Here is a 204,478-nt window from a genome sequence, read left to right as displayed (position 1 = left end):
CGACTCCTGCTGACGGAAGATCTCGTCCAGCCTGCCCTGGATATTGGGCGTCGACGGATCGAAGACCACCACATTCGGCCCGAGATCACCACCGCCCGGCAGGGCCGCGGCGGCGGTACGCGCGGAGGCGGGCGAGGACAGGGCGAGCATGCTCGGAGCGGACGCGGCCGCTGCCATGGCGCCGAGAACCGTACGGCGTGTGGGGGGAGTGGGCATGGCGGCTCTCCTTGTTCAAAGTATGAACGGTGGGGGTGGTAGGGAGCGCTCTCTCACTCAGGCATGTTCACGGCATGTGAACAGCGCGTCAAGAGAGACGACCGGTTTCGCAACGCGGCGACACTACTCGGCCGCCCAATCAGCCCTGTGATAAGGGGATATGAGGAACTATCCAGCCTGATCGAGCGCACTTCCCGGCGTGCGGGGTTGTATTCACGAAGTGTCGATTCCATTGGACAGGAATCCACGTGCCGCAGATGCCTTGACACCTCCTGGGACTGCTTCTACGTTCCACGAGAGCGCTCTCTCGCTGTGGTCTCCCCAGCCCCGCCCCTCCGTACGGGCTGTGTCCGAGCTCCCCCACCCTCTCGAAGGAGAGCCATGCGCCCACGACTTCTCTTCGCCTCCGCAGTTGCCGTCGTCGCCGCGCTGACGGCGGCGACGGCTCCGAGCGCGACCGGTGCGCCCCGGGCCGCGGCCGCCGCCTGGGACAGTGATCTCGCGGCGGCGGCCCAGAGCGCGAACCCGGCCGCCGCCACCGCGTCCGGCAGTGAGAACGCCGACCTGGGACCCGCCGCCGCCTTCGACGGCAACGGGGCGACCCGCTGGTCGAGCAACGCCGTCGACGACGCCTGGATCCGGGTCGACCTGGGCCAGACCCTCCGTATCGACCGCGTCACCCTCGACTGGGAGGCCGCCTACGGCAAGAAGTATGTGCTGGAGGTGTCGGGCGACGGCACCAGCTGGCGGCCCTTCTACACCGAGGACGCGGGCACCGGCGGGACCGTCACCGCGCACACCTACCCACAGGAGGTCAGGGGACGGTACGTACGCCTGCGCGGCGTCGAACGCGCCACGCCCTACGGCTACTCGCTGTACTCCTTCAAGATCTACGGCGGCACCCCGGCCCCCGCCTCCACCACCCGCGCCAATCTCGCGCTCCACCACCCGGCCTACACCAACCTCTACCAGCACGCGGGGAACTCACCGGCGTTCGTCACCGACGGCGGCTGGCCCGCCGGCCTCAAGGGCGATCAGACGCGGTGGTCGAGCGACTGGAACGCCGACCGCTGGGTCTCCGTCGACCTCGGCGCGTCCTCCACCATCAACAGCGTGGACCTGTACTGGGAAGCCGCGTACGCCGTCGACTTCGAGATCCAGGTCTCCGACGACAACAGGACCTGGCGCACCGTCCACCGCCCGTCCGCCGCCGAGGTCGCCGCGCGGCGCGCCGACATCAAGTCCCCGGCCGAGGCGACCGGACGCCATGACACCGTCACGCTCTCCACGCCCGCCACCGGGCGCTACGTACGTATGCTCGGCAAGGAGCGGCGCTCCTTCTACAACCCGGCGCCCGCCACGGCCCAATTCGGTTACTCGCTCTACGAGTTCCAGGTGTGGGGCACCGGCGGCAGCGCGGCGGCCGCCTACCCCGCGCTCCCCGGGGAGCAGGGAGGCACGTACCGTACGACGTTCTTCGACGACTTCACGGGAGCCTCGCTCGACCGCTCGAAGTGGCGGGTCGTCAGAACCGGCCAGGAGATGGGCTCGGTCAACGGTGAGGCCCAGGCGTATGTCGACTCCCCCGACAACATCCGTACCGCGAACGGCAGTCTGATCCTGACCCCGAAGTACTGCAAGGGCTGCACCCAGGCGGGCGGCGGTACGTACGACTTCACCTCGGGGCGTATCGACACCAACACCAAGTTCGACTTCACCTACGGCAAGGTCAGCGCCCGGCTGAAGCTCCCGGTGGGCGACGGCTACTGGCCCGCCTTCTGGCTGCTCGGCAGCAATGTCGACGACCCGGCCGTGTCCTGGCCCGCCTCGGGCGAGACGGACATCATGGAGAACATCGGCTACGGCAACTGGACCAGCAGCGCCCTGCACGGGCCGGGCTACTCCGCCGACGGGAACATCGGCGCGCAGCAGTACTACCCCGGCGGGGGAAGCGCGGACCAGTGGCACACGTACGCGGTCGAGTGGACGCCCACCACCATGCGGTTCTCCGTGGACGACCGGATCGTCCAGGAGACGACCCGCAACAAGCTGGAGTCCACGCGCGGCCAGTGGGTCTTCGACCACAACCAGTACGTGATCCTCAACCTCGCTCTCGGCGGCGCCTATCCGGCCGGCTGGAACAAGGTCACCACGCCCTACTGGGGGCTGCCGCAGTCCAGCGTCGACCGTATCGCCCAGGGCGGCATCCAGGCCGAGATCGACTGGGTGAGGGTCGAGCAGAAGGGCTGATACGGACGGCCACCGCCCGCCCCGTTCCCCCACATCCCGCGATGTCCGCCCGTCGCACCTGTCCTGCCCAACACCACACCGCAACCCATGGATTGGACCCCTGTGAGAAGGATCCTCGCTCCCCCCACCGAGCCCTCCCCTCCCCGTTGGCGCCGGCTGTTAGGACTCGCCGCGGCGTCCGTGGCCGCCCTGCTCATCGCCGGCTTCAGCTACCCGGGAGAGCGCGCGCAGGCCGCGCCCGCCCAGGCCGAAGAGGTGGTGCGCGTCGCCGAGTTCCTCGCGGAGTGCCCCTACAGCCACCGGGCCACCGACGACCCCATCGTGTTCCCGGGCCTTCCCGGCGCGTCCCACATGCACAGTTTCTTCGGTAACACCTCCACGAACGCCCACTCGGACCTGACCAGTCTGGAACGGGCGTCCAGCAACTGCAGTCCCGCCATCGACCTCTCGTCCTACTGGGTGCCGACCCTGTACAACGGCGACACCGCGGTCGAGCCGACCGGAACGACCTTCTACTACCTCGGTGAAGGCGTACGCGACGACATCATCGCGCAGATCCAGCCGATGCCCCGGGGCCTGCGCATCGTGGCCGGCAACGCCAAGGCCACCGGCCCCAACGACAACACCATCTCCCGCTGGTCGTGTCTGCACCACGGCGAGGTCGGGTCCTCCACCGACTTCGTGAACTGCCCGGCCGGTTCGATGCTGGAGTCCTATCTCGACTTCCCGCAGTGCTGGAACGGCAGGGACCTCGACTCGGCGGACCACAAGAGCCATATGTCCTATCCGGTGGCGGGCGCCTGCCCCTCCACGCACCCCGTCCCCGTACCCAAGCTCCGGCAGGTGCTGCGGTATCCCGTCAACGGCGATCCCGCGCGGTTCCGGCTGGCTTCGGGGCCCGGGTACACCATGCACGGCGACTTCTTCAACGTCTGGCCCGCCGCCGAGATGGAGCGCCGCGTCCGCGACTGCATCAACCCCATCATCAAGTGCGGTGCGGACGGACGTCCCTGACTCTCCGTCAGTCCCATCCACCACACGCCCGCCCGGGGTCTCCCGGGCGGGCCGTCCATGGGAACCCCACCATGAAGCGATGCCTCGCCACGCCCCTGCCGGCCCTGCTCCTGTTCCTCGTCCTGAGCGGCTGCTCCACACCGTCCGATCCGCCGGCCGGCGCCGACAGGTCCTCCAGCCCCGCCCCCTCGTCCACCGCGCCGTTCACCGCCACCGACTCCGGGTGGATCCAGCTGATGACGCCGATGAACGAGCAGGCCGGACAGCTTCTCGCGCTGGCCTCCGCCCGCGAGTCGCCACCGCCGCTGGCATCGTGGGCCGCCGCCCTCGCGACGGAACACCGTGCGGAGCTGGCCCAACTCCGGCGGCTGCTCGACCGTATGGGCCTGCCGGACACCAATGTGCACGAGGGCCATGACATGCCGGGCATGGTCACGGACGCGGATCTCGACCGCGCCCGCCGGCTCACGGGCGCGGACTTCGACGGCTTCGTACGCCAGGAGATCCGCGCGCATCTCGAACAGTCGGGGCGCGTCTCCCGCTCCGAGTCCCAAGCGGGCGGCGGCCAGGAGGCGAAGCGGCTCGCCGCGCGCATCGCCGACGTACGCGCCGAGCAGCTCAAGACGCTGTCCTCGCTGGACGAGTGACCGGTGACCCTACGGTACGGCGGCGCCCGCACCGTATCGCCAGGCCGCCGGTGTGCCGACGGGGAGGGCGCGGATATAAAAGACTCCATGGATGCCGACTCCCCGCCCCCTTCCCGCCCGGTGACCCTGGAGGACGTGGCCCGCGTCGCCGGGGTGTCACGGGCCACGGTGTCCCGCGTCATCAACGAGACACCCACGGTGGACCGGACGCTCCGGAACGCCGTGGAGAACGCCGTGGCCGCCACGGGCTACGTGCCCAACCGCGCCGCCCGCTCCCTCGTGACCCGACGGACGGGTTCGGTGGCGCTCGTGGTCTCCGAGCAGGAGAAGCGCCACGCCGCCGCCCCCTTCCTCGGCCGGGTGTTCACCGACCCGCACTTCGGGCGCGTCGTCAGCGGGCTGGTCGATGTGCTGCGGCCCGCCGGCGTCCATCTCGTCCTGATGCTGGTGGACGACGAGGCCTCCCGCCTCCAGACCCTCTCGTATCTGCGTCAAGGGCATGTGGACGGGGTGGTGCTGATCTCGTCGCATGTGGACGACCCGCTGCCGCAGCTGCTCGCCGACACCCGGCTGCCCGCCGTCCTGTCGGGGCGTCCTCAGCGCGACTCCTCGCTCGCGTTCGTGGAGGCCGACCAGCGCGAGGGAGCCCGGCTGGCCGCCGGCCATCTGGTGTCCCTGGGCCGGACCAGGATCGGCTCGGTGGCCGGACCGCAGGACATGCCCGCGGCACGGGAGCGTCTGGAGGGTTTCCGCGCGGCCCTGGCGGAGCACGGCATTCACGATGTCCCGTGGGCGGAGGGCGACTTCACCCACACAGGAGGCGCCTCGGCCGTACGGGAGCTGCTCGCGCGGCGGCCGGATCTGGACGGGCTGTTCGTGGCGTCCGACCTCATGGCCCTCGGCGCGCTGCCGGTCCTCCAGCGCGCGGGCAGGGACGTCCCACGGGACGTGGCGGTGGTGGGCTTCGACGACAGCCATGCCGCCCAGTCCTGCGATCCGCCGCTGACCACCGTACGGCAGCCGGTCGAGGAGATGGCCTCCGCGACGGCCCAGCTGCTGCTGCGCCGGATCGCCCGGCCGGGCCAGGCCGTACGGTCGGAGCTGTTCACGCCCGAGCTCGTGGTCAGGGCGTCCGCCTGAGCGGCGGGTGCGGGCGGATCAGGACCCGGACGGCACAACGCCCCGCATGAGCGCCAGGTCCTCTCCCCGTGAGTCCAGCACCGGACTTCAACGCTGATCGGCCGCCGGCTCTCCGGTTGTCAGCCGGGGGACGTTCGACCGCGCGCCGTAGGTGAAGGCGCGTACCCGGTACGAGGCCCGTTTCTCGGTGGGAAGCGTGATCAGACCGCAGGAGTTGATGTCGGGGTCGAGGACGGCGACCGGCGCGTAAGCGGAACCGCCGCGGGTGCGTGCCTCCAGCAGGAAGCCCTCTTCGTCCGAGGCGTGATCGGTCCAGGTGAAGTGAATGCCGTTCGCATGCTTGACCTCGGCCTTGAGCCCGGAGGGTGCGGCGGGTCCGCCGTCCCGGACGGAACGACCGGTCGTGGACCGTCCGGGATCGCTGCGCGGAGCCAGCCAGTCGTGGTCGGACTCCTGGTCCTCCGTGGTCAGTTCGCCCGGCGGCAGGGCGACGTCGACCGGCGCCGATGCCGGGCCGTCAAAGGTCCGGAGGCGGTAGAAGAAGGTCGTGCGCGGCATCAGGTCGGGGTGACGGTAGGTCGTCACGCCGGGAGGCAGATACTGGAGGACGGTGTACGGGCCCGCCTCGTCCGTCGCGAACTCCAGCACATGGCCGGAGGCGCCGGGGTCGCCGCCCCGCCAGCTGAGATCGATATCGGTGGGTGTGGTGAGGACCGCGCGGAGCGTGGCGACCGCTCCGTCGCCGGTCGGCGGCTCTTCCGGGGCGGCGGCCCCGCCCGGGGAGGTGACGGGTCCCCGGGCGGGGCGCTCGGCCGGCGGCTGCGTGGAACACGCCGCTGCCGCCAGCGCGAGCACGACGGCCGGCACCGCCGCTCGGATCTCCGGGCGCACGGACCGGTCCGCTACTTGCGCCAGAAGCGGACGTCGCTCCAGACCACCGTGGCCGGTCCGTTGCCGCTGCTGGTGCGGTAGGCGCCGAACTTGTCGTAGAAGCTGCCGCCGGGGCTGTCGTAGGTGTGCTTGAGCGACCCGTTGATGTAGGTACGGTGCGAGGTTCCGACCTGGTGCACGGTGTTGACGCGGACCGTCGCGCCGACGGTGCCTGCGTTCGAGAGCGTGTCGCCGCCGTGGACCGCGTACAGCCGACCGCCGCGTTCGGCGGCCAGCATGAAGTAGGGGCCGGCCGCGGACTCGTTGAACGTCTGCTTGAGGCTGATGCGCGTACCGCTCAGGCTGCTGATGCGGAAGTAGCCCTCGAACTGCCGGGTGCCACCGGTGTAGGTGGCGTAGCGGCGTTCGGCGCGCTGGTCGCCGCTCGCGGTGGAGCAGGTGAGCGTGAACGTCAGACCGTCGACCTGACCGCACCCCCGCTCCTGGACCGTGAAGGTGGGCGAGACGGAGGTCCACCCGCCGGGCTCCACCTCGGCGGAGGCCTGCGGGACGGCGAGGAATGAGGAAGCACCCACTGCGGCGAGAACCGTGAACGTCCGAAGACGTGTGAACATGTCTCACTTCCCTCTCTGGGGGGACGCGATCAGAGCGCGCGTTTCCTCTGCGCATTTCACATACATGAACGCTGGCTCTGATTTTGAATGGTTGGGTGGAAGATAGGACTGGACCAACCGCCCGTCAAGAGCCCTCCGGAAGGAGGCTGTTGGCGATGCGGAACGCGTCCGGTCGTTCCACGCACCCGCCGGTGGGGGTCAGAAGTTGATCATGTGTCCGGCCAGACCGTGGACAGCCTCCTTGACCGCCTCGCCCAGCGTCGGATGGGCGTGTACATTGCGCGCCACCTCATGGACCGTCAGATCCCACTGCTGGGCGAGCGTCAGCTCCGGCAGCAGCTCGGTGACCTCGGGGCCGATCAGATGCGCGCCGAGCAGCTCGCCGTACCGGCCGTCGCTGATCAGCTTCACGAAACCGACCGGGTCGCCCAGGCCATGGGCCTTGCCGTTCGCAGTGAAGGGGAACTTCACCACCTTCACGTCATGGCCCAGCTCGCGGGCCTGCTCCTCGGTCCAGCCGAAACTGGCGATCTGCGGCTGGCAGTAGGTGGCGCGCGGGATCATCACGAAGTCCAGCTCCATGGTCTCCGCACCGGCGATCGTCTCGGCCGCGATCACCCCCATGGACTCCGCGGCGTGGGCCAGCATCAGCTTCGCCGTGACATCCCCGATCGCGAAGATGTGCGGCACGCTGGTACGGCCGCGTCCGTCCACGTCGATCGCTCCGCGCTCGGTGAGCCGGACGCCGGTGTTCTCCAGGCCGTAGCCGGCGATCCGCGGCGCGAAGCCGATCGCCTGGAGGACCTTGTCGGTCTCCAGCACCTGCCGCTGCCCGTCCCGCGAGACGGTGACCCGTACCTTCGCCGACGGATCGCTGTCGTCGATCGCCTCGACGCGGGTGGAGGTCAGCACCTCGATGCCCAGACGCCGGTAGCGCTTGGCGAGCTCCTTGGAGATCTCGGCGTCCTCCAACGGCACCAGCCGGTCGAGGAATTCGACGATCGTGACCTTCACGCCGTAGTTGTGCAGCACGTACGCGAACTCGACGCCGACCGCGCCCGCCCCGGCGATGACGATGCTCTCCGGCAGCGTGTCGGAGAGGATCTGCTCCTCGTAGGTGACGACCCGCTCGCTCAGGGAGGTCCCCGGCAGCAGCCGGGTCGTGGTTCCCGTCGCGACGACGCAGTGGTCGAACGTCAGGTTCTCCGTGCCGCCCTCCGACAGCGCCACCTGGAGGGTGCGGTCGTCGAGGAACATGCCGCGGCCGTCGTACTCGGCGATGTCGTTCTTCTTCATCAGATAGTGCACACCGGCCACCCGGCCGTCGGCGACCTTACGACTGCGCTTGAACGCCTCCGTGTAGTCGAAGCTGACCCGGCCCTCCACCCGGATTCCGAAGGTCTTCGCCTCCTGGGTGAAGATGTGCGCGAGTTCGGCGTTGCGCAACAGCGCCTTCGAGGGGATGCACCCCACGTTCAGACAGACACCGCCCCAGTACTTCGCCTCGACGACTGCCGTCCGCAGGCCGAGTTGCGTCGCGCGGACCGCTGCGGTGTATCCGCCCGGTCCCGCGCCGAGGACCACGACATCAAAGTGTGTACTCATGATCCACACCATAGGCACCGAAGGCCTCACCCGAGTACATCTCGGGGCAAGCGTGCTGCCCCTCACACGACACGGGCTACCGGACGAATCGGGGCAGCCACTTCGCCCGGTAGCCGGGGTGGGCCGCGTGCTCCGCCGCCATCTGCCGGACGACGAACCCCAGCCCGACGGCGCGGCCGGACGGGAAGTCGCCCGCGGGACGGTCGGTGTCCAGGTGGGACACCTCCGCGTACTCGTCGAGGAGGACCCGGCTCGTCTCGATGCGCCGGAGGGTGTACTCCGGGTTCTGGTGGGCGATGTGCTCGTCGTAGCCGCGCGTGCGCACCGTGAACGCGATCCCGCCGGTACGGTCGTGGATCTCGCCCGGCATCTCGGGCGGACACCGCCAGCGCTCCCCGCCGGCCTCCTGCGCGCGTCCGGCCTCCTCGTCGAGGCGCGCCCGCACGAACGCCAGCAGGTCCGCGTTGTCGTCAGTCATCAGCTCTTGGTCCTTTACCGTCACGGGCACGGGAGAGGAAGGCCTCCGTCCCGGGCACGTTCTACCGTCCAGCAGAGGATGCCGTACAAACGGCGCGGCGCATGAGGATCGCGAGCGTGGGGTAAGCGCTCCGTGGCCGCCGGATGAAAACACGGTAGAACGGTGCATATCCGGCCACGATCACCACTCACGAGAGGAGACGTCATGTCATCGAAGCGGCGCCGCAAGAAGAAGGCGCGTCGGAAGAACGGCGCCAACCACGGCCGACGCCCCCAGTCCTGAGCGGAAGACTCCTCCGTACGGACTACCCCCCAGTGGCCCCCGCGGCACGAGCCGCGCGGGCCCGATGGGAACTCGCCGCGGAGCGGAGGGCGGGTCAGGGGCAGGAGTCAGGCGGGTCAGGCCTCGCCGCCCAGGACCTTCCAGACCCGGGTCGCCACATGCAGATTGAGGCGGGTCTCGACATCGCCCAGGTCGTGCCCCCCGATCTCGCGCAGGCGCTGGAGCCGGTAGCGCAGCGTGCTGCGGTGAATGCCGAGGGCGGAGGCCGCGCCGTCGTAGTTTCCGCCCGCCTCGAAGTACTGCGAGAGGGTACGGACCAGCTCGCCGCGGTGGGCCGCGTCGTAGTCGAGGAGCGGGCCGAGCCACTCGCGGACGTACCCCTCGATCTCCCGGTAGTCGTCGCCCGTACCGATGATCCGGTACAGGCCCAGATCGTCGAACGAGGTCGCGCCATGAGGTACGCGCGAGCGCTGCCGTACCTCCAGGGCGCGCAGCGCCTCCTGGTACGAGCGCGGGATCTCGGCCGGGGAGTCGCAGCGGCTGCCGATCCCGATCGCTCCCGCACGCGAGCCCAGTTCCTGGGAGACCGCCAGATACAGCTCCTCGCCCTTGGGGCGGCCCTGGACCACCAGGACCGCCCGGCCCGAGCGCCTGGCCACCAGCGACCGGAGCCCCAGGCCGGCCGCCGCACCGGCCACCGCCTGGACGAACCCGTCGTCGGCGGTCAGCCCCATCCACCCCACCGCGACCAGATGCTGTGCGCCGTGCAGATCGTGGCCGACGGCCGCGGCGCGCGCGAAGGCGCTCTCGTCGTCCGTACCGGTGATCAGATCGTCGACCAGCTCGCGGCGCAGCCGCAGCTCCATCTCGGCCAGGCTGCGCAGATGCGCCATCTCCAGGGCCAGCGCGTCGCAGGCGTGGTCGAGCGCGAACTCCTCCCGCTCCCCCGCGGCCCCCTCGGGATCGACCAGGGAGACGGTGCCGAGGATCTCGCCGCGATGACGGGCGACGGCCGTGAGCCGGTGGCCGACATACACTGGGCGCGGGTCCCGGATCGCGTCGAGGATCAGCTGCTCCTGGCGTCCCGGGTCGGGCTTCGGATACGGGTCGGGGCAGCCGGGGCCGGCCCAGGCCCGCAGATTGCCGAACTGGTCCTCCACGACGGCGGAGAAGCCGGTCAGCCGGTGGACCGTCCACGCGATCCCCGCCTCGGTGTCCCCCGTGGCCGTGGCACCGCTCAGCGCGTCGTGCACCGACCGCCGGTAGGTCAATTCGGACTCCACGGCGGCGAGCCGCGCGCGGGCGGCGATCCCGTCCTGCCGGGCCCGGCTCAGCTCGGCGGCGTACTCCCGCTCCCGGCGACGGGCCGCGGTGCCCGTCACGGCCGCGCCTGTCTGCCGTGCCAGCAGCCCGAGCAGCGCGATGTCGTCGTCGCCCGGTCGCCGCCCGGCGCTCACGACCAGATATCCGGTCGCGGTGCTTCCGGCTCGTCCGCCGGGCCCCTGGAGGGCGAACGCCCATGACCACTCCCGGCCGGGGACCCGGACGGCGCCGTCCTGGCCGCCGAGTCCGTCGACCTGGCTGTCGAGCGCCCGGCTCATGGCGGCGGAGGCGGGGGAGTCCAGCGGGCAGCGGACCAGCCGTCCGTCGGCGGGCAGATATCCGGCCTCGGTACGCCACGGTCCGAGCCGCGCGACACAGGAGGCGGCCAGCCGCAGCACCTCGCGCTCGTCACGGCCGTCGGACAGGGCGCCCGACAGCGCCGTCAGACGGTGGAGGCGGGAGGACCGGCTGCCCGGGGGTTCCGGTGCTCCGGTGCTTCCGGCGGCCGTGCTCATCTCCCTGGTCCGGCACCTTCCCGAAGAGAGTCGTCCCCAAGGACAACTTTACCGAGCGACCGGGGCCGCGCATCCGGTCCGCCCGGTGGCACGCCTGTACCGGCAGGTGCAGTCACCGCCTGGATTTCGACCTCTCAGGAGCAGGAATCGGCACGGCTACCTCGTCAGGCTGGAAGGGACGGGACCCTGCCCCGAGGGCAGCGAACGAAGGCAGTGGACGTAAGGGAGCACCTCATGGCCAAGGCAGTCGGTATCGACCTGGGCACCACCAATTCGGTGATCGCCGTGTGGGAGGGCGGTGAAGCGACGGTCCTCCCCAACGCCGAGGGCTCCCGCACCACCCCCTCCGTCGTCGGCTTCACCGACTCCGGCGAACGGCTCGTGGGCCAGCTGGCCCGCCGGCAGGCGATCCTCAACCCCAAGGGCACCATCTACTCCGCCAAGCGGTTCATCGGCCGGCACTTCGACGAGGTCGCCGACGAGATCAAGGCGGTGACGTACGACGTCGTACCGGGCGAGAACGGTGTCGCGCGGTTCGACATCCGCGGCAAGCAGTACGCGCCGGAGGAGATCAGCGCGCTCGTGATTCGCAAGCTCGCCGAGGACGCCTCGAAGTCGCTGGGCGAGCGGGTCACGGAGGCCGTCATCACCGTACCGGCGTACTTCAACGACGCCCAGCGCACCGCGACCAAGGACGCCGGGCGGATCGCGGGCCTCGAAGTGCTGCGCATCATCAACGAGCCGACCGCGGCGGCCCTGGCGTACGGCATGGACAAGAAGGAGCACGAGACGGTGCTCGTCTTCGACCTCGGCGGCGGCACCTTCGACGTGTCCATCCTGGACGTCGGTGACGGTGTGGTGGAGGTACGTTCCACCGCGGGCGACACGCACCTCGGCGGCGACGACTTCGACCGCCGGCTGGTCGACCATCTCGCGGACACGTTCCAGCGGGAGAACGGGATCGACCTGCGCGAGGACACCCAGGCGCTGCAACGGCTCTTCGAGGCGGCGGAGAAGGCCAAGACCGAGCTGAGCTCGGTGACCCAGACCCAGGTCAGCCTGCCGTTCATCACCGCCGACGCCACCGGCCCCAAGCATCTGACGGAATCCGTCATGCGCTCCACCTTCGAGCAGATCACCGCCGATCTGGTGGACCGCTGTCTGGGCCCCGTCCAGCAGGCGCTGTCCGACGCGAAGGTGACCGACAGCGATATCGACGAGGTCATCCTGGTCGGCGGCTCGACCCGGATGCCCGCCGTGCAGGCGCTGGTCCGGCGGCTGACCGGTGGCAAGGACCCCAATATGAGCGTCAACCCGGACGAGGTGGTGGCGCTGGGCGCCGCCGTGCAGGCCGGGGTGCTCAAGGGCGAGGTCAAGGACGTACTGCTGCTGGATGTCACCCCGCTCTCGCTGGGTGTGGAGACACGCGGCGGTGTGATGACGAGGATCGTCGAGCGGAACACCACGATCCCGGTGCGCCGCACCGAGACCTTCTCCACGGCCGCGGACAACCAGCCCGCCGTCGATGTCGTCGTCCTCCAGGGCGAGCGCGAGCGCGCGGCCGACAACCGGGTCCTGGGCCGCTTCCAGCTCACCGACATCCGCCCGGCGCCGCGCGGGGAACCGCAGGTCGAGGTCACTTTCGACATCGACGCCAACGGCATCCTGCATGTGACCGCACGCGACAAGGACACCGGCAAGGAGCAGGGCATCACCCTCAGCGAAGGCTCCAACCTCGAACGGTCCGAGGTGGAGCGCATGATCGCCGAGGCGGAGCGCAACCGCGGCGAGGATCAGGCACTGCGGCAGGCCGTGGACGCCCGCAACGAGCTGGACGCCATCGCCTACCAGGTGGAACGCAGGCTGGGTGAGCTGGGCGACAACGCGCCCGAGCACGAGCGGGCCAGGGCCCAACTGCTCGTCTCCGACGCCCGTCAGGCGGTCAAGGGCGAGGAGACGCTGGACCGGGTCAGGTCGCTGACCTCCGAACTCCAGCAGGTCTACCAGGCGCTGGCCGCCCGGCCGACCGGTCCCGCCGGCCCGTCGGAGCCCGGAGGCCCGCCCCCGGCGAGCGGCACCGGAGGCGATGACGACGTCGTGGACGCCGACTTCGACCGGAACTGAGGTCACGCCATGGCCACCGAGCCGGAAGAGCCGGAACCCGTACCGCCGCCGGACGAAGCGGACACCGCGCCTCCGCGGGAGGAGGCCAGGACCGGCGATCGGGCCGGTCAACCGGACGACATCCAGAAGGACTTGGCCGAGGCGCAGGACGCCTGGCGGCGCGCGCTCGCCGATCTCGACAATCTGCGCAAGCGCCATGCCCGGGAGCTGGAGGGGGTACGGGAGGCCGAGCGCGCCCGTACCGCCGCCGAATGGCTTCCCGTACTCGACCATCTCGAACTGGCCCTGACCCACGCCCGCGCGGATCCCACCTCGATCGTTCAGGGCGTCGAGGCCGTACGGGACCAGGCCGTGGATGTCCTGGCCCGGCTCGGCTACCCGCGCCAGGAGGAGAGCGGTGTGCCGTTCGACCCGAACAGGCACGAGGTGGTCCGGGTCGTCGACGATCCGGACACCGAGCCGGGGACCGTCGTGGAGGTCCTGCGTCCCGGATACGGAGACGACGGCCGCCAGCTGCGCCCGATGGCCGTGGCGGTCAGTCGGCGACGGGAGTGACGGCGCATGGCACAGGACTACTACGAGGTGCTCGGCGTCGCCCGTTCGGCGACCCAGGAGGAGATCCAGCAGGCCTACCGGAAGCTGGCCCGTCGCCACCACCCTGACGTCAACAAGGACCCGAAGGCGGAGGAACGCTTCAAGGACGTCAACGAGGCGTACAACGTCCTGGCCGACCCGGACACCCGGGCGCGCTACGACCGGTTCGGCCCGGACTTCCGGCAGATCCCCGAGGACTACGACGAGCGGGTGGCCGCGGGGGCCGGCCGCGGCGGCGGGGGCTGGGCCTCCAGCGGCGGCGGCGTGCGCTTCGCCCAGGGGCCGGGCGGCGCCTACCAGGACGTGGACTTCGAGGATCTCTTCGGCGGCCTGTTCGGCGGGCGCGGCGGGCCCCGCAGGACCGTACCGGGCGCCGACCAGGAGGCCGAGGTGGAGCTGTCCGTGGAGGAGGCGTACCGGGGCGGGCGGCGCGGGGTCAGCCTCGCCGGGCCGGAGGGCCGGCGCGATTACCAGGTCACCATTCCCCGGGGGGTGCGGGACGGGCAGCGGATCCGGCTGGCCGGCGAGGGCGGCCGGGGCAGCCGTGACGCGCCCGCCGGTGACCTGTATCTGCGGGTACGGATCAAGCCCCACGAGCGCTACCGGCTGGACGGCCGCGACATCCATGTCCGGCTGCCCGTGACGCCCTGGGAGGCGGCGCTCGGCGCGACCGTGCCGCTGCCCACCCCGGGCGGCACCGCCAAGGTCACCGTCCCGCCCGGTTCCTCCAGCGGGCGCCGGCTGCGGCTGCGCGGCGAGGGCATGCCCCATCCGCGTGGCACCGACGGCGATCTGTATGCCGAGGTCCGGGTGATGGTCCCGCCGCACCCCACCGACCGCGAACGCGAGCTGTTCGAGGAGCTGTCGGCCGCGTCCGACTTCGACCCGAGGAGGCCGGGATGACGCCCGATCAACGGCAGCGACGGCCGGACAAGGCGACCGTCCGGGTCTACGAGCTGGTGCCCGTCCGCAGGCTCAGCCTGGAGAGCGTGGCCCGCGTCTCCGGTCTGCACCCGGAGATGGTCCGGCGCCTGGTGACGCTGGGGCTGGTGGACGCCACCCGTGACCCCGCGGGCCGGCTCTGGTTCGACCCGTCCGCCCCGCGCACGCTGGCCCGTATCCAGCGGCTGCGGGCCGGACTCCCCCTCAACTACGCCTCCATCGGGCTGGTACTGGACCTGCTGGACCGGATCAGTCTGCTGGAGGCGGCGCTGCGCCGTACCGGCGCGAGGAGTGACGACCTGCCATGGACATGAACCGCCTCACCCAGAAGTCCCAGGAAGCCCTGCAGGACGCCCAGAGCGCGGCCGTGCGCCTCGGGCACACCGAAGTCGACGGGGAGCATCTGCTGCTCGCGCTGCTCGGCCAGCGGGACGGGCTCGTCCCCCGGCTGCTCGACCAGGCCGGCGTCGATCCGGCCGCGCTGCGGACGGCCGTGGAGGGCGAGCTGTCGCGCAGGCCCAGGTCGACCGGCCCCGGAGCCGCGCCCGGCCAGGTGTTCGTCACCCAGCGGCTGTCGCGGCTGCTGGAGAGCGCCGAGCAGGAGGCCAGGCGGCTCAAGGACGAGTACGTCTCCGTCGAGCATCTGATGATGGCGCTGGCAGACGAGGGCTCCGCCACCGCCGCGGGGCGGCTGCTCAAGGACCACGGGCTCACCAAGGAGGCGTTCCTCTCCGCGCTCACCCGCATCCGCGGCAACCAGCGGGTCACCTCCGCGACCCCGGAGGCCGCCTACGAGGCCCTGGAGAAGTACGGCCGCGACCTGGTCGCCGAGGCCCGTAGCGGCACGCTGGACCCGGTGATCGGCCGGGACGCCGAGATTCGGCGGGTCACCCAGATCCTCAGCCGCAAGACCAAGAACAACCCGGTGCTGATCGGCGACCCGGGGGTCGGCAAGACCGCGATCGTGGAGGGGCTCGCCCAGCGGATCGTCCGCGGCGATGTGCCCGAGGGCCTGCGGGACCGTACCGTCTTCGCGCTCGACATCGCCGCGCTGGTGGCCGGGGCCAAGTACCGCGGTGAGTTCGAGGAACGGCTCAAGGCGGTGCTCGGCGAGGTCAAGGCGGCCGGCGGACGGATCCTGCTCTTCCTCGACGAACTGCACACGGTGGTCGGCGCCGGCGGCGCCGAAGGGGCCGTGGACGCCGGGAACATGCTCAAGCCGATGCTCGCCCGCGGCGAGCTGCATATGATCGGCGCCACCACCCTGGACGAGTACCGCAAGCGCATCGAGTCCGACGCCGCGCTGGAGCGCCGCTTCCAGCAGGTCCTGGTGGACGAGCCGAGCGTCGAGGACACCGTCTCCATCCTGCGCGGACTGCGCGAGCGCCTGGAGGTCTTCCACGGTGTGCGGATCCAGGACACGGCGCTGGTCGCCGCGGCGACGCTCAGCCACCGCTATATCTCGGACCGGTTCCTGCCCGACAAGGCGATCGATCTGGTCGACGAGGCCTGCGCCCGGATGCGTACCGAGATCGACTCGATGCCCGCCGAACTGGACGAGCTGACGCGCCGGGTGACCCGGCTGGAGATCGAGGAGGCGGCGCTCGCCAAGGAGACCGACCCGGCCAGCGTGACCAGGCTGGAGGAGCTGCGCAGGGAGCTGGCCGATGTACGGGCCGAGGCCGACGCCCGGCACGCCCAGTGGGAGTCCGAGCGCCAGGCCATCCGTAAGGTCCAGGAGCTGCGCCAGGAACTGGAACGGGTCCGTCAGGAGGCCGACGAGGCCGAACGGGCCTACGACCTGAACCGCGCCGCGGAACTGCGCTACGGGACGCTCACCGATCTGGAACGCCGCCTCGCCGCCGAGGAGGAGCAGCTGCGCGCCAAACAGGGCGAGACCCGGCTGCTGCGCGAGGTGGTCACCGAGGACGAGATCGCCGAGATCGTCGCCGCGTGGACCGGCATTCCGGTGAGCCGTCTCCAGGAGGCCGAGCGCGAGAAGCTGCTGCGCCTGGACGAGATCCTTCAGGAGCGGGTGATCGGGCAGGACGAGGCCGTACGGCTGGTGGCCGACGCGATCATCCGGGCCCGGTCCGGGATCCGTGACCCACGCCGCCCCATCGGGTCGTTCATCTTCCTCGGCCCGACCGGCGTGGGAAAGACGGAGCTGGCGAAGACCCTCGCGGCGGCGCTCTTCGACTCCGAGGAGAGCATGGTCCGCCTCGACATGAGCGAGTACCAGGAGCGGCACACCGTCAGCCGGCTCGTCGGTGCCCCGCCCGGATACGTGGGGTACGAGGAGGGCGGCCAGCTCACCGAGGCCGTCCGCCGCAAGCCGTACTCGGTGGTCCTGTTCGACGAGATCGAGAAGGCCCACGCCGATGTCTTCAACACCCTGCTCCAGATCCTGGACGACGGCCGGATCACCGACGCCCAGGGGCGGACCGTCGACTTCCGCAACACCGTCGTCATCATGACCTCCAACATCGGCTCCCCCTATCTGCTGGACGCGAGCGCGGACGGCGAGATCAAGCCCGACGCCCGCGCGCAGGTGATGGCCGAACTCCGCGCGCACTTCCGGCCGGAGTTCCTCAACCGCGTGGACGACATCGTGCTCTTCAAGCCGCTCGGCCTGACCCAGATCGAGCGGATCGTGGACCTCCAGTTCGACGAACTGCGCCGGCGTCTCGCGGAGCGCAGGATCACGGTGGAACTCACCGAGCCGGCCCGCGAACTCATCGCCCACCAGGGCTTCGACCCGGTGTACGGGGCCCGGCCGCTGCGTCGCTATATCTCGCACGAGGTCGAGACGCTGGTCGGCCGGGCGCTGCTGCGCGGGGAGGCGGCGGACGGTTCGCGTATCAAGGTGGACGCCCAGAACGGTGAACTGGTCGTCACGTACCAGGACCCGCGTGAGTCCGCACCGGGAGAGTGAGGGCCGTGGCCGGGAAAGCGAGGGCCGTGACGGGGAGGGTGAGGGCCGTGACCACGGACGCCGACTGGCACGTCTCCATGATGCGGCCCGTCACCCCCCGTACCCCCGACGGCTGCGAGGAGTGCCTGCGGCTCGGCGCGCCCTGGGAACAGCTGCGGCTCTGCCTGACCTGCGGCCATGTCGGCTGCTGCGACTCCTCCCCGCTACGGCATGCCCGCGCCCACGCCGCCTCCCTCGGCCATCCGCTCGTGGCGCCCCTGGAGCCCGGGGAGGACTGGCGCTGGTGCTACATGCACGAGGCGTTCGTCTGACACCCCGTACCGCCCTGCTGACGGATCAGCCGGACACCTCGGTCTCGTCCGAGGTCCACGCGGCGGCCTGGTCGCTGAGCGAGAGTCCGAGACCGGGACGGCTGGGGACGATCATGCGGCCGTCACGGAGTTCGAGACGCTCGTTGAACATCGGCTCCAGCCATTCGAAGTGCTCGACCCAGGTGGCGCGCGGATAGGCGGCGGCGAGATGGAGATGGATCTCCATGGCGAAGTGGGGGGCCATGCTCAGGCTCTTGTGGTCGGCGAGGGCCATGATCTGCAGGAACGGGGTGATGCCACCGACGCGTGGGGCGTCGGGCTGGATGAAGTCGGCGGCGCCGTTCATGATCAGGTCGGTGTGCTCGGCGACGCTGGTGAGCATCTCGCCCGTGGCGACCGGGGTGTCCAGGGCGGCGGCCAGCGCCGCGTGGCCCTCGGAGTCGTAGGCGTCGAGCGGCTCCTCGATCCAGGTGAGGTCGAACTCCTCCAGGGCGCGGCCCATCCGCGCGGCGACGGTCCGGTCCCACTGCTGGTTGGCGTCGACCATCAACGGCACGTCGTCACCGATGTGTTCCCGTACGGCCCGCACCCGGCGCAGATCCGTCCTGGTGTCCGGCTGCCCCACCTTTATCTTGATCCCGCCGATGCCGCGTGACAGGGAGAGGCTGGTGTTCTCCAGCACCTGCTCGACCGGCATGGAGAGATAGCCGCCCGAGGTGTTGTAGCAGCGGACGGAGTCGCGGTGCGCGCCCAGCAGTTTGGCCAGGGGCAGCCCCGCCCGGCGCGCCTTGAGGTCCCACAGCGCGATGTCGAAGGCGGCGATGGCCTGGGTGGTCAGACCGCTGCGGCCCATGGAGGCGCCGGCCCAGACCAGCTTCTGCCAGAGCCGGCCGGTGTCGCTGGGGTCCTCGCCGATCAGCTCGGGGGCTATCTCCTTGGCATGGGCGTACAGCCCCGGTCCGCCCGCCCGCTTGGAGTAGCCGAAGCCGATGCCCTCATGGCCGTCCTCGGTGGAGATACGAGCGAAGAGGAAAGCGATTTCGGTCAGCGGCTTCTGCCGGCCGGTGAGCACCTTCGCGTCGCTGATCGGGGCGTGCAGGGGCAGCCGTACGAGGGAGACGCGGACGGCGGATATCCGGTCGAGGGTCGCTTCGCCGGGCGCGCTGGCGAACGGTCCGGCAGCCGGGGAGGGCTGGGTGGCGGAGGTCATGACACGGCTCCTTCGAAAACGGTGATCCGGCTGGGCGGAGGAGTAACGGACTCAGAGGGTGTGCGGCACACTGCCGACGGCGACGTATCGGCGGTCACGACGGACCCTTCCGCTGCCGCGCGGGCTCCGGCGACGCGTACTCGGCGTCCGGGTGCGGGCGGCTGACCGGGCAGCTGAGGTGGTAGCCGCGCTCCGCGTAGTCGAACCCTTCGAGTTCGACATGGTCCCGGCCGTCGGACCGGGAGGCGTAGTAGGCACGGATCTCGGTGATCAGACCGCTGTCCGGATCAAAGGCGTACCACTCGTCGCCGCGCAGGTACCCATTCAGTTTGGTCTTGTAGTGCGTCCATTCGATGACGGCCTGATGCGAGGCGGGGTCGGTGATGAGCCGGTCGATGGTCCAGGCGGAGCCGATGGTCAGGGTCAGCCGCCGCCAGTTCTCGGCGATGGTACGGGCGCCGCGCCAGGGTCCGCCGATTCCCGGCGGAAAGTAGTGGACGGCGTCGGGGTGGAAGGTGCCGGCCATCTTCGCCACATCGGCCTCGTTGCACCCCTCGAAGTACGTACGGATCGTGGCCTCCATCCGTACGCGGCGGGCCGGCTCGTCGAGGTCCTTGAACGCCGTCTTCACGCGCGGGCCTTCTTCCACTGGCGGTACCGCTCCTTGGTCTTCTCGTCCGGCGGATACAACCCGCCCAGCAGGGCTTCGCCCTCGTGCACCCGCGTATGCAGATACGCCTCCAGTTCCTCCTGCTCCAGGGCCTCGTCGACGATCCCCGCCACGAGATGACGGGGTACGACGATGACTCCGTCCCGGTCGCCGACCAGCACGTCGCCCGGGTACACGGCTACCCCGGCGCAGCCGATGGGCACCTGGAGATCGGCGACATGGAAGCTGGTCAGCCGGGTGGTGGCGGTGGTGGCACGGGCGTACGTGGGGATCGGCAGGGTCTTGAGGACATGGCCGTCGCGGAACGCGCCGTCGGTGATGAAGGCGGTCGCCCCTCGGTGCAGCGCGCGGGTGACCAGCATGTCCCCGGCCGACGCCGCGGAGATGTCGCTCCGGCTGTCGATGACCATCGCCTGGCCCTCGCTCAGGCTCTCCACGCCCAGCCACTGGAGGTTGTCCTCGCCCGGCAGGCTTTCGAGGGTGTCTATGTCCTCGCGGGCCGGGATGAAGCGCATGGTGAACGCCTCGCCGACGAACCCGTCCAGATCGGGGTTGAGCGGGGCGACCCCGACCAGGAACTGCTGACGCAGACCGAGCGCGAAGAGGCGCGTGGCCAGGGTGGCGGTGCTGATACGGCGCAGTTTGGCGAGGACCTCCGGGTCCAGGGGGGTGAGTTCATGGGTGGTGGACATACAGGCTCCTCAGAACTTCGGGAGGGTGGGGCGCCGGCGAATCAGGAGCGGCGTCAGCCGTACCTCGGTGATGCGGGGTGAGTCACCCTTCGCACTCCCCCCTCCTCAGTCCCATTAAATGGGATAGAATCTCGCTCAATGGGCCCTATGAACGTAGCAACGGCACTGGGGGCCACACAAGTCCCAGTGACAGGGCGCACAATGGATCGGTAGTGTCAACGGCCGATACGACGCGCTCGACGCGTACGGGACGGACGACGGGAAAGGCCGAAGAGAACGATGAGCGAGGCAGTCACACCCGCGACAAGCGAGCGCGCGCCGGGCGACAGGGCGGCCGGCGCGCTGGACCGCGGACTGGCGATCCTCACCCATGTCGCGCAGACACGGGGCGCCTCGACCTCGGAGATCGCCCGGGCGCTCGGCCTGACGCGCAGCACGGCGTACCGCCTGGTCGACAGGTTGCAGGAACAGGGCTGGCTGGCCCATGACCCGGCCGCCGGGCAGTGGCAGTTGGGGTCCGCGGCGGTCCGCCTCGCGTCGGCGGCGGTCGCTTCGACCAACCTGCGCGACGCCGCCGCGCCCGCGCTGCGCAAGCTGGCCGACCTCACGCAGGAGACCGTCAGTCTCGGCGTTCCGAACGGTATGACGATGGTCTTCGTCCACCGTGAGCGCGGGACACGTCCCGCCGCCGTCACCGCGGAGCTCGGCGCGTCCCGCCCGCTGCACTCCACGTCCCTCGGACGCGCCTATCTCGCGGCGCTGCCGCAGCCGAAGCTGGAGGAGGCGCTCATCGAGCTGGTCCGTTCGCCGCTCTCGCCCGTGACGGCCGCCACGGTCTCGGAGCTGCACTCCGAGATCGAGCGCACCCGGGAGCGCGGCTGGTCGCAGGACCTGCGGGAGTTCGACGAGTCGAGCTGCTGCTGCGGCGCCGCTGTCTATGACCACACGGGCCTGCCGGTCGCCTGCATCAGCGTGGCGGGGGTGGCCGAACGGATGGAACCGCTCGTCCCCACCTACGGACCGGTGGTGGCGCAGGTCTGCCGGGAGCTGTCGGCGGATCTCGGCTATCTCCCGCCCGCGGGCTGACCCGCCCGCCGCCTCACCGGGCGGGGCTCCCGCTCGTCGCGGCCCGTACGGGATTGACCAGCCGGCCGATCCCTTCGACCTCCGACTCCAGGACGTCCCCGGGGCGCAGGGCGCGCGGCGGCTTCCTGAAGTCCCCGCAGCCCGCCGGGGTCCCGGTCAGCACGACATCCCCGGGCCGGAGCGTGAAATAGCGGGTGAGGTAGGCGATCAGCTCGGGGATCCGGAAGACCATGTCGGCGGTCGTACCGTCCTGCACCTTCTCGCCGTTCACCCAGGTACGGATGCCGAGCCGGTGCGGGTCCGGGATCTCGTCGGCGGTGACGACGACGGGCCCGAACGGACAGAAGGTGTCCAGGCCCTTCCCCCGCAGCCACTGGCCGTCGCGGGCCTGGAGATCGCGCGCGGAGATGTCGTTGGCGACGCTGTAGCCGAAGACATGGTCCAGCGCGTCCTGTTCCCGTACGCGGCGGGCCTCGGTGCCGATGATGACGGCGAGTTCGGTCTCCCAGTCGACACGCTGGGTCAGCTCCGGGTCGAAGACGACGGCCTCGCCGGTGCCTATGACGCTGGAGGAGAGCTTCGGGAACAGATACGGCTCGGCCGGCGGCTCCCAGCCCATCTCCTTGACGGTGTCGTGGTAGTTGAGGCCGACCCCGTGGAGTGTGGCGGGCCGGTAGGGCGCCAGAAGCGGGCCCTCGGAGGCGACGCCGTCCACCATGGGCGGCACTCCACCGCCCCGGCCGACGACATCGGCCAGAGACGAGTCCGGCGACGCCAGCCGCCAGGGGGCCTCGGGCGCGGCCCGGCCGACGAGCCGGGGCTGTCCCTGATGCGTGAGGGTGGCAAGGTGCATGGGCGTTCTCCCGGGTGTACTGCTCAGTGGGACGAGTTATCAGTGAGGGCGGTCTTCCGCGTCTGCGCGGGAGCAGCCTCGGGTGTGCCTTCGGTCCGGCCCTTTCCGTCTTCCTTTCTGCCTTCCGCGGGTGCGTCGGAGAGGAAGAACGCGCCCACGGCGGCGAGCGCGGAGAAAGCGGCCAGCGCGATAAGACCCCAGGCGGTGGATCCCGTTCTTTCCTCCACGAGACCGAATCCGTAAGGCGCCACGAAACCACCGAGATTGGCGAGGGAATTGATGAGTGCGATGCCCATTCCGACGGCCATCGGATGCAGCGTTCGCTGCACAATGGGCCAGAAGATCGGGCTGATGGACTTGAATCCCATGGCGGCCAGGCACAGCATCACCAGCGCGACCACCGGAGAGGTCACGGCCGCCGCGTACGATCCGACCGCCGCCAGGAGCAGCGTTCCGATCAGCAGGGCCTTCCTGCGCCCGGTGCGGTCGCCGATCCGGGCGAGGGTGAACATCGCGAAGATCGCGCAGATCCAGGGCAGCGAGGAGAGCAGCCCGACCGTCACATCGTTGGTTCCCTCGATGTCGCGGACGATGGACGGCAGCCAGAAGGTGTTCGCGTAGATCGACATCTGGACCGAGAAGTAGATGAAGATGAGCAGCCCGACCTTCGGGCTCCGCAGCACCGACCACAGTCCGGTACGTCGCGAACCGTGCGCCGCCGCGGCTTCAGCCTCGTCCGCCGCGATCGCGGTGACCAGGGCCTGACGCTCGGCGGCGCTCAGCCAACGGGCGTCGTCGATCTTCGAGTCGAGCCAGAAGTAGGCGAAGACACCGACGCAGGCGGAGAGCAGACCCTCGATCAGGAACATCCACTGCCAGCCCGCCAGCCCCCACGCCCCGTCCAGCGACAGCAGAGGTCCCGACAGCGGCCCGGAGAGCGAGAAGGCGACCAGAGCGCCCACCGCGTAGCGGGCGTTGGCACGGCCGCGGTGCGAGTTCGGCAGCCATTTGGTGAGGTAGTAGAGAACGGCCGGTACGAAGCCGGCCTCCGCGACCCCCAGCAGGAACCGCAGGAAGTAGAAGCTCCACTCGCCCTGGGCGAAGAGCATGCACGCCGACACGATGCCCCAGCTGACACAGATACGGGAGAGCCAGAGCTTCGCCCCGAATCGCTCCATCAGCATATTGCTGGGTATCTCGAACACCGTATAGGCGATAAAGAAGAGACCGGCACCGAGCCCATAGGCCGCCGCTCCGATCCCGAGGTCCGCTTCGAGATGGGACTGGGCGTAGCCGATATTGGAGCGGTTGAGCTGGTTGCACATCATCATGACCGCGAAGAGCGGGACGACGCGCCTCAGTATTTTGGCGGTGGCACTCCGAAGGTACTGCCCGGACGCGTCCGGGCTACTGGCGTGCAAAGTCATGTCTGCGGCCGCTTCTTCCGTCGTCAGTGACAGGAACCGATCGACCCGACATCCCTCAGTGTCCCACTGATTGGGATGCCGTACCGTTCATCGGTACGCGGTAACGTAAGTTCAGGGTTCCGGCCCTGTCAAGGCACTGTCACGCACGGCTCTGTCGCGTCGGTGAGGTTCCCGCCCCGGGTTGCCGTGTGCGCCGTGGCGCCGGAGCCTGTCAGAGCGGGCAAGGCGCGAATCTTCGAGGCAGGCTGTGAGGCAGGGGTCGATTTCATGACAGAGAGTGAGAGCCCGCGGTTCCGATACGCGCCGGTTGTGGTCCTGCCGGTGCAGGACGGGGAACCGCCCTTCCGGCTGGTGGAGATTCACGGCGAGCTGGCCGGCAAGGCGTTCTCGATCGAGGACGTCTTCGAGTACGCCTTCGCGTTGGGCCTGAAGGGCGCCGCCCTGGACGACCCGGAGATGGTCCGGTGGGTGGGCGGCGACCAGTACACCTGGAGCGTCCGGCACTGGAAGTGAGACGCGTCGCCGACGACGGCATGCCGCTGCCCGCCTCCCGGTGGACGGGGGCGGGCAGCGGCACACACCATGGCCGTTCTCGCCGTCACCGGCGGTCGCGGCCCAGGCACCCGGCCTGATCGATCACCTCACGGGTCAGCCCGCCGCCTTCTCGGCGAACTCCGTGGTGAAGGTCTTGCTCAGATCGACCGTGGCGTTCTGGAGATTGGGGTTGAACGCCTTCAGTACGCGCTCCACGGTCTCCGGGCCGTCGGCCGGCATGACACCGTCCGTGGTGAACATCGGCAGTGTGCTCTTGATCGCCCGCGCGTAGAGGTCCTTGCCGCCCTGCGCGTAGTCGGCGGGCATCTTCGCCGCGATCTCCTCCGGTGAGTGGGTCGACATCCACTTCAGGGTCTTCACGAACGCGTTGGCGAGCTTCTGCACCGTCTCCTTGTTGCTGTTGACCCAGTCGGTGTTCATATAGAGGCTGGAGGAGGGGTACGGACCGCCGAGCGCCGCCTTCGAGCCCTCGGGCGTCCGCATGTCGATGAGGACCTTGCCGAGCTTCTTGTCCAGGATCTGCGCGACCGTCGGATCGGTCGTCATGCCTCCGTCGATCGACCCCTGCTGAAGCGCCGATATGAAGGTCTGGCCCGCTCCCACGGCGACCGGGGTGAACTGCTCGGTCTGCACGCCGTCGTTGACCGCGAGGTACTTGGTGAGGAAGTCGGTGGACGAGCCGAGGCCGGTGACCCCGAGCTTCTTGCCCTTGAAGTCCTTCGGAGAGGTGATCGTGGCGGCCGCCTTGTTGGAGACGACCTCGACCTCGCCCGAGGCGTGCGAGAACTGCACGACGGACTCCACCTGCTTGCCCTTGACCTGCAGATCGAGCGTGTGGTCGTAGAAGCCGACGACACCCTGCACATCGCCGGAGACGAGCGAGGTGGTGGCCTGCACACCGGCCGGCTCGGTCAGCAGCTCCACCTCGACGCCCTCGTCCTTGAAGTAGCCGAGCTTCTGGGTGAGCATCGCGGGCAGATAGATGACCTTGTCCAGGCCGCCCACCATGATCTTGACCTTGCCGCCGGAGCCCGAGGTTGAGGAGTCGCTGCCACAGGCGGTGAGGGTGCCGAGGGCGAGGGTCGCGGCGAGGGCGGCCGCCGAGATCGTGAGATGTCTGCGCATGGTTCACGTCCTTGTGAAGAGGTGCTGGGAAAGGGTGGGGCTGGTGGGTGGAGCGGTGGTCAGCTGAGGGGTGGCTGGCTCAGGGTGGCGGGCTGAGGGGTGGCGGGACGGGCCGGGGAATCAGCGTTCGGTGCCCGGCTCGGCCGGCTTCCAGCGGAAGAGCCGTCTCTCCAGGAACGACAGGAGCCCTTCGGCGAGCAGTGCCACCACGGCGAGGATCACCATCGCCGCGTACACACCGGCCGCGTTGAACGTGCCCTGGGAGGCCGAGACCAGCAGACCGAGCCCCTTGGTCGCGCCGATGTACTCGCCGACGATCGCGCCGATCAGCGCGAAGCCGAAGCTGACATGCAGGCTGGTGAAGATCCACGAGGTGGCGGAGGGGATGACCACCTGGAGGGTGACCTGACGGTTGCTCGCGCCGAGGATCCGGGCGTTGGAGACCAGATTGCGGTCGACCTCCCGCGCGCCCTGGAACGCGTTGAAGAAGACGGGGAAGAAGACCAGCACGACGGCGGAGGCGACCTTCGAGGCCGGGCCGAGGCCGAACCAGATGAGGAAGATCGGGGCGAGGACGATCCGGGGCAGCGCGTTGAGCACCTTGATGTACGGGCCGAGCACCTCCGCGAGGAAGCGGATCCGGCCGAGCGCGATACCGAGCACCACACCGCCGGTCACCCCGATGACCCAGCCGAGGAGCGCTTCGTAGAGCGTGTACCAGATCTGCTCCCACAGGGAGCCCTGCGGAGTGCCGTGCACCGCCCACTGGCGCATCTGGTCCCAGATCTTGGACGGCATCGAGAAGTTGAAGGGATCGATGACGGCGGTTCTGGCCAGCCACTCCCACATCCCGATCAGCGCGATGAGAAGCAGCACCCGGCTGGAGTAGACGAGGATCCGGTGGTTGCGGGCGGCTCGCGCCCTGGCCTGCGTACGCTCCCCGCCGCCGCTCTTGAGGGCGGCCTCGGCGGTGGCGGACGGGACGGTGACGGTCTCAGGCGGCATCGGTCGCTCCCCGCTCGCGGGTGATCCGTACCTCTTCGCCGAGCGAGGACCAGATCTCCCGGTAGATCTCGATGAAGCGCGGTTCGAGCCGTACGGACTCGACCTTGCGGGGGCGCGGCAGGTCGATGGCGAAGACCTCCTTGACGGTCGCGGGTCCGGCCGTCATCACCACGACCTTGTCGGCGAGGGCGATCGACTCCTCCAGGTCGTGGGTGACGAAGACGACCGAGGCGCCCGTGCCTCCCCACAGCTCCAGCAGCTCGTCCGACATCAGTGCCCGGGTCTGCACATCGAGGGCCGAGAACGGCTCGTCCATGAGCAGGAGTTCGGGATCGTTGACGAAGGTCGCCGCGAGCGCGACGCGCTTGCGCTGGCCGCCGGAGAGCTGATGCGGATAGCGGTCCTCGAAGGAGGCGAGCCCGACCCGGGCCAGCCACTCCCGGGCCCGCTCCCTGGCCTCGCTCTTGGGCACGCCGCGGAAGCGGGGGCCCGCCATCACATTGGACAGCACGGTGCGCCAGGGGAAGACCGCGTCCTGCTGGAAGACGAATCCGATCTTGTCGCCGATGCCGCGTACCGGCTCACCGGCCACCAGCACCTCGCCCTCGGTGGGCTCCTCCAACCCGCTGACGAGGGTCAGCGTCGTCGATTTTCCGCATCCGGTGGGGCCGACCACCGCGACGAACTCGCCGCGTTCGACCGTCAGGTCCAGATCCCTGACGGCGGTGTGCAGCGCCCCCGACGGGGTCCGGAATGCCTTGCTCGTTCCCCGCAGTTCGATGGCGGGGCTCGTATGGCTGCTCATGGCCCGGGAGGCTAGGAGCGTCCCCGGCCGCGGCGGCAGTCTTGTGGGCGCAACCCGTCTTTCTGCGCGCATTCCGCGTTTTGCTCGTTCTGCTCACGCCGAAACCACAAAAGCGGAGCACGGGGGTGGGCAGCCGCGCGTTGTGGGCCTACGTTGCGTGCACAACGAAGTTAAAACCGGACCTGTCTGTTCCGGGCCGGGCCGACCGCCCGGAGAACGCGGGAGAGGGAGGGGGACGAGATGCGGTTGCGCTGGCCCAGACGCGTCGCTGCCCAGGTTCTGGTGGTGCAACTCGTCATCACCACGGGGGTGATGGTGCTCGCGACCGGGCTCTTTCTCGCCCCGCTCGGATCCGAGCTGGACGACGCGGCCACACTCCGGGCCCTCGCCATCGCCCAGACCACCGCCGCCGATCCGGACATCGCCCAGGGGCTGATCAGCACCTCCCCGAGCCCCGCCGGGCCGGTGCAGACCGAGGCGGAGCGGGTCCGCCGGGCCACCCGCGCGCTGTACGTCGTGGTGATGGACACCCATGGCGTGCGCTGGTCGCACACCACCTCCGGCGAGATCGGCAGGCATGTCTCCACCGACCCGAGCGCCGCGCTCTCCGGCCGGGAGATCCGGCAGATCGACAACGGCACCCTGGGCCGCTCGGCCCGCGCCAAGGTGCCGCTGTACGACAGCGACGGGCGGATCATCGGCGCGGTGTCGGTCGGCATCGCGTACGACAGTGTGCGCCAGCGGCTGATCGACACCATCCCCGGGCTGCTGCTCTGCGCGGGCGCGGCACTGGGCGCGGGCGCGCTGGCCGCGGTCGCGGTCTCGCGCCGACTGCGCCGGATCACGCACGGCGTCGCCTTCGCCGATATCTCGGCGCTGCTGGACGAGCGGGAGGCGATGCTGCACGGGGTACGGGAGGGCGTGGTCGCCTTCGACCGGGACGGCAGGATCCGGCTCGCCAACGACGAGGCGGTACGGCTGCTCGGGCTCGACGCGGACGCCACCGGCCGCGCCCTGGACGAGGTGCTCGCGCCGGGCCGTACGACCGATGTGCTGGCGGGACGGGTGGACGGGACGGATCTGCTGGCCGTCAGCGGCAGCCGGGTCCTGGTCGCCAACCGGATGCCGACGCGGGACGGCGGGGCCGTGGTGACACTCCGTGACCGTACCGAACTGGAGCTGCTCGGACGCGAGTTGGACAGCACCCAAGGGCTGCTCGACGCGCTGCGGGCACAGGACCATGAGCATGCCAACCGGCTGCACACCGTGCTCGGACTGCTCGAACTCGGCCGCCACGAAAGGGCGGTGGAGTTCGTCGCCGGGGTCGCCAGCGCGCACCGGGCCTCGGCGGAACAGATCGCCGAGCGGGTACGTGATCCACTGGTCTCCGCACTGCTCGTGGGCAAGACGGCGATCGCCGCCGAGCGCGGTGTGTCGCTGCGTATCTCGCCTGCCACGCTGCTGCCGCACCGGGTGGTCGATCCGCGCGATCTGGTGACCGTACTCGGCAATCTCATCGACAACGCGCTGGACGCCGCCGCCGAACGGAGGCTGACGGAGCCCCCCGCCGAAGCGCTCGGCGGACCGGCCGCCAAGCCCTCCGTGGAGCCCTTCGTAGAGGTCGAGCTGCGTGCCGAGAAGACCACAGCGGTGATCCGGGTCTCCGACACCGGTCCCGGAGTGCCGCCCGAGATGCGCGAGCGGGTCTTCGCGGAGGGCTGGTCCACGAAGCGGCCCGCCCCTCCCCCGCCCTCGGCCGATCCGTCCGATCCCGCGCCGGTCGCCTTCCGCCGGCGCAGGGGCATCGGGCTCGCTCTCGTACGCCGGCTCTCCGAGCGGTACGGCGGCATGGCCCGGGTGACCGCGCGCGCGGGCGGCGGCGCGGTCTTCACCGTCGTACTGCCCGAGGCGCTCGCCCCGGACGACCTCGCCGGGGACGGTGCCCCCGCGCGTCAGCTCACATCGGCAGGAGAGTCACGATGATCGATGTCCTCGTGGTGGACGACGACTTCCATATCGCCGAGATCAACGCCGCGTATGTGGCGCAGGTGCGCGGCTTCCGGGTCATCGGCCGTGCCCATACCGCCGCCCAGGCCCTGGCCACCCTGGAGCGCACCCATGTCGATCTCGTCCTGCTCGATCACTATCTGCCGGACGAGACGGGCCTGACGCTGGTGCGCCGTATGCGGCAGCTCGGCCACCACGCCGATGTGATCATGGTGACGGCCGCCCGTGACGTGGCCACGGTCCAGGCCGCGATGCGGTACGGCGCGCTCCAGTATCTGGTCAAGCCGTTCAGCTTCGCCGGGCTGCGGGCGAGACTCGACGGCTACGCCGCCATGCGCCGCACCCTCGACGGTGTCGGCGGACGCGGCGAGGCCGGCCAGGAGCAGGTGGACCGTATCTTCAGCGCCTTCAAGATCGCGGACGCCCCTCGCTCCGAACTCCCCAAGGGACACTCCGTGGCGACCGTCGCCCTCATCCGCCGCACCCTGGGCGAGGCCCAACACCCCCTCTCCGCCCATGAGGTCGCGGAACGCACCGGCGTCAGCCGCTCCACGGCCCAGCGCTATCTCAAGTACCTGGAGCGCGCCGGGCATATCAGCCTCACTCTGAAGTACGGCGACACGGGCCGCCCGGAGCACCGCTACGCGTGGGCGGCCGCGAACTGACCCCACCGGGCCCGTTTCCGGCAGCCCGCCACAGGCATGCGCGGGCGTGAGCAGAAAGAGCAGAAGAGCGATCTACGGGCGTTAGTCGCAGCGCTCTGGCTCCGGTTGAGGCCCGGTCCTAGCGTTCCGGTCGGCGCCGCGGCCAAGGACGCGGGCCTGGCCAAGACCGGCTTGTGCCGTGTCGCGGCCATCCGGACCCGACTTCGGGGAGACCTCGATGAAACGTACGGCTCGCGCCCTGACCGCTCTGGCCCTGACCGCCGTGCTCGCGGCGGCCGGGACCCTGACCAGCATGGCGGACAACAGTGACCACACCGCGGAGAATCTGGCCACATGGGCCGTCGCGCCGCAGAAGAAGGTGACCCCGCAGACGCCGGAACAGGACGAGTACAACAAGGCGAACGGCCGCCCGCTGCCGGCCGCGGAACTCCTCCAGCCCGCGCTCGACCCCGCCCTCGGGACGTACCGCCCCAAGCCGAAGAACTCGCTGCGCGGCGACTACCGGTGCGGGGCCTCCGACGTGCTCGCGGATCTCTCCAAGAAGTGGATCAAGGAGTTCCAGCAGCAGTACCCCCAGGTCCATATCTCCGTGAACCCGCCCTACGCGGGCAGCCTCGGCGCCCTGGAACTGATCAAGGGCAATCTCGACTGTGTCTTCGTCTCCCGCGAGCTGAAGCCGAGCGACATCGACGGCTTCCACGACGCCTTCGGCTACGACCCGCTGAGCATCCCCATCTCCGGCGGCAGCTACCGGCACTTCGGCTTCCTCGACTCCGTCGGATTCATCGTCAACAAGGACAATCCGATCGACAAGCTCTCCCTCGACCAGCTCGACGCCGCCCTCTCCACCACCCGCAACCGCGGCGGCGAGGCGGCCACCACCTGGGGAGACCTGGGCGCGACCGGGGAGTGGGCCGACAAGCCGATCCATATCGTCGGTCTCCAGCCCTGGAACGGATTCGAGGAGTTCGTACGCCAGCGGGTGCTGAACCACAACGGCGAACGGGGCGAGTGGCGCCCCGGCGCGGCCGACGGCTCCACCCCGGCCGACCCGGCGGTGCGCTGGGAGAAGACCGTCTTCAATATCGCCAAGGATGTCGAGGAGGACCCCTACGCCATCGGCTACACCGGCCTCGCCTATGTCGACCAGCCGGTGAAGGTCATCTCGCTGAGCGATCACGCCGGTGACCCGGCCTACGCGCCGACGTACGAGAACGTCGCGTCGGCCGCGTATCCGCTCAGCCGGCTCACGTACTTCAACGTCAACAAGCGTCCGGGGAAGCAGCTCGACCCGGTCATGGAGGAGCTGATCCGCTTCATCCTGAGCAAGCGGGGCCAGAGCGTGGTCGGCGGGCAGCAGGTCTTCCTGCCGCTGCGCTCCGGTCAGGCGAAGGCCGGGCTCGACGCGCTGAACGCCGCTCCCTGACCGCTCGCTGACGGATGGGGTGCCTTCCTCACCGTGGCACGGTCTTCGCCGTAGCACGGTCGAGAAGGCACCCCGTCCTCGCGCGAGCGGGGTCACATCAGTTCTTGTTCCGCCCAGATGATCTTGCCGTCGGGTGTGTGCCGGGTGCCCCAGCGGTGGGCGAGCTGGGCGACGAGGAAGAGCCCGCGGCCGCCTTCGTCGGTGGTCCGTGCGTGCCGCAGCCGGGGAGAGGTGCTGCTGGCGTCGGCGACCTCGACGATCAGCCGGGACTGACGCAGCAGCCGGAGCCGGATCGGCCCCGAGCCGTACCGGACCGCGTTGGTGACCAGCTCGCTGACGATCAGTTCGGTCGTCATGACCAGCTCGTCCAGGCCCCATTGCTCCAGTTGGCGGGTGGCCAGATTGCGGATGCCGGCGACGGCGGCGGGTTCGGACGCGACGTTCCAGGAGACGACATGCTCGGCGCTCAGGGCACGGGTACGTGCCAGCAGCAGCGCCACGTCGTCGGGTTGCGCCACGGCGGCCAGCCGCTCCACCGCGGCGGAGCACAGCGCCGTGAGGGAGAGGCCGGGCTGGGCCAGGGCGTGGGCGAGGCGCGACATGCCGAGGTCGATGTCCCGGTCGGCGGCCTCGATGAGACCGTCGGTGTAGAGACCGAGCAGGCTGCCCTCGGCGAGCTCGATCTCGGAGGCCTCGAAGGGCAGCCCGCCCAGCCCCAGCGGCGGTCCGGCAGGCAGCTCCAGGAAGCTGACGTCCCCGTCCGGAGTGACGACGACGGGCGGCGGATGCCCGGCCCGCGCCAGCGTGCAACGCCGGGTGACCGGGTCGTAGACGGCGTAGAGACAGGTGGCACCGACCACGGTCGTACGGAACGTGTCGGCCGCCTCGTTGGTCGGTTCCTCCTCGCTGAGGCGGAGCACCAGATCGTCGAGGTGGGCCAGCAGCTCGTCCGGGGGCACGTCCATGTCGGCGAGTGTCTGCACGGCGGTGCGCAGCCGTCCCATGGTCGCGGCGGCGCTGAGGCCATGCCCGACCACATCGCCGACGACCAGTCCCACGCGGGAGCCGGACAGGGGGATCACATCGAACCAGTCCCCGCCCACACCGTCCCCCGCGCCCGCCGGCAGATAGACGGAGGCCACATCCACGGCGGCCCCGCCGGCCAGGGTGTGCGGCAGCAGGCTGCGCTGAAGCGTCACGGTCGCGTTGTGCTCACGGGTGTAGCGGCGCGCGTTGTCCACACACACCGCCGCGCGCGCGACGACTTCCCGGGCCAGCAGGACATCGTCCGGTTTGAAGGACACGGGGTTCAGCGAGCGGAAGAACGTGGTGACACCCAGCACGGTGTCCCGCGCCCGCATCGGCACGGAAATGAGCGAGTGCAGTCCGTACTCGCGGATGGACGTGGCCCTGGCGGGCTGCCGTGTCACCCACTGGGGACTGGTGGGATCGAGGGCCTGTATGAGGACCGGCTCACCGCTGACCAGGAGGTCGGGGCCGTGCGGCGGGGGGATGGAGTCCACCGGGTCACCGATCCCGGCAACAGCCTCCGGGCACCCTTCCCGTACGGAACTCATGGCCGCCCGGCGCAGCGTCACCTGCGTAGCGGCTGGTCCCGCGTCGGTCAGCCACGTCCCCTGCCCCTCGTTGCTGAGGATCGGTTCCAGCAGATCGACGGTGACGAAGTCGGCGAAGCGGGGCACGGCGAAATCCGCGAGCTCCTGGGCCGTCCGTGTCACGTCCAGGGTGCTGCCGACCATGGCTCCCGCGTCATTGACCATGGCCAGCAGCTCGCGGGCGTTCCACCGGTCGGTCACATCGAGAACGATGTAGCAGACGCCGGTGACGGCCCCATCGGCATCGACGAGGGGAAAGAACGAGGTGGCGTAGGCGTGCTGGCGATGCGGATCCGCCCAGCTCCAGCCGAGGTACTCGTAGTCGGTGACCGGCACGCCGTTCTGCAGCACCTTGCGCATCAGGTCTTCGAGGATGTCGGCCTGGAGGCCCGGCAGCAGCTCGCTCAGACGGCGGCCCAGACGCTGCTCACGGGGCACACCGCCGAAACGTTCCAGGGTGTCGTTGAGCCAGATGTAGCGCAGGTCCATATCCATGACCGCCATGCCGACGGGCGACCGGGTCAGGAACCCGTCCAGCACGGACTGGCCCATCGCCCATTGGGTCCGGAGCGCCCAGGCCGAGATCAGAAAGCACTCATCGCCACCGATGCGGAACGAGGTGGAGACACGCAGGTTCATGTCGAGACGCCGGCCGTCACGGTGCCTGAGCGGAATGACCCCGCTCCACCCGGCCCCCGCGCGACAGTGCTCGGCGACCGCCACCGCACGCACCCGGTCGCCCGGGTCGGCCAGCAGCGGGGCGGCGGACCGGCCCACCACCTCCGCGGGTGGGTAGCCGAGGACCTCCTCCGCCCCCCGGGTCCAGGCGACGACCTTGCCCGCCGCGTCCACCACCGCGGTCGCGTCATTGGGTGCGTCCAAAGGAACCTCCGAACGCGCGGGCGGCGGAGCACCGGGACTCGGGCTCGACTGCCTGCGCGCCGCTGACATCCGCCTCACCATCCCCTACGCCCCCATAATCGCACCGCGTCACGCGATGCGCACGGACACGCGATCTTCAGCTACGGCCGTGCTGCCGGACCAGCTCCGGCGTCCACTCGACGTACTCGATCTCGGCCCCGTCGGCATGGCGGGCGTAGAGGAACCGCCCCGTCGGGCCGCTCGTGATGGGGGTGGTGATGGTGGCACCGGCGGCCTCCAGGGTCGCCTGGACGGCATCGAGGTCCTCGACGACCACGGTGGCGGAGGCGTGCGCGTATGCCGCGCGCTCCTCGGCCGGGCCCGCGATGACGAGGAAGTCGCCGATGGCGGCCAGCTCGACGGCGTGGAACGCCATCCGCAGATGCGGCTCCGCGCCGGTGAGCTCCTTGAGCAGCGGCAGCGCGTGGTCGAGGTCGTCGGTCCACAGTCGGGCGTATGTCCTCAGGATGGTCACAAGTGGCTCCTTGCCGGGCCGGCCCCGGCGGGCGTGCCGGGTACCAGCGGTCTCTTCTGGTTACTCGGAAACCGTAGGTGAGTATGCTCTGACGTGGAAGAACGCACTTTCCGGTGAGAGGGGAACCTCGTGGTGACCGAACAGGTCAGCCGCATGCCCGCGGACGCCGATGTGACACGCGCCGACTCCCTGGCCCGAGAGATCTACGCCGGTGTGGCCAATAAGTGGGCGCTTCTGGTCATCAACACGCTGGAGGACCGGACTCTGCGCTTCAACGAGCTGCGGACCGCGGTGGACGGCATCAGCCACAAGATGCTCACCCAGACGCTGCGCGGGCTCGAACGTGACGGTGTGGTGGACAGGACGGTGTACGCCACCGTGCCGCCGCGCGTCGACTACCGCCTCACCGAAGCGGGCCGGGCGCTGCGCGACACGGTCAACGGCATGTGCGCCTGGACCCGCCGGTACCTCGGGGAGATCGAGGCCGCCCGCCACCGCTACGACACACGCGACTGACGCTGCCCGCCCAGGAAGATGACAACGGCCACACGCAACGGACATGTTCAGGCCGCCGATCAGCTGCCGGAGCAGAGTGAGGGTGTCGAAGTAGACGCGCTCGCAGACCAGTTGTTCCCGCTCGCCACATCGTCGGCACGCTCATGCGCGAGCTGGGCTACGCCCTCACCTGGGCACCACGGATCCGGACCGGATCCAGCAGCGCGTCAACGCCATCACGAGCACGGGCGCCCCGCTTCTCGCCGACGTCACGCCGTACCTCGCCACGAGCGATCACGACGCCGAGTTCCACTACGGACTGGAGCTGTTGATCGCCGGGCTGGCGGCCCGGACCGTGGGCCGGGTCGGACCGCAGATCCGGGCCCGTCGGCCGCCGAACTCGCTGTCCATATGCGCAAGATGCGCAGCTTCGATCTGTTGACATGACGAAACTTGCTCGCTTTACTCCATGCAACGCCAGAGTTGAGCACCCGGCGCCAGAGGTACGCCCAGCCGGTACGCGGTCCACGCACCGTCAGCCCGGACTGAGTCGCCAGGACGCCCACGGAGATCGCGGAGTCCGAGGCGGGGACGTACCCCCCATCTTCTGGAGCTCAAGATGCCCATCATCAACCGTGTCAGGTCCCGTCGGTGCGTTGCCGCCGCGGCGGCCATGGCGGCGGCGGTGGTCACCCCGTTGCTCGCCTCCTCCACCGCGAGCGCGGCGGCCCAGGCCGTGACCCTCCCTCCGGTACACGCCAACTTCGACTACCAGATCGGCCAGCCCTACACACCGCCCGCCGGAGTGACGGTCGTCAGCCGTGACTACACCGCCTCACCGGCGGCGGGCCTGTACAACATCTGTTATGTCAACGCCTTCCAGGCCCAGCCGGGAGCCGAGAGCGAGTGGGGCGATCTGCTGCTGCGGGACGCGAGCGGCGACATCGTCTACGACGACGGCTGGGGTGAGGCCATTCTCGACATCCGTACCGACGCGAAGCGCCAGCGCATCGCAGCCAAGGTGAACTCCTGGATCGACACCTGCGCGAGCAAGGGCTTCAACGCCGTCGAGCCCGACAACCTCGACACCTTCGACCGGTTCGACCAGATCAGCGAGGCCAACGCCAAGGCGTTCATCAAGCTGCTCTCCGCGCACGCGCACGCCAAGGGCCTGGCGATCGCGCAGAAGAACACCGCGAACTTCTCCACCGCCCACGCGGAGACGGGCCTCGACTTCGCCGTCGCGGAGGAGTGCGGCGAGTGGGACGAGTGCGGTGACTACACCGAGGGGTTCGGCGACAACGTCATCGTGATCGAGTACAAGGAGAAGTACTTCAAGGAGACGTGCGCGGGCTTCGGTGACCGGCTGAGTGTCGTTCTGCGCGACGTCGACGTCACCGCCCCCGGCAGCGGCGGGTACGTCCGCAAGACCTGCTGAACCCGCCCGTCCGATCAGCCCCGCCGAGCGGTTCCGACCGGCCCGGTGCACCCCGGTCACAGCTGGGGTGCACCGAGCCGCCGCTCCCCGCCCCCCACGCGGCGCACCCTTCGCCATCACCTCGCAGCACACCACCCGCCGTGCCGGGACGCTCCCCGCGTGACCGTCCCGTGCCGCGTTTTCCCCTGGGGGCTCACATGGCCGCAGCACACCGCATTCCCGGTACCGCTGGTCCCGGGACTCCCGCCGGGCTCTCGCGCCGTACGGTCCTGCGGCGGGGCACCGGTCTCACGCTGGGCGCCGCCGCCACGGCCGCCCTGCCCGGATGCGGTATGGGCACGGGCGACGGCGTCGGAGCCGACGGACGGGTCACGGTCGAGCTCTGGCACGGACAGACGGACACCGGCCGCGAGGCGATCGAGAAACTGGTCACGGAGTTCAACCGCACCCATCCCGGTATCCGTGTCGATCCCGGCGGGGGCGTGCTGTCCGACGCGATGCTGCAGAAGATCACCGCGGCGCTCGCATCCGGTTCCTTCCCCGACATCGCCTACGTCTTCGGCTCGGACCTGGCCAGCGTCGCGCGCAGCCCGTCCGTGGTGGATCTGACCGATACGGTCCGTTCCGGCCCCCTCCCCTGGAACGACTTCTGGGCTCCCGCCCGCGAGGCCGTCACACTCAACGGACAGGTACGGGCGGCCCCCGCCCTGATCGACTCGCTCGCCGTGGTCTGCAACAAGAAACTCTTCCGCGACGCCGGCCTGCCCCTTCCCGAACCGGGCTGGACCTGGGCGGAGTTCGTGGCGACGGCCAAGAAGCTGACCGACGCAGCACGTGGCACGTTCGGCACCGGCTGGCCCGGTGTGGGTGACGAGGACACGGTGTGGCGGCTCTGGCCGATGGTGTGGGACCTGGGCGGCGATGTCGTCAGCGAGGACGGACAGCGGATCGGGTTCGCTGACGTCGGGGTACAGGCCCTGGAGACGGTGGCGGCGCTCGCGAAGGACAAGAGCGTCTACATCGACCCCAAGCCGGGCAGCGAGCAGATGTACCAGGTCTTTCTCTCCGGCCGGATGGGCATGGCCGTCACCGGACCGTGGCAGCTGCCCGACGTCCAGCAGGCGAGGATCGACTATCACGTGGTGCCGCTGCCCAGCTACAGCGGCAAGCCGATGACCATCTCGGGACCCGACACGTGGACCGTGTTCGACAACGGTCCGGCGCGCGTACGGGCGGCTCTCACCTTCGTCACCTGGCTGTCGCGGCCGGCCCAGGATGTGCGCTGGGACGTCATGGCCGGCAGCCTGCCGCTGAGCCGGAGTACGGAGGCCCTGCCCGCGTGGCGAGCGCAGGAGGCCAGGACCGACGGGCTGCCGGTGTTCACCCGGGCGCTGGATACGGCGCGCGTACGTCCCGTGCACCCGGCGTATCCGCAGATCTCGCAGGCGCTCGGACAGGCCATCGCCGCCGTACTCCTCGGCAGGAGTACCCCCGTCAAGGCCCTGCGCGCGTGCGCGGACGAGGCCAACGCCGCTCTGCTCATCCCGCGTTGAGAGGAATACGATGTCGCGCCTGCCCACTCCGCTCACGCTCCCGGACCACGGCCACGCACACGACGACCACAACGCCCGCACAAGCAACGACAACACCCGCGACGCGGCGCCGAGCGCCGCTGGGAAGCGACCGGGGCAGGGCGCTCCACGGCGGCGCCTGCGCGGGGAGTCCGCGACCGCCTGGGCGTTCGTCTCGCCCTCGGTCCTGATCATTCTCGGTCTGAGCGTCGTACCCGTGGCCTGGTCGCTGCTGCTGTCCTTCCAGGCCGACGACCTGGTCACGCCCAGCCGCTGGGTCGGTCTCGGCAACTACCGCGCGCTGGTGCGGGATCCGCACTTCAGCCAGGCGGTGCGCAACACACTGCTCTACACGGCGCTGTACGTACCGCTGAGCATCGGTCTGGGGCTGCTGCTCGCCCTCGTACTGAACCAGCGGATTCGGCTGGTGGGTGTGTACCGCACACTGATCTTCGTGCCGTTCGTCATCTCGGCGACGGCGCAGGGGGTGCTGTTCTCCTTTATCCTCGACCCGGAGTTCGGGGCGGCCAACTCCGTACTGCACAAGCTCGGCATCTCCGCGCAGGGCTTTCTCACCGACCCCGGACAGGCCCTGCTCGTACTGGTGGCGATCTCGTTGTGGAGCGGCACCGGCTTCTGCGTGGTGGTCACTCTCGCCGCGCTGCAGGATGTGCCGCCGTCCCTCATCGAGGCGGCGCGGCTGGACGGCGCCGGGCGTTGGCACCTGCTGCGGCATGTCATCCTCCCCGCGCTCGCACCGGTCATCGCGTTCCTCCTGCTGTGGCAGACCATCAACGCGCTCCAGGTCTTCGACCTGGTGTACGTGACGACCAAGGGCGGACCGCTCGGCTCCACCACCGTGATCGTCTACTTCATCTGGGAACAGGCGTTCAAGAACTTCACCGCCGGTTACGGCGCGGCGGCCGCCTACGCGCTGGCGCTCGCGCTGCTCCTGATCGCCGCGGTCCCGCGGGTGACGCGGGCCGTACGGGGCCGACGCGAGAACCACCGCCTCGAAGGAGCCGCACGATGACGGCCACCTCCGCTTCCTCTCCCTCCGCTTCCTCTTCCTCTTCCTCCCTCTCCTCTCCTGCTTCCGTTTCCGCCCGGCCGGCCGCCGGACCTCCGCGAGGCCGTCGGTGGCTGCCGTTCAGCCCCTGGCATCTGCTGCTCGCCCCCCTCACGCTGATCTTCGCGATCCCGCTGATCTGGCTGCTGCTCAGCTCCGTGATGAGCAACGCGGAGATCAACCGTTTCCCGCCGGCCCTGTGGCCGTCGGGGATCGATCTGGGCGGCTACCGGTATGTGCTCGGCAACGCGATGTTCCCGCGCTGGTTCGCCAACTCGCTGATCGTTTCGGTGGTCGCGGTGGCGTCCAACCTGCTGCTCGGCTCCCTGGGCGGCTACGCGTTCGCCCGGATGCGGTTCGCCGGCTCCCGTGTCCTGCTGGGCCTGATGCTGGCCACGATGGCGATCCCGTTCCAGCTGACAATGATCCCCACGTTCCTGGTCATGAAACGTCTCGGACTCATCGACACACTGGGCGCGTTGATCGTCCCGTCGCTCGTCACACCGTTCGCCGTGTTCCTCCTGCGGCAGTTCTTCCTCTCCCTGCCCAGGGAGCTGGAGGAAGCGGCCTGGATCGACGGCTGTTCACGGCTACGGGTGCTGTTCCTCATCGTGCTGCCGCTGTCGCGACCGGCCCTGAGCACCGTGGCGGTCCTGACCTTCCTGACCACCTGGAACGACCTGACCTGGCCGTTGATCGCCATCAATCACGACACCCAGTACACACTGCAGCTCGGCTTGACGACCTTCCAGGGGCAGCATCACACCCAGTGGTCCGCGGTCATGGCGGGCAACGTGATCACCGTTCTGCCGGTGCTGCTCGCCTTCCTCTTCGCGCAGAAGTCCTTCATCCAGTCCATCACCTCCAGCGGTCTCAAGGGCTGAGTCCGGTCCCGCCCCACGTACACACCGCACACGCACGCGCACACCACCACTCACACCACACCTGCGTAGCCAGGGCCGCGATCACGGGAAGCCGCATGCCGCACACCTTCGACCTGCTTGTCATCGGGGACGCCAACCCCGACATCGTTCTGGGACCGCTCGACGCGCCGCTCGCCTTCGGACAGCGTGAACAGCTCGTCGACACCGGCCTGCTCACGCTCGGCGGCTCCGCCGCGATCATGGCGTGCGGAGCCGCCAGGCTCGGGCTGAAGGTCGCCTTCGCCGGGCGCGTCGGGGACGACGACGCGGGGCGTTTCGTCCGTACGGCGCTGGACGCCCGGGGCGTGAACACCGACGCGCTGCGCGTCGATCCCGGCCTGCCGACACCGCTCACGGTGGTCGTGACGCGCGGGGACGGCGACCGTACGATCCTCACCTCCCCCGGCACCCTCTCCGCCACCGGGCCCGACGACATCCCCGAGGCGCTGCTGACCAGCAGTCGGCATGTGCACGCCGCCTCCTACTTCCTACTGCCCGAACTCGCCGACGCGCTGCCCGAACTGCTGGCCACGGCACGGGCGCAGGGTGCCACCACCTCGCTCGACACCAATGACGACCCCTCCGGCGAGTGGGCACCCGGCCGTATCGACGCGACGCTCGCGGTCACCGACTTCCTGCTGCCCAACGCACAGGAGGCGCTCGCCCTCGCGTCCGCCGCCGCTTCCCCGGACGCGGCCGGCTCGCTCGCCACCGCGGATTCCCTGGAGGCGGCGGCCGGTGCACTCGCGGCCCTCGGGCCACGGGTCGTGGTCAAGAACGGGGCCGACGGCGCCCTCGTACACGACGGCCGCACCCTGCTGCGCGCCCCCGCGATCCCCGCCCGGCCACTGGACACCGTCGGCGCGGGAGACAGTTTCGACGCCGGTTTCATCGCCGCGTTCCTGCGCGGCCTGTCCATCGCCGAGGCGCTCGCATTCGCCGCCGCCTGCGGTGCTCTGTCCACCCGGGCGCACGGCGGCACCGCCGCCCAGCCCACCTGGGACGAGGCCCGAACGGCCCTCGCCCGCAACGGAAAGAACCTCTGATGACCATCACCACCCCGAAGATCGCATTCATCGGCGCGGGAAGCGTCGTATTCACCCAGGGCCTGCTGGCGGACCTCTTCGCTTTCCCGGAGCTCAAGGGCGCCCATATCGCCCTGCACGACATCGACGCCGAACGGCTCGCCACGGCCCACGGCGCCGCCCGTCACATCGCGGACCGGCTGACGGGGGCGAGCGGCACCACGCCCCGGATCACCGCCCACGCCGAGCGGCGCGTGGCCCTCGAAGGCGCCGACTTCGTCATCAACATCGTCCAGGTCGGCATGCGCGCGTCGACCCGTACCGACTTCGACATCCCCGCCGGTTACGGCGTGCGCCAGACCATCGCGGACACCCTCGGCGTGGGCGGGATCTTCCGCGCGCTGCGCACCTTCCCCCTGCTCAAGTCACTCGGTGAGGACATCGCCGAGGTCTGCCCCGACGCCTGGCTGCTCAACTACACCAACCCCATGGCGATGAACGTCCAGTACCTCACCCGGGCCACCGGGCTGACCCGCGTCGTCGGCCTGTGCCACTCGGTGTACTGGACCATCCGCGACCTCTCCGACCTCCTGGGCGTCCCGCACGAGGAGGTCACCTACCGGGCCGCCGGCGTCAACCACCAGGCGTGGGTGCTGCGTCTTGAGCACCAGGGAAGCGACCTCTACCCGCGGCTGGACGCCCTCGTCGCGGAGAACCCGGAGCTACGGCGCCGGGTACGGGTCGACATGTACCGGCGCCTCGGCTACTACCCGACCGAGACCAGCGAGCACTCCTCCGAATACGTCCCCTGGTACCTGCACCACGACAGCGAGATCGAGCGGCTGCGCCTGCCCGTCGGCGCCTACCTCGGCATCGTCGACGAGAACATCGCCGAGTACGAGCGGACCCGTGACGCGCTTGCCTGCGGAGCCCCACTGGCTGTTGAGGGCACCATGGAGTACGCCCCGCAGATCATCCACAGCATCACCACCGGCACGCCCCGCACGGTCTACGGCAACGTCCCGAACCACGGGCTGATCGACAATCTTCCGTCGACCGGCACCGTCGAAGTGCCGTGTCTGGTGGACGCCCTGGGCGTGCAGCCCACCCGGGCCGGCTCGCTGCCCGCCCAGTGCGCCGCGCTCAACCGGGGCTATCTGAGCATGAACGAACTGGTCGTCCGGGCCGCGCTGGAGGACGATCCGCGCTCCATCCGGCAGGCGGCCATGGCCGACCCGGCCACCGCGGCCGCCCTGCCCGTCGAACGCATCTGGGACCTGTGCGACGACATGGTGCGCGCGCACGCGGATCTGCTCCAGCCGTCGCTGCGTACCACTCTCGGCCACTGACCCTCCTCGCGCCCGCCCCCGTACCCACCCTCGCCGGGCTCGGGCTCACGGACTCAACCGAGCCGATCGAGCCGACCGAGCCGACCGATTCAACGGACTCAACGGACTCAAGGAAGGGAAACCCATGTCCCAGGTGACGATGGTCCTCGTCGGAGCCGGACTCCGCGGAATGACCTACGCCCGGCGCGCCCTGGCCACGGGAGCGGGACAGGTGGTCGCGGTGGCCGAGCCGGACCCGCGGCGCCGGGCGCGGGCGGCGGAGGAGTTCCGGGTACCGCCGGAGCGGGTGTACGCGGACTGGAGCGAGGTGGCGGCGGCGGGCAGACTGGCCGACGCCTGCGTCATCGCCACCCAGGACCGGCTGCACACCGAACCGGCGGTGGCACTGGCCGATCTCGGCTATCACCTTCTGCTGGAGAAGCCGATGGCGACCGGCGAGGACGAGGCCACGGCGATCGCGGACGCGGCGCGGCGCAACGACATCCTGCTGGCCGTCTGCCATGTACTGCGCTACACGCCGTACACCCGGCTGCTGAAGCGACTGCTGGACGGTGGCCGCATCGGCGGTCTGGTCAGCGTCCAGCATCTGGAGCCCGTCGGCTGGTGGCACCACGCCCATTCGTTCGTACGGGGGAACTGGCGCCGCCAGGACACCTCCGCCCCCATGCTGCTGACCAAGTCCTGCCACGACATCGACTGGCTGGTCCATCTCTTCGGACGTACGCCACGGAAGGTCGCTTCCTTCGGCAGTCTGACGCACTTCCGCCCCGAGGGCGCCCCGGCCGGCGCGACCGCCCGCTGCCTCGACTGCCCGCTGGAGACCGGCTGTCCATACTCGGCCAAGCGGCTCTACCTGGGCTGTCTCGGCGATCCGGACCAGGAATTCTGGCCGCTGTCTGCGGTAACCGACGACCACACCGAGACAGGCGTGCTGGACGCGCTGCGCACCGGGCCGTACGGCCGCTGTGTGTACGCGTGCGACAACGATGTGGTCGACCATCAGGTGGTCAGCATGGAGTTCGACTCCGGCGCCACGTGTTCGTTCACCATGAGCGCCTTCACCCCCATGGAACAGCGCCGCACCCGGCTGCTGGGCACACACGGCTTCATCGACGGCGACGGAAGCACACTACGGCTGGTGGATTTTCGCGACGGGTCCGAGGAGACGATCGACACACGGACGAGCGCGACGGGGAGTCCGGGGCCTTCCCCGGAGGACGGCCACGGAGGCGGGGACGAGGCGCTGACCGACGCCTTCCTCACCGCCGTCGCCGCCGGCGACGCGTCCCTGCTGCTCTCCGACGCCGCCGAGAGCCTCGCCACCCACCGCGTGGTGTGGGCGGCGGAACAGGCCCGGGTGACCGGCACGGTGGTCGAACTCGACGTCCGCGACGACGCGGCGGCGGTGGGGAGGGTCAGGAGCGCGGACGGTGGGGCTGCTCGCCTCGCTCCGCGTTCTTCTCCTTGATGCGCAGCGCTTCCTTCCGGACCTCGGCCTGGGTGGCGCGTTCCTGGCGCAGCCACTCGGGGCTGTCGCTCTTCAGCGCCTCGATCTGCTCCGTGGTGAGGGCGTCCGTGACTCCGCCGCGCGCGAGACCCGAGATGGAGACGCCCAGCTTCGCCGCCACCACCGGCCGGGGGTGCGGGCCGTTGCGTCGCAGTTCCAGCAGCCACTGGGGTGGATCGGCCTGCAGCGCGTTCAGCTCGGTGCGCGAGACGACACCCTCCTGGAACTCGGCGGGGGTGGCTTCGAGGTACACACCCAGCTTCTTCGCCGCGGTCGCGGGCTTCATTGTCTGGATGGTCTGGTGCGACGTCATGGTGTCAAGAGTAGCGAGCGTGTGCGATACCTCCGACCACGGCCGGTAACCTGGTGGCGTGACAGGCTCGGAAGTACCCCGTTCGTTCCGGCTCGCGTACGTCCCGGGCGTGACGCCCACCAAGTGGGTGCGGATCTGGAACGAGCGGCTGCCCGACGTCCCGCTGACCCTCGTCGCGGTGTCCGCCGCCGAGGCGCCGGATCTGTTGCGGGGCGGCGGCGCCGACGCCGGTTTCGTACGGCTGCCGATCGACCGGACCGACCTCAGCGCGATTCCCCTCTACACCGAGACGACGGTGGTCGTGGTCCCGAAGGACCACCTGGTGGCGGCGGTCGACGAGGTGTCCGCCGAGGATCTGGCCGACGAGATCGTGCTGCATCCCCTCGATGACACCCTCGACTGGGAGCTCCGGCCGGGACGGCCCGCGAACGCGCGTCCTGCCACGACGGCGGACGCCGTCGAGCTGGTGGCGGCAGGGGTGGGACTGCTCGTCGTCCCGCAGTCACTGGCCCGGCTGCACCACCGCAGGGACCTTACGTACCGGCCGGTCCTTGATGCCCCCGAGTCGCGCGTCGCTCTGTCGTGGCCGGAGGACGAAACCACCGAACTGGTGGAGGACTTCATCGGGATCGTGCGCGGGCGCACCGTCAACAGCTCACGGGGCCGCCCGACCCCACCGCAGCCGAAGCGCGAGCGTCCCGACACCGGCGGTGCGCGGCGGAAGCCGGTGGCCGGAAAGTCGACAGGCAAGTCAACCGGAAAGTCGAGCGGTAAGTCGAGCGGTAAGAGTCCGCGCGGCGGTTCCGGCGGCCCCAAGGGCGGCCGGCGCGGCAAACCCGGCCGTCGGTCGTAGTTCCTCGGCGCCGCACACACCCCCTTCGTCACTTTAAGTTCAGCCATGCTCACACTCGGCGAGATGTCGAGGCATGAACGGGTTCCGATCGAGGTAGGGATCCCGGCTGATATGCCCGGTCTCCGGTGAGTGGCTCGAAGAGGGGGATGGTGTCCATGACGCTGACCGAGCGGTTCGTCACGCTCTCGGCCGCGCTGACGGGGTTCGACGCCGCCGAGCTGACGGCGACCGGAATGACCGGGATCTACCGGGAGTTCGTGGTCCGGCAGGTCGAACCGCCGCTCTACGCGCGGCTGGTGGACGCGCTGGCCGACGCGGCGGCCGACCCGCGAGCGGTGGCGGACAAGGACGAGGAGCTGGGTGAGCTCGCGCGCGCCGTGTGCCACCTCTGGTACGTGGGGACGTGGCCAGGACTGCGGGGGGACGACGGCCGGACCGTACCCTTCCCGCTCCCGGCGCGCGCCTATGCCCGCGGGCTGGTGTGGAGCAGCTTCGGCGGCCAAGCCCCCGGCGCCGGCCGGCCCGGCTACGGCACCTGGGCCGAGCGTCCCGCCGGTGCGGCGGAAGGCGGGCAGCGTTGACCGCCGGGGAGCGTTTCGATGTGATCGTGGTCGGAGCCGGTATCGCGGGGTCGCTGGTGGCACGGCGGCTGGGAGAGCGCGGGTGGCGCGTCCTGGTCCTGGAATCGGGGGTGGGCGACGATGACACCGGGCCCGATGGCCGACCGGCGGCGGATGTGGAGCGGTTCCGGGCCGCGCCGGTGAAGGTTCCCAGCGCGGCGATCGCGGACAACGCCGTGGTGCCGTCGCCCGACGTACTGGATCTCGCGGGCCGCCCCGCCGGTGGCTACCGGACCGACGGATATCTCGTCCAGAACGGCCCGTTGCCGTACGCGAGCGGCTATCTGCGGGTCAACGGGGGTACGGGCACGGCCTGGACGGGGCTGACCCCGCGCATGCATCCGGAGGACTTCCGCACCGCCGACTTCGGATACGGCCGTAACTGGCCGATCGGGTACGCGGAGTTGGAGCCGTACTACCGGGCCGCGGAACGCGAGCTGGGTGTCGCCGCCGATCCGGCGGAGCAGCGGGACCACGTCGGTCTGCCGCTCGCGGACGGTTATGCCTTCCCGCACCGGCCGCTCCCCGCCAGCTATCTGGACCGGCTCCTGGCCGAAAGACTCAATGGACACGAGGTGTTGGACCCCTCGTATCCGCACCCCACCGCACTGCGGGTCGTCGGGACTCCTCAGGCCCGCAACAGCACGGCCACCGAGGAGCACGGTCCCGTGTGCGAGGGCAGCGCCAGCTGCATCCCCATCTGCCCCACCGGGGCGAAATACACCCCGCGGCGCACCCAGGAACGCTGGGGTCCGAGCGTCACCCTGCGCACCCGCGCGGTGGCCGGACGGCTCCTGGCCGACGCCGCCGGCCGGATCACGGGCGTCGAGTACCAGCGCTACGACGACCCGACTCGCCCTGCCTCCGTCACCCGACGCATGGTGCACGCGCACACGGTCGTCCTGGCGGCCCACGCGATCGAGAACGCCCGGCTGCTGCTCGCGTCCGGCCTCGCGAACTCCAGTGACCAGGTGGGCCGGAACCTGATGGACCACCCGGTACTGCTCACCTGGGGCCTGATGCCCCAGCAGATCGGACCCTACCGGGGCCCCGGCTCCACCTCCGGCCTGGAGGGATTCCGCTTCGGCCCGGCCCGCGCCGCCCGCGCCCCTTTCCGTATCGAGATCGGCAACTGGGGCTGGAACTGGGCGGTCGGCCCGCCGGGCCACGAGGTCGCCGCTCTGCTGCGCCCCGGGGACCCGACGACCCCCGGCGGGGGCGGGGCGCTGTTCGGCGCGGCGTTGCGGCAGGTGGCCGGGGACCGGATCGGGCGGCAGTTCGCCCTGCAGTTCGAGATGGAGCAGAGCGCCGATCCCGCCAATCGCGTCACGCTCGATGCCCGCCATCGCGACCTGCTGGGCAACCCGCGCCCCGTCCTGACCTATGACCTGTCCGACCATGTGAAACAGGGCATCGCCGCGGCCAAGTCCGTGTCCGACCAGATCTTCGCCCTCCTGGGGGCGCGGGACCACAGCCGGTACGAACCGGGGCCGTCCCAGCCCGGATGGTTCGAGTACGGCGGCCGGCCCTACGCCTACCGCGGTGCGGGCCACGGCGCGGGCACGCACCTCATGGGCGACCACCCCGCCGACTCCGTCGTCGACTCGTGGCAGCGCTGCTGGGACCACCCCAACCTGTACGCGGTGGGCTGCGGCTCCATGCCCTCGCTCGGCACCTCCAACCCGACGCTCACCATGGCCGCGATCACTCTGCGCAGCGCCGAACAGATCGACCGCGACCTGTCCGAACAGCGCATCACGATCCGCCCGCCGGCCCCCGGATACTCTCCGGGCCCGGCCACGCCCGAGGAGACTCACGCCCCGTGACCGACGACCTCACGCTGCCGCCCGTCGCCGCCCCGTATCAACTGCCGTTCCATTACGGGGCCCTGCACAACATCGGCCTCGACTACCTGGTCGACCCGGCGCCGGTGCGCAAGGCGCTGGCCGAACACCATCCCGACCTGAGCGCCGCCGAGTTCGACGGTCGGGCGTGCGTCACGCTCAACTACCAGCTGTACTTCGCCCAGTATCCGAACGGCGGAGGCATCACGCAGGAGATCGAGTACAGCATCATCGCCCATCCCACCGCGAGCGCCGGGCGCCTGGCCCGGCTGTCGTACGAGCAGTTCGCGCGGGGCTACGACCAGACCAAGCTGCTCGGCATCGCCCGGCTCCATGTGCTGTGCGACAACCCGCTGGCCATCGAGGCCGGCACGAAGCTCTACGGCGAGCCGAAGTATCCGGCGTGGTTCGAGGCGACGATGCCGTCCCTCAACGGCCCCGCGGGTGACAGCTGGACCGTGGCCTGCAAGCAGGCGACGCACACCCCCTCCGGCGCGGGCATCGACCGTCAGGAGCGGACCCTGTTCTCCTTCTCGGCCGACCTGACCGGGCTGTCGCGTACCCCCGTCAACAACACCCCGATCACCGGCTACGGCACCGACCCGGCCGGCCGGCCGATCGCCGGTCCCATGAACGTCTACCAGCCCTACGAGTACCGGTCATTGACCGGCGAGGCCGACCGGGTACGGCTCACCGTCCAGGACGCGTCCTCACCCGTCGGCGCCGACCTGACCACCCTCATCGCAGACGCCCCGGCCGCCGGGGCATGGACGTACCAGTCACCCCCGGTCGCGGCGCACAACCGCCCCTACTACGTCCCACGCGCCGACTGACATACTGCGCGCCACGCGTACGCGGTGGATGTCGCACGTCAGAGGGCGGGGATGGTGGTCGGGAAGTCGCTGGGCCGGCAGTTCGGTTGGCTGTGGGCGGCGTACGGGGTCAGTACGTTCGGCACGTGGCTGGCGTTCGACGCGTTCCGCCTGATCGCGATCCTCGTACTGCACGCCGGGGCGACCGAGGTGTCGCTGCTGGCGGCCGCGGGGCTGGCGGTCGGCGCGGTGGTCGCGGTGCCGCTCGGACCGTGGGTGGAGTTCCGCCGTAAGTGATGGTCGCGATGGACCTGATCCGGTTCGCCGCGCTGATGAGCGTCCCCGCCGCGTTCGCGCTCGGCCGGCTCAGCTTCGCCCAGCTCCTGGTCGTAGCGGTCGTCGTCGGCGCGGCCGATATCGCTTTCACGGCGGCGAGCGGCGCATGCCTGAAGGCGCTCGTGCGGCCGGAGGACCTGCTCGTCGCGAACGGGCGGTTCGAGTCCACGACCTGGACCGCGTCGGTGCTCGGACCGCCGCTCGGCGGGGCCGCGATCGGGCTCTTCGGCCCGGTGATGACCGTGGTGGCCAACGCGGTCAGCTACCTGCTCTCGGCGGCAGGGATCGGCGGCGAGGAGCCGCGCCCCGTGCGAACCGGCGCGCCGCACTTCCGGGTCGGCGACCTGCTCGACGGGTGGCGGTACATCCTGGACCACCCGGCGCTGCGTCCGCTGTTCTTCAACACGGTCCTGGTCAACGGCCTGATCATGGCGACCTCGCCGGTGCTCGCCGTCCTCATGCTCCGTGACCTCGGGACCGCGACGGACCGAGTCGCCCGCACCCTGTCCGCGTGGTCGGTCACCAGCAAAGTCACCATCGCGGCCCTGACCGCCCTGTGGGGCCTGCTGGCCGGCCTCACCGGCCCCCGCACCGCGATCGCGATCGCCGGTCTCCTTCTTCTGGCAACCCCGCTTCTGCTCCCCCGGCACGACAACACGCCACACCACGAGCCGGAACGGGCACAGCGCCGCACCTGACACATCGCGACTCGCGCCTCATCGAGGAGGTGGCCCGGCGCGGTCGCCCGCCCGGTCGCGACACGGACGCGGCCCGACGGATGTCCGCCGGGCCGCGTCGCATGCCGTCATGCGGCAGGTCAGACGACCGGCTGCTGCTCGGACTCGGACTCCGGGCCCGGGTCGGCCGCGGACTTGGCCGCCTCGCGGCGGGTGGCCACGGCGCTGCCGACGAAGACGGCGGCCAGCGAGGCGAGGATCAGGACGATGACGGCGGAGTGGCCCCAGCGTACGGCGCTGCCGAGGAGGAAGCCGGAGACCCCGAAGTCGGCGTCGGAGAAGGTGGAGTTGGCCAGGCCGACGTCGCCCAGGAAGGGCAGGACGAGCAGCGGCAGGAAGGTGATCATCAGGCCGTTGGTCATGGCGCCGAGCACGGCACCGCGCCTGCCGCCGGTCGCGTTGCCGATGACGCCGGAGGCGGCGCCGGTCATGAAGTGGGCGACGATGCCCGGGATGATGATCGTCCCGCCGATGGCGACGAGAACGCCCATGCCGATCAGTCCGCCGACGAAGCTGGACAGGAAGCCGATCAGGACGGCGTTCGGGGCGAAGGTGAAGACGATCGGGACGTCGAGCGCGGGCTTGGCGTTGGGGACCAGCTTCTCGGAGATGCCCTTGAACGCGGGGATGATCTCGGCGAGGACCACCCGGACACCGGCCAGGATGATGAAAACACCGGCGGAGAACTTACCGGCCTGCATGACCGCCCAGAGCAGGAACCACTGGCCGCCGCTGAGCTTGTCCTCCACGTATCCGGCGCCGGCCACCAGCGTCACGAGCAGGTAGATGATGCCCATGGAGACGGCGATGACGACGGTGGTGTCCCGCAGGAAGCCGAGCCCCTTGGGGATCTTCAGGTCCTCGGTGGACTTCTTGGTGTCGCCGACGAGCTTGCCGACCAGACCGCTGGTGGCGATGCCGAAGTTACCGGTGTGACCGAGGGCCACGTTGTCCTGCTTGGTGACCTTCCGCATCCAGGGCTGCACCAGAGCGGGCGAGAGCGTGGTGATCAGACCCTCGGCGAGCGAGCCCCACAGCACGGTCTGCCAGGTGCTGAACCCGTTGGCTATGAGAATCACGGCGATCATCGCGGACAGGTAGAGCGCGACGTGTCCGGACATGTAGATGAACTTGAACCTGGTGAAGCGCGCCAGCAGTACGTTCACGATCATGCCGAAGAAGAAGATCAGCGCGGCCTGGGAACCGTAGTCCGTGAGGACCTTGCCGACGATCGCCTCGTTGTTCGGCACGACGCCCTGGACACCGAAGGCGTGCTGGAACATCTCCCCGAAGGGGGTGAGGGCGTCGGACACGACACCCGCGCCCGCGGCCAGGACCAGGAAGCCGACGAACGCCTTGATCGTTCCCTTGAGCGTGTCGGAGAGGGACTTGCGCTGGAGCACGAGCCCCAGCAGAGCGATCAGTCCGATGATGACGGACGGCTCTCTGAAGATGTCGAGCAGGGTATTCAGAACGCTGTTCACTGGGGCAACGCCTCTCTGCGGGCACGTCTACGGGCACGACAGGGCCGTGGTCGCTGTGGTGATGGGCTGCCGGACTCGACCGCGGGTGGGCGTCTTCGGACGTTCCTGGTGAGTGACGGGGCTTGGGCGATACAGCCGGTACGGGTGGTACGGGGTGGTTCAGGTGGTGCGGTGGTGCGGTGGTACAGGAGTGGTGCGGCGCTACAGGAGTGGTACAGCCGGGGTGGACGCGAGGCCGCGGTCAGGTAAGCCCGTGGCGAGCGGCAGCCGACTTCACCGCGTCGCGCAGTTCGTCCTTGTCGATGATGCTGTTCAGGACCACGACATCGCCGAGTCCGGCCGCGGCGTCCTCCAGGTCCTTGGCGACGAAGAACACATCGGCGCTCTCCGGTCCCGCCGAGCTGATGTCGCTGTGCTCCACCGTGACATCCGGGAGCTGAAGCTCACGGACGATGTCCTCGATGTTCATACGCACCATGAAACTGCTGCCGAGTCCGGTGCTGCACATGGCCAGGAACTTCATCGGGTCTCCTCGAAACGAGTGATCAACTTGGTGACATCGGCGGCGGAGCGCGCGTCGCGCAACGCGTCGCGGGTCTCCGTGTCCGACAGGATCCGGGCGAGCGACGACATGGCTCCGGTGTGCGCGGCGGCGTCGACCGCCGCGAAACAGAAGTACAGGTCGACGGAGTGCTCCGGCTGGTCGAGCAGCGGCGCGGGCTCCGCCAGCCGGAGCATGGAGATGGCGGTACGGACGGCGCCGCTCTCGGGACGGGCGTGGGCGAGCGCGATCCCGTAACCGAGGTCGATGTACGTGCCGCCGGCGGCGATCGAGTCGATCATCGCGTCGACGTAGCCGGAGGTGATGTCACCGGCGGCGAGAAGGGGTTCCGCGACCTGGGTCACGGCCTGTCGCCAGGTCAGGCTGTCGTTGGAGAAACGTATCTTCTCCTCGGTCAGCAGTTCGCTGAGCATGTGCGCGCTCCGTACGTTGCGGGATGGGGATGGGGCCGGGGCTACTCGGCGTCGGCGATGATGTCGAAGGACAGTTCGGCGGTCTCCGGCAGGAACTTCGACGTCCCGTGGATGACGGGCTTCCGGTTCAGGTCGAAGACCCTGGAGGTCGCCAGCAGGAGCGGGGAACCAACCGCCACGCCCAGCAATCCCGCCTCCCGCCCGTCGCACTCGTGCAGCCCGACGACGATCTCGTTCCTGGCGAGCAGCACATCGTGATGCGCCCGCAGGTACGCGTAGAGGGAGGTGGCGGAGAAGTCCGCCGTCCGCACGTCCGGGAAGCGTTCCTCCTCCACGTACGACTCGGCGAGATGGTGCACCACACCGTTCACCCGACGCAGCCGCTCCAGCCGGATGACGGACGTGGCGGGGCTGATGTCGAGGGCCGCCGCCAGTCGCGCGCCCGCCCGCATCGGCTCCTGGGCGAGCACCTCCGAGGTGACGGTGTGCCCTTGACGGCTCATCTGGGTGAAGAAGCCCGTGACCTCGCTGACGAACCGCTCGCGGTGCTTCAGCGCGTAGCGGGGCCGGGTGACGAAGGTGCCGCGGCCCTGCTCACGGATGAGGTGTCCGTCATTGACCAACTCGTCGACCGCGCGACGCAGTGTGATGCGGCTCACCGCGTACTCCTCGCAGAGCGCCGCCTCCGGTGGCAGTCGCCCGCCGACGGGAAGACCGCTCACCCGGAGCAGCAAATGGTCGCGCACCTGTGCGTACTTGTGCTCGGCCATCCGTGGTCTCCTCATCGAGTCCGTGTGTCGTCAAGACGTCATGATGACTAGAAGCCCAGTGGACGTCAATAGGCAATTTCCGCGTCACACTCCCGACGCCTGATCCGGCCCGGACCACGCAGTCTTCCGCCACAAGGGCCGGTTGAGCCATGGGTTACGTTAAGCGAAGTCATCATGACGACATGATCTATGAGGAGCTGCCGTGACCGCCACACCCACGCGGACGACCACCGCGCCCGTCACCGCCCCCGTATTCGGTGAGATGGACCGACGGGCCGTCGCGGTGGCCCGCGCCCTGGCGATGGACGCCGTCGAGACGGCCGGCTCCGGCCACCCCGGTACGGCGATGGCGCTGGCACCCGTCGCCCATCTGCTGTTCCAGCGGCATATCCGGCACGACCCTGCGGACGCCGGCTGGGAGGGCCGCGACCGGTTCGTGCTCTCCTGCGGGCACGCGAGCATCCTGCAGTACACGCAGCTCTACCTGACCGGTTACGGCCTCGGCCTGGAGGACCTGCGGCGCTTCCGGCAGCTCGGCTCCCTGACACCGGGGCACCCCGAACTGGGCCACACCACGGGCGTCGAGACGACGACGGGACCGCTCGGCCAGGGCGTCGCCACCGCCGTCGGCATGGCCATGGCGCTCAAGCGGGACGAGGGCCGGCTGACCGGCGGCGCCGCCGTGGCGCGCGCCGAAGCCCCCGTCGAGGTCCCCGCCCGTACGGTGTGGGTGCTGTGCTCCGACGGTGACCTCCAGGAGGGCATCTCGTACGAGGCCGGGGCGCTGGCCGGGCGGCACCGGCTGGACAACCTCGTCGTGGTCTGGGACGACAACAGCATCCAGATCGAGGGCTCCACCGATCTGACGACCCGTGAGGACACCGCCGCCCGGTTCGCCGCGCAGGGCTGGTTCGTACAGACCGTGGGACTCGGCGCGGACGGCGACATCGACACCGACGCGCTCGACGGCGCGCTCTCCACCGCTCACGCGCATGACGGCCGGCCCAGCCTGATCGTACTGAAGTCGCGGATAGCCTGGCCCGCGCCGAACGCCACCAACACCCCGGCCTCGCACGGCGCTCCTCTCGGGGCGGCCGAAGTCGCGGCCACGAAGGCGCTGTTGGACGTCGCCGACGAGCCGTTCACCGTGCCGGCGGACGTTCTGGAGTACACCAGGGCCGCCCTGGGACGTGGTGCGGAACTGCACCGCGCCTGGGACAAGGCGCTGGCCGAATGGAAGCAGGCCCACCCCGGACTCGCCGCCGCCCGCGACCGCGCGATCCGCCCGCTCGACCCGGCCGAGGCCGCCGACGCGCTGCCGGTCTTCGAGCCCGGCGCCGCCGTGGCACCCCGCGACGCGTCCGGCCAGGTCATCCAGGCACTGGCCGAGCGGCTGCCGCGTCTGTGGGGAGGCTCCGCCGACCTGGGTGACAGCAACCGTACGACCATCGGCTCCGGCGGCTCCTTCCTCCCCGCCGACGAGGACGACGCGCACGGGTCCGGCAGGCGCGGGCTGAGCGGTCGCAACATTCACTGGGGTGTGCGCGAGCACGCGATGGCCGCCGCGCTGAACGGCATCGCCATCGTCGGTTACGACACTCCCTTCGCCGGCACCTTCCTGGTGTTCAGCGACTACGAGCGGCCGTCGTTGCGGCTCGCCTCCCTCATGCGGCTGCCCGTCGTGCATGTCTGGACGCACGACTCCGTGGCGCTGGGCGCCGACGGCCCCACCCACCAGCCGGTCGAGCACCTCGCCTCGCTCCGCGCCATGCCGGGTCTGTCGGTCGTGCGCCCGGCCGACGCCGCCGAGACCGCCGCCGCCTGGCTCACCGCTCTCGGGCGCCCGGGACCGGTCGGCCTCGTACTGGCCCGCCAGGCGCTGCCCGTGCTGCCGACGCCCGCCGACGCCGTGCGCGAAGGTGTGGCCCGTGGTGCGTATGTGGTCGCCGGTGCCGATGACACCGATGGCGCCGCCGATGTGCTGCTGCTGGCCAGCGGCAGCGAGGTGTCGCTCGCACTGGGCGCGCGGAAGGCTCTCGCCGGGCGTGGAGTCACCGCCCGGGTCGTCTCCGTACCCTGCAAGGACTGGTTCGCCGAGCAGGACGCCGCGTACCGGGACGCGGTGCTTCCGCCGGCCGTCCGGGCCCGCGTCGTGGTCGAGGCGGCCTCCGTCTTCGGCTGGCACGACCTGCTCGGCGACGCCGGACGCGCCGTGACCATCGACGGGTTCGGCACCTCGGCCTCCGCCTCCGACGCGATGACCGCGATGGGCATGACCGAGGAAGCCGTCGTGACGGCCGCCCTGGAGTCCCTCGACGTGGCGGGGTCCCGCTGAACACCGCCCCGGGCGGCGCCCTCACCGGACTGACCGGGGTCGGTCTCGTCGTCTTCGACTGTGACGGGGTGCTCGTCGACACGGAGCGCATCGGCCCCGCCGTCGTCGCGGAGCTGGCCACCGAAGCCGGCTGGCCGCTCACCCCCGACGAGGTGCGGGAACGGTTTCTCGGCCGCCCGGAGTCGTACCTGTACGCGGAGATCCGCGCCCACGCCGATGTCCCCGTCGGCCCGGACTGGCTCGACACCTACCGGACCCGGCTCCGTGACGCGTTCACCGCCCGGCCGTTCACCATGCCCGGCGTGGGCGAACTGCTGGACGCGCTCGACGGGCGGCTCCTGCCGTACTGCGTCGCCTCCAGCGGCGGCCACGAGCGCATCGAGCACTCGCTGACGGTCACCGGCCTGTGGGACCGGTTCGCCGGGCGGGTCTTCAGCGCCGACGACGTCGCGCACGGCAAGCCCGCCCCGGACCTCTTCCTGCACGCGGCCCGTGCCTTGGGCACCCCGCCGGACCGCTGCCTCGTCATCGAGGACAGCCCCGCCGGTGTCGACGCGGCCCTCGCGGCGGGGATGCCCGTCGTCGGCTACGTGGGCGGCCCGACACCGCCAGCCGCTCTCGGCCATGCCACGCACGGCGTGATTCACGACCTCCGGCAGCTGCTCGATTCCTGACGAGGCCCTACGAGGCCCGATCCGGACGGTCTTCGCCTGGGCCGGAACACCTGGACAGGACCCAGGGTCTTTCGTAACGAGAGGCCCTGGGTTCTGTCCGGGTGGTTCCGCCGGCGCCCGTGGGGACCAGCCCAGTCTCGTCCGTGAGTTCCTGGGCGCATCCCGTCGTCCCGCTCCGCGCCTGCGCGGCGGCGGGCTCAACCTGCACATGTCCGCCGCGTGGTGAAGCGATCGAGGCCCGGGGCGCACCCCGGGAAGCTCACGTCTGACTCCGTTTTGGCATGGCGATTCACCCACAATGTCCGATCGTTCGACCGGACCAAATCTGACGGTGTATAACCACCCGGTTCTCACCGAACGCGTTCACTTCCGGAATGCGTACCGAACGAAAGCCGGGCTCATGCCACCAACAGACACGACGGAATCGACCGAAGGTCCCGAGGACACCGAGACTCGGACAACTGCCGGGAAGGCGGATCGCGGAGCGCTCGCCATCGCAGCGGTCCTGCTGCTCGTCTGCGGCGGGCTCATCGGCTACGGCGTCCTCAACACCGAGGACGAGCCGAAGCCGCGCGCCGTCCCCACCGCCGAGGTGACGTACGAGGTGCGGGGCGAGGGCACGGTCGAGCTCTCCTACCTGGCCGGCAGCGAGTCGGGCGACGCGACGGTCGAGACCGGCGTCACTCTGCCGTGGACGAAAACGGTCCAGGTGCCCCTCGGTAAGGACCCGGCCATCAACATCGTCCTCGACGCCAAGGGCGGCGAGGCCGGCTGCACGCTCGCCATCCGTGGCAAACACGTCCAACGCGCCACCGCCCAGGGCGAGTATGGCCGCGCCACCTGCACCGGCGCGCTGCCCGCCGCCGCGGACCAGGGCGAGAGCCGATGATGTCGGGCCCGGGGCGCGCCGGTGGGGCACACCGCACAGGCACCGGGCCGATCCGGTGCTGTCCACTCCGTCTCGTTGGCCACGCGCAGGTCCGCACCCGGGCCGATCACAGCGGTGCCTGGTCGGACTGGCGTCCGCTTGACACGGATACGAGATCGCCCGAGGCGGGGCCCGCGCGCCAAGTCCGTGATTCACGGCGGCACCTAGCCACTGTGGACCAGGGCCTTCGCCGTCTCCATGCGCAGCGGCACTGCTTGAGGAACTCGCCCAGCTCGTTCAGGGATGCGTGGCGAGTCATGGCGGACAGTCCCGCACCGGCCGCACCCCGGTATGGGGGGAGAGTTTTATCCCAGGATGTTTCTCTCCCGGGAGGAAACTCTCCCCTTTGCGAGCGCCCGTATGGATGCGAGGCTCGATGACGTGGGGCGGGGTGACGGAGCAGACCGCCGGCCTGTACGCCCAGCGCCTCGCCGAGAGCCATCGCCGGCACCGAGGCGGACGCCGGTTCCTCGGCCACCATCTACGCGCCACCGCTTCCGCCGCCACCGTCGCCCCCGCGGCCTGATCGGCCTTCGCCTTCCCTGGACGCGGCGACCGCACCGGGGTCCGCGAAGGAGAACCGGGCTGTGGAAGCGGCCCCTCAGAGCAAGGAGCAACGTCATGGCCAAGAAGCAGTCCGCCCCCCAGGAGCTGGCTACCGTCGCGCCGAAGCTGGTCGAGGTCACCGACCAGGTGCTGTTCGGTGACGTGTGGGAGCGATCGGAGCTGTCCCCGCGCGACCGCAGCCTGATCACCGTCACCGCGCTGGCCGCCCTGTACCGCACGGAGCAGCTCGGCTACCACCTCAAGACCGCACTGGAGAACGGGTTGACCAAGGAGGAGCTGGCCGAGGCGCTGACCCATCTGGCGTTCTACGCCGGCTGGCCCAACGCGATGAGCGGTGTCACCCGGCTGAAGAACATCCTCGACGAGGCCGAGAGCTCAGGCTCCTGACCTCCTGGAGCACCCCCGCTGGACTGGGCGCCCGCACGCGGACGCCACGGAAGGAGAAGAGAATCATGGAGCTTTTGAAGAAGCAACCGACCATGAAGCTGCCCTCGCAGTGGTTCACCGGGGACGCGTGGGCCGATGTGATCTACCGCGGCGAGGAGCCCGCCCGGGCCCGCGCGAACGCGGTCCACTTCGCCCCGGGAGCCCGCACCGCCTGGCACTCCCACGGCCTGGGCCAGACCCTCTACATCGTCGAGGGCATCGCCCTGATCCAGTCCCGAGGCGGCGAACTCCTCGAAGCCCACCCGGGCGACGTGATCTGGACCCCGGCCGGAGAGGAGCACTGGCACGGCGCCGCCCCCGACCACTTCATGACCCATATCGCCCTGTGGGAGAGCGACGACGTCGACTGGCTCGACCATGTCACCGACGCCGAGTACGGCGGCGCCCGCCGGAGCACCCGCAACGCCTGACCCACCTCGGCCGCCGGCACCACCGGCCCTCGGCCTGCGACCCGGTCATCCCAGCCCCCAGTACCCGAGCACCCGAGCACCCGAGCACCAGTGGAAGGAAGTCGTCGTGGGATCGGCGAGGACCGTGTTCCGGAGTGCGTCGGTACGAACGAGTCGATGCACCGGGCGCTGCGTTCCACCCGCCCCGGTGGCAATGTCGGCTTCGTCGGCGTGCCGCACGGTGCCGCCTTCGACGGCGAGGAACTGTTCTCTTCGTCTCTCCCCCCACGTCGGCCCGCGGGGCGGGCCCGCCCCGGTGCGGCAGTTCCTCCCGGACCGCATCGACCGCGTCTTGTCCGGCCGCATCGACCCCGGCAAGGTCTTCGACCCCGCGCTGGAGTACGCACCGCGCGGGGTACGCATCAACGCGGTGTGCTCGGGCACCATCGATACGCCGATGGTCGCCGACATGATCACCAAGGGGGAACTCGACCGGGCGGAGGCCGAAGCCTCCCAGCCGATCGGGCGCCCGGGCCGGGCGGAGGAGATCGCCGCGGCGGTGCTGTCGAGCAGGATGTCACGTTCACCGAAATCACCGACCGTGCTCTCAACGACCGCGTCAACGACGCCTACCGCACCAAGTACGCCGCCGCCGGCGCCTACGTCCCAAGGAGTACCTCGTGACCACGTTCGCCCTCATCGGAGCCGGCCCCGGACTCGGCGCCGCCGTCGCCCGCCGCTTCGGCCGCCACGGCTTCGACATCGCCCTGATCTCCCGCTCCCAGCAGCACTTGGACGCGCTCGCCGCGCAGCTGGGCGAGGACGGCATCACCGCGCGCGGCTTCGCCGCGGACGTCCTTGCCCCGGACGCCCTGAACGCCGCGCTGGACGCCGCGACCAGCACCCTCGGCCCGATCGAGGTCGTGCAGTACAGCCCCGTCCCGCACAAGGACTTCATGAAGCCCGTCCTCGACACCTCCGCCGCAGACCTGCAAGGCCCCCTCGCGTTCTCGGTCGGCGGGCCCGTCACCGCGGTGCGCAACGTGCTGCCGGGCATGCGCGAACTGGGCCGGGGCACCCTGCTCTTCGTCAACGGCGGCTCCGCCGTCCAGCCCCACACCCAACGCGCCGGCACCTCGATCGCCTTCGCCGCCGAAAGCGCCTATGCCCGCCTGCTCCATGACCAGCTCGCCCCGGACAACATCCACGTCGCCCAGCTGATCATCCCCGGCGCCATCACCCCGGGCGATGCCCGCAAGGACCCCGACACCCTCGCCGGCCTCCTGTGGGACATCCATCGCGAGCGCACCGGCTTCCGGCACTTCGCCGAACCTCTCGACGCGTGACACACCGCCCGCCGCCCGCTGCCTGAAGCCCGTCACGACGCACCCCGCGCCGTACCGGACGGCGCGGCGGCGGGCGTCGGCGGGCGTCGGCGGCAAAGACGACCGGCGTCGCAGCAGCGCATGTGCTCAGCCGGAACGGCGGTCGTCGTGTGCGGGCTGATCACGAGCCGGGCCGGGCCGGGTGACCAGACCGATCAGGAATCGAGAAGCGCCGGTCACCGAGCCGCACTAGCGTGACCGCCATGGACATCACCACTCACACGGGCTCCCTCCCGCACGACGCCCCGGACGCATCCCTCGCCGTGTGATGCGACCGCCCGGAGGCGGTCCCGATGGTCGTCCTTCGCCTGCGGGCCGGCCCCGGTCAAGACGAACGACCAACGGCGCAATCGCCATCCGCAGCGATCGGGCTGTCGCTTTCCGGACTGCCCCGTTCACCCCCAAGCCAGACAATCCCGACATATCCACGACTTCAGGAGTGACCATGACCAGCTCTTCCACCCAGGGAATCAAGACCGTGCTGCATCCCGTCTCCGACCTGGCGGCGGCCAAGAAGGTGTACGCCGCCCTGCTCGGCGTATCGCCGCAGGCCGACGCGCCCTACTACGTCGGCTTCGAGGCCGGGGGCCAGCACATCGGACTGGTGCCGGGCGGCGGACCGCAGGGCATGACCTCGCCGGTGGCCTACTGGCACGTGCAGGACATCGAGGCGAAGCTGGCCGAGGTGACCGCCGCGGGGGCCACCGTGAAGGAGCCCGCGCACGACGTCGGCGGCGGCCGCCTGGTGGCCACCGTCACCGACCCCGACGGCAACGTCCTCGGGCTGCTTCAGGACCGGTGAGCGCCGCCCCCGCTCCCCGCCCCCGCTCCCCACTCCCGCGCACAGCGGCGGACGGCACGCCGCATCCGGTGCCGCTGTTCGGCGTCGGCCCGCGTGCGCGACCATCCCGTACCGCTGGTTCCGCATCTTCCCGCGCCGCCTGCGGACCTGGCGCGGGTTGATCGAAATACCCGACCGCTCGGCCCTGTCCGATGCGCGACGGCCGCTTGTTAGTCTGACGCCTCGGCCGGGCGTGCCGCGTGGCCGAGGTGCAGAGGCTCCACGGGCCGAAGCGGCGTGGACGCCTCGGTTCCCGCGCCACCCGGCCGACACCGCCGGTCAGGCAGACAGCCACCGTCGCCGCGACCGCGCCGACGAAGGAAAACCAGACGTACTGCTCGAAGCTGGTCAGATCGAACCAGGCGACGTCGACGGAGACCGCGAAGAAGGCGGCCCCGCCTCACAGATACAGATGGAGACACGATGAGCACGGCCACGAGGACGGACACGCAGTCGCCCGCGCTGCACGTTGCCGACAGCCATGACCTGATCCGCGTGCACGGCGCGCGCGTGAACAACCTCAAGGACGTCAGCATCGAGATCCCGAAGCGCCGGCTGACGGTGTTCACCGGTGTCTCCGGCTCGGGCAAGAGCTCGCTGGTGTTCGGCACGATCGCCGCGGAGTCGCAGCGGCTGATCAACGAGACGTACAGCGCCTTCGTGCAGGGCTTCATGCCGACGCTGGCGCGGCCCGAGGTCGATGTACTCGACGGGCTGACGACTGCGATCATCGTCGACCAGCAGCGGATGGGTGCCGACGCCCGCTCCACGGTGGGCACCGCCACCGACGCCAACGCGATGCTGCGCATCCTCTTCAGCCGGCTCGGCAAGCCGCACATCGGCTCACCGAAAGCGTTCGCCTTCAACGTGCCCTCGGTCCGGGCGAGCGGTGCGATCACGGTCGACCGCGGCGCCGGCAGCAAGGCCGTGAAGAAGACCTTCTCGGTCACCGGCGGCATGTGTCCGCGCTGCGAAGGCCGGGGCACGGTCTCCGACATCGACCTCACCCAGCTCTACGACGACAGCAAGTCCCTCAACGAGGGCGCGCTCACGATCCCCGGCTACAGCATGGACGGCTGGTACGGCCGCATCTTCGGCGGCTCCGGCTTCTTCGACCCGGACAAGCCGATCCGCAAGTTCACCAAGAAGGAACTGCACGATCTCCTCCACAAGGAGCCGACCAAGATCAAGGTCGACGGCATCAACCTGACGTACGAGGGCCTGATACCGAAGATCCAGAAGTCGATGCTGTCCAAGGACATCGACGCGCTGCAGCCGCACATCCGCGCGTTCGTGGAGCGGGCGACGACGTTCACCACCTGCCCCGAGTGCGACGGCACCCGGCTCAGCGAGGGGGCCAGGTCGTCGCGGATCGGCGGGATCAATATCGCCGACGCCTGCGCGATGCAGATCAGTGACCTGGCCGCATGGGTTCGCGGCCTCGACGAGCCGTCGGTGGCGCCGCTGCTCGCCACATTGCGGCAGACCCTCGACTCGTTCGTGGAGATCGGTCTCGGCTATCTCTCGCTCGACCGGCCGTCGGGCACGCTGTCGGGCGGCGAGGCGCAGCGCGTCAAGATGATCCGCCACCTCGGCTCCTCGCTCACCGACACCACCTACGTCTTCGACGAGCCCACCACGGGCCTGCACCCCCATGACATCCAGCGGATGAACGGCCTGCTGCTGCGGCTGCGGGACAAGGGCAACACGGTGCTCGTCGTGGAGCACAAGCCGGAGACGATCGCGATCGCCGACCATGTCGTCGACCTCGGCCCCGGCGCCGGTACGGCGGGCGGCACCGTCTGCTTCGAGGGCACCGTCGAGGGGCTGCGGGCCGGCGGCACCGTCACCGGCCGCCATTTCGACGACCGGGCCTCCCTCAAGGAGAAGGTGCGGACGCCCACCGGGGCGCTGGAGATCCGCGGCGCCGACTCCCACAACCTGCGGGACGTCGATGTCGACATCCCGCTCGGGGTGCTCGTCGTCGTCACCGGCGTCGCCGGCTCCGGCAAGAGCTCTCTCGTGCACGGGTCGCTGGGTCAGCGGTCGGGGGCCGCCGGCGAGGGTGTGGTGTCGATCGACCAGGGCGCGATACGCGGCTCGCGACGGAGCAACCCGGCGACATACACCGGACTGCTCGACCCGATCCGCAAGGCGTTCGCGAAGACCAACGGCGTGAAGCCGGCGCTGTTCAGCGCCAACTCCGAGGGCGCCTGCCCCAGTTGCAACGGCGCCGGGGTCCTCTACACCGACCTGGCGATGATGGCCGGCGTCGCCACCACCTGCGAGGAGTGCGAGGGGAAGCGGTTCCAGGCAGCGGTGCTCGACTACCACCTCGGTGGCCGCGACATCAGCGAGGTGCTCGCGATGTCGGTGACCGAGGCCGAGAAGTTCTTCGGCGAGGGCGAGGCGAAGACCCCGGCGGCCCACAGGATCCTGGCCCGGCTCGCCGACGTCGGCCTCGGCTATCTCACCATCGGCCAGCCGCTCACCACACTGTCCGGCGGCGAGCGTCAGCGGCTCAAGCTGGCCACCCACATGGCCGAGAAGGGCGGCGTCTACGTCCTCGACGAGCCGACCACCGGCCTGCACCTCGCCGACGTCGAGCAACTACTCGGCCTGCTCGACCGGCTCGTCGATTCCGGAAAGTCGGTCATCGTCGTCGAGCACCACCAGGCGGTCATGGCGCACGCCGACTGGATCATCGATCTCGGCCCGGGCGCCGGCCACGACGGCGGCCGGATCGTCTTCGAGGGCACCCCCACCGACCTCGTCGCCGCCCGCTCCACCCTCACCGGCGAACACCTCGCGGCCTACGTCGGCACCTGACAGAGGCCCAACACACCCTCTGCCTGCGGCTGGGTCTCGGTCTTGGCAGGGACCCGGCCGCGGCGCGAGGCCCGTCATGAGCGCGATTCAGTGGAGGCGGCCTCTTCGCTGGTGATCGCGCCGACGGTGTACGCGGCGTAGTGGTGTGGTCAAGGTGGTGGGGAAACGGCCGAGGCCGGGGGTCAGGGCTTGATGAGGACCTTCAGTGCGGTCCGGTCGGCCATGGCCTGGTAGCCGGCGGGGACTTCGTCCAGGCCGACAGTGCGGTCGAAGACCCGGCCGGGCTCGATCGTGCCGTCGAGGATGTCCGGGAGGAGGTCCTCGATGTAGGCACGGGCCGGGGCGACGCCGCCGGTGAGGGTCACATTGCCCATGAACGACGGGAAGCCCAGGTTGACCTGCTCATACTGCGGGGCGCCGACACGGGAGACGGTGCCGCCGTCGCGGACCACGCTCAGCGCGGTGTCCATGGCCTGTGCCAGGCCGACACACTCCAGGACGACGTGGGTGCCGTCGCCGCCGGTCAGTTCGCGGATGCGCTCAATGCCTTCCTCGCCGCGCTCGGCGACTATGTCGGTGGCACCGAAATCGCGGCCGAGGTCGGTGCGGTCCTTGTGCCGGCCCATGAGGATGACGCGTTCGGCGCCGAGCCGCTTGGCGGACAGCACGGCCGAGAGGCCGACCGCGCCGTCGCCGATCACCGTGACCGTGGTGCGGGCGTTCACCCCGCCCTTGACGGCGCAGTGGTAGCCGGTGGGGAAGACGTCCGACAGGGTGAGCAGGGACGGCAGCAGGGCGGAGTCCTCGCCGACGCCCAGCTTCACCAGGGTGCCGTCGGCCTGTGGGACGCGGACGGCCTCGCCCTGTCCGCCGTCGTTGCCCTCGGCCGCCCAGAGTCCGCCGTGCCGGCAGGAGGTCTGGAGCCCTTCCCGGCAGAAGTCGCAGGTGTTGTCGGCCCATACGAACGGGGCCACGACGACGTCGCCACGCTGGAGGTTCGACACCTCGGAGCCGGTGTCCTCGACGACGCCGAGGAACTCATGGCCGATCCGTTCACCGTGCTCGGCGTGCGGCTTGGAGCCGTACGGCCACAGGTCGCTGCCGCACACGCAGGAGCGCAGCACGCGCACCACCGCGTCCGTGGGGAGCTTGATCTCCGGGTCCGGTACGTTCTCGACGCGCACGTCCCCGGCGCCGTAAATGAGTGTTGCTCGCATGACCTTGTTCCTGTTCTCTTTTCTCTGTTCCGTGTGTTGTGTGTTGCGTGTGTTCCGGCGGCGTGGGGTAGGTCAGTAGCGGCCACCGGTCGGGGCCGGCAGGGCATCGAGTTCGGCGAGGTCCGCCGCGCTCAGCTCGACGTCCGCCGCGCCGGCGTTGTCCACCAGATACGTGGGGGTCTTGGTGCCGGGGATGGGGACGACGTGCTCGCCCTGGGCGATCACCCAGGCCAGGGCGACCTCAGCCGGGGTCGCTCCGGTGCGGTCGGCGATCTCTCGGACCTTGCCCGCGAGGGCGAGATTGGCGCGCAGCGCGTCCTGCTGGAAGCGGGGCAGACCGCGGCGGTAGTCGTCCGCGGGCAGATCGTCGAAGGAGGCGAATCGGCCGGTCAGGAAGCCCTTGCCGAGCGGGGAGAACGGCAGGAAGGCGATGCCGTGCTCTTGGCAGTACGGCAGCACCTCACTCATCCACTCGCGGGTCCACAACGACAGCTCCGACTGCACCGAGGCCACCGGGTGGATCGCCCGGGCGCGCTCGATGTCCCCCACCGTGGCCTCGGAAAGACCGAGGTAGCGGGCCTTGCCCGCCTGTACGGCCTCCGCCAGAGCGCCCCAGGTCTCCTCGATCGGCACGTTCGGGTCGACGCGATGCAGTTGGTACAGGTCGACGTGGTCGGTGCCCAGACGGTGCAGGCTCGCGTCGATGGACTCGCGCACGTGCTCGGGACGGCCGTCCGGTACGGCGCGGGGCGAGGCCGCGGCCTCCTCGGACGTACGGGGTACGACGCCGACCTTGGTGGCCAGTACCGCCCGCTCGCGGTAGCCGCCGGACAGGGCCCGGCCGACCAGTTCTTCGTTGGTGTAGGGCCCGTAGACATCGGCGGTGTCGATCAGGGTCATGCCCAGGTCGATGGCCTGCCGGATGACGGAGACGGAGGTCTCGTCGTCGCGGGGTGCGGCCATGTCGTACGCGAAGCTCATGCCCATGCAGCCCAGGCCGACGACGCCGACCTCGGGGCCGTTCGTACCGAGTGTGGTGGTCCGCATGATGTCCGTCCTTTCCTCGTGTGGTGCCCGGCAACGGCTCGGCTCTCCTCCCCCCTCGCGGGGATACGGAGCCGCCGAGCTCGGCGAGCCGCGGCACTCATGTCGATGGCGTCGGCGCCCGCGTTCTGCTCAAGGCTGGCGACCGTCTCGATGCCCGGGATCGGGACGATATGCCAGGGATCGGGACGATTTCGCGGAATGCCAGCGCCGACCGGTCCTCGGTCGGCTGCCTGAGCCGCGCCACAACACCACCTTCGCGGAGTTCTCGTCCCAGTGGCAGGCCGGGCTCTTCGGGGGTAACGACAGGGCCCCCAAAGCGGCGGTGTGCGTCCCCGCCACCCGGGGTTCGGCTCAGACCGGCCAGCAGACGCATCACTCCCGCAGAAGGCCGATACGCCGCAGCCACGCCCCGGCCGCGGCACCGGCGTCCTCGACTTCCTCGCCGCGCACCGCGAGCCCTTCCCCGATGGTCGCGCCCGGGCAGGACGCCGCGTAGTCGCGCTCGGTGGTGCCCAGTCCGCTCATGGCATACGTCGTGAACGGAAAGACGGTCTTGCCGCGGAAGTCGAACCTCTCGGTGAAGGTCGACATGATCATGGGTACTGCGACGTTCCAGATGGGGCTGCCCAGCAGCACCGTGTCATAACGGCCGATCGAGGACGGGAGGTTGGCGATGGCCGGCCGCGCGTCGGAGTCCTGTTCGCGGGCATTGCGCGCGACCGTCTCCTCGTAGTCGTCGGGGTAGGGGTCGACGGCTTCGACACGGTGCACGTCACACTCGATGCGCTCGCTGATCATTCGGGCGAGGACCTCGGTGTTTCCGGTCTCCAGATTCGTACGCCCGCCGTAGTAGTAATTCTCTCCCGGTCGGGAGAAGTAGGCCAGCAGCACCCTCTTCCCCGGCGAGGCCGTCGCGGCAGGTCGCTCAGTGGACTCCGGCGCGGCCCCGCTGGGCGGCGACGTGGAACAGCCCGTGATCTGGACACCGGTCACGACGGCGGCTCCTCCCAGGAATACGCCACGAAGGAGCGTGCGCCGCCCCGGCGCGGCGGGTCTGCCTCTCTCGGCGCCGCGTTCACCAGCCGTCCATCCGGCTCGGTGCACGGCGTGGACGCCGCCGGTCGCGCCGGCCATGCGTACGTCGGTGATGTGCTGCTTCTGGGACATGGTGAGGCCCTGGTCCGTGAGGGGGGAGCTGTCGTGAGGGCAGTGAGGAGGAGTTCCCGCCCGCCGCGCGGGTGCCTCGGATACGGCGGCGGCGCTCCCGTCCGTACGGGCGGAGGCACCCGTGCACGGGTTGCCGGTGCGGTGCTGCCGCCGCCGGACATGCCTGGCGGGTCACTCGGGCAGACGGACCGTGCCGAGCCGGCTGACCATGGCCGGATCACGGTGGTCGAAGAACAGCGACGTGCCGGTGTCCAGGGTGGCGATGGACGCCATCTGGTCGTCGGTGAGCTCGAAGTCGAAGATGTCGATGTTCTCCTTCATCCGGTCGGCGCGGACCGACTTGGGGATGACGACGACGTCCCGCTGGACGAGCCAGCGGAGGACGACCTGCGCCACGGACTTGCCGTGCTTGCGGGCGATGTCGCTCAGCACCGGGTGGGTGAAGAGGTTGTTCCTGCCCTCGGCGAACGGCCCCCACGACTCGATCCGGACGCCGCGCTTGCGCATCAGCTCCTGGTCGGTGGTGCGCTGGAAGAACGGGTGGGTCTCGATCTGGTTGACGGCGGGCGCGACCTCGTTGTTGTCGATGAGGTCGACGAGCCGGTCGGCGTGGAAGTTGGAGACCCCGATCGCGTTGATGCGGCCCTCACGGTGGAGGTCCTGCATGGCGCGCCATTCGCTGTACACGTCGCCGTAGGGCTGGTGGATCAGGTAGAGGTCGAGGTGGTCCAGGCCGAGCTTGCGTGTCGAGGTTTCGAAGGCGCGCTTGGTATTGGCCTCACCGGGGTCCTGAACCCACAGCTTGGTGGTGATGAAGAGTTCCTCGCGCGGGAGGCCGCTGTTCTTGATCGCCCGGCCGACGGCTTCCTCGTTCCGGTAGGCGGAGGCGGTGTCGATCGACCGGTAGCCGGCGGCGAGGGCGTCGGTGACGGCCTGCTCGGTCTGCTCCGGCGGGATCTGGTAGACGCCGAAGCCGAGGATCGGCATCTCGACGCCGTTGTTGAGGGTGACGGTCTGCATGGGACGTTCCTTCCGTGCGGGACAGGCGGGTGGGACAGGCGGGCGGGACAGGGGTGAGGGCCGGTGACTGGTCATCACGGCGTTCGAGCGGGCGCGGGCCGGCGCCGGGCGGGGGTGAGCAGCGCGGTGGCCACGACGCTCGCCGCCACGGCCGCCGCGGCGATCAGCAGGCTGGTGTGCAGCCCGGAGACGAACCCGGCCCGGTCGGCGACCAGCGCACCGAACGCGGCGACGGCCAGGGCGCCGCCGAGCTGACGGGCGGCGTTCAGCACCCCGCCGGCGACGCCGGCCCGCTCCGCCGGCACGTTCTCCAGCAGCAGCGCCGTCAGCGCGGTCACCGCCATCGCGCCACCGGCGCCGACGGGCACCATCAGCACCACCGACAGCCACACCGGCGCGCCGGCGGAGACGGTCACCATCGCCAGCAGGCCCAGGACCATCAGGCACTGGCCGGCGATCACCGGTATCCGCGCACCGAACCGCGTGGTCAGGCGGGCGGCGACGGGGCCCATGAAGGAGGTGAGCACGGTCATCGGCAGGAAGGCGACGCCGGTGGCGAGGGCGCTGAGGCCGTGCACCTGCTGGAAATACAGCCCCAGCAGGAAGATCATCCCGTAGAAGCCGATGTTCAGGGCGAACCCGATGGCTACGGAAAGTGACATCGTACGGGAGCGCAGCAGCGGCAGCGGCGTCATCGGATACCGGCCACGGGCCTGCGCGACCAGGTAGACGACGGCGGCCACGACCGCCACGGCGAGGGCGATCAGGACCCGCGCGGCGCCGAACCCGTCGGCGCCGGCCTCGATGGCGGCGTACGTCAGACCGCCCAGGGCGGCGACGGCGGCCACCTGACCGGTCCAGTCGAAGGGCACCGCCCGGCGCGGGGAGGGCTGTGCGCGCTTGAGGAGCGCCAGGGCCACCGCGCCGACGGGTAGATTGACGAAGAAGATCATCCGCCAGTCGACCGTGGTGAGCAGCCCGCCCGCCACGGGGCCGGCGGCCGAGCCGACGGAGCCGCTCACACCCCATAGGCCGATGGCCTTCGCTCGCGCCGCCGGGTCGGGAAAGGTTTCCCGTAGCAGGGCCAGGGAAGACGGGACGACCATCGCGGCACCGACGCCCTGCACCAGCCGCGCCGCCACCAGAACGCCCAGGTCCGGCGCCGGCCCGCACGCGGCGGACGCCGCGACGAACAGGGCCAGGCCGCCGGCGAACGCCTGGCGCGCCCCGACGCGGTCGCTGATCGCGCCGGCGGACAGCAGGAACGCGGCGAAGGTGAGGGTGTAGCCGTCGACCACCCACTGCAGGCCGGTCATCCCGCTGCCGAAGCCGCGCCCGATCGAGGGCAGGGCCACGTTCACGATCATCGCGTCGACCATGATCGTGAAGAAACCGAGCAGTACTGCGGCCAGCGCCATACGCCCACCGGCCCTGCTCTGCGGCGGCAGACCGGCCGCGCCGACCTGGAGCGGTGAAGCAGGGGCGGACATGGAGGCGGACATGGACAAGGGCCGATCTCCTGAGCTGGGCAGGCCGGATGCTGACGGAGATCGAGCCTCGCGCCATTCCAGCCCGGGTGGCAGGCCGGGCTGTGCCGGGGAGCGGTGTTCAGGGGTAGTGACAGGGCTCCTCACACACCTGCCACGCAGGTCAGCGCGGTGTGACACTTGTCGGTATGGCATCCGAGCAGAGCACCAGCAGGGGCGGCGACCCGGAGCTGGGCCGGTTCCTGCGCGCGCGCCGCACCCAGACCAGCCCCACCCAGGTCGGCCTCACCGTAGGGTCCGGCCTGCGCCGCACCCCCGGCCTGCGCCGCGAGGAACTGGCCACGCTCGCGGGCATCAGCATCGACTACTACGTCCGCCTGGAGCGCGGCAAGGAGACCCGCCCCAGCCCTTCCGTGCTCGACGCCCTCGCCCGCGCCATGCACCTCGACGACGACGAGCACCAGCACCTGCGCGAACTCGCCGCCCGGGCCGCCCGCTACGCCCCCGAACCTCCGCCGCCGCCCAGCCGCACCGTCCGCCCGCACTTGAAGCTGGTCCTGGAGACGATGCGGCCGAACCCCGCCTACATCATCAGCCGCAGCATGGACCTGCTCGCCTGGAACCCCGGCGGCCTCGCCCTGTACGCGGGCCTCGCCGACTGGCCCGCCACACAGCGCAACCTCGCCCGCTACCTCTTCCTCCACCCCACCGCGCACACCCTCTTCCCCGACTGGGACGCCCAGGTCCGCGGCTGCGTCGCCCGGCTCCGCACCCAGGCCGGCATCGACCCGGACGCCCCTGACCTCACCAGCCTGGTGGGCGAACTCCTGCTCAAAAGCCCCGACTTCGCCAAACTGTGGGAGCGCTACGACGTCATCGGGCGCAAGAGGATCCAGAAGACCTTCCACCACCCCCAGGTCGGAATCCTCACCCTCAGCGCCCAGAGCATGCACCTCGACGGCACCCCGGGCCAACGCCTCGGCGTCTACACCGCCGAACCCGGCACCCCCGACCACGACGCCATGCTGCTGCTCGACCTGACCGCCCCCCAGCCCGTCAGTCACCCGGACGCCAAGGCCGAACAGCAACAACGCACGCAGCCCTGACCCACGCCAGCCTCGGCACTCGGCGTTCCGGCGGGACGCTTCGCCGGGCGGTGACATCAGTCGCCGCCCGGCGTGACCTTGCCCTCAGCGGGTGAGCCGACGTGGCGGTGGCCGGGGGCCCGGTAGTTTCGCGCCGCACAACGGAACAGACGCGGTATTACTGGGCTCCTTCAAGGGCTTCGGGCAATTCAGCACTGCAGGTGGCGCGGCCGAACTGGCCCGAGGCTGTGGAGCGTTGGACGTGATTGCCTCGGATGGCGAGAGTGCAGCTGGCTTGGCCGCCCTTCTCGCCGAGGGTGACGTTGACGATCGGGGGCTCGCCCGCCGGCACGTTCACCGTCTTCTTCCAGGGCAATTGGGCGCTCTTGACGACGTCCGCCTTATCGCTTCCGCCGGTCCCGAGGTAGGAGATGTCGGCGGTGCCCTCGCCTAGTACTTCGTACGTCACCTCGGCGGTGGGTGCGGAGCGGGACTCGTTCTTCCCCTCCTTCTCCTCCGAGTTGAGGACGCCATAGCCGACGAGAGAGCCGCAGGCGAGCAGCAGCACGAGGCCGATGGCGAGACCTCGCCGGTCAAGCCCCTTGGAGCGCACGTCGGGCGCCGAAGGACCCGGCTCTGGACTTTCGTCGGGACTTTCGGCGTTCTCGGGCGTACCCGTGGCGGTCATGGGGGTCCTCCGGTGAATGCGCTGAGTTCGGAACCGGGCGGTTTATACACCATGACATCGCGTCCGGGCGAGTGAGTGGACGAATGGGGCGTAGCCCCCCGGTTGTCGCATGCAATCAGCCCGAAATGTCGGGGCAGTTGACGGACCGTCATTCCTGTGGCCAATAATCCCGCCCGCAGTGCCGAGTGGGAACGGAAGTGGTTCCGACCGGCCGCGTCAGCGTGCCCTCTTTCCCGCGTGCGGGATGGGGGCCGACGAAAGGGATGGGCTTGAAAGTGAGATACGGGAGATTCATCTCCTGCCTCGCGGTGTCCGCGTTGGCGAGCACCATGTTGCCACACGTTGCTTATGCCGCACAGGTTTCGGACAGTGGCGACAAGGGAATCGTCGATACCTTCAAAGGCTGGTTCTCGGACGGTGAGGAAGAGGCCGGGCCCAAGGAGCCGGCTACCGGTGGAACTCCGGTGCTGCCGAGCCGGGAGAAGCTGCCGAAGGGCAAGGCCGCTCCGAAGGCGAAGCGTGTCGCGGAACTGACGGGCAAGCGTACGGCCAACGCCCGGTACTGGCGGCTGTCCGACGGCCGGGTGCAGACCGAGGTGTCGGCGGTACCGACGGCCTACCGGGACGGTAAGTCCTGGAAGGACATCGACCCGACGGTCACGGCCACCGACCGCAAGGGCTTCGCCTTCACCAACACCGCCAACGCGGCCAGTAGTTGGTTCGGCTCGGATGCCGAGCGCCTGCTGCGTTTCGAGGCGGCGGACGGGCACGCGGTGACCCTGGGCCTGGAGGGTGCGGGCAAGCTCGCGCCGGTGGCCAAGGGCAATACCGTGACGTACAAGGACGCGGTGTCCGGCGCGGATCTCTCGTACGAGGTGGGTCCGGGCCGGGTCAAGGAGAACATCGTCCTGGACCGGGAGCCGTCCGGCCCCATCACGTTCACCTTCACCCTCGACGCCGGTGGTCTGACACCGAAGGCGGGCAAGGACGGTTCGGTCCGCTTCTACGGCGAGGGCGCGGATCCCGTCCTGGTGATCCCGGCCGCGTTCATGACGGACGCGAAGAAGGACGCCCGGTCGCCCTACGGCACCGGCTACAGCTCCGCGGTCGAGCAGCGGCTCACCCGGGCGGGCAAGGGCTGGAAGCTTGCCGTCACGCCGGACGCGAAGTGGCTGGCCGCGCCGGAGCGCCAGTACCCGGTCACGATCGATCCGACGATCGCCATCGTGCCGACGCCGACCACGGCCCAGGACGTGATGATCTCCTCGGACGGTCCGGCGTCGAATTACAACGACAACTGGCGGCTGTCGGTCGGCAACACCACTACGGGTACTTCGCGTGCGCTGCTGCGGTTCCCACTGACCGGAGTCCCGGCCGGTACCAAGCTGGACTCGGCCGATCTGAAGCTGTACTACGACCAGACGCACACCACCGGCGACACCGAGGTGCAGCTGGAGGCGCACCGCGCCACGCAGGCCTGGACCGAGGAGCAGGCGACGTGGAACAGCGCCAACGCCCTCACCGGCGAGCTGTCGGGTACGTCGGTCGTGGTGGACGACGGGGATGCCGGGCGGACGGCGGCGGTCGGCGCCTGGCCCGCGTCGGGGAACACGGCGTACACGCAGTACGCGGTGAACCAGGACTACCTGTACAACAAGGACTCCGTCGCGGGTGACACCTACACGTGGCAGCCGAGCCTGCCCGAGGACGGCGACTACCAGGTCGAGACGCACTACGTGCCGGCCGCCGACCGCGCCACCAACGCCCCGTACACCGTCACCTACAACGGCGGCACCAAGGCGTACACCGTCAACCAGCAGGCCGGCACCGCCGGAGTGTGGAAGACCCTCGGCACCCACCCGTTCAAGGCGGGCACGCTGGGCAAGGTCGTCCTCGGTGACGGACCGGCCTCCACCTCCACCGCCGTCCTCGCCGACGCCGTCCGCTTCACCAAGGGTGGTGTGGTCACCAAGCAGCCGGGCGAACTCAACACCTGGCACACCTTCCCGGTGACCAAGACCGTCCAGTCCTGGATCGACGGCACTTACGCCAACAACGGTTTCGTCGTCAAGGCCGGCGACGAGAGCGCGTCCGGCCCCAAGGGCGGTCCGCGCTACGAGGGCAGCGAGTTCGGGTACGGCGGCGAGACGGCCAACTACCCGCGCCTGGTGCTGACCTTCGGCCGTCAGGGCGTGGACCTCGACGCCCCGACCACGATCCACGACACGGGCGCGGAGCTGAGTTGGTCCGCGTACCAGGACAAGGATCCGGTCAACACCGGCGACGACATCGTCGAGTACCAGGTCCACCGCTCCATCAACCAGACCTTCACTCCTTCCGCCGCCACGCTCGTCTCGCCCGTCGCGTCCACGGTGAGGACGTTCACGGACACCACGGGGGTGCCGACGAAGGCCGACGACCCGGATCCGTTCGGCCGCGCGTACTACTACATGGTCGCGGTCAAGACGAAGGACGGGCAGGTCGTCGCCGCTCCGACGCAGCTGGTGCGGCTGCCGAAGGCGGGCCGCACGACCAAGGTGTTCGCCGCGTCGCAGGACACCACCCTGTCCTCGGCCCGCACCACGCTCACGCACGACACGATCGACGACGGCGGCCCGAAGAACTGGCTGAGCGTCGGCAACAACTCCGCGACCTACGGCGACACCCGCGCCCTGCTGAAGTTCCCGGCCCTCGGCATCCCCGCCACGGCGCGGGTGCTGGACGCGAACGTACGGCTCTGGGGCACGCAGACCGCCCAGGACACCACGGGCGCGATCTACGAGCTGCGGCCGCTGACGCGTGACTTCGACGAGTCCACCGCGACCTGGGTCAAGGCCAACGCGAGCACCAACTGGACCACCGCGGGCGGTGACTTCGGCGCCGTGACCGCCGACACCGGGGCGAAGACGAACGACCCGGCCCGGCACGACTGGAACGTCACCTCGCTCGCCCAGTCCTGGGTGACCACCCCGGCCTCCCAGCGGGGTGTGGTCATCAAGATGGCGGACGAGGCCGCCTCGCAGGAGCGGACCCTGTTCCTGTCCTCCGAGGGCACCGAACCGCGGCTCCACCCCAGGATCGTGGTCACCTACATCGACTCGACCACGGAGTCGACGTACTACGCGCCGCAGACCCCGGCGCGGATGACCCCGAACACCGACTACACCGTCGACTTCACCCTCACCAACACCACCGCGTCGACGTGGAACGCCGCCGACCAGGTCCTCACCTACAAGTGGGCCCTGCCGGACGGCACCGACGTCACCAACGGCGGCAACCAGATCCAGACCGCGCTGCCGTCCAGCGTCGCCCCGGGCGACTCGGCCAGCCTTCAGGCGCGGGTGAAGACGCCGATCAACTCGGACAACGGCAACAAGCGCACCGACTACGTCCTGACCTGGGACGTCTACAACAAGACGGCCGGTACGTGGGCCTCGGGCACCGCGGGCATCCCCGGTCTGAAGCAGAACGTGGCAGTGGAGGACCCCACCTCCAACCAGCTCGGTATGGAGAAGTTCTACTCCTACACGGGCAAGAACACCGGCGCCGGCTCGACCGTCATGAACAACCTGGCGTCCGGCAACAGTGTCTGGCAGTACAACGCGTTCACCAACCCCGGCCGCGGTGTCACCGCCTTCGCCCGGTTCGCCTACAACAGCCTGGACACCTCCGATACGGTCTCCGGTCACGGCTGGTCCTTCCAGGCGTCGGGACCGATCCGGCTCGGCGCACCCCTGGAGTTCCACCCCAAGCCGCACCCGACCGAGATCAGGCTCCCGGACGGCGACGGCACGACCCACGTCTTCCGCGAGCAGCCCGACGGCTCGTGGAAGGCCCCGGCCGGCGTCCACTACAAGCTGGCGGCGAAGCCGGGTCTGGACTGCACCCCGCTGAAGGACCCGGTCCCCGACGCGTGGACGATGACCCGTCCCGACGGCACCCGGTTCCTGTTCGGCTGCGACGGCTACATGACGTCGCTGGTCGAGAAGAACGGCAACGCGCAGACGTACACGTACGAGGAACGCAAGTCCAACAACAAGCCGACCAAGTTCCTCAAGTACATCACCGACCCGGCGGGCCGCCAGTCACTGACGATCGAGTACTACTCCAAGGCCGACAGCTCCAACCCGAAGATCATCGACCACATCAAGTCGATGACCGAGATCTCGGGTCGTACGTTCACCTTCGAGTACTCCGACAAGGGTCTGCTCACCAAGATCACCGACGGAGCCGGCTCCACCCAGCCGAAGGTCTTCGCCTTCGAGTACGACGCCACCCAGGGCAACAAGAACGTCAAGCTGGTCAAGGCCACGGACCCGCGCGGCAACGCGACGGCGATGACGTACTACGCGCCGCAGGCCGGTGACGATCCGAAGTACCACTGGTGGACCAAGACGATCACCGAGCGTCTGCAGGGCGTCACCACCTTCGGCTACGCGGTCAACGCCGGGAACGCCAAGTTCATCGACACCAAGGTGACCGACGCGCAGTCGCACGCCACCGACTACGTGTCGGACGACTTCGGCCGCCCGGTCCAGACGACGAACGCCAAGTCCCAGACGACAAAGCTGTCGTGGGACGCGGACAACAACGTCACGTACCTTGAGGAGGCCAACGGCGCCAAGACCGCGTACTGCTACGACCAGAAGACGGGCTACCCGCTCTGGAAGCGCGACGCGGAGAGCAACAAGTCCGGCGTCCCGCCCCCGGGCGACTGCGCCCCGGGCACGTACCCGGCCAACTCGGCCCAGTACACGTACCTGACCCGTGTGGACGGCTTCTCGGCCGACCTCGTGGCCAAGTCCTCCCCGGAGGGCCGGAAGTGGCAGTTCGGGTACGACTCGTTCGGCAACATCAAGACGGTCACCGACCCGAAGGGCGTCGCCACGCCCACGGCCGGTGACTACACCACCTCGTACGAGTACAACTCCTACGGCCAGCTGACCAAGGCGACCGACGCCAACGGCAACCCGTCGACCACCAGCGAGTTCGGTGCCACGGGCTACCCTGCGAAGATCACCGACGCCCTGGGCAGGACGACGTCGTTCGTCTACGACGCCCGCGGTCAGGTCACCGACGTCACCGACGCGCTCGGCAAGAAGACCACGCAGACCTACGACACCTTCGGACGTCCGAAGGAGAACACGGTCCCGAAGGACCAGGACGCGGCCGCGTTCATCACCACCCCCGCACCGGTCTACGACGCCAACGACAACGTCACGACGTCGACGGCGCCGAACGGGGCGGTCTCGACCGCGGTGTACGACGCCGCGGACCAGCTCGTCTCGGCCACGGCCCCCAAGGACACGTCCACGTCTTCCGAGCGGCGGACGTCCTACACCTACGACAAGGCCGGCAACCTCAAGACCGTCACCGAGCCGAAGGGTTCGCTGACGACCTCGGACGCCACCGACTACGTCACCACCAACCACTACGACGAGATCTACCAGCTCACCTCGGCAGTCAACGCGGCCGGTGACAAGATCTCCTACGAGTTCGACAACGTCGGCAACGCCGTCAAGGTCGTCGACCCGAAGAAGAACGCGACCCCGGACACCACCGACTACACGTCCACGATGGCCTACGACCTGAACCACCGGGTCAAGTCCTCCACGGACGCGGCGGGCAAGGTCAGTTCGCGGACCTACGACAAGGACGGCCTCGTCCTCACGTCCACGGACCCCGCGAACAGCACCACGACCTACACCTACGACGAGCGGGGCAGTCAGACCGAGGTCAAGGTCCCATACGACGGGACCACGTTCCGCACCACGAAGTACGAGTACGACCAGGCCGGCAACACCACCAAGGTGATCACGCCGAAGGGCACGGGGACGGCCACGGCGGACGACTTCACCTCGCGCACCGAGTACGACGCGCTGAACCGCCCGGTCAAGCAGTTCCAGCCGTACGACCCGAACGACGCCCAGAACAACGACCCGAACGTCTACACCCAGACGGTGTACGACGCGGTGGGCCGGGTGGCGCGGCAGTCGCTGCCGCCGTCGGAGGGCCAGACGGTCCGCAACGACACCGTCTTCGAGTACTTCGACAACGGCTGGACGAAGAAGTCCACCGACCCGTGGGACATCACCACGACGTACGACTACACCGAGATCGGCTACCAGAAGGCCCGCACGCTCACGTCGGCCGGCGGTTCCTCGGACCGCACCATGACGCAGGCGTACTACCCGGACGGCAAGCTGAAATCCAAGTCGGACGACGGCGTGCCGGTGGGCAAGTCGGTCGTGCTCGTCGACAACTCCGACATCCAGCACACCTCGGCCACAGGCACCTGGGCGACCGGTGACATCGCCGGTCAGCAGGGCTACAACCACCGCACCCACGCGGCCGGTACGGGCACGGACGCCTTCACCTGGACGCTCAATATCCCGAAGGACGGCACGTACACCGCGTATGTGAAGTACCCGAAGGTCACGGGCGCGGCGACGGCGGCGAAGCACACACTGTCGCAGGGGGCGACGACCCACCCGTCAGTCACCAAGGACCAGACGGCAGGCACCGGCACCTGGGTGACGCTGGGCTCCTACAGCCTGAAGCAGGGCAACGACGCCAAGCTCAAGCTGGACCAGAGCAGCTCGGGCGTCGTGGTCGCCGACGCGGTCAAGCTGGTGCGCGACACGTCCGGCGACACGGACACCGAGAAGCACACCTTCACCTACGCCTACGACGCCAACGGCAACCTGACGTCGATCGACGACACCTCGTCCGGTGCGGAGATCGATGCCTACACGATCGCCTACACCGGCCTGAACAAGGTCCAGAAGGTGACCGAGGCCCTGACGGGCCAGGAGAAGAAGGTCACGTCGTACACCTACGACGCCAACGGTCAGGCCGACACGGTCACGCACCCCGACCAGTTCTCCAAGTACACCTACGACCTGCGCGAGCTGGTCAAGTCGATCTCGATCGGCAAGTCCGCCACGGACGCGTCGCCGAAGGTCACGTCGTTCACGTTCAACGACCGCGGGCAGCGGCTCAAGGAGACCAAGGCCAACGGCAACACCGTCGACCACACGTACCTGGTCGGCGGTGACCTGAGGTCGACCACGGAGAAGAAGGGCTCCGGAACGCTCGTCTCCTCGCACACCTACGCCTACGACCTGAACGGGAACAAGGCGCAGGACGTCGCGAAGAAGATGAACGCCGACAACCACACGGCGTACCTCGACTCCACCACGAACTACAGCTACGACCCCGCGGGCCGGCTCACCGAGTCGGTCAAGTCCGGCAACGGCGCGGGCACCGAGAAGTACGTCCACGACGACAACGCCAACGTCATCTCGCAGACGGTCAAGAACGTCACGACCGCCTACGAGTACGACCGCAACCGGCTCCTCCGGGGCACCACCGGCGGTACGACGGCCACATACAACTACGACCCGTTCGGCCGGCAGGAGTCGATCACCTCGGGCGGCCAGGTCATCGAGAGGAGTGTGTACGACGGCTTCGACCACGTCGTGGAGTCCCAGAAGATGGACGACACCGGCGCGATGAAGTCGACCACGTACGCCTTCGACCCGCTCGACCGCACCGCCTCGAAGACCACCGACGGCAAGACGACCGACTTCAACTACCTTGGCCTGTCCGGCGAGGTACTGAGCGAGGAGGTCGGCGGCCAGCTCACCAAGTCGTACCAGTACAGCCCATGGGGCGAGCGACTGTCCCAGGTCAAGCACAACACCGACGGCACCGGCGAGGACGGCTTCTACGGCTACAACTCGCACAGTGATGTCGAGACGCTGACCGACCGGAACGGCGACACCAAGGCGACGTACGGCTACACCGCCTACGGCTCCGACGACACGTCGGAGTTCACGGGCATCGACAAGCCGGACGCCGCGGACCCGACGAAGCAGGAGTACAACCCTTACCGCTTCAACGCGAAGCGCTGGGACGCCCAGTCGGGCACGTACGACATGGGCTTCCGGGACTACAGCCCGGGACTCAACCGGTTCACCACCCGGGACATGTACAACGGCGCCCTCGCCGATATGAACCTGGGAGCGGACCCGTTCACCGGCAACCGTTACGCGTTCGCCGGCGGCAACCCCACCAGCTTCGTCGAGTTGGACGGCCACCTCGCCTTCGCCCCGGCCATCTGGTGGGCGGGGGCGGCTCTGGCCACGGCCCTGTTCGCGGCGACGCCGCAGGGTCAGGGGCACCTCCAGGACATGGCATCGGCGCTGAGCCAGCTGATGCCGACCGCGGAGGACGTGGCCTCGTCCAGCTCGTCCAGCGGGTCGAGCACCGCGGCCACGCCGTCGCCGGCGCCGGGACCGGCTCCCGGCTCGCCGTCGGGCGGCGGCTCAAGCGGCCCGACGGGCTTCCACACTGGAGCAGCGGTCTCCCTGCTGGTCCGGATCTTCTCGGGCCTGAAGAGCGAGGGTGAGGACACCTCTCCCCAGCGCAAGGCGATCGACGGCGCCGGGGAGGAGAGCAGGAAGTGCCAGAACTCCTCCGGACCGAGCCTCGTGTGGAACACCCCGGTGGACGGGCAGAACCGAGCCACCGGCGGGTTCGCCTGCCTGAACCCTGCCGAGCCGGCGGACCCCGACAACACGGGCCCGCAGAACCCGCGAGGCTGGGACCTCCAGGACGAGGCCGACGAGTGGAACCGGGCTCACCTCATCGCCCGTGAATTCGGCGGCAGCCACCTCCGGAGGAACATCGTCCCGACGACCATGTACCAGAACCAGAAGGAAGGCATGCGCACAGTCGAGTACGAGGTCGAAAGGCGCCTCAAGCTGGGAGAGAAGGTCTACTACCAGTCCATTCCGGTCTACGTCCCCGGCTATGTGAACCCGATCGGCGTGCACATGTACGTATCGAGCGCGTCGGGCTCGTACTCGCGGTTGATAGCCTCCGGGGTCCACGACTGATGGGCTCCTGAGACACTTGAGTCACTGGAGTCGGAGTCCCCTGGGGGACTGATCCGGCAGTGGTGAGGCAGTGGGGCGGGCGGACGTTGGCCGCCCGCCCCGCCGCCGATGCCGTTAAGAGAGGAATACATGAATCATCTCGATGTCGTCCGGCTGCTCGGTCTCGTCGCCCCGGCGCGGGAGGAGGGCGAGGCGTACGGGCAGGTCGTGCCCGAGGACTTCGAGCTGCTGGTGAAAGGCCTGCCCCAGGGGGTGATCGCGGGTTCCGTCTTCCTCAACCGCTCCGACGTCCCCGTGCGCCACCTGGGGGACTTCACGGCGGACGTCGCGCTGCGCGTCGCGGACATACGGGATTCCCTGCTCGCCCGTGAGCACGAGCTTCCATGGTCGTTGTTCCCGCTGCCCGGCGGCATGGTGCCGTGGGGCCGCACCGCCCGCGACGGCGTGCTGCTGTGGGACACCACCGACACCGACACCGCGAACTGGACGACCGTCCTCACGGACGAGGATTTCCAGCTGTGGCTGGACCTTCCTTTTTCGGCGTCGGAGTTCGTCGCGCGGGCTCTCGTGGGACGCCCCGAGGGGGCTCCCGCGTTCGAGACGTACGAGGAATACGAGTCGGGCTCGTTCTGGAGTGTCGCGGACGACATGCGGGCCACGGCCACGGTGCTGGCGAACCGGGACATCGGGGCGGTGGAGGAAATGGTCACCAGGGTGCGGAGTCTGGGTGTGCCAATCGTCCGGCAGTACGCCGGAGAGCTTCTGGACCGGGCCGTGCACGAGTCGCCCACCCCACTCCCGGAGGACTACCTGGCGATCATGCGGGAGTTCCCCGGCGGGGTCGTCGCGGGCGTACGGGTCTTCCCCGTCGCGCACGCCGTCTGGCTGACCGAGGACCGGCTGTTCCTGCAATGGGGAGAACTGGAGGGCAAGGCCTTCGGCTGGCTCACTATGAAGAGCGACCCCCAGGACTGGCGCGTCGCCTACATCGAGCCGGACGGCACCGCGCTCACCCACTTGGAAGACCAGACCTTCGCCACCTTCCTGCGCCGCCGGCTCAAGGGCGACAACTCACTGTTCTGACCTCGGGTCCGCAGGGAGTGAGTGGACATCACCCGCGGGCAGAGGGGCGTGGTCATAGCCTCGTACGTCGCCGAGGCGGGAGCCCTCCGTCCAGCCCCTCCGCGCCTCCTCACGGATGACCGGCTCAGGCTCACGCTGGGAAACCGGCCGGTAGCCCCCGTAGCCCGTGCCCGGTAGCGGCGGCCGGCTGTTTCAGTGGCCGAAGTCGGTGATGATCCCCAGCTCCGGCTTCAGTCCCAGATCCGCGGGCCTGATGAGCGTCGGCCTGGAGGTGCTGATGCCGGACGGGCCGCCGCGCAGGACCCGCACCGTGTCGGCGGCCCTGACCGCGTACAACGTGCCGACCGCCAGTTCGGCCGCGCCATCGCCGTTCAGGTCCTGGATCGCCGGCTTGGGACATACCGGGGGGCAGGACATGCTCTTCGCGTTCTTGCCGGTCAGGCCCTTCGGACCGCCGCGCAGTACCAGGGTCACCGTCTTGTGGCCGTTGGCCACCTTGACCGGGGCGCTGAACGCGACGTCGGCGTAACCGTCGCCGTTCACATCACCGGTCGTCGGCGCGTACCCGAAGTTGCAGATGGAGGAGACCGGCTTGCCGGGCAGCCCCGGTGTCTTCTCGTTGACCGTCGTGGGCTTCAGACCGGTGCTCTGTCCGTTCGTTCCGCCGTACGCGACCATCAGCCGGGTGCCGCCCTTGGGCACGACGTCCGCGTCGCCGAGACGCTCGCAGGTGAGGCTGACGATCACATCGGCGAAGCCGTCCTTGTTCACGTCGGACGTGAGGGTGACCGAGCCGTACATGTCCTTGCCGCTCGCGTCCTTGAGGCGCGGGCCCTTCGTCAGTACGCCGTTGGCCGCTCCGCGGTACACGACGGTGGCGCGGGGTATCGGCATCCCGTCCGCGAACACCTGCGTCCAGGTGACCACCAGATCGTCCTTGCCGTCGCCGTTCACGTCGCCGACGCCGGTGGGCCGGGGGGTGTACGACGACTTGTCGGGCGTGAGGTCGAGCGTCTTCGTACGAGCGGGCTTGCCCGCCCGGGTGAACGGGCCGAACCGTACCGTCGCCTCGGAGTCCGTGTCTCCGCTCGTGACGAGGTCGGCGTGGCCGTCGCCGTCGAAGTCGCCGGCGACCGGCGTGGCGCCGCTCAGCCTGGCCGCTCCGGAGAGCTTCTTCTTTCCGCCCCAGACCACGAAGACCGTATTGCTGCCGGCCTGCGTGATGAGGTCGCTGCGGCCGTCGCCGTCGAGGTCGGCCGAGATGGCACCGCTGCCGAAGCGGCCGCCGGTGCCCGCCTTGCCGAGGCCGAGGCTGTCCTGGGTGATCACCTGGTGGCGCCGGGTGTCGGGTCCGGCCGTCGAGCCGTACACCACGGCCGCGTAGCCGGCGGCGTACTTACCGTTGACCGTGGCCGAGCTGTCGGTGATGACGAGATCCTCTTTCCCGTCGCCGTCGAAGTCGGCGTGGGCCCCGGCGGTGTCGGGGTCGGCCGCGGGCCGCTTCGTGGCCGTGGCGGTCTGCGTCACGCCCGGTGAGACGGTGGAGTCGGGTACGACCCCGGGAGCCCCGCAGCCGGTTGCCGCGGTCAGGGCCAGGGTGGTGACGAGTCGTTTCCTCATGCGGAGTTGGACCGGGGCCGCCCCCGAATGGTTGTGCGGGCGGCCAGGCGGACCGTACGGCGGCGCCCACGCACGCTCACCGTCTCCGGCCTGAATTCGCGGGTGATTGCCCGCGGCTGGATCCAGAACGCCATGACGCCCTGCGGGCGATCGGCCGTCGGAAGTTCCCGTACGCGAACGTGAACACAACGGCCCCTCCACGGCCTTCGACGCGCTACCGCGAACCATGTCAGGTTCTGCGTACCGGGCGTACTGGCATATCTGGGCGATAACTCGCCGGAGAACTCCGCATAACACTGCACAATCCGCGCCGCGAACCAGCGGCTGCGGGTAGACACCGGTGGACCTGAGCGATGTGTATTGCCATCGATGCCCGCGCCCTCGAAGGTTGGCGAAAATGGTGATCAGTATATGCAAACGGGCAGATGACTCATTCTCCCCGTGGAATCGTCGCGGCCCGTCGACGCTGCGGGTGCAGGTCAACTCCATTAAGGTGGGCACACTTTGGCGAGACGCATCACCGAGATACGGCAACACCTGATGGCGGAGAGCAGCTGCTTCGCCCTCTGTCCGCAATGGAGTCCTGATGAACCTGATCAACCGTCACCGAAGGCATGCCCGGCGCAGCAGTTGTGTCAGACGACGGCAGTTGTGACGCGCTGAAGGGCCGCTCGATGTGTGCCGGATCGACGACTTCATTCGCACGGGGTCTCGCACCGGGCCGTCGGATCGGCAGGCACACTGGCGCATCACTCCTGTCTGTACAGTATCTCGCGGCTCGGTCTCTCCGTCTCCCTGACTCCGCGGTGCCGATGGCTCCACACTTGGTCCGCCAAGTCCCAGGTGCCGCCGGCGGCGCGCACCACCGTTCGGGCGGCGAACCGCGGACAGTACCGGGAGATTCGCCTATTTCCTCCCTCGAACCCCTAGGACCCTTTTTCCGTGACCTCTCTTTCAGATCCCGCTTTTGCGCTCGGCGCTGTGACGGTCGTCATAGGTGTCGTCGCACTGCTGCTGGCGCTCTCGCGTCACAAACAAGTGCGACGGTGCAGAGCATTGGACGCAGCGCTGAAGAACGCCGAGGACCTCGCGCAATCCGCCGAGGCGCTCAGGCGCGGAGCCGAATCCCGCACGAAGGATGTAGAGGCCCGTGCGGCGCAGTTCCGTGATGAGGTGAGTCATCTCGCCTCCGTTCGGCTGCCGGCCCTCGCGCTCAGTCTGATCAGCTCTCACCACCCCGTCCCTGGGCTGCTTCACGAGGAAGCGGCACCGTCCAAGGACGCGGAACTTCTCGACTCCGTGCTCACCCGGGTTTCGGGGATTGTCCTGAAGGAGCGTGGACGTGTAGACGCGGCCGCCCGGGCGGCGCTGCGCGGCGCGAGCCAGGACTCGCAGGCGTTGTCGTACCGGTTGCAGTCGGAACTTGAAGCCCTGCAACAGGAGTTCAGCGGGTCGCGAAGCGTGACGCACAGGGTGCTGACCGCAGACCATCTCAACGAGCAGAATCTGCGCCTCATCCAGCGGACCGCCATCGTCTGCGGGGCGTGGCCGGGGCACGTTCGCAAGGACACCTACGTGGCCGAGATCGTTTCGGGTGCCTCTTCCCGGCTGCGTGGCTTCGACCGGATCAAGATCAACTCGCGGCTTGCCACCAATATCGGGCTTGTCGGGCGTGCTGCCGAGCCCGTCGCCGTGGCCTGTACGGAGCTCATGGCCAACGCGTTGGAACACTCCCGTGATGACCTCGCTGTGGATGTCAGCCTGATCCGGACCGGGAACGGCAGCGTCTGTATCACGATCGATGACGCGGGCAAGGGCATGACCAGCGAAGCACTCGCCCGGGGTGTACGGCTGGTATCGGCCGAGAAGCAGGAGGTCATGCTCACCGAGCTCGGCGACCCTCCCTCTCAGGGTTTTGTCGCCATCGGTCGCCTCGTCGCCGATCACGGCTTCGACGTCTCCATCGACAATCCGTCTCCCTATGGCGGGGTGCGCGCTGTGGTGACCATTCCCCCGAACCTTCTGACCTCGATCGACGAGGAAGCCGAGCCGCCTTCTGTGATGGCTCCCCTGCCCGCCACAGCACCGAGGGCGGACAGGCGGCCGACCCCGGTCGCCGACACCGCGCCGGACGACGCGCACTCGCGTACGGGCGCACCGGGCACCGCGGAAGGTCTGCCACAGCGTCGCCGCCGTGGAACCGCGATATCCACCGGTGAACTCGCCGCTCCCACGCCCCGTGCCCCTGACCCGGAGCGGTCTCTCGCCACCTGGAGCGATTTCCACGATGGCCTCAAAAGTGGCCGCAATGGTATTGATTTGGAGGAAACACAGTGACCATTCCCGACGGCAAGAACGAGACCTGGTACCTGGCGCCCATCACCGAGATCCCGGGTGTCCACCATGCCCTGATCATGACTCTCGACGGGATGGTCCAGGCCAGGTCCGAGGGCCTGACGGTCGACGAGGCGGACGGTATAGCCGCGATGACCTCGGCCCTGCACTCCGCCTCTCGCGCCGCCGCCAACACAGCACTGAGGGCCGCGGCAGACACCCCGATAGAGACCGTCGCCGTGACGATGCCCGCGGGCACCTACATGGTCATGCCGGCCGGTGCCAACACCCTGATCGCAGCCGCAGGCGACGAGTCGATGCACATGGGTGTCGTCATCAACAAGATGGCCCGGCAGGCAAAGAAGCTCGGGGAGCAGTTCATGTCCGTCTCCGCGCGCGCCAATGACGGCGCGTCATGAGTCGCGACAAGCATCAGCGGCGCCTGCTCCCGCCCTATCTGGCGACCGGAACCAGCGGTGCCGCGCTGCCCAGCACCCTCGATACGCTGACGGCTCTGCGCGCCAGTGGCATTCCGCTCGCCTCGTACCACACATCGGTGCACCGTCGTGTCGTCGAGCTGGTGACCGGTGGTTCCCTCACCGCGGTCGAGATAGCCGGCTATCTCGCTCTGCCCGTCAGTGTCGGCCTGGTGCTCGCCGAGCAACTCGTCAGTGACGGCTTGTTAAATGCCAGCGTGCCGGTCCCGGATGCTCTCGCCCCCTCGCGCGCCGGACGGCCGTCGAGGCAACTCATGGAAGAGGTTCTGAGTGGACTCCAATCCCTCCGTGTCGCCTAGCCCGCGTCCTGTGTACCTGCCTGAGGGAGACCACCAGAGAGTCAAGATCCTTGTCGCCGGACCTCTCGGCGTCGGCAAGACGACCGCGATCAAGACTCTGTCACAGATCCCCACGCTGCACACCGACGAAGTCATGACGGACGCGGCGGCCGGCACCGACGACCTCAGCCTTATCGGCCTGCGGGACAAGAAGACCACCACAGTCGCCATCGACTTCGGACGTCTGACCCTCCCAGGTGACCGAGTTGTCCTGTACCTGTACGGAACTCCGGGGCAACGCCGGTTCCTTCCCCTGTGGGAGGGCATTGCGTTCGGGGCTCTCGGTGCGCTTGTCCTGGTCGACACCCGGCGCCTGGACGAGTCGTTCGAGGTGATGGATCTCATCGAGGAACGCGGTTTGCCGTATGCCGTGGCAGTCAATACCTTCCCTGACTCACCCGACTACGACTTGGAGATCGTTCGTTCGAAGCTCGACCTCGCCCCAGACACCCCACTGATCACCTGTGATGCCCGCGAGTTGAACAGCAGTCTCAATGCCCTCATCGAACTGACCGCCCATTCCATATCTTCTGCCGGAGTCGGAGCCTCGTGAGCATCACACCACCAGCCGCGGCAGCTGTGCCCCTGCACGGGCCCGAGCACGCGGCCAACCCTCAGCGCAGCTATGAACTGCTGCGCCTGCAGGGACCGGTCGGCATCGCCGAGATCGACCCCGGCGTCGTTGTCCACCTGGTCACCGACTACCAGGCAGCACTCAAACTCCTGCAGGACACGGACACATGGTCCAAGGACACCCGCAGCTGGCTGCCCCAGGTGCCGGAGAACAGCCCGATCAGACCCATGGTGGAGTGGCGGCCCAGTCTCTTCTTCGCCGACGGTGACGAGCACGCGCATCTGCGCAAGGTCATCACGGACAGCTTCGCTCTCCTCGACCCCAACGATGTCCGCGTTCTGACCTTCCGCTACGCCGACCGGCTCCTTCAGGATTTCGCCGATACCGGGACGGTCGACCTCGTCCGTCAGTACGCGCAGCAGCTGCCCTTGATGGTCTTCAACGCCCTGTTCGGGATGGGAGACGAACACGGTCCCCAGCTCGTACGGGCTTTGGCGGCGATGATGGATACCGACCCGGAGAAGAAGACGGAAGGAGCGCAGTCGTTCGGCGCCTACCTGCAGACCCTCTATCAGACCAAGGCCGCGCAGCGCGGACATGACCTGACCTCCTGGTTCATCGACCACCCCAACGGGCTGAACCAGGAGGAGGCGATCAATCAGATCCTCATCACCCTCGGCGCGGGGAACGAGCCGACAGCCAGCCTCATCGCGAACACATGCGTCCGGATGCTGACCGACGACCGGTACTTCGGCACGCTTACCACCGGAAGCCTGCCCGTCCAGCACGCTATCGATGACGCGCTGTGGAACGACTCGCCGCTGGCCAACTACAGCTTCCACTTCCCCAAGGAGGACGTCACCTTCTACGGCACGCGCATTCCCGCCGGCTCCCCGGTCATGGTTTCGTACGCCGCCGCCAACACCTGCCCGCACGCGGGGGTGCCGGCCGACGGCTACCGCTCGGGCACCAAGGCGCACCTGGCATTCGCCGCCGGCCCGCACGCCTGTCCAGCCCGTGACCTGGCTCTGCTGATCGCGACCGCCGCGATCGAGAGGCTCGCCAGCTATCTGCCGGACATCGAACTGGCCGTTGCCCCCGATCAGCTGACCTACCGCGACGGGCCCGTCTACCGGACGCTCACGTCGCTTCCCGCCCGGTTCACTCCGCTGACTCCCGACGCCAACGGCGCCACTCCCTGGAGCCGGAGTTCCTCCAGCCCCGAGACGGACACGGGATCCTCCTTGACGGCAGGCAACCGCGAGTCGGTGACCTCTTCATAGCCTGCTCTCGAACACGGTGTCGCGGTGGTGCCGTCGGCGAACTGACCCGCACTACCGCGACGCCGTGGGGAAAAACAGTGTCCCTGGCCCCGTCCTCTGCCCGAACGGAACCGTCACGACGGTTCTCGACCGAAAGGGGATCAACCACCGATGACAAAGACACTTCCCGGTACCAGACTGCCGGGCTACTCCTCCGTACGGCACGACGTGGGTACGGCTCTGACCGGATTCCTGGACGCCAAGGAACAGACCGCGCCGGGAGCCGAGTTGCGCTACCTGACCTCCACCTTGCGCGGGCTCCTCTCCGGCGGGAAACGTCTGCGATCCATATTGTGTGTCTGCGGATGGCAGGCCGCCGGAGCCACCGGCGAGCTGACGGCCGCCATACGCACTGCCGCCAGCCTTGAGCTCTTCCAAGTATTCGCCCTGGTCCACGACGATGTGATGGACGACAGCGATGTCCGCCGCGGGCAACCGTCCGCCCACCGCGCGCTCGCCACCGCATACACCGACAGCGGCGGCCCCCTCGGCCGCGCCGAGGCACACGGCATGGGCGCGGCCGTCCTCCTCGGAGACCTGGCACTGGTGTGGTCCGACGAGCTCCTCCACACAGCGGGCCTCGACCCGAGCCGGCTCGCCCAGGTGCTGCCCCTGGTGGCCGACATGCGCAGCGAACTCATGTACGGCCAGCTCCTGGACCTTCAGACCACCGGCCGGCTGACCGGCGACGTGGAAACGGCACTGCACGTCATCCGGTACAAGACCGCCAAATACACCGTTGAACGCCCCCTTCAGATCGGGGCGGCCCTGGCCGGAGCCACCCAGCCCGTGCTCGACGCCTGCAGCGCCTTCGGCATTCCGCTAGGAGAAGCGTTTCAGCTGCGCGACGACCTGCTCGGCGTATTCGGCGACCCCGTCGCCACCGGCAAATCGATACTGGACGATCTGCGTGAGGGCAAGGCCACCGTACTGATGGCCCTCGCTGTCCAACGAGCCTCTCCCACAGAACGCATGACCTTGCGCGGCCTCGTCGGCCGAAGCGACCTCGACGAGGACCAAGCCGCCCAGGTCCGCACCATCCTGGACTCCACCGGCGCCCGGCAGACCGTCGAAGAAATGATCACCGCACGCCGGGACGCGGCCTTCGCCGCCCTCAACAAGGCGCCCTTCCCCGAAGCAGCCACCGCCCAACTGCGCCAGATCGCCCTGGCCGCCACGGAGCGGCAGACTTGACCGCCCGCCCGTACACCCGTCACTCGAACCGTGAGGTGGAACAAAGCCCATGAGCGACACGGCCGTGAGCACGGCCTACTCCGATCAGGCCGCACGTCTGGTGGCGAGGATCGACCGGGACGGGTGGGGCAGCGTCCGCCCCTCCTTGTACGAGACCGCCCGTGTCATCTCGGCGGCCCCCTGGCTGCCCGGGGAGTCGCGCCGGATCGCGTATCTGCTGCAGGAGCAGGCGCCCGACGGCAGTTGGGGTGAGGGGCCCGAGCCGTACCGGCTTCTGCCGACGCTCAGCGGCGTGGAAGCCGCACTGGCGGTCCTGCGGCGAGGCGCCACGTCCGCGGAGACCGCCCGGCGGCTCGCCACGGCGGTGGACAGAGGCCTCGCCGCGCTGCGCGCGCTGCCACCGGCAGGACCATGGCCCGACACCGCCGCAGCCGAAATCCTCGTCCCCAGCCTGGTCGCGAAGATCCACGAGCAGATAGCCCTCATCGCCCGCGACGAGATACCGGGCCTCGGCGGATGGCGTCCGGGGCCCGGGCCCGCGCTCCCCCGCGGCTATGACCAAGCGGTGCCCGCGTACGTGGCAAGGCGGTACACCTCGGCGGGCAGCCTCCCCGTCAAGCTCCACCACACGTTCGAAGGTGTCGCCGGGTACATACCGCAGGCACTCATACCCGACGGACAGGAACTGCTGGGCAGTTCACCGGCCGCCACCGCCGCACGCGCCGCAGCGGCATCCCCGGCACCCGCGGCGGGAGCCGTCGCGGCCCTCGAACCCGTGGCACAGCGCTACGGGGGTCTCTTCCCCGAGGCGGCCCCGATCCTCGTCTTCGAGCGCCTGTGGGTCGCCGCCGCACTGGCTCGCGCCCACCTGCCGGCCGCCACCCTGCCCACCCTCCGCAGGTGGACCGCCGACATCTACGATCCCCGGGGAGTACGTGGCGCACCCGGCCTCATGACGGACGCCGACGACACCGCCATGGCCGTGCTGGTGGCCTCACGCGTCGGCCTTCCGTACACCCCGGAGCCGCTCGACCTGTTCCACAACGGCAGCCACTACGACTGCTACATCGGCGAGGACACCGGATCGGTCACAGCGAACGCTCACGCCCTCCAAGCACTCGGCAGCCACCTGCACCGCCACCCCGAAACACAGCACACCTACGGTCCCCGGACGGACAAGCTGCGCGACTGGCTCATCAGCCAGCAGCAGCCCGAAGGACCGTGGCCCGACAAATGGCACGCCTCCCCGTACTACGCCACCCAGCGGTGCGTAGCCGCGCTCACGCAGTACGGCGGAGACCACGCGTCCGCAGCCGTGGAGACCGCCGCCGCCTGGACCCTCGACACTCAGCGGGACGACGGCTCCTGGGGGGTATGGGGCGGCACCGCCGAAGAAACCGCGTACGCCGCCCAGATCCTGCTGTCCACCGCCACCACCACGCATCAGCCGCAGACTGACCGCGCCCTGGACCGCGCCGAGACGTACCTGAACGCCGCGGCAGGCTCCGGCCACCACCCCGCCCTGTGGCACGACAAGACGCTGTACGCACCCCACGCGATGATCGACGCGGAAGTACTCGCCGCACGGGAGATGCTGCGGTCACGCCACGGCCTGAACCGGCAACGGACCACACCCACAGACGCCGAAAGGTAGGACAGACACGTGACGACCAGCCTGAACGTTCCGCCGATCGCTCCAGGGAAGCTGCCGCTCATCGGGCACGCCATGCCTCTCCTCAAGGACCGCCTGGCGTTCATCCAGCGCTTGCGCACCCACGGCCCCATCGTCCGCATCACCGTCGGCCCGAAGACGGTGACCGTGGTCAACTCAGCCGAGCTGATCCAGAAGATGCTGACCAGCCAGGCCGACGAATTCACCAAGGGGCTGCTCTTCGAAAAACTCAAACTCTTCGGCGAGGACGCCCTGCCCGTCGCGGAAGGCAAACCGCACCTGCGCCGGCGCCGCATGATGCAGCCCGCCTTCCACCGCAAACAGATCGCCGGCTACGTCAACACGATGCGGGACACCGTCGAGCCGTACATCACAGGCTGGCACGAGGGAACCCCACTCGACCTGAAGACCGAAATGCAGCTCATGACCCAGGGCGTCGTCATGTCGGCCCTGTTCTCCTCGACCCCCGAGCGGAAACCCGCCCTCACGATCCTCCACAGCGTCGACACCGTCTTCACCACCGCCCTCCAGCGTGCCCTGATGCCCATATCGGCCCTGGAACGGCTGCCCATCCGGCGCAACCGGAAGGCCCAGGCCGCCGGCAGCGCGCTACGCACCGCAGTCACTGACATCATCACGGAACACCGAGCGCGCCCCGGCGCGTACGACGACATCGTGTCACTGCTGCTGACCGCCCAGGACGACACCGGCGCGACACTGTCCGACGACGAGATCCTCTCGGAAGTCACCGGACTGCTCGCCGCAGGCTCCGAGACCACCGCGGTCGTTCTCGCCTGGCTGTTCCACGAACTGGGCCGCAACCCGGACCTGGAGCGCCAACTGCACGAGGAAGTCGACTCCGTGCTCGCCGAAGGCCCGCTGACCGCCGAGCGCATCCCCCGCCTGGCCTTCACCCGTAGACTCGTCAGCGAAACCCTGCGGCTGTACAGCCCCGCGTGGCTCGTGACCCGGCAGGCCATCTCGGCCGTGAAACTCGGCGAGTTCAGCCTGCCGGCCGGCTCAGATGTGATCTGGAGCGCCTACGCACTGCACCGGGACCCCGACCTCTACCCCGATCCGCTGCGCTTCGACCCCGACCGCTGGCTACCGGAGCGCCCCCAGCCACCCAAGGGCGCCTTCATCCCCTTCGGTTCCGGCAAACGCATGTGCATGGGAGACGCGTTCGCCTGGACCGAGGCGACCATCATCACCGCGCTGGTCGCGTCCCGCTGGCGGCTACGGCCGACACCCGGCACCGCCGTACGCCCGGTCGGAGCGATCACCACACACCCCTCGTCCCTCCACATGGTGCCCGAAGCCAGACAGCACGCCAACACGGGAAACGCCCGATGAACGACGCGAGCCGCACGAATACGCGTGCCCTGCCCATGCCCGACCTACGAGGCTCCTTCCCCGGACCCTTCCCGGCCAGCCCCCACGCCTCCGACATCGAGCAGCACGCCGTCCAGTGGCTTCACACGTTTCCGCTCATCAGCTCACCGCGCGCGCTGGGCGCTCTGTCCGACATCACAGCCCAGGGGATGGCCCGCACCTTCCCCACAGCCGACCAAAACGGCCTCTTCCTCTGCGCCGACCTGTTCCTGTGGCTCACCGCATTCGACGACGCCCACGGCGAGGCGGCCGGGGCCCGTGACCCCGCCCGTCTGGTCCGCCGGATCAGTGAGTGCGTCCACCTCCTCGCCGGCCACAACGACCCGCCGGGCGAATCAAGCGCCTTCGTCGCCGCGCTACGCGACCTCCTCGCCCGGTTCGGGGAACGGGCCACGCCCACGCAATACCTGCGGCTCACCGCACACCTGCGGGACAACCTCTTCGGCATCCTCTGGGAGGCACATCACCTCGACAGGCCCGAACACGTCACCATGCACGACTACCGCGCGATGCGTCCGCACACCGTCTTCGTACGAACCGTCATGGCAACCGCGGAAGTCACGCTGGGGTACGAACTGACCGATTCACAGAGGTCCTCGGCGGCGGTCCGCGAACTGGAGACGGCCGTCGCCGACCTCGCAGGTTGGATCAACGACCTCGCCTCGTACGCGAAGGAGACAGCCGACGACGGGCCGAGCCCTCTCAGCCTGCCCACACTGCTGATGCGTCAGCACAAGTGTGACCTCGAAGAAGCGTTCCGGCTGGCCTCCCACATGTGCGAGAAGCAGGCCACCGCGGCCCGCGCTCGAATCACCGAACTGGCCGCCAGTAAAGAGCGACCTCTCATTGTTCACGCGCGGGCCGTCGAGTCCGTCGCCTCCTCCTATGTCTGGCACATCGATCACTCCCGCTACCAGATCCCATAGCTCCTCTCGGACGGCTGGGCGGGTCGATTGAAGAGGTCGGCGTACCCGGTACGGCAAGTGGGCCGCCGCGCCGCTCGCATACGAGCGGCGACGCGACCGATCCGCATCACGCCGGGTCAGCGCACCCGGCCGCGCGGTTTCAGAGAGGTCGGCGGGAGTTCGGGGGCGGTCAGGCGGTTGCCCGCGTATCCGTGGACCTCGCCGAAGCGGGAGCCCTCCATCCAGGCCCGTCGGGCCTCCTCGATCTCCTCATGGGAACGGCCGATGAAGTTCCACCACATGACGATCTCCTCCTCGAAGGGCTCGCCGCCGAGGAGCATCAGACCGGCGTCGGACTCGGCGCGCAGGGGGAGTTCCGTGCGGCCGCAGCCGAGGTAGAGCATGGATCCGGGCAGTACGGGTACGCCGTCGATCTCGGCCTCGCCCGACATGGCCAGTACGGCGTATTCGAAGTCGGGGTCGAGCGGCAGCCGGGTCTCGGCGCCGTGGGCGAGGGACAGGTCGGCGCCTACGAGGGGGCTGTAGGTGGTGCCGGGCGAGACGGCGCCGTCGAGGGCACCGAGGATGACCGTGGCGATCAGGCCCGGGGCGGTGACGACGGGCAGGTCGGCGTGGTGCTGGAAGTGCGGGGTGACCTCGCGGTGGGCGTCCGGGAGCGCGACCCAGAGCTGGGCGCCGTGCAGGAAGCGGGCGTGTGAGCGCGGGCTCTCCTCGGAGTGGGAGATCGCCCGGCCGGAGGTCATCAGGCCCAGTTCACGCGGGCGTACGGTCTGGAGGCTGCCCAGGCTGTCGCGGTGCAGCACCTCGCCGTCGTGCAGCCAGCTGACGGTCTGGAGCCCCATGTGCGGATGGGGCGGGACCTGCATGCCGGGCTCGTCGGCGATGTCGTCCGGCCCATAGTGATCGACAAAAGCCCAGGCACCGACCATGCGGCGGCCCAGGTTGGGCAGCAGCCTGCGGACCTCCGTGGACTCCCCCAGCTGGACCCGGCGCGGGCTCAGCAACTCACGTACGGGTTCGGCGACGACAAAGCCGCGACCGCCGCAGACGTTGACGGATGCCTGACGATCAAGATTGCTCATGGCGGACAACCTATTCCCGTGGTGCCCGGTCGGGCAGTACCCACACGAAATCGATAGTGGAATGTTCAACCATCTTAGGGTGTTCACGGTGTACGAAGACAATGAAGGAGGGCACGTGGAGACCACGTACTACGAGTACGGAACGGCCGCCGAGCGCTGGGACCGCGCACAGCTGTTCTTCGACGCCAAGGAGTACGTCACGGCCGCCCGTATCCTCACCGGGCTGGTGGACGAGGTCCCGGAGCAGGTCGCCCCGCGGCTGCTGCTCGCCCGCGCCTACTACCACTCGGCGCGGCTGGCGAAGGCCGAGGCCGAGCTGCGCGCCGTCCTGGAGCGCGACCCGGTGGAGCACTACGCCCGGCTGATGCTGGGCCGCACGCTGGAGCGGCAGGGCCGGGCCGAGGAGGCCGCGCCGCAGCTGCGGATGGCCGCCGCGCTGAGCGGCGAGTTCACGCCGTAAGCCGTAGCGCGCTCGTACGGTGGCGCGCTCACGCGGTACGAGCCCGGCTCCGCCGTCCGGCGGAGCCGGGCTCAGCCCGTCCACGTCCAGTCGACGACCTCGGACAGGTCCGTGCCGTGCTCGCGGATCCAGGTGTGATGGCGGGCGCGTACGTCCGCCATCGTCTGGCGTACGGCGACCGCCCGTACCCCCAGCCCCGGCACCCGGTCGATCACGTCCATGACCAGCCGGTACCGGTCGAGGTCATTGCGGACGACCATGTCGAACGGGGTCGTGGTCGTCCCCTCCTCCCGGTAGCCGCGGACATGGAGGTTCACATGCCCCCGGCGGCGGTAGGCGAGCCGGTGGATCAGCCAGGGATAGCCGTGGTACGCGAAGATCACCGGTTTGTCGGTGGTGAACAGGGCGTCGTACTCGGAGTCCGTCATCCCGTGCGGGTGTTCGTCATGGGGCAGCAGCCGCGCCATATCGACGACATTGATCACGCGCACGACCAGCTCGGGCAGATACCGCCGCAGCAGGTCGGCGGCGGCCAGTGTCTCCAGCGTGGGCACGTCCCCGGCGCAGGCCAGGACGGCGTCCGGCTCCCGGTATCTGGTCTTCGAGGCGCTCTCCGTACCGGCCCACTGCCAGACCCCCGCGCCCCGGGCGCAGTGGGCGCGGGCCTCGTCGAGCGTGAGCCAGTCGAAGCCCGGCTGCTTGCCGGCGACGATCACATTGACGTAGTCGCGGCTGCGCAGCACATGGTCGGCCACGGAGAGCAGGGTGTTGGCGTCCGGCGGCAGATAGACGCGTACGACCTCGGGGCTCTTGTTCAGGATGTGGTCGACGAAGCCGGGGTCCTGGTGGGAGAAGCCGTTGTGGTCCTGGCGCCAGACATGTGACGTCAGCAGGTAGTTGAGGGAGGCGATGGGGCGGCGCCAGTCCAGCCGCCGCGAGGTCCTCAGCCACTTGATGTGCTGGTTGACCATGGAGTCGACGATATGGGCGAACGCCTCGTAGCTGGAGAAGAGACCGTGCCGACCGGTGAGGAGATAGCCCTCCAGCCATCCCTGGCACAGGTGCTCCGAGAGCACTTCCATCACCCGGCCGTCGGGCGCGAGATGCTCGTCCGTGTCGAGCGTCTCGGCCTGCCATGCCTTGCCCGTGGCCTCGTACAGCGCCTCCAGCCGGTTGGACGCGGTCTCGTCGGCGCCGAAGACCCGGAAGTCGCGCCGTCCCGAGGTGGCTTCCATGACGGATTCCAGCAACGAGCCGAGCACCCGGGTGGGTTCGTGCAGGATCGTGCCGGGCTTGTCCACCCGTACCGCGTGCCGCTCCAGCGGCGGGACCGGCAGATCCCGCAGCAGCAGACCGCCGTTGGCGTGCGGATTGGCGCCCAGCCTGCGCGCTCCCGCCGGTACGCAGTCGAGGACGGCGGGATCGGGCGTGCCCATCGCGTCGAACAGTTCCTCGGGACGGTAGGAGCGCAGCCACGCCTGGAGCATGCGCAGATGCTCGGGGTTGTCCCGTACGCCGCTCAGCGGCACCTGATGCGCGCGCCAGGTCCCCTCGACGGGCAGTCCGTCGACCTCGTGGGGACCGGTCCAGCCCTTGGGCGTACGCAGCACGATCATGGGCCAGTACGGCCGGTCGGTGGTCCGGCCCTCGCGGGCGTCCCGCTGGATCTGGGCGATACGGTCCAGGGCGCGGTCCATGGTCGCGGCCATGGCGCGGTGGACGGCCAGGGGCTCGTCGCCGGTGACATGGAGGGGCTCATGGCCGTAGCCGCGCAGCAGGGAGTCGAGTTCGCTCTCCGGCAGCCGGGCGAGCACGGTCGGGTTGGCGATCTTGTAGCCGTTGAGATGCAGGATCGGCAGGACCGCGCCGTCGTGCACCGGGTCGAGGAACTTGTTCGAGTGCCAGGACGCGGCAAGCGGCCCCGTCTCCGCCTCGCCGTCACCGATCACACAGGCGACCAGCAGCCCGGGGTTGTCCAGCGCGGCTCCGTAGGCGTGCGCGAGCGAGTAGCCGAGTTCGCCGCCCTCATGGATCGAGCCCGGTGTCTCGGGGGCGACATGGCTGGGGACCCCGCCGGGGAAGGAGAACTGCCGGAAGAGCCGCTCCATGCCCGCCCGGTCCCGGCCGACGTCCGGGTAGGTCTCCCCGTACGTGCCGTCCAGCCAGGAGTTGGCGAGTACGGCGGGTCCGCCGTGTCCCGGCCCCCAGACGCACAGCGCGTCGAGATCCCGGGCCTTGATCACGCGGTTGAGATGGGTGTGCACCAGGTTCAGTCCGGGTGAGGTCCCCCAGTGGCCGAGCAGGCGGGGTTTGATGTGTTCCGGCGCCAGCGGTTCCTGGAGCAGCGGGTTGGCCATCAGATAGATCTGGCCGACGGCGAGATAGTTGGCGGCGCGCCAGTGGGCGTCGAGGGCGGCGAGCTCTGTCTCGGTGAGCCCGGCCGACGCCCCCGCGGTGGTCGTGGTCGCCTTGCGCATACCCGTCTCCTCGTCTAGGTCCTGTCCGGTCGATCTTCGTGGATCAGCCCGCGGCGTCTGGTGCCGTGCATCGCAAGGCGGAGGATCGCCCTCGTACTGGACGTACTCGGGCGACTCCGACAACGCGGCGAGGTGCGGCCCGCCGCGGCAGCGGCTCATGTCACTGCGGCGTCGCGGGCCCGCGAAGATCGACCGGACAGGACCTAGGAGCCGTCGTCCGGTTCCGCGCCGTGCCACACCGTGGTGATGTTGCAGAACTCCCGGATGCCGTGCTCCGACAGCTCACGCCCGTACCCGGAGCGCTTCGCACCGCCGAAGGGGAGGGCGGGATGCGAGGCCGTCATCCCGTTGAAGAAGACGCCGCCCGCCTCCAGGTCCCGTACGAAGCGGCGCACGTCGCCCTCGTCGCGCGTCCAGACGTTGGAACTCAGCCCGAAGGGGCTGTCGTTGGCGACCGCCACCGCCTCGTCCAGGCCGGAGACCCGGTAGAGCGTGGCGACCGGACCGAATGTCTCCTCGCGGTGGATCCGCATGGCGGGGGTGATGCCGGCGAGCACGGTGGGCGCGTAGTACCAGCCCCGCTCGTGCTCCTTGGGGCGCTGTCCGCCGCACAGGGCGGTCGCGCCCCGGCTCAGCGCGTCGTCGACCAGCCGCTCCAGATCGGCGCGGCCTCGCTCGCTGGAGAGCGGCCCCACATCGGTGGACTCGTCCATCGGGTCGCCGACCGTCAGATCACGCATTCCGGCGGTGAACCGCTCGGCGAAGGCGTCGTAGACGTCCTCGTGCACGATGAAGCGTTTGGCGGCGATACAGGACTGGCCGTTGTTCTGCACGCGGGCCGTGACCGCCGTACGCGCCGCCCGTTCGATGTCCGCCGAGGGCATGACGACGTACGGATCGCTGCCGCCCAGCTCCAGAACGGTCTTCTTGACCTCGTCGGACGCGATCGCCGCGACCGACCGGCCGGCCGGTTCGCTGCCGGTGAGCGTCGCGGCGGCCACCCGGGGGTCGCGCAGGATGTTCTCGACGGCGCTGGAGCCCACCAGCAGCGTCTGGAAGCAGCCTGCCGGGAATCCGGCCCTGCCGAACAGGTCTTCCAGGTACAGGGCGGTCTGCGGGACGTTCGAGGCGTGCTTGAGCAGCCCCACATTGCCGGCCATCAGGGCGGGCGCGGCGAACCGTACGACCTGCCAGAGGGGGAAGTTCCACGGCATCACCGCGAGGACCACGCCCAGCGGCCGGTAGTGGACGCTCGCCCGGGACGCGCCCGTGTCCCGTACGTCGGCGTCCGAGGGGTGCTCGTCCGCGAGCAGTTCCTCGGCGCGCTCCGCGTACCAGCGCATCGCCTTCACGCACTTCAGCGCCTCCGCGCGGGCCGCCACGACCGGCTTGCCCATCTCGGTGGTCATGGTCCGGGCGATCTCCGGCGCGTCCTGTTCCAGCAGGTCGGCGGCGCGGTTCAGCAGCCGCGCGCGTTCGTCGAATCCGGTGAGCCGGTACTGCCGGAACGCCTGGGCGGCGGAAGCGATCCTGCTCTCGATCTCCTCGGCTCCCAGCGCGTCGAAGGTCTTGAGCGTCTCTCCGCTGGCGGGATTCACCGTCGCGATGGGCATGGGGCGATTCCTCCTCGATTCGCCTCGATTCGGCAGTCCGACCCTCCCGTGGTCCGCCCGGCCCCGCAACACGGGACGCGGGTCGTGGGCCCGGACCACGCGGGACGCGGGCCTGGTTCAGGGACGCCGCCGGCCCGGCGCGGCGGACCGGCGGGGGCGCGCCGGGGGCCCGTCCGGGGGCCTGTGCCGGTCGGCGCGGCGCCGCAGCCGTCGGCGCTCCTCCTCGTCCGTACCGCCCCAGACTCCGGAGGTACGGCCGGTGGCCAGCGCCCATTCGAGGCACTGGCTCTCCACCGGGCAGCCGTGGCACACCTTCTTGGCTCGCTCCGCCTGCTCGACGGCCGGTCCCGAGTCCCCCACGGGGAAGAACAGCTCCGGGTCGGAGCCGGTGCAGGCCGCGTGCCGCAGCCACTCCCAGGTGTCCTCGTCCTGGCCCGCTTCCACGTCCGGGCCGATGTTCAGTCGGGCTGTGGTCAGCCGCACAGTCATTCAGTCCTCTCCACGCACTACGTTCCACTCCTGATCGGCCGTCTCCTGTCGCTCATGGCCGGATCTGGCCCGGCGCTCGCGCGGGGTGACCCGCGCCGGGACGCAGGTACGTATCCGTCCTTCGCGCTCGGTCGGCCGGTGTATCGCGGCCGGTGCGGGCCGCGGTCCGGGATGGGGGTTCATACCGTCTTCCCTTTCTTCGCCGTGTGTCCGGAGTCTTCGCCTTGCGTGTCCGGTTCTTCCGTGTGTCTCCGCCGTGTGTTCCCGTGCTCCGTTCAGCGGAGGGTCTGTTCCACCAGCAGCCGGAGCCCCGCCGCGATCGAGTCCGCGTCGATGCCCGCCGCCCGGAGCTGCTCCGCCGGCGTCGCCGAGCCCGGCATGTTCCCCACCGCGAGCCGTACGAGCCGTTTCGGCGCGGGACGGCCGTCCGAGAACACCTCGGCCACCGCGTCCCCGATGCCGCCCTGCGGGTGGTGGTCCTCGACGGTGACCAGGCAGCCGGTCTCGTCGGCCGCGGCCTGGAGTGTCCGCTCGTCGACGGGCTTGACCGAGTACAGGTCGACGACCCGTACGGGGAAGCCCTCCCCGGCCAGCAGATCCGCCGCCTTGAGGCACTCATGGACCGTGACTCCGGCGCCGATCAGCGTCACGCGGTCCGCGTCCGAGCGGCGCAGCACCTTGCTGCCGCCGACGGGGAACCGCTCGTCGGGGCCGTAGACGACCGGGGTCGCGCCCCGGAGCGTACGCAGGTAGCAGACGCCGGGCAGTTCGTGCATCGCCGCCACGAGCCGCGCCGTCTGGTTGGCGTCGCAGGGGTGGAGCACCGTACTGCCGTGGATGGCGCGGAACATCGCCAGGTCTTCCAGACCCATCTGGGACGGGCCGTCCTGGCCGATCGAGACGCCCGCGTGCGAGCCCACGACATTGATCGACGCGCGGCTGACGGACGCCATCCGCAGGAAGTCGTGCGCGCGGGTCAGGAAGGCCGCGAAGGTCGACGCGTACGGGACATGGCCCAGCGCCTGCATACCGACGGCGGCGGCGATCATCTGCTGTTCGGCGATGTAGCACTCGAAGAACCGCTCGGGGTGCTCCTTGGCGAAGAACTCGGAGCGGGTGGAGTCGCTGACCTCGCCGTCCAGTACGACGACGTCCTCGCGGGCCGTGCCGAGGGCCGCGAGCGCCCTGCCGTAGGCGTCACGGGTGGCGACCGAGTCGCCGACGTCGTAGTGCGGCAGCGCGATGGTGCCGCGCCGTCCGGCGGTGCGGGGGTGGGTCTCGGGCTCGGCGGGCTTCGCCACCGACACCCGGATGGAGCGCCGGCCGCCCAGCTCCTCGATGGCGCTCTCCGCGTCGGGCAGCGGCTTGCCGTGCATGCCCTCGCGGTCCTCGACGGAGGCGACGCCACGGCCCTTCCGGGTGCCCGCGATGATCGCGGTCGGCTTGCGGAACGTCGACCGGGCCTCGTTGAAGGCGGCGTCGACGGCATCGAGGTCATGGCCGTCGATCTCGATCGTGTGCCAGTCGAAGGCACGCAGCCTGCGGCCGTACGCGTCCAGATCCCGCTGATGGCGGGTGGGTCCGCGCTGGCCGAGGCGGTTGACGTCGATGACGAGGGTCAGCGAGTCGAGATGCTGGTCCCCGGCGTGCTCGATCGCCTCCCATACGGAGCCCTCGGCCATCTCGCTGTCGCCGGACAACACCCAGACGTGGTACGGAGTGTGGCCGAGCCGCTGCCCGGCGAGCGCCATGCCGACGCCGACGGGCAGGCCCTGGCCCAGCGATCCGGTGGCGACATCGACCCAGGGCAGTCGCGGGGTCGGATGGCCTTCGAGCCGGCTGCCGAGGGTGCGATAGGTGAGGAACTCCTTCTCGTCCACCGCGCCGGCCGCCAGATACATCGAGTACAGCAGCGGCGAGGCATGGCCCTTGGAGAAGATCAGCCGGTCGTTGCCCGGATGGTCCGGCCGGTCGAAGTCGTAGTGCAGATGGTTGGCGAGCAGCGCCGCCATGAGGTCGGCGGCGGACATCGAGGAGGTGGGATGGCCGGATCCGGCCGCGTCGGCGACCCGTACCGAGTCCACCCTCAACTGCTGTCCCAGTTCGGTGAGTTGTTCGGTGTTCAGGTGGTGGGGCCGGCTCTTCGGGCGCTTGCTGTGCGGGGGTTGGCTGTTCGCGCGTCGGCTGTTCATGTCACTCCTTACGGGGTGCGCCGGGAACCCTCGCCAGTTCGGGCGAGGACGAATCGAGTGGCACCGTCCACGAGCGGACCAGTCCGAGCTGGACGGACTGCCGCGGCAGCACCGCGTCGAGCATCCAGTCGGCCGCGACCCGCACCCGGTTCCCCGGCATGGCCGCCAGGTGGTAGCCGCGTGTGACGGCCCCCGCGAGCGGTCCCGACAGCGGTACGCCGAGCGGGTTGGCCGCCGCCTTGACCCCGCCGAGGTCCACGACGAACCCCAAGTCGTTGTGTTTGTAGGTCTGCCGCTCCCCGTATCCGAGAGAGGCGGCCACATTGCGGCCCGCCACCTTGCCCTGTCTGCTCGCGTGCTGGGCCGTCATCGGGGTGAAGTGTCCCGGCCTGGTGAGATCCGGTACGGCCGCGGCGTCGCCGCAGGCGAACACGTCGGGGTGGCCGACCACATTGAGCTGCGGGTCGACCCGCAGCCGGCCGTGCTCGACGGGCAGTCCGAGATCGGTGACCAGCGGGTCGGGCCGTACGCCCACACACCAGACGAGGGTGTGGGTCTCGATGAACTCACCGTTGTCCAGCGTGATCCCGTGCGGTCGCGCCTCCTTGACGGAGGTGCCGGTACGGACGTCCACACCGCGTTCGCGCAGCACCCGCTGCGCGGTGTCCGACAGCCTGTGGTCCAGCTCCGGCAGGACGCGCGGGGCGATGTCGAGGAGCAGCCAGCGGGGTTTGTCCGTCCGGCGCCACGCGGGCTGTTTACGGACCAGCGCGTCGGTGAAGAGCTTGCCCTGGGCGGCCACTTCGGTGCCGGTGTAGCCGGCGCCGACCACGACGAAGGTGGCGCGTGCGGCGCCCTCCGCCCGGTCGCCGGTGACGGCGGCCAGTTCTATCTGGCGGGTGATGTGGTCACGCAGATAGAGCGCTTCCGGCAGGCCCCGGAAGCCGTGCGCGTACTCCGCCACTCCGGGGACCGGCAGCAGCTTGTTGACGCTGCCCACGGCGAGGACGAGCCGGTCGTACCGCAGCTCGCCCCGGTCGCCCTCCGGTCCGGTGTACCCGACACTGCGCGCCTCCAGGTCGACATGGTCGGCCTCGCCGAGCACGAGCCGCACCCGTGGCAGCGTGCCCGGGATGGAGACCGTCACCCGGCGCGGCTCCAGAATTCCGGCGGCCACCTGGGGCAGGAGCGGCAGGTAGAGGAAGTAGTCGGTGGGGTTCAGCAGCACGATCTCGGCCGCGCCCCTGACCCGGTGGGAGAGGGTACGGGCGGCCTGGTAGCCGGCGAACCCGGCTCCGACGATGACAATGCGTTCTCGGCTCACGTTCGACTCCGGAGGGTTACATTTCGGGTCCTACGGGTCGTTTGGTCACGTGCCCGACGACAGCGGTGACAAACACGGGGGATCGCGCGAAGGCTGCCCGCGCACCCTGTCGCAGGGGTGCTCACCTGCCGTTTGACACATCGGTGATTGGTGGGAAGGTGGACGGAGCGGATGAGCCGATCCCGGGCAGGACGTCGAGACGGAACTGCCCCGACCACTCGCGTGCTCCCGACGGCCTCACCGGCTGTGACGGCCGAGGTCGGGGCCGGTGCCGGAAGGCGGGCCAGAGCACGCCGGAAGGCAGGGAATGCGCCATGAAAGCTCTCGTGTACGACGGCACGCGCGACGTCAAGGTCAAGGATGTACCGGACGCCCGTATCGAGCGTCCCACCGATGTCCTCGTGAGGATCACGACCACCAATATCTGTGGTTCCGACCTTCATATGTACGAGGGCCGCACCGACATGGAGACGGGGCGCGTCCTCGGTCACGAGAACATGGGCGAGGTGATCGCCGTCGGGGACGGTATCGACCGGGTGCGTGTCGGGGACCTGGTCTGTCTCCCGTTCAACATCTCCTGCGGATTCTGCCGCAACTGCGAGGCGGGGAAGACGGCGTACTGTCTGACCACCAACCCGGACCCGCGGATGGCGGGGGCCGCCTACGGTTTCGCCGGCATGGGCCCGCACAACGGCGGCCAGGCCGAACTGCTGCGGGTGCCGTACGGCGACCACAACTGTCTGATCCTGCCGGAAGAGGCCCGGGAGAGGCAGAGCGACTACGTCATGCTCTCCGATGTCTTCCCCACCGGCTGGCACGCCACCGAACTCGCCGGTCTGCGGGCGGGCGAATCCATCGTGATCTACGGGGCAGGACCGGTGGGCCTGATGGCCGCGCTGTCGGCGAATCTGAAGGGCGCGGGGAAGGTCATGGTCGTCGACCGTCACCCGGACCGGCTGGCGCTGGCGGGACAGATCGGCGCCATCCCCATCGACGACTCCAAGGGCTCGGCGGTCGACCGGGTCAATGACCTCACCAACGGCGCGGGCGCCGACCGGGGCTGTGAGTGCGTGGGCTATCAGGCCCATGACGTCGAGGGCGTGGAACACCCCAACGCCACCCTCAACAACCTGGTGCACTCCGTCAGGTTCACCGGCGGCATCGGTGTGGTCGGTGTGTTCGTCCCGCAGGACCCGAACAGCCCCGACAGTCTCTACCAGGACGGCGAGGTCGCGTTCGACTACGGCCTGCACTGGTTCAAGGGCCAGACCATGGGCACGGGGCAGTGCAACGTCAAGGCGTACAACCGGCAGTTGTGCGGGCTCATCGAGCAGGGCAAGGCGCGTCCGTCCTGGATCGTGTCGCATGAACTGCCGCTTGCCGAGGCCCCTTCCGGGTACCGGCACTTCGACGCCCGCGACGACGGCTGGACCAAGGTCCTCCTCCACCCGGCGGCCTGAGGACGGCCGACGGCCGGGCGCACGGAGGCGAGGTGAGGGACGTGAGCGGCGACAACGGTGAGTCGATGGGCGACGAGGTCTACCAGCCCGACGGCGCCGAGATCGGCGAGGACGAGGGCATCCTCGATCCCGAGGACACCCTCATCGACCGCGGCTCGGACCCCTTCGACGAGGGCTGGTCGCCTCCCGAGCGTCCGCTCGGTGTCGAACACGTCGGTACGACGGCCGCCGAGCAGCGGGCGGGGGAAACACTCGACCAGCGGCTCGCGGAGGAGATCCCTGACCAGGCCGCCTTCGACGGCGACGGCATAGGGGACCTGCCGTACGGTGACGGCGAGCGGCTGGACGACGAGGTCGGCGACGGCCGCTCGGGCCGGCTGGTGGCTCCCGACGAGGGCGCTCACGAGGACGACGAGAAGGACATGATCGCCCGCGATGTCGGCGTCGACGGCGCGGCGGCTTCGGCGGAGGAGGCCGCGGTGCATCTCGTCGCCGAGCGGGACGAGTGGGAGTGAGCGGCGCCGGGACCCGCCTCTCCGGGTCGAGGCCCCGGAGAGGCCCTACCGGTTCTCGCGGTTCTCCAGGCGGAGCTGGACTTCCTCCTCCTGGTCGCCGGAGGCCGTACCGACCATACGGACGGTGAACGCGGAGGCGAGGCTCTTACGGAGACTGTCCACCGCCGTGTAGCCGCCCTGGAGGGTGGCCGCCACCGGCGCCCTCAGCCGGGCCGGGCGGGGCTCCGCGCGTACCTCGGACACATTGAACGTGGCGATCCACACGGTGGGGCGGCCCTCGACCACCTCCTGCGGGACGTCGTCCGCCGCGCGGTCGCAGGCGAAGGCCGTACGGAGCGCGCCGAACACCACGCGCGCGTCTTCCTTCTCGTCGCCAGTGAGAGCCACTACGACGTCCGCCGCGGGCTGGTCCGCACTGTTCACATGGATCCCTTCTCTCCGCGTCGCCGCTCCGAACCGGTCGTCTCCAGACTCGCCCCGGTAACCGGAGTGTGCGACTGGAAGCGGTCAACAGGGCGCACCCGACCGATCGGCCCCGTGGCCCGGCGGCGTCTCAGAGCGGCTTCGCGTCGGCGGCGCTCGCGGTACGGAGCCGTCCTCCCAGGGCCGCCGTCCGACGGCGCAGGCGCTGGAGAGGCGTGGGAGGCAGCTCGCGGGCCGCCCCACGGGCGTAGTGGCGCTCGACGTAGAACTGGCCCACGGACAGGACGGTCGTGACGACGATGTACCAGATGGTCGCCACCATCAGCAGCGGGACGATCTGGTACGTACGGTTGTAGATCAGCTGCACCGAGAAGAGCAGGTCCTGCACGGCCAGGACACTGACGATGCTGGTCCCCTTGAGCGTGCCGATGAGCATATTGCCCGCCGTGGGGACGATGGAGCGCATCGCCTGCGGCACGACGACACGGCGCAGCACCCGCCAGCGGCTCAGACCGAGCGCCGCGGCCGCCTCCGTCTGACCGGCGTCGACGGAGAGGATGCCGCCGCGCACCACCTCCGCCGCGTAGGCCGCCTCGTGCAGGGTGAGGCCGATCAGCGCCGTGAGACCGGCGCCGAAGAGGTTCACGGTCTTGAAGGTGAGGAATTCCGGGCCGAAGGGGATCCCGATCCCCAGGGTCGGATAGAGCGCGCCGATATTGAACCAGAACAGCAGCTGCACCAGCAGCGGGGTCGAACGGAAGATCCATACGTACCCCCAACTGATGGTGCGCAGCACGGGGTTGGCGGAGAGTCGCATGACGGCGAAGACCGTACCGATGAGAAAGCCCAGCACCATCACGGCGGCGGTCAGCCAGAGGGTGAGCAGCAGGCCGTCCAGTACGGCGGGGGTGGTGAAGTACCGGCTCACCACACTCCACTGGAATCTCTCGTTGCGGACGACCGAATTGACGATCATCGCGAGGCCGAGCAGCGCCACCCCGGCCGACAGCCACCGGCCGGGGTGGCGGCGGGGGACGATACGGGTGATCTCGTCGGGTCCCGGCGGAGCGAACGGGGAGGCACCCGAAGTCCCCGGCGGGGCGGCGCCGGTGTCATCCACGGGGGCAGCGGGGTGTGTCTGCCGGGAGGCCGCGGCGGCGGCGCGCGGTCCATCGAGCGAGGGCGATAGGGACATGAGGGGGCTCCGGCGGGAGAGACGGTCGGCGGCGTGGACCGGGCAGCAGCTGTCATCACGCGTACCGCGTCCCTCAACACGGCCGGTGCGGTCCGGCGTTCACACACGAGCCGGAGCCGCACACCCCTCGATCGTACGGGCGCACTCCGGACGACTGTCAAGGCCGCCCGACCGCGCTCGCTGCCCACAGAGCGAGAGCCTGTTGACTTCACTGAACGTCCCGTGCTCAATTGGCTCTATGCAGAAGCAGCTGCCGTTGGTCATCCGCGGCCACATAGACTTCGGTCGTGTGTGGTCCGCCTCTTGTTGCGCCTGACCCGGCAGCGGGCCGCCTGACCGGCCCCTCCCTCCCTCGGTGATCCCGTCCCTTCGGTGACCCCGTCGCGGGCCGAGTTCCTTTATTCCACCGGGCGTTCGCTGCCGCCTTCTCCCTGAAGCGCCACTTCTCCCTCCCGTCATCACGCCCTCGCCCCATCCCGCCCGGCCGCCCCGGTACCGCCGGTGGTCCCCCGTGTCCGCCATGTCCACGGGCCGCCCGGGTCTTCCTCGGCATGCCTTCCCGCCGACGCACACCCATCTCCCCCGTACGAAAGGTCCGTCATGCCTGTGGAGTTCCTCGGCATAGCCGCCACCCACAACGGGTCGGAAACAAGTCCTCGCTCCGGCGCGGCATTTGACAAGGAATACACACTCAAGCTGGCCCGCGCCCATGAGGATCACGGCTGGGACCGGGTGCTGTTCGCGTACGGTTCCGGCTCGCCCGACCCCGCTCCGGCCGCCGCGTACATCGCCTCCCGGCTGGACAGGCTCCAGATCCTGCTCGCGCACCGGCCGAATGTCTCGTATCCCACCTTCGCCGCCAAGACGTTCGCCACGCTCGACCGGATCAGCGACGGCCGGCTGACGGTGCACTTCATCACCGGTGGCAGCGATCACGAGCAGCGGCGCGAGGGGGACACACTCACCAAGGACGAGCGCTACTCCCGCACCCGTGAGTACATCGACATCGTCAAGCGGATCTGGACCTCGCACGAGCCCTTCGACCACGAGGGCGAGCACTACCGATTCCACGACTTCGTCAGCGATGTGTTCCCCGTCCAGCAGCCCAAGCCCGATGTCTCGTTCGGCGGCTCCTCGGCCGCCGCGTACGCGGCCGGTGGCGCCGAGGCGGACATCTACGCGCTCTGGGGCGAGCCGCTGGAGAAGACCGCCGAGCAGATCGAGGCGGTGAAGGCCGCCGCGCGTGCGGCGGGCCGTACGACCCCGCCCCGTATCCAGGTGGCCTTCCGGCCGATCATCGCGCCTACGGAAGAGCTCGCCTGGGAGAAGGCGCACCGGACCGTGGACGCGATCAAGGCCCGCAAGGAGAAGGGCGAGCCGGCCGTGGTGCGCCATCACCGGCGGGGCGATCCGGAGAACACCGGCTCGCAGCGGCTGATCTCGATCGCACAATCCGGTGAGCGCTACGACCGGGCGCTGTGGACCCCGACCGCCGCGGCCACCGGAGGCGCGGGCAACTCCAACGCCCTGGTCGGTACGCCGGAGACGGTCGCGCAGGCACTGCTCGACTACTACGACCTCGGGGTCGACATCATCTCCGCACGCGGCTACGACCTGCTCGGCGACGCCATCGACTTCGGCCGGCATGTCATCCCGCTGGTCCGCGAAGAGGTCGCCAAGCGCGACGCGGAGGGCGCGGCCCGTGGCCCGGGGACCCTGGTCGAGGCCGTCTGATGACCTCCGTCGCCGAACCCGGTGGTCTGACCTGGCTGTCGACCTCCGTCTCCGATCCACGGGTACTGCCGATGCTGCGCGAGCTGGGGCATGAGTACTCCACCCGCTACGGCAAGGACGCGCACGGCGAGCTGGCCCGCTACCCCGCCGAGGAGTTCGACCCGCCGCACGGTGTCCTGCTGCTGTTGCTGGAGCACGGCGAGCCGATCTCCGGCGGGGCGTTCCGCCGGTACGACGCCGGCACGGCCGAGCTGAAGCGGATCTGGACCCACTCCGCGCACCGGCGGCGCGGGCTGGCGAAGCGGGTCGTCGCGGAGCTGGAGCGGATCGCCGCCGTACGGGGCTACCGCCGCGTCTACCTCACCACCGGGCCGCGTCAGCCGGAGGCCAGGGGGCTGTATCTGACGGCCGGTTACACACCGCTCTTCGACACCGGGGCGGATCCGGAGTCCATCGGCCCGCTCCCCTTCGAGAAGCACCTCACCGGCCGTCCCGCCGGCTCCCTGGATTCCCCCGAAAGAGAGGTGTGACCCCGTGCGCATCCTGATCCCGGGCCGTGCGCGGCCCGTGCGTCACCGGGTGGCCGCCGCGCTGCTGGCCACCCTGCTGCTGCCGGTGCTCACGGGCTGCGGAACGGACGCGGCCTCCGGGCAGGAGGCGGCCGGCGCCGCCTCACCCGCGCCGTCCGACGATGTCACCGCCTCGCTCAAGAAGAACGCGTCGCTGGCGGCCCTGCTCCCCGAGGCCGTCAGGAAGCGGGGGACCGTACGGATCGCCTCCTCCGTGGGAGCGCCGCCGAGCGCCTACTACCCCGACGCGTCGACCAGCCGCCCCGCCGGACAGGACATCGACCTCGCCGACGCGGTCGGCAAGGTCCTGGGGGTGGAGCTGCGCCGCGAGGAGGCGAGTTTCGAAGCGATCCTGCCGGCGCTCGGCAGTGGCAAGTACGACGTCGGCACCGGCAACTTCGGAGTCACCGACGTACGCCGGAAGACGATCGATTTCGTCACCTACATCAATGACGGTCAGGGATTCGCCGTCCGCGCGGACGACAAGAGCCTCGGCAAGGTGACCCGGCTCGACCAGCTGTGCGGCAAGACCGTAGGAGTGGGGGCGGGCACCACCTTCGAGGCCACCCTCAACTCCCGGAAGGGTGTCTGCGCCGACGCGGGCAAGAAGCCGTACAAGGTCAGTGTGTACTCGGAGAACGGCGCGCTGCTCACCAGCCTCCAGCAGAGCCGGGTCGATGTGGTCATGTCGACGATCAACGGCCTGCGCTACCAGGCGGCCCAGCCGGCGGCCGGGGTCAGGTTCCTCGGCGAGTTCCACCGGCTCGATGTCGGCTTCGCCTTCGCGAAGGGCTCCCCGCTGCTCAGGGCGTTCCAGGGAGCCGTCAACCAGCTGATCGACGACGGCACCTACCGCCGGATCCTCGACAAATGGGGAACGGGTGACTCCGCCATCGAGGAGTCCCGGATCAGTCCGCCCGAGAAGAAGTAGCCGGCAGGAGCCACTGATGGACACCGCAACCGGCGCCGCGCAAGCCGCGCCGCCGCCCGGCCGCCTCGTACCGCCGCAAAGGCCGGTCCCGGACCGGGAGGATCTCGCCACGCTGAAGGTCGTCCCCGCGCGCCACTACTGGCGCTGGGTGGCGGGCGTGGCCGCGCTCGTCGTGGTCGCCCAGTTCAGCCACGGTCTGGTCACCAACCCGGGCTGGGACTGGGACACCTTCTTCCTCTATCTGTCCGCCGACACCGTGCTGAAGGCCGTCTGGGTGACGCTCCAGCTCACCGTGTACGGCACGGCGCTCGGCTTCGCGCTCGGGATCGTGCTCGCCTTCATGCGGCTGAGCAGGAGCGTCATCCTCCAGACGGTGGCGTGGACGTACATCTGGGCCTTCCGTTCGATCCCGCTCATCGTGCAGCTGCTGTTCTGGTTCAATCTCGCCTATCTCTACAAGGAGTTGGGGATCGGCATCCCGTTCGGTCCTGTCCTGTGGAGCTTCGACACGATGAACCTGGTCAGCGCGCTGTCGGCCGCTGTCATCGGACTCGCACTGCACCAGGCCGCGTACGCCGCGGAGATCGTGCGCGGCGGGATCATCTCGGTCGACGCCGGGCAGCTGGAGGCGGCGGCCGCCCTGGGCATCCCCCGGCTGCGGCAGCTGCGCCGCATCCTGCTGCCCCAGGCGATGCGCTCCATCCTGCCCAACGCCGCCAACGAGGTCATCTCCCTCTTCAAGGGGACCTCGATCGTCTCGGTGATGGCGATCGGCGAGCTGTTCTACCAGGTGCAGGTGATCTACGGCCGCAACGGGCGGGTCGTACCGCTGCTGATGGTCGCGACCGCCTGGTACATCCTGCTGACCACCCTGCTGACCATCGCCCAGTACTACGTGGAGCGGCACTTCGCGCGCGGCGCCGAGCGTACGCCCCCGCCCACACCGCTCCAGCGGGCCCGGACCTTCACCCGCAGGATGCGGGCCGCTGCCGCCACCGGAGGTATCCAGAAATGAGCACCGACTCCGATCCCGTCACCGGCACGGCCGCGGGTACGTCCGCCGGCAGCGGCCTGATGGTCGATGTGCGCGGTGTCCACAAGAACTTCGGCGCGCTCGAAGTACTGCGCGGGGTCGACCTCCAGGTCCGCACCGGCGAGGTCACCGTCGTACTCGGCCCCTCGGGCTCCGGGAAGTCGACGCTGTTGCGCAGCATCAACCATCTCGAAAAGCTCAACCGCGGATACATCAGTATCGACGGCGAGCTGATCGGCTATCGCCGCGTCGGCTCCAAGCTGCATGAGCTCAAGGAACGGGAGGTGCTGAAACAGCGTCTGCACATCGGTTTCGTCTTCCAGAACTTCAATCTGTTCCCGCATCTCACGGTGGTCGAGAACATCATCGAGGCTCCGGTCTCGGCGCTGCGCCGGTCCCGCAAGGCCGCCGTGGAGCAGGCCGGACGGCTGCTGGAGCGGGTGGGCCTCGCGGACAGGGCCGACGCCTATCCGCGTCAGCTCTCCGGCGGCCAGCAGCAGCGCGTGGCCATCGCGCGCGCCCTCGCGCTGGAACCCAAGGTGCTGCTCTTCGACGAGCCGACCTCCGCGCTCGACCCCGAGCTGGTGGGTGAGGTCCTCGATGTCATCAAGGATCTGGCGCGTACCGGCACCACCATGATCGTCGTCACCCATGAGATCGGCTTCGCCCGCGAGGTCGCCGACACCGTCGTCTTCATGGACGACGGAGTGATCGTCGAGCAGGGGCCGCCGGCGGAGGTGCTCGACCGCCCGCGGCACGCGCGTACCCAGGCGTTCCTGTCCAAGGTCCTGTGACGTTCGGCCCGCCGTCCGTTCGTCCGTCCGTCCCTTCGTCCGTCCTTCCGTCCGTCCGTGTGTTCTGCCACCTTGTCAAGGAGCTCTCCGTGCCGCCCCGTCGCCGTCCCCTCCGTATCACCGCCGCCCTGCTCGGCCTCGTCACCGCGTTCTCGCTCACCGCCTGCGGCAACTCCGCCGATGGCAGCACCGACAAGGTGGCGCCCCAGGACGGCGACAAGAAGGGGGTCCAGATCAATCTGGGCCCCGACCAGAAGCGGATCACCACGCCCAAGGTGGATGCCATCGCGGCGCTCGTCCCGGCGGAGATCCGTGAGCGGGGCACCCTTGAGGTCGTCAACGCGGCCGGTTCCGTGCCTCCGCTGGGTTTCTACGCCACCGACGACAAGACCGTGATCGGGGTGGAGCCGGACCTCGCCTCGCTGGTCGCGGATGTGCTCGGGCTGAAGCCGCACTACAACACCGTCGACTGGGCGAATATCTTCGTCGGTCTCGACAGCGGCAAGTACGACCTCGGTCTCAGCAACATCACCGTCACCGAGGAGCGCAAGGAGAAGTACGACTTCGCGACCTACCGGCTGGACAACATCGCGTTCGAGGCAAAGAAGGGCACTGACTGGCGGGTGAAGGGCCCGGCGGACGTGGCGGGCCGGACGATCGGGGTCGGCTCGGGCACCAACCAGGAGAAGCTGCTGGTCGACTGGAGCAAGGCGAATGTGAAGAAGGGCCTGAAGCCCACCGAGATCAAGATCTACCAGAACTCCAGCGACTACTATCTGGCGCTCGGCTCCGGCCGTCTCGACGCGTACCTCGGCCCCAACCCGGTCGCCGCGTACCACTCCGCCTCCACCGGCCAGACCGAGGTCATCGGAACGTTCTCGGGGGCGGGGGACGAGGTCCAGGGCAAGATCGCGGCCACGACGAAGAAGGACAACGGTCTGATCAAGCCGTTCCAGCAGGCGATCGACACCGTCATCAAGAACGGGACGTACCAGAAGGTCCTGGAGCGGTGGGGGCTGGCGAACGAGGCCGTGTCCTCCTCCGAACTCAACCCCGAGGGACTGCCGAAAACCGGTCGGTAGCCGGATCGGGCTCTCCCCCACCGGCCCTCGCACGGACCGCACCTCGCGCATGCCGCACCTCGGACGCAGCGGAAGGCAGTCATGAAATTCTCCGTCCTCACGATCGTCGGCCACGCACCGCACCCCCTCACCGGGGAACTCCCGCCCGCCGCCGACCGGCTGAACGAAGTCGTCGAGCTGGGGGTGGAGGCCGAGCGGCTCGGCTTCGACGCCTATGCCGTCGGGGAGCGGCACGCGGGCGCGTTCCTCTCCTCCAGTCCCACGGTGCTCCTGGGCGCGCTCGCGTCCCGTACCTCGCGTATCCGGCTGCTGACGGGGGTCACGGTCGTGGCGATCCTGGACCCGGTGCGGGTGGCCGAGGACTACGCGACGCTGGACCAGCTCTCCCGGGGCCGGATCGAGCTCGTCATCGGCAAGGGCGCGGAGGCCGGGCACTTCGACCTCTTCGGTCTGGACGAGGAGCGGCAGTGGGAGTACCAGGCCGAGAAGTACGAGTTGCTGCGCAGGCTCTGGCGCGAGGAACACCTCGACTGGGAGGGCCTGTTCCGGCCGCCGCTCAAGAACGTCACGACCGTGCCGCGCCCGTACGCGGGTCCGCCCCGGGTGTGGCACGGCTCGGCCACGAGCCTCAACTCCCCCGAGCTGGCGGCCAAACACGGCGACCCGCTCTTCACCGCCAACGCCATCCAGCCGCGGGAGGCGTACGCGCGGCTGATCGGCCACTACCGCGAGAAGTTCGAGGAGTACGGACACGATCCTGCGCGGGCTCATGTGGCGGCGGGCTCCGGCGGTCTGTACATCGCGGACACGACGGAACGGGCCGTCAGGGACTTCAAGGGGCAGTACGAGGCCCGCGTCCAGCAGACCTTCACACCGCATCTGGTGGGCAAGGCCGGCTACAACACCCCGTTCACCACCATCGAGGAGGCGATCGAGAGCGGCCCGCAGCTCATCGGCAGTCCGCAGCGGATCATCGACAAGATCCTCGGCTATCACGAGGTCTACCGGCACGATCTGCAGTCCCTCACCGTCGACGCGTTCGGGCTGAGCCTGCCCGAGCAGCGTGAGCAACTCCAGCGGTTCGCCGAGGAGATCGCGCCGGTGATCCGGCGTGAGGCGCCCTCGGCGCTGTGGGCCGGGCCGGAAGCCGGGCCGGACCGGGGTGCCACGCCGGAGCCGGGGGCCGGGCCGCGGCCATAGCCGGCGCCGGCCCTCCTTCTACCGGTCCCGCACCCGCTGACGGGAGACAGCCATGGTGCGGGACCTGCCGGGGCCGGGGCATTCCACCGGGCGGCTGGTGGGATGTCCCGGCCCGTCCGGCGGGCCCGGTGCGCCCCGCGTGGCCGCGCCGGGCCGTACGTCCGAACGGGTTGTCGCCGCCCCCGGCCGTGTGTCGTCCGGCGCCGTTGGGGCCGGTGGCGCGGTCCGCCGAAGAGACTCGCGGATGTGACGGATACCCAGGGACCCCAGGGAGACGAAGGCCGAGGCGGTCAGGACCAGGACCAGGGCGACGCCTCCCATGCGCCTCTCTCCGTGCCGAAGCTCGACGCCGAACAGTCCATGATGCTGCGACTGGTCGGGCGGGAGTGGGGGCGGGTGTCCGCCGCCCCCGACGCGTGGCGGCGCGCGCTGCCCGTCGACCCCGATACCGGCAGCTACCCGGAGCCGGCGCAGATCGTCCCGGCCCGCTTCGGCCGTTTCGTACAGGTGGCCGCGCTCAACGCGCCGCCGCCCGGGGCGGTGGACGGCGAGATCGGGGCCCCTCTCGGCCGGTTCGGCGCTTTCGTCCGGCGTGTGGCTCTGGGGGCGCCGCTGAAGAGCACGGCCATCGCGCGGGAGCGGATGCGCAAGCTGATCGCGCTGCCGGTGCTCTCCGCCGACGCGCTGTCGTCGGTGGCGTACGGTCCCGAGGCGCTGCTGGCGGTGCTGGTGCTCGGCGGTACGGCGGGGCTCGCGTATTCGCTGCCGGTGGCCCTCGCGATCGTCTTTCTGATGCTGGCCGTCGGGGTGTCGTACCGTCAGACGATCCGGGCGTATCCGTACGGGGGCGGCTCGTACATCGTCGCCACGGACAATCTGGGGCGGGTGCCGGGGCTGGTGGCGGCTGCCGGTCTGATGACGGACTACGTCCTGACCGTCGCCGTCTCGGTCTCCTCGGGGATGGCGGCGGTCACCTCCGCGCTCCCCCAACTGGCCGGTGACACCGTGCTGATCGGCGTGCTCGTCATCGCCGTACTGCTGGCGGGGAATCTGCGGGGTGTACGGCAGGCCGGGGCGCTGTTCGCGGCGCCCACCTACGCCTTCATCATCGCCGTCGCCGCGCTGGTCGCCGTCGGTGTGTACGACGCGGCCGGCCGGGACTTCCAACCCGTACCGACCCCGCCGCTGCACGCGGTCGAGGGTGTCGGCCTGCTGCTGGTGATGCGCTCCTTCGCCTCGGGATCGACGGCGATGACCGGTATCGAGGCGATCTCGAACGCGGTGCCCGCCTTCAAACCGGTCTCCTGGCGCAACGCGCGCACGACTCTGTCCTGGATGATCGGGCTGCTCATCGCGCTGTTCGCCGGCACGATGGCGATGGTCTATCTGGAGGGTGTGATTCCGCAGTCGCAGGAGACGGTGCTGTCCCAACTGGCCCATCGCAGCTTCGGTTCGGGCCCCATGTATGTCTTCACGCAGGCGGCGACCGCGCTGGTGCTCCTGCTGGCGGCGAACACGGCGTACAACGACTTCCCCCGGGTGCTGTACCTGCTGGCGCGCGACAACCACGCGCCACGGATCTTTCTGCGTCTGGGCGACCGGCTGGCTTTCAGCAACGGGATCATCGTGCTCTCCGTGGCGGCGGTGTGCGTCTATGTCGCGTTCGACGGGAAGACGGCCTCGCTGATTCCGCTGTACGCCGTCGGGGTGTTCCTCGCCTTCACCCTCTCGCAGAGCGGGATGGTGATGCACTGGTGGCGCAAGCGCGACCGGCACTGGCGCAAGAGCCTCTGTTTCAACGCCACCGGCGCGCTGCTCTCCGCAGTGGTCTTCATCACCGCCGGAATCACCAAGTTCACCGAGGGAGCATGGCTCGCGATTCTCACCGTCGCCCTGTTCCTGCTGGTGACGACGCGGATCCGGCGCCATTACGACAAGGTCAGGGAGGCGCTGCGGCTGCATCCCCAGACGATCGAGATCCCCAGCCGTACGATCACACCGCAGCCGTGCGCCGAGCCGCCGGCCGGCCCCGAGGTCCCGTCGGTCAGGATGGAGGACTCGGAGACCGAGGAGACACCGGAGGAGATCCGTCATCTCTCGGTCGTCCCGGTCGACGCGCTGCATCAGGCGAGCATGCGCACGCTGGCGTATGCCGCTTCCCTCCAGCAGCCCGTACTGGTGCTGCATGTCAGCCCCAGCGACGAGGACGCCGAGCGGTTCCGCGAGGCCTGGCTGCTGTGGGGCGACCATCTTCCGCTGCGGATCGTCATCTCCCCCTATCGGGCTACGGTGGCGCCGCTCATCAGCTATCTCGAATCGCTGCACCGTCAGCGGCCCGATCTGACCATCACGGTGATCCTGCCGGAGATCGTCGAACGGCACTGGTGGCACCGGCTGCTCCACAGCCCGCTGGCGGGACGGCTGCGGCGCGCGCTCCGGTCCCTCCCGAAGATCGTGGTGACCACCGTTCCGTTCCATGTCTAGGTGCGAGAATGGCCACTTATCATCCCAATTGGCCGGTTTGTTCCACGTCACTTAGCGTGGGCGGTGGATTGCCCAGACAGGGCATGAGGCATCTACATGAGGAGCCCATCGATGCTTTCTCAGACCGTCCGGCCGCGAGAAATCACTCTGGACCACCACGCGTTGACTATGGCGATGGCAGAACCCGAGGCACCCTTCAGCGACGCCCCTGTCTATGCGCCGGAAGCCGCGGGCGTACTGCTCCTGCTGGCGCTTCTCTCCCCGAGGGAGCCGAAGGAGCCGAAGGACCTGTGAACCAGGACCGGTCGCGGACGGCATATCAGGAATCAGCGGCCGGCCTGGCACGACGTGCCCTCGGTGCCCTGCGGGGCGCCGAGGGCACGGCCATGGTCGCCGCCCATGTCGAGAGCGCTCAGGACCCCGGGGCCGCGCTGGCCGCCATCCGGATCCTCGGCGCCGATACCTTCGCCCCCGTCGTGCTGGCGGGTGCCCCGCTCCACCCCGAGGACGCCGCGGCCATCGCCCTGGCGTTCTCGGCGCTGCCGCCCGGACGGGATGTGCCGCTCCCGCCGCCCGCCGGACCCGAGGGCCCGTGGCTGATGGCCTGGCGCGACTGGGGCACCGTCACCCTGCTCACCGTGCTCACGGGCCGTGGCGGCGCGCGGCTGACGGCGCCGCGGCCTGCGCTCCCGGCGGACGCCGCGCCGGCCGACGACGCGGCGGGGTGGGCCGAATGGTCCGTCAGGATGGGGCAGCTGTCCACACTGGCGCTGCCGGGTCTGGACGGTCCGGTGCATGACGCCGCCCGCAGATCACCGCTGGCTCTGGCGCGCGGGGCGACCCGTGCCGTACTGCGCCGGGACTACCCCACCGCCGCGCGGATCGCACGCTGGCTGGCCTGGCTGCGCTCGGACGGGGTGAGACTGCCGCTCGACGCGGGACCGCTGGTGGAGCACATCGGCCTGCTGGCCGGCGGGGACCGGCCGGCGCTGGATACGGCGATCTCCCGCCGTCTGATCGCCCTTTGAACGCGGGCCCCAGGCCTTCGGTTCTTCCCCTGACCCTCTTCTGATCCCCCGTACCAGCCACCCGGATCCCGCACTAGCACCCCGATCGGACCGAGACCCGATGGCCATGCCCGCCACAGAAGCCGCCCACCGGATCGCCTCCCAGGCGCTGACCTGGCTCCATACCCAACGGGAGCACGGCGCCCTGCCGCCCGACACCACCGCCGAACTCGCCGAACCCGACAGCGTGTACAAACCGCTGGGCGAGACCGCGCTCGCCGCCTCGCTCGTCCTGCGCGAGGGCGTGGCCGGCTCCGCCGAACTACGGCTCGCCCGCGAGCTGCTGGACTTCTGCTGGAAGCAGCTCGGGGGCGGCGCCATGCTCCATGAGCGGCTGCTGCGCTATCCGATGATGACCGACCCCCTGGAGACGTACGCCCACTTCGCCCGCTGCGACTACCGCCATGAAGCACTGGACCGGCTGCTGGCGCACACCACCTCGCTGCGTTCGGCGCGGGCGGCGGAGGTGCTGCCGAACCGGCGTCTCGCCGTCGCCAACGCGGCGCGGATCGGCGGATTCGACCAGGGCGGTCTCGCCACCGACTGGGCCGCGCTGTCCCGCGCCACCTGGCTGGGCGCGTGCCCGGAGCCCTGGCTCATCGACTGGATGACCGCCTACTGCATGACGCACACCGTCTTCCATCTCACCGACTGGGGCCGGCTGCCCTCGGGGCTGCCGGGCGATGTCGCCCAGTACCTCACCCGCTGGCTGCCAGCCTGGATCGACATCTGGGCCGAGATCGGCGAATGGGACCTGGTGGCCGAACTGCTGATCGTCAGCAACTGTCTCGCCGAGCCGCGCCGAGATCCGGTGGCGTGGGAGCGGCTGGCCGGAATCCAGCACGAGGACGGGCTGATGCCCCGTGACGGCCGTCCCGTCGGCGACGATCCCGCGGAACGCTTCGCCGCGCACCACCACACCACCGTGGTCGCGGCGGTCGCCGGGACCCTCGCCGTCTCCCGTGCCCTCGGCGCCCGATCGTGACGCTGGGCGCGGCGGGGGCGGAGACGACGGGGGCGGGGACGAGCGAGGCGGGCGGGGCCGCGATGTACATGGCGGACGCCGACGGCGGGCCGCGCCCGCCCGACTGGGCACGCCGCCCCGCCGACGCCATCAGAGCGGCGGCGCCGCGTAGCCGCGCGGTCGCGGTCGCGCTCCGCCATGGCGACCGGCGGGCCGTCGTGACGTACGGCAGCACCTCGCACCACGGCGGGATCCCGGTCACGGCCGACACCCGGTTCGAGATCGGTTCACTCACGAAGTGCTTCACCGCGCTGCTGCTCGCCGAGCAGGTGGCCCGGGGCGAGGTGGCGTACGGGGATGCCCTGGCCCGGTTCCTGCCGCCGGAAGCCCTCCCCCGGCCGCGCGGCGGACCCATCACCCTGCTTCATCTGGCCACCCATACCTCGGGACTGCCCCGGCTGCCCCCGGGGCTCCTCGGCGGCGCGGCGGCCGACTGGTTCTCCAATCCGTACGCCCGTTTCTCCACCGCCGATCTGCTGCGTGCCCTGGCGAGGACGCGTCCGCACGCCCGCCCCGGCGAGCGCGTGCGGTACTCCAACTTCGGTGTGGGGCTGCTCGGTCATCTCCTCACCCGCGCCGCGCCCGGCGGCCGGCAGGGGTACGGGGACCTCCTCGCGGCCCGGGTGCTCGGCCCGCTCGGGCTGAGCCGTACCAGCTGCGGGCCCGACCTTCCGCAGGCCACCGGCTACTGGCACGGCCGCGCCCGGCCGCCGTGGCTGATTCCCGGGCTCGCGGGGGCCGGCGCGGTCCGGTCCAGCGCGTGCGATCTGCTGGGCCTCCTCGACGCCGTACTGGACGCCGCGCCGGACACCCCATCCGGTTCCGCGCCATCGGTGCCCGTGCCGGCGCCGGTGCCGGTCACATTGCGTACGGCGCTGGTGGATGTGGTCCGGCCCCGGCTCGCCCTGCGCGACGGCGGCAAGCGGCTGGCGCTGATCTGGAACATCCGGGTCCGGCCGGACGGCGATGTCTACCACCACTCCGGCGGCACCCGCGGCTTCAGCGCCTTCGCCGGGTTCAGTCCGCGCCATCGCACCGCCCTGGTCGCGCTGACGAATACGACCCCGGCCGCCGACCAGGCATTCATCCAGAGCGCGTACAACGCGCTGCTGTCACTGGCGCGGCCCGGCTGACGGGCCGTCCGGCGACCGGTTCGGGTACGGGGGTGCGGTTTTCCCCCGTCTCATGGTGAGGCCTGCCGTATGGCGGCGGTTCCGTGCCGGGAATGATCATCGACTCATGACACGGAACCGTCCAGCTCTTCTGATCGCTCTCCTGCTCTGCCTCGGTACGCTCGTCGCGGTCTCACCGGCGTCACCGGCCTCGGCGGCGGGGTCCTTACCGGGAAGTCCGTCCGACCGGGCCGTGGTGGCGGCCATCGACCGCGTGGCCCACCCGCTGCGCACCACCGAACCGTACGGAGACACCGCCGATCTGCGCCCGCTCGACAAGATGATCGGGGACGCGAAGGTGGTGGGGCTGGGTGAGGCCACGCACAGCTCGCGCGAGTTCTTCACCATGAAGCACCGGGTGCTGCGCCATCTCGTCGAGAGGAAGGGCTTCCGCACCTTCGGTCTTGAGGCGAGCTGGAGCACCGGGCTGCGGCTCAACGACTATGTGCTGCATGGCAAGGGCGATCCGCGGCGGATCATGCGCGACGAGTTCCAGGACACCTATCTGTGGTGGAACAACACGGAGTATCTGGAGCTCATCGAGTGGATGCGCGGCTACAACCGGCTGCACCCCAGGGATCCGCTGCGGTTCATGGGCGACGACTTCGCCTACGCGGGGCCCGAGCTGTACGGCCTGGTGACCGGCTATGTGGCGAAGACCCGTCCGGAGCTGCTGGCCCGCTTCACCGAGCTGTACCGGGGGCTGCCGCCGACCACCTCGGCCGACGCCTATATGAAGCGCTATCTGACGCTGCCGCTGGCGGAACGCGAGGAGATGGCGGCCAGGACCGGACGTGCCCTGGAGCTGCTCCGGCGCCAGCCGGCCGGCACCGGGGCCCAGAAGGAGGCGTACGCGTGGGCGGTGCGGCACGCGACCGCCATCGACCAGACCGCCAGGGGGTACGCCTTCGACTTCGAGGATCAGGAGCGGCTCGCCGCGGCCATGCGGTACCGCGACGGGCTGATGGCGGACAACGTGGCGTGGTGGCAGCGGCAGACCGGGGACAAGGTCCTGCTGTCGGCGCACAACGCGCATGTCTCGTATGTGACCTCCGATCCGCTGAACTACCCCAAGATGCAAGGGGCCTTCCTGCGGGACCTGCTCGGCGCGGACTATGTGAGCGTGGGCTTCACGTTCGACCGGGGCTCGTTCAACGCGACGGCGCCCGATGGACCAATACGTGTCTTCACTGTGGGTCCCGCCGGGGCAGGCAGCAATGAGGCCCTGCTCGACCGGGTGCGCCACCGCGACTACTTCCTGGACATACGCACCGCCCCGGCGGTCGCGCGGAGCTGGCTGGACACGGCTCGGCCCACCCGGAGTATCGGTACCGCCTACCCGGAGCCGGAGCGTGCCGTCCCGCTCGCCCGGTCGCACGACATCCTCTTCCATCTCCACCGGGTCGGGGCGGCGGAGTTGCGGGTCACCCCGTGACATCGGGCAGATCGGGGCCGATGGTGAGAGTCAGCGTCCCGGGCGTGGTCCGCTCGGAGGGGACGGGGTCGAGGCCGGGGAGTCTCGCGGCCAGGGACCGGGCCTGTTCCGCGAAGCCCTCGGGGTAGGTGAGCGTGCTCTGCCCGGCCGGGGCGGGGGCGTTGCCGGTCGCGGTGATCCGGAAGCCGAGTCCGCGCAGCCGTTCGGCGGTCTCGCGGGCCTTGCCGGGGACATCGGTGCCGTTGAGGACGGTGACCCGAACGGTGCCGGCCGCCGGAGGCAACTGCTCCGCCGCCTTCAGCAGATGGGCCCTGGTCATCTCCCGGTCATGGATGAGGGCGTTGAACAGCTGCTGGGCGGCGGGCGGGTTCCAGACGACATTGGCCGTGTCGCCGGGGACGTCCCTGGCCCGGGGATAGTGGGGGACGGTGAGGAACGTGATCCGATCGGCGGGCATGCGTCTGATGCCGGAGGCCAGATCGTAGAGGGGTTTGAGGCCGGCCAGTTCGGGGTCGGTGGTCAGTGACTCGGTGGCCGAGTCGAGGAATCCGTAGAGCGCCCGCGGTTGGTACAGCTGGGCCCTGGCCTTGGCGGCGAGGGCGCGCATGAACTCCTGCTGGCGGCCGATCCGCCCGATGTCCGTTCCGTCGCCGAGGCTGTAGCGGGCGCGTACGTACCCGAGAGCCTGGTCGTTCTTCACCGTCTGACACCCCGCCGGGAGGTCGAGATGGGCTTTCTCGTCGTGGATGGGCAGCGGGGGGCAGACCTCGACGCCGCCGAGGGCGTCGACCATGCCGGTGAACCCACGGAAGTCCACGATCATGAAGTGGTCGACACGGACATGGGTGTTCTGTTCGACGGTCTTGATCGCGCAGGCGGCGGCCTTGGCGGTGTCACCGGTGGAGCCGCCGATCGCGAACGCTTCGTTGATCTTGAAATGATGAGGGGTGGAGACGGCGCCGTTGCCCTGGCGGCACGCGGGGATCCGTACCCAGGAGTCACGGGGGAACGACACCACGGTGGCCCACTCGCCGCTGCCGCCGATATGCAGCAGCATCAGGGTGTCCGACTGCATGGTGGTCAGATTCTTGCCGAAGGCTCCGTCCAGTCCATCGCGGCTGTCGGAGCCGATGATCAGGACGTTCTCGCCTTCCTGCGTGGCTCGGGGCCGGTTGTCGCCGAGGGCGTCGTCCACGCCGGCGCCCTGGATGTTTCCGCTCAGCGCGGAGTAGAACCAGCCGCCCGCCGCGGCCGTGCCCAGCACCAGGGCGGCGGCGGTCAGCGCGAACCAGCGGCCGGCCCGGCGGTACTGGTCCCGTCGGCTCGGCCGGCCGCGCGGTGAGGGGGCGGGACGACCCCTCGGGCTCATGGTTGCTGCGTTCACGGCGTCAAGCCCCTTTCGGACGAGGATGGGGATCGGCCCCCGAGCCCGGATCGGAGCGGTGCGCCGTCGGACTCCCCTGTGGTGAACAGCGGACCCGGCCCGCTGGGCACGGTCGTGCGGGGCATCTTCCTGTCGGAAGCCGGAGCCGGGCCGGCGGCGCGGTCGTCGCCGCGTACCTCGCCGTGCATCTCGCCGCGCATCTCTCCGCGTACCTTCGGACGGCTCTGTCCGGTGGCCCGGTGGCGGGGCGTGGCGTGTAGTGGGTGGTACCGCCGTGTTCGGGCGGGCGGCTCGCCGCCCGTGGAGCGGCCGGATCCGAGGAGCCTCGATGGGGACCAACACCAGGCGTGCCGGCGCGACGGCCGTGGCGCTGCTGTGCGCGGCGGCGGTCGCGGGATGTTCGGGCGGCGGTGGGAGCGGAGCGCCGGCGAAGAAGTCCGGGGCGCCCGAAGATCTCGCGGCGGCCTCCGCCACCGCCTCCGCGAGCCCGTCCCCCTCCGCCACGGCTGTCGGCAAGGTGTCCGCGAGGTCCACCTCGCTCGGAAAGATCCTGGTCGACGGTGAAGCGCGGACGCTCTATCTCTTCGAGGCGGACAAGCAGAACAAGTCCACCTGTACGGGTGACTGCGTGAAGATCTGGCCGCCCCTGATCGTCACCGGAAAGCCCGAGGCGGGCACCGGCGGGGTGAAGGGGAACCTGCTCTCCACCACCACCCGCGACAACGGGGCGAAGCAGGCCACCTACAACGGCCATCCCCTGTACCGGTTCACGGGCGACCACAAGCCCGGTGACACCAACGGCCAGGGCGATGTCTCGTTCCACGACACCTGGTACGTCCTCGGCACGTCAGGCAAGAAGAACACCACTCCGCAGCAGAACACCGGCGGCGGTTACTAACCCCGGGAGAAGTGATGTCCTCAGCGCCCTCCGGCGTCCGCTCGGGTTCCGGCCGGACACTCCGCGTGCTGCGGGGAGCGGCCCGGCTGCTGGCCGCGGCGGGGCTCGCGTGGGACGCCTATCTCCACGCCTATCTGGCCCCCCAGTACGACGTGGTCACCGCGAGCATCAGCCAGGGCGACCTCTTCCGCATCGAGGCCGCCCTGGCGTCGCTCGCGGCGCTGCTCGTGCTGGTCTGGCAGCGGCTGCCCGGGGATCTCTTCGCGTGGAGCGTGGCGGCCGGCGGTCTGGCGCTGCTGCTGATCTACCGCTACGTCGATGTCGGTCAACTGGGCCCGATCCCGAACATGTACGAGCCGATCTGGTACGGCGACAAGAAGCTCGCCGTCGTCGCCGAGGCGATCGCCGTGGTCGCGACCGCCTTCCTGCTGATCACCCATCCGTGGGCGCAGCGTCACCGCGGTCGTCGCCGCGCGGGCCGGCGCACCCGCCGGACCTGATGGTGCGGTTGTGGCGGGGTTGAAGACATATCCCAAGCGCTTTGTATTGCCGCGATATTGCGGGTTCGTGGCCATGCGCGCGGTGCGCTTCCGGCCATGACCCGGCGGCTCTACGGTCCGTAATCAAGCGATCCCGCTGCCACAAGAACCCGTGCGAGGCCTGATATGAGCCAGCCCGTCGACTCCATCACCGGGGGACACACTCCCGAGGACATCTCCCGGCACGACGCCGGCCCCTCATGGTCCTTCGAGACCCAGCAGATCCACGCGGGCGCCGAGCCCGACCCGACGACCGGCGCCCGCGCGGTGCCGATCTACCAGACGACGTCGTTCGTCTTCAAGGACACCCAGCACGCGGCCGATCTGTTCTCCCTCGCCGAACCCGGCAATATCTACACCCGGATCCACAACCCCACGCAGGACGTTCTGGAGCAGCGGATCGCCGCGCTGGAGGGCGGGGTCGCGGCCGTCGCGCTCGCGTCGGGGCAGGCCGCCGAGACGCTGGCGATCCTGACGCTGGCGCGCGCCGGGGACCACATCGTCTCCAGCACCTCCCTGTACGGCGGGACGTACAACCTCTTCCGCCACACGCTTCCCCGGTTCGGCATCGAGGTGTCCTTCGTCGACGACCCGGACGACATCGACGCCTGGCGGTCCGCCGTACGCCCCACCACCAAGGCGCTGTTCGCGGAGACGCTGGGCAATCCGCGCGGCAATGTCCTCGACGTACGGGCGGTGGCGGACGCCGCGCACGACGCCGGGCTGCCGCTGATCGTCGACAACACCGTCCCGACGCCCTATCTGCTCCGTCCGATCGAGCACGGCGCGGACATCGTGGTGCACTCGGCGACGAAGTTCCTCGGCGGGCACGGCACCACCATCGGCGGGGTGGTGGTCGACGGGGGCACCTTCGACTTCGGCGCGCACACCGAGCGGTTCGCGGATTTCCATACCCCGGACGCCAGTTACCACGGGCTGCGCTACTGGCCGGATCTGGGCCCCGGCGCCTTCGCGGTGAAGCTCCGGGTCCAGCTGCTGCGCGACATCGGCCCCGCGCTCTCCCCGCACTCGGCGTTCCTGCTGCTCCAGGGCGTGGAGACGCTCAGCCTGCGCGTCGAGCGGCACACGTCCAACGCGCTGGCTCTCGCGCAGTGGCTGGAGCAGCGCGATGAAGTCTCCGCCGTCCACTACCCGGGGCTGGCGTCCAACCGCTGGTACGAGGCCGGGCGGCGCTACCTTCCGCACGGCGCGGGCGCGGTCCTCGCCTTCGAACTGCGGGACGGGGTCGAGGCGGGCAAGAGGTTCGTGGACGGGGTCGGGCTCTTCAGCCATCTCGCCAATATCGGTGATGTGCGCAGTCTCATCATCCATCCGGCGTCGACCACCCACAGCCAGCTCGGCGAGGAGGAGCTGGCGGCGACCGGCACCGCTCCCGGGCTGGTGCGGCTCTCGGTGGGACTGGAGAACGTGGCCGATCTCAAGGCCGATCTGGAGGCGGGGTTCCGCGCCGCGAAGGCGGCGTCCTGAACACCTCCGCCGAACCGGCCACGCTCCCCCTCCCGCCGGCCACCGGTGGCTGGCAGGAGGGGGATCCGGCCGGCCGCCGCTCCTGGGTGACGCTCGACGGTCCGCTCCCGCTGGAGGCGGGCGGAGCGCTGCCCGGGGTCCGGCTCGCGTACGAGACCTGGGGGCGGCTCGCCCCCGACGGTTCGAACGCGGTGCTGGTCCTGCACGCGCTGACGGGGGACAGCCATGTCGCGGGACCGGCCGGGCCCGGGCACCCCACAGGGGGGTGGTGGGATGCCCTGGTCGGTCCCGGCCGGGCGCTCGACACCAGCCGCTGGTTCGTGGTCGCGCCGAATGTGCTCGGCGGCTGCCAGGGCAGCACCGGCCCCTCCTCGGCCCGGCCGGGCGGGGGCCGCTGGGGGCCGGCGTTCCCGTATGTGACCCAGCGCGATCAGGTGGCCGCCGAGGCGGCCCTCGCCGACGCGTTGGGGATCGCGCGCTGGGCCGCCGTCATCGGCGGGTCCATGGGCGGTATGCGGGCCCTCGAATGGGCCGTCGGCCGGCCGGAGCGCACCGGAGCGCTGCTGGTGCTCGCGTGTCCGGCCGCCGCCTCCGCGGAGCAGATCGCCTGGGGCGCCGTCCAGATCGCGGCGATCCGGTCGGACCCGGCGTGGCAGGGGGGCCGCTATCACGACGCCCCGGCCGGCGGTGGTCCGTACCGAGGGCTGGGGATAGCCCGCCGCATCGCGCATGTGACGTACCGCAGCGAGCCGGAGCTCGGCGCCCGGTTCGGCCGGGACCCGCAGCCGGGCGGTCATCCCTGGCGGGGCGGCCGGTACCAGGTCGAGTCGTATCTCGACCATCACGCCACGAAGCTGGTGCGCCGGTTCGACGCGGGGAGCTATGTGACGCTCACCGAGGCGATGAACGGCCATGACGTCGGCCGGGGCCGCGGGGGCGCCGCGGCGGCCCTGCGCCGGGTCCGGATGCCGGCCCTCGTCGCGGGGGTCGACTCCGACCGGCTCTATCCGCCGGGCCAGCAGGCGGAGCTGGCCGCCGCCATCCCGGGGGCCGACCGGCTCAGAACCATCGAGTCGCCGTACGGGCACGACGGCTTCCTCATCGAGACCGCGCAGGTGGGGGGTCTGATCGAGGAGCTGCTGTCCCAGGCGTGACACCGGATGGGCCCGCGGGTCAGGGGCATCGGTCGGCCGGAATGTGGACCGTGCTGTCCGTGATCGGCTCCAGCGCCTAAGGTGGCTCGTGCAGTCGGTTCGCCCTGCCAGCCGGGCAGGCGCGTCGTAAGAGGGAACCCGGTGGAAATCCGGGACTGCCCCGCAGCGGTGAGTGGGAACGACCGCCGTCATCAGCACTGGGTCCGAGCCGGACCCGGGAAGCGACGGCCAGTAGGGGTCCCTGTCGGTACGCGCGTGATCCGCGCGCGTACGGGTACGGGACGTGCCCGCGAGTCCGAAGACCTGCCACTGCCCGCGCGCCACCGGTGCGCGCGGAGATCTCGGTGGCCTCGTGGGCGGGTCGGCGTACATATCGGGCGGGCACCCGCGGCAGCGGAGCGCCGTGGACCGCCGGATCTGTTCACCTCTTCGCGCCCACGCTCCGTCGCCGGGATCTTGGGAGACATACTCGCGAAGGAGAGTCCCTTGACCACGAAGTCCGCAGCCGCGGCACCACGGGCCACCGTGTACGGCTACCCCCGTCAGGGCCCGAACCGGGAACTGAAGAAGGCCGTCGAGGGCTACTGGAAGGGCCGGGTGACCTCCGACGCCCTCCGGGACACCGCGGCCGAACTGCGCCGCGCCACCTGGCGCCGGCTCGCCGACGCCGGCGTCCATGAGGTGCCGACCGGTGACTTCTCGTACTACGACCATGTCCTGGACACCAGCGTCATGGTCGGCGCGATCCCCGCCAGGCACCGCGCCGCCGTCGAAACCGACGCCCTGGACGGGTACTTCGCGATGGCACGCGGTACGCGGGAGGTGACGCCGCTGGAGATGACCAAGTGGTTCGACACCAACTACCACTATCTGGTGCCGGAACTGGGGCCCGACACCGTCTTCACCGCCGATTCCGGCAAGCAGGTCGCCGAGTTCAGGGAAGCCCTCGCCCTCGGTCTGACCGCGCGTCCGGTGCTGGTCGGTCCGGTCACCTATCTTCTGCTGGCGAAGCCGGCCCCCGGGGTCGCCGCCGGCTTCGAGCCGCTGACCCTGCTGGACCGGCTGCTGCCCGTGTACGCGGAGGTGCTCGCCGATCTGCGCGCGGCGGGCGCCGAGTGGGTCCAGCTGGACGAGCCCGCCCTGGTGGCGGACCGCTCTCTGGCCGAGCTGAACGCCGTCGCCCGCGCCTACCGGGAGCTGGGCGCTCTCACCGACCGGCCGAAGCTGCTGGTCGCGTCGTACTTCGACCGGCTCGGCGCGGCTCTGTCCGTACTGGCCAAGTCCCCCGTCGAGGGGCTCGGGCTGGACTTCACCGGCTCCGCCGCCGCGAATCTCGATGAGCTGGCGGCGGTCGGCGGGCTGCCCGGCAAGCGGCTCCTCGCGGGTGTGGTCAACGGCCGTAACGTCTGGATCAACGACTTCGAGAAGTCCCTGTCGGTCCTCGGTACGCTCCTCGGCCTCGCCGGACAGGTCGATGTGGCGTCCTCCTGCTCCCTGCTGCACGTCCCGCTGGATGTCACGGCCGAGCGCGATATCGATCCGGGGATCGCCCGCTGGCTCGCCTTCGCCCGGCAGAAGACCGAGGAGATCGTCATCCTGGCCCGCGGCCTCGCGCGGGGCACCGGCGCCATCAGCGCCGAACTCGCCGCCAACCGCACCGACTTGGCGTCGAGGGCGGGCTCCGCGCTGACCAACGATCCGGCCGTACGCGCGCGGGCCGCCGCCGTCACGGACGCGGACGCCCGCCGCTCCCAGCCGTACGAGGAGCGGGCGGCGGCCCAACGCGCCCACCTGGGGCTGCCGTTGCTGCCGACAACGACCATCGGCTCGTTCCCGCAGACCACGGAGTTGCGCACGGCCCGCGCCGATCTGCGGGCCGGCCGTATCGACGCGGCGGGGTACGACAAGCGCATCGAGGCCGAGATCCGCGAGGTCGTCTCGTTCCAGGAGGAGACCGGCATCGATGTCCTGGTGCACGGCGAGCCCGAACGCAACGACATGGTGCAGTACTTCGCCGAGCGGCTGACGGGGTATCTCGCCACCCGGCACGGCTGGGTCCAGTCGTACGGCACCCGCTATGTCCGGCCGCCGATCCTCGCCGGGGACATCTCCCGGCCCGCCCCGATGACGGTGCGCTGGACGACCTACGCGCAGTCCCTCACCGGCCGGCCCGTCAAGGGCATGCTGACCGGTCCGGTCACCATGCTGGCGTGGTCGTTCGTACGGGACGACCAGCCGCTCGCCGACACGGCGCGGCAGGTCGCCCTCGCGCTGCGCGACGAGGTCGACGACCTGGAGAGCGCGGGCACTTCCGTGATCCAGGTGGACGAGCCCGCGCTGCGCGAGACGCTGCCGCTGCGCGCCCGCGACCACGACGCGTATCTCGGCTGGGCGACCGAGGCGTTCCGTATCACCACCGGCGGGGTCCGCGCGGACACACAGATCCATACGCATATGTGTTACGCGGAGTTCGGCGACATCCTCCCGGCGATCGACGCCCTGGACGCGGATGTGATCAGTCTGGAGGCCGCGCGCTCCCATATGCGGGTCGCCGACGAGCTGGCCGCGGCCGGCTATCCGCGCGAGGTCGGCCCGGGGGTGTACGACATCCACTCGCCCCGCGTCCCCTCCGCCGGGGAGGTGGCGGGCCTGCTGCGCAGGGGACTTGAGGCGGTGCCGGCCGAACGGCTCTGGGTCAACCCCGACTGCGGGCTGAAGACCCGTGGCTGGCCGGAGGTCCGTGCCGCGCTGGAGAACCTGGTCGCGGCGGCCCGGGAGGTCCGGGGCACGCTCTCCGCCCCGGTCTCACCGAGGCCGTAACGCACCGCGCCCGCGGCCCCGCCCTCCCCAGTCAGGGAGCGGCGGGCGCCGTGGGCGTCGCGGGCAGCAGATGGTCGCCCGCCTTGTCCGTGCTCAGGCAGAGCGAGCAGACCACCGCGTCGTGGGTGAGACAGGCGGCCAGGTCGGGCCGTTCGTACTCCTGCCGGCACACATGGCAGGTGTAGGTGGTCGCGCTGGGGTTCCCGTGCATACCGACGGGCTCCGCCGGGATACGTCCCGACCGTATGGCGAGACGCGGGTCCACAAGGCGGAAACCCGCCCTTATGCTCGTCCGTATGTCCGCACCCGCTCGCCTCCTCTGTCTCGCGCTCTTCGCGAACTCGGCGTGGTGTGTCGACGACGGCCTCTGTCGCCGCACAGCCTGTCGTCGCTGAACCGGTCGCCCTCGAACCCGCAGCCGACGCACCCCGTTGCCGACGCACCGTCTTCGCGGGACGTCGGAAGCCGGAAGCCGGAACGTCTGCCGCTACGGCCGTCGGCGGCCCCTCCTGACACGTTGGCCCCTCCCGTACCCTGTCCCCGGAGACCCCGTCATGACCGCACCGCCCGTGGAGGCGACGAAGTCCGTCGCTCTGCTCGCCCCCTCCCCCACCTCCGTACCGCGTCCCCAGGCTCCGCCCGCCCCGCCGGTGCGCCGGGTGCCGCTCGTCGTGTCCGCGCTGATCGCCGTGGCGCTGACCGGCTATGTGTGGTCCGCCCATGGGGCCCGGCCCGGTGTGCTCCTGCTGCTCGGCCTCGGCCTCGGGGTGGCGCTCTTCCACTCGCGCTTCGGCTTCACCTCCGCGTGGCGGCAGCTCGTCGCCGTAGGCAATGGCACGGGACTTCGCGCCCACACCCTGCTGCTCGGGACCACGGCGACCCTGTTCGCGCTGCTGATCGGCACGGGCACCGGTGTCTTCGGTTCGGTGCCCGCGCCGTCGGCCGGGAGCCTGGGCGTGGGGCTGCTGGCCGGTTCGTTCCTGTTCGCCGTGGGCATGCAGCTCGGCGGCGCCTGCGCTTCCGGCACCCTGTTCGCGGTCGGTTCCGGACAGTCGTCGATCGTGCTCACCCTCGGTGGCTTCATCGCCGGTTCAACCCTCGCCGCCTGGCAGTTCGGCCTCTGGAAGGACCTGCCCGCGTTCGAGCCGGTCGTCATGGCCGACCACATCGGCTGGTTCGGTTCCTGGGCCGTGACCATGGTGGCGCTCGCGCTCATCGTGCTCGTCTCGCGACGCGTCCAGGCCCGCCGCAACCCGCCGCCGACCGGCCCCGTACCGTCCGCGCGCGGCGCCGCGGCACGGGTGCTGCGCGGCTCCTGGCCGCCGGCCGCCGGCGCCCTCGCGCTGTCCGTGCTCGGCGCCGGGGTGCTGCTGGTCTCCGGCGGCGCCTGGGGCGTCACCAGCGCGTTCAGCCTCTGGGGCTCGGAGCTGGTACGCGCCCTCGGCGGGCACCCGGAGACCTGGACGTTCTGGCAGCAGCCCAAGAACGCCGAGATGCTGGCGGGTCCGGTGCTCGCCGACAAGAACAGCCTGACCGACATCGGCATCATGATCGGCGCGGCGGTGGCGGCGGCGCTCGGCGGCACCTGGACGCTCCATCGCGGCGTACCGTGGCGGACCGCCGTCGCCGCGGTGCTGGGCGGTGTGCTGATGGGTATCGGCGCCCGGCTGGCCGGCGGCTGCAATATCGGTGCCTATCTGGCGGGCATCGCGTCGGGCAGTCTGCACGGCTGGATCTGGGGGGCCGTCGCGATCCTGGGCACCTGGGCCGGCCTGAGGCTGCGTCCGCTGTTCGCGCTGAGCAACCCCAAGCCGGGGGACAGTATCTGCTGAGCACCGGTCGGCGGGGGCGGGAGCCGGCTCCCGCCCCCACACGGTCTCAGGACCGCCAGTCGACCTTGAACACCCACACATGCCGCCCGGACGCGCGCGCCGCCGACGGTACGTCGACGACCAGCTTGCCGCCGGTCGTACGCCAGCTCAGCGGCCGGTCGTGGCCGAGCAGTGTCACCCGGTCCCCGGGCCTGACGGGCACCGGAGCCTCGACCGTGAGCGTGCTGCCCGGCCGGGTGAGCGAGTGGATGTAGAACGCCTTCTCCGGCCGGACCGTGAAGCGCAGGTCCTCGCCGAGCTGCGGCATCCTCGCCCAGTACGTACTGCCGTAGATCGCCTCGCCGTTGACTTTCAGCCACTCCCCGGTCTCGCGGAGCCGGCGCTCCATGATCTCCGGGATGGTCCCGTCGGCCCGCGGGCCGATGTCGAGCAGGAAGTTGCCGTTCTTGGAGACGATGTCGACGAGGGAGTGGACGACCTCCTCGGTCGTCATGTACTTGTCGTCGGGAGTGGCCTGGTTGTAGCCGTACGAACGCGGGTCGAGCCCCCGGCTGGCCTCCCACTTCGCCGTGACGACCGAGTCGTACGTGGTGTACTCGGGCGTGGTGAAGTCGTGCGGGCCGATGCCCGAGCGGTTGTTGACGGTCACCTCGATGGGGCGTGCCCGGTTCTTTGCGTGGTTGAAGTACTCCGCCAGGACGCGATGGCTGTCGTTGTCGCCGCCGATGTCGCACCAGAGGATCTCGGGGTCGTACCCCTCGATCAGCTCCAGCATCTGCGCGGCCTGGAGGTCCTTGATGTAGTCCTGCCCCGCGAAGTGGCCGGTGTACGGGACGGGTTCGAGGGTGTACGGATTGCGCGGCGCGTGGCCCTGCCAGGGGTGGTCGGGGTTGAACCACTCCGGCATCGAGAAGTACAGACCTCGGTGCAGCTCCGGTGTGTAGCGGCGGGAGGCGTCGAAGAGTTCCCTGATCAGATCGCGCTTCGGGCCCATCTTCACGGAGTTGCGGTCGGAGACCTTGGTGTCCCAGAGGGCGAATCCCTCATGGTGCTTGGAGGTCAGGACGTGGTACTGCGCGCCGGCGTCCCGGAACAGCTCGACCCAGGAGCGCGGATCGAACCGCTCGGCGCGGAAGCGCGGGATGAAGTCGTCGTAGGCGAATGACTCGCCGTACGTCTGGCGGTGGTACGCGTGCGTCGGGTTGTTCGGGTCCTGCATCTGGGACCAGTACCACTCGGCGTACTGCACCCCGACCGGCGCCCACGCGGGCACGGAGTAGACCCCCCAGTGGATGAAGACGCCGAACTTCGCGTCCTGGAACCAGTACGGCGCCTGATGGGTGTTCAAGGAGTCGTCGGTGGGCCGGAAGTCGGGCACTCCCAGGGTGAGGGAGCGCCGTACCTCGGCGGCCTGCTGCCCCCGGCCACGCGCGACGATCCGGCCGTCCCTGCCGGTCCCCGGCGCGGTGCCGGGGCCGGGGCGGATGCCGATCCGTACGCGGGTCTCGTCGCCGGGAGCGAGCCGGGTGACGCGGGCGGGCGCGACCGTACGGGCGCCCGGGACGTCCACGGAGAGGCTGAGCCCGTCGGCGGCGAGGATGCCCACCGTCCCCGCGTTGACGACCGTGGCCTCGACGCTCTGTGCGCCGTGGTCCAGCGAGGAGGTCGTCGAGCGCGCGCTGCGGAGCGCCAACGCCCTCCCCTCGACGGCGGGTTGGAGGGAGAGCGCGAAGATGTGCAGCGAGGAGGAGTTCGCCTCGGCGGGGCGGGTGACCGGCAGGGTGAGGGCCACCGCCTCCCTGCCCGGGTCGATGGCCACCGTGGAGGCGGCGATCACCACCTGGTGCGGGTCCTTGGCGCCGGTGGGGCCGTAGCGGTACGGGGCGACGAGGGCGCCCTTGCCCCCGTACCAGTCGGGGCCGCCGAGGGCGGCGGTCGAGGTGGTGCCGTCCGCGTAGTGGACGACGGCCTCTCCGGAGGTCTCGCCGTAACTGCTCGCGGCCAGGAAGTGGCCCGACAGGTAGCGGCCCGGGGGCAGTTCGACGCGTTGCCCGAGAGCGACGATGTTGTTCTTCGCTCCTGCCGTGGCGGCCGGGAAGTGATAGGTAAGTCCGTCGATCTCCACCTCCCCGGCGGGGAGTTCCTCGCCGGGGAAGGTGTAGCCGGAGCCGTCGAAGTTCCCACCGCGGGCGTCCGCGGTGTCGATGCCGTCGTTGTCGAACCACCGCTCCAGGGGGACGGGGAGAGCGGCCGGGACCGTACCCCAGTCACCGCCGCCGCCTTCCGTATGCGTCCCCGTATCCGTCCCTGTTTCCGTCCCCGGCAGGGTGGTGCGCGGACTCGCGTCGGCCGTGGCCGGGTGGACCAGAGCGGCGCCGATCGCCGCTCCTGCCGTCATTCCGAGTACATGGCGTCTGGGAAATTCCGTCATGAGATCCGATGATTGGAGCATGACCAGAACCTGTCAATGCTCCTATCAGGACCAGATTCTCATGCCCCCTCCGTATCCATCGGATGAATCGGGGGTCATGATGGGATGGCTCAGGACGGCGAGGGACGGTCGCCAGAGTTCGCCGGAGGATGTCCCCGGCGTTCGGCGTTCCCGGCCTCACTCGCGCCGTTGGACATCCATCAGGACCTGTCCGGCGTCCGTGCGGTAATAGAGCACGGACCGCCCGGTACGCCGGCGCCGGACCAGACCCGCGTCGAGCAGGACCTTGAGATGACGGCCCACCGAGCCCAGCCCCTGGCCGGTCAGCGCCACCAACTGCGTGGTGCTCTTCGGTGTGTCCAGGAGGACGAGGACGCCCGCCCGCGCCGTTCCGAGCAACGCGCCCAGAGTCTCGGGCACCGGCGCGCGGTCCTGCTCGGCCAGCGCGCCGGAGCACGGGTACACCACGGCGTACCGGTGCGCCGTGTCCCAGGAGACCCAGCCACGGCCCGGGGTGACCGGGACGAACATCAACCGCGCCCCGGACAGCTCCAGTTGCGGATAGTCGTACGCGTTGATCCGCAGCCGGCCCTCGCCCAGCCAGCGCATTCCCGGGCGCAGGCCGTCCAGAGCGGCGGCCCAGCCGCCCCGGCTCAACTGCCCTGTCCGCGCGACGACATCGGCCTCGATGATGCCCCGGCGCCGGGGCCAGTGCGGCAGCACCGTCTCCGTCCACACCCACCACAGCAGATCGGCGGCGCGGGCCGGCAGATCGGACCGGCGCAGCCGGGCGGGGAGCGGTCCTGCCAGGGATTCGGCGAGATCGGCGCGGGCCGTCTCGGCGGGTGTCTCACGGATCCGTGCCAGCTCGTCCGTGAACGTCTGCTCGCCCTCGCCCGTCGGCGTGGGGGTGAGGAAGGTCGCGTTCCAGCCGCGCCCCAGCCCGGCCCGTACGAGGAGCGCGGTGACCGGATCGCCGGCCAACCGCTCCCGGTAGGCGGACAGATACGTGTCGAGCCAGGCACGCTCGCCCGGGTGCGCGGCCGTGCCCCGCTCCAGGGTCTTCAGGCTCGCGGTGGTCTCGGCGAGAGGGGATACGACGAAGCGGCTCTCCGCGAGCGTATCCGCGCTGACCAGCCAGCACCCCATTGTTTCGCCTCCCCGCGAAACAGTAACGCTCTCGCGAGGGGGCCGCTGAGACTCCGGCCATGCGCACCTATCAAGATCTGTTCCGGACACCGGAGTTCACCCCGCTCCTTCTGACCTCCGCCGGGCAGACGGCGGCCCAGGCGGTGAGCGGGCCGGCCCTGGGCACACTGATCTACGCGGAGACCGGCTCGCCGTTGCTCTCGGGCCTCGCCCTGTTCGGGCCGTCCCTCGCCCAGGTGGTCGGCGCGACGACGCTGCTGTCGGCGGCCGACCGGCTGCCGCCGCGCGCCGCGCTGACGGGCACCGCGCTGCTCTTCGCACTCGGCACCGCCCTCCAGGCTGTCCCGGGCCTGCCCGTGTGGGCCGTCTTCGCGGTCCTTCTGGGGCTCGGCACGATCGCCTCGCCGGTCGGCGGGGTGCGCTACGGGCTGCTCAACGAGGTTCTCACCAGGGAGGGTTATCTGCTCGGCCGCTCCCTGCTCAATATGTCGGCCGGCGCCACGCAGATCTGCGGGTTCGCCGTCGGCGGTGTGCTGGTGACCGCGCTGTCGCCGCGCGGCACACTGCTCGCCGGCGCCGTCCTCCATCTCGTCTCGGCCGCCGTCGCCCGGTGGGGCCTGGGCCGGCGCCCGCCGCGCGCCGCCGGGCGCCCTTCGGCGGGCGAGACGTGGCGGAACAATGTGTGGCTGCTGTCCTCCGGGCCCCGCCGCCGGGTGTATCTCGCCCTCTGGGTGCCGAACGGGCTGATCGTCGGCTGCGAGTCCCTGTTCATCCCCTACGCGCCCGGCCACGCGGGGCTCCTCTTCGCCGTCGCGGCGCTCGGCATGCTGGCCGGGGACATCGCGATCGGCCGGTTCGTCCCCCGGCGGTGGCGCGGACGGCTCGGCACACCCCTGTGCCTGCTGCTCGCCGCCCCGTACCTGCTGTTCGCCCTGCGCCCGGCGCCGCCGCTCGCGGTGGCCGCCGTCGTACTCGCCTCGGTCGGTTACGCGTCGAATCTGCTGCTCCAGGAGCGGCTGATGGCCCTGACGCCCGAGAAGTCGATCGGCCACGCCCTCGGGCTGCACGCCTCGGGCATGCTCACCATGCAGGGCGTCGGCGCGGCCCTCGCGGGAGCCGTCGCCCAGCACACCTCGCCCTCGACGGCGATGGCACTGACGGCGACGGCCTCCCTCGCGGTCACCCTGGCCCTGTCAGGGCCCCTGCGGCGTGGATGAGGCGAACCGGCACGGGCGGCCTACCCCCGGTAGGTCTCCAGCAGCCGCAGCCATACCTCGCTGATCGTCGGGTAGGAGGGAACCGCGTGCCACAGGCGGTCGATCGGGACCTCGCCGACGATCGCTATCGTGGCGGAGTGGAGCAGCTCGCCGACGGCCGGGCCCGTGAAGGTGACGCCCCGGAGGATCTCGCGGTCCAGGTCGACGATCATGCGGGCCCGGCCGCGGTAGCCGTCGGCGTAGAGGGACGCGCCCGCGACGCCGGCCAGGTCGTAGTCGACCGCCCGGACGCGATAGCCCGCCGCTTCGGCCTCGGCGAGGGTGAGGCCCACGGCGCCGACCTCCGGCTCGGTGAAGACGACCTGAGGGACGGCGGCATGGTCGGCGGTGGCGGCGTGGGTGCCCCAGGGGCCGGCGTCCAGGATCGGTACGCCCTGGGCCCTCGCCACGATGGCGGCTCCCGCGATACGGGCCTGGTACTTGCCCTGATGGGTCAGCAGGGCGCGGTGGTTGACGTCCCCCACCCCGTAGAGCCAGTCGCTGCCCTCGACCCGGCAGCTGTCGTCGACGGTCAGCCAGGAGCCCGGTTCCAGACCGACCGACGCGAGACCGACGTCGTCCGTGCGCGGGGCGCGGCCGGTGGCGAAGAGCACCTCGTCGCACTCGATCCGCTCACCGCCGGCCAGCGTCACGGTCACGGGTCCCGTCCCGCCGTCGCGTTCGACCGCGCTGACCGAGACACCCGTACGGACCGTGGCGCCCGCCTCCGTCAGCGACTCGGCGACCAGTTCACCGGCGAAGGACTCCAGCCTCGGCAGCAGGCGGTCACCGCGGACCAGCAGCGTGACGTCGGAGCCGAGCGCCCGCCAGGCGGTGGCCATCTCCACACCCACCACTCCCCCGCCGACGACCACGAGCCGTCCGGGAACCCGCGCGGAACTGGTCGCCTCGCGGCTGGTCCACGGCTTGGTGCCGGCGAGTCCCGGGAGATCGGGCAGTACGGCCCGGCTGCCCGTGCACACGGCGACGGCGTGGCGGGCGATCAGCACCTGCGTATCGCCCTCCGGGCCCGTGACGGCGACCCTCTTCTTGCCGTCCAGCCGGCCATGACCGCGGTAGATATCGGCGCCGATCCCGTCGAGCCACGCGACCTGGCCATCGTCCTTCCAGTGCGCGGTGAACTCGTCGCGGTGGGCGAGCACGGCCTCGGCGTCCAGCGGCCCCCGTACGGCCTGGCTCACCCCCGGCACACGCCGGGCGTCGGCGCGCGTGATCACCGGACGGAGCAGGGCCTTGCTGGGCATGCAGGCCCAGTACGAGCACTCACCGCCGACCAGTTCACTCTCGACGACCGCCGTGCTCAGCCCGGCCGCCCTGGCCCGGTCGGCGACGTTCTCGCCCACCGGTCCCGCGCCCAGCACCACAACGTCGTACTCCAAGGTTTCCAAGGCTTGCGTCATAGGGGCCAGTCTGGCGCGCGGCCGGTCGCATGGCCAAACGATCTCCGGGCAGGGGCCAGGAATACGGCGATGACCCACACCGTTGTCGCAGGCGCCGTAACCCGGAGAGTCAGGAAGAGGTATCAGGCAATGGCCACTGTGGAACTCACCAAGGAGAACTTCGACCGGACGGTGTCCGAGAACGACTTCATCCTGATCGACTTCTGGGCTTCCTGGTGCGGTCCGTGCCGCCAGTTCGCCCCGGTCTACGAGAAGGCCTCGGAGCGCCACGAGGACTTGGTCTTCGCCAAGGTCGACACGGAGGCTCAGCAGGAGCTGGCCGCCGCGTTCGAGATCCGTTCGATCCCGACGCTGATGATCGTCCGGGACAATGTCGCGGTGTTCGCCCAGCCCGGCGCGCTGCCCGAGACCGCCCTGGAGGACGTGATCGGACAGGCACGCGCGCTGGACATGGATGAGGTACGCAAGTCGATGGCCGAGGCCGAGGCGAAGGCCAAGAACGGCGAAGCCGCGCAGTGACCGGAGCCGCCCGGTGACCGACGGCGCGCAGTGACCAGGAGCGCTCCCGGCTGTACCCCGCCGGGGCGCTCCGTCCTTCAGAACGCGTGCCGCGCCGGTTCGCGCCGTACGGTCGTCCAGCGCAGTTCGGTGAAGGCCTCCAGATTGGCCTCGCCGCCGAACCGCGCGCCCGTGCCCGACGCGGCGACGCCGCCGAAGGGGGCGACCGCCTCGTCATTGACCGTCTCTCAGCGTTCCAGTACGAGCGCGAGTCCCTGGCCCACACCGATACAGAGCGCGGCGAGGCCCGTGCCCGAGCCCGCCGCGGCGAGCTGGTGGGCGACGGATCCGGCCAGCCGTGCGCCGGAGGCACCGAGCGGATGACCGATCGCGATCGCGCCACCGCGCGGGTTGACGACGGCCGGATCGAGTCCGGGCCATTCGGCGAGGCAGCCCAGCGACTGGGCGGCGAAGGCCTCGTTGAGTTCGAACGTGGTGAGATCGGCGAACGTACGGCCGGCCTTGGCCAGGGCCCGCTGGACCGCCTCGACCGGGCCGAGGCCGAAGAGCTGCGGCTCGACGCCGGTGACCGCGGAGGCCCGGATACGGGCGAGCGGTTCGCGGCCCGTCTCGCGCAGCCCGGCCTCGTCGACGAGGAGCAGCGCGGCGGCGCCGTCGTTGAGGGGCGAGGCGTTGCCGGCCGTCACCGTCCCGGTCCCGTCCGTACGGAAGGACGGCTTCAGCTTGCCGAGCGCCTCCATGGACGTGCTGTCGCGGATGCATTCGTCGCGGACCAGGTCCACCCCGTCGTACGGCACGACCTCGTCGTCGTACAGGCCCGCGGCCCAGGCGTCGGCGGCCTTGCGGTGGCTGGCGAGGGCGAACGCGTCCTGCTGTTCCCGGGTGATCGTGTGCTTGTCCGCGATCAGTTCGGCGCCCTCGCCCAGCGGAACCGTCCACTCCGCGGGCATCGCCGGGTTGGTCATGCGCCAGCCCAGGGTGGTCGAATGCAGCTGCTGATGCCCGGCGGGGAAGGCCCGCTCCGGCTTCTGGAGGACCCAGGGCGCGCGGGACATCGACTCGACCCCGCCCGCCACGGCGACGGACGCGTCACCGAGGGCGACCGCGCGGGCGGCCTGGATGACCGCTTCGAGGCCGGAGCCGCAGAGCCGGTTGACGGTCACTCCCGGGACGGACACCGGCAGTCCGGCGAGCAGCACGGCCATCCGCGCCACATCGCGGTTGTCCTCGCCCGCGCCGTTGGCGTCCCCGAACACGACGTCGTCGATCCGGGCCGGGTCGAGCTCCGGCGAGCGGTCCACCAGGGCTTTCAGCACATGGGCGGCGAGATCGTCGGGACGTACGGAGGAGAGGGCACCCCCGAACTTGCCGATCGGGGTGCGGACGGCGTCGACGACATAGACGTCGCGAATGGTCATCGGATCTCCGGCTTCTCTCCCACGGCTTCTCTCCCACAGAGTGACAGCGATGACCGTGCGGGGCGGTTCTTCCCACGTCGCCCCTCATCCATCAGGGTGTTCGCCTGGTGAACGATGGTTCACAATGGCCCCGCCAGAGTCTCTGCCCGCGGGCAACCGCTGTCAACGGTCCGCATCGTTCCTGGAGCCACCCCCATGGCCGAATCCACGGGCCCGCTGGAGCGCGGTCTCGCCGTGCTCCGCGTCCTGTCCGCGCCCGCGCACGGTGACAGGGCGGTACGGCACAGCGATCTCGCGGTTGGGCCTCAGACGGCCGGAGCGTCGACCACGCGGACCGACAGGCCGTAGTCCACTTCGTAGCCGTCGATCAGCAGCGCCTCCACCGTGCGGGTCTCGGGGTCGATGTCGGCCTCCATGCCGCTGCCCGCGTAGTGCGGATAGCCGGAGGCCCCCGTTTCGCCCGTCGCCTCGACGAGTGCCGAGCGCAGGGCGTTCGCCGCGGTGGGCGGCCCTTCGTCGCCCTCGGTGAACTCGGCGACCAGCAGGATCTCGAAGCGCGGCGGAACGGTAGTCATACCTCCGACGCTAGCCATCCCGTCGCGGCGACGCATGTCGCCGCCCCCGCGCCCCGTCCGGTCCGCGGGGTGGCCCGGGGGACGCCGGCCGGCCGCGCGACGTCTGCGCTGGTCGGAACGGGACGGCCGGCGGCCTGCCCGGTTGACTGGGGCATGGCAGCCGGTATCTTTCCAGACCGGTCCGCCAGGGTCCGGTGGACGGCCCAACCAGCCCCGCCGGTACGCCAGTACGCCGATACGCCGTTACGCAGATACGCCCGAGAGCGGAACAGCACGACCGAGATCCCGGAAGGCATGCACTGTGCGACTCCACACCCGTACCTGGGGCGAGGGCGACCGCGTCGCGCTCCTCATCCACGGCATCATGGCCGACCACCGCACCTGGCGCCGCGTGGGCCCCGCCCTCGCGGCTCGCGGCCTGCGCGTGATCGCCGTCGATCTGCGCGGCCACGGCGCCACCGCGCGTGGTGACTACAGCATGGAGCTCTTCGCCGACGACCTCGTGGAGACGCTGCCGGCCGGCGCCGAGGTGGCGATCGGCCACTCCCTCGGCGGGCTCGCGCTCTCCCTCGCCGTGGAGCGGCTGGCGCCGGGGCGCGCCGTCTACTCCGACCCGGCCTGGTGTCTGCCGCGCAGCGAAGGGGAGTTGGACGGTCCGCGGGCGCTCGCCCGCGCCAAGACGCTGTCACGGGAGGACATCACTGCGCTGAACCCCCGGTGGGAGACCGAGGACATCGACGTGGAGCTGGAGACCCTCGCGGTCTGGGACGAGAACACCGCGTTCGGCCTCGCCCCGGCGTTCGGCGCCGATCTGCTGCCGGCCGCGCCCGTCGTCCCCTCGCTCGTTCAGCTCGCCGGTTCGAGCGTCATGATCTCCCCCGCGAACGCGGCGGAGTTGGAGCGGCGCGGGTTCCAGGTCCGTACGGTGGCGGGCGCCGGCCACACCATCCACCGCGACGACTTCGACGGGTTCATGGCGTCCCTGGACGGCTGGATATGACCCGAACTGGCTGGTCCGGGAAGGGACCCGCCCCGCGGAGTGATCCACGGACGATCTAACGTCATCCGGATGACGCCCTTCTCCGGCGCCGGCAGCGGCGACCGCACCAGTGACAGCAGCGACTTCGACTCCCCCGGCCGTGGCGGCCCGGCCGCCACGACCGAGGCCGAGCCCCGGGACGTGGGGCGGGTCCGTACCTCGTACGCCCCGGAGCACGACGGTGATCCCGATCCCGGCGAGATCGTCTGGACCTGGGTGCCCTTCGAGGAGAACGACGGGCGCGGCAAGGACCGCCCGGTGCTGGTGGTCGCCCGTGAGACGGCCGGCACGCTGCTCGCCGTACAGCTCTCCAGCAAGCGCCACAACCAGGACCGTGAGTGGGTGCCGATCGGGACCGGGCCGTGGGACCGCGCGGGCCGTGAGTCGTGGGTGAATGTGGACCGGGTGCTGCGCGTCCACGAGAAGGGCATGCGGCGCGAGGCCTGCGCGCTGGACCGCGGGCGGTTCAACCTGGTCGTCAACCGGCTCAGGGAGCTGTACGGCTGGCAGTGACGCGCGCCGCCGGAGCCCCGGCGGCCCCCGTCCGGAGCAGTGCCCGTCGCCCGGTCCGGCGCGGGTCCCGTCGCCCCTTCGTGGCCGGCGGGACCGCGACCGGCGCCGGCCCGTACATCCGGGTCCCCGCGACCGCCGCGTCCAGGGCCGTACGAATCCCCACGTCACGCCCGGTTTCCGTACGGTAGCCGCCCGTTCGGACGATCTCCTCCGTTTCTTTCGCGATCCCCCGCAGCGGTGCGCTCATGCGGAAATCCCGCGTGGACGACCGCGTTCGGGGCAACCGGATTTCTGACGAAACGATGACCACAGGGGCACTCTTGTGCGAAGCGGCGAGAGTGGCTTTAGGTTGGACGAAGCGCTTCGCCCCCACCCCGGGAGCGGAGTCCGGCACGGTCTTCGACAGGAGGATCCGGCCATGCCATCCGACGGTTTCACCGATGAGGAAACACCACTCGGCGAGGACGACGCCGAGGATCTACTACGCGGTATCTGCTTCAAGACGGGCCCGCCCCGCACCGTAGGTGTGGAACTGGAATGGCTCGTGCACGACCTGCGCTCCCCCGAAAGAGCGGTCCCGGCCCACCGCCTCAGAGAGGCGTACGAGGGGCTGAGGACCCTGCGCCTCGAATCGGCACTCACCTTCGAACCCGGCGGCCAGCTGGAGCTCAGCTCCCCGCCCGCCGCGTCGCTGATGGAGTGCATCACCACCACCGCCGCGGATCTGGACACCGTACGCCCGGCGCTGCGTACGGCGGGACTCGCGCTCGCGGGACTCGGACAGGACCCCTGGCACTCCCCGCACCGCATGCTGCGGGAGCCGCGCTATGACGCGATGGAGACCTACCTCGACCGGATCGGTCCGGCCGGGCGCGCCATGATGCGGACCACGGCCTCCATCCAGGTGTGCCTGGACGCGGGCCACGAGGAGCCGGGGCCGCTCGGTTACGGCCGGCGCTGGCAACTCGCCCATCTGCTGGGCGCGGTGCTGGTCGCGGCCTTCGCGAACTCCCCCATGAGCGAACGCAGACCGACCGGCTGGCGCTCCACCCGGCAGGCGATGTGGGCGCAGCTTGACCCGGCCCGTACCGCCGCGCCCTCGGCGCGGTACGAGCCCCGTGCCGCCTGGGCCGCGCATGCCCTGGACACACCGGTGATGTGCATCCGCGCGGAGAAGGGGCCCTGGCCGGTGCCCGACGGGCTGACCTTCCGGGAGTGGATACGGTCCGGGTTGCCGCGTCCGCCGGTCCGCGCGGATCTCGACTACCACCTCACGACGCTGTTTCCGCCCGTGCGGCCGCGTGGTCATCTGGAGCTGCGGATGATCGACGCCCAGCCGGGCGAGGACGGCTGGATGGTGCCGCTCGCCGTCACCACCGCGCTGTTCGACGATCCCGAGGCGTCGGAGACCGTGTACCGCACCGTCAAACCGCTGGCGGAGACCGCGGGTTCGCTGCCCGCGCCCCGCAATCTCCTCTGGGCCAACGCGGCGCGGCACGCGCTGACCGACCCGGAGCTGCACGCCGCGGCGGTCGCCTGTTTCGCCGTCGCCCAGGAAGCACTCCCGCGCATCGGCGCCACGCGGGCCGTACAGGACGCGGTCGCGGCCTTCAACGACCGCTATGTCGTGCCCGGCCGATGTCCCGCCGATGATCTGCGCGCCTCTGTGAACGGGAAGGACCCCAGGACATGACCGACTCCGCGGAAACCATGGAAGGCGCGGAAAGCGTGGCAGCCGCCGGGATACCGGCCGAACGGCTGCGGCTGCGCGCCGTCGAGGCCCTGACGGCCGCCAGGGACCGTACCGCTCTGCTGACCACCTGCGTCGACGACCATGAGCTGACGGCGCAGCACTCGCCGCTGATGTCCCCGCTGGTCTGGGATCTGGCGCATATCGGCAACCAGGAAGAGCAGTGGCTGCTGCGGACGGTCGCCGGCCGCGACGCCATCCGCCCGGAGATCGACTCCGTGTATGACGCCTTCGAGCATCCCCGGTCCGCACGGCCGACACTGCCGCTGCTGCCGCCCGCCGAGGCGCGCGCCTACGCCTCCGACGTACGCGGCAGGGTGCTGGACATCATCGAGCGCACCCCACTGCACGGCGGTCCGCTGCTGGACGCGGGGTTCGCCTTCGGGATGATCGCCCAGCATGAGCAGCAGCACGACGAGACGATGCTCATCACCCACCAGCTGCGGCGGGGCCCCGCCGCGCTGACCGCGCCCCCGCCGCCCGCCGGGGACACCACCGGACTGCCCGCCGAAGTGCTCGTACCCGCCGGACACTTCACCATGGGCACCTCCACCGAGCCCTGGGCGCTGGACAATGAGCGCCCGGCCCATCAGCGGCTCGTCCCGGCGTTCTTCATCGACACGGTGCCGGTGACCAACGGTGCCTTCCAGCACTTCATCGATGACGGCGGCTATACGGACGAACGCTGGTGGGCGCCGGCCGGCTGGGAGCAGATCCGTACGCACGACATCGGCGCTCCGCTGTTCTGGCGGCGCGAGGGCGGACAGTGGCTGCGCCGCGCCTTCGGTGTGGTGGAGCCGGTCCCGGCGGACGAGCCGGTGCTCCATGTCAGCTGGTACGAGGCCGACGCGTACGCCCGCTGGGCGGGGCGGCGGCTGCCGAGCGAGGAGGAGTGGGAGAAGGCCGCCCGCCACGACCCCGTCTCCGGCCGGTCGCTGCGGTATCCGTGGGGTGACGACGAGGCCACCCCGGAGCGGGCCAATCTCGGCCAGCGCCATCTGCGCCCGGCGCCGGCGGGCAGCTATCCGAAGGGCGTCTCCCCGCTCGGCGTACGGCAGTTGATCGGGGACGTCTGGGAGTGGACGTCGAGCGACTTCCTGCCGTATCCGGGGTTCGCCGCGTTCCCGTACCGCGAGTATTCGGAGGTGTTCTTCGGCAGCGCCCACAAGGTGCTGCGGGGCGGGTCGTTCGCGGTGGACGCGGTGGCCTGCCGCGGCACGTTCCGCAACTGGGATCTGCCGGTCCGCCGCCAGATCTTCTCCGGTTTCCGTACCGCGAGGGATGTCTGATGTGCCGCCATCTCGCCCGGCTGGGGCCGCCGATGGCGCTCGGTGAGGTGCTGGTCGCGCCGCCGCACGCGCTGTTCCGGCAGTCCTGGGCGCCGCGCCGGCAGCGCAACGGCACGGTCAACGCCGATGGTTTCGGGGTGGGCTGGTACGCGGACGGCGATCCGCTGCCCGCCCGCTACCGGCGTGCGCGGCCCATCTGGGGCGACCTCGGATTCGCCGATCTGGCACGGGTGGTCCGTAGCGGCGCCCTGCTCGCCGCGGTACGTGACGCGACCGAGCCGGGCGCCGACGGGGAGGCCGCCGCCGCGCCGTTCGCCGACGGGCCATGGCTGTTCAGCCACAACGGCTCGGTCGGCGGCTGGCCCGGCAGTCTCGCGCCGCTGGCCGCGTCCCTCCCCGCCGAGGAGCTGCTCGCCCTGCCGGCCCGCAACGATTCCGCGCTGGTGTGGGCGCTGCTGCTGCACCGGCTGCGGGCCGGTGACGAGCTCGGCGACGCGCTGGGCGACACCGTCCTCGATGTCGCCGCCGCCGCGCCGGCCTCCCGGCTCAATCTGCTGCTCACCGACGGCGAGCGGATCGCCGCGACCGCGTGGGGGGACACCCTCTGGTATCTCACCGATCCCGGGGGCCACTGGACCGTGGTGGCCTCCGAGCCGTACGACGACGACGCGCGCTGGCGCGAGGTCCCCGACCGCACCCTGCTCGTGGCGACCCGTGACGACGTGCTGTTGTCCCCTCTCAAGGAGCCACCCGAGTGAGCCCGTTCCTGCTGACCCGCACCCTGCCCGAGGACGCCACGGACGCCGCCCTGCGCGCCGATGTGCTCCAGGGGCTGACCCGTACGCCCAAAGTGCTGCCTCCCAAGTGGTTCTACGACTCCCGGGGCAGCGAACTGTTCGAGGAGATCACCCGGCTGCCCGAGTACTATCCGACCCGCGCCGAGCGGGAGATCCTGCTCGCGCGGGCGCCGGAGATCGCGGCGGCGACCGGGGCGCGGACCCTCGTCGAGCTGGGGTCCGGATCGTCCGAGAAGACCCGTCATCTGCTGGACGCGCTCACCGGTCTGCACAGTTATGTGCCGGTGGATGTCAGCGAGAGCGCGCTGACCGGGGCCGCCGAGTCCCTGCTCGCCGAGCACCCCGGGCTCCATGTGCACGCGCTCATCGCCGACTTCACGCAGGGGCTGGCGCTGCCCGGTACCCCGGGCCCCCGGCTGGTCGCGTTCCTCGGCGGCACGATCGGCAATCTGCTGCCGGCGGAGCGCGCGTCGTTCCTGGCGTCGGTCCGGGGGCTGCTCGCGCCCGGTGACGCGCTGCTGCTCGGTACGGACCTGGTCAAGGACGAGTCCGTACTGGTCAGGGCGTACGACGACGCGGCCGGGGTGACGGCCGCCTTCAACAAGAACGTCCTCCTGGTCATCAACCGGGAGCTGGGCGCGGACTTCGATCCGCGTGACTTCGATCATGTGGCGCTCTGGGACGCCGAGCACGAGTGGATCGAGATGCGGCTGCGCGCGCGCCGGAACCTCACGGCGAAGGTCCCGGAGCTGGATCTGGTGGTGCACTTCGCGGCCGGCGAGGAGGTGCGTACGGAAGTGTCGGCGAAGTTCCGTCAGGACCGGGTACGCACCGAACTGGCCGACGCGGGAATGGAGTTGACGCACTGGTGGACGGATGAGGAGGGCCGGTTCGCGCTGTCGCTGGCGACCGCTGTGTGAGTGACACCGTCCGTGACCTCGGTCCGGGCGAGGCCGTCGGTGCCCGTGCGGGCGATGCCCGACCGGGCGTCCCGGGCCAGCTCGCGGCGGTCGGTGTGGCGCCCGGCGGGGATCAGCGGGAGGACCGTGATCTCCGCCGTGAGCCCGCCGGCCGTCACGACCCGCCACAGCGAGGCGGTGATGGTGTCGTCCCCGACGAACGCCGGGGCGCCGGACGGCTCTCCGTCCGGCGCGCGGTAGGTGATACGTACCGGACGGACAGCGGCGTCCGCGTCCAGCGCCGCCTGGAAGACGGCGGTGGTGAACCGTCCCTGTTCACGCCCGCACCAGGTGCAGGCCTCGGGGAAGACGATCACCCGCGAGCCGGCGGCGAGCGCGGTGGAGAGGGTCCGTACGGTCCCGGGCAGTGCCCTCAGCCGCTCCCGCTCCACGAACAGGGTGCCGCCCAGGGCGGCCAGCGCGCCCAGCAGCGGCCAGCGCCGTATCTCGCTCTTGGCGAGCATCCGCCCCGGGAAGACCGCGGCGAGGAGTGGTATGTCCAGCCAGGAGACGTGGTTGGCGACGACCAGCACCCCGGAGCCGCGCCGGAGCGCGGGCTCCCCCACGACGCGGACGCGCAGGCCGAAGAGCCGCAGCACCGTACGCGCCCAGTGCCGGGTGAGCCGGTCCCGTACCGCCCCTCCCAGGAAGGCGAGGAAGGGAGCCACCAGCGCGCCGGCCAGGACGAGAGAGACCCCCGCGACCAGCCGTACGGCCCCGGTCAGCGCCCCGGCCGAGGGGCCCTGGTGGGTGGAGCAGTCGCGCGGGGTGCAGGGCGCGGTGGGCAGCCAGGCGCTCATGCGGCGGGGGCGAGCGAGAGGAAGTGCCGCAGATAGCGCGGGTTGGTACGGCGCATCGACAGCAGTACGTACAGGTCGGCGACGCCGAACTCCGGGTCGTGCGCGGGCGCGCCGCACACCCAGGCCCCGAGCCGCAGATAGCCGCGGAGCAGCGGCGGCAGCTCGGACGGCTTGGCAGCCGCGGCGGACGCGTCCGGGGTCCAGAGGCGGTGCGGGGTGACCCAGTAGTCCTCCGGCGCCATGTGCTTCTCCTTCACGGTGTTCCAGGTGGAGGCGGCGAGCGCGCCACCGTCCGCCAACGGGACCGAGCAGCAGCCTGCCAGCCAGTTGTAGCCGCTGTCAGTCATATAGCGGGCCAGCCCGGCCCAGATCAAGGCGATGACACCGCCGGTGCGGTGCAGGGGGTGGACGCACGAACGGCCGACCTCGACCAGATCGTGCCGGATCGGAGCGAGCCGGGTGAGGTCGAATTCGCTGTCGGAGTAGATCCGTCCGGCGGCCCTGGCCCGCTCGGGCGGCAGCAGCCGGTACGTACCGACGACCTCGCCGGTGCTCTCCTCGCGTACGAGCAGGTGGTCGCAGTACGCGTCGAAGGCGTCGACGTCCAGTCCCGGTTCGGGGCCGTCGAGCAGGGCGCCCATTTCGCCGGCGAAGACCAGGTGCCGCAGCCGCTGTGCGGCCCGGACGTCGTCCTGGTCGCGGGCGAGCGAGACGATATAGCGCGGCTCGGCGGGGCCGGTCCCGGTCCCCGTGGTGGGAACGGGGACGGCGGGGCCGGCGGGGACGAGGGGAGCGGGGGCGATGGCGGACATGCGGACTCCTGTGCCGGTAGGGAAGGCAGGCCGCCGGGGTCCGCCGCTCGCGCGACGGGCCCGGCACCTAGTTTCTTCCGTGGCCGACTGGATTTGACATGACCACACGGCGGAGTGTGGATGTGAGACGGCTGAATGGCCGGGAGTGCGGCGGGCGCACATGACGCCTCCGGGCCGGAGACCTCAGCCGGAGAGCAGCTCAGCGGTGATCAGCTCGGAGGCCGCCTTCGCCGACTCCGCCGGGTCCTCGCCCTCAAGGACGGCGGTCATATACGGCTTGATCGGGTTGTCGGCCTCGACGCTCGCCCACTGCGGGGAGTTCGGGGTGGCCCGTCCCCGCGCGGCGCCCTCGGCCATCGCGGCCGTGCTCGCGTCGCCGCGGATGACCCCGGCGAGAGTCGTCTTGTTCGGTACGTAGCTCATCGTCCGGGCGAGATCCGTCTGCCAGGTCTCGCCCGCCAGCGCCTTGACGACCTCGACGGCGGCGGAGTGATGACTGGAGTTCTTCGGCACGATCAGATCGGAGCCGCCGGTGAAGACGGCCCCCGGCTTGTCGGCGGTCTTGCCCGGAATGGGGAAGAAGCCGAGCTTGCCCTTCAGTTCGGGGTTCTTCTCCTCGATGATCCGCGCCGAGCTGGGCGTGGAGATGATCTGCGCGACATCGCCCTGGGCGAAGACCTCCGCCTGCGGGGGCTTGGCCTCGTCGGAGTTCTTCGGTCCGTTGCCCAGCGACTGGAGGTCCTTGTAGAAGTCCATGCCCCTGAGCGCGGCGGGCGTATGGATCGTCCCCTGCCACTCGCCGCCGGACTCGACGGCCAGTTCGCCGCCCTCGTCCCAGATGAACCCGGCCAGGGTGTACCAGTCCTGTCCGGCGAGATAGACGCCTTGATTCCCACCGCGGTTCAGCTCGGCGGTGTCGTCCAGCCACTGCGCCCTGGTCTTGGGCGGCTCCTCTATTCCGGCGAGCGCGAAGAGGTCCTTGTTGTAGATCACGACGCGATTGGCCGCGTACCAGGGGATGCCGAACTGGGCGCCGTTGATGCTGCCCGGCTGGGCGAGACCGGGCAGCCAGTCCTCGCTGCCCAGATCCCGTACCGACTCCAGGGTGAGATCGCGCAGGTTCCCGCTCTCCGCGTACTGGGCGACCTGGGTGTTGCCGACCTCGATCACATCCGGGGTGTCCTCGCCGTCCAGCGCGGTCAGCACCTTCTCGCCGATGCCGGTCCACTCCTGGATCTTGATGTCCAGCTGGACGGACGGATGCCCCTTCTCGTAGTCGCTCACGAACCGCTTGAGGAAGTCGTCCGAGACGCTGTCCTTCATCAGCCAGACGGTGACCGTCACAGAGTCGTCCCCACCGGGCAGCACTCCGCAGCCGCCGAGAGCGACGGAGGACACAAGAGCCACGGAACAGACGAGAGGGCGGTTCTTCACGTAGGTCAACCTTCTGGCGTGAGGGCACGGTGCAGGAAGAGAGAGCCCGACGTGGGGGAGCGAACCGGGTTCGCACGGGTGTGTGAAATCTTGGTATGGACCAAACGACCGGTCAAGTCCCGGAAGCGAACGAAAAGCAGACGGAAGGGGCGTCGGAGGGCCATCCGGCGCCGGATGTCTCGCGGACCGCCGCGTGGTGAGGCACGGTGGAATGACACCGCGACACCCGTGACGCGTGAAGAGGAGAGCGACCCCATGTCCCACCACACCTACCGGGTCACCGAGATCGTCGGCAGCTCCCACGAGGGCATCGACGACGCCATCCGCAATGGCATCGCCCGTGCCGCCCAGACGCTGCGGGGTCTGGACTGGTTCGAGATGACGGAGGTACGGGGCCATATCGTCGACGGCGACATCGAGCACTACCAGGTGGGACTGAAGGTCGGCTTCCGCCTCGACGACGCCCGCTGAGCGGCCACGCGCGGCCAGGCGCGCGCTGCCGTCAGGTGCGGCCCTCGCGCTCCTGCGCGTCCTTCAGCGCCTGTGATGTGCTCGCCCAGCGGGCCCGTACGACCTTGAACCCCGCCCGTTCGGCCGCGTCGCAGACCAGTTCGTCGTCGTCCACCAGCATCCGCACCTCCCGGCCGCCGGCCAGCCTGCGCAGGATCTCCAGCTTGGTCGTACGCGCGGGCCGCCGGTCGTCGTTCCGGCGCATCCAGATCCGTCCCTCGGGCAGACCGTTCTCGCGCAGCCAGGCCAGGGTGTCCGCGCGGCAGCGCTCCGGACGGCCGGTCAGATACATGACCTCGCATTCCTCGGCGGACTCCGCCACCAGCCGTACGCCGTCGGCCAGTGGTGTGTCCTGCCCGGCCGCGCCGAAGAAGCCGGTCCAGTCGCGGGGCCGCCGCTCCAGGAAGTGCTGACGGTGGCCGGTCTCGGCCAGCGTGCCGTCCAGGTCGAATATGGCCAGCGGCCTGCTGTTCCCCGTCATCCCGCTCCCCGTCGTCCGTGTCACGTCCGCCAGCCTAGACGTCGGCACCAGCAGTCCGGCCGCCGGTGAACGCGTTCGACATCGCGTGCCCGGCCCCGCTAATCTGCGCGCATGTCCAGTCCCGAGGCGTCAAGACTCTAGCCACCGGTCGTCCGGTGGCCTGCTCGCGTTGTCGCACTGAGAAGCTCCCCGGCCCCGTGAGGCCGCCGGAGCTGTCGATCGCGACCCGCCGCCATCGGATCGCCGTAGTACGGACTGTGTTCGGCCTCGACCGGGCGTCACTTCGCTGACGCCGGGGGGCTCTTCGCGCGGTGGTCGGTACTTCCACGGCCCACCGCTGCCCTGTCGGCATCTGTGCCGACCGCCTTGTCGATCCATTCGGTCACACGATCCACGGTGTGGTTGCGGAGTTTTGTCATGCCATTCGCTCTCTACCTCCTCGGACTGGCGGTCTTCGCCATGGGGACGTCCGAGTTCATGCTGTCCGGCCTCGGGCCGGACATCGCCCACGATCTGGGGGTGTCCATCCCGGCGGCGGGGTCACTGACCTCCGCGTTCGCCGTGGGGATGGTCATCGGCGCGCCGCTGATGGCGATGCTCAGTCTGCGCTGGTCGCGACGGCACGCGCTGCTGGTCTTCCTGCTCGCGTTCCTGGCCGTCCATGTCGTCGGCGCTCTCACCACCAGTTACGGGGTACTGCTGGTCACCCGGGTCATCGGGGCCCTGGCCAACGCCGGGTTCCTCGCGGTGGCGCTGGTGACCGCCACCGGCATGGTCGAGCCGAACGCCAAGGGGCGCGCCACCTCCGCGCTGCTCGGTGGTGTCACCCTCGCCTGCGTCGCGGGCGTTCCCGGCGGCGCGCTGCTCGGTCAACTGTGGGGCTGGCGCGCTGCGTTCTGGGCGGTGGCGCTCGTATCGGTGCCGGCCGTCGTCGCGATCCTGCGGGCGGTGCCGAGCGGCGGCGCCGGCCCCGCGGGAACGAGCGTACGCCGGGAGTCGCGCGCGCTGCGCGAGCCCCGGTTGCTGGTGACCCTGCTGCTGGGCGCGCTGGTGAACGGCGCGACGTTCTGTACGTTCACCTATCTCGCGCCGCTCCTCACCGAGGTGGCCGGGCTCGGATCCGCGTGGGTGCCCGCCCTGTTGGCGCTCTTCGGTCTGGGTTCGTTCGCCGGGGTCACCATCAGCGGCCGGCTCGCCGACGTACGGCCCGTCCCGCTGCTGGTGACCGGCGGCGTGGCACTGCTCGTCGGCTGGGCCGTCTTCGCGCTGACGGCCGGGAACCCGGTGGCGGCGGGCGCGCTCGTCTTCGTCCAGGGGACCCTCTCGTTCGCCGTCGGCTCCACGCTGATCTCGCAGGTGCTCTACGCGGCGACCGGGGCGCCGACCCTGGCCGGCGGGCTCGCCACGGCCGCGTTCAACGTGGGCGGCGCGATCGGGCCTTGGGCCGGTGGCCTCGCGATCGGCGCCGGACTCGGCTTCCGCGCACCGCTGTGGGTCAGCGCCCTGCTGGTGGCCCTCGCCCTCGCCGCCGCCGGCGTCGCCCGGGCAGTGCGGCGCGGGACGGCGAACGACCACGAGGGGGTGCCCACAGCGACGCGGTAGCGGAACCTCAGGAGCGTGAGACCTTACGGGTCGCCCGCAGCCACTCCTTGTTCATCGCGGCGATGGACGGCAGCGGGATGCCCTTCGGGCAGGCGGTGGCGCATTCTCCGGCGAGGGTGCAGCCGCCGAAGCCTTCCTCGTCCATGGTCGCGACCATGTCGAGGACCCGGGTCTCACGCTCCGGCGCGCCCTGCGGCAGCACATTGAGGTGGTTGATCTTGGCCGAGGTGAAGAGCATCGCCGAGCCGTTGGGGCAGGCCGCGACGCAGGCGCCGCAGCCGATGCACTCGGCGTGCTCGAAGGCGAAGTCGGCGTCGGGCTTGGGGACCGGGGTGGCGTGTGCCTCGGGCGCGGCGCCGGTGGGGGCGGTGATGTAGCCGCCCGCCCCGATGATCCGGTCGAAGGCGGAGCGGTCCACCACCAGGTCCTTGACCACGGGGAAGGCCCCGGCCCGCCAGGGCTCGACATCGATGGTGTCGCCGTCGTTGAAGTGCCGCATATGGAGCTGGCAGGTGGTGGTGCGCTCGGGGCCGTGGGCGTCGCCGTTGATGACCACCCCGCACGCGCCGCAGATGCCCTCGCGGCAGTCGTGGTCGAAGGCGACCGGCTCGTCGCCCTTGAGGATCAGCTCCTCGTTGAGGGTGTCGAGCATCTCCAGGAACGACATGTCCTCGGAGATGCCGTCGATGCCATAGGTGACCATGGCGCCGGGGGCGTCGGCGTCCGGCTGTCGCCAGACGCGCAGGGTGAGCCTCATGCGTAGCTCCGCTGGGTGGGGTGGACATACTCGAAGACGAGGTCTTCCTTGTGCAGGACGGGCGCCATGCCGGTGCCGGTGAACTCCCAGGCCGCGGCGTACGAGAACTCCTCGTCGCGGCGGGCGGCCTCACCGCCCTCGGTCTGCGACTCCTCGCGGAAGTGGCCCCCGCAGGACTCGGCGCGGTGCAGGGCGTCGAGGCACATCAGCTCGGCCAGTTCCAGATAGTCGACGATGCGATTGGCCTTCTCCAGCGACTGGTTGAGCTGCTCGCCGGTGCCCGGCACCTTGATCCGGCGCCAGAACTCCTCACGGATCTGCGGGATCCGGTCGAGCACCTTGCGCAGGCCCTCGTCGGTGCGGGCCATTCCGCAGTGTTCCCAGAGGAGTTCGCCGATCTCCTTGTGGAACGAGTCGGGCGTACGGTCGCCGTCGACGGCGAGCAGCAGCCGCAGCCGGTCCTCGGTGTCGGCGACCGCCTCGGCCACCTCGGGGTGGGAGTCGTCGATCTCGTCATGGTGCGGATTGCGGGCGAGATAGTCGTTGATGGTGGACGGCAGGACGAAGTAGCCGTCGGCCAGCCCCTGCATGAGCGCGGACGCGCCGAGCCGGTTGGCTCCGTGGTCGGAGAAGTTGGCCTCGCCGATCGCGAACAGCCCCGGCACGGTGGTCTGGAGGTCGTAGTCGACCCAGAGCCCGCCCATCGTGTAGTGGATCGCCGGATAGATCCGCATGGGCACCTCGTACGGGTTCTCGGCGGTGATCCGCTCGTACATCTCGAAGAGGTTGCCGTACTTCTCCTCGACCGCCTTGCGGCCCAGCCGGGCGATGGCGTCGGCGAAGTCGAGATAGACGCCCTGTCCACCCGGTCCGACCCCGCGGCCCTGGTCGCAGACGTTCTTCGCGGCCCGTGAGGCGATGTCACGCGGAACGAGATTGCCGAAGGACGGGTAGATCCGCTCCAGGTAGTAGTCGCGCTCGTCCTCGGGGATCTCGGCCGGCGGACGCCGGTCGCCGCGCGCCTTCGGCACCCAGATACGGCCGTCGTTGCGCAGCGACTCGCTCATCAGCGTCAGCTTGGACTGATGGTCGCCGGAGCGCGGGATGCAGGTGGGGTGGATCTGGGTGAAGCACGGGTTGGCGAAGTGGGCGCCGCGCCGGTGCGCCCGCCAGATGGCGGTGGCGTTGCTGTTCTTGGCGTTGGTGGAGAGATAGAAGACATTGCCGTAGCCACCGGAGGCGAGGACGACCGCGTCCGCGAAGTAGGTGGAGACCGCGCCGGTGATCAGATCACGGGCGACGATGCCCCGGGCCCGTCCGTCGACGACGAGCAGATCGAGCATCTCGGTGCGCGGGTGCATCTCGACCGCACCGGCCGCGATCTGCCGGGACAGCGCCTGATAGGCGCCGAGCAGCAGTTGCTGACCCGTCTGGCCGCGGGCGTAGAAGGTACGGGAGACCTGGACGCCGCCGAAGGAGCGGGTGTCGAGGAGCCCGCCGTACTCCCGGGCGAAGGGCACGCCTTGCGCGACACACTGGTCGATGATCTCGACCGAGACCTCGGCGAGCCGGTGGACATTGGACTCACGGGCCCGGAAGTCGCCGCCCTTGACGGTGTCGTAGAAGAGCCGCTGGATGGAGTCGCCGTCGTTGCGGTAGTTCTTGGCGGCGTTGATGCCGCCCTGCGCGGCGATGGAGTGGGCGCGGCGCGGCGAGTCCTGGTAGCAGAACTGCACGACGTGGTAGCCCTGTTCGGCGAGCGTGGCGCCGGCCGCGCCGCCCGCGAGGCCCGTACCGACGACGATCACGGTGTGCTTGCGCCGGTTGGCGGGGTTGACCAGCTTGGCCTCGAAGCGGCGCCGGTTCCAGCGCTCGGCGACGGGCCCGTCCGGCGCCTTGGTGTCGGCGATCGGCTCACCGACGGTGTATTCGGCGTAGTTGGTGGGTTCGTTCATGTCAGCTCACCACTCCGGTCATGACGGCGACGGGTACGGCGATGAATCCCGCGGTCAGCGCCAGCGCCAGCAGATTGGCCGTGCCCTTGAGGACGCGCTCGCGGGTGGCGTTGCCCGCTCCGAGGGTCTGTGCGGCGCTCCAGAAGCCGTGCTGGACATGCAGTCCGAGGGCGAGCATCGCGACGAGGTAGATGACGTTCCCGTACCAGGTGGAGAAGGTGTCCACGACGTTCTGGTACGGGTGGCCGGCCTGGAAGCCGCCGGAGTGCACCGTGCCGGTGGTCAGATCGAGGACGTGCCAGACGATGAACAGGGCGAGGATGATCCCGCCCCAGCGCATGGTGCGGGTGGCGTAGCCGGCGCGGGCCCGCTTGTGTACGTACTTGCTCGGGCGGGCGGCGAGGTCACGGCGGCTGAGCTGGTAGGCGCAGACCGCGTGCAGGACGACGGCCACGACGAGGACCACACGGACGATCCAGAGCGCCCACTCGTAGTGCAGAAACGGTTCGCCCATGGTCCGCAGCCAGTGCGCGTATCCGTTGAACTCCGGCGGCCCGAAGAAGATCTTGAGATTGCCGAGCATATGCACGACCAGATAGCCGAGCATGATCAGGCCACTCACGGCCATGATCGTCTTTTTTCCGATCGTCGATCCCCAGAGGGTGCGGGTCATGGACGGCCGTTGGTCCGTCCCCCGCGTTGCCAGCGCCATGGACAGCACGCTAGGCCGCGCGATACCGAGAGGTCCAAGACATGGTCCGGCTGATCTCCATAGCCTCTGCCTATCGCACGATCTACCCTGGCTCTTATGCAGTTCCAGCAGCTTCTCTACTTCGTGGCCGTCGCCGAGACCCGGCACTTCACCCGCGCCGCCGAACGGGTCCATGTCTCGCAGCCCTCCCTCTCCCAGCAGATCAGGGCGCTGGAGAAGGAGCTGGGGGCCGAGCTGTTCAGCCGCGCCCGCGGCAATGTCGCCCTGACCGACGCGGGCGAGGCGCTCCTGCCGCTCGCCCGGCGCATCCTCGCCGACACCGAGACCGCGCGCGTCGAGGTCCAGGAGCTGGTCCAGCTACGGCGCGGCCGGGTCAGGCTGGGGGCGCCGCCGAGCCTCTGCACCGGATTGCTGCCCGACGTCCTGCGGGCCTTCCATGATCTGCACCCCGGTATCGAGCTGCTGATCGAGGAGAGCGGCTCGCACGATCTCGTACGGGAGCTGGCGCGCGGGGCGCTGGATCTCGCCCTGGTGGTGATGCCCCTGCCGGCCGCGTCGCCCGCGCTGACCACCGTCGAGCTGCTGCACGAGGATCTGGTCGTGGTCTCGTCGGCCGCCGCTCCGGCCCCGCGGCGGCCGGTCAGGATCGCCGATCTGGAGGGCGAGCCGCTGGTGATGTTCCGGCACGGCTACGATCTGCGCGAGCTGACGGTGGCCGCCTGCCGGGCCGAGGGGTTCGAGCCGTCGTTCACGGTGGAGGGCGGCGAGATGGACGCCGTCCTCGGTTTCGTACGGGCCGGTCTGGGCGTGGCGGTCGTACCGAGCATGGTGGCGGCGCGGGCGCGCGACCTGAGGGTCACCGCCCTGGCCAGGCCGGGGCTGCGCCGTACGATCGCGATCGCCCACCGCAGCGATGTCGCCCCGCCACGCGCCGCCCGCGAACTGCAGCGAGTGCTGTTCTCCGCCGGGACCGCGGGCGGGGCGACCGGCCCGGCAGCCTAGGCCCTGTCCGGCCGATCTTCGCGGGCCCGCGGCGTCTGGCACGCACACTCGCCGCGTTGTCGGAGTCGCCCGAGTACGGCCGGGCCATCCACCACGCCGATCCTCCGCCTCGCGATCGCACGCACCGCAGCGACATCCTGCCGCTGCCGCGGCGGGCACCGGGCCCGCCCTTCGGGCGGACGGCGCTACTTTGAAGACAGGCCCTAGACCGCGTCCGCGAGCGACAGCATGTGCAGTTGCTCGGGCGGACCCGGCCTGGCGTAGTACCAGCCCTGCGCGGTGTCGCAGCCGAGCCGGCGCAGATGCTCCGCCTGCGCCCCGGTCTCCACGCCCTCCACCGTCACGGCCAGCTCCAGGCTGTGCGCGAGCGCCACGATCCCCTCGACGATCTTCAGATCGACCGGATCCGCCGGATGCTGCTGCATGCCCTGGGTGAAGGAACGGTCCAGTTTGAGGACGCTCACCGGCAGCCTGCGCAGATTCGCCAGGTTCGAGTAGCCGGTGCCGAAGTCGTCGAGCGCGATGTCCACGCCCATCTCTGCGAGCTGGCGCAGCGGCTTGAGCAGATCCTCGTCCGCGCCGATCAGCGCGGACTCGGTGACCTCCAGACACAGCGCGCCCGGCGGGAGACCGATCCGCTCCAGCACCTCCACGGTGTCGGCGACGAGCCCGGGGTGGTGCAGCTGGGTCGGCGAGAGGTTCACATTGATCCGCAGCGGGCCGCCGAGCGCGCCCTCGGGCAGCTGGCGCTGCCAGAACATGGCCTGCCGTACGGCCTGTTCCAGCACCCAGCGGCCGAGCGGCACGATCAGTCCGGTGTGCTCGGCGAGCGGGATGAACCGGTCGGGTCCCAGCACGCCGTGCTGCGGATGGGACCAGCGCACCAGCGCCTCGGCGCCGTGCACCGTGCCGTCGCCCAGATGCACCAGCGGCTGGTACTCGATGAAGAACTCACCGCGCTCCAGGGCCGCGGGCAGCGCCGTCGTCAGTCCGTGCCGGGTGATGGCGCGGGCGTCGGCCTCCGGGTCGGCCACCTCATAGCGATTGCCGCCCGCGGCCTTGGCCCGGTACATGGTGATGTCCGCGCTGCGCAGCACCTCCGCGGGGCTCCGCCCGGCGGAGGGCCCCTCCACGATGCCGATGCTGCCCCGGACCGTGAGCTCCCGTCCTTCGAGCCGGATCGGGGTGGCCAGTACGTGGAGGATCCGGGAGGCGAGATCGGCCACGCCCTGCTGGGTGTCGGGCCCGGTGGTCAGCGCCACGAACTCGTCGCCGCCCAGCCTGGCCACCATCTCGCCCGGCGCGGTGGCGCAGCTCTGGAGCCGGTCCGCGACCTCGACCAGCAGCCGGTCGCCCGACGAGTGGCCGAGGCTGTCATTGATCGCCTTGAAGCCGTCGAGGTCGAGATAGCAGAGCCCGAAGCGCGCGCCGCCGCCCGCGGAGAGCGTCTTCTCCAGACGCTCGAAGAACAGCGTCCGGTTGGGCAGCCCGGTCAGCGCGTCATGCGTGGCCTCGTACCGCAGCCGCAGATTGAGCAGCCGCCGCTCGGTGGTGTCCTCCATCAGAGCCAGCTGATACTGCGGAGTGCCCTCGGCGTCCCGCAGCAGCGAGAGGGTCAGATTGGTCCAGAGCACCGTGCCGTCGTTGCGGTAGAACGGCTTCTCGACCCGGAAGTGCTCGCGCTCGCCGCGTACCAACTCGTCGTAGAGGCGCCAGACATGGGCCGCGTCCTCGGGGTGGACCCACTCGCTTACATTGCGGCTGCGGACATGGTGTTCGAGTCCGCCGAACATCTGGGTGAGGGTGTCGTTGACCTCCAGCACATTGCCTTCGAGATCGGCGATGCCGATACCGATGGCCGCGCCCTCGAACACCGCGTGGAAGCGGGCCTGCGTGGCGTGCAGCGCGTCCTCGGCGTCATTGCGCGCGGCGAGCGCCGAGCGTGCGATGGCCTCCTGCTCGCTCAGGGTGCGCTCGCGCAGCGCCTGGGCGAAGCCGACGGCGAGGGAGTGCTGGAGACGGGCGCAGCGGGCGCGGTTGTCCTCCGCGGTCAGCTCCTCCATACCGCAGTACAGCACCAGATAGGAGTCGACGACACCGAGCGTACGGCCGAGGGCCTCGGGGTCGGTGCAGTGCGCCGCCACGAGGGCGGTGCCGACGCGCGTGGCGGGCGCGGTGTCGAAGGGGTGCGCGTGCAGCGCCTCCTGCAACTCCCGGGCCAGCGGCAGCAGATGCGTTTCGAATTCGGGGCGCGTCAGGGACGTGGCCGTCGCCGGGAAGATCGCCCGGCTCCAGATCGTCGCGAAGCGCCTGAGTCTGTCTTCCAGCCCGTCCGGTTCACTCTCGGCGGCTGTCGGCTGCGAGGGCACCATCACGCCTTGCGTCCCACTCCGCCGAAGCCGGAGAAGGCGTACGGGTCCTCCTGGTCGGCGGGGCTGTCGGGCCGCCAGTGCGGCATGGAGACCAGACCGGGCGCGACCATCTCGAAGCCGTCGAAGAACCGGGCGGTCTGCTCGCGCGTCCGCATGACCAGCGGGTTGCGGATGTCCTTGTAGACGGCGACCGCGGCCCCCGTCCGCTCCTGCGGGAGCGGCACGCCGTCGTACGAGGCGTGCGTGAGGACGAGCAGGCTGCCGGGCGCGAGCGCGTCGCGCAGCTCGGCCACCGCGCCGTACGGGTCGTCCTCGTCCTCCAGGAAGTGCAGGACGAAGACGAGGAGCAGCGCCACGGGCCGCTCCAGGTCCAGCAGTTGTCCTGCCTCGGGGCTGTTGAGGATCTGTCCGGGCTTGCGGAGATCGGCGTTCACGATGGCAGCGTTGTCGTTGCCGTCGAGAACGGCCTGGCTGTGGGCGACGGCGACCGGGTCGTGATCGACATAGAGCACCCGGGCTTCGGGGTCACCGGCCTGGGCGACCTCATGGACATTTCCGTAGGTCGGAATGCCGGATCCGATGTCGAGGAACTGAGTGATGCCCTCATCGAGCGCGAATTTCACCGCGCGGCGCATGAACGCGCGGTTCGTCTTCATGATCGTGGGAAGCCCCGGCATGAACCCCATTGCCTTGCGGGCCGCTTCCCTGTCCACCTCGAAATTGTGCGAACCGCCCAGATAGTAGTCGTAAATGCGGGAAACGCTCGGCATCGATATGTCGATGCCCTGCGGGGCCCAGGCGGGACGCTCCATCGATGTCTCCAACAAGTCGCCACGGGATGCGGCCAAGGTACACGGCCGGTTGTTCGAGCCGAGGCTACTGATCGCCCGCCAAGAGAGCGAGCCCAAACGGAAATTAGCGATCCGTTCTTGGTCACACGCCGCTGGCACGTGCGACCGGTCCGCCGCCGCACCGAGCGGTGCGACGACGGACCGATGGGCCGGAGACGCGCGGCGTGGGGACTACTTGGGCGCTCCGACCAGCTTGGAATCCGGGGAAACCGCGAACCAGGTGCCGCCAACGCCCTGACCATTGGTATCTCCCGGCTTTGTGTCGCCGGCGAAGGTGTAGATCGGCCAGCAGTCGATGCTCTGCTGCTTGATTCCGTCGGGCCGGTCGAAGGTGACGAAGCCCTTCTTGATGATCCCCTCGGTGTCATTCTTCTCGACGGGAGCGACAACCGGCCACTTCTCCAGACAGGCCCCGGTGCAGGCCGACTTCATCGGCCAGGCGGAGTCCTTCGTGAAGCGATAGACCGTCATTCCCTTCGAATCCACCACAATGTCACCGAGTTTGGGGTCCTTGCGGACCGACAGCCCGGGAAGATCGGCGGGGGTGACGTCCGCGCCGGAGCCGGAGCCGGCCACTGCCGCCTTCTTGCCGTCGGGGGCCGAGGCGAACCATGTACCGCCCACACCCTGGCCGTTGGCGTCGCCCGGGCTGGTGTCCTTGGCGTACCGGTACATCGGCCAGCCGTCGACGGTGAGCTGCTTGGTGCCGTCGGCGCGGGTGATCTCGCCGAGCAGCGTGGCGTCGGTGCCGGCCGCGGCCTTGGCGTCACCCGCGGCCACCACCGGCCAGGCCTTCACGCAGTCGCCCTCGCAGTTCGACTTGGGCGGGCTCGCCGTGTCCTTATCGAAGCGGTAGAGCGTGAACCCCTCACTGTCGGTGAGTACCTTGCCGAGCTTCTTGCTGTCCCACACGGCGAGTTGGCCGGCCGGCTTGGCCGCCGCCGCGCCCGCCGCGCCTGTATCGGATCCGTAGCCGCTGTCCGCGCCGTATCCGGCGTCGGCCGGCTTGGCGGCGCCGACGGACTGGCCGTTGGTGTTCGTCCCTTGGTCCTGACCGCACGCCGTCGTCAGGGCCAGTACGGCCACCGCGGTCACCGCGAGCGAGGCGTTCCGCCAGGTGTTCATGTCAACTCCCGTTATCTGTAGGCCAGTTGAGGCGCCTGGTTGCGCTGCTCATGGTCCTAAGTACGGACCGGGGGCGGCCTCGCGTTCAACGCGGACGGAAAAAACTTCCGCGGCGCAAGCCCATGGCCGCCACATCCCCCTATTCGGGGGAATCCGAGCGACTTCCCGCGTGCCGCGGCCTGATGGGGAACAAACTCCTGACCGTGTATGGATCACTCGTCGGACGGCTGCTCGCGGCCGCCGCACTCATATCCCTGTCGGCAGTCCCGCTGCCCGCTGTAGCCGGCAGCTGTGCCTACGCGTCCCTCGGACCGGGTGGTCCCGGTGGCCCGGGAGGGGCGGTCGCCGTCGCCGGGAGCGGCGACTGCTGGCCGACTCCCACTCCGACCCCTCCCCCGTCGCCCGAGCCACCACCGAAGCCGTCGAAACCACCCAAGCCGTCGAAGCCGCCGAAACCACCGAAGCCCACCCCTCCGCCGCCGCCGACACCCCCGGCACCGCCGCCGCCTCCTTCGCCCCCGCCGTCACCACCCGCGCCGGCTCCCAGCGTCGTACCGACGCCGCCCGCGCCGGTCGTCCGGGCGCCCCTCCGGCAGCCCCGGCCCACACCGCCGCCGCCCGCGCCGAAGCCACCGCCGAAGCCACCGGCCCCTTCGCCGCCGCCCCGGCCGTCGCCCACCCCGTCGGCGACTCCCACGCCGTCCTCGGTGGCGCTGCCCGCCTATCGCAAGGCGACCCGTGATCAGCCCAGGAACGGCCCCTCCCCCGTTCTGCTGATGCTCCTCATCACGGCCCCGGCCGTACTCGCCGTAGCCGTCCTGCGTCCCCGCCACCGCTGATCCACGGAGATCTCATGTCGGAATGGCTCGTTCTGAGCATCGCGATGGCCGCCGCCTGCGCGGTCGTCCTGACCATCGTCGTCATCAACAACCGCCGCGTCCGCGAGGACGACGACCCCTCCGAGACCCCTGATGTCATGGACTACATGACGATGATGATCGGCGTGATCTACGCGATCGTGCTGGGTCTCGCCATCGCCGGCGTCTGGGAGGGCCGCAGCGCGGCGCAGGAGTCCGTACGCCAGGAGGCCCAGGCCCTGCACGAGGTCCAGCAGCGGGTCCAGGTCTATCCCGCCGAGGTACGGGACCGGATCCGCGCCGATGTCGACGCCTATGTCAGCTTCGTCGTCCGCAGCGAATGGCCGCACATGTCCGAGCACGAGGCCCTCAGCGCGAAGGGCACCGAGCTCTTCGACCGGATCCGCACGGACGTCAGCCAGTACGCGCCCAGGACCGATCTGGAGGGACAGGCGTACCAGCCGCTGGTCGACCAGGTGGCCGCCGCCGATGACGCCCGGGGCGCGCGAGGGCAGAACGCGGGCGCCACCATGCCGGGGGTCGTCTGGTTCGGCCTCATCATCGGCGCCGTGGTCACGGTCGGGCTGATCTTCGTCCTGCAGATCCGCCGTACCTTCCGGGAGCTGCTGCTCGCGGGGCTGTTCAGTGTGCTGATCTCGTTCCTGCTCTTCCTCATCTGGGACTTCGACGCGCCCTACGGCCGCGGGATCAGCGCGACCGCGGCGCCCTTCCTCGATCTGTTTCCGCAAATCGGGTCCTGAGCGAAGCACAGGACCGGCACCTGAGTGGGGTGCGGCTGTCCGCCGCCCGGGGGACACCCGTGCCCCATTCGCCCGTCAGCGATCGCGGCTGTGATAACGCGCTCCTAGCGTTTCCGGCATCGAGGTGCATTCCCTGCCTTATGTGGAAACGGTTCCGCAGCTGCTCCTCGGGGACCCGGAGGATTCATCATGCGCGCGATACGTGCCGTGTCCGCCGCTCTGCTGGCAGTGTCCGCACTCGCACTGACCACCCCCACCGCGACGGCCGCGCCCAGCGGCGGGAACGCGCCCTTCGGATTCACCGTCACGCCCTCCACGGTCGCGGCGGGGGGCAGGGTGACCCTCTCCGTCACCAACTGCGCTACGACCGCCACCGCCTCCTCCGGGGTCTTCGACACGGTCAACATCCCCTCGGGACGGTCGGCCACCGCCACGGTCGACTGGGACGCCAAGGCCGGCGCCACGTATCAGGTGACCTTCACCTGTAACGGCCAGTCGGGGACGACCAGTCTCCGGATCTCAAGCGCCACGCGGAACCCGACACCGGCCGCCACGGTCACCCGCACGACGGGCGCCACGGTCGTGCCGGGTGGCGTCCGCGGAGGTCTCGGCGGCAGCGTGGGCGGGGTGAGCACCACCGAACTCGTCGGCGGTACGGCGCTGGTGGTCGCGGCGGCCGCCGGCACGATCTACGTCGTACGCCGGCGCACGGAGGACCGTCAGCACTGATCACCGGCGGCCGGTCGCCGGCCGCCCGTACACCGGACGCCGCGCGGGCGTCCCCGTCACATGAAAGTCACACGAAAAGGCCCCCGCCCCGAGTCCTCGGTCAGGACTCGGGGCGACGGGCGTTCGGGGCCCCGCGGACCCCCGGTGGAGGCTGCCGGGAGAAGGGCGCCCGGTCAGATCCCCACACCGGCCGGCCGGCGACGGCGTGCGAGGAAGAGCGAACCACCGACGGCCGCCGTGGCGACGAGCCCGCCGCCGACCGCCATCTCCGTGGAACTGGGACCGATGGAACCGCCGAGCCCGCCCAGCGCGCCCCGCCCCTCCAGCACCCGGAACTGGTGCGTCGCGACCCTGTCGTTGTCACTGCACCTGACGGCCAGGTTGTAGTTGCCCGGCGTGGCGTCGTCAAGGATCCGGGCCCTGGCCGTGGAGTTCCCGGAAGCGTTCACGGACAGCTCGACCCGCCGGAAGGCGTTCGACGTGACAGTGCCTCCGTGGCCGCAGCCGCGGGCGCTGATCTCGATCGTGCTGCCCTGGTGGACCTCGAACGGATTGATGGTGACATTGGTCGGACCGTTGGTCGCGACGGCCAGCGGAGCGGAGAGCGCCACGGCCGCGCAGGCGGTGGCGGTCACCGCCAGAGCGCGTGAAGCACGCATCGTTGAACCTCCAGCGGAAGGCGCCCCAAAGCGGTGCTCCGGGAGATTCGACGAGTACGCCCTCCATGACGAACCCTCACCGGGCTTCCCGGGGCCCGCATTTCGGCGCTGGTCCACCCCGGTGAGCCGACACGCCGTCAGGAAGGACGCCCGTCCGATGGATCCGCAGGTCACAGACCGTCAGAGATTTTATGTGCCGGTTACTCAGATGGGTCAGCCCCGCCGGGCCCGCCACCCATTCGCCTTCCAGTGATCGCCGCCGGGGTGCGACGCACTTACCGTGCCTGCAGGCGTCCACGAAGGGAGAACTATGGGCATGCACCACAACGCCCCGGAGTCGAGGAAGCGCTCGCCCTGGGGCGTTCTGGCTCTCGTCATGCTCACCGGCATCGCGATGATGCGCAACGGGGTGGACGTACCGCTGGGACCACCGCAGCCGGCGGCGGCCGCCGCGCCGGCCGGCGTGCCCGATCCGGCGGCGGCCGCCACCACCACCACCGACGTACCGATCGTGAAGCCGCTGCCGTACGCGCCGATGTCCCGGGTGCGGATCCCGGCGCTCAGGGTCGACGCGCCGGTCGTGGATGTGGGCCTCGACCCGGACGGCTGGATCGCCGCTCCGCCGCCGCGGGACCCGAATCTGGCGGGCTGGTACCAGAACGGTGTCGCGCCCGGCCAGCGGGGCACCGCGGTGGTCGTCGGCCATGTCGACAACAGGTCGGGACCCGCGGTCTTCTACGGTCTCGGCTCGCTGGAGAAGGGCGAGCATGTCGAGGTGGAGCGCTTCGACGGCAGGACGGCGGTGTTCGAGATCTACGGGGTGGAGGTCTTCTCGAAGAACGAATTCCCGGCGGCGCGGGTCTACGGCGACTCCGGCCATGCCGAGCTGCGGGTGATCACCTGCGGTGGCGGTTACTCGAAGAGGGGGGGATACGACGGCAATGTCGTCGTCTTCGCCCGGCTGGTCAGGACCCGCTGACCAGCCGGGGGCGGCCGGGGGCCGGTCTCATCGGTGGGGCACGGCGATGCGGTACCCGTCGTCCAGCAGCAGGGGCAGATAGCGGCGCAGCGCCGCCACACTCTGCGAGCGGTTGCCGCCCGCGTCGTGATTGAGGACGACTGCCCCCGGCCCGGCTCCGTCCAGCACTCTGCGGACGATGCTGTCGGTGCCGGGGGTCTCCCAGTCGAGGGAGTCGATGGTCCAGGCGAGCGGCTCCATGCCCATCTCGGACCCGATCTCGAAGGCGTACCGGTTCCAGGCGCCGTAGGGCGCGCGGTACCAGAGGGGCGCGGTGCCGAGGATGTCCTCCACCACCTCGCTCGTGCGCCCCATCTCCCCGCGGATCTGCGACGGTCTGAGCGTCGTCATCAGCGGATGGGACCAGGTGTGGTTGCAGATGATGTGGCCGTCGTCGTCGGCCTCCCGCAGCAGGTCACGATGGGCGTCGGCCATCTCGCCGCAGACGAAGAACATCGCGCGTACGTCGTATTCGCGCAGTGTGCGCAGGATGCCGGGGGTGTAGTCGGGGTGGGGCCCGTCGTCAAAGGTGAGGACCATCGTGCGGCCCAGTTCGGGCATCTTCAGGATGGGCGCTTTACGTACCGGCGGCAGGGGTCTGCGGTAGCGGGGCTGCGCGCCCTCCGTCATGGGCTGAAGCCGGTACGCGGAGGGCTTGTGCGGGACGCCCGCCCGGATTGCCGCCTGTGCTCCCTCCGCCGGAGGCGGCGGGGTGGGGCTGCCGGGTGTCTGGGCCTGTCCCGCGGTCAACAACCGGGCGGTGAGTGCGGCGCCGAGGCAGGCGGCGATCCGCAGGACCGCACGGCGCCCCGGAAGCATCTGATCCTTTTTCATGACCAATGGCTCGCACGGTGGATGCTCCGTGCCGCTCACCAACACCGGTTATCCGGGGGAAAGTACCCGATGGGGTGAGCCATGAAGGGAACGCGGCACTGGTCCGCAGGCCCGGAGGACAGTGTCTCACGAATGGCCGGACGTCCCGGAGGCACGAGGGGCCGGACCGGGTGGCCGGCGCTGCGGGGAGACCGCCGCCGGTCTGTTCGCCGGGAGCGGATACTCTGCGTGCCGTGACTCAGCAGCCCACTCAATTCGAACGTGGTACCGACGGCCCGAAGGTGATCGTCGTCGGCGTGGACGGTTCGCAGTCCTCGTTCCGCGCCGCCGCGTACGCCGGCGGCCTGGCCCGGCGGCAGAACGCCCTGCTCGCCATCGTCTACGTGCAGCCCGTCATGCCCGCCGGCGCCGCCCTCGGCGCCCCGGTCGCGGAGACGACCGGGGAGATCGCCGAGGGTCTGGTGGAGGAGATCCGGGTGGCCATAGAACGGGTCAGGGACGTCTGGGACGTCCGCTGGGAGTTCCACACCTTCCACGGCGACCCGTACAGCGGACTGGTCACGGCGGCCGACGAGCTCAAGGCGGATGCCGTGGTGGTGGGCGCCTCGGAGTCCGCGGGGCACCGGATCATCGGTTCGGTGGCGGTACGGCTGGTCAAGGCGGGCCGCTGGCCGGTGACGGTCGTCCCGTAACCCCTGGTCGTACGGCCCCCCGCTGCCCCACGTCCCGCCCGACGCCCACGCGCGTTCTTGTCAGCGGCCCGCGGTGAGGCCGTCCGCCGCCGCGCCCCGGCTCAGGACCGCCTCGCTGATCTCCGACTGGATCTCGCGGTAGTCGTCCCGCTCGGAATCGCGCCGTACGGCCTCCGGCAGATTCACCACGCGTCCGGTGTCGAGGTCCCACATCTGCGGGATGAACTCGGCCTTCTTCACCGGCCACCGCTCCCCCGGCGCGGCGGGCGGCGCGAAGGTGAACCGGCCGATCGAGCCATGGTTGCCGCGCGCGTCCAGCTCGCCGTCGTCGTTGGTCATCGTCCCGGCGATCTGGTCGCCCATCCCGTAGATGATCCAGGTGCCGTTGACCTTCTCGTACGGCTGCGGGACATGCGCGTGGGTGCCGAGGATCAGATCGATGTCGGGGCGGCCACCGGTGCGCGACGCGGTGAGTTTCCTGCCCAGGCTCAGCTGCTGCTCGTCGGGGTCCATCTGCCACTCGGTGCCCCAGTGCAGGCTGATCACGACGACGTCGGCGCCCGCCTTACGCGCGGCCCTGGCATCGGCGATGATCTTCCGCTCGTCGGTGAGGCGGACGGCCCAGGGCTGTCCGTCGGGGAGCGGGACGTCGTTGGTGCCGAAGGTGTACGCCAGTTGCGCCACCTTGGCGCCGCCCGCCGTCAGCAGGGCGGGGCGCGCGGCCTCGGCCGCCGAGCGTGCCGTACCGGCGTGCCGGACGCCCGCCTTGTCGAAGGCGTCGAGGGTCCGGCGTACCCCGTCGGCGCCGTCGTCCAGGCTGTGGTTCGAGGCGGTGGAGCAGGAGTCGTAGCCCGTGGCCCGCAGACCGGCGGGGATCTCCGGCGGGGACACGAAGGCCGGATAGCCGCTGTACGAGCCGTCCTCCTCGCCGAACACGGTCTCCATGTGGCAGATCGCCACATCGGCGCCGGAGACCACCGGCTTCACGCTGTCGAGCATCGGCCCGAAGTCATAGCCCTCGCCGTCCGCGTCGGCGTTCGCCCGGTCGATGACGGAGTCGTGCGGCAGCACGTCCCCCGAGGCGACGAGCGTGAATCCGCGCTGCTGCGGCGCGGCGCCGCCCGCGGCGGAGGGTGCCGCGGAGCCCGGCCGCGGCGGGCCGTGCGGGACCGGGGCGGCGGACCGCTCGGGACCGGCGCAGGCCGCCGCGGTTCCGATGAGCAGCGCCGCAGCGGCCACCGCTCCCTGTCGCATGCGCTTCGTCATCGGGAAGGCTCCAATTCCGGGAGATACCGTCCCAACGAATCCATATATTCATATAAATGGATGTCAAGCGACCAAGCCGACAGTGAACACGAAAGGGGCCAAACGCCACCGCCCGACCGTTCACCGCACCACTCGCCGCAGTGAGCGACCGCTCGTCGCAGACCTCTGTGCGCTGTCTGTCCCTCGGCGCCGCCATGCGTTCGGATACGCCACGCGGCAACGGAGCCGCGTACGACGGCGACCCCGGCGGGAAGGGCGTTCACGATGACCACAGCGATGGCCGAGGAGAGGACCGATGAGCGGGCGCTGACGGAGCTTCAGCGCGAACACGGACCGGCCCTGCTGAACTTTCTGCTCGGCCTGACCTATGGCGACCGCCAGCGCGCCGAGGATCTGCTCCAGGAGACGCTGGTCCGCGCCTGGCAGCATCCCGAAGCCTTCGACGGGCCCTTCGAATCCATGCGGCCCTGGCTCTTCACCGTCGGCCGCCGGCTGGCGATCGACGCCCGCAGATCCCGGCTGGCGCGGCCCACGGAGGTCAGCGACGGGATTCTCGCCGCCACGCCCGACCCCGAGGACCGCACCGAGAGCACGGTCGCGGTGCTCGACGTACGCGAAGCGGTGCGAACGCTGAGCCGTGAGCACCGCGCGGTGCTGACCCAGATCTACTTCCGCGGGCTGAGCGTGAACGAGGCGGCGCGGGTGCTCGGGATTCCGCCCGGCACGGTCAAGTCCCGTTCGTACTACGCGCTGCGGGCGCTGGCCCGTTCACTGCCCGGCTACAGCGCGCCCGGCCACCGCAGGTCGTCCTCGTCCAGGAGCGCCAGCAACGACGGCGCGTCGGCCACCTCCAGATAGGCCGCGCCGCACGGGCCGCACTCCGCCAGATGGTCCGCGACCCGCCGGTCCTCCTCGGGCGCGAGCGCTTCGAGTACATAGGCGCCGAGGAGCGACCGCACATGCGGGCCGGAATCGTCCGCTCCATCGTCGGACGCGTCACCGTCGGCCACACCCGTCACAATCCTCTCCCGTCCGCCGACCGATCCTGCCTTTCTGGCCACGCGGGGCGGCCACCGCCGGTTCAATGCTCCGTGAAGCAGGCTTCGGGGGAAGAAAGGAAGGCGGAAAAGCGATGCGTCCGGAATGTACCGAAGGGGCGGGTGGTGGCGGCCTCCTGGTGCCCATGGCTTGGATGTACGCGGAGTACATCGCCGACGAGCTGTTGCGCACCGGCGATCTGATGCCGCCCACCACGCTCGAATACCGGGCGGGGCGGGACGCGCTGGCCCTGACGATCTTCCTCTCCGACAGCTCGGTGGGCGGCCCGCGCGTGGTGGCGAGGATGGAGGAGTGGCGCTCCCTCACGGCGTACGGAACCTGCTGGCGGGAATGGGTCTGCGGGCGGCTCGACCGGCTGGAGGCGGCCGCGTTCGAGTCCGGCCGGGAGACCAGGGATCCGGATCTGGAGCTGGCGGGCGCGGCGTGGCGGTGGCTGGAGGAGACGGAGCTGCTGGCGCCGGATCTCGATGCCGTGGGGCCGGCGTGCGACGATCCGTTCCCGGCCGGCGAGGCGGAGGGTCCGCAGGTCTGGACCCCGGCCTGGCAGCTCGGGCTGCCGCTGGGCCATCTGGCGATCCATCTGTTCTGAACGGCGGCTGTTCCGATCTGAACGGCGGGCTGTTCCGACCGGCGGCGCACGCGGGCGGGGCGTTCAGGTGCCGTGCACGCCCGCGCGGTACTTGGGAATCCGTACCGTGATCTTCGTACCCGCGCCCACGCCCGTCTCGATGACCAGGCCGTATTCGTCCCCGTAGACCTGGCGCAGTCGTTCGTCCACATTGAGCAGTCCGATGCCGGTGGACGCGCCGCCCTCGCCGCGCAGGATCCGGCGCAGCCGGTCCGGCTCCATACCGACCCCGTCGTCCTCGATCACCACCTCGGCCTCCGCGCCCGCGTCGAGCGCGCTGATGGTGATCCGGCTCGTGGTGACGGCCCCTTCGAGGCCGTGCTTGACGGCGTTCTCGACGAGCGGCTGAAGACAGAGGAACGGCATCGCCACCGGCAGGACCTCCGGAGCGACCTGGAGCGTGACCGAGAGCCGCTCACCGAACCGGGCTCGTACGAGCGCCAGATACTGGTCGATGGAGTGCAGTTCATCGGCGAGGGTGGTGAAGTCGCCGTGCCTGCGGAACGAGTAGCGGGTGAAGTCGGCGAATTCCAGCAGCAGTTCCCGGGCCCGCCCGGGATCCGTACGGACGAACGAGGCGATGGCGGCGAGGGAGTTGAAGATGAAATGAGGGGAGATCTGGGCCCGCAGCGCCTTGATCTCGGCCTCGATCAGCCGGGTGCGGGAGCGGTCAAGCTCGGCCAGTTCCAGCTGTACGGAGACCCAGCGGGCCACCTCGCCGGCCGCCCTGGCCAGGACCGCCGACTCGCGGGGCGCATAGGCGACCAGGGTGCCGAGGACCCGGTGGTCGACGGTCAGCGGGACGGCCACGCCCCAGCGCAGCGGGCAGTCGAGATCACCGCAGCCGCTCGCGAAGGCGGTGCCGCGTCCGCTCGCGAGCAGTCCCTCGACCTGTGCCATCACCTGCTTGTCGTGGTGTTCGCCCGAGCCGTCCCAGGCGAGGACCCGCTCCCGGTCGGTGAGGCAGAGCGCGTCCGTGCCGAGCAGGGAACGCAGCCTGCGGGCGGCCTTGCGGGCGCTCTCCTCCGTGAGACCGGCCCGTAGCGGGGGCGCGGCGAGCGAGGCGGTGTGCAGGGTCTCGAAGGTGGCGCGCTCCACGGGCGTGCCGACATCGCTGTTCCGCTCGGGGCGCGCGGTGCGCCGGCCGAGTACGAAGCCGCCCGCGAGGAGCAGCGGGCCGAGCACGATCAGTACGGCGAGTGCGGCTCCGCTCATCCGGCGCCCCCCATTCCGGTTCCACTCCCCGTACCCTCGCCCGGTCCGGCGGCGCTCACGCTCGCGCTTCCCTTGCGGCTGCCGGACATCAGCACCTCCGGCAGATGGAAGCGCGTCATCGCCGCGTTGGTGCCGGGCGGTATCCGGCCGCGCGTGGCCAGGGACACCAGGATCATCGCGAGGAAGCCGACGGGCACCGACCAGACGGCGGGCCAGGCGAGCAGCGCGTGCGGCCAGCCCGACCGTACGGCCCCGCTCACCGTGATCACCGTGGCGGCGAACGCCAGACCGCCGCCGAGCAGCAGCCCCGCGATCGCGCCGGGCGGGGTGAGCCGCCGCCACCAGATGCCGAGCACCAGCAGCGGACAGAACGACGACGCGGAGACCGCGAAGGCCATCCCCACCGAGTCGGCCACGGGCATCCCGCTGACCAGCAGTGACCCGCCGAGCGGCACGGCCATGGCGAGCGGGGTGGCCAGCCGGAAGTGGCGTACACCGCGCGAGGGCAGGACATCCTGGGTGAGGACCCCCGCGACGGCCATGGTCAGCCCGGAGGCGGTGGAGAGGAACGCGGCGAACGCGCCGCCCGCGACCAGCGCGCCGAGCAGATCCCCGCCGAGCCCGCCGATCGCCCGCTCCGGCAGCAGCAGTACGGCGGCGTCGGCGTCCGTACCGTACGGCAGTTCGGGGACATACAGCCTGCCCAGCGCGCCGTAGACGGGCGGCAGCAGATAGAACGCGCCGATCAGCGCCAGGACGATCACGGTGGTCCGGCGGGCGGCCCGGCCGTTGGGACTGGTGTAGAAGCGGACGACGACATGGGGCAGCCCCATCGTACCGAGGAAGGTCGCCACGATCAGACCGTAGGTCGCGTACAGCGGATGGTCCGCGCGGCCGACGACCGCGGCCGTCAGATCGAGGTCGACGCGCGGCCGTCCGTCGCCCTGCCAGGCCAGCAGCAGGAAGAGCGCGGGCACGAGCAGCGCGGTGAGCTTGAGCCAGTACTGGAACGCCTGGACGAAGGTGATGCTGCGCATTCCGCCCGCCGCGACCGCCACCACCACGACCAGCGCGACCAGCACCCCGCCGAACCAGTCGGGCGCGCCGGTGAGGATCTTCAACGTCAGCCCCGCGCCCTGGAGTTGGGGGACGAGATAGAGCCAGCCGGCACCGACCACGAACACACTCACCAGCCTGCGCACCGCACGCGATTCGAGCCGGCCCTCCGCGAAGTCCGGGAGCGTGTACGCGCCGGAGCGGCGCAGCGGGGCGGCGACGAAGATCAGCAGGACGAGATAGCCGGCGGTATAGCCGACCGGGTACCAGAGCATGTCGGGGCCGTGCAGCAGCACCAGGCCCGCGACGCCGAGGAAGGAGGCGGCGGAGAGGTATTCGCCGCTGATCGCGGCGGCGTTGAGCGCGGGCCGCACCGTGCGGGAGGCGACATAGAAGTCGGAGGTGGTACGGGATATCCGCAGCCCGAAGCCGCCGACGAGGACGGTCGCGAGCACGACGACGGTGACGGCGGTCACCGTATAACTCTGGCTCACGGAACGGGCCGGCCCTTCACGAGCCGGGCGAAGTCGCGTTCGTTGCGCTCCGCGCGCCGCACGTACCACCAGGCGAGCAGGGTGAGCAGCGGATACGCGGCGAAGCCGAGCACCACCCAGACCGCCGTCGCGTCGCGCAGGGTGGCGAAGGCGAGCGGCAGCGTGCCCGCGACCAGTGCGAGGAGCGCGAACGCGGTGAGTCCGGCGCGTAGTTGACTGCGCATCAGGGAGCGGACATAGGCGTCGCCGAGCGCGGTCTGCTCCTCGATCTCGGCCTGGGCGCGGTAGCGCGGCAGGGGACGTACGCGACGGGGCTCACCGGTGACCACCTCGCGCCGGGGCGCCGGCTGCCGGGACGCGGGCTCCCCCGTCATGTCCGTCCCCCTTTCCGGCTCTCCGCCTTCCCGCCCGGCCCGTCTTCAGGTCCGGCGGGGTGCTGGGCCCTGTCGGGCAAATCCCGCCTGGCCCGCGACGCCTGGCACGCACGCTCGCTGGGCGGACGGCGCTATGTGCCCGACTGGGCCCAGGGCCCGGAGTGTACGCAGCCCGGTGATCCCGAGGGAAGCCCTGGTCAGCGGCCGCCCTGCCGCATCAGCAGATCCCGCAGCGCGCGGGCGTGACGCCTGCTGACCGCCAGCTCGGCATCGCCGACGCGGACACTCATCGCGCCCGCGTCGAGCCGTAGCTCATCGATCCGGGCGAGGGCGACGAGATGGCGGCGGTGGATCCGTACGAAGCCGCGGGCCCGCCAGCGCTCCTCCAGCGTGGTGAGGGGGATACGGACCAGATGGCTGCCGGTGTCGGTGTGCAGCCGCGCGTAGTCGCCCTGCGCCTCGGCGTAGGCGATGTCGTCGACGGCGACGAAGCGCATCACTCCGCCCAGTTCGACGGCTATCTGATCGGCGGCGGGGGCGGAGACCGGACCGCGCTCCCCCACCAGTTCGGCGACCCGGCGTACCGCCTCGGCGAGCCGCTCCCTGCGGACCGGCTTCAGGACATAGTCGACGGCCTTCAGATCGAATGCCTGGACGGCGAAGCCCTCATGGGCGGTGACGAAGACGATCAGCGGCGGCTCGGCGAAGCCGGCCAGCAGCCGGGCGACATCGAGGCCGGTCAGCCCGGCCATATGGATGTCGAGGAAGACCACATCGATGGCGGCGGGGTCGTCGGGGCCCGCGTCGAGCGCCGCGCCGATCCGCCGCAGCGCCTCCGTCGCGCTGGTGGCGCCCTCCGCGCCACGGATCCGCGGGTCGGCCCTGAGCAGGTACAGCAGCTCTTCCAGAGCCGGTTCTTCGTCGTCCACAGCCAGTACACGCAGCATGACGCCGGAGTTTAGGCCCTGTCCGGTCGATCTTCGTGGGCCGGCGGCGTCGCTGATCCACGAAGATCGACCGGACAGGGCCCAGGCGGTGGCCGGCGCACAAGGACTCCCGCGGCTTGAGTCATTCAGCGTTCCGCTGCGTAACAGACAGCATGCGGACCTTGGACCTCCATCGTGATGCCGGCGCCTACGCACTGGGCGTGCTCGACGCCGCGGACGCCTTCCGGTTCGAGGACCATCTGATGGACTGTCCGCGCTGCTCGGAGCTGCTGGCCGAATTCGGCGGTGTGAAAGAGCAGCTGGACTCGTACGCGCGACGCACCCCCGCCGGCATGGCGCCGTTCACCGCCGCGAGTCCGGAGCTGCTGGCCGGGCTGCTCGGCCGTACCGCCGCGGGGCGGCGCCGGGAGTTCGGACGGCGGCTCGCGCTCGTGGCCGCGGCCGCGGTGCTCGCGGTGGGCGGGCCGCTCGCCGTCCTCGCCCTGGCTCCCCCGGCGGATCCGGGCACACCGGTGACCGCCCGGTGGACCGCGTCGGACCGGTCGACGGGGACGGCGGCGGTGGTGACGGCGGCGGAGAAGGCGTGGGGGGCGGATATCGGCCTTGAACTGGTCCGGTCCGGTGAATCCGGCTCCTGCGCCCTGATCGCGGTGGGGCGGGACGGATCGAGGGAGACCGTGACGTCCTGGGCGGCGCACGCGGGGGGCACCGAACCCCTGGTCACCCGGGGCGGCGCGGCGCTGCGGCCGAGCGAGATCGACCACTTCGAGGTCCGGGCCTCGGACGGCCGCCGGGTGATGACGATCGGCGGGCGATGACGGCCGGCCGGTGAGCGCGATGGCGCGCTCCGGGTCAGAGGCCGCTCACGAGGCCGCTCAGGAGGGCGCTCAGGAGGGCGCTCAGGAGGGCGCTCACTTGAGGAGCCGCGACATCCTGCGGTCGGCGAGCGGCTTCCCGCCCGTCTGGCAGGTGGGGCAGTACTGGAGCGAGGAGTCGCTGAAGGAGACCTCGCGGATGGTGTCGCCGCAGACGGGACAGGATTCACCGGTACGGCCGTGTACCCGCAGCCCGCTCTTCTTCTCCGCCTTGAGCCGCCCCGCCGCCACTCCGCGCGAGCGCTCGACGGCCTCGCGCAGCGTGCCGCGCAGCGCCTCGTAGAGCGTGGTGATCTCGTCCTCGGAGAGGTTCTTCACCGGCTTGAACGGCGACATCTTCGCCGCGTGCAGAATCTCGTCGCTGTAGGCGTTGCCGATGCCGGCGATCAGCCGCTGGTCCCGCAGCGCGCCCTTGATCTGCCGGTGTTCCCCCGCGAGCAGCCGGGCCAACGCGGCGCGGTCGAAGGAGTCGTCGAGCGGGTCGGGGCCGAGCCGCGCGATCCCGGGGACCTCCGCGGGATCGTGTACGAGATGCACGGCGAGACGCTTGGTGGTGCCCGCCTCGGTGAGATCGAACCCGTCCCCCTCGCTGAGGACGGTGCGCAGCGCGAGCGGCCCCTTGCCCGGCCTCGGGGGCGTCGCCGGGAACGAGTCCTTCCAGCGCAGCCAGCCCGCGCGGGCGAGATGGAGGGCGAGATGCAGTTCGCCGTCCCCGGCATCACGCGCGACGATGTCGAGATACTTGCCGTGGCGGGCGATGGCGGTGACCGTGGCGCCCTCCAGTGCGGAGAGAGGCGGATCGTATGTTTTGAGCACATTGATGGTCAGTGGCAGCACACGGACGATCTCCTTGCCCACCAGCTGGCCGTCGAGGAACTCTCGCAGCGCTTCGACTTCGGGTACTTCCGGCATGCGTCCAGGGTGCCGCAGGGGCCGTGCGAACGCCCGGCGGGCCGGTCGGGCATTCCCCGGGCGGCGCGGCGACGAATCCGTTCGCCGGATCGTTCATGGAGCAGCCCCGCCAGAGGTGCCCCGGACAGCCTCCGGGCTCCCGCCGTCGGAAGGAAGGCCCACGTGCCCGTACGCGATCGCCGAGCCGCCGTCCAGCCCGCTCTCGTTCTCGACAGAACCGCCGCGCGGCCACGCGCCGTCGTCCTGCTGCTGCACGGCGGGCGCGAGGAGGGCATCGAGCCGCCGGCCCGGCTGAGTCTGCCGAGCGCCCGGATGTGGCCGTTCACCCGCGCGGTGCTACGGGCCACCGACGGATACGACGTGGTGGTGGGCCGGGTGCGCTACCGCTGCCGGGGGTGGAACGGCAGCCGGGCCGACGCGGCGCGCGACACCCGCCGGGCGCTCGACGAGCTGGAGCCCCTGGTCGGTCCCGTGCCCGTCGTGCTCGTAGGACACTCGATGGGCGGCCGGGCCGCGCTGGCCGCCGCCGGACATGACCTGGTCAGCGGGGTGGTGGGGCTCGCGCCCTGGTGCCCGCCGGGCGAGCCGGTGGAGCAGCTGGCGGGCCGCAGGACGGTGCTGCTGCACGGCGACCGTGACCGGGTCACGAATCCGCGCGGCAGCGTCGAGCTGGCCGCCCGCGCCCGTGCGGCGGGCGCCGAGGCGTGTGCCGTACTGCTGCCCGGCGGCGATCACGCGATGCTGCGCAGCCCGCGCACCTGGCACACGCTGGCCACCCACTCGGTCACCGCCCTGCTGGGCATGGAGCCCTTCCCCTGCCCGGTGCGCCATGCCTTCCCCGAGCCGGCCGAGGACGGGACCGACCCGGTTCAGAGGGCGTAGACGCGCCGCGCGGTGTCCCGGAAGACCGCGTCGCGCTCGTTCTCGCTCAGTCCGTCCGTCACGGTGCGCGCCGCGTCGAGGACCTCTCCGTACGTGGCGGCCAGCCGGCACACCGGCCAGTCGGAGCCGAACATCAGCCGTTCGGGCCCGAAGGCGTCGAGGACGGTGTCGGCGTACGGACGCAGCCCCTCGGCCGTCCAGGAGTCCCAGGCGGCCTCGGTGACCATCCCGGAGAGCTTGCAGACGGTGTTCGGCCGCGCGGCCAGCTCCCTGACCAGGCCCGCCCACGGCTCCGTCGCTCCCCCGGCGATCGGCGGCTTGCCGAGATGGTCGAGGACGAAGGTGAGTCCCGGCAGCAGTTCGGCGGCCTTCGTGGCGGCGGGCAGCTGGTGCTCCAGGATGACCAGGTCGTACACGAGTCCGGCGGCGGCGACGGCGGCCAGACCGCGGCGTACGTCCGGGCGCAGCAGCCACTCCGGGTCGGGCTCCCCCTGCACCTGATGGCGTATCCCCACCAGCCGGTCGCCGCCGGGCAGTTCGCGCAGCGCGGCGAGGGTGTCCGCGACCCCGGGCGCGGTGAGATCGGTCCAGCCGACGACGCCCCCGACGAGGGCGCTCCCGTCCGCGGCGGCAAGGAACTCGGGGGTCTCCTCGGGGACCCCGATGGTCTGGACGAGCACGGTCGCGGACACCCCGGCGGCCCGGGTCTCGGCGTCCAGGTCCGCGAGGGTGAAGTTCCGGCGGAGGGGAGCCATGGCCGGGCCGGTGATCCAGTCCTGGTCGCGTACGGACAGATCCCAGATGTGGTGGTGGGCGTCGATCACGCCCGGCGGTGTCATGACAGCTCCCAGACGACGGGCAGTCCGGCGCCGGCGCCGGCCGCGGAGTAGTCGTGCACGACATCGAGCAGCTCGGCCATCCGGGCCTGCCAGGCGACATTGACCGGGAGTTGGTCCAGCTCGGCCAGCAGACGGGGGTAGTCCTCGCACTCCAGCAGATGGAAGAGATCGGTGCCGCTGCGCCAGATCGTCCAGGAGGTGGCGCCCGCGGCGCGGATCGCGGCGGTGAGCTCGGCGGGCACCTCGCGGTGCGCCGCCTCGTACTCCCCGACCCGGTCGGCGCGGACCCTGGTGTGCAGGGCGACCCTCATGACAGCACTCCGTCCTCGTTCAGCGGTCCTTCAGTGAGCGGTCCTTCGGTCAGCAGTCCTTCGGCACGCAGTTCGGCCCACAGGTCGTCGGGGACGGTACGGGCGGCCAGTTCGGCCGCGTCGCGTACCTCCGCCGCGGAACGGGCGCCGACCAGCACACTGGCGACAGCCGGATGACGCGACGGGTAGTGCAGGGCCGCGGCGCGCAGGGGCACTCCGTACCGCCGGGTGACGGCGTCCATCCGCAGGGCCCTGTCGAGCAACTCGGGCGAAGCGGCGGTGTAGTCGTAGGTCGCGCCGGGGCGCGGGTCGGCGAGCAGCCCGGAGTTGAAGACCCCGCCGACGACCACGCTCCTGCCGCGCGCGAGGGCCTCGGGCAGCAACTCGGTGAGCGCCGACTGGTCGAGCAGGGTGAAGCGGCCGGCGCACAGCACGACATCGGCGTCCGTGTCGCGGAGGAAGCGGGTGAGCATCGCCGTCTGGTTCATCCCGGCGCCGATCGCCCCGACGACCCCCTCGGCGCGCAGCCGCTCCAGCGCCGGATACGCCTGCTGGAAGGCTTCCTCCGCGTGATCGTCGGGGTCGTGCAGGTAGACGATGTCGATACGGTCCGCGCCGAGCCGCCGGAGGCTGTCCTCGATGGAGCGGCGTACCCCGTCCGCGCTGAAGTCCCAGACGCGGCGGTGCGTGGCGGGTACGGCGAAGCCATGGGCGAGATCGTCGCCGACGGGTTCGGCGCCGGACACCGGGACGAGCAATCGGCCCACCTTGGTGGAGAGGGTGTACGCGCCGCGCGGCCGGTCGCGCAGCGCCTCGCCGAGCCGCCGCTCGGAGAGCCCCAATCCGTAGTGCGGCGCGGTGTCGAAGGACCGGATGCCCGCGTCCCAGGCGGCGTCCACCGCCGCGGCGGCCTGCTCCGGTCCGACGGGGGTGTAGAGATTGCCGATCCCGGCCGCCCCGAAGGAGAGTCCGGTCACCCCGACCGTTCCGTGTCCGAGCGTGGTGTGCCGCATACCGTTGCCGCCTCCCGATGTAGCCGCTGCCGACCGCCCCCGGCCGAGGGCGATCACCATGCCGATCACGATGAATATTCATCGGATGACTGAACGCGTCAACACTCATGAAGCAGCTAGAAGCAGCTATCTGCGGGAAGTTCGCATCCAGCTGTCCGATCTCTCAGGTTTCCGCAGGGCTCTCTACGGCTACCTGTGGGCCGCTCGGGCGGAGTCGGTGGAGCGGATCCGGCCGCTCGGCCCGGTGACCCGGAGCAGCTCCCGCAGTTCGTCGGTCATCCCGCGCGCCAGCCGGTCGAGATCCGGCACGGCCTTGCCGTCGGCGACCAGCCCCACATGCACCCGCCCGCCGTAGGTGGACAGCGCCACCGCCAGGGACTGTCCACGGGCGAGCGGCGCCATCGGATACACCTCACGCAGCGGGCAGCCCCCGAGCGAGAGCGTCGAGCGCGGCAGCGGGACGCTCGTCACCAGGATGTCGAAGAGCATTCTGGCCGCACTGCCGGCGAGGGGCGCCCCGAGCCGGTGGGCGAGCGGCGGCAGTTGGTCCGCGAGGACGGCCACCGCGCCGGCCCCGCGCGAGGGTCCGTCGGACTTGTTGCGGTCCATGCCCCGGCGTACGGCGGCGAGCCTGGCCCGGGGGTCGGCCTCGGCGAGCGGCAGGGCGAGGAGATAGGCGGAGAGCCTGTTGCCTGAGCCGGGCGGACTGCCCGGTCGGCGCCGGGAGACCGGCACGAGCGCGCGCGGCGCGGCGGCGGGCAGCGGCTCGCCCCGTTCGAGCATCCAGCGGCGCAGCGCGCCGGCCACCGTCGCGAGAAGGACATCGTTGGCCGTGCCGCCCGCGGCCCTGCGGATCCGCTGGACGTCCTCCAGATCGAGCAGGGCGGTGGCCAGCCGCCGTGTGCCGCTGGATCCGGCGGTGAGCGCGGGCGTACCGCGCGGGTCGAGCCGGCTGGCCCGTACGACCGAGGCGCCGATTCCGACCGCGCGGCCCAGTTCCTCGATCCGGCCCCTGGCCAGCCCGGCCACCTGCCAGGGGCCGGGCAGCCAGGACCGGGGCGGCACCGGGCGCGCCCGGCGGCCCCCGGCCGCCCGCGCGTCGGCGATCTGGTCGAAGATGCCGGCGCCGATGGCGACGGCGCGGATGCCGTCGGCCAGCGCGTGGTGCAGCTTCACCAGGACGGCGAAGGGCCGGCCGCCGCCCGCCGCTTCCCCTCCCGCGCCGCCACCGCCGTCGCCTTCCGCCGTCAGGACATACATCTCCCATGGCGGAATGCCGCGTTCCAGCGGACGTTCCATCAACTCCCCGGCCAGCCGCGCCGCCTCCGTCGCGAACTCCCCCTCGGACAGCGGCAGCCGGCGCACATGCCGGCGCACGTCGAACTCCTTGTGCACCGCCCAGGCCGCGCCGCCGACGGGCAGCCAGACGTCCCGTACCCGCATCCTGAGCCGGGGGATGGCGGCGGCGCGCGCGGCGAGCAGCTCCAGCACGCCCGCTCCGCCGGCCGTGCCGGGCGCCGCGGTGAAGACCGCGAGCGCGCCGAGGTGCATGGGATGGTCCGCGGATTCGAGATGCCAGAAGGCCAGATCGAGAGGTGCCAGCAGCTCGGTGGTCAAGGGAACCCCAGGTCCTAGAGGCGAGGTACGGCGACGGGCACAGCCAATCGCCTTTGTTCGGTTACGGTCAAGTACGATCAAGTCACCTACAGTTAACGACGAAAACCGCTCAACGTGACGGCCGGTCCGGCACGATGAACTCGCACCACACGCACTTGCCGTTGCCGCGCGACTCCACACCCCACTCGTCCGCCAGCCCTTCCACGAGCTGGAGTCCGCGCCCCGAGACCCCTGAAAACCCGGCGTCCCTGCGGTGCGGCAGAGCGCTCGAACCGTCCTCGACCTCGACCCGCATCCGTCGCTCCACCCCCGGCAGCACCCGTACGGTCACCACGGCCCCGCCGTCCGTGTGCAGCAGCGCGTTGGTGATCAGCTCGTCGGCGGCCAGCTCGATCTCGTCGGAGCGTTCCCTGGCCCCCCAGGCGGCCACCGCCGCGCGGATCATGTGCCGGGCGGTCCTCAGCCCCTCCGGGTCGCGCTGCGCGACCTGCTGCTGGAGCCGGCCGCCCGAGCGCGGGGCGCGCGCGCCGCCCCGGCGCAGCAGCAGCACGGCGACATCGTCCTCGCCGCCCCGCGCGTCCACCACCTCACAGAGCCGGTCGGCCAGCAGCTGGAGATCGCGCGGACCGTCCCGTACCAGCGCGGCCAGCAGTTGCAGCCCGTCGTCCAGATCGGCGCCCGGCTGCTCCACCAGACCGTCCGTGTAGAGCAACAGGGCCTGACCGGGGTCCAGTTCGATCGTCTCCACCGGGTAGTCGAGCTGTCCGAAGGCCGCGGAGAGGCCGAGCGGCATCCCGCCGGGCACCGGCAGTCTGCGGCAGTCGCCGTCGGTGTCCCTGATCAGCGGATCGACATGGCCGGCCCGGACCAGCTGGATCACTCCGGTGCCGAGGTCGGCCTCCGCGTAGGTGCAGGTCGCGAAGCGGTCCGTGTCCAGTTCATGGAGGAAGACCGAGGCCCGCGCCATCACGGTGGCCGGCGCGTGCCCCTCCGCCGCGTACGCGCGCAGCACGATACGCAGCTGTCCCATCACGGCGGCCGCGTGGGTGTCATGGCCCTGTACGTCGCCGATGACCGCCCCGACCCGGCCGCCCGGCAGCGGGATCACGTCGTACCAGTCGCCGCCGATGTCGCGGCCGAGCCGGGCCGAGCGGTAGCGGACGGCGATCTCGGCGCCCGGCACGGCGGGGATCCGGCGGGGCAGCATCGCCTGCTGGAGCCCCTCGGCCAGATCGTGTTCCTGCTCGAAGAGCACGGCGCGCTGGAGGCTCTGGGCGATGCTGCTGCCGAGCGCGACCAGCAGATTGCGGTCCTCGGCGGTGAAGCCGCTCTTCTCCTGGTAGAGCAGCCCGAGGGCGCCGATGGGCCGCGCCTGGGCGATCAGCGGCAGATAGGCGGCGGCGTTGATGCCCAGCCCGCTGATGTGCGGCCACAGCACGGGGTAGCGCTCCGCGAACTCCTCGGCGGACTCGATGAAGCGCGGGACGAGCGTGCGTACCACCTCGCTCATCGGGTAATGCTCGTCGGTACGGGTGACCCGCGTCCCCGGTACATAGGAGCCCTCGGGGCCCTCGGCGACCAGATGGATGCGGCCCGCCTCCATCAGCCCCATGACCAGGCTGCTGGCCCCGAGATGTGCCAGGCCGTGGGAGTCCTTCAGTACGTCGATGACGTCCTGGACGGTCCTGGCGTGGGCGAGCGCGGCGGCCGTGCCCTCGACGACACTCGTCCGCACCCGGCGCACCGCGCTCAGTTCGAGCCGCGCGGCCGAGTCCGCGAGTTCCTGGGTGGCGTCGCGGACGATGCCGATGACGCGGTAGGGCCGGCCGGCCGGATCACGGCGGATGGCGCCCTGGGTGTGCGTCCAGCGCAGGTTTCCGTCCCGCCGCCGGATACGGAGGTACGCGCCGTAGGTGACATTGCCGTCCCGCAGCGCCCGCTCCACCACCTCGTTCAGCCGGCTGCCCTCGCTCCGCGACACCCGCGCCTCCAGGCTGCTCAGCCGCCCGTCGTACTCGTCGGGGCGCAGATCGAGGACCGCGAGGGCGGGGCCGTCGAGATGGAGGAGCCCGCTGTCGAGATGCCAGTCGAACGTGCCCATCCGGTTGAGGGACAGACTGATGTGCGGATGGGCGGGCCAGTCGTCGGGGAGCGACAGGGGACCCGCTTCCCGTTCAACCATGGGGACACTCTGTCATCATTTGTCGGATTCTTCGAGTGGTCCTGTCAGCCTCGGACCCTCCGGTCAGCCCGCGAACGCGTCGGGACCGATCAGTTCGTCTCCGGACCCCCCGCCGTCCGGCGACGGGGCGGACAACTCGTCGCCGGGGAGCGCCGCGGGGTCGTCCGGGCCCGTCAGGATGTCCTCGTCGGACAGCGCGAGGTCTCCGCCGCCCGGCTCCGGCTCCACCGGCCCGTCGGGCGGGAGCACCCCGTCGTCCGGTACGAGCGGCGCGTCCCGCCGCTGGTCCGGCACGGCCCGGCCACGGCCCGGCGTGGACCTGTCCCGCGGGGCATCACCGGACGCCGGCCCCACGCCCGCGGGGGCCTCGGGCATACCGGGCCCCGGCGGCCTCACCGCTTCCGGGTCCGTGATGTCGGCCTCAGGACCGTATCGCGGCGGCACCTGGGGCGGCTTGTCCCGCCGGCCCTCGGTGCCGATCTGCCGCTCGACCCAGGTATTGGCGGCCAGGTCGACGATGATCAGGCTGGTGATGACCTCGGGGGAGCGGTTGATGACGACGACCCGCTCGGGCTGATAGCCCTTCCACTGCGCTCCCCTGTAGCGCACGGAGCCCTTGGCCGCGATCGGCGGGCTCAGCGGGCTGCCGTCGGCGCAGCGCACTCTGGGCACGCCCCGGTTGTCCACCATGACGGCGGTGCCCGCCTGCAGGACGGACTGGAAGGCGGCGGCGGACCCCTCGCGGTAGCCGTGGCTCGTCACACGGATGTCGGGCCGCAGCACCACGGGGGTCAGTCCGCGCAGGAAGTCGGGGACGGACGCCTGGGTGACCCCCGCTCCCTCGGCGAAAGCGCGGGCCTTCGTCCGGTCCTGGGTGAGGAGACGGGTCTGCCGCTCCACCTCACAGCTGGCGGCGGAGGTGCCGCCGTAGAGCCCCGGCGTGGAGCCCGGCAGGGCACGGGGTGTCCGTACGGTGCCGCTCGCGCCGCCCCTGGCGTCCGGCGACGGGGGCCGGACCGCCGGACTCATCAGGGAATCAGGGCTCACGGTGGACCGGGTGAACGGATCGGGGCCCGGGTCGGCGGCCGGCTGGAGGAGCAGTTCCTCGGCGCTCGCCACATCCTCGCCACCCTCGTCCCCGCCACAGCCGGCCGTGATCAGAATCCCCGCGGACAGCACGGCGAGCGTGACATACCGACGACGGTGGGGTGAGCGCACCAGAATCTCCCGACTCTTCCTCCATGGATGTCCCCTTATGTGTGCCGGATACCTCTCCACCCCGCAAGCGGGAACAGGGACGACGCGCCCGGGACTTGAACAGGTTCAGACAGCGGCATACGCTCGTCGCGATACTTGAACATGTTCAAGTCCGGGGGGTGGTGGGGATGTCCGTGCTGGTCAGCCGGATCATGAAGCCCGGTACACCGACGATCCTCCGCACGGGACGGCGATCACCGAAGCCGCCGCGGAGCGCCGCCGCGCCCGCTCTTCGCGCACTACGCCGCCGGTGGCCGGCGGCCCCTCCGGCCGCGGTCCGTACTCTGTCCGCGATGACTGAAGGAGACCGCCCCATGCAGTCCGTCCCCGCCCACGGGAGCTCCGCGGCCGACAGCGCCGGCGGCGGCGCCTTCAGCTACCGCGAGGTCGGCGCGACCCGGCTCGGGCCGCTCCCCGACGGCTACCACCATCTCCACCACCGGACCAGGGTCGGCCGGGGCCGCGCCGACTACGACGCGGCCGGAGCCGCCCTCACCACCTGGCGTCTGCACCGCCGGGCCGGCGCGCGCGTACGGGCCGGCTCACCATGGGCGGAGCCCGGCACCTCCGTGGAGGTCTCGGTCGGCGCGGGCCCGCTGCGGCTGAGCGCTCCGTGCGAGGTGGTGTGGGCGGAGTACGGGAAGGAGCGCACCGGCTTCGGCTACGGGACGCTCGCCGGCCACCCGGAGTGCGGCGAGGAGTCCTTCGTCGTCGACCTGCGCGAGGACGGCTCGGTGTGGTTCACGGTGATGGCGTTCAGCAGGCCGGGCCGCTGGTACACCCGGCTCGGAGGCCCGCTGGTGCCGGTCCTCCAGAGCTGGTACGCGAAACGGCTCGGCCGCACGCTGCGCCGGATCACCGCCGGCGCCTGAAGTCGCCGTCGTCGTACGGGTCTCACGCGTCGTCCCGTACCCCGGTCGGCGCGGGATACGGGACGTGCGGCGATCCTTCGGTCGATCCGGTGTGTCAGTCGATCCCGGGCAGGATGTGCGGCTCCGCGAGGTCGTCCTCGTAGCCGGCGAGTCTGATCGGGGCCGACCTGGCCCACACTTCGAGATTGCCGAGCTTCTCGGGCCGGCGGGTCCGTTCCCCGTACTCCGCCGGACGCTGCTCGTGCTTTGTGAGGTCTGGTGTCACCGCGCACTCCTCTGTGTCGCGTAACTCTGGGACAGGACACGTTTCCGTCGCGGTGGCGCCGTTGTCGGACGGGACCGCGGCCTTGGTAGTGGGCCTGTCCCAGCACAGCCGTGGGGATGGTGTATCCCCCTGCTTGGCCGTCCGTTCGCACCAGAGTAACCATATGAGCGCCAACCCGCTCGATAGGGCTCGCATTCGAGTGAAATTCCGGCCACTCGGCCCACGGCCTCCGGGCCGGTGGTCACCTGACGGGTGATGAGTCCGCCGGCCGCCGGATCGCGTGTCACCAGTTGGCGGGCGCGTAGTCCTTGAGGAAGCAGCCGTACAGATCCTCGCCACTCTCGCCCCGCACGATCGGGTCGTACACCCGGGCCGCGCCGTCGATCAGGTCGAGCGGGGCGTGGAAGCCCTCGTCCGCCAGGCGCATCTTGTCCGGATGCGGGCGCTCGTCGGTGATCCATCCCGTGTCGACGGCGGTCATCAGGATGCCGTCGCTCTCGAACATCTCCTGGGCGCTGGTACGGGTCAGCATGTTCAGCGCCGCCTTGGCCATGTTGGTGTGCGGATGACCCGCGCCCTTGTAACCACGGCTGAAGACTCCCTCCATCGCGGAGACGTTCACCACGTAGGCACGGGCCGCCTCGGCCGCGGCCATCGCGGGACGCAGCCTGCTGATCAGGATGAAGGGCGCGGTGGAATTGCACAACTGGACTTCGAGCAGCTCGACCGCGTCGACCTCGGAGACCGTCTGGACCCAGCTGTTGGTGTCGTGCAGGTCGGGCACCAGCCCCCCGGCGTCGATCGCCGTGCCCGCCTCGATCCTGGCGAGCGTGGCCGAGCCGCCGACGAGCGCGAGTCCGGTGACGTCGGAGGCGCTGAGCGCCTCGGCGCCTGCGGCGGGCAGGACGGCCTGGGCACCGCTGCCGAACGCGCCGATGACCTGGGAGGCGGGGAGTTCACCCGCGGGCAGCGGCGCGGACTCGGCGGCCAGCAGCTCGCTGTACGCCTGCGGTGAGCGGCGTACCGTCTGCGCGGCGTTGTTGATCAGGATGTCCAGCGGGCCCTCGGCGGCCACGGAGTCGGCCAGGGCGACGACCTGCGCGGGGTCCCGCAGATCGATACCGACGATCTTGAGGCGGTGGATCCACTCGTCGCTGTCCGGCATCGCCTTGAAGCGGCGGATGGCATCGCCCGGGAAGCGGGTGGTGATGGTGGTGTGGGCGCCGTCGCGCAGCAGCCGCAGCGCGATGTACATCCCGATCTTCGCCCGGCCGCCGGTGAGCAGCGCGCGCCGTCCGGTGAGGTCCGTACGGGCGTCGCGGCGGGCGCGGTTCTCGGCGGCGCACGACTGGCAGAGCTGGTGGTAGAAGGCGTCGACCTCGGTGTAGCGGGTCTTGCAGATGTAGCAGGAGCGGGGGCGCTGGAGTACGCCCGCGATCTCGCCGCTGACCGAGGAGGAGGGCAGCAGGCCCTGGGTCTCGTCGTCGATGCGCTCGGCGGAGCCGGTGGCGGTGGCTTCGGTGACGGCCTTGTCATGGGCGGTCTTGGCGGCCCTGCGCTCCTGGCGGCGGCGCTGCTTGACGGTCCGGTAGATCCCGGCGGTGGCCCGCCGGACCGCGATCGCGTCGGGGTGGTCGACGTCCAGCTTGTCGAGTTCGTCGAGCACGGCCAGGCAGACGGCCATGCGCTCGGGGTCGATGCCGGGACCGTACTCCTGGCTCTCGGCATACGGCAGGCTGTCGCCGTACGCCGGGCTGTCCTCTGTCACCGTCATCGCTGTTGCCGTTCCTCGCTCACTCGTACACCGGGGTCACTCGTACGCCGGAGTCCCCGATGGGGCTTTTCGTGGCTATTGCGGCCATCCCCGCAGGTCAGGAGCATACCGACGCGCCGGGGGCCAACAAAATCCCACTATCTTAGCCGGTCCCGGCCCCGGCCTCGACGCCCCGGGACTCACCGGCCGGGACCCGGGCCCCGAGGAACCTCGTCGTCCGGCGCAGCCGGAAGCCGAGCGTCTCGTAGAGCCGGATGGCGTTGGTGTTGGACGCCGCCGCGTGCAGGAACGGCCGCTCACCGCGGGCACGGACGGTGTCGGCGACGGCGAGGACGAGGCGGGCCGCCAGGCCCTGGCCGCGGAACGCGGGGTCGGTGCAGACGGCGCTGATCTCGGTCCAGCCCGGCGGATGCAGCCGCTCCCCCGCCATCGCCACCAGCGCCCCTTCGCGGCGGATGCCGAGATACGTGCCCATCTCGATGGTGCGCGCCAGGAACGGGCCCGGTTGGGTGCGCTCGACCAGGTCGAGGATCTCCGGTACATCGGCGGGACCGAGGCGTACGGCCTCCTCGTCCGGGGCGGTCTCGACGTCCGTGCCGACGAGCTGCACCCCGTCCGCGCTGAAGGTGATCTCCCAGTCCTCGGGCGGCGGAACGCGGTATCCGGCGAGCGCCACGGATCCGCCGGGGCCCGCGAGCGCGGCGGCGTCGGCCCAGTCCGCGGCGTCGGGGGCGTCGGGCAGCGCCAGCCACGGCGAGACATCGGGCGGATAGCGCAGCAGCCGGCCGCGCCGCTCGGCGAAGCGCGCGTGCGGTCCGGTGAGCGAGGCCAGCGCGGGATGGTCCAGCGGGTGGCCCGGCACGGCCGGGGACGGCTCCGGCGCACGGGGCGCGGACGTGCGGGATATGGACCCGGGTGTGCCGCTCATGCGCCGACCTCGATCACGATCTTTCCCTGGACGTGCCCCGCCTCGACCGCACGCAGCGCCTCGTCCGCGCGCTCCAGCGGGAAGGTCCGGGTCACGAACGGCCGCAGGGCGCCGCTGACCACGAGCTTCGCGACCTTGTCGAGGACCGCGGCCGTCCGCTGCCGTACGACCACCGCGCCGCCCAGCTGGGGAACCGTCGCCTTGTCCGCCACGCTGAACAGTTTCGTACGGTCCACGAGCAGCTCGGCCGCGGCCCGGAGAGTGTCGCCGCCGACAAGGTCGAGGACGGCGTCGACACCGTCGGGCGCCACGGCCCGTACGCGCGCGGCGAGGTCGGGTCCCGGCGGCACATGGACCGCGCCCAGGGACTCGACGAACTCCTTCTTGCCCGCGCTCGCGGTGCCGATGACCCGCAGGCCGGAGCCGCGCGCGAGCTGCACGGCGGCCACGCCCACTCCCCCGCCGGCGCCGGTGATCAGCAGGGTGGCGCCGGGTGGCAGATCGGCCTGGCGCACGGCGTCGTACGCTGTCGCCGCCGCGACCGGCAGTACGGCCGCGTCCGCGAACGACAGCGCGTCCGGCTTGTGCGCGGTGATCGCGACCGGCAGGAGGGTGTACTCCGCGTAACCGCCGGTGAGGGTGGAGCCGAAGACCGCGTCACCGACGGCGAAGCCCTCGACGCCCGCGCCGATCTCCTCGACCACACCGGCGGCCTCGCTGCCCAGCGTCTCGGGCAGCGAGGCGGGCGGGGAGCCGGGCCGGCGGTAGCCGCCGCGCAGCTTCCAGTCGACCGGGTTCACGCCCGCCGCGCGTACGGCCACCAGCAGCTGGCCGGGGCCGGGGCTCGGCGTCGGCCGGTCGGCGAAGGTCTCCACCTCCGGACCTCCGTGCCGGGTGAAGACATACGCCTTGGACGTGGCCTTGGGCATGGGCGCTCCTCGCTCTGGCCGGTGGTTTCCGCTGCCGCCCCCGCCCACGGCGGATTCGGCAACAGCAGATTCAAGGTGGATCACCGGCCAGCCTATTCCCGGGGTCACACGGTGTTCATAAGGGCCGGCGCTCATGGGGCCCGGCGTGCGTGAGCCCCGGCCCGCCCGGAGTGCGGGCGGACCGGGGTCAGGGGCGGATCAGGAGGTGGCGCACTCCATCGACGCCGGGTCGGAGGCGTCACGGATCAGCGCCTCGTGCGCCGCCTTGAGCCGCTTGACATCGGGCTTCATCACCTTGCGGTCGTAGGTGAGCAGTCCGTTCAGCTCGCCCTCCACATCGGTGATCTGGGTGTAGACCGCGCCATTGCTCCCCTGGCAGGCGAGCTTGCGGACATTGCCGAGCTGGGCCAGATACTCATCGGTGTACGCGGCCTGGTCGACGCCCACATACGTGTGCTGCACCGGCCAGGCGTGGCCGGGCACCGCGAGCCCCAGTCCGCCGTACTCCCCGCTGACCAGCGCCCGTTTCCCGTCCGGCGCGGGCAGTTGCGGGCTCGGATAGCCGTGGGCGTCGGCGATGTCGCCATTGCCGCCGTCGACCGCGCCGCAGCAGTTGACCCCGCTCATGTTGTTGACCAGCCGGCTCGGGTCCCACGCCTTGGCCTGGTCGGCGATCCGCGCCTGGTCGTACTGGCCCCAGCCCTCGTTGAAGGTGACCCACATGACCACCGACGGGCTGCTGCTGTGCTGGTCGATCATCTTCTTCATCTCGTGCTCGTACTGGGCACGGGACGCGGCGTTCGGTGTGATGGTGTTCATCGCCGGCATGTCCTGCCAGACCAGCAGTCCGAGCCGGTCCGCCCAGTAGAACCACCGGTCGGGCTCGACCTTGATGTGTTTGCGTACGGAGTTGAACCCGAGCTTCTTGTGTGACTTGAGGTCGTACGCGAGCGCCTCGTCGGTCGGCGCGGTGTGCAGCCCGTCGGGCCAGAAGCCCTGGTCGAGTGTGGCCATCAGGAAGGTCGGCTTGCCGTTGAGCACCGTACGCGGCACACCGTCGACCTTCTCGACCGTGAGGGAGCGCATCCCGAAGTAGCTGCCGACCTTGTCCTTACCGGCCGTCACCTCCAGCCGGTAGAGATGGGGATCGTCCGGCGACCACAGGCGCGGGTCGCGGACCGGCACGCTCAGCGCGCTTCCGGTGCGGCCGGTGACCGTGCCGACCTTGCGCTTGCCGTCGTACGCGGTGGCCGTGACCGGCACACCGTCCCGGATCCCGCGCACCTCGACGGCGAGCTTCTCGCCCGCGACATCGGGGGTGAGCTTGAGCGAGCCGACATGGTCGGCGGCGACCGGTTCCATCCAGACGGTCTGCCAGATACCGGACGAGGGGGTGTACCAGATGCCGCTCGGGTCCAGGCGCTGCTTGCCGATGGGCGGGTTCTCGCCGTCCGCGGCGTCGGTCGGGTCATAGACGCCGACGATCAGTTCCTGGGTGCGGCCGGGCTTGAGGGCGTCGGTGACATCGGCGCTGAACCGGTCGTAACCGCCCTTGTGCTCGGTCACCTTGACGCCGTTGACGTAGACCTCGGCCTGCCAGTCGACGGCGTCGAAGTTGAGGTTCAGCCGCTTGTCCTGGCCTATCCGCCAGTTCGGCGGCACGGTGAAGGTGCGGCGGTACCACATCCGGTCCTCGTGCCGTTCGATCCCGGAGAGCTGCGACTCCACGGGGTACGGGACGAGGATCCGCTCGCGCAGTGTGGTGCCGACCGGCGGGCGCTCGCCCTTCTCGGCGGCGGCGAACTGCCACTGTCCGTTGAGGTTCTGCCAGGCGTCGCGGGTCAGCTGCGGCCGGGGGTACTCGGGGTGCGCGTTCCCGGGGCGTACGTCCTTGGCCCAGGGGGTGGAGAGGTCGTACTCCGAGGTGTTGGGCCCGCTGCTCCAGAAGGCCGCGACGGGCTTGCCCTGCTGGGCGGTGAGGCCGCCGGCGCCGTCGTAGCGCAGATCGGCCGAGCCGCCCTTGCCGACGACCGGTTCCTTCAGGGTGACCAGCAGCCGTCTGGCGTCCTCGGGGTCGCGCTTCACGCTCCCCAGCGGCCATGCGGCGCCGCCGATGACCGCGCTGAGATGGGAGGCGAGGCCGGCGGGCGGGGCGGCGAGCTTCTGGACGAAGTCGAGGCGCAGCGTGCGGCCGTCCGGCAGTACGGTGGCGGCGGTGGCGCCGTCGTACGCGAAGCCGTCGGGCAGCCGGAACGCGGACTGGGGCACCGGCCGCTTGCTGCCGCCGGGCTCGGTCCACCTCAGACGGAGGCTGGAGCCTCCGTGGTGCTCGAAGTACTCGACCTTGATGTCGTAGGCGCGGTCCGCGGTGAGGTCGACGGAGGGGGAGGTCTGCTCCTTGTCCCAGTCGTCGACCCAGTGGTCGATGGCGATCCGGCCGTCGATCCAGAGCCGGAATCCGTTGTCGCCGATCATCGAGAAGGTGTGCGCGCCGGTGGTGGCCGGAACGATCTTCCCGGTCCAGCGCACGCTGACATCGTCGGCCTGCCCGGTGGCAGCCGTCAGCCGCGGTTCCAAATTGGCGAAGTCGATGGACGGGTCGAACCCGGTGGCCTTGAGTTCATGGAAGTCGAAGGCTCCGGGGGCGGAGTGGGTGTAGTACTCGCCCTTGAGCCCATGGGCCTCGGCCGTGTCGTCCGCGGCGGAGGCCGCCGGGACCGCGGTGAGTCCCGCGAAGCCCAGAACGGCGGCGAGCAAGAGGGCCAGTTTTCTTCGGATGCGCACATGTCCTCCTTGTAGCTGAGGGTGGCGGCTCGTTGCGACAGTCTGTACAACGTTGGAAGGAACGGCAGTTGGCATGACAACATGCCGTTCCGCCCGCTGTCCAGAGTCAGGACAGAGCCCGGGCCGGCGCTATGTGCATCGATGTACGAACAGGACACGGGGCGAGCCCGCGGGCCCGCCCCGGAGGGGAAGTGCGGGTGTCCGTCAGCCTCAAGGACGTCGCGGAACGAGCGGGCGTCTCCATCAAGACCGTCTCGAATGTGGTCAACAACTACCGTCATGTCACCCCGGCGATGCGGGCGAAGGTGCAGCGGGCGATCGACGAGCTGGGCTACCGGCCGAATCTGACGGCCCGCCATCTGCGCAAGGGCCGTACGGGCATCCTCGCGCTCGCGGTGCCCGAGCTGGGCAACCCGTACTTCGCCGAACTGGCGGGCGCGGTCATCGATGTGGCCGCCGAGCACGAGTACACCGTGCTGCTCGACCACACCGGGGGCCGCCGGGAACAGGAGATCCTGGTCAGCCAGGGCTTCCGGGCGCGGGTCATCGACGGGCTGATCCTGAGCCCCATCGAGCTGGAACGGGAGGACCTGCTCGGCCGCGACCACGACGCGCCGCTCGTACTGCTCGGCGAGCGGGAGTACGACCTGCCGTACGACCACATCGCGATCGACAATGTCGCGGCGGCCAGGTCCGCGATACGGCATCTGCTCGCCGTGGGCCGTTCGAGGATCGCCTTTCTGGGCGCGCGGACCGACCGGGTCAATGAGCCCTCGCATCTGCGACTGCGCGGCTGGCGCGCGGAGTTGACCGAGGCCGGGCTGCCCGCGCCGGACTCGATGATCGCGCCGACGGGCGGCTGGGACCACCCGGACGGCGCCGCGGCGATGGCACGGCTGCTGGACTCCGGGGTACTGCCGGACGCGGTCTTCGCGTACAACGACCTGATCGCCGTCGGCGCGATGCGGGTGCTGTCGGAGCGCGGGCTGCGGGTTCCCGAGGATGTCGCGGTGGTGGGCTTCGACGACATCACCGAGGGCCGCTACGGCGCGGTGACGCTGACCACGATCTCGCCCGACAAGCAGACCATCGCCCGCCTCGCCGTGCAGTCGGTGGTGGAGCGGCTGCACGGAACGCCGGGCCCCACGGACGGCCAGGAGGCTACCGGCGGGGCCGGCACCCCCGCCGGCACCCCCGGAGCCACACGCGCCCGTGAACTCCGCGCCGATTTCCGGCTGGTGGAGCGGGAGAGCACGGTCGGCAGCGGGTGACCGCGGCACCGTCGGCCCGGCGCCGGAAGTTCCCGGACCCGCGACCGTCGAGCGCGTTCGGCCGTCAGTCCGGCTGGTCCGCGGAGGGCAGACGGATCACCAGGCGGGCACCGCCGAGGCCGCCGTCTTCGGGTGAGGGGTCCTCGTCGGCATGGACCGTGCCGCCGTGGGTGGTGACGATCCTGCCCACGATGGCGAGGCCGAGGCCCGAGCCGCCCGCCTCGCGGGAGCGGGCCTCGTCGAGGCGGGTGAAGCGTTCGAAGACCCGGGCGCGGTCTGCGGGCGGGATGCCCGCCCCGTCGTCGCTGACGGTCAGTTCGACAGTGCCGCCGCGTTCGGTGAGGGTGACCCGCACCTGGTGAGCGGCGTGGCGGCGGGCGTTGTCGAGAAGGTTGCGTACGACGCGGCGCAGCGCCTCGGCGTCCCCCCGTACACGGCCTGCCGAGACCCCGCGGGCGTCGATGCCGGTGTCGGTCAGGCCGTGCTGCCGACGGACCTCGGCGAGGACCACTTCGTCCAGGTCGACGACGGTGTGCGGTCTCCGCGGTGCGGGATCCTCGCTTCTGGCCAGCGCCAGCAGGTCTTCGACAAGATCGTTCAGCCGCTCGGTGTCCTCCAGCAGCGCCGCCGCCACCAGGGGGTCGCGCTCCGGATCGGGGTAGCCGGCCAGCACCTCCAGTTGGGCGCGGATCGCGGTGAGGGGGCTGCGCAGTTCATGGGCGGCGTCGGCGACGAAGCGGCTCTGCGCGGCGGAGGCCGCGTCGAGCCTGGCGAGCATGTCGTTGAGGGTGACCGCCAGGGCGTGGATCTCGTCCTGGGAGGCGGGCAGGTCCAGGCGGCGGTGCAGATCGGTCGCGCTGATGTCGGTGGCCTGGCGGCGCAGCGTCTCGACGGGGCGCAGGGTGCGCCGGGTCGTGACGGAGATCGTCCAGGCGACCAGGGCGATCAGCACCGGAATGCCGATGGCGAGCGCGGTGAGGAGGCTGGAGAGCGTGCGCTCCGGCTGGGCCAGGGATACGGCCGCGACGATCGTGGCGGGGCGTCCGTCCACCTGGACCGGCTGCGCTCTGACGCGGAAGTCGCCTCCGTCGCCGATTCCCGCCAGGTTGTGCAGCGTCATGGGACGACCGTCGAGGAGCCCCGGGGGCAGCGGATGCGGGAAGCCGCTGCGGCTTCCGGGCCGGACTTCGGAGTCCGAGCTCGCCAGCACGTGTCCCGAGGCGTCGATTACCTGCACCACGTCCGCCTCCCCGCCGGTCGAGGGGATGAGACCGCGCAGTTGGCCGTGCTCGACCAGGGAGGACACGTACGAGACACGCTGGGCGGCGATGTCATCCAGATCCCGCCAGGTGGAGTGTCTCAGCCCGAGCAGCAGACCGACGCCGGCCAGGATCGTCGCCGCGGCGACGATCGAGGTGGCCCAGAGGGTCACCCGGGAACGCAGGGTCAGTCGTCTCGTGAGCCGGGGCCATCGGGCGGACCGCGTGCGCACGCGGAGGCGGAGCCGGCGCGGAGGCATTCAGCCGCCCTTCCCGTCCAGCCGGTAGCCGACGCCTCGCACGGTCTCGATGGCGGCGCGGCCGAAGGGGGTGTCGATCTTGCGTCGCAGATAACCGACGTAGACCTCGACGATGTTCGGGTCGCCCTCGAACCAGGCGTCCCAGACCTCGGCGAGGAGTTCGGTCTTGCTCACGACCGTGTCGGGGTGCCGCAGCAGATACTCCAGCAGGGCGAACTCGCGCGGAGTGAGTTCGAGAAGGCTTTCACCGCGGCCGCAGCGATGGGCACCGGGGTCGAGCCACAGGTCACCGGCGGTCAGCACGGCGGGGCGTTGGGGGGCGCCGCGGCGCAGCAGCGCGCGGATGCGGGCCAGCAGCACCACGAACGAGAAGGGCTTGGTCAGATAGTCGTCGGCGCCCAGGTCGAGCGCGTCGGCCTCGTCGTACTCGCCGTCCTTGGCCGTCAGGATCAGTACGGGCGTCATGACGTCGGAGGCGCGCAGCGTGCGGCAGACGTCGTAACCGTTGCGTCCGGGCAGCATGAGGTCCAGCACGATCACCGCGTACTCGTTGCGCCGTGCGAGGAGCAGCCCCTTCTCGCCGTCCTCGGCGGTGTCCACACCGAAGCCCTCGGCGCGCAGCCCTCGCTCGACCGCGGCGGCGATGTGCGGTTCGTCCTCGACCACCAGTACCCGCACCCGGATCTCCTCGTGCACCGATCGGCGGGGGTCAGCCGGAGTGCTGATCACCCCTACCGAGTGTAGGGAATTCCGAGGCCAGCGGCCCTTTCTCCTGGTCGGCCGCCGCGCTCTCAGCGTGCTCTCAGGGGCGTCTCAGCGTTCGCTCAGCCGCTCTCAGCGGCCGCACAGGCCGGACCCCGCACAGTGGAGCTTCCGACGTCCCGTGGGGTGCCCAGCCCGCGGGACCTGTCACCCCCGGCGAAAGGCGGCACTGTGGCTCCGACGTCCGTGCGGGAGCGGGAGAGCGCGGGCACGCGGGAACTCCCGCGTGCCCCCGCGCCGAAGCCCGCCCCAGAGGTCACCCGCGTACGAGCGCCCGGCTCCGTGTCCGCGCGGCGCTGGGCACTGATCATCGCGGGTGGTTACGCGGCCGGGCTCGTGGGCTCCGCCCTGGGCGTTCCCTCGCCGTATCTCCTGGCCTCCTTGCTGGTGGGCGCCGTGCTCGCGCTGTCGGGCCGGGTCCGCGACCGGCTTCCCGGGCCCGCGAACCGGACGTCCCAGGCGCTGGTGGGCGCGCTCATGGGCAGCCATCTGACGCCGTCCGCCCTGATGTCGGCGGCGCCGTCCGCGCTGCCGCTCACCGCGGTCACGGCGGCCACGATCGGACTCAGTGTCGCCGTCGCGTGGTTCCTCGCACGCAAGGGGCGGATCAGCCGGCCGAGCGCGGTCCTCGGCATGATGCCGGGCGGCTCGGCCGGGATCGTGACCTGCGCCGACGAACTCAAGGCCGATGTCCGGCTCGTCGCCTTCAACCAGTACCTCCGCGTGGGGCTGGTCGCGACGACCGCGCCGCTGCTCGCCCACTGGATGGCCAGCGCCTCGTCGTCGGGGTCTGCGGGCGGCGGATCGGGGTCCTGGCCGGGCCTCGGGCTGTTCCATCCGGTCGCGGGGCCGGACCAGCTGACCGGTCTGCTGGCGCTCGCCGCCGTTTCGGTGGCGGGCGTCTGGGCCGGGCGTCGGCTGCGTCTTCCCACACCGGCGTTGATCGGGCCCATGCTGGCGGCCCTCGTCGCCACCATGAGCGGCGTCATCCCGGCCTTCGCGCCCGCCGGGATGCTTCAGGACGTCGTCTTCGTCCTCGTGGGGATGGACGTCGGGGTGCGCTTCACCCGTGAGGCGCTCCGACGCGTACGGGGGCTGCTGCCGTCGATCCTGGCCGGGATGACAGCCGTATGCCTCGGCTGCGCCGGGATGGCGTGGATCTTCGCCAGGGCGACGGGCACTCCGTTGATGGACGCCTATCTCGCCACGACCCCCGGAGGGATCAACGCGGTCCTCGCCTCGGCGGTCTCCTCCCACGGGGATGTCGCCCTGGTGTCGACCGTGCAGAGCCTGCGACTGCTGGTCGTGATGCTCGTGACGCCCATGATCATCCGCCGGCTGACACCGGACCGGCCGAAGCCTGCCTACGCCGGGGCGGCGGCGCCGGTACGGGACCGAAGCCGCGTCCGGCCATGAGCGTCAGGCGACCACCTGTCCCTTGCCCAGTGCGATGATCCCGTTCTTGGAGACGGTGTACAGCTCCCGGTCGCGGCCCGGGTTGACGCCGATCGTCGCGCCCGGTGGTACGTCCACGTTCTTGTCGAGGATCGAGCCGCGCACCACCGCTCCGCGTCCCACCCGTACGTTGTCGTGCAGCACGCAGCCCTGCACCACCGCGCCCTCCGCCACCACCACGCCCGGGGAGAGCACGGAGCGGGTGACCTGGCCTCGGATGACGCAGCCGGGGCCGACGATCGACTCGCTCGCGATGCCGCCCGACACGAAGCGCGCGGGCGGGAGTTGGTCGGAGTGGGTGTAGATGGGCCAGCGGCGGTTGTCGAGGTCGAAGGCGGGGTGGTGCGAGATCAGGTCCATATGGGCGTCGTAGTACGAGTCGAGCGTGCCCACGTCCCGCCAGTAGCCGTGCTCGCGCGGTGATTCGCCCGGTACGTGGTTGTCCTGGAAGTCATAGACCTGGGCCATGCCCCGCTCGGTGAGCATCGGCAGGATCGAACCGCCCATGTCGTGTACGGAGTTCTCGTCCTCGGCGTCCCGGTGCAGGGCGTCGACCAGGACCTTCGTGGTGAAGAGATAGTTGCCCATCGAGGCGAACACCCGCTCGGGGTCGCCCGGCAGACCGGGCGGGTCGGCCGGTTTCTCCAGGAAGCCCTGCACCTGCGTGCCGTCCGCGGCGGGGGTGATGACGCCGAAGGACGAGGCCTCGGCGCGCGGCACCCTGATGCCGGCGACGGTGACGCCCGCGCCGTTCTCGATGTGCTGTCCGAGCATCTGCCGGGGGTCCATCCGGTACACATGGTCGGCGCCGAACACCGCTATGTAGTCCGGCTGTTCGTCATGGACGAGGTTGAGGGACTGGAGGATCGCGTCCGCGCTGCCCAGATACCAGCGCGGTCCGAGCCGCTGCTGGGCGGGGACCGGGGTCACATAGTTGCCGAGCAGGCTGGACATCCGCCAGGTGGTGCTGACATGGCGGTCCAGTGAGTGCGACTTGTACTGCGTGAGCACGCAGATGCGCAGGATGTCGGCGTTCACGAGATTCGAGAGGACGAAGTCGACGAGACGGTACGTACCGCCGAAGGTCACCGCCGGTTTGGCCCGGTCCGCGGTGAGCGGCAGCAGGCGCTTGCCCTCCCCGCCGGCCAGTACGATCCCGAGCACCGAAGGTCCACCGCGCATGGCCGCTCCCTTTGTTCGGACCTGTTCCGGACCTGTTTCGCACTATTCGGACGTGAGCAGCTCCTCGTACACCGCGTACGTACGGCGGGCCACCTGGTCCCAGCCGAACTCCCGCACCGCGCGCCGCCGGCCGGCCGCCCCCATCCGGGCCGCCGACTCCGGATCGTCGAGCACGCGGTTGAGCGCTTCGGTCAGGCCCGACTCGAAGGCTTCCGGGTGGCGTTCGTCGTACGGCACGAGCAGTCCGGTACCGCCGTCGTCCACGACCTCGGGGATTCCGCCCACCGCCGAGGCGACCACGGCCGTGCCGCACGCCATCGCCTCCAGATTGACGATGCCGAGCGGCTCGTACACCGAGGGGCAGGCGAACACCGCCGCGTGGGTGAGGAGTTGGATCACCTCGGGGCGCGGCAGCATCTCAGGGATCCAGTGCACACCGTCGCGCGTGCGCCCCAGCTCCTCGACCAGCTCACGGAACTCGGCACCGATCTCGGGGGTGTCCGGGGCGCCCGCGCACAGCACCAGCTGGGCGCCGGGGTCGAGGGCGCGGGCGGCGCGCAGCAGATGCGGGACGCCCTTCTGGCGGGTGATACGGCCGACGAAGAGCACGAAGGGGCGGTCGGGGTCGATGCCGATCCGGTCCAGTACGGCGGTCCCCCGGTCCGGGCGGTAGAGGCGGGTGTCGATGCCGTTGTGGACGACCCGCACCCTGTCCGGGTCGAGCGAGGGATAGCAGGCGAGGATGTCGTCGCGCATGCCCCGGGAGACGGCGATGACGGCGTCCGCGCCCTCGACGGCCGTGCGCTCGGCCCAGCTGGAGAGGGCGTAACCGCCGCCGAGCTGCTCGGCCTTCCAGGGGCGCAGCGGCTCCAGGCTGTGCGCGGTCATCACATGCGGGATGCCGTAGAGCAGCTTGGCGACATGGCCGGCGAGATTGGCGTACCAGGTGTGGGAGTGGACCAGTTCGCGGCCCTCCAGGGCGGCGGCCATCGCCAGGTCCACCGAGAAGGTGCGCAGCGCGTCATTGGCTCCGTCGAGTCCGGCGGCGGCCCGGTGGCGTACCACCCCGGCCGCGGGATCCGCCTCGTCGCCGCCCCAGCAGTGCACTTCCAGCTCGGTTAGGGAGCGCAACTCCCGTGCCAGGAACTCCACATGGACGCCGGCTCCGCCGTAGACATCCGGTGGATACTCGCGGGTGAGCAGCCCGAGTCTCACGCCATCCCCCCGTCCTCGCCCGGCGATCGCAGCCCTGTCATGGTCACCCGGAAACCGTCCGTGCGGAAGACCGCCGCGGTGGCCGGTCGAAGACGCAGTCCCCGCACAGCCCGCCCGACGGGCACCGGTAGTAGAGACAGCAGCTGCGCCGGCGAAACGATCCGGCCACCGCATCTCCCGTGCCGCGCAGGTCCGGGTGGGCGAACAGCTCGGCGGCCAGCGCCCCGGCCCGTTCCGCCACCTCCGGCCTGCCGTTCGCCTCTCCCCAGACGGTCAGTTCCCGTACGGCTCCGGCCAGCGCGGAGCCCGCGTTTCCCCACAGCAGCCGGGGCGAGATCCGGCCATCGCGTCGCAGGGCCTCGGCGAGCGGGACGAGATGGCCGTACTGCACCACCTCGCGCACGGCCTCGGCGGTGCCGGGCAGCGCGCGCGGGCCGGTCAGCAGGAGATCGTCCGGTGAGGTCAGCTCCGGGTCCCAGTGGAGGCGGCGCGGGTCCAGATCGGGGACCGTGTCCGCGAGTACGGCGCCGCCGAGCGCGATCGACCAGAGCCGGGCCGCGAGGCCGAGCTGCGCCACGGAGGCACCGATCCTGCGCTCGGGCGCGCGCAGCCGGGCCGCGACCTTGTCGACGCGGGCGGTGAGCGGGGCGATGTCGCCCGCGTACACCCGGGCCAGCGGAGCATGGCCGGCGGCGGGTGCTCCCGTGCGCAGGGCGAAGAATCCGCCCACGGCCGCGACCCGCGCCAGGACGGGCTCCAGGTCCGCCGGCCCGATCCGGTCCGTACCTTCCACCCGGTCCATCCCGCCCATCCCCTCCATAGGACTACATCCCGCCCCACTCTGTACTACGACAGCAGTACGCCGGAATGACCTCTACAGGACGACGCCGAAATCACGCCGGCGAGAGATCGTGGCCCCATGAGTGCACTCGCGCTGTCCGTGCTGTTGTCCCTGGTCTCGGCGGTCGCCTACGCCGCCGGAGCGATCCTCCAGGAACGCGTCGCGACGGACACCCCCGACCTCCCGTACGCACCCCTGCACCACGGGGTCTGGTGGGCCGCCGTGGCCCTCAACGGCCTGGGCGCGGCGCTGCATGTCGTCGCGCTGGCGTACGGACCGCTCAGCCTGGTCCAGCCGCTCGGTGCGCTCACGATCGTCTTCGCGCTGCCCATGGCGGCGCTCTTCGTCGGCCGCAGGGCCGGGCACACCGCCTGGCGGGGCGCGCTCATGGCGTCCGTGGGGCTGGCCGGACTGCTGGCGCTGACCGACGGCGCCGCCTCCCGGTCGCTGGCCGGCGGGGAGCGGCTGGTGCTGGCCGCGGCCACCTTCGGGGCCGTGGGGCTGCTCTTCCTGGTCGCGCGGGTGGTGCGGCGCCCGGTCGTACGGAGCATGCTGCTGGCGGGCGCGGCCGGTGCCGCGTTCGGGGTCGCCTCGGTCTTCACCAAGACCGTCGCCATGGACTGGACCTCGGAGGCGCCGACCGCGCAGGCGCCGAGCCTGGTGGTGATCGCGGTCCTCGCGGCCTGCGGGCTGCTGCTCTCGCAGGCCGCCTACCGGGGCGCGGGGCTGGCCGCGCCGCTGGCCACGGTGACCGTCGTCAATCCGGTGGTGGCCGCGGCCGTGGGACTCACGCTGTTCGACGAGCAGTTCCGGTACGACGTGCCCGGTACGGTCCTGGCGCTGGGCTCGGGTGTGGTCGCGGCGGGCGGGCTGATCCTGCTCACCACCGAGCGTCTCGCCGTACAGACGGCACGGACACCTGAGGCACGGCAGCACACGGCGGGGTCACCGGCCGCGCGGCCGTCTTCATGGGACCGGCCGCCGGACGACGCCGAGGCCCCGTCAGATCCTGACGCCGCGCTCTCGCAGGTAGGCGAGGGGGTCGATGTCGGATCCGTACCCCGGCCCCGTACGCATCTCGAAGTGGAGATGCGGTCCGGTGCTGTTGCCGGTGGATCCTGACCGCGCGATCCGCTGGCCGCTGCCGACCTGCTGGCCCTCGCGCACATTGAGCGCGGAGAGATGCGCGTACTGGCTGTACTTGCCGTCTCCGTGCCGGATGACGACCTGATAGCCGTACGACCCCTCCCAGCCGGCCGAGACCACATGACCGGCGGCGACGGCCTTCACCGACGTGCCGGTGGGGACGGGGAAGTCCACGCCCGTGTGATAGCCGCTGGCCCAGGAGCCGGACTGGCGGTACTGCGTGCCGGTGGAGGCGGAGACCGGGGCGGTGGCCCCGGCCGTCTTCGGCTTCTCGGCGCGGACGGGCGTCTTGGCCTGCTCGCGCTTCTCGGTCTGCCGCGGCTTCTCGGTCTCCTTCGGCTTCTCCGCCTGCTGGGGCTTCTCGGCTTCCTTGGGCTTCTCCGCCTGCTTCGGCGGGGCGGCGGGCTTGGGCTGGGCGACGGGCTTCGCCGTCTGCTTCGGCTTCTCGGCCGGGGCGGGCCGCGTCTTGGGCTGGGCGGGGGCGCTGCCCTTCGGCGGCGCCTGGACATGCAGGACCAGCTTCTGGCCCGGGAAGATCAGATCGGGGTCGCTGCCGATGAGCCGGCGGTTCTCCTCGTACAGCCGCTGCCAGCCGCCCTTGACCGACTCGTCGACGGCGATCTCGGAGAGCGAGTCGCCACGGGCGACGGTGTAGCCCTCGCGCTGGGTCGGCACGGAGGTGGGCGACGCCTTCTCACGCGCGACGGGCGCGCTCTTCGTCCGGATCGGGCCGCTGGTCTGCTGGGTCGCCGTACGGGGCGCGTTCGCGGCGTCGCGGGCCTGGTCCGGCGTGATGTCCGGCGCGTCGCCGCCCCGGGCCAGTCCGGCGCGGACCGAGCAGGCGGGCCAGGCGCCGGGGCCCTGCCCCTTGAGCACCTTCTCCGCGACGGCGATCTGCTGGTCCTTGGTCGCGAGGTCGGCGCGCGGGGCGTAACTCCCGCCGCCGTACGCCTCCCAGGTGGACTGGGTGAACTGGAGCCCGCCGAAGTAGCCGTTAGCGGTGTTGATCTGCCAGTTGCTGGTCGACTCGCAGGCCGCGACCTTCTCCCAGACATCGACCGAGGCCGCGTGTGCCGTACCCGCGGCGATGAACGGCAGCGCCATCCCCGCACCGCCGGCTGTCACAGTCAGGGACGCGCGGTTGATACGGCTCGGCTGGTATCGGCGGTGCCGACCGGTTGCGGCCATGGCTGGGCTCCCCCACTGGCTGTAGGACACGTCACAGGCGGCCAACTTAGAGGCTTGTCACAGATCATGACAAGACCTCAGCTACTCCCCGGCCGCCCCTGAGCACTCAGCGTGCCACCCCGGACCCGGCCGCGTCTCAAGGAGCCGCATATTGGCCGCCGTTGACAGGGCCGCCGGGGTCCGGGGAATCTGTGCGAGGGGAGCGGGAGAGCGCTCTCCCATCGCGCGAAGGGGGCAGGCATGAACGGGGCGGGGAAGAACGCGGCGGGGCTGAACGGAGCAGGCATGGACGGGGCGGGCCTGACCGGCGAAGAGATCGGCCATCTGCTGGAGAAGCTGGATCTCGGACAGAAGGTGCGTCTGCTGACGGGCGCGAGCAATTGGCGCACGTACGCCGAACCGGCCATCGGACTGCGGGCGCTCACCTTCTCCGACGGGCCGGCGGGGGTACGCGGCGACGCCTGGGACGAACGGGACACCTCGCTCGTCCTGCCCTCCCCCACCGCGCTCGCCGCCGCCTGGGACGACGAACTGGCCGCCGAGCTGGGCGGACTGCTCGCCACGGAGGCCCGGCGCAAGGGCGTCGACGTCCTGCTCGCGCCCACCCTCAATCTGCACCGGTCACCGCTGGGCGGGCGGCACTTCGAGTGCTTCTCCGAGGACCCGCTGCTGACGGGGCGCACCGGCGCCGCGCTGATCGGCGGCGTCCAGTCCGGCGGTGTCGCGGCCACCGCCAAGCACTTCGTCGCCAACGACGCGGAGACCGACCGGCTCACCGTGGATGTGCGGGTGGACGAACAGACGCTGCGCGAGGTCTATCTCGCCCCCTTCGAAGCCGCCGTCGAGGCCGGTGTCCGGGTGGTGATGTCCGCGTACAACCAGGTCAACGGGGTCACGATGGCGGCGGCGCCGCTGCTGGAACAGCCGCTCAAGAGCGAGTGGGGCTTCGACGGCCCGGTCGTCTCCGACTGGGGCGCGGTGCGCTCCCTGCTCGACACGGCCCGCGCCGCGCAGGACCTGGCGATGCCGGGCCCCGGCGGTCCATGGGCGGACGGGCTGCGTGCCGCCGTGGAGCAGGGGCTCGTCCCCATGGAACGGATCGACGACAAGGTACGGCGACTGCTCCGGCTGGCCGACCGGGTGGGCGCCCTGGGCGGTCCACCCCGGGTACGGCGGCCGACGGACCCGCCGACTGCCGCGCCCGGGGCCCCGCCCCGCGCGCTGCTGCGCCGTGCGGTCGCCGCGGGCACCGTCCTGCTGCGCAATGACGGGGAGTTGCTGCCCCTCGACCCCGCGCGGCTGCGCTCCGTCGCGGTCATCGGGGCGCATGCCGCGGCGGTACGGATCCAGGGCGGCGGCAGCGCGGAGGTGTTCCCCGCCTCGCTGGTCTCGCCGCTGGACGGCATCAGGGCGGCCCTGGCCGGGACCGCCGAGGTGACGTACTCCCCCGGCCTGCCCCCGAGCGCGCTGCCCAGGCCGCTGGATCCGGTACGGACCGACGGGCCGCCCACCCGCGATCCCGTCAGCGGTGAACCGGGCGTACTGGTACGGCTGTTGGACGCCGACGGCGCCGAACTCCACGCGGAGCACCGGCTGTCCGGCCGGATCGTGGAACCGGCCAGGGTGGCGGGCGCGGAGACCGTGGAGATCCGGGCCCTGATCCGGCCCCGCCAGGAGGGCGAGTGGACGCTCGCGGTCGGCGGCTGGGGACCGCTCTCCCTCGCCGTCGCGGGCCGGACCCTGCTGTCGGGCACCTTCCCGCTGGACTCCGACGATCCGACCCGGGTCCATGTCGCCCCGCCGTACCGGTCCGTACGTACCGCGCTGGCGGCCGGAGAGGAGGTGGAGGTGGTCGCCCGGCGCGGACTCGCCCCCGGCACCGGTGTGGCGACGATCCTGGCCGCCGCCCCGCCCCTGGGCGACGCCGCGACGGCGCTCGCCTCGGCCGTCGCCGCGGCCCGGGACGCGGACGCCGCCGTGGTCGTCGTGGGCACCACCGAGGAGAGCGAGTCGGAGGGCCGCGACCGCGACACGCTCGGACTGCCCGACGGCCAGGACGCGTTGATACGGGCCGTGGTCCGCGCCAATCCCCGTACGGTCGTGATCCTCAACACGGGCGGCCCCGTCGCACTCCCCTGGCGCGCCGAGGTGCCCGCGCTGCTGCTCGCCTGGTTCCCGGGGCAGGAGGCCGGGGACGGGCTGGCCGACGTACTGTTCGGCCACGCCGAGCCGGGCGGCCGGCTGCCCACCACCTGGGCGGCTGCCGAGGAGGACGTGCCCGTCCTGCGCATCCGACCGGAGCGGGGTCGACTCCACTACGCCGAGGGTCCGTTCATCGGCTATCGCGCGTGGCTGCGCTCGGGCACCTCTCCCGCCTACTGGTTCGGCCACGGTCTGGGCTACACCGGCTGGTCGTACGGGGCGATGGAGGCACCGTCCGAGGTGATCGCGGGCCGGCCCTTCGACGTACGGATACGGCTGCGCAACACGGGCCCCAGACGGGGCCGTGAGGTGGTCCAGCTCTATGCGGCCGGGCCCTCGCTCACGGGCGAACCACCCGTGCGGCGACTCGTCGGTTACGCGGCGGTCGTCGCGGACCCGGGCGAGGAAGTCGTCGCGGTGGTACGGGTGGACGGCCGGGCGACGGAGCGCTGGTCGATGGAGCGCCACCGCTGGGAGACCGTGCCGGGCGAGCTGCTGCTGCGCGGCGGCCGGTCGGCCGGAGACCTGCCGCTCAGCGCGGTGATCACGGTGTCCGGGCCTCCCGGGCGGTCACCGGGGGCGGCCACGGAGAGCGCTCTCCGCTGATGCTATAAATGGGGGCATGACGGAAGACCCGAGACCGGCCGGTTCACCCACGCTGGAGGATGTGGCGCGAGCGGCCGGCGTCTCGCGCGCCACGGTCTCACGGGTCGTCAACGGGGTCCGCAATGTCGACCCGGTGATACAGGAATCCGTACGGCAGGCGGTGGCCGCGACCGGCTACACCCCCAACCGCGCGGCCCGCTCCCTGGTGACCCGTCGTACGGACGCAATCGCCCTGGTGGTCTCGGGCGCGGGGGACGATCCGACTCCGGAGGACGAGACCGGCGGCGCGCACCCCGCGGGATCGACGGGCGGCGACGGTGGCGGGCACCACGCCGGATCGACCCGCGGCGCGCACGACCCCGATGAGCCCGACGGCGGGGCCGGGGCCTCCTTCACCGCCCAGGTGTTCGCCGACCCGTTCTTCGGCCGGGTGGTGACGGGGGTCGTCAACTACCTCCGGCCGCGCGGGATGTACCCGGTCCTGATGTTCGCCGAGACCTCGCGCGCCCGCGACGAGGTCGTCTCGTATCTCCGTCAGGGCAGCGCCGACGGCGCCCTGGTCGTGTCGACCCACGCCGACGATCCGCTGCCCGCCCTGATCACGGACGCCGGGCTGCCCGCCGTTCTGTACGCGCGCCCCTCCCGGCCCACTCGGATCAGCTATGTCGATCTCGCCCACCAGGACGGCGCGCGGCTGGCCGCCGAACATCTGCTGGCACGCGGCTGCCGCCGGATCGCCACGATCACCGGACCGCTGGACGTGCCCGCGGGGCAGGACCGGCTGGCGGGTTTCCGCGACACGATGGCGCGCGCCGGGCAGCCGTACCTCCCCCTCGCCGAGGGCCGGTTCACCCAGGAGAGCGGTGAGGCGGCCATGGCCCGGCTGCTGGCCGAACACCCGGATCTGGACGGTGTGTTCGCGGCGAACGACGTGATGGCGGTGGGGGCCTGCCATGTACTGCGGGAGCACGGCAGACGGGTGCCCGAGGACGTGGCGGTGATCGGGTTCGACGACAGCAGCGCGGCCGTCGCGTGCCGGCCGCCGCTGACCACCGTCCGGCAGCCGGTGGAGGAGATGGCGGCGGAGATGGCCCGGCTGCTGCTCGACCGGCTCGCCGGGTCGGACCGCGCGGTGACGTCGGTGATCTTCGAACCGTCGCTG

Annotated in this window: 176 protein-coding genes, 4 pseudogenes and 1 riboswitch (1 of these 181 running past the window's edge); of the genes and pseudogenes, 98 read left to right on the top strand and 82 right to left on the bottom strand. The window is 70.6% G+C overall.

Annotated features, from left to right (window positions below; all coding sequences use genetic code 11):
• Positions 1-216: pseudogene (locus IF11_RS0101335) on the bottom strand (coagulation factor 5/8 type domain-containing protein); the annotation flags it as partial.
• A gap of 381 nt (positions 217-597) precedes the next feature.
• On the opposite strand from IF11_RS0101335, the gene IF11_RS0101330 reads away from it, so the two are divergent.
• The 4 genes from IF11_RS0101330 to IF11_RS0101315 all read left to right on the top strand — a co-directional run bounded on the left by IF11_RS0101330 (position 598) and on the right by IF11_RS0101315 (position 5,267).
• Positions 598-2,466: a discoidin domain-containing protein gene (locus tag IF11_RS0101330; RefSeq protein WP_030349488.1), complete on the top strand. Its 1,869-nt coding sequence runs from the start codon at positions 598-600 to the stop codon at positions 2,464-2,466.
• An 87-nt stretch (positions 2,467-2,553) separates the two neighbouring features.
• A complete protein-coding gene (locus tag IF11_RS0101325) occupies positions 2,554-3,480 on the top strand; it encodes a DUF1996 domain-containing protein (protein WP_051745285.1) in 927 nt (308 codons plus the stop codon).
• 71 nt (positions 3,481-3,551) lie between these two features.
• The gene (locus IF11_RS0101320) at positions 3,552-4,127 is read left to right on the top strand and encodes a DUF305 domain-containing protein (protein WP_037726689.1); all 576 of its coding nucleotides are present in this window, start codon (positions 3,552-3,554) and stop codon (positions 4,125-4,127) included.
• Positions 4,128-4,214: 87 nt separating this feature from the next.
• Positions 4,215-5,267 carry a LacI family DNA-binding transcriptional regulator gene (locus IF11_RS0101315; RefSeq protein WP_030349485.1) on the top strand — a complete coding sequence of 351 codons (1,053 nt, stop codon included), beginning with the start codon at positions 4,215-4,217 and terminating at the stop codon, positions 5,265-5,267.
• Between the two features lie 87 nt (positions 5,268-5,354).
• Here the strand turns inward: IF11_RS0101315 and IF11_RS0101310 are convergent, their stop codons facing one another.
• The 4 genes from IF11_RS0101310 to IF11_RS0101295 form a co-directional block, all read right to left on the bottom strand.
• Entirely contained in the window at positions 5,355-6,158 is an 804-nt protein-coding gene (locus tag IF11_RS0101310) for a fibronectin type III domain-containing protein (protein ID WP_030349484.1), read from the bottom strand.
• An 11-nt stretch (positions 6,159-6,169) separates the two neighbouring features.
• Positions 6,170-6,772, bottom strand: coding sequence for a hypothetical protein (locus tag IF11_RS0101305; protein WP_030349483.1), 603 nt, complete (start codon positions 6,770-6,772; stop codon positions 6,170-6,172).
• Between the two features lie 198 nt (positions 6,773-6,970).
• On the bottom strand, positions 6,971-8,377 hold the full coding sequence (gene lpdA / locus IF11_RS0101300) for a dihydrolipoyl dehydrogenase (RefSeq protein ID WP_030349482.1): 1,407 nt from the start codon (positions 8,375-8,377) through the stop codon (positions 6,971-6,973).
• 76 nt (positions 8,378-8,453) lie between these two features.
• On the bottom strand, positions 8,454-8,855 hold the full coding sequence (locus IF11_RS0101295; RefSeq protein ID WP_030349481.1) for a DUF6221 family protein: 402 nt from the start codon (positions 8,853-8,855) through the stop codon (positions 8,454-8,456).
• A 204-nt stretch (positions 8,856-9,059) separates the two neighbouring features.
• Here IF11_RS0101295 and IF11_RS43075 point away from each other — a divergent pair, with 204 nt between their 5' ends.
• On the top strand, positions 9,060-9,137 hold the full coding sequence (locus IF11_RS43075) for a 50S ribosomal protein bL37 (RefSeq protein ID WP_372486533.1): 78 nt from the start codon (positions 9,060-9,062) through the stop codon (positions 9,135-9,137).
• A gap of 116 nt (positions 9,138-9,253) precedes the next feature.
• On the opposite strand, the gene IF11_RS0101290 is transcribed toward IF11_RS43075, so the two are convergent.
• Positions 9,254-10,975 (bottom strand): PucR family transcriptional regulator, encoded by a 1,722-nt coding sequence (locus IF11_RS0101290; protein WP_030349480.1) that lies wholly within the window; start codon positions 10,973-10,975, stop codon positions 9,254-9,256.
• 234 nt (positions 10,976-11,209) lie between these two features.
• On the opposite strand from IF11_RS0101290, the gene dnaK reads away from it, so the two are divergent.
• The 6 genes from dnaK (at position 11,210) to IF11_RS0101260 (ending at position 17,881) form a co-directional block, all read left to right on the top strand.
• Positions 11,210-13,099, top strand: coding sequence for a molecular chaperone DnaK (gene dnaK, locus IF11_RS0101285; RefSeq protein ID WP_030349479.1), 1,890 nt, complete (start codon positions 11,210-11,212; stop codon positions 13,097-13,099).
• Between the two features lie 9 nt (positions 13,100-13,108).
• Positions 13,109-13,654, top strand: coding sequence for a nucleotide exchange factor GrpE (locus IF11_RS0101280; RefSeq protein WP_030349478.1), 546 nt, complete (start codon positions 13,109-13,111; stop codon positions 13,652-13,654).
• 6 nt (positions 13,655-13,660) lie between these two features.
• A complete protein-coding gene (locus IF11_RS0101275; RefSeq protein WP_030349477.1) occupies positions 13,661-14,596 on the top strand; it encodes a DnaJ C-terminal domain-containing protein in 936 nt (311 codons plus the stop codon).
• Positions 14,593-14,949: a chaperone modulator CbpM gene (locus tag IF11_RS0101270; RefSeq protein ID WP_051745283.1), complete on the top strand. Its 357-nt coding sequence runs from the start codon at positions 14,593-14,595 to the stop codon at positions 14,947-14,949. The genes IF11_RS0101275 and IF11_RS0101270 overlap by 4 nt, the downstream gene beginning before the upstream one ends.
• Complete coding sequence (clpB, locus tag IF11_RS0101265) at positions 14,940-17,570, top strand: ATP-dependent chaperone ClpB (protein ID WP_030349475.1); 2,631 nt, start codon at positions 14,940-14,942, stop codon at positions 17,568-17,570. The genes IF11_RS0101270 and clpB overlap by 10 nt, the downstream gene beginning before the upstream one ends.
• A 77-nt stretch (positions 17,571-17,647) precedes the next feature.
• The gene (locus tag IF11_RS0101260) at positions 17,648-17,881 is read left to right on the top strand and encodes a UBP-type zinc finger domain-containing protein (RefSeq protein WP_078490301.1); all 234 of its coding nucleotides are present in this window, start codon (positions 17,648-17,650) and stop codon (positions 17,879-17,881) included.
• Positions 17,882-17,906: 25 nt separating this feature from the next.
• On the opposite strand, the gene IF11_RS0101255 is transcribed toward IF11_RS0101260, so the two are convergent.
• The 3 genes from IF11_RS0101255 to IF11_RS0101245 all read right to left on the bottom strand — a co-directional run bounded on the left by IF11_RS0101255 (position 17,907) and on the right by IF11_RS0101245 (position 20,453).
• A complete protein-coding gene (locus tag IF11_RS0101255; RefSeq protein ID WP_030349473.1) occupies positions 17,907-19,091 on the bottom strand; it encodes an L-talarate/galactarate dehydratase in 1,185 nt (394 codons plus the stop codon).
• A 94-nt stretch (positions 19,092-19,185) separates the two neighbouring features.
• The gene (locus IF11_RS0101250; RefSeq protein WP_030349472.1) at positions 19,186-19,722 is read right to left on the bottom strand and encodes a nuclear transport factor 2 family protein; all 537 of its coding nucleotides are present in this window, start codon (positions 19,720-19,722) and stop codon (positions 19,186-19,188) included.
• Positions 19,719-20,453, bottom strand: coding sequence for an RraA family protein (locus IF11_RS0101245; RefSeq protein WP_030349471.1), 735 nt, complete (start codon positions 20,451-20,453; stop codon positions 19,719-19,721). The genes IF11_RS0101250 and IF11_RS0101245 overlap by 4 nt, the downstream gene beginning before the upstream one ends.
• Before the next feature lie 279 nt (positions 20,454-20,732).
• Here IF11_RS0101245 and IF11_RS0101240 point away from each other — a divergent pair, with 279 nt between their 5' ends.
• On the top strand, positions 20,733-21,539 hold the full coding sequence (locus IF11_RS0101240) for an IclR family transcriptional regulator (RefSeq protein WP_037726685.1): 807 nt from the start codon (positions 20,733-20,735) through the stop codon (positions 21,537-21,539).
• Positions 21,540-21,552: 13 nt separating this feature from the next.
• On the opposite strand, the gene IF11_RS36240 is transcribed toward IF11_RS0101240, so the two are convergent.
• Together IF11_RS36240 and IF11_RS0101230 are read right to left on the bottom strand one after the other, a co-directional pair.
• Positions 21,553-22,392 (bottom strand): fumarylacetoacetate hydrolase family protein, encoded by an 840-nt coding sequence (locus IF11_RS36240; RefSeq protein ID WP_030349469.1) that lies wholly within the window; start codon positions 22,390-22,392, stop codon positions 21,553-21,555.
• A 23-nt stretch (positions 22,393-22,415) separates the two neighbouring features.
• Positions 22,416-23,819, bottom strand: coding sequence for an MFS transporter (locus tag IF11_RS0101230; protein ID WP_078490286.1), 1,404 nt, complete (start codon positions 23,817-23,819; stop codon positions 22,416-22,418).
• Positions 23,820-24,086: 267 nt separating this feature from the next.
• On the opposite strand from IF11_RS0101230, the gene IF11_RS0101225 reads away from it, so the two are divergent.
• Entirely contained in the window at positions 24,087-24,332 is a 246-nt protein-coding gene (locus tag IF11_RS0101225; RefSeq protein ID WP_030349467.1) for a hypothetical protein, read from the top strand.
• A 135-nt stretch (positions 24,333-24,467) separates the two neighbouring features.
• On the opposite strand, the gene IF11_RS0101220 is transcribed toward IF11_RS0101225, so the two are convergent.
• The 3 genes from IF11_RS0101220 to IF11_RS0101210 form a co-directional block, all read right to left on the bottom strand.
• The gene (locus tag IF11_RS0101220) at positions 24,468-25,499 is read right to left on the bottom strand and encodes an ABC transporter substrate-binding protein (protein WP_030349466.1); all 1,032 of its coding nucleotides are present in this window, start codon (positions 25,497-25,499) and stop codon (positions 24,468-24,470) included.
• A 120-nt stretch (positions 25,500-25,619) separates the two neighbouring features.
• Complete coding sequence (locus IF11_RS0101215; protein ID WP_030349465.1) at positions 25,620-26,504, bottom strand: ABC transporter permease; 885 nt, start codon at positions 26,502-26,504, stop codon at positions 25,620-25,622.
• A complete protein-coding gene (locus IF11_RS0101210) occupies positions 26,494-27,309 on the bottom strand; it encodes an ABC transporter ATP-binding protein (protein WP_030349464.1) in 816 nt (271 codons plus the stop codon). Before IF11_RS0101210 ends, IF11_RS0101215 begins: the two co-directional genes overlap by 11 nt.
• 240 nt (positions 27,310-27,549) lie before the next feature.
• On the opposite strand from IF11_RS0101210, the gene IF11_RS0101205 reads away from it, so the two are divergent.
• The 3 genes from IF11_RS0101205 to IF11_RS0101195 all read left to right on the top strand — a co-directional run bounded on the left by IF11_RS0101205 (position 27,550) and on the right by IF11_RS0101195 (position 31,407).
• Positions 27,550-29,292, top strand: coding sequence for a sensor histidine kinase (locus IF11_RS0101205; RefSeq protein WP_030349463.1), 1,743 nt, complete (start codon positions 27,550-27,552; stop codon positions 29,290-29,292).
• Entirely contained in the window at positions 29,289-29,981 is a 693-nt protein-coding gene (locus tag IF11_RS0101200) for a response regulator (protein ID WP_030349462.1), read from the top strand. Before IF11_RS0101205 ends, IF11_RS0101200 begins: the two co-directional genes overlap by 4 nt.
• 217 nt (positions 29,982-30,198) lie before the next feature.
• On the top strand, positions 30,199-31,407 hold the full coding sequence (locus IF11_RS0101195; protein WP_030349461.1) for a PstS family phosphate ABC transporter substrate-binding protein: 1,209 nt from the start codon (positions 30,199-30,201) through the stop codon (positions 31,405-31,407).
• 92 nt (positions 31,408-31,499) lie between these two features.
• Here the strand turns inward: IF11_RS0101195 and IF11_RS0101190 are convergent, their stop codons facing one another.
• Positions 31,500-33,974, bottom strand: a complete 2,475-nt coding sequence (locus IF11_RS0101190; protein ID WP_030349460.1) for a SpoIIE family protein phosphatase — start codon at positions 33,972-33,974, stop codon at positions 31,500-31,502.
• Positions 33,975-34,041: 67 nt separating this feature from the next.
• Entirely contained in the window at positions 34,042-34,419 is a 378-nt protein-coding gene (locus IF11_RS0101185) for a VOC family protein (protein WP_030349459.1), read from the bottom strand.
• A 129-nt stretch (positions 34,420-34,548) separates the two neighbouring features.
• Between IF11_RS0101185 and IF11_RS0101180 the strand changes: the two genes are divergently transcribed.
• The 8 genes from IF11_RS0101180 to IF11_RS0101145 all read left to right on the top strand — a co-directional run bounded on the left by IF11_RS0101180 (position 34,549) and on the right by IF11_RS0101145 (position 43,757).
• Complete coding sequence (locus IF11_RS0101180) at positions 34,549-34,935, top strand: winged helix-turn-helix transcriptional regulator (protein ID WP_030349458.1); 387 nt, start codon at positions 34,549-34,551, stop codon at positions 34,933-34,935.
• A gap of 598 nt (positions 34,936-35,533) precedes the next feature.
• Positions 35,534-36,352 (top strand): endo alpha-1,4 polygalactosaminidase, encoded by an 819-nt coding sequence (locus IF11_RS0101175; RefSeq protein ID WP_030349457.1) that lies wholly within the window; start codon positions 35,534-35,536, stop codon positions 36,350-36,352.
• A gap of 197 nt (positions 36,353-36,549) precedes the next feature.
• Positions 36,550-37,905 carry an ABC transporter substrate-binding protein gene (locus tag IF11_RS0101170; protein WP_030349456.1) on the top strand — a complete coding sequence of 452 codons (1,356 nt, stop codon included), beginning with the start codon at positions 36,550-36,552 and terminating at the stop codon, positions 37,903-37,905.
• A gap of 10 nt (positions 37,906-37,915) precedes the next feature.
• On the top strand, positions 37,916-38,956 hold the full coding sequence (locus IF11_RS0101165) for a carbohydrate ABC transporter permease (protein ID WP_030349455.1): 1,041 nt from the start codon (positions 37,916-37,918) through the stop codon (positions 38,954-38,956).
• A complete protein-coding gene (locus tag IF11_RS0101160; protein WP_030349454.1) occupies positions 38,953-39,876 on the top strand; it encodes a carbohydrate ABC transporter permease in 924 nt (307 codons plus the stop codon). The genes IF11_RS0101165 and IF11_RS0101160 overlap by 4 nt, the downstream gene beginning before the upstream one ends.
• Before the next feature lie 95 nt (positions 39,877-39,971).
• Positions 39,972-40,961: a carbohydrate kinase family protein gene (locus IF11_RS0101155; protein WP_030349453.1), complete on the top strand. Its 990-nt coding sequence runs from the start codon at positions 39,972-39,974 to the stop codon at positions 40,959-40,961.
• On the top strand, positions 40,961-42,289 hold the full coding sequence (melA, locus tag IF11_RS0101150; protein WP_030349452.1) for an alpha-glucosidase/alpha-galactosidase: 1,329 nt from the start codon (positions 40,961-40,963) through the stop codon (positions 42,287-42,289). Before IF11_RS0101155 ends, melA begins: the two co-directional genes overlap by 1 nt.
• A 124-nt stretch (positions 42,290-42,413) precedes the next feature.
• The gene (locus IF11_RS0101145) at positions 42,414-43,757 is read left to right on the top strand and encodes a Gfo/Idh/MocA family protein (protein ID WP_051745281.1); all 1,344 of its coding nucleotides are present in this window, start codon (positions 42,414-42,416) and stop codon (positions 43,755-43,757) included.
• On the opposite strand, the gene IF11_RS0101140 is transcribed toward IF11_RS0101145, so the two are convergent.
• Positions 43,705-44,109 (bottom strand): DUF5997 family protein, encoded by a 405-nt coding sequence (locus IF11_RS0101140; RefSeq protein WP_030349450.1) that lies wholly within the window; start codon positions 44,107-44,109, stop codon positions 43,705-43,707. The two genes, IF11_RS0101145 and IF11_RS0101140, sit on opposite strands and share 53 nt — an antisense overlap.
• A 58-nt stretch (positions 44,110-44,167) precedes the next feature.
• Here IF11_RS0101140 and IF11_RS0101135 point away from each other — a divergent pair, with 58 nt between their 5' ends.
• The 5 genes and pseudogenes from IF11_RS0101135 to IF11_RS36235 all read left to right on the top strand — a co-directional run bounded on the left by IF11_RS0101135 (position 44,168) and on the right by IF11_RS36235 (position 49,272).
• Complete coding sequence (locus IF11_RS0101135; protein ID WP_030349449.1) at positions 44,168-44,962, top strand: LysR family substrate-binding domain-containing protein; 795 nt, start codon at positions 44,168-44,170, stop codon at positions 44,960-44,962.
• Positions 44,963-45,117: 155 nt separating this feature from the next.
• Positions 45,118-45,543, top strand: a complete 426-nt coding sequence (locus IF11_RS0101130; protein ID WP_133243244.1) for a hypothetical protein — start codon at positions 45,118-45,120, stop codon at positions 45,541-45,543.
• Entirely contained in the window at positions 45,540-47,408 is a 1,869-nt protein-coding gene (locus tag IF11_RS0101125) for a GMC family oxidoreductase (RefSeq protein ID WP_051745279.1), read from the top strand. Before IF11_RS0101130 ends, IF11_RS0101125 begins: the two co-directional genes overlap by 4 nt.
• Positions 47,405-48,259, top strand: a complete 855-nt coding sequence (locus IF11_RS0101120) for a hypothetical protein (protein ID WP_030349446.1) — start codon at positions 47,405-47,407, stop codon at positions 48,257-48,259. The genes IF11_RS0101125 and IF11_RS0101120 overlap by 4 nt, the downstream gene beginning before the upstream one ends.
• 51 nt (positions 48,260-48,310) lie before the next feature.
• Positions 48,311-49,272 (top strand): annotated as a pseudogene (locus tag IF11_RS36235) (MFS transporter).
• 119 nt (positions 49,273-49,391) lie between these two features.
• Here IF11_RS36235 and IF11_RS0101110 read toward each other — a convergent pair.
• The 4 genes from IF11_RS0101110 to IF11_RS0101095 form a co-directional block, all read right to left on the bottom strand.
• Entirely contained in the window at positions 49,392-50,795 is a 1,404-nt protein-coding gene (locus IF11_RS0101110; protein WP_030349445.1) for a PTS ascorbate transporter subunit IIC, read from the bottom strand.
• 241 nt (positions 50,796-51,036) lie between these two features.
• Positions 51,037-51,318, bottom strand: a complete 282-nt coding sequence (locus tag IF11_RS0101105) for a PTS sugar transporter subunit IIB (protein ID WP_030349444.1) — start codon at positions 51,316-51,318, stop codon at positions 51,037-51,039.
• Entirely contained in the window at positions 51,315-51,770 is a 456-nt protein-coding gene (locus tag IF11_RS0101100; protein WP_051745277.1) for a PTS sugar transporter subunit IIA, read from the bottom strand. The genes IF11_RS0101105 and IF11_RS0101100 overlap by 4 nt, the downstream gene beginning before the upstream one ends.
• A gap of 41 nt (positions 51,771-51,811) precedes the next feature.
• Positions 51,812-52,540, bottom strand: coding sequence for a GntR family transcriptional regulator (locus tag IF11_RS0101095; protein ID WP_051745275.1), 729 nt, complete (start codon positions 52,538-52,540; stop codon positions 51,812-51,814).
• Between the two features lie 262 nt (positions 52,541-52,802).
• On the opposite strand from IF11_RS0101095, the gene IF11_RS0101090 reads away from it, so the two are divergent.
• The 10 genes and pseudogenes from IF11_RS0101090 to IF11_RS0101045 all read left to right on the top strand — a co-directional run bounded on the left by IF11_RS0101090 (position 52,803) and on the right by IF11_RS0101045 (position 62,935).
• A complete protein-coding gene (locus IF11_RS0101090) occupies positions 52,803-54,875 on the top strand; it encodes a transketolase family protein (protein ID WP_030349441.1) in 2,073 nt (690 codons plus the stop codon).
• Entirely contained in the window at positions 54,872-55,549 is a 678-nt protein-coding gene (locus tag IF11_RS0101085) for an HAD-IA family hydrolase (RefSeq protein ID WP_051745273.1), read from the top strand. The genes IF11_RS0101090 and IF11_RS0101085 overlap by 4 nt, the downstream gene beginning before the upstream one ends.
• Before the next feature lie 400 nt (positions 55,550-55,949).
• A complete protein-coding gene (locus tag IF11_RS0101080; RefSeq protein ID WP_240627667.1) occupies positions 55,950-56,438 on the top strand; it encodes a hypothetical protein in 489 nt (162 codons plus the stop codon).
• A gap of 415 nt (positions 56,439-56,853) precedes the next feature.
• Positions 56,854-57,003, top strand: coding sequence for a hypothetical protein (locus tag IF11_RS40625; protein WP_157848393.1), 150 nt, complete (start codon positions 56,854-56,856; stop codon positions 57,001-57,003).
• Positions 57,004-57,098: 95 nt separating this feature from the next.
• Entirely contained in the window at positions 57,099-57,431 is a 333-nt protein-coding gene (locus tag IF11_RS0101070) for a carboxymuconolactone decarboxylase family protein (protein ID WP_030349438.1), read from the top strand.
• 65 nt (positions 57,432-57,496) lie between these two features.
• Positions 57,497-57,901 (top strand): (R)-mandelonitrile lyase, encoded by a 405-nt coding sequence (locus IF11_RS0101065; RefSeq protein ID WP_030349437.1) that lies wholly within the window; start codon positions 57,497-57,499, stop codon positions 57,899-57,901.
• Between the two features lie 108 nt (positions 57,902-58,009).
• Positions 58,010-58,445, top strand: a pseudogene (locus tag IF11_RS43070) (SDR family oxidoreductase); the annotation flags it as partial.
• A 115-nt stretch (positions 58,446-58,560) separates the two neighbouring features.
• Positions 58,561-59,226 (top strand): SDR family NAD(P)-dependent oxidoreductase, encoded by a 666-nt coding sequence (locus IF11_RS0101055; RefSeq protein ID WP_030349435.1) that lies wholly within the window; start codon positions 58,561-58,563, stop codon positions 59,224-59,226.
• Between the two features lie 484 nt (positions 59,227-59,710).
• Positions 59,711-60,067, top strand: a complete 357-nt coding sequence (locus IF11_RS0101050) for a VOC family protein (protein ID WP_030349434.1) — start codon at positions 59,711-59,713, stop codon at positions 60,065-60,067.
• 462 nt (positions 60,068-60,529) lie between these two features.
• Positions 60,530-62,935, top strand: coding sequence for an ATP-binding cassette domain-containing protein (locus IF11_RS0101045; protein ID WP_030349433.1), 2,406 nt, complete (start codon positions 60,530-60,532; stop codon positions 62,933-62,935).
• A 182-nt stretch (positions 62,936-63,117) separates the two neighbouring features.
• Here the strand turns inward: IF11_RS0101045 and IF11_RS0101040 are convergent, their stop codons facing one another.
• The 5 genes from IF11_RS0101040 to IF11_RS0101020 all read right to left on the bottom strand — a co-directional run bounded on the left by IF11_RS0101040 (position 63,118) and on the right by IF11_RS0101020 (position 68,888).
• Positions 63,118-64,152, bottom strand: coding sequence for a zinc-dependent alcohol dehydrogenase family protein (locus IF11_RS0101040; protein WP_030349432.1), 1,035 nt, complete (start codon positions 64,150-64,152; stop codon positions 63,118-63,120).
• A 72-nt stretch (positions 64,153-64,224) separates the two neighbouring features.
• A complete protein-coding gene (locus IF11_RS0101035; RefSeq protein WP_030349431.1) occupies positions 64,225-65,199 on the bottom strand; it encodes an aldo/keto reductase in 975 nt (324 codons plus the stop codon).
• Between the two features lie 372 nt (positions 65,200-65,571).
• Positions 65,572-66,366: a flavodoxin gene (locus tag IF11_RS0101030; RefSeq protein ID WP_240627666.1), complete on the bottom strand. Its 795-nt coding sequence runs from the start codon at positions 66,364-66,366 to the stop codon at positions 65,572-65,574.
• A 171-nt stretch (positions 66,367-66,537) separates the two neighbouring features.
• Positions 66,538-67,386: an aldo/keto reductase gene (locus tag IF11_RS0101025; protein WP_030349429.1), complete on the bottom strand. Its 849-nt coding sequence runs from the start codon at positions 67,384-67,386 to the stop codon at positions 66,538-66,540.
• A 74-nt stretch (positions 67,387-67,460) separates the two neighbouring features.
• Positions 67,461-68,888, bottom strand: coding sequence for an MFS transporter (locus tag IF11_RS0101020; RefSeq protein WP_106979069.1), 1,428 nt, complete (start codon positions 68,886-68,888; stop codon positions 67,461-67,463).
• Between the two features lie 173 nt (positions 68,889-69,061).
• On the opposite strand from IF11_RS0101020, the gene IF11_RS0101015 reads away from it, so the two are divergent.
• Complete coding sequence (locus tag IF11_RS0101015) at positions 69,062-69,979, top strand: helix-turn-helix transcriptional regulator (protein WP_030349427.1); 918 nt, start codon at positions 69,062-69,064, stop codon at positions 69,977-69,979.
• Between the two features lie 157 nt (positions 69,980-70,136).
• Here the strand turns inward: IF11_RS0101015 and IF11_RS36225 are convergent, their stop codons facing one another.
• Complete coding sequence (locus IF11_RS36225) at positions 70,137-70,646, bottom strand: MmpS family transport accessory protein (RefSeq protein WP_030349426.1); 510 nt, start codon at positions 70,644-70,646, stop codon at positions 70,137-70,139.
• 263 nt (positions 70,647-70,909) lie between these two features.
• On the opposite strand from IF11_RS36225, the gene IF11_RS0101005 reads away from it, so the two are divergent.
• The gene (locus tag IF11_RS0101005; protein ID WP_078490284.1) at positions 70,910-79,549 is read left to right on the top strand and encodes a golvesin C-terminal-like domain-containing protein; all 8,640 of its coding nucleotides are present in this window, start codon (positions 70,910-70,912) and stop codon (positions 79,547-79,549) included.
• A gap of 129 nt (positions 79,550-79,678) precedes the next feature.
• Positions 79,679-80,632, top strand: a complete 954-nt coding sequence (locus IF11_RS0101000; RefSeq protein WP_030349424.1) for a hypothetical protein — start codon at positions 79,679-79,681, stop codon at positions 80,630-80,632.
• A 192-nt stretch (positions 80,633-80,824) separates the two neighbouring features.
• On the opposite strand, the gene IF11_RS0100995 is transcribed toward IF11_RS0101000, so the two are convergent.
• Positions 80,825-82,252, bottom strand: a complete 1,428-nt coding sequence (locus IF11_RS0100995; protein ID WP_030349423.1) for an FG-GAP and VCBS repeat-containing protein — start codon at positions 82,250-82,252, stop codon at positions 80,825-80,827.
• A gap of 942 nt (positions 82,253-83,194) precedes the next feature.
• Between IF11_RS0100995 and IF11_RS0100990 the strand changes: the two genes are divergently transcribed.
• The 9 genes from IF11_RS0100990 to IF11_RS0100950 all read left to right on the top strand — a co-directional run bounded on the left by IF11_RS0100990 (position 83,195) and on the right by IF11_RS0100950 (position 92,501).
• Complete coding sequence (locus IF11_RS0100990; protein ID WP_030349422.1) at positions 83,195-84,589, top strand: ATP-binding protein; 1,395 nt, start codon at positions 83,195-83,197, stop codon at positions 84,587-84,589.
• Positions 84,586-85,005, top strand: coding sequence for a roadblock/LC7 domain-containing protein (locus tag IF11_RS0100985; RefSeq protein WP_051745269.1), 420 nt, complete (start codon positions 84,586-84,588; stop codon positions 85,003-85,005). The genes IF11_RS0100990 and IF11_RS0100985 overlap by 4 nt, the downstream gene beginning before the upstream one ends.
• Positions 85,002-85,382, top strand: a complete 381-nt coding sequence (locus IF11_RS0100980) for a DUF742 domain-containing protein (RefSeq protein WP_030349420.1) — start codon at positions 85,002-85,004, stop codon at positions 85,380-85,382. Before IF11_RS0100985 ends, IF11_RS0100980 begins: the two co-directional genes overlap by 4 nt.
• 10 nt (positions 85,383-85,392) lie before the next feature.
• Complete coding sequence (locus IF11_RS0100975) at positions 85,393-85,974, top strand: GTP-binding protein (protein ID WP_030349419.1); 582 nt, start codon at positions 85,393-85,395, stop codon at positions 85,972-85,974.
• Positions 85,971-87,278 (top strand): cytochrome P450 family protein, encoded by a 1,308-nt coding sequence (locus tag IF11_RS0100970; RefSeq protein WP_037726679.1) that lies wholly within the window; start codon positions 85,971-85,973, stop codon positions 87,276-87,278. The genes IF11_RS0100975 and IF11_RS0100970 overlap by 4 nt, the downstream gene beginning before the upstream one ends.
• A 150-nt stretch (positions 87,279-87,428) precedes the next feature.
• Positions 87,429-88,511: a polyprenyl synthetase family protein gene (locus IF11_RS0100965; RefSeq protein ID WP_051745265.1), complete on the top strand. Its 1,083-nt coding sequence runs from the start codon at positions 87,429-87,431 to the stop codon at positions 88,509-88,511.
• A gap of 49 nt (positions 88,512-88,560) precedes the next feature.
• Positions 88,561-90,165: a prenyltransferase/squalene oxidase repeat-containing protein gene (locus IF11_RS0100960; RefSeq protein ID WP_051745263.1), complete on the top strand. Its 1,605-nt coding sequence runs from the start codon at positions 88,561-88,563 to the stop codon at positions 90,163-90,165.
• A 9-nt stretch (positions 90,166-90,174) separates the two neighbouring features.
• Positions 90,175-91,536, top strand: coding sequence for a cytochrome P450 (locus IF11_RS0100955; RefSeq protein WP_051745261.1), 1,362 nt, complete (start codon positions 90,175-90,177; stop codon positions 91,534-91,536).
• Positions 91,533-92,501: a terpene synthase family protein gene (locus IF11_RS0100950; protein ID WP_030349414.1), complete on the top strand. Its 969-nt coding sequence runs from the start codon at positions 91,533-91,535 to the stop codon at positions 92,499-92,501. Before IF11_RS0100955 ends, IF11_RS0100950 begins: the two co-directional genes overlap by 4 nt.
• A gap of 116 nt (positions 92,502-92,617) precedes the next feature.
• On the opposite strand, the gene IF11_RS0100945 is transcribed toward IF11_RS0100950, so the two are convergent.
• The gene (locus tag IF11_RS0100945; protein WP_030349413.1) at positions 92,618-93,583 is read right to left on the bottom strand and encodes a pirin family protein; all 966 of its coding nucleotides are present in this window, start codon (positions 93,581-93,583) and stop codon (positions 92,618-92,620) included.
• A 115-nt stretch (positions 93,584-93,698) separates the two neighbouring features.
• On the opposite strand from IF11_RS0100945, the gene IF11_RS0100940 reads away from it, so the two are divergent.
• Positions 93,699-94,043, top strand: coding sequence for a tetratricopeptide repeat protein (locus IF11_RS0100940; protein WP_030349412.1), 345 nt, complete (start codon positions 93,699-93,701; stop codon positions 94,041-94,043).
• 71 nt (positions 94,044-94,114) lie between these two features.
• On the opposite strand, the gene IF11_RS0100935 is transcribed toward IF11_RS0100940, so the two are convergent.
• The 5 genes from IF11_RS0100935 to IF11_RS0100915 form a co-directional block, all read right to left on the bottom strand.
• Positions 94,115-96,520, bottom strand: coding sequence for a phosphoketolase family protein (locus IF11_RS0100935; protein WP_030349411.1), 2,406 nt, complete (start codon positions 96,518-96,520; stop codon positions 94,115-94,117).
• A gap of 203 nt (positions 96,521-96,723) precedes the next feature.
• Complete coding sequence (locus tag IF11_RS0100930; RefSeq protein ID WP_030349410.1) at positions 96,724-98,133, bottom strand: NADP-dependent succinic semialdehyde dehydrogenase; 1,410 nt, start codon at positions 98,131-98,133, stop codon at positions 96,724-96,726.
• 117 nt (positions 98,134-98,250) lie between these two features.
• A complete protein-coding gene (locus IF11_RS38160; protein ID WP_425315181.1) occupies positions 98,251-98,577 on the bottom strand; it encodes a WhiB family transcriptional regulator in 327 nt (108 codons plus the stop codon).
• Positions 98,578-98,897: 320 nt separating this feature from the next.
• The gene (locus IF11_RS0100920) at positions 98,898-100,748 is read right to left on the bottom strand and encodes a transketolase (protein WP_030349408.1); all 1,851 of its coding nucleotides are present in this window, start codon (positions 100,746-100,748) and stop codon (positions 98,898-98,900) included.
• Positions 100,749-100,815: 67 nt separating this feature from the next.
• Complete coding sequence (locus IF11_RS0100915) at positions 100,816-102,138, bottom strand: NAD(P)/FAD-dependent oxidoreductase (protein WP_030349407.1); 1,323 nt, start codon at positions 102,136-102,138, stop codon at positions 100,816-100,818.
• Between the two features lie 314 nt (positions 102,139-102,452).
• On the opposite strand from IF11_RS0100915, the gene IF11_RS0100910 reads away from it, so the two are divergent.
• Positions 102,453-103,598, top strand: coding sequence for a glutathione-independent formaldehyde dehydrogenase (locus tag IF11_RS0100910; protein ID WP_030349406.1), 1,146 nt, complete (start codon positions 102,453-102,455; stop codon positions 103,596-103,598).
• Positions 103,599-103,663: 65 nt separating this feature from the next.
• Positions 103,664-104,113, top strand: coding sequence for a DUF5709 domain-containing protein (locus IF11_RS0100905; RefSeq protein ID WP_030349405.1), 450 nt, complete (start codon positions 103,664-103,666; stop codon positions 104,111-104,113).
• A gap of 45 nt (positions 104,114-104,158) precedes the next feature.
• Here IF11_RS0100905 and IF11_RS0100900 read toward each other — a convergent pair whose 3' ends face one another.
• Positions 104,159-104,536 carry a hypothetical protein gene (locus IF11_RS0100900; protein ID WP_030349404.1) on the bottom strand — a complete coding sequence of 126 codons (378 nt, stop codon included), beginning with the start codon at positions 104,534-104,536 and terminating at the stop codon, positions 104,159-104,161.
• A gap of 130 nt (positions 104,537-104,666) precedes the next feature.
• The gene (locus tag IF11_RS0100895; RefSeq protein ID WP_051745259.1) at positions 104,667-105,731 is read right to left on the bottom strand and encodes an amino acid ABC transporter permease; all 1,065 of its coding nucleotides are present in this window, start codon (positions 105,729-105,731) and stop codon (positions 104,667-104,669) included.
• Between the two features lie 600 nt (positions 105,732-106,331).
• On the opposite strand from IF11_RS0100895, the gene IF11_RS0100890 reads away from it, so the two are divergent.
• The 12 genes from IF11_RS0100890 (at position 106,332) to IF11_RS0100830 (ending at position 120,256) form a co-directional block, all read left to right on the top strand.
• Positions 106,332-107,465, top strand: coding sequence for an LLM class flavin-dependent oxidoreductase (locus IF11_RS0100890; RefSeq protein WP_030349402.1), 1,134 nt, complete (start codon positions 106,332-106,334; stop codon positions 107,463-107,465).
• The gene (locus IF11_RS0100885; RefSeq protein ID WP_030349401.1) at positions 107,465-107,995 is read left to right on the top strand and encodes a GNAT family N-acetyltransferase; all 531 of its coding nucleotides are present in this window, start codon (positions 107,465-107,467) and stop codon (positions 107,993-107,995) included. The genes IF11_RS0100890 and IF11_RS0100885 overlap by 1 nt, the downstream gene beginning before the upstream one ends.
• A gap of 4 nt (positions 107,996-107,999) precedes the next feature.
• Complete coding sequence (locus IF11_RS0100880) at positions 108,000-108,965, top strand: ABC transporter substrate-binding protein (RefSeq protein WP_420894592.1); 966 nt, start codon at positions 108,000-108,002, stop codon at positions 108,963-108,965.
• A 16-nt stretch (positions 108,966-108,981) separates the two neighbouring features.
• On the top strand, positions 108,982-109,980 hold the full coding sequence (locus tag IF11_RS0100875) for an amino acid ABC transporter permease (RefSeq protein WP_030349399.1): 999 nt from the start codon (positions 108,982-108,984) through the stop codon (positions 109,978-109,980).
• Positions 109,977-110,792: an amino acid ABC transporter ATP-binding protein gene (locus tag IF11_RS0100870; RefSeq protein WP_051745257.1), complete on the top strand. Its 816-nt coding sequence runs from the start codon at positions 109,977-109,979 to the stop codon at positions 110,790-110,792. Before IF11_RS0100875 ends, IF11_RS0100870 begins: the two co-directional genes overlap by 4 nt.
• A gap of 89 nt (positions 110,793-110,881) precedes the next feature.
• Positions 110,882-111,874 (top strand): ABC transporter substrate-binding protein, encoded by a 993-nt coding sequence (locus IF11_RS0100865; RefSeq protein ID WP_030349397.1) that lies wholly within the window; start codon positions 110,882-110,884, stop codon positions 111,872-111,874.
• A gap of 81 nt (positions 111,875-111,955) precedes the next feature.
• Positions 111,956-113,074 carry an LLM class flavin-dependent oxidoreductase gene (locus IF11_RS0100860; protein ID WP_078490281.1) on the top strand — a complete coding sequence of 373 codons (1,119 nt, stop codon included), beginning with the start codon at positions 111,956-111,958 and terminating at the stop codon, positions 113,072-113,074.
• Positions 113,075-113,716: 642 nt separating this feature from the next.
• Entirely contained in the window at positions 113,717-115,558 is a 1,842-nt protein-coding gene (locus IF11_RS0100855; RefSeq protein WP_030349395.1) for an APC family permease, read from the top strand.
• A 290-nt stretch (positions 115,559-115,848) separates the two neighbouring features.
• Positions 115,849-116,586: a hypothetical protein gene (locus IF11_RS0100845; protein WP_030349393.1), complete on the top strand. Its 738-nt coding sequence runs from the start codon at positions 115,849-115,851 to the stop codon at positions 116,584-116,586.
• A 100-nt stretch (positions 116,587-116,686) separates the two neighbouring features.
• Positions 116,687-117,610 carry a DUF6895 family protein gene (locus tag IF11_RS0100840; protein ID WP_030349392.1) on the top strand — a complete coding sequence of 308 codons (924 nt, stop codon included), beginning with the start codon at positions 116,687-116,689 and terminating at the stop codon, positions 117,608-117,610.
• On the top strand, positions 117,607-118,782 hold the full coding sequence (locus tag IF11_RS0100835; RefSeq protein WP_244888217.1) for a serine hydrolase domain-containing protein: 1,176 nt from the start codon (positions 117,607-117,609) through the stop codon (positions 118,780-118,782). Before IF11_RS0100840 ends, IF11_RS0100835 begins: the two co-directional genes overlap by 4 nt.
• 106 nt (positions 118,783-118,888) lie before the next feature.
• Positions 118,889-120,256: an erythromycin esterase family protein gene (locus IF11_RS0100830; protein WP_030349390.1), complete on the top strand. Its 1,368-nt coding sequence runs from the start codon at positions 118,889-118,891 to the stop codon at positions 120,254-120,256.
• Here the strand turns inward: IF11_RS0100830 and IF11_RS0100825 are convergent.
• On the bottom strand, positions 120,246-121,625 hold the full coding sequence (locus tag IF11_RS0100825; RefSeq protein WP_078490279.1) for an LCP family protein: 1,380 nt from the start codon (positions 121,623-121,625) through the stop codon (positions 120,246-120,248). The two genes, IF11_RS0100830 and IF11_RS0100825, sit on opposite strands and share 11 nt — an antisense overlap.
• Positions 121,626-121,968: 343 nt before the next feature.
• On the opposite strand from IF11_RS0100825, the gene IF11_RS0100820 reads away from it, so the two are divergent.
• The 5 genes from IF11_RS0100820 (at position 121,969) to metE (ending at position 128,539) form a co-directional block, all read left to right on the top strand.
• Complete coding sequence (locus IF11_RS0100820) at positions 121,969-122,538, top strand: COG4315 family predicted lipoprotein (protein WP_030349388.1); 570 nt, start codon at positions 121,969-121,971, stop codon at positions 122,536-122,538.
• 14 nt (positions 122,539-122,552) lie between these two features.
• Entirely contained in the window at positions 122,553-123,038 is a 486-nt protein-coding gene (locus IF11_RS0100815) for a hypothetical protein (protein ID WP_051745253.1), read from the top strand.
• Between the two features lie 165 nt (positions 123,039-123,203).
• Positions 123,204-124,565, top strand: a complete 1,362-nt coding sequence (locus IF11_RS0100810; protein ID WP_078490277.1) for a bifunctional o-acetylhomoserine/o-acetylserine sulfhydrylase — start codon at positions 123,204-123,206, stop codon at positions 124,563-124,565.
• Entirely contained in the window at positions 124,562-125,719 is a 1,158-nt protein-coding gene (gene metX, locus IF11_RS0100805; RefSeq protein WP_030349385.1) for a homoserine O-acetyltransferase MetX, read from the top strand. Before IF11_RS0100810 ends, metX begins: the two co-directional genes overlap by 4 nt.
• Before the next feature lie 77 nt (positions 125,720-125,796).
• A riboswitch (cobalamin riboswitch) is annotated at positions 125,797-126,044 on the top strand.
• 161 nt (positions 126,045-126,205) lie between these two features.
• Positions 126,206-128,539 carry a 5-methyltetrahydropteroyltriglutamate--homocysteine S-methyltransferase gene (gene metE, locus IF11_RS0100800; RefSeq protein WP_030349384.1) on the top strand — a complete coding sequence of 778 codons (2,334 nt, stop codon included), beginning with the start codon at positions 126,206-126,208 and terminating at the stop codon, positions 128,537-128,539.
• Positions 128,540-128,570: 31 nt separating this feature from the next.
• Here metE and IF11_RS0100795 read toward each other — a convergent pair whose 3' ends face one another.
• Positions 128,571-128,750 (bottom strand): hypothetical protein, encoded by a 180-nt coding sequence (locus IF11_RS0100795; RefSeq protein WP_133243316.1) that lies wholly within the window; start codon positions 128,748-128,750, stop codon positions 128,571-128,573.
• Between the two features lie 343 nt (positions 128,751-129,093).
• On the opposite strand from IF11_RS0100795, the gene IF11_RS0100790 reads away from it, so the two are divergent.
• Positions 129,094-130,371: a YeeE/YedE family protein gene (locus IF11_RS0100790; RefSeq protein WP_030349382.1), complete on the top strand. Its 1,278-nt coding sequence runs from the start codon at positions 129,094-129,096 to the stop codon at positions 130,369-130,371.
• Between the two features lie 46 nt (positions 130,372-130,417).
• Here the strand turns inward: IF11_RS0100790 and IF11_RS0100785 are convergent, their stop codons facing one another.
• Together IF11_RS0100785 and IF11_RS0100780 are read right to left on the bottom strand one after the other, a co-directional pair.
• Positions 130,418-132,769 (bottom strand): alpha-L-fucosidase, encoded by a 2,352-nt coding sequence (locus IF11_RS0100785; protein WP_420894563.1) that lies wholly within the window; start codon positions 132,767-132,769, stop codon positions 130,418-130,420.
• A 210-nt stretch (positions 132,770-132,979) separates the two neighbouring features.
• Positions 132,980-133,951: an ArsR/SmtB family transcription factor gene (locus tag IF11_RS0100780; protein ID WP_030349380.1), complete on the bottom strand. Its 972-nt coding sequence runs from the start codon at positions 133,949-133,951 to the stop codon at positions 132,980-132,982.
• A 59-nt stretch (positions 133,952-134,010) separates the two neighbouring features.
• On the opposite strand from IF11_RS0100780, the gene IF11_RS0100775 reads away from it, so the two are divergent.
• Positions 134,011-135,168, top strand: coding sequence for an MFS transporter (locus IF11_RS0100775; protein WP_030349379.1), 1,158 nt, complete (start codon positions 134,011-134,013; stop codon positions 135,166-135,168).
• A gap of 20 nt (positions 135,169-135,188) precedes the next feature.
• Here IF11_RS0100775 and IF11_RS0100770 read toward each other — a convergent pair whose 3' ends face one another.
• Positions 135,189-136,628 carry a dihydrolipoyl dehydrogenase family protein gene (locus tag IF11_RS0100770; protein WP_030349378.1) on the bottom strand — a complete coding sequence of 480 codons (1,440 nt, stop codon included), beginning with the start codon at positions 136,626-136,628 and terminating at the stop codon, positions 135,189-135,191.
• Between the two features lie 129 nt (positions 136,629-136,757).
• Between IF11_RS0100770 and trxA the strand changes: the two genes are divergently transcribed.
• Positions 136,758-137,147 carry a thioredoxin gene (gene trxA / locus IF11_RS0100765; protein ID WP_030349377.1) on the top strand — a complete coding sequence of 130 codons (390 nt, stop codon included), beginning with the start codon at positions 136,758-136,760 and terminating at the stop codon, positions 137,145-137,147.
• Between the two features lie 77 nt (positions 137,148-137,224).
• On the opposite strand, the pseudogene IF11_RS41795 reads toward trxA, so the two are convergent.
• From IF11_RS41795 to IF11_RS0100755, 3 genes and pseudogenes are all read right to left on the bottom strand, one after another.
• Positions 137,225-137,374 (bottom strand): annotated as a pseudogene (locus IF11_RS41795) (benzaldehyde dehydrogenase); the annotation flags it as partial.
• On the bottom strand, positions 137,375-138,565 hold the full coding sequence (locus tag IF11_RS0100760) for a thiolase family protein (RefSeq protein ID WP_030349376.1): 1,191 nt from the start codon (positions 138,563-138,565) through the stop codon (positions 137,375-137,377).
• 305 nt (positions 138,566-138,870) lie between these two features.
• Positions 138,871-139,140, bottom strand: a complete 270-nt coding sequence (locus tag IF11_RS0100755) for a hypothetical protein (protein WP_030349375.1) — start codon at positions 139,138-139,140, stop codon at positions 138,871-138,873.
• 301 nt (positions 139,141-139,441) lie between these two features.
• Here IF11_RS0100755 and IF11_RS0100750 point away from each other — a divergent pair, with 301 nt between their 5' ends.
• Together IF11_RS0100750 and IF11_RS0100745 are read left to right on the top strand one after the other, a co-directional pair.
• Positions 139,442-140,140 (top strand): alpha/beta fold hydrolase, encoded by a 699-nt coding sequence (locus IF11_RS0100750; protein WP_030349374.1) that lies wholly within the window; start codon positions 139,442-139,444, stop codon positions 140,138-140,140.
• A gap of 69 nt (positions 140,141-140,209) precedes the next feature.
• A complete protein-coding gene (locus IF11_RS0100745; RefSeq protein WP_030349373.1) occupies positions 140,210-140,692 on the top strand; it encodes a type II toxin-antitoxin system PemK/MazF family toxin in 483 nt (160 codons plus the stop codon).
• Here IF11_RS0100745 and IF11_RS42860 read toward each other — a convergent pair.
• On the bottom strand, positions 140,667-140,939 hold the full coding sequence (locus IF11_RS42860; protein WP_106979065.1) for a poly(ADP-ribose) glycohydrolase domain-containing protein: 273 nt from the start codon (positions 140,937-140,939) through the stop codon (positions 140,667-140,669). The two genes, IF11_RS0100745 and IF11_RS42860, sit on opposite strands and share 26 nt — an antisense overlap.
• Before the next feature lie 171 nt (positions 140,940-141,110).
• Here IF11_RS42860 and egtA point away from each other — a divergent pair, with 171 nt between their 5' ends.
• From egtA to egtD, 4 genes are read left to right on the top strand one after another with little or no spacing between them, the layout of a single operon-like run.
• Positions 141,111-142,385: an ergothioneine biosynthesis glutamate--cysteine ligase EgtA gene (egtA, locus tag IF11_RS0100740; protein WP_030349372.1), complete on the top strand. Its 1,275-nt coding sequence runs from the start codon at positions 141,111-141,113 to the stop codon at positions 142,383-142,385.
• Between the two features lie 17 nt (positions 142,386-142,402).
• Positions 142,403-143,731, top strand: coding sequence for an ergothioneine biosynthesis protein EgtB (egtB, locus tag IF11_RS0100735; protein ID WP_037726730.1), 1,329 nt, complete (start codon positions 142,403-142,405; stop codon positions 143,729-143,731).
• A complete protein-coding gene (gene egtC, locus IF11_RS0100730) occupies positions 143,731-144,489 on the top strand; it encodes an ergothioneine biosynthesis protein EgtC (protein WP_030349370.1) in 759 nt (252 codons plus the stop codon). Before egtB ends, egtC begins: the two co-directional genes overlap by 1 nt.
• A complete protein-coding gene (gene egtD, locus IF11_RS0100725; RefSeq protein WP_030349369.1) occupies positions 144,486-145,448 on the top strand; it encodes an L-histidine N(alpha)-methyltransferase in 963 nt (320 codons plus the stop codon). The genes egtC and egtD overlap by 4 nt, the downstream gene beginning before the upstream one ends.
• Here the strand turns inward: egtD and IF11_RS0100720 are convergent.
• The 3 genes from IF11_RS0100720 to IF11_RS0100710 all read right to left on the bottom strand — a co-directional run bounded on the left by IF11_RS0100720 (position 145,343) and on the right by IF11_RS0100710 (position 148,533).
• Positions 145,343-146,287, bottom strand: coding sequence for a lysophospholipid acyltransferase family protein (locus IF11_RS0100720; RefSeq protein ID WP_037726675.1), 945 nt, complete (start codon positions 146,285-146,287; stop codon positions 145,343-145,345). The two genes, egtD and IF11_RS0100720, sit on opposite strands and share 106 nt — an antisense overlap.
• Positions 146,284-147,099, bottom strand: a complete 816-nt coding sequence (locus IF11_RS0100715) for a GNAT family N-acetyltransferase (protein WP_030349367.1) — start codon at positions 147,097-147,099, stop codon at positions 146,284-146,286. Before IF11_RS0100715 ends, IF11_RS0100720 begins: the two co-directional genes overlap by 4 nt.
• A 183-nt stretch (positions 147,100-147,282) precedes the next feature.
• Positions 147,283-148,533: an extracellular solute-binding protein gene (locus IF11_RS0100710; RefSeq protein WP_030349366.1), complete on the bottom strand. Its 1,251-nt coding sequence runs from the start codon at positions 148,531-148,533 to the stop codon at positions 147,283-147,285.
• Between the two features lie 255 nt (positions 148,534-148,788).
• On the opposite strand from IF11_RS0100710, the gene IF11_RS0100705 reads away from it, so the two are divergent.
• Positions 148,789-149,004, top strand: coding sequence for a dodecin (locus tag IF11_RS0100705; RefSeq protein WP_030349365.1), 216 nt, complete (start codon positions 148,789-148,791; stop codon positions 149,002-149,004).
• A gap of 31 nt (positions 149,005-149,035) precedes the next feature.
• Here the strand turns inward: IF11_RS0100705 and IF11_RS0100700 are convergent, their stop codons facing one another.
• On the bottom strand, positions 149,036-149,524 hold the full coding sequence (locus tag IF11_RS0100700; protein ID WP_030349364.1) for a phosphatase domain-containing protein: 489 nt from the start codon (positions 149,522-149,524) through the stop codon (positions 149,036-149,038).
• A gap of 417 nt (positions 149,525-149,941) precedes the next feature.
• Between IF11_RS0100700 and IF11_RS0100695 the strand changes: the two genes are divergently transcribed.
• Positions 149,942-151,126 carry a Cmx/CmrA family chloramphenicol efflux MFS transporter gene (locus IF11_RS0100695; protein ID WP_030349363.1) on the top strand — a complete coding sequence of 395 codons (1,185 nt, stop codon included), beginning with the start codon at positions 149,942-149,944 and terminating at the stop codon, positions 151,124-151,126.
• 7 nt (positions 151,127-151,133) lie between these two features.
• Here the strand turns inward: IF11_RS0100695 and IF11_RS0100690 are convergent, their stop codons facing one another.
• Genes IF11_RS0100690 through IF11_RS0100680 form a run of 3 tightly spaced genes read right to left on the bottom strand, consistent with a single transcriptional unit; the run spans position 151,134 to position 154,550 of the window.
• Complete coding sequence (locus IF11_RS0100690; protein ID WP_030349362.1) at positions 151,134-151,883, bottom strand: succinate dehydrogenase/fumarate reductase iron-sulfur subunit; 750 nt, start codon at positions 151,881-151,883, stop codon at positions 151,134-151,136.
• Positions 151,880-153,838 (bottom strand): fumarate reductase/succinate dehydrogenase flavoprotein subunit, encoded by a 1,959-nt coding sequence (locus IF11_RS0100685; protein ID WP_030349361.1) that lies wholly within the window; start codon positions 153,836-153,838, stop codon positions 151,880-151,882. Before IF11_RS0100685 ends, IF11_RS0100690 begins: the two co-directional genes overlap by 4 nt.
• Before the next feature lies 1 nt (position 153,839).
• Positions 153,840-154,550 carry a succinate dehydrogenase gene (locus IF11_RS0100680; RefSeq protein WP_063759099.1) on the bottom strand — a complete coding sequence of 237 codons (711 nt, stop codon included), beginning with the start codon at positions 154,548-154,550 and terminating at the stop codon, positions 153,840-153,842.
• A gap of 96 nt (positions 154,551-154,646) precedes the next feature.
• Between IF11_RS0100680 and IF11_RS0100675 the strand changes: the two genes are divergently transcribed.
• Complete coding sequence (locus IF11_RS0100675; RefSeq protein ID WP_030349359.1) at positions 154,647-155,552, top strand: LysR family transcriptional regulator; 906 nt, start codon at positions 154,647-154,649, stop codon at positions 155,550-155,552.
• A gap of 203 nt (positions 155,553-155,755) precedes the next feature.
• Here the strand turns inward: IF11_RS0100675 and IF11_RS0100670 are convergent, their stop codons facing one another.
• From IF11_RS0100670 to IF11_RS41500, 4 genes are all read right to left on the bottom strand, one after another.
• Positions 155,756-157,927 carry a putative bifunctional diguanylate cyclase/phosphodiesterase gene (locus tag IF11_RS0100670; protein WP_030349358.1) on the bottom strand — a complete coding sequence of 724 codons (2,172 nt, stop codon included), beginning with the start codon at positions 157,925-157,927 and terminating at the stop codon, positions 155,756-155,758.
• Positions 157,924-158,736: an SAM-dependent methyltransferase gene (locus tag IF11_RS0100665; protein WP_030349357.1), complete on the bottom strand. Its 813-nt coding sequence runs from the start codon at positions 158,734-158,736 to the stop codon at positions 157,924-157,926. The genes IF11_RS0100670 and IF11_RS0100665 overlap by 4 nt, the downstream gene beginning before the upstream one ends.
• A 210-nt stretch (positions 158,737-158,946) precedes the next feature.
• Positions 158,947-159,900 (bottom strand): SCO0930 family lipoprotein, encoded by a 954-nt coding sequence (locus IF11_RS0100660; RefSeq protein WP_030349356.1) that lies wholly within the window; start codon positions 159,898-159,900, stop codon positions 158,947-158,949.
• 295 nt (positions 159,901-160,195) lie between these two features.
• Complete coding sequence (locus IF11_RS41500) at positions 160,196-160,597, bottom strand: hypothetical protein (protein WP_063759098.1); 402 nt, start codon at positions 160,595-160,597, stop codon at positions 160,196-160,198.
• 10 nt (positions 160,598-160,607) lie between these two features.
• On the opposite strand from IF11_RS41500, the gene IF11_RS42680 reads away from it, so the two are divergent.
• From IF11_RS42680 to IF11_RS0100645, 3 genes are all read left to right on the top strand, one after another.
• On the top strand, positions 160,608-160,739 hold the full coding sequence (locus IF11_RS42680; RefSeq protein WP_276311255.1) for a hypothetical protein: 132 nt from the start codon (positions 160,608-160,610) through the stop codon (positions 160,737-160,739).
• 14 nt (positions 160,740-160,753) lie between these two features.
• Positions 160,754-161,518, top strand: coding sequence for a bestrophin-like domain (locus tag IF11_RS0100650; RefSeq protein ID WP_030349354.1), 765 nt, complete (start codon positions 160,754-160,756; stop codon positions 161,516-161,518).
• A 189-nt stretch (positions 161,519-161,707) separates the two neighbouring features.
• Positions 161,708-162,247 carry a hypothetical protein gene (locus IF11_RS0100645; protein WP_030349353.1) on the top strand — a complete coding sequence of 180 codons (540 nt, stop codon included), beginning with the start codon at positions 161,708-161,710 and terminating at the stop codon, positions 162,245-162,247.
• A gap of 173 nt (positions 162,248-162,420) precedes the next feature.
• Here the strand turns inward: IF11_RS0100645 and IF11_RS0100640 are convergent, their stop codons facing one another.
• Positions 162,421-162,906, bottom strand: coding sequence for a hypothetical protein (locus IF11_RS0100640; protein ID WP_030349352.1), 486 nt, complete (start codon positions 162,904-162,906; stop codon positions 162,421-162,423).
• Positions 162,907-163,216: 310 nt separating this feature from the next.
• Here IF11_RS0100640 and IF11_RS0100635 point away from each other — a divergent pair, with 310 nt between their 5' ends.
• Positions 163,217-163,885 (top strand): class F sortase, encoded by a 669-nt coding sequence (locus IF11_RS0100635; protein ID WP_030349351.1) that lies wholly within the window; start codon positions 163,217-163,219, stop codon positions 163,883-163,885.
• Positions 163,886-163,912: 27 nt separating this feature from the next.
• Here the strand turns inward: IF11_RS0100635 and IF11_RS0100630 are convergent, their stop codons facing one another.
• A complete protein-coding gene (locus IF11_RS0100630; RefSeq protein ID WP_030349350.1) occupies positions 163,913-164,758 on the bottom strand; it encodes a polysaccharide deacetylase family protein in 846 nt (281 codons plus the stop codon).
• Positions 164,759-164,991: 233 nt separating this feature from the next.
• On the opposite strand from IF11_RS0100630, the gene IF11_RS0100625 reads away from it, so the two are divergent.
• On the top strand, positions 164,992-165,450 hold the full coding sequence (locus IF11_RS0100625; RefSeq protein WP_030349349.1) for a universal stress protein: 459 nt from the start codon (positions 164,992-164,994) through the stop codon (positions 165,448-165,450).
• A gap of 60 nt (positions 165,451-165,510) precedes the next feature.
• Here IF11_RS0100625 and IF11_RS0100620 read toward each other — a convergent pair whose 3' ends face one another.
• A complete protein-coding gene (locus IF11_RS0100620) occupies positions 165,511-166,716 on the bottom strand; it encodes a CapA family protein (RefSeq protein ID WP_030349348.1) in 1,206 nt (401 codons plus the stop codon).
• A gap of 276 nt (positions 166,717-166,992) precedes the next feature.
• Between IF11_RS0100620 and IF11_RS0100615 the strand changes: the two genes are divergently transcribed.
• A complete protein-coding gene (locus IF11_RS0100615) occupies positions 166,993-167,574 on the top strand; it encodes a sigma-70 family RNA polymerase sigma factor (RefSeq protein ID WP_407706592.1) in 582 nt (193 codons plus the stop codon).
• Here the strand turns inward: IF11_RS0100615 and IF11_RS0100610 are convergent.
• Positions 167,496-167,726, bottom strand: a complete 231-nt coding sequence (locus tag IF11_RS0100610) for a zf-HC2 domain-containing protein (protein ID WP_030349346.1) — start codon at positions 167,724-167,726, stop codon at positions 167,496-167,498. The two genes, IF11_RS0100615 and IF11_RS0100610, sit on opposite strands and share 79 nt — an antisense overlap.
• Before the next feature lie 122 nt (positions 167,727-167,848).
• Between IF11_RS0100610 and IF11_RS0100605 the strand changes: the two genes are divergently transcribed.
• A complete protein-coding gene (locus IF11_RS0100605; RefSeq protein WP_030349345.1) occupies positions 167,849-168,364 on the top strand; it encodes a hypothetical protein in 516 nt (171 codons plus the stop codon).
• A 63-nt stretch (positions 168,365-168,427) separates the two neighbouring features.
• Here the strand turns inward: IF11_RS0100605 and IF11_RS0100600 are convergent, their stop codons facing one another.
• The 4 genes from IF11_RS0100600 to IF11_RS0100585 all read right to left on the bottom strand — a co-directional run bounded on the left by IF11_RS0100600 (position 168,428) and on the right by IF11_RS0100585 (position 172,489).
• Positions 168,428-169,618: a sensor histidine kinase gene (locus IF11_RS0100600; RefSeq protein WP_030349344.1), complete on the bottom strand. Its 1,191-nt coding sequence runs from the start codon at positions 169,616-169,618 to the stop codon at positions 168,428-168,430.
• On the bottom strand, positions 169,615-171,168 hold the full coding sequence (locus IF11_RS0100595) for a sodium/solute symporter (protein WP_051745249.1): 1,554 nt from the start codon (positions 171,166-171,168) through the stop codon (positions 169,615-169,617). The genes IF11_RS0100600 and IF11_RS0100595 overlap by 4 nt, the downstream gene beginning before the upstream one ends.
• Positions 171,165-171,542, bottom strand: coding sequence for a hypothetical protein (locus IF11_RS0100590; protein WP_240627703.1), 378 nt, complete (start codon positions 171,540-171,542; stop codon positions 171,165-171,167). The genes IF11_RS0100595 and IF11_RS0100590 overlap by 4 nt, the downstream gene beginning before the upstream one ends.
• A gap of 197 nt (positions 171,543-171,739) precedes the next feature.
• Positions 171,740-172,489 (bottom strand): LytR/AlgR family response regulator transcription factor, encoded by a 750-nt coding sequence (locus IF11_RS0100585; RefSeq protein ID WP_030349341.1) that lies wholly within the window; start codon positions 172,487-172,489, stop codon positions 171,740-171,742.
• Positions 172,490-172,641: 152 nt separating this feature from the next.
• Here IF11_RS0100585 and IF11_RS0100580 point away from each other — a divergent pair, with 152 nt between their 5' ends.
• Positions 172,642-173,307 carry a zf-HC2 domain-containing protein gene (locus IF11_RS0100580; protein ID WP_030349340.1) on the top strand — a complete coding sequence of 222 codons (666 nt, stop codon included), beginning with the start codon at positions 172,642-172,644 and terminating at the stop codon, positions 173,305-173,307.
• Between the two features lie 93 nt (positions 173,308-173,400).
• Here IF11_RS0100580 and IF11_RS0100575 read toward each other — a convergent pair whose 3' ends face one another.
• Positions 173,401-174,276: an Fpg/Nei family DNA glycosylase gene (locus IF11_RS0100575; protein WP_030349339.1), complete on the bottom strand. Its 876-nt coding sequence runs from the start codon at positions 174,274-174,276 to the stop codon at positions 173,401-173,403.
• A gap of 162 nt (positions 174,277-174,438) precedes the next feature.
• On the opposite strand from IF11_RS0100575, the gene IF11_RS0100570 reads away from it, so the two are divergent.
• Positions 174,439-175,158, top strand: coding sequence for an alpha/beta fold hydrolase (locus IF11_RS0100570; RefSeq protein WP_063759097.1), 720 nt, complete (start codon positions 174,439-174,441; stop codon positions 175,156-175,158).
• Here IF11_RS0100570 and IF11_RS0100565 read toward each other — a convergent pair.
• The 6 genes from IF11_RS0100565 to IF11_RS36220 all read right to left on the bottom strand — a co-directional run bounded on the left by IF11_RS0100565 (position 175,146) and on the right by IF11_RS36220 (position 182,338).
• Positions 175,146-175,997 (bottom strand): amidohydrolase family protein, encoded by an 852-nt coding sequence (locus IF11_RS0100565; protein WP_030349337.1) that lies wholly within the window; start codon positions 175,995-175,997, stop codon positions 175,146-175,148. The two genes, IF11_RS0100570 and IF11_RS0100565, sit on opposite strands and share 13 nt — an antisense overlap.
• A complete protein-coding gene (locus tag IF11_RS0100560) occupies positions 175,994-176,308 on the bottom strand; it encodes an L-rhamnose mutarotase (protein ID WP_030349336.1) in 315 nt (104 codons plus the stop codon). Before IF11_RS0100560 ends, IF11_RS0100565 begins: the two co-directional genes overlap by 4 nt.
• A complete protein-coding gene (locus tag IF11_RS0100555) occupies positions 176,305-177,321 on the bottom strand; it encodes an aldo/keto reductase (protein WP_030349335.1) in 1,017 nt (338 codons plus the stop codon). Before IF11_RS0100555 ends, IF11_RS0100560 begins: the two co-directional genes overlap by 4 nt.
• A 189-nt stretch (positions 177,322-177,510) precedes the next feature.
• Positions 177,511-178,938 (bottom strand): wax ester/triacylglycerol synthase family O-acyltransferase, encoded by a 1,428-nt coding sequence (locus IF11_RS0100550; RefSeq protein ID WP_037726672.1) that lies wholly within the window; start codon positions 178,936-178,938, stop codon positions 177,511-177,513.
• Positions 178,939-179,047: 109 nt separating this feature from the next.
• Positions 179,048-181,120, bottom strand: a complete 2,073-nt coding sequence (locus IF11_RS0100545) for a SpoIIE family protein phosphatase (protein WP_030349333.1) — start codon at positions 181,118-181,120, stop codon at positions 179,048-179,050.
• A gap of 63 nt (positions 181,121-181,183) precedes the next feature.
• The gene (locus tag IF11_RS36220; protein ID WP_037726670.1) at positions 181,184-182,338 is read right to left on the bottom strand and encodes a DUF6777 domain-containing protein; all 1,155 of its coding nucleotides are present in this window, start codon (positions 182,336-182,338) and stop codon (positions 181,184-181,186) included.
• Positions 182,339-182,691: 353 nt separating this feature from the next.
• On the opposite strand from IF11_RS36220, the gene IF11_RS0100535 reads away from it, so the two are divergent.
• Entirely contained in the window at positions 182,692-183,249 is a 558-nt protein-coding gene (locus IF11_RS0100535; protein WP_051745247.1) for a DUF1990 domain-containing protein, read from the top strand.
• A gap of 94 nt (positions 183,250-183,343) precedes the next feature.
• On the opposite strand, the gene IF11_RS41185 is transcribed toward IF11_RS0100535, so the two are convergent.
• The 5 genes from IF11_RS41185 to IF11_RS0100510 form a co-directional block, all read right to left on the bottom strand.
• Entirely contained in the window at positions 183,344-183,514 is a 171-nt protein-coding gene (locus tag IF11_RS41185; protein WP_165840683.1) for a hypothetical protein, read from the bottom strand.
• A 283-nt stretch (positions 183,515-183,797) separates the two neighbouring features.
• The gene (locus IF11_RS0100525; protein ID WP_030349330.1) at positions 183,798-185,288 is read right to left on the bottom strand and encodes an SDR family NAD(P)-dependent oxidoreductase; all 1,491 of its coding nucleotides are present in this window, start codon (positions 185,286-185,288) and stop codon (positions 183,798-183,800) included.
• Positions 185,289-185,430: 142 nt separating this feature from the next.
• Complete coding sequence (locus IF11_RS0100520) at positions 185,431-186,216, bottom strand: GNAT family N-acetyltransferase (protein ID WP_078490273.1); 786 nt, start codon at positions 186,214-186,216, stop codon at positions 185,431-185,433.
• Complete coding sequence (locus IF11_RS0100515) at positions 186,213-187,145, bottom strand: NADP-dependent oxidoreductase (protein WP_030349328.1); 933 nt, start codon at positions 187,143-187,145, stop codon at positions 186,213-186,215. The genes IF11_RS0100520 and IF11_RS0100515 overlap by 4 nt, the downstream gene beginning before the upstream one ends.
• Positions 187,146-187,343: 198 nt before the next feature.
• Positions 187,344-190,004: a PA14 domain-containing protein gene (locus IF11_RS0100510; protein WP_078490272.1), complete on the bottom strand. Its 2,661-nt coding sequence runs from the start codon at positions 190,002-190,004 to the stop codon at positions 187,344-187,346.
• Between the two features lie 122 nt (positions 190,005-190,126).
• On the opposite strand from IF11_RS0100510, the gene IF11_RS0100505 reads away from it, so the two are divergent.
• Positions 190,127-191,200 (top strand): LacI family DNA-binding transcriptional regulator, encoded by a 1,074-nt coding sequence (locus IF11_RS0100505; protein WP_030349326.1) that lies wholly within the window; start codon positions 190,127-190,129, stop codon positions 191,198-191,200.
• 64 nt (positions 191,201-191,264) lie between these two features.
• Here IF11_RS0100505 and IF11_RS0100500 read toward each other — a convergent pair whose 3' ends face one another.
• Both IF11_RS0100500 and IF11_RS0100495 read right to left on the bottom strand, forming a co-directional pair.
• Positions 191,265-192,632, bottom strand: a complete 1,368-nt coding sequence (locus tag IF11_RS0100500; RefSeq protein WP_051745245.1) for a sensor histidine kinase — start codon at positions 192,630-192,632, stop codon at positions 191,265-191,267.
• Positions 192,633-192,719: 87 nt separating this feature from the next.
• Positions 192,720-193,397, bottom strand: coding sequence for a response regulator transcription factor (locus tag IF11_RS0100495; RefSeq protein ID WP_030349324.1), 678 nt, complete (start codon positions 193,395-193,397; stop codon positions 192,720-192,722).
• Between the two features lie 255 nt (positions 193,398-193,652).
• On the opposite strand from IF11_RS0100495, the gene IF11_RS0100490 reads away from it, so the two are divergent.
• Positions 193,653-194,897, top strand: a complete 1,245-nt coding sequence (locus IF11_RS0100490; protein WP_240627874.1) for an AbrB family transcriptional regulator — start codon at positions 193,653-193,655, stop codon at positions 194,895-194,897.
• Positions 194,898-194,900: 3 nt separating this feature from the next.
• Here IF11_RS0100490 and glgC read toward each other — a convergent pair whose 3' ends face one another.
• The 3 genes from glgC to IF11_RS0100475 are packed head-to-tail and all read right to left on the bottom strand — an operon-like array spanning position 194,901 to position 198,135.
• The gene (glgC, locus tag IF11_RS0100485) at positions 194,901-196,118 is read right to left on the bottom strand and encodes a glucose-1-phosphate adenylyltransferase (protein ID WP_030349322.1); all 1,218 of its coding nucleotides are present in this window, start codon (positions 196,116-196,118) and stop codon (positions 194,901-194,903) included.
• Between the two features lie 42 nt (positions 196,119-196,160).
• Positions 196,161-197,333, bottom strand: a complete 1,173-nt coding sequence (gene glgA / locus IF11_RS0100480) for a glycogen synthase (RefSeq protein WP_030349321.1) — start codon at positions 197,331-197,333, stop codon at positions 196,161-196,163.
• A 43-nt stretch (positions 197,334-197,376) separates the two neighbouring features.
• Positions 197,377-198,135, bottom strand: coding sequence for a (2Fe-2S)-binding protein (locus tag IF11_RS0100475; RefSeq protein WP_051745293.1), 759 nt, complete (start codon positions 198,133-198,135; stop codon positions 197,377-197,379).
• A 117-nt stretch (positions 198,136-198,252) separates the two neighbouring features.
• On the opposite strand from IF11_RS0100475, the gene IF11_RS0100470 reads away from it, so the two are divergent.
• The gene (locus tag IF11_RS0100470; protein ID WP_116641176.1) at positions 198,253-199,296 is read left to right on the top strand and encodes a DMT family transporter; all 1,044 of its coding nucleotides are present in this window, start codon (positions 198,253-198,255) and stop codon (positions 199,294-199,296) included.
• Here the strand turns inward: IF11_RS0100470 and IF11_RS0100465 are convergent.
• Entirely contained in the window at positions 199,177-200,508 is a 1,332-nt protein-coding gene (locus IF11_RS0100465) for a peptidoglycan DD-metalloendopeptidase family protein (protein ID WP_030349318.1), read from the bottom strand. The genes IF11_RS0100470 and IF11_RS0100465 overlap by 120 nt on opposite strands.
• A gap of 240 nt (positions 200,509-200,748) precedes the next feature.
• On the opposite strand from IF11_RS0100465, the gene IF11_RS0100460 reads away from it, so the two are divergent.
• Together IF11_RS0100460 and IF11_RS0100455 are read left to right on the top strand one after the other, a co-directional pair.
• Positions 200,749-203,316, top strand: a complete 2,568-nt coding sequence (locus tag IF11_RS0100460; RefSeq protein WP_425315180.1) for a glycoside hydrolase family 3 C-terminal domain-containing protein — start codon at positions 200,749-200,751, stop codon at positions 203,314-203,316.
• Between the two features lie 16 nt (positions 203,317-203,332).
• Positions 203,333-204,478: the 5' portion of a LacI family DNA-binding transcriptional regulator gene (locus IF11_RS0100455; RefSeq protein WP_030349316.1), read on the top strand. The gene runs 21 nt beyond the window's last position; only the first 1,146 of its 1,167 coding nucleotides appear in the window; it begins with the start codon at positions 203,333-203,335; its stop codon lies off the right edge, out of view.

Origin of the sequence: Streptomyces scopuliridis RB72 (assembly GCF_000718095.1) — a bacterium.
Classification (GTDB): Bacteria; Actinomycetota; Actinomycetes; order Streptomycetales; family Streptomycetaceae; genus Streptomyces; species Streptomyces scopuliridis.
The sequence above is the reverse complement of the archived record's forward strand: the minus strand, read 5'-3'. Positions and strand labels throughout refer to the sequence as shown.

What these genes read in the sequence shown, in the direction of transcription:
- IF11_RS0101210 (WP_030349464.1), bottom strand. Translation starts at nt 27,309, where the DNA reads ATGAGCAGCCATACGAGCCCCGCCATCGAACTGCGGGGAACGAGCAAG.
- IF11_RS0100960 (WP_051745263.1), top strand. Translation starts at nt 88,561, where the DNA reads ATGAGCGACACGGCCGTGAGCACGGCCTACTCCGATCAGGCCGCACGT.
- IF11_RS0101105 (WP_030349444.1), bottom strand. Translation starts at nt 51,318, where the DNA reads ATGAAGTTCCTGGCCATGTGCAGCACCGGACTCGGCAGCAGTTTCATG.
- IF11_RS0100860 (WP_078490281.1), top strand. Translation starts at nt 111,956, where the DNA reads ATGAAATTCTCCGTCCTCACGATCGTCGGCCACGCACCGCACCCCCTC.
- IF11_RS0101320 (WP_037726689.1), top strand. Translation starts at nt 3,552, where the DNA reads ATGAAGCGATGCCTCGCCACGCCCCTGCCGGCCCTGCTCCTGTTCCTC.
- IF11_RS0100580 (WP_030349340.1), top strand. Translation starts at nt 172,642, where the DNA reads ATGCGGACCTTGGACCTCCATCGTGATGCCGGCGCCTACGCACTGGGC.
- IF11_RS0100575 (WP_030349339.1), bottom strand. Translation starts at nt 174,276, where the DNA reads ATGCCGGAAGTACCCGAAGTCGAAGCGCTGCGAGAGTTCCTCGACGGC.
- egtC (WP_030349370.1), top strand. Translation starts at nt 143,731, where the DNA reads ATGTGCCGCCATCTCGCCCGGCTGGGGCCGCCGATGGCGCTCGGTGAG.
- IF11_RS0101050 (WP_030349434.1), top strand. Translation starts at nt 59,711, where the DNA reads ATGACCAGCTCTTCCACCCAGGGAATCAAGACCGTGCTGCATCCCGTC.
- IF11_RS0100700 (WP_030349364.1), bottom strand. Translation starts at nt 149,524, where the DNA reads ATGACGGGGAACAGCAGGCCGCTGGCCATATTCGACCTGGACGGCACG.
- IF11_RS0101040 (WP_030349432.1), bottom strand. Translation starts at nt 64,152, where the DNA reads ATGCGAGCAACACTCATTTACGGCGCCGGGGACGTGCGCGTCGAGAAC.
- IF11_RS0101090 (WP_030349441.1), top strand. Translation starts at nt 52,803, where the DNA reads ATGGACCGACGGGCCGTCGCGGTGGCCCGCGCCCTGGCGATGGACGCC.
- IF11_RS0100780 (WP_030349380.1), bottom strand. Translation starts at nt 133,951, where the DNA reads ATGGGGTGCTGGCTGGTCAGCGCGGATACGCTCGCGGAGAGCCGCTTC.
- IF11_RS0100890 (WP_030349402.1), top strand. Translation starts at nt 106,332, where the DNA reads ATGCCTGTGGAGTTCCTCGGCATAGCCGCCACCCACAACGGGTCGGAA.
- IF11_RS0101195 (WP_030349461.1), top strand. Translation starts at nt 30,199, where the DNA reads ATGAAACGTACGGCTCGCGCCCTGACCGCTCTGGCCCTGACCGCCGTG.
- IF11_RS0101130 (WP_133243244.1), top strand. Translation starts at nt 45,118, where the DNA reads ATGACGCTGACCGAGCGGTTCGTCACGCTCTCGGCCGCGCTGACGGGG.
- IF11_RS0100885 (WP_030349401.1), top strand. Translation starts at nt 107,465, where the DNA reads ATGACCTCCGTCGCCGAACCCGGTGGTCTGACCTGGCTGTCGACCTCC.
- lpdA (WP_030349482.1), bottom strand. Translation starts at nt 8,377, where the DNA reads ATGAGTACACACTTTGATGTCGTGGTCCTCGGCGCGGGACCGGGCGGA.
- IF11_RS0101020 (WP_106979069.1), bottom strand. Translation starts at nt 68,888, where the DNA reads ATGTCCGCCTCCATGTCCGCCCCTGCTTCACCGCTCCAGGTCGGCGCG.
- IF11_RS0101035 (WP_030349431.1), bottom strand. Translation starts at nt 65,199, where the DNA reads ATGCGGACCACCACACTCGGTACGAACGGCCCCGAGGTCGGCGTCGTC.
- IF11_RS0100870 (WP_051745257.1), top strand. Translation starts at nt 109,977, where the DNA reads ATGAGCACCGACTCCGATCCCGTCACCGGCACGGCCGCGGGTACGTCC.
- IF11_RS0100470 (WP_116641176.1), top strand. Translation starts at nt 198,253, where the DNA reads ATGAGTGCACTCGCGCTGTCCGTGCTGTTGTCCCTGGTCTCGGCGGTC.
- IF11_RS0100685 (WP_030349361.1), bottom strand. Translation starts at nt 153,838, where the DNA reads ATGAACGAACCCACCAACTACGCCGAATACACCGTCGGTGAGCCGATC.
- IF11_RS0100660 (WP_030349356.1), bottom strand. Translation starts at nt 159,900, where the DNA reads ATGAACACCTGGCGGAACGCCTCGCTCGCGGTGACCGCGGTGGCCGTA.
- IF11_RS0101260 (WP_078490301.1), top strand. Translation starts at nt 17,648, where the DNA reads ATGATGCGGCCCGTCACCCCCCGTACCCCCGACGGCTGCGAGGAGTGC.
- IF11_RS0101305 (WP_030349483.1), bottom strand. Translation starts at nt 6,772, where the DNA reads ATGTTCACACGTCTTCGGACGTTCACGGTTCTCGCCGCAGTGGGTGCT.
- IF11_RS0100690 (WP_030349362.1), bottom strand. Translation starts at nt 151,883, where the DNA reads ATGAGGCTCACCCTGCGCGTCTGGCGACAGCCGGACGCCGACGCCCCC.
- IF11_RS0101045 (WP_030349433.1), top strand. Translation starts at nt 60,530, where the DNA reads ATGAGCACGGCCACGAGGACGGACACGCAGTCGCCCGCGCTGCACGTT.
- IF11_RS0101240 (WP_037726685.1), top strand. Translation starts at nt 20,733, where the DNA reads ATGAGCGAGGCAGTCACACCCGCGACAAGCGAGCGCGCGCCGGGCGAC.
- IF11_RS42860 (WP_106979065.1), bottom strand. Translation starts at nt 140,939, where the DNA reads ATGAGCGCACCGCTGCGGGGGATCGCGAAAGAAACGGAGGAGATCGTC.
- IF11_RS0100510 (WP_078490272.1), bottom strand. Translation starts at nt 190,004, where the DNA reads ATGCCAACTGCCGTTCCTTCCAACGTTGTACAGACTGTCGCAACGAGC.
- IF11_RS40625 (WP_157848393.1), top strand. Translation starts at nt 56,854, where the DNA reads ATGACGTGGGGCGGGGTGACGGAGCAGACCGCCGGCCTGTACGCCCAG.
- IF11_RS0100590 (WP_240627703.1), bottom strand. Translation starts at nt 171,542, where the DNA reads ATGACGGGGGAGCCCGCGTCCCGGCAGCCGGCGCCCCGGCGCGAGGTG.
- IF11_RS0100795 (WP_133243316.1), bottom strand. Translation starts at nt 128,750, where the DNA reads ATGCACGGGAACCCCAGCGCGACCACCTACACCTGCCATGTGTGCCGG.
- IF11_RS0100560 (WP_030349336.1), bottom strand. Translation starts at nt 176,308, where the DNA reads ATGAGGGTCGCCCTGCACACCAGGGTCCGCGCCGACCGGGTCGGGGAG.
- IF11_RS0101140 (WP_030349450.1), bottom strand. Translation starts at nt 44,109, where the DNA reads ATGACGTCGCACCAGACCATCCAGACAATGAAGCCCGCGACCGCGGCG.
- IF11_RS0101295 (WP_030349481.1), bottom strand. Translation starts at nt 8,855, where the DNA reads ATGACTGACGACAACGCGGACCTGCTGGCGTTCGTGCGGGCGCGCCTC.
- IF11_RS0100720 (WP_037726675.1), bottom strand. Translation starts at nt 146,287, where the DNA reads ATGAGCGCCTGGCTGCCCACCGCGCCCTGCACCCCGCGCGACTGCTCC.
- IF11_RS0101160 (WP_030349454.1), top strand. Translation starts at nt 38,953, where the DNA reads ATGACGGCCACCTCCGCTTCCTCTCCCTCCGCTTCCTCTTCCTCTTCC.
- IF11_RS0101165 (WP_030349455.1), top strand. Translation starts at nt 37,916, where the DNA reads ATGTCGCGCCTGCCCACTCCGCTCACGCTCCCGGACCACGGCCACGCA.
- IF11_RS0101230 (WP_078490286.1), bottom strand. Translation starts at nt 23,819, where the DNA reads ATGACTTTGCACGCCAGTAGCCCGGACGCGTCCGGGCAGTACCTTCGG.
- IF11_RS0101065 (WP_030349437.1), top strand. Translation starts at nt 57,497, where the DNA reads ATGGAGCTTTTGAAGAAGCAACCGACCATGAAGCTGCCCTCGCAGTGG.
- IF11_RS0100520 (WP_078490273.1), bottom strand. Translation starts at nt 186,216, where the DNA reads ATGAGCGGCACACCCGGGTCCATATCCCGCACGTCCGCGCCCCGTGCG.
- IF11_RS0100460 (WP_425315180.1), top strand. Translation starts at nt 200,749, where the DNA reads ATGAACGGGGCGGGGAAGAACGCGGCGGGGCTGAACGGAGCAGGCATG.
- IF11_RS0101145 (WP_051745281.1), top strand. Translation starts at nt 42,414, where the DNA reads ATGTCCCAGGTGACGATGGTCCTCGTCGGAGCCGGACTCCGCGGAATG.
- IF11_RS0100565 (WP_030349337.1), bottom strand. Translation starts at nt 175,997, where the DNA reads ATGACACCGCCGGGCGTGATCGACGCCCACCACCACATCTGGGATCTG.
- IF11_RS0100525 (WP_030349330.1), bottom strand. Translation starts at nt 185,288, where the DNA reads ATGACGGTGACAGAGGACAGCCCGGCGTACGGCGACAGCCTGCCGTAT.
- IF11_RS0100535 (WP_051745247.1), top strand. Translation starts at nt 182,692, where the DNA reads ATGCAGTCCGTCCCCGCCCACGGGAGCTCCGCGGCCGACAGCGCCGGC.
- IF11_RS36240 (WP_030349469.1), bottom strand. Translation starts at nt 22,392, where the DNA reads ATGCACCTTGCCACCCTCACGCATCAGGGACAGCCCCGGCTCGTCGGC.
- IF11_RS0101025 (WP_030349429.1), bottom strand. Translation starts at nt 67,386, where the DNA reads ATGCAGACCGTCACCCTCAACAACGGCGTCGAGATGCCGATCCTCGGC.
- IF11_RS0100650 (WP_030349354.1), top strand. Translation starts at nt 160,754, where the DNA reads ATGTCGGAATGGCTCGTTCTGAGCATCGCGATGGCCGCCGCCTGCGCG.
- IF11_RS0100785 (WP_420894563.1), bottom strand. Translation starts at nt 132,769, where the DNA reads ATGACGGCAGGAGCGGCGATCGGCGCCGCTCTGGTCCACCCGGCCACG.
- IF11_RS0100745 (WP_030349373.1), top strand. Translation starts at nt 140,210, where the DNA reads ATGACGCCCTTCTCCGGCGCCGGCAGCGGCGACCGCACCAGTGACAGC.
- IF11_RS0101220 (WP_030349466.1), bottom strand. Translation starts at nt 25,499, where the DNA reads ATGCGCAGACATCTCACGATCTCGGCGGCCGCCCTCGCCGCGACCCTC.
- IF11_RS0101170 (WP_030349456.1), top strand. Translation starts at nt 36,550, where the DNA reads ATGGCCGCAGCACACCGCATTCCCGGTACCGCTGGTCCCGGGACTCCC.
- IF11_RS0100605 (WP_030349345.1), top strand. Translation starts at nt 167,849, where the DNA reads ATGCGTCCGGAATGTACCGAAGGGGCGGGTGGTGGCGGCCTCCTGGTG.
- IF11_RS0100855 (WP_030349395.1), top strand. Translation starts at nt 113,717, where the DNA reads ATGCGCAAGCTGATCGCGCTGCCGGTGCTCTCCGCCGACGCGCTGTCG.
- IF11_RS0101030 (WP_240627666.1), bottom strand. Translation starts at nt 66,366, where the DNA reads ATGTCCCAGAAGCAGCACATCACCGACGTACGCATGGCCGGCGCGACC.
- IF11_RS0100825 (WP_078490279.1), bottom strand. Translation starts at nt 121,625, where the DNA reads ATGAGCCCGAGGGGTCGTCCCGCCCCCTCACCGCGCGGCCGGCCGAGC.
- IF11_RS0100820 (WP_030349388.1), top strand. Translation starts at nt 121,969, where the DNA reads ATGGGGACCAACACCAGGCGTGCCGGCGCGACGGCCGTGGCGCTGCTG.
- egtB (WP_037726730.1), top strand. Translation starts at nt 142,403, where the DNA reads ATGGAAGGCGCGGAAAGCGTGGCAGCCGCCGGGATACCGGCCGAACGG.
- glgC (WP_030349322.1), bottom strand. Translation starts at nt 196,118, where the DNA reads ATGCGCGGTGGACCTTCGGTGCTCGGGATCGTACTGGCCGGCGGGGAG.
- IF11_RS0100875 (WP_030349399.1), top strand. Translation starts at nt 108,982, where the DNA reads ATGGACACCGCAACCGGCGCCGCGCAAGCCGCGCCGCCGCCCGGCCGC.
- IF11_RS0100830 (WP_030349390.1), top strand. Translation starts at nt 118,889, where the DNA reads ATGACACGGAACCGTCCAGCTCTTCTGATCGCTCTCCTGCTCTGCCTC.
- IF11_RS0101200 (WP_030349462.1), top strand. Translation starts at nt 29,289, where the DNA reads ATGATCGATGTCCTCGTGGTGGACGACGACTTCCATATCGCCGAGATC.
- IF11_RS0101155 (WP_030349453.1), top strand. Translation starts at nt 39,972, where the DNA reads ATGCCGCACACCTTCGACCTGCTTGTCATCGGGGACGCCAACCCCGAC.
- IF11_RS0101080 (WP_240627667.1), top strand. Translation starts at nt 55,950, where the DNA reads ATGCCACCAACAGACACGACGGAATCGACCGAAGGTCCCGAGGACACC.
- IF11_RS0100635 (WP_030349351.1), top strand. Translation starts at nt 163,217, where the DNA reads ATGGGCATGCACCACAACGCCCCGGAGTCGAGGAAGCGCTCGCCCTGG.
- IF11_RS0100755 (WP_030349375.1), bottom strand. Translation starts at nt 139,140, where the DNA reads ATGACTACCGTTCCGCCGCGCTTCGAGATCCTGCTGGTCGCCGAGTTC.
- IF11_RS0100715 (WP_030349367.1), bottom strand. Translation starts at nt 147,099, where the DNA reads ATGTCCGCCATCGCCCCCGCTCCCCTCGTCCCCGCCGGCCCCGCCGTC.
- IF11_RS0100640 (WP_030349352.1), bottom strand. Translation starts at nt 162,906, where the DNA reads ATGCGTGCTTCACGCGCTCTGGCGGTGACCGCCACCGCCTGCGCGGCC.
- IF11_RS0101225 (WP_030349467.1), top strand. Translation starts at nt 24,087, where the DNA reads ATGACAGAGAGTGAGAGCCCGCGGTTCCGATACGCGCCGGTTGTGGTC.
- IF11_RS0101175 (WP_030349457.1), top strand. Translation starts at nt 35,534, where the DNA reads ATGCCCATCATCAACCGTGTCAGGTCCCGTCGGTGCGTTGCCGCCGCG.
- IF11_RS0101325 (WP_051745285.1), top strand. Translation starts at nt 2,554, where the DNA reads ATGGATTGGACCCCTGTGAGAAGGATCCTCGCTCCCCCCACCGAGCCC.
- IF11_RS0100645 (WP_030349353.1), top strand. Translation starts at nt 161,708, where the DNA reads ATGCGCGCGATACGTGCCGTGTCCGCCGCTCTGCTGGCAGTGTCCGCA.
- IF11_RS0100945 (WP_030349413.1), bottom strand. Translation starts at nt 93,583, where the DNA reads ATGAGCAATCTTGATCGTCAGGCATCCGTCAACGTCTGCGGCGGTCGC.
- IF11_RS0100760 (WP_030349376.1), bottom strand. Translation starts at nt 138,565, where the DNA reads ATGACCATTCGCGACGTCTATGTCGTCGACGCCGTCCGCACCCCGATC.
- IF11_RS0100680 (WP_063759099.1), bottom strand. Translation starts at nt 154,550, where the DNA reads ATGGCGCTGGCAACGCGGGGGACGGACCAACGGCCGTCCATGACCCGC.
- IF11_RS0100995 (WP_030349423.1), bottom strand. Translation starts at nt 82,252, where the DNA reads ATGAGGAAACGACTCGTCACCACCCTGGCCCTGACCGCGGCAACCGGC.
- IF11_RS0101245 (WP_030349471.1), bottom strand. Translation starts at nt 20,453, where the DNA reads ATGTCCACCACCCATGAACTCACCCCCCTGGACCCGGAGGTCCTCGCC.
- IF11_RS0100600 (WP_030349344.1), bottom strand. Translation starts at nt 169,618, where the DNA reads ATGAGCGGAGCCGCACTCGCCGTACTGATCGTGCTCGGCCCGCTGCTC.
- IF11_RS0100790 (WP_030349382.1), top strand. Translation starts at nt 129,094, where the DNA reads ATGACCGCACCGCCCGTGGAGGCGACGAAGTCCGTCGCTCTGCTCGCC.
- IF11_RS0101290 (WP_030349480.1), bottom strand. Translation starts at nt 10,975, where the DNA reads ATGAGCACGGCCGCCGGAAGCACCGGAGCACCGGAACCCCCGGGCAGC.
- IF11_RS0101005 (WP_078490284.1), top strand. Translation starts at nt 70,910, where the DNA reads ATGGGCTTGAAAGTGAGATACGGGAGATTCATCTCCTGCCTCGCGGTG.
- IF11_RS0100910 (WP_030349406.1), top strand. Translation starts at nt 102,453, where the DNA reads ATGAAAGCTCTCGTGTACGACGGCACGCGCGACGTCAAGGTCAAGGAT.
- IF11_RS0100905 (WP_030349405.1), top strand. Translation starts at nt 103,664, where the DNA reads ATGGGCGACGAGGTCTACCAGCCCGACGGCGCCGAGATCGGCGAGGAC.
- IF11_RS0100620 (WP_030349348.1), bottom strand. Translation starts at nt 166,716, where the DNA reads ATGACGAAGCGCATGCGACAGGGAGCGGTGGCCGCTGCGGCGCTGCTC.
- IF11_RS0100840 (WP_030349392.1), top strand. Translation starts at nt 116,687, where the DNA reads ATGGCCATGCCCGCCACAGAAGCCGCCCACCGGATCGCCTCCCAGGCG.
- IF11_RS0100980 (WP_030349420.1), top strand. Translation starts at nt 85,002, where the DNA reads ATGAGTCGCGACAAGCATCAGCGGCGCCTGCTCCCGCCCTATCTGGCG.
- IF11_RS0100615 (WP_407706592.1), top strand. Translation starts at nt 166,993, where the DNA reads ATGGCCGAGGAGAGGACCGATGAGCGGGCGCTGACGGAGCTTCAGCGC.
- IF11_RS0101330 (WP_030349488.1), top strand. Translation starts at nt 598, where the DNA reads ATGCGCCCACGACTTCTCTTCGCCTCCGCAGTTGCCGTCGTCGCCGCG.
- dnaK (WP_030349479.1), top strand. Translation starts at nt 11,210, where the DNA reads ATGGCCAAGGCAGTCGGTATCGACCTGGGCACCACCAATTCGGTGATC.
- IF11_RS0100475 (WP_051745293.1), bottom strand. Translation starts at nt 198,135, where the DNA reads ATGGACCGGGTGGAAGGTACGGACCGGATCGGGCCGGCGGACCTGGAG.
- IF11_RS0100555 (WP_030349335.1), bottom strand. Translation starts at nt 177,321, where the DNA reads ATGCGGCACACCACGCTCGGACACGGAACGGTCGGGGTGACCGGACTC.
- IF11_RS0100630 (WP_030349350.1), bottom strand. Translation starts at nt 164,758, where the DNA reads ATGAAAAAGGATCAGATGCTTCCGGGGCGCCGTGCGGTCCTGCGGATC.
- IF11_RS0101015 (WP_030349427.1), top strand. Translation starts at nt 69,062, where the DNA reads ATGGCATCCGAGCAGAGCACCAGCAGGGGCGGCGACCCGGAGCTGGGC.
- IF11_RS0100585 (WP_030349341.1), bottom strand. Translation starts at nt 172,489, where the DNA reads ATGCTGCGTGTACTGGCTGTGGACGACGAAGAACCGGCTCTGGAAGAG.
- IF11_RS0101095 (WP_051745275.1), bottom strand. Translation starts at nt 52,540, where the DNA reads ATGGCCGAGCACAAGTACGCACAGGTGCGCGACCATTTGCTGCTCCGG.
- IF11_RS0100665 (WP_030349357.1), bottom strand. Translation starts at nt 158,736, where the DNA reads ATGGAGCGTCCCGCCTGGGCCCCGCAGGGCATCGACATATCGATGCCG.
- IF11_RS0100895 (WP_051745259.1), bottom strand. Translation starts at nt 105,731, where the DNA reads ATGTCCCTATCGCCCTCGCTCGATGGACCGCGCGCCGCCGCCGCGGCC.
- IF11_RS0100465 (WP_030349318.1), bottom strand. Translation starts at nt 200,508, where the DNA reads ATGGCCGCAACCGGTCGGCACCGCCGATACCAGCCGAGCCGTATCAAC.
- IF11_RS0100930 (WP_030349410.1), bottom strand. Translation starts at nt 98,133, where the DNA reads ATGCCCATCGCGACGGTGAATCCCGCCAGCGGAGAGACGCTCAAGACC.
- IF11_RS0100935 (WP_030349411.1), bottom strand. Translation starts at nt 96,520, where the DNA reads ATGCGCAAGGCGACCACGACCACCGCGGGGGCGTCGGCCGGGCTCACC.
- IF11_RS36225 (WP_030349426.1), bottom strand. Translation starts at nt 70,646, where the DNA reads ATGACCGCCACGGGTACGCCCGAGAACGCCGAAAGTCCCGACGAAAGT.
- IF11_RS0101070 (WP_030349438.1), top strand. Translation starts at nt 57,099, where the DNA reads ATGGCCAAGAAGCAGTCCGCCCCCCAGGAGCTGGCTACCGTCGCGCCG.
- IF11_RS0100545 (WP_030349333.1), bottom strand. Translation starts at nt 181,120, where the DNA reads ATGGTTGAACGGGAAGCGGGTCCCCTGTCGCTCCCCGACGACTGGCCC.
- trxA (WP_030349377.1), top strand. Translation starts at nt 136,758, where the DNA reads ATGGCCACTGTGGAACTCACCAAGGAGAACTTCGACCGGACGGTGTCC.
- IF11_RS0100965 (WP_051745265.1), top strand. Translation starts at nt 87,429, where the DNA reads ATGACAAAGACACTTCCCGGTACCAGACTGCCGGGCTACTCCTCCGTA.
- IF11_RS0100770 (WP_030349378.1), bottom strand. Translation starts at nt 136,628, where the DNA reads ATGACGCAAGCCTTGGAAACCTTGGAGTACGACGTTGTGGTGCTGGGC.
- IF11_RS0100705 (WP_030349365.1), top strand. Translation starts at nt 148,789, where the DNA reads ATGTCCCACCACACCTACCGGGTCACCGAGATCGTCGGCAGCTCCCAC.
- egtA (WP_030349372.1), top strand. Translation starts at nt 141,111, where the DNA reads ATGCCATCCGACGGTTTCACCGATGAGGAAACACCACTCGGCGAGGAC.
- IF11_RS0100515 (WP_030349328.1), bottom strand. Translation starts at nt 187,145, where the DNA reads ATGCCCAAGGCCACGTCCAAGGCGTATGTCTTCACCCGGCACGGAGGT.
- IF11_RS0101215 (WP_030349465.1), bottom strand. Translation starts at nt 26,504, where the DNA reads ATGCCGCCTGAGACCGTCACCGTCCCGTCCGCCACCGCCGAGGCCGCC.
- IF11_RS0100950 (WP_030349414.1), top strand. Translation starts at nt 91,533, where the DNA reads ATGAACGACGCGAGCCGCACGAATACGCGTGCCCTGCCCATGCCCGAC.
- IF11_RS43075 (WP_372486533.1), top strand. Translation starts at nt 9,060, where the DNA reads ATGTCATCGAAGCGGCGCCGCAAGAAGAAGGCGCGTCGGAAGAACGGC.
- IF11_RS0100675 (WP_030349359.1), top strand. Translation starts at nt 154,647, where the DNA reads ATGCAGTTCCAGCAGCTTCTCTACTTCGTGGCCGTCGCCGAGACCCGG.
- IF11_RS0100810 (WP_078490277.1), top strand. Translation starts at nt 123,204, where the DNA reads ATGAGCCAGCCCGTCGACTCCATCACCGGGGGACACACTCCCGAGGAC.
- melA (WP_030349452.1), top strand. Translation starts at nt 40,961, where the DNA reads ATGACCATCACCACCCCGAAGATCGCATTCATCGGCGCGGGAAGCGTC.
- IF11_RS0100695 (WP_030349363.1), top strand. Translation starts at nt 149,942, where the DNA reads ATGCCATTCGCTCTCTACCTCCTCGGACTGGCGGTCTTCGCCATGGGG.
- IF11_RS0101205 (WP_030349463.1), top strand. Translation starts at nt 27,550, where the DNA reads ATGCGGTTGCGCTGGCCCAGACGCGTCGCTGCCCAGGTTCTGGTGGTG.
- clpB (WP_030349475.1), top strand. Translation starts at nt 14,940, where the DNA reads ATGGACATGAACCGCCTCACCCAGAAGTCCCAGGAAGCCCTGCAGGAC.
- IF11_RS0101270 (WP_051745283.1), top strand. Translation starts at nt 14,593, where the DNA reads ATGACGCCCGATCAACGGCAGCGACGGCCGGACAAGGCGACCGTCCGG.
- IF11_RS0100775 (WP_030349379.1), top strand. Translation starts at nt 134,011, where the DNA reads ATGCGCACCTATCAAGATCTGTTCCGGACACCGGAGTTCACCCCGCTC.
- IF11_RS0100815 (WP_051745253.1), top strand. Translation starts at nt 122,553, where the DNA reads ATGTCCTCAGCGCCCTCCGGCGTCCGCTCGGGTTCCGGCCGGACACTC.
- IF11_RS0101280 (WP_030349478.1), top strand. Translation starts at nt 13,109, where the DNA reads ATGGCCACCGAGCCGGAAGAGCCGGAACCCGTACCGCCGCCGGACGAA.
- IF11_RS0101190 (WP_030349460.1), bottom strand. Translation starts at nt 33,974, where the DNA reads ATGTCAGCGGCGCGCAGGCAGTCGAGCCCGAGTCCCGGTGCTCCGCCG.
- IF11_RS0101000 (WP_030349424.1), top strand. Translation starts at nt 79,679, where the DNA reads ATGAATCATCTCGATGTCGTCCGGCTGCTCGGTCTCGTCGCCCCGGCG.
- IF11_RS0101100 (WP_051745277.1), bottom strand. Translation starts at nt 51,770, where the DNA reads ATGCTCAGCGAACTGCTGACCGAGGAGAAGATACGTTTCTCCAACGAC.
- IF11_RS0101275 (WP_030349477.1), top strand. Translation starts at nt 13,661, where the DNA reads ATGGCACAGGACTACTACGAGGTGCTCGGCGTCGCCCGTTCGGCGACC.
- IF11_RS0101315 (WP_030349485.1), top strand. Translation starts at nt 4,215, where the DNA reads ATGGATGCCGACTCCCCGCCCCCTTCCCGCCCGGTGACCCTGGAGGAC.
- IF11_RS0101255 (WP_030349473.1), bottom strand. Translation starts at nt 19,091, where the DNA reads ATGACCTCCGCCACCCAGCCCTCCCCGGCTGCCGGACCGTTCGCCAGC.